This is a genomic window from Mycobacterium sp. EPa45 (assembly GCF_001021385.1).
Lineage (GTDB): Bacteria > Actinomycetota > Actinomycetes > Mycobacteriales > Mycobacteriaceae > Mycobacterium.
Map to the genome: position 1 here is coordinate 2058785 of NZ_CP011773.1, position 230686 is coordinate 2289470.

At 66.4% G+C, this 230686-nt stretch carries 219 protein-coding genes, 2 tRNA genes and 2 pseudogenes (1 of these 223 only partly in view); 149 read left to right on the plus strand and 74 right to left on the minus strand.

The window, feature by feature from the left end; all coding sequences use genetic code 11:
- The 8 genes from AB431_RS09770 to AB431_RS09805 all read right to left on the minus strand — a co-directional run.
- A protein-coding gene (locus AB431_RS09770; protein ID WP_047329748.1) for a hypothetical protein crosses the window boundary here: on the minus strand, positions 1-50 show its beginning. 1306 nt of this gene lie to the left of the window's left edge; 50 of the gene's 1356 nt are visible here — the first part of the coding sequence; its start codon is at positions 48-50; the stop codon falls past the left edge of the window.
- Positions 47-721 (minus strand): DUF6084 family protein, encoded by a 675-nt coding sequence (locus tag AB431_RS09775; protein ID WP_047329749.1) that lies wholly within the window; start codon positions 719-721, stop codon positions 47-49. Before AB431_RS09775 ends, AB431_RS09770 begins: the two co-directional genes overlap by 4 nt.
- The gene (locus AB431_RS09780; RefSeq protein ID WP_047329750.1) at positions 718-1347 is read right to left on the minus strand and encodes a DUF5947 family protein; all 630 of its coding nucleotides are present in this window, start codon (positions 1345-1347) and stop codon (positions 718-720) included. The genes AB431_RS09775 and AB431_RS09780 overlap by 4 nt, the downstream gene beginning before the upstream one ends.
- Entirely contained in the window at positions 1344-2219 is an 876-nt protein-coding gene (locus AB431_RS09785; protein ID WP_047329751.1) for a Fe-S cluster biogenesis protein NfuA, read from the minus strand. Before AB431_RS09785 ends, AB431_RS09780 begins: the two co-directional genes overlap by 4 nt.
- A 3-nt stretch (positions 2220-2222) precedes the next feature.
- Positions 2223-4019, minus strand: a complete 1797-nt coding sequence (locus tag AB431_RS09790) for a nickel-dependent hydrogenase large subunit (RefSeq protein ID WP_047329752.1) — start codon at positions 4017-4019, stop codon at positions 2223-2225.
- 26 nt (positions 4020-4045) lie between these two features.
- Positions 4046-5101 (minus strand): hydrogenase expression protein HypE, encoded by a 1056-nt coding sequence (locus AB431_RS09795; protein ID WP_047329753.1) that lies wholly within the window; start codon positions 5099-5101, stop codon positions 4046-4048.
- Positions 5102-5329: 228 nt separating this feature from the next.
- Complete coding sequence (gene hypB, locus AB431_RS09800; protein WP_047329754.1) at positions 5330-6103, minus strand: hydrogenase nickel incorporation protein HypB; 774 nt, start codon at positions 6101-6103, stop codon at positions 5330-5332.
- A gap of 27 nt (positions 6104-6130) precedes the next feature.
- The gene (locus tag AB431_RS09805; RefSeq protein WP_047329755.1) at positions 6131-6466 is read right to left on the minus strand and encodes a hydrogenase maturation nickel metallochaperone HypA; all 336 of its coding nucleotides are present in this window, start codon (positions 6464-6466) and stop codon (positions 6131-6133) included.
- 185 nt (positions 6467-6651) lie between these two features.
- Between AB431_RS09805 and hypF the strand changes: the two genes are divergently transcribed.
- From hypF to AB431_RS09835, 6 genes are all read left to right on the plus strand, one after another.
- Positions 6652-8979: a carbamoyltransferase HypF gene (gene hypF / locus AB431_RS09810; protein ID WP_047329756.1), complete on the plus strand. Its 2328-nt coding sequence runs from the start codon at positions 6652-6654 to the stop codon at positions 8977-8979.
- Entirely contained in the window at positions 8952-9227 is a 276-nt protein-coding gene (locus tag AB431_RS09815) for a HypC/HybG/HupF family hydrogenase formation chaperone (protein ID WP_047329757.1), read from the plus strand. The genes hypF and AB431_RS09815 overlap by 28 nt, the downstream gene beginning before the upstream one ends.
- Positions 9224-10327 carry a hydrogenase formation protein HypD gene (gene hypD / locus AB431_RS09820; RefSeq protein ID WP_047329758.1) on the plus strand — a complete coding sequence of 368 codons (1104 nt, stop codon included), beginning with the start codon at positions 9224-9226 and terminating at the stop codon, positions 10325-10327. Before AB431_RS09815 ends, hypD begins: the two co-directional genes overlap by 4 nt.
- Positions 10320-11426 (plus strand): hydrogenase expression/formation protein HypE, encoded by a 1107-nt coding sequence (gene hypE / locus AB431_RS09825; RefSeq protein WP_047329759.1) that lies wholly within the window; start codon positions 10320-10322, stop codon positions 11424-11426. The genes hypD and hypE overlap by 8 nt, the downstream gene beginning before the upstream one ends.
- A 60-nt stretch (positions 11427-11486) precedes the next feature.
- The gene (locus AB431_RS09830; RefSeq protein ID WP_235435912.1) at positions 11487-12503 is read left to right on the plus strand and encodes a phosphotransferase family protein; all 1017 of its coding nucleotides are present in this window, start codon (positions 11487-11489) and stop codon (positions 12501-12503) included.
- A gap of 333 nt (positions 12504-12836) precedes the next feature.
- The gene (locus AB431_RS09835; protein WP_047329761.1) at positions 12837-13295 is read left to right on the plus strand and encodes a homocitrate synthase; all 459 of its coding nucleotides are present in this window, start codon (positions 12837-12839) and stop codon (positions 13293-13295) included.
- Between the two features lie 12 nt (positions 13296-13307).
- On the opposite strand, the gene AB431_RS09840 is transcribed toward AB431_RS09835, so the two are convergent.
- Positions 13308-14792, minus strand: a complete 1485-nt coding sequence (locus AB431_RS09840) for a cytochrome P450 (RefSeq protein WP_047329762.1) — start codon at positions 14790-14792, stop codon at positions 13308-13310.
- Positions 14793-14923: 131 nt separating this feature from the next.
- Between AB431_RS09840 and AB431_RS09845 the strand changes: the two genes are divergently transcribed.
- Complete coding sequence (locus AB431_RS09845; RefSeq protein WP_047333268.1) at positions 14924-15562, plus strand: TetR/AcrR family transcriptional regulator; 639 nt, start codon at positions 14924-14926, stop codon at positions 15560-15562.
- Positions 15563-15566: 4 nt separating this feature from the next.
- Positions 15567-16535, plus strand: a complete 969-nt coding sequence (locus AB431_RS09850) for an SDR family oxidoreductase (RefSeq protein WP_235435871.1) — start codon at positions 15567-15569, stop codon at positions 16533-16535.
- On the opposite strand, the gene AB431_RS29900 is transcribed toward AB431_RS09850, so the two are convergent.
- Both AB431_RS29900 and AB431_RS09860 read right to left on the minus strand, forming a co-directional pair.
- Complete coding sequence (locus tag AB431_RS29900; RefSeq protein ID WP_144418228.1) at positions 16441-17487, minus strand: DNA polymerase IV; 1047 nt, start codon at positions 17485-17487, stop codon at positions 16441-16443. The two genes, AB431_RS09850 and AB431_RS29900, sit on opposite strands and share 95 nt — an antisense overlap.
- Positions 17484-18086: a TetR/AcrR family transcriptional regulator gene (locus AB431_RS09860; RefSeq protein ID WP_369803006.1), complete on the minus strand. Its 603-nt coding sequence runs from the start codon at positions 18084-18086 to the stop codon at positions 17484-17486. Before AB431_RS09860 ends, AB431_RS29900 begins: the two co-directional genes overlap by 4 nt.
- 87 nt (positions 18087-18173) lie before the next feature.
- Between AB431_RS09860 and AB431_RS09865 the strand changes: the two genes are divergently transcribed.
- On the plus strand, positions 18174-18716 hold the full coding sequence (locus AB431_RS09865; protein WP_047329765.1) for an NADPH-dependent FMN reductase: 543 nt from the start codon (positions 18174-18176) through the stop codon (positions 18714-18716).
- Between the two features lie 52 nt (positions 18717-18768).
- On the opposite strand, the gene AB431_RS09870 is transcribed toward AB431_RS09865, so the two are convergent.
- Entirely contained in the window at positions 18769-19605 is an 837-nt protein-coding gene (locus AB431_RS09870; RefSeq protein ID WP_047333269.1) for a MerR family transcriptional regulator, read from the minus strand.
- Positions 19606-19801: 196 nt separating this feature from the next.
- Here AB431_RS09870 and AB431_RS09875 point away from each other — a divergent pair, with 196 nt between their 5' ends.
- The 5 genes from AB431_RS09875 to nrdE all read left to right on the plus strand — a co-directional run bounded on the left by AB431_RS09875 (position 19802) and on the right by nrdE (position 24524).
- Complete coding sequence (locus AB431_RS09875) at positions 19802-20095, plus strand: nuclear transport factor 2 family protein (protein WP_082135877.1); 294 nt, start codon at positions 19802-19804, stop codon at positions 20093-20095.
- Positions 20092-20931, plus strand: a complete 840-nt coding sequence (locus AB431_RS09880) for an SDR family NAD(P)-dependent oxidoreductase (protein WP_047329767.1) — start codon at positions 20092-20094, stop codon at positions 20929-20931. The genes AB431_RS09875 and AB431_RS09880 overlap by 4 nt, the downstream gene beginning before the upstream one ends.
- A 707-nt stretch (positions 20932-21638) precedes the next feature.
- A complete protein-coding gene (locus AB431_RS09885) occupies positions 21639-21878 on the plus strand; it encodes a redoxin NrdH (protein WP_047329768.1) in 240 nt (79 codons plus the stop codon).
- Positions 21879-21906: 28 nt separating this feature from the next.
- Entirely contained in the window at positions 21907-22389 is a 483-nt protein-coding gene (gene nrdI, locus AB431_RS09890; RefSeq protein ID WP_047333270.1) for a class Ib ribonucleoside-diphosphate reductase assembly flavoprotein NrdI, read from the plus strand.
- The gene (nrdE, locus tag AB431_RS09895; RefSeq protein ID WP_047329769.1) at positions 22356-24524 is read left to right on the plus strand and encodes a class 1b ribonucleoside-diphosphate reductase subunit alpha; all 2169 of its coding nucleotides are present in this window, start codon (positions 22356-22358) and stop codon (positions 24522-24524) included. The genes nrdI and nrdE overlap by 34 nt, the downstream gene beginning before the upstream one ends.
- A gap of 31 nt (positions 24525-24555) precedes the next feature.
- Here nrdE and AB431_RS09900 read toward each other — a convergent pair whose 3' ends face one another.
- On the minus strand, positions 24556-25056 hold the full coding sequence (locus AB431_RS09900; protein ID WP_047329770.1) for a hypothetical protein: 501 nt from the start codon (positions 25054-25056) through the stop codon (positions 24556-24558).
- A gap of 80 nt (positions 25057-25136) precedes the next feature.
- On the minus strand, positions 25137-25517 hold the full coding sequence (locus AB431_RS09905; protein ID WP_047329771.1) for a DUF5997 family protein: 381 nt from the start codon (positions 25515-25517) through the stop codon (positions 25137-25139).
- A gap of 28 nt (positions 25518-25545) precedes the next feature.
- Here AB431_RS09905 and AB431_RS09910 point away from each other — a divergent pair, with 28 nt between their 5' ends.
- From AB431_RS09910 to AB431_RS09935, 6 genes are all read left to right on the plus strand, one after another.
- The gene (locus AB431_RS09910) at positions 25546-26268 is read left to right on the plus strand and encodes a LysR family substrate-binding domain-containing protein (RefSeq protein ID WP_047329772.1); all 723 of its coding nucleotides are present in this window, start codon (positions 25546-25548) and stop codon (positions 26266-26268) included.
- Between the two features lie 56 nt (positions 26269-26324).
- Positions 26325-27212 (plus strand): phytanoyl-CoA dioxygenase family protein, encoded by an 888-nt coding sequence (locus AB431_RS09915; protein ID WP_047329773.1) that lies wholly within the window; start codon positions 26325-26327, stop codon positions 27210-27212.
- Between the two features lie 251 nt (positions 27213-27463).
- The gene (locus AB431_RS09920; RefSeq protein WP_047333271.1) at positions 27464-28516 is read left to right on the plus strand and encodes an IS110 family transposase; all 1053 of its coding nucleotides are present in this window, start codon (positions 27464-27466) and stop codon (positions 28514-28516) included.
- Positions 28517-28542: 26 nt separating this feature from the next.
- Positions 28543-29388, plus strand: coding sequence for a 4,5-DOPA dioxygenase extradiol (ygiD, locus tag AB431_RS09925; protein WP_047333272.1), 846 nt, complete (start codon positions 28543-28545; stop codon positions 29386-29388).
- Between the two features lie 61 nt (positions 29389-29449).
- The gene (locus AB431_RS09930; protein ID WP_047329774.1) at positions 29450-29779 is read left to right on the plus strand and encodes a hypothetical protein; all 330 of its coding nucleotides are present in this window, start codon (positions 29450-29452) and stop codon (positions 29777-29779) included.
- A 106-nt stretch (positions 29780-29885) separates the two neighbouring features.
- A complete protein-coding gene (locus AB431_RS09935) occupies positions 29886-30875 on the plus strand; it encodes an IS481 family transposase (protein ID WP_047329775.1) in 990 nt (329 codons plus the stop codon).
- Here AB431_RS09935 and AB431_RS09940 read toward each other — a convergent pair.
- Positions 30872-31357 carry a hypothetical protein gene (locus AB431_RS09940; RefSeq protein ID WP_052960245.1) on the minus strand — a complete coding sequence of 162 codons (486 nt, stop codon included), beginning with the start codon at positions 31355-31357 and terminating at the stop codon, positions 30872-30874. The genes AB431_RS09935 and AB431_RS09940 overlap by 4 nt on opposite strands.
- A gap of 4 nt (positions 31358-31361) precedes the next feature.
- On the minus strand, positions 31362-32543 hold the full coding sequence (locus tag AB431_RS09945; protein WP_047329776.1) for an NAD(P)/FAD-dependent oxidoreductase: 1182 nt from the start codon (positions 32541-32543) through the stop codon (positions 31362-31364).
- A gap of 151 nt (positions 32544-32694) precedes the next feature.
- Between AB431_RS09945 and AB431_RS09950 the strand changes: the two genes are divergently transcribed.
- The 4 genes from AB431_RS09950 to AB431_RS09965 all read left to right on the plus strand — a co-directional run bounded on the left by AB431_RS09950 (position 32695) and on the right by AB431_RS09965 (position 39510).
- Positions 32695-33432, plus strand: coding sequence for a TetR/AcrR family transcriptional regulator (locus AB431_RS09950; protein WP_047329777.1), 738 nt, complete (start codon positions 32695-32697; stop codon positions 33430-33432).
- 42 nt (positions 33433-33474) lie between these two features.
- Complete coding sequence (locus AB431_RS09955; RefSeq protein ID WP_047329778.1) at positions 33475-35013, plus strand: NAD(P)/FAD-dependent oxidoreductase; 1539 nt, start codon at positions 33475-33477, stop codon at positions 35011-35013.
- 161 nt (positions 35014-35174) lie between these two features.
- Positions 35175-36149: a class 1b ribonucleoside-diphosphate reductase subunit beta gene (gene nrdF, locus AB431_RS09960; protein WP_047329779.1), complete on the plus strand. Its 975-nt coding sequence runs from the start codon at positions 35175-35177 to the stop codon at positions 36147-36149.
- A 103-nt stretch (positions 36150-36252) separates the two neighbouring features.
- The gene (locus tag AB431_RS09965; RefSeq protein WP_235435872.1) at positions 36253-39510 is read left to right on the plus strand and encodes an adenylate/guanylate cyclase domain-containing protein; all 3258 of its coding nucleotides are present in this window, start codon (positions 36253-36255) and stop codon (positions 39508-39510) included.
- 33 nt (positions 39511-39543) lie between these two features.
- On the opposite strand, the gene AB431_RS09970 is transcribed toward AB431_RS09965, so the two are convergent.
- The gene (locus AB431_RS09970) at positions 39544-40389 is read right to left on the minus strand and encodes an ABC transporter permease (protein WP_047329780.1); all 846 of its coding nucleotides are present in this window, start codon (positions 40387-40389) and stop codon (positions 39544-39546) included.
- Between the two features lie 221 nt (positions 40390-40610).
- On the opposite strand from AB431_RS09970, the gene AB431_RS09975 reads away from it, so the two are divergent.
- A complete protein-coding gene (locus AB431_RS09975) occupies positions 40611-43805 on the plus strand; it encodes an adenylate/guanylate cyclase domain-containing protein (protein ID WP_047333274.1) in 3195 nt (1064 codons plus the stop codon).
- Positions 43806-43832: 27 nt separating this feature from the next.
- Positions 43833-47021 (plus strand): AAA family ATPase, encoded by a 3189-nt coding sequence (locus AB431_RS09980; RefSeq protein WP_235435873.1) that lies wholly within the window; start codon positions 43833-43835, stop codon positions 47019-47021.
- A gap of 247 nt (positions 47022-47268) precedes the next feature.
- Here the strand turns inward: AB431_RS09980 and AB431_RS31185 are convergent.
- Positions 47269-48222, minus strand: a pseudogene (locus AB431_RS31185) (PE-PPE domain-containing protein); the annotation flags it as partial.
- Positions 48223-48345: 123 nt separating this feature from the next.
- Complete coding sequence (locus tag AB431_RS09990) at positions 48346-48840, minus strand: MarR family winged helix-turn-helix transcriptional regulator (RefSeq protein ID WP_047333277.1); 495 nt, start codon at positions 48838-48840, stop codon at positions 48346-48348.
- A gap of 134 nt (positions 48841-48974) precedes the next feature.
- On the opposite strand from AB431_RS09990, the gene AB431_RS09995 reads away from it, so the two are divergent.
- The 11 genes from AB431_RS09995 (at position 48975) to AB431_RS10045 (ending at position 59924) form a co-directional block, all read left to right on the plus strand.
- On the plus strand, positions 48975-49511 hold the full coding sequence (locus tag AB431_RS09995) for a hypothetical protein (RefSeq protein WP_047329781.1): 537 nt from the start codon (positions 48975-48977) through the stop codon (positions 49509-49511).
- Positions 49508-51301, plus strand: coding sequence for a glycoside hydrolase family 15 protein (locus tag AB431_RS10000; RefSeq protein WP_047329782.1), 1794 nt, complete (start codon positions 49508-49510; stop codon positions 51299-51301). Before AB431_RS09995 ends, AB431_RS10000 begins: the two co-directional genes overlap by 4 nt.
- On the plus strand, positions 51298-52317 hold the full coding sequence (locus AB431_RS10005) for an SDR family oxidoreductase (RefSeq protein ID WP_047329783.1): 1020 nt from the start codon (positions 51298-51300) through the stop codon (positions 52315-52317). Before AB431_RS10000 ends, AB431_RS10005 begins: the two co-directional genes overlap by 4 nt.
- Before the next feature lie 53 nt (positions 52318-52370).
- A complete protein-coding gene (locus tag AB431_RS10010; RefSeq protein WP_047329784.1) occupies positions 52371-54170 on the plus strand; it encodes a thiamine pyrophosphate-requiring protein in 1800 nt (599 codons plus the stop codon).
- Positions 54167-54616 carry a hypothetical protein gene (locus AB431_RS10015; protein ID WP_047329785.1) on the plus strand — a complete coding sequence of 150 codons (450 nt, stop codon included), beginning with the start codon at positions 54167-54169 and terminating at the stop codon, positions 54614-54616. The genes AB431_RS10010 and AB431_RS10015 overlap by 4 nt, the downstream gene beginning before the upstream one ends.
- A complete protein-coding gene (locus AB431_RS10020) occupies positions 54616-55329 on the plus strand; it encodes a gluconate 2-dehydrogenase subunit 3 family protein (protein WP_052960246.1) in 714 nt (237 codons plus the stop codon). The genes AB431_RS10015 and AB431_RS10020 overlap by 1 nt, the downstream gene beginning before the upstream one ends.
- Positions 55330-55414: 85 nt before the next feature.
- Positions 55415-56965: a GMC family oxidoreductase gene (locus AB431_RS10025; RefSeq protein WP_235435913.1), complete on the plus strand. Its 1551-nt coding sequence runs from the start codon at positions 55415-55417 to the stop codon at positions 56963-56965.
- A 25-nt stretch (positions 56966-56990) separates the two neighbouring features.
- Positions 56991-58088 carry an enolase C-terminal domain-like protein gene (locus AB431_RS10030; RefSeq protein ID WP_047329787.1) on the plus strand — a complete coding sequence of 366 codons (1098 nt, stop codon included), beginning with the start codon at positions 56991-56993 and terminating at the stop codon, positions 58086-58088.
- On the plus strand, positions 58085-58582 hold the full coding sequence (locus AB431_RS10035; protein ID WP_235435874.1) for a hypothetical protein: 498 nt from the start codon (positions 58085-58087) through the stop codon (positions 58580-58582). Before AB431_RS10030 ends, AB431_RS10035 begins: the two co-directional genes overlap by 4 nt.
- Positions 58583-58647: 65 nt before the next feature.
- Positions 58648-59520: an alpha/beta fold hydrolase gene (locus AB431_RS10040; RefSeq protein ID WP_082135617.1), complete on the plus strand. Its 873-nt coding sequence runs from the start codon at positions 58648-58650 to the stop codon at positions 59518-59520.
- A gap of 74 nt (positions 59521-59594) precedes the next feature.
- Positions 59595-59924: a DUF3349 domain-containing protein gene (locus AB431_RS10045; RefSeq protein WP_047329789.1), complete on the plus strand. Its 330-nt coding sequence runs from the start codon at positions 59595-59597 to the stop codon at positions 59922-59924.
- A 1-nt stretch (position 59925) separates the two neighbouring features.
- On the opposite strand, the gene AB431_RS10050 is transcribed toward AB431_RS10045, so the two are convergent.
- The 3 genes from AB431_RS10050 to AB431_RS10060 all read right to left on the minus strand — a co-directional run bounded on the left by AB431_RS10050 (position 59926) and on the right by AB431_RS10060 (position 62529).
- Complete coding sequence (locus AB431_RS10050) at positions 59926-60978, minus strand: NAD(P)-dependent alcohol dehydrogenase (RefSeq protein ID WP_047333280.1); 1053 nt, start codon at positions 60976-60978, stop codon at positions 59926-59928.
- A 127-nt stretch (positions 60979-61105) separates the two neighbouring features.
- On the minus strand, positions 61106-61381 hold the full coding sequence (locus AB431_RS10055; protein WP_047329790.1) for a YciI family protein: 276 nt from the start codon (positions 61379-61381) through the stop codon (positions 61106-61108).
- Positions 61382-61473: 92 nt separating this feature from the next.
- The gene (locus tag AB431_RS10060; protein WP_200902713.1) at positions 61474-62529 is read right to left on the minus strand and encodes an iron-siderophore ABC transporter substrate-binding protein; all 1056 of its coding nucleotides are present in this window, start codon (positions 62527-62529) and stop codon (positions 61474-61476) included.
- Between the two features lie 162 nt (positions 62530-62691).
- On the opposite strand from AB431_RS10060, the gene ctaD reads away from it, so the two are divergent.
- Together ctaD and serB are read left to right on the plus strand one after the other, a co-directional pair.
- A complete protein-coding gene (ctaD, locus tag AB431_RS10065) occupies positions 62692-64434 on the plus strand; it encodes a cytochrome c oxidase subunit I (protein ID WP_162489410.1) in 1743 nt (580 codons plus the stop codon).
- Between the two features lie 23 nt (positions 64435-64457).
- A complete protein-coding gene (gene serB, locus AB431_RS10070) occupies positions 64458-65690 on the plus strand; it encodes a phosphoserine phosphatase SerB (RefSeq protein ID WP_047329792.1) in 1233 nt (410 codons plus the stop codon).
- A gap of 56 nt (positions 65691-65746) precedes the next feature.
- On the opposite strand, the gene AB431_RS10075 is transcribed toward serB, so the two are convergent.
- Entirely contained in the window at positions 65747-67192 is a 1446-nt protein-coding gene (locus tag AB431_RS10075; RefSeq protein WP_047329793.1) for a PLP-dependent aminotransferase family protein, read from the minus strand.
- A 65-nt stretch (positions 67193-67257) separates the two neighbouring features.
- Here AB431_RS10075 and AB431_RS30785 point away from each other — a divergent pair, with 65 nt between their 5' ends.
- The 8 genes from AB431_RS30785 to AB431_RS10110 all read left to right on the plus strand — a co-directional run bounded on the left by AB431_RS30785 (position 67258) and on the right by AB431_RS10110 (position 73382).
- The gene (locus tag AB431_RS30785; protein ID WP_158423530.1) at positions 67258-67425 is read left to right on the plus strand and encodes a hypothetical protein; all 168 of its coding nucleotides are present in this window, start codon (positions 67258-67260) and stop codon (positions 67423-67425) included.
- A 56-nt stretch (positions 67426-67481) separates the two neighbouring features.
- Positions 67482-68135 carry a YitT family protein gene (locus tag AB431_RS10080; RefSeq protein WP_235435914.1) on the plus strand — a complete coding sequence of 218 codons (654 nt, stop codon included), beginning with the start codon at positions 67482-67484 and terminating at the stop codon, positions 68133-68135.
- Positions 68078-68932, plus strand: coding sequence for an ABC transporter ATP-binding protein (locus AB431_RS10085; RefSeq protein ID WP_162489442.1), 855 nt, complete (start codon positions 68078-68080; stop codon positions 68930-68932). Before AB431_RS10080 ends, AB431_RS10085 begins: the two co-directional genes overlap by 58 nt.
- Positions 68932-69753 (plus strand): NUDIX domain-containing protein, encoded by an 822-nt coding sequence (locus tag AB431_RS10090; RefSeq protein ID WP_047329796.1) that lies wholly within the window; start codon positions 68932-68934, stop codon positions 69751-69753. The genes AB431_RS10085 and AB431_RS10090 overlap by 1 nt, the downstream gene beginning before the upstream one ends.
- A 1-nt stretch (position 69754) precedes the next feature.
- Positions 69755-70468 (plus strand): enoyl-CoA hydratase, encoded by a 714-nt coding sequence (locus AB431_RS10095; protein ID WP_047329797.1) that lies wholly within the window; start codon positions 69755-69757, stop codon positions 70466-70468.
- Positions 70469-70477: 9 nt separating this feature from the next.
- Positions 70478-71446, plus strand: a complete 969-nt coding sequence (locus AB431_RS10100) for a class I SAM-dependent methyltransferase (RefSeq protein ID WP_047329798.1) — start codon at positions 70478-70480, stop codon at positions 71444-71446.
- Positions 71404-72624: a class I SAM-dependent methyltransferase gene (locus AB431_RS10105; RefSeq protein ID WP_235435915.1), complete on the plus strand. Its 1221-nt coding sequence runs from the start codon at positions 71404-71406 to the stop codon at positions 72622-72624. The genes AB431_RS10100 and AB431_RS10105 overlap by 43 nt, the downstream gene beginning before the upstream one ends.
- Before the next feature lie 62 nt (positions 72625-72686).
- The gene (locus AB431_RS10110; protein ID WP_047329800.1) at positions 72687-73382 is read left to right on the plus strand and encodes an esterase; all 696 of its coding nucleotides are present in this window, start codon (positions 72687-72689) and stop codon (positions 73380-73382) included.
- Between the two features lie 32 nt (positions 73383-73414).
- Here the strand turns inward: AB431_RS10110 and AB431_RS10115 are convergent, their stop codons facing one another.
- Positions 73415-74647: a PQQ-binding-like beta-propeller repeat protein gene (locus AB431_RS10115; RefSeq protein WP_082135878.1), complete on the minus strand. Its 1233-nt coding sequence runs from the start codon at positions 74645-74647 to the stop codon at positions 73415-73417.
- A gap of 138 nt (positions 74648-74785) precedes the next feature.
- On the opposite strand from AB431_RS10115, the gene AB431_RS10120 reads away from it, so the two are divergent.
- Positions 74786-75532 carry an acyltransferase gene (locus tag AB431_RS10120; protein ID WP_047329801.1) on the plus strand — a complete coding sequence of 249 codons (747 nt, stop codon included), beginning with the start codon at positions 74786-74788 and terminating at the stop codon, positions 75530-75532.
- Between the two features lie 131 nt (positions 75533-75663).
- The gene (locus AB431_RS10125) at positions 75664-76110 is read left to right on the plus strand and encodes an MPT63 family protein (RefSeq protein WP_144418454.1); all 447 of its coding nucleotides are present in this window, start codon (positions 75664-75666) and stop codon (positions 76108-76110) included.
- On the opposite strand, the gene AB431_RS10130 is transcribed toward AB431_RS10125, so the two are convergent.
- From AB431_RS10130 to AB431_RS10150, 5 genes are read right to left on the minus strand one after another with little or no spacing between them, the layout of a single operon-like run.
- Positions 76111-76869, minus strand: a complete 759-nt coding sequence (locus tag AB431_RS10130; protein ID WP_047329803.1) for a helix-turn-helix transcriptional regulator — start codon at positions 76867-76869, stop codon at positions 76111-76113. It abuts the gene before it with no gap.
- Positions 76862-78235 (minus strand): MFS transporter, encoded by a 1374-nt coding sequence (locus AB431_RS10135; RefSeq protein ID WP_047329804.1) that lies wholly within the window; start codon positions 78233-78235, stop codon positions 76862-76864. The genes AB431_RS10130 and AB431_RS10135 overlap by 8 nt, the downstream gene beginning before the upstream one ends.
- A gap of 43 nt (positions 78236-78278) precedes the next feature.
- Positions 78279-79511, minus strand: coding sequence for a glycosyltransferase family 4 protein (locus tag AB431_RS10140; RefSeq protein ID WP_047329805.1), 1233 nt, complete (start codon positions 79509-79511; stop codon positions 78279-78281).
- Positions 79508-81070, minus strand: coding sequence for a glycoside hydrolase family 57 protein (locus AB431_RS10145; protein ID WP_047329806.1), 1563 nt, complete (start codon positions 81068-81070; stop codon positions 79508-79510). The genes AB431_RS10140 and AB431_RS10145 overlap by 4 nt, the downstream gene beginning before the upstream one ends.
- 41 nt (positions 81071-81111) lie before the next feature.
- Positions 81112-81957, minus strand: coding sequence for a class I SAM-dependent methyltransferase (locus tag AB431_RS10150; RefSeq protein WP_369803008.1), 846 nt, complete (start codon positions 81955-81957; stop codon positions 81112-81114).
- Between the two features lie 136 nt (positions 81958-82093).
- Between AB431_RS10150 and AB431_RS10155 the strand changes: the two genes are divergently transcribed.
- The 7 genes from AB431_RS10155 (at position 82094) to AB431_RS30375 (ending at position 88573) form a co-directional block, all read left to right on the plus strand.
- Complete coding sequence (locus AB431_RS10155; RefSeq protein WP_047329808.1) at positions 82094-82888, plus strand: electron transfer flavoprotein subunit beta/FixA family protein; 795 nt, start codon at positions 82094-82096, stop codon at positions 82886-82888.
- A 41-nt stretch (positions 82889-82929) separates the two neighbouring features.
- Complete coding sequence (locus AB431_RS10160; protein WP_047329809.1) at positions 82930-83886, plus strand: electron transfer flavoprotein subunit alpha/FixB family protein; 957 nt, start codon at positions 82930-82932, stop codon at positions 83884-83886.
- Positions 83887-84018: 132 nt separating this feature from the next.
- A complete protein-coding gene (locus AB431_RS10165; protein ID WP_047329810.1) occupies positions 84019-84861 on the plus strand; it encodes a GNAT family N-acetyltransferase in 843 nt (280 codons plus the stop codon).
- Entirely contained in the window at positions 84858-85694 is an 837-nt protein-coding gene (locus AB431_RS10170; protein WP_047329811.1) for a 1-acyl-sn-glycerol-3-phosphate acyltransferase, read from the plus strand. Before AB431_RS10165 ends, AB431_RS10170 begins: the two co-directional genes overlap by 4 nt.
- Positions 85695-85751: 57 nt before the next feature.
- Positions 85752-86957 carry a cysteine desulfurase family protein gene (locus tag AB431_RS10175; protein WP_047329812.1) on the plus strand — a complete coding sequence of 402 codons (1206 nt, stop codon included), beginning with the start codon at positions 85752-85754 and terminating at the stop codon, positions 86955-86957.
- The gene (mnmA, locus tag AB431_RS10180) at positions 86954-88033 is read left to right on the plus strand and encodes a tRNA 2-thiouridine(34) synthase MnmA (RefSeq protein ID WP_047329813.1); all 1080 of its coding nucleotides are present in this window, start codon (positions 86954-86956) and stop codon (positions 88031-88033) included. Before AB431_RS10175 ends, mnmA begins: the two co-directional genes overlap by 4 nt.
- A gap of 153 nt (positions 88034-88186) precedes the next feature.
- Positions 88187-88573, plus strand: coding sequence for a hypothetical protein (locus AB431_RS30375; RefSeq protein WP_144418229.1), 387 nt, complete (start codon positions 88187-88189; stop codon positions 88571-88573).
- Positions 88574-89035: 462 nt separating this feature from the next.
- Here the strand turns inward: AB431_RS30375 and AB431_RS30790 are convergent, their stop codons facing one another.
- Positions 89036-89182: a hypothetical protein gene (locus tag AB431_RS30790; protein WP_158423531.1), complete on the minus strand. Its 147-nt coding sequence runs from the start codon at positions 89180-89182 to the stop codon at positions 89036-89038.
- Between the two features lie 121 nt (positions 89183-89303).
- Here AB431_RS30790 and AB431_RS10190 point away from each other — a divergent pair, with 121 nt between their 5' ends.
- Positions 89304-89723: a hypothetical protein gene (locus tag AB431_RS10190; protein ID WP_047329815.1), complete on the plus strand. Its 420-nt coding sequence runs from the start codon at positions 89304-89306 to the stop codon at positions 89721-89723.
- Positions 89724-89904: 181 nt separating this feature from the next.
- Positions 89905-91566, plus strand: coding sequence for a CHASE2 domain-containing protein (locus tag AB431_RS10195; protein WP_144418230.1), 1662 nt, complete (start codon positions 89905-89907; stop codon positions 91564-91566).
- Between the two features lie 315 nt (positions 91567-91881).
- Here the strand turns inward: AB431_RS10195 and AB431_RS10200 are convergent, their stop codons facing one another.
- Positions 91882-92886 carry a patatin-like phospholipase family protein gene (locus AB431_RS10200; protein ID WP_047329817.1) on the minus strand — a complete coding sequence of 335 codons (1005 nt, stop codon included), beginning with the start codon at positions 92884-92886 and terminating at the stop codon, positions 91882-91884.
- Between the two features lie 271 nt (positions 92887-93157).
- On the opposite strand from AB431_RS10200, the gene AB431_RS10205 reads away from it, so the two are divergent.
- The 5 genes and pseudogenes from AB431_RS10205 to AB431_RS29505 all read left to right on the plus strand — a co-directional run bounded on the left by AB431_RS10205 (position 93158) and on the right by AB431_RS29505 (position 98130).
- Positions 93158-93622: a RyR domain-containing protein gene (locus tag AB431_RS10205; RefSeq protein WP_158423532.1), complete on the plus strand. Its 465-nt coding sequence runs from the start codon at positions 93158-93160 to the stop codon at positions 93620-93622.
- 513 nt (positions 93623-94135) lie between these two features.
- Positions 94136-94495: pseudogene (locus AB431_RS31550) on the plus strand (NAD-binding protein); the annotation flags it as partial.
- A 60-nt stretch (positions 94496-94555) separates the two neighbouring features.
- Positions 94556-95698 carry a RyR domain-containing protein gene (locus AB431_RS31195; protein WP_235435876.1) on the plus strand — a complete coding sequence of 381 codons (1143 nt, stop codon included), beginning with the start codon at positions 94556-94558 and terminating at the stop codon, positions 95696-95698.
- 14 nt (positions 95699-95712) lie between these two features.
- Positions 95713-96852: a toll/interleukin-1 receptor domain-containing protein gene (locus AB431_RS10215; RefSeq protein ID WP_047329819.1), complete on the plus strand. Its 1140-nt coding sequence runs from the start codon at positions 95713-95715 to the stop codon at positions 96850-96852.
- A 33-nt stretch (positions 96853-96885) separates the two neighbouring features.
- A complete protein-coding gene (locus AB431_RS29505) occupies positions 96886-98130 on the plus strand; it encodes a toll/interleukin-1 receptor domain-containing protein (protein WP_158423533.1) in 1245 nt (414 codons plus the stop codon).
- Between the two features lie 56 nt (positions 98131-98186).
- On the opposite strand, the gene AB431_RS30385 is transcribed toward AB431_RS29505, so the two are convergent.
- The gene (locus AB431_RS30385) at positions 98187-98447 is read right to left on the minus strand and encodes a hypothetical protein (RefSeq protein ID WP_144418231.1); all 261 of its coding nucleotides are present in this window, start codon (positions 98445-98447) and stop codon (positions 98187-98189) included.
- A gap of 490 nt (positions 98448-98937) precedes the next feature.
- Here AB431_RS30385 and AB431_RS10225 point away from each other — a divergent pair, with 490 nt between their 5' ends.
- Positions 98938-99531, plus strand: a complete 594-nt coding sequence (locus AB431_RS10225) for a hypothetical protein (RefSeq protein WP_047329820.1) — start codon at positions 98938-98940, stop codon at positions 99529-99531.
- A 53-nt stretch (positions 99532-99584) separates the two neighbouring features.
- Here the strand turns inward: AB431_RS10225 and AB431_RS10230 are convergent, their stop codons facing one another.
- On the minus strand, positions 99585-100220 hold the full coding sequence (locus tag AB431_RS10230; protein WP_047329821.1) for a sensor domain-containing protein: 636 nt from the start codon (positions 100218-100220) through the stop codon (positions 99585-99587).
- A gap of 59 nt (positions 100221-100279) precedes the next feature.
- On the opposite strand from AB431_RS10230, the gene AB431_RS10235 reads away from it, so the two are divergent.
- Positions 100280-101287, plus strand: a complete 1008-nt coding sequence (locus tag AB431_RS10235; RefSeq protein WP_047329822.1) for a methionine synthase — start codon at positions 100280-100282, stop codon at positions 101285-101287.
- 110 nt (positions 101288-101397) lie between these two features.
- The gene (locus tag AB431_RS10240; protein ID WP_047329823.1) at positions 101398-102777 is read left to right on the plus strand and encodes an NAD(P)/FAD-dependent oxidoreductase; all 1380 of its coding nucleotides are present in this window, start codon (positions 101398-101400) and stop codon (positions 102775-102777) included.
- Here AB431_RS10240 and AB431_RS10245 read toward each other — a convergent pair.
- Positions 102774-103169, minus strand: coding sequence for an MmcQ/YjbR family DNA-binding protein (locus AB431_RS10245; RefSeq protein WP_047329824.1), 396 nt, complete (start codon positions 103167-103169; stop codon positions 102774-102776). The genes AB431_RS10240 and AB431_RS10245 overlap by 4 nt on opposite strands.
- Positions 103170-103221: 52 nt before the next feature.
- On the opposite strand from AB431_RS10245, the gene ligA reads away from it, so the two are divergent.
- Positions 103222-105327 carry an NAD-dependent DNA ligase LigA gene (ligA, locus tag AB431_RS10250; protein WP_047329825.1) on the plus strand — a complete coding sequence of 702 codons (2106 nt, stop codon included), beginning with the start codon at positions 103222-103224 and terminating at the stop codon, positions 105325-105327.
- A 1-nt stretch (position 105328) separates the two neighbouring features.
- Here the strand turns inward: ligA and AB431_RS10255 are convergent, their stop codons facing one another.
- The gene (locus AB431_RS10255) at positions 105329-105988 is read right to left on the minus strand and encodes an amino acid-binding protein (protein ID WP_047329826.1); all 660 of its coding nucleotides are present in this window, start codon (positions 105986-105988) and stop codon (positions 105329-105331) included.
- Positions 105989-106016: 28 nt separating this feature from the next.
- Positions 106017-106160 (minus strand): hypothetical protein, encoded by a 144-nt coding sequence (locus tag AB431_RS30795; protein WP_158423534.1) that lies wholly within the window; start codon positions 106158-106160, stop codon positions 106017-106019.
- 26 nt (positions 106161-106186) lie between these two features.
- Here AB431_RS30795 and gatC point away from each other — a divergent pair, with 26 nt between their 5' ends.
- Genes gatC through AB431_RS10270 form a run of 3 tightly spaced genes read left to right on the plus strand, consistent with a single transcriptional unit; the run spans position 106187 to position 109017 of the window.
- Entirely contained in the window at positions 106187-106486 is a 300-nt protein-coding gene (gene gatC, locus AB431_RS10260) for an Asp-tRNA(Asn)/Glu-tRNA(Gln) amidotransferase subunit GatC (RefSeq protein ID WP_047333285.1), read from the plus strand.
- Entirely contained in the window at positions 106483-107967 is a 1485-nt protein-coding gene (gatA, locus tag AB431_RS10265; protein ID WP_047329827.1) for an Asp-tRNA(Asn)/Glu-tRNA(Gln) amidotransferase subunit GatA, read from the plus strand. Before gatC ends, gatA begins: the two co-directional genes overlap by 4 nt.
- Positions 107968-107985: 18 nt before the next feature.
- Complete coding sequence (locus tag AB431_RS10270) at positions 107986-109017, plus strand: ATP-dependent 6-phosphofructokinase (protein ID WP_047329828.1); 1032 nt, start codon at positions 107986-107988, stop codon at positions 109015-109017.
- A gap of 77 nt (positions 109018-109094) precedes the next feature.
- On the opposite strand, the gene dhaM is transcribed toward AB431_RS10270, so the two are convergent.
- Genes dhaM through dhaK form a run of 3 tightly spaced genes read right to left on the minus strand, consistent with a single transcriptional unit; the run spans position 109095 to position 111437 of the window.
- Entirely contained in the window at positions 109095-109796 is a 702-nt protein-coding gene (gene dhaM, locus AB431_RS10275) for a dihydroxyacetone kinase phosphoryl donor subunit DhaM (protein WP_235435877.1), read from the minus strand.
- A gap of 11 nt (positions 109797-109807) precedes the next feature.
- Positions 109808-110425 (minus strand): dihydroxyacetone kinase subunit DhaL, encoded by a 618-nt coding sequence (gene dhaL, locus AB431_RS10280; protein WP_369803063.1) that lies wholly within the window; start codon positions 110423-110425, stop codon positions 109808-109810.
- Between the two features lie 7 nt (positions 110426-110432).
- Complete coding sequence (gene dhaK / locus AB431_RS10285) at positions 110433-111437, minus strand: dihydroxyacetone kinase subunit DhaK (RefSeq protein WP_047329831.1); 1005 nt, start codon at positions 111435-111437, stop codon at positions 110433-110435.
- 162 nt (positions 111438-111599) lie between these two features.
- Between dhaK and gatB the strand changes: the two genes are divergently transcribed.
- Complete coding sequence (gene gatB / locus AB431_RS10290) at positions 111600-113111, plus strand: Asp-tRNA(Asn)/Glu-tRNA(Gln) amidotransferase subunit GatB (protein WP_047329832.1); 1512 nt, start codon at positions 111600-111602, stop codon at positions 113109-113111.
- On the opposite strand, the gene AB431_RS10295 is transcribed toward gatB, so the two are convergent.
- Entirely contained in the window at positions 113112-113681 is a 570-nt protein-coding gene (locus tag AB431_RS10295) for an HAD family phosphatase (protein WP_047333286.1), read from the minus strand.
- A gap of 221 nt (positions 113682-113902) precedes the next feature.
- On the opposite strand from AB431_RS10295, the gene AB431_RS10300 reads away from it, so the two are divergent.
- The 3 genes from AB431_RS10300 to AB431_RS10310 all read left to right on the plus strand — a co-directional run bounded on the left by AB431_RS10300 (position 113903) and on the right by AB431_RS10310 (position 117055).
- Entirely contained in the window at positions 113903-114553 is a 651-nt protein-coding gene (locus tag AB431_RS10300; protein ID WP_047333287.1) for a response regulator transcription factor, read from the plus strand.
- On the plus strand, positions 114550-115758 hold the full coding sequence (locus AB431_RS10305; protein ID WP_047329833.1) for a GAF domain-containing sensor histidine kinase: 1209 nt from the start codon (positions 114550-114552) through the stop codon (positions 115756-115758). Before AB431_RS10300 ends, AB431_RS10305 begins: the two co-directional genes overlap by 4 nt.
- A gap of 88 nt (positions 115759-115846) precedes the next feature.
- Positions 115847-117055 (plus strand): cytochrome P450, encoded by a 1209-nt coding sequence (locus AB431_RS10310; RefSeq protein ID WP_047329834.1) that lies wholly within the window; start codon positions 115847-115849, stop codon positions 117053-117055.
- Positions 117056-117088: 33 nt separating this feature from the next.
- Here AB431_RS10310 and AB431_RS10315 read toward each other — a convergent pair whose 3' ends face one another.
- Genes AB431_RS10315 through AB431_RS10335 form a run of 5 tightly spaced genes read right to left on the minus strand, consistent with a single transcriptional unit; the run spans position 117089 to position 121743 of the window.
- Positions 117089-118261, minus strand: a complete 1173-nt coding sequence (locus tag AB431_RS10315) for a hypothetical protein (RefSeq protein ID WP_052960251.1) — start codon at positions 118259-118261, stop codon at positions 117089-117091.
- Positions 118262-118309: 48 nt separating this feature from the next.
- Positions 118310-118837 (minus strand): nuclear transport factor 2 family protein, encoded by a 528-nt coding sequence (locus tag AB431_RS10320; RefSeq protein WP_047329835.1) that lies wholly within the window; start codon positions 118835-118837, stop codon positions 118310-118312.
- The gene (locus AB431_RS10325) at positions 118834-119481 is read right to left on the minus strand and encodes a nitroreductase family protein (protein WP_047329836.1); all 648 of its coding nucleotides are present in this window, start codon (positions 119479-119481) and stop codon (positions 118834-118836) included. The genes AB431_RS10320 and AB431_RS10325 overlap by 4 nt, the downstream gene beginning before the upstream one ends.
- Before the next feature lie 4 nt (positions 119482-119485).
- Entirely contained in the window at positions 119486-120766 is a 1281-nt protein-coding gene (locus AB431_RS10330; RefSeq protein ID WP_047329837.1) for an amidohydrolase family protein, read from the minus strand.
- Between the two features lie 2 nt (positions 120767-120768).
- Positions 120769-121743 (minus strand): SDR family NAD(P)-dependent oxidoreductase, encoded by a 975-nt coding sequence (locus tag AB431_RS10335; RefSeq protein WP_047329838.1) that lies wholly within the window; start codon positions 121741-121743, stop codon positions 120769-120771.
- Positions 121744-121890: 147 nt separating this feature from the next.
- On the opposite strand from AB431_RS10335, the gene AB431_RS10340 reads away from it, so the two are divergent.
- The 6 genes from AB431_RS10340 to AB431_RS10365 all read left to right on the plus strand — a co-directional run bounded on the left by AB431_RS10340 (position 121891) and on the right by AB431_RS10365 (position 129004).
- On the plus strand, positions 121891-123585 hold the full coding sequence (locus AB431_RS10340) for a nitric oxide reductase activation protein NorD (RefSeq protein WP_047329839.1): 1695 nt from the start codon (positions 121891-121893) through the stop codon (positions 123583-123585).
- 65 nt (positions 123586-123650) lie between these two features.
- Positions 123651-124493 carry a CbbQ/NirQ/NorQ/GpvN family protein gene (locus AB431_RS10345; RefSeq protein ID WP_047329840.1) on the plus strand — a complete coding sequence of 281 codons (843 nt, stop codon included), beginning with the start codon at positions 123651-123653 and terminating at the stop codon, positions 124491-124493.
- A 17-nt stretch (positions 124494-124510) separates the two neighbouring features.
- Positions 124511-125629, plus strand: coding sequence for an ABC transporter substrate-binding protein (locus AB431_RS10350; RefSeq protein WP_047329841.1), 1119 nt, complete (start codon positions 124511-124513; stop codon positions 125627-125629).
- Positions 125630-125633: 4 nt separating this feature from the next.
- A complete protein-coding gene (locus tag AB431_RS10355) occupies positions 125634-126767 on the plus strand; it encodes a spirocyclase AveC family protein (RefSeq protein ID WP_047329842.1) in 1134 nt (377 codons plus the stop codon).
- Positions 126760-127767 (plus strand): SDR family oxidoreductase, encoded by a 1008-nt coding sequence (locus tag AB431_RS10360; protein WP_047329843.1) that lies wholly within the window; start codon positions 126760-126762, stop codon positions 127765-127767. The genes AB431_RS10355 and AB431_RS10360 overlap by 8 nt, the downstream gene beginning before the upstream one ends.
- Positions 127768-127789: 22 nt before the next feature.
- On the plus strand, positions 127790-129004 hold the full coding sequence (locus AB431_RS10365) for a cytochrome P450 (RefSeq protein WP_047329844.1): 1215 nt from the start codon (positions 127790-127792) through the stop codon (positions 129002-129004).
- On the opposite strand, the gene AB431_RS10370 is transcribed toward AB431_RS10365, so the two are convergent.
- A complete protein-coding gene (locus tag AB431_RS10370) occupies positions 129005-130279 on the minus strand; it encodes a TetR/AcrR family transcriptional regulator (RefSeq protein WP_047329845.1) in 1275 nt (424 codons plus the stop codon).
- A gap of 154 nt (positions 130280-130433) precedes the next feature.
- Complete coding sequence (locus tag AB431_RS10375) at positions 130434-131564, minus strand: sorbosone dehydrogenase family protein (protein WP_047329846.1); 1131 nt, start codon at positions 131562-131564, stop codon at positions 130434-130436.
- A gap of 135 nt (positions 131565-131699) precedes the next feature.
- On the opposite strand from AB431_RS10375, the gene AB431_RS10380 reads away from it, so the two are divergent.
- Positions 131700-132530 (plus strand): DoxX family protein, encoded by an 831-nt coding sequence (locus AB431_RS10380; protein ID WP_047329847.1) that lies wholly within the window; start codon positions 131700-131702, stop codon positions 132528-132530.
- On the opposite strand, the gene AB431_RS10385 is transcribed toward AB431_RS10380, so the two are convergent.
- Positions 132531-132935, minus strand: coding sequence for a PH domain-containing protein (locus AB431_RS10385; protein ID WP_047329848.1), 405 nt, complete (start codon positions 132933-132935; stop codon positions 132531-132533). It abuts the gene before it with no gap.
- A 258-nt stretch (positions 132936-133193) separates the two neighbouring features.
- Between AB431_RS10385 and AB431_RS10390 the strand changes: the two genes are divergently transcribed.
- Genes AB431_RS10390 through ilvC form a run of 3 tightly spaced genes read left to right on the plus strand, consistent with a single transcriptional unit; the run spans position 133194 to position 136630 of the window.
- Positions 133194-135056, plus strand: coding sequence for an acetolactate synthase large subunit (locus AB431_RS10390; RefSeq protein WP_047333289.1), 1863 nt, complete (start codon positions 133194-133196; stop codon positions 135054-135056).
- Positions 135056-135568, plus strand: coding sequence for an acetolactate synthase small subunit (ilvN, locus tag AB431_RS10395; RefSeq protein ID WP_047329849.1), 513 nt, complete (start codon positions 135056-135058; stop codon positions 135566-135568). The genes AB431_RS10390 and ilvN overlap by 1 nt, the downstream gene beginning before the upstream one ends.
- A gap of 60 nt (positions 135569-135628) precedes the next feature.
- Entirely contained in the window at positions 135629-136630 is a 1002-nt protein-coding gene (ilvC, locus tag AB431_RS10400; RefSeq protein WP_047329850.1) for a ketol-acid reductoisomerase, read from the plus strand.
- A gap of 43 nt (positions 136631-136673) precedes the next feature.
- On the opposite strand, the gene AB431_RS30800 is transcribed toward ilvC, so the two are convergent.
- Together AB431_RS30800 and AB431_RS10410 are read right to left on the minus strand one after the other, a co-directional pair.
- Positions 136674-137072: an emopamil-binding family protein gene (locus AB431_RS30800; RefSeq protein ID WP_052960252.1), complete on the minus strand. Its 399-nt coding sequence runs from the start codon at positions 137070-137072 to the stop codon at positions 136674-136676.
- Between the two features lie 67 nt (positions 137073-137139).
- Positions 137140-138615, minus strand: coding sequence for an NAD(P)/FAD-dependent oxidoreductase (locus tag AB431_RS10410; RefSeq protein ID WP_082135623.1), 1476 nt, complete (start codon positions 138613-138615; stop codon positions 137140-137142).
- 76 nt (positions 138616-138691) lie between these two features.
- On the opposite strand from AB431_RS10410, the gene serA reads away from it, so the two are divergent.
- On the plus strand, positions 138692-140278 hold the full coding sequence (serA, locus tag AB431_RS10415; protein ID WP_047329851.1) for a phosphoglycerate dehydrogenase: 1587 nt from the start codon (positions 138692-138694) through the stop codon (positions 140276-140278).
- Complete coding sequence (locus tag AB431_RS10420; RefSeq protein WP_047329852.1) at positions 140275-141285, plus strand: 3-isopropylmalate dehydrogenase; 1011 nt, start codon at positions 140275-140277, stop codon at positions 141283-141285. The genes serA and AB431_RS10420 overlap by 4 nt, the downstream gene beginning before the upstream one ends.
- On the opposite strand, the gene AB431_RS10425 is transcribed toward AB431_RS10420, so the two are convergent.
- Entirely contained in the window at positions 141282-142469 is a 1188-nt protein-coding gene (locus AB431_RS10425; RefSeq protein ID WP_047329853.1) for an MFS transporter, read from the minus strand. The genes AB431_RS10420 and AB431_RS10425 overlap by 4 nt on opposite strands.
- A gap of 174 nt (positions 142470-142643) precedes the next feature.
- On the opposite strand from AB431_RS10425, the gene AB431_RS10430 reads away from it, so the two are divergent.
- The 4 genes from AB431_RS10430 to AB431_RS10445 all read left to right on the plus strand — a co-directional run bounded on the left by AB431_RS10430 (position 142644) and on the right by AB431_RS10445 (position 145237).
- Positions 142644-143420 (plus strand): fumarylacetoacetate hydrolase family protein, encoded by a 777-nt coding sequence (locus AB431_RS10430; RefSeq protein ID WP_047329854.1) that lies wholly within the window; start codon positions 142644-142646, stop codon positions 143418-143420.
- Positions 143420-144901 carry a glutamate--tRNA ligase gene (gene gltX, locus AB431_RS10435; protein WP_047329855.1) on the plus strand — a complete coding sequence of 494 codons (1482 nt, stop codon included), beginning with the start codon at positions 143420-143422 and terminating at the stop codon, positions 144899-144901. Before AB431_RS10430 ends, gltX begins: the two co-directional genes overlap by 1 nt.
- 113 nt (positions 144902-145014) lie before the next feature.
- Positions 145015-145086: transfer RNA gene (locus AB431_RS10440), tRNA-Gln, on the plus strand.
- Positions 145087-145161: 75 nt separating this feature from the next.
- Positions 145162-145237: transfer RNA gene (locus AB431_RS10445), tRNA-Glu, on the plus strand.
- A gap of 49 nt (positions 145238-145286) precedes the next feature.
- Here the strand turns inward: AB431_RS10445 and AB431_RS10450 are convergent.
- Both AB431_RS10450 and AB431_RS10455 read right to left on the minus strand, forming a co-directional pair.
- Complete coding sequence (locus AB431_RS10450; protein WP_047329856.1) at positions 145287-145784, minus strand: pyridoxamine 5'-phosphate oxidase family protein; 498 nt, start codon at positions 145782-145784, stop codon at positions 145287-145289.
- Positions 145785-145826: 42 nt separating this feature from the next.
- Positions 145827-146528: an IclR family transcriptional regulator gene (locus tag AB431_RS10455; RefSeq protein WP_047329857.1), complete on the minus strand. Its 702-nt coding sequence runs from the start codon at positions 146526-146528 to the stop codon at positions 145827-145829.
- 75 nt (positions 146529-146603) lie between these two features.
- On the opposite strand from AB431_RS10455, the gene leuC reads away from it, so the two are divergent.
- From leuC to AB431_RS10470, 3 genes are all read left to right on the plus strand, one after another.
- Positions 146604-148037, plus strand: coding sequence for a 3-isopropylmalate dehydratase large subunit (gene leuC / locus AB431_RS10460; RefSeq protein ID WP_047329858.1), 1434 nt, complete (start codon positions 146604-146606; stop codon positions 148035-148037).
- Between the two features lie 19 nt (positions 148038-148056).
- A complete protein-coding gene (gene leuD, locus AB431_RS10465; RefSeq protein ID WP_047329859.1) occupies positions 148057-148653 on the plus strand; it encodes a 3-isopropylmalate dehydratase small subunit in 597 nt (198 codons plus the stop codon).
- Between the two features lie 199 nt (positions 148654-148852).
- A complete protein-coding gene (locus AB431_RS10470) occupies positions 148853-149503 on the plus strand; it encodes an HU family DNA-binding protein (RefSeq protein WP_047329860.1) in 651 nt (216 codons plus the stop codon).
- 51 nt (positions 149504-149554) lie between these two features.
- Here AB431_RS10470 and AB431_RS10475 read toward each other — a convergent pair whose 3' ends face one another.
- The 3 genes from AB431_RS10475 to cofC form a co-directional block, all read right to left on the minus strand.
- Positions 149555-150520, minus strand: coding sequence for a bifunctional NUDIX hydrolase/histidine phosphatase family protein (locus AB431_RS10475; protein WP_082135624.1), 966 nt, complete (start codon positions 150518-150520; stop codon positions 149555-149557).
- Positions 150521-150591: 71 nt separating this feature from the next.
- Positions 150592-152763, minus strand: a complete 2172-nt coding sequence (locus tag AB431_RS10480; RefSeq protein ID WP_047329861.1) for an RNA degradosome polyphosphate kinase — start codon at positions 152761-152763, stop codon at positions 150592-150594.
- A gap of 50 nt (positions 152764-152813) precedes the next feature.
- Positions 152814-153470, minus strand: a complete 657-nt coding sequence (gene cofC, locus AB431_RS10485) for a 2-phospho-L-lactate guanylyltransferase (RefSeq protein WP_047329862.1) — start codon at positions 153468-153470, stop codon at positions 152814-152816.
- A gap of 75 nt (positions 153471-153545) precedes the next feature.
- Between cofC and AB431_RS10490 the strand changes: the two genes are divergently transcribed.
- Genes AB431_RS10490 through AB431_RS10500 form a run of 3 tightly spaced genes read left to right on the plus strand, consistent with a single transcriptional unit; the run spans position 153546 to position 156824 of the window.
- A complete protein-coding gene (locus tag AB431_RS10490) occupies positions 153546-154556 on the plus strand; it encodes an NAD(P)H-dependent glycerol-3-phosphate dehydrogenase (RefSeq protein ID WP_047333293.1) in 1011 nt (336 codons plus the stop codon).
- Positions 154553-155662, plus strand: coding sequence for a cystathionine gamma-lyase (locus tag AB431_RS10495; RefSeq protein ID WP_047329863.1), 1110 nt, complete (start codon positions 154553-154555; stop codon positions 155660-155662). The genes AB431_RS10490 and AB431_RS10495 overlap by 4 nt, the downstream gene beginning before the upstream one ends.
- 58 nt (positions 155663-155720) lie before the next feature.
- A complete protein-coding gene (locus tag AB431_RS10500; protein ID WP_047329864.1) occupies positions 155721-156824 on the plus strand; it encodes a D-alanine--D-alanine ligase family protein in 1104 nt (367 codons plus the stop codon).
- 1 nt (position 156825) lies between these two features.
- Here AB431_RS10500 and AB431_RS10505 read toward each other — a convergent pair whose 3' ends face one another.
- Both AB431_RS10505 and AB431_RS10510 read right to left on the minus strand, forming a co-directional pair.
- Entirely contained in the window at positions 156826-157392 is a 567-nt protein-coding gene (locus AB431_RS10505) for a DUF3515 domain-containing protein (RefSeq protein ID WP_047329865.1), read from the minus strand.
- Positions 157382-157618, minus strand: a complete 237-nt coding sequence (locus AB431_RS10510) for an Lrp/AsnC ligand binding domain-containing protein (RefSeq protein WP_047329866.1) — start codon at positions 157616-157618, stop codon at positions 157382-157384. The genes AB431_RS10505 and AB431_RS10510 overlap by 11 nt, the downstream gene beginning before the upstream one ends.
- A 107-nt stretch (positions 157619-157725) precedes the next feature.
- Between AB431_RS10510 and AB431_RS10515 the strand changes: the two genes are divergently transcribed.
- The 3 genes from AB431_RS10515 (at position 157726) to AB431_RS29915 (ending at position 160224) form a co-directional block, all read left to right on the plus strand.
- Positions 157726-158709: a thiamine-phosphate kinase gene (locus tag AB431_RS10515; RefSeq protein WP_369803064.1), complete on the plus strand. Its 984-nt coding sequence runs from the start codon at positions 157726-157728 to the stop codon at positions 158707-158709.
- 22 nt (positions 158710-158731) lie between these two features.
- On the plus strand, positions 158732-159433 hold the full coding sequence (locus AB431_RS10520) for a uracil-DNA glycosylase (RefSeq protein ID WP_047329867.1): 702 nt from the start codon (positions 158732-158734) through the stop codon (positions 159431-159433).
- A gap of 371 nt (positions 159434-159804) precedes the next feature.
- Positions 159805-160224, plus strand: a complete 420-nt coding sequence (locus AB431_RS29915) for a phage major capsid protein (protein WP_158423535.1) — start codon at positions 159805-159807, stop codon at positions 160222-160224.
- 9 nt (positions 160225-160233) lie between these two features.
- Here AB431_RS29915 and AB431_RS10530 read toward each other — a convergent pair whose 3' ends face one another.
- Positions 160234-160938 (minus strand): alpha/beta fold hydrolase, encoded by a 705-nt coding sequence (locus AB431_RS10530; RefSeq protein ID WP_047329868.1) that lies wholly within the window; start codon positions 160936-160938, stop codon positions 160234-160236.
- Between the two features lie 652 nt (positions 160939-161590).
- Positions 161591-161785: a 50S ribosomal protein L28 gene (rpmB, locus tag AB431_RS10540; RefSeq protein WP_047329869.1), complete on the minus strand. Its 195-nt coding sequence runs from the start codon at positions 161783-161785 to the stop codon at positions 161591-161593.
- Between the two features lie 273 nt (positions 161786-162058).
- Here rpmB and AB431_RS10545 point away from each other — a divergent pair, with 273 nt between their 5' ends.
- The 5 genes from AB431_RS10545 (at position 162059) to AB431_RS10565 (ending at position 168470) form a co-directional block, all read left to right on the plus strand.
- Complete coding sequence (locus AB431_RS10545; protein ID WP_047333295.1) at positions 162059-163702, plus strand: DAK2 domain-containing protein; 1644 nt, start codon at positions 162059-162061, stop codon at positions 163700-163702.
- Between the two features lie 2 nt (positions 163703-163704).
- Positions 163705-165921: an ATP-dependent DNA helicase RecG gene (gene recG, locus AB431_RS10550; protein WP_047329870.1), complete on the plus strand. Its 2217-nt coding sequence runs from the start codon at positions 163705-163707 to the stop codon at positions 165919-165921.
- Positions 165918-166625 carry an HNH endonuclease family protein gene (locus tag AB431_RS10555; protein ID WP_047329871.1) on the plus strand — a complete coding sequence of 236 codons (708 nt, stop codon included), beginning with the start codon at positions 165918-165920 and terminating at the stop codon, positions 166623-166625. The genes recG and AB431_RS10555 overlap by 4 nt, the downstream gene beginning before the upstream one ends.
- A gap of 169 nt (positions 166626-166794) precedes the next feature.
- A complete protein-coding gene (locus AB431_RS10560) occupies positions 166795-167226 on the plus strand; it encodes an Rrf2 family transcriptional regulator (RefSeq protein WP_047329872.1) in 432 nt (143 codons plus the stop codon).
- An 11-nt stretch (positions 167227-167237) separates the two neighbouring features.
- Positions 167238-168470 carry a globin domain-containing protein gene (locus tag AB431_RS10565; protein WP_047329873.1) on the plus strand — a complete coding sequence of 411 codons (1233 nt, stop codon included), beginning with the start codon at positions 167238-167240 and terminating at the stop codon, positions 168468-168470.
- 111 nt (positions 168471-168581) lie between these two features.
- On the opposite strand, the gene AB431_RS10570 is transcribed toward AB431_RS10565, so the two are convergent.
- Positions 168582-169400, minus strand: coding sequence for an aldo/keto reductase (locus AB431_RS10570; RefSeq protein ID WP_047329874.1), 819 nt, complete (start codon positions 169398-169400; stop codon positions 168582-168584).
- Positions 169401-169657: 257 nt separating this feature from the next.
- Between AB431_RS10570 and AB431_RS10575 the strand changes: the two genes are divergently transcribed.
- The 14 genes from AB431_RS10575 (at position 169658) to smc (ending at position 184930) form a co-directional block, all read left to right on the plus strand.
- Positions 169658-170752, plus strand: coding sequence for an alpha/beta hydrolase (locus tag AB431_RS10575; RefSeq protein ID WP_047329875.1), 1095 nt, complete (start codon positions 169658-169660; stop codon positions 170750-170752).
- Between the two features lie 110 nt (positions 170753-170862).
- Positions 170863-171648, plus strand: coding sequence for a DsbA family protein (locus AB431_RS10580; RefSeq protein ID WP_047329876.1), 786 nt, complete (start codon positions 170863-170865; stop codon positions 171646-171648).
- A 2-nt stretch (positions 171649-171650) separates the two neighbouring features.
- Entirely contained in the window at positions 171651-172283 is a 633-nt protein-coding gene (locus AB431_RS10585; protein ID WP_047329877.1) for a vitamin K epoxide reductase family protein, read from the plus strand.
- Positions 172284-172323: 40 nt separating this feature from the next.
- On the plus strand, positions 172324-175731 hold the full coding sequence (locus AB431_RS10590; protein ID WP_047329878.1) for a pyruvate carboxylase: 3408 nt from the start codon (positions 172324-172326) through the stop codon (positions 175729-175731).
- Positions 175728-176279, plus strand: coding sequence for a 16S rRNA (guanine(966)-N(2))-methyltransferase RsmD (rsmD, locus tag AB431_RS10595; protein ID WP_047329879.1), 552 nt, complete (start codon positions 175728-175730; stop codon positions 176277-176279). The genes AB431_RS10590 and rsmD overlap by 4 nt, the downstream gene beginning before the upstream one ends.
- An 11-nt stretch (positions 176280-176290) precedes the next feature.
- Positions 176291-176776, plus strand: coding sequence for a pantetheine-phosphate adenylyltransferase (coaD, locus tag AB431_RS10600; protein WP_047329880.1), 486 nt, complete (start codon positions 176291-176293; stop codon positions 176774-176776).
- An 89-nt stretch (positions 176777-176865) separates the two neighbouring features.
- Positions 176866-177432, plus strand: a complete 567-nt coding sequence (locus AB431_RS10605; protein WP_047329881.1) for a hemerythrin domain-containing protein — start codon at positions 176866-176868, stop codon at positions 177430-177432.
- Between the two features lie 172 nt (positions 177433-177604).
- Positions 177605-178342 (plus strand): cell division protein SepIVA, encoded by a 738-nt coding sequence (gene sepIVA / locus AB431_RS10610; RefSeq protein WP_047329882.1) that lies wholly within the window; start codon positions 177605-177607, stop codon positions 178340-178342.
- Between the two features lie 60 nt (positions 178343-178402).
- Complete coding sequence (locus tag AB431_RS10615) at positions 178403-178996, plus strand: DUF177 domain-containing protein (protein ID WP_047329883.1); 594 nt, start codon at positions 178403-178405, stop codon at positions 178994-178996.
- Between the two features lie 41 nt (positions 178997-179037).
- Positions 179038-179685 carry a ribonuclease III gene (gene rnc / locus AB431_RS10620; RefSeq protein WP_047329884.1) on the plus strand — a complete coding sequence of 216 codons (648 nt, stop codon included), beginning with the start codon at positions 179038-179040 and terminating at the stop codon, positions 179683-179685.
- A gap of 27 nt (positions 179686-179712) precedes the next feature.
- Entirely contained in the window at positions 179713-180561 is an 849-nt protein-coding gene (gene mutM, locus AB431_RS10625) for a DNA-formamidopyrimidine glycosylase (protein WP_047329885.1), read from the plus strand.
- An 85-nt stretch (positions 180562-180646) separates the two neighbouring features.
- The gene (locus AB431_RS10630; RefSeq protein WP_047329886.1) at positions 180647-181063 is read left to right on the plus strand and encodes an OsmC family protein; all 417 of its coding nucleotides are present in this window, start codon (positions 180647-180649) and stop codon (positions 181061-181063) included.
- Complete coding sequence (locus AB431_RS10635) at positions 181050-181331, plus strand: acylphosphatase (RefSeq protein ID WP_047329887.1); 282 nt, start codon at positions 181050-181052, stop codon at positions 181329-181331. Before AB431_RS10630 ends, AB431_RS10635 begins: the two co-directional genes overlap by 14 nt.
- Positions 181332-181342: 11 nt before the next feature.
- A complete protein-coding gene (smc, locus tag AB431_RS10640; protein ID WP_047329888.1) occupies positions 181343-184930 on the plus strand; it encodes a chromosome segregation protein SMC in 3588 nt (1195 codons plus the stop codon).
- Between the two features lie 18 nt (positions 184931-184948).
- On the opposite strand, the gene AB431_RS10645 is transcribed toward smc, so the two are convergent.
- Both AB431_RS10645 and AB431_RS10650 read right to left on the minus strand, forming a co-directional pair.
- Complete coding sequence (locus AB431_RS10645) at positions 184949-185947, minus strand: B12-binding domain-containing protein (protein WP_082135630.1); 999 nt, start codon at positions 185945-185947, stop codon at positions 184949-184951.
- Entirely contained in the window at positions 185935-187185 is a 1251-nt protein-coding gene (locus tag AB431_RS10650) for a PP2C family protein-serine/threonine phosphatase (protein WP_047329889.1), read from the minus strand. Before AB431_RS10650 ends, AB431_RS10645 begins: the two co-directional genes overlap by 13 nt.
- A 140-nt stretch (positions 187186-187325) precedes the next feature.
- On the opposite strand from AB431_RS10650, the gene AB431_RS10655 reads away from it, so the two are divergent.
- On the plus strand, positions 187326-187682 hold the full coding sequence (locus AB431_RS10655; RefSeq protein ID WP_369803011.1) for an STAS domain-containing protein: 357 nt from the start codon (positions 187326-187328) through the stop codon (positions 187680-187682).
- On the opposite strand, the gene fni is transcribed toward AB431_RS10655, so the two are convergent.
- The gene (gene fni, locus AB431_RS10660) at positions 187666-188679 is read right to left on the minus strand and encodes a type 2 isopentenyl-diphosphate Delta-isomerase (RefSeq protein WP_047329890.1); all 1014 of its coding nucleotides are present in this window, start codon (positions 188677-188679) and stop codon (positions 187666-187668) included. The genes AB431_RS10655 and fni overlap by 17 nt on opposite strands.
- Before the next feature lie 153 nt (positions 188680-188832).
- Here fni and ftsY point away from each other — a divergent pair, with 153 nt between their 5' ends.
- The 6 genes from ftsY to AB431_RS10690 all read left to right on the plus strand — a co-directional run bounded on the left by ftsY (position 188833) and on the right by AB431_RS10690 (position 197352).
- Complete coding sequence (gene ftsY / locus AB431_RS10665; protein ID WP_047329891.1) at positions 188833-190173, plus strand: signal recognition particle-docking protein FtsY; 1341 nt, start codon at positions 188833-188835, stop codon at positions 190171-190173.
- Between the two features lie 175 nt (positions 190174-190348).
- Complete coding sequence (locus AB431_RS10670; protein WP_162489443.1) at positions 190349-191704, plus strand: ammonium transporter; 1356 nt, start codon at positions 190349-190351, stop codon at positions 191702-191704.
- 5 nt (positions 191705-191709) lie between these two features.
- The gene (locus tag AB431_RS10675) at positions 191710-192048 is read left to right on the plus strand and encodes a P-II family nitrogen regulator (protein ID WP_036339085.1); all 339 of its coding nucleotides are present in this window, start codon (positions 191710-191712) and stop codon (positions 192046-192048) included.
- A 74-nt stretch (positions 192049-192122) separates the two neighbouring features.
- Positions 192123-194606, plus strand: coding sequence for a [protein-PII] uridylyltransferase (locus AB431_RS10680; protein ID WP_047329892.1), 2484 nt, complete (start codon positions 192123-192125; stop codon positions 194604-194606).
- 107 nt (positions 194607-194713) lie between these two features.
- On the plus strand, positions 194714-196276 hold the full coding sequence (gene ffh / locus AB431_RS10685) for a signal recognition particle protein (protein ID WP_047329893.1): 1563 nt from the start codon (positions 194714-194716) through the stop codon (positions 196274-196276).
- Positions 196276-197352: an amidohydrolase family protein gene (locus tag AB431_RS10690; RefSeq protein WP_047329894.1), complete on the plus strand. Its 1077-nt coding sequence runs from the start codon at positions 196276-196278 to the stop codon at positions 197350-197352. Before ffh ends, AB431_RS10690 begins: the two co-directional genes overlap by 1 nt.
- 1 nt (position 197353) lies before the next feature.
- Here AB431_RS10690 and AB431_RS10695 read toward each other — a convergent pair whose 3' ends face one another.
- The 3 genes from AB431_RS10695 to AB431_RS10710 form a co-directional block, all read right to left on the minus strand.
- Positions 197354-198793, minus strand: coding sequence for a hypothetical protein (locus AB431_RS10695; protein WP_144418232.1), 1440 nt, complete (start codon positions 198791-198793; stop codon positions 197354-197356).
- Between the two features lie 158 nt (positions 198794-198951).
- The gene (locus tag AB431_RS10705; protein WP_047329897.1) at positions 198952-200370 is read right to left on the minus strand and encodes a hypothetical protein; all 1419 of its coding nucleotides are present in this window, start codon (positions 200368-200370) and stop codon (positions 198952-198954) included.
- A gap of 142 nt (positions 200371-200512) precedes the next feature.
- Positions 200513-201355: a D-alanyl-D-alanine carboxypeptidase family protein gene (locus AB431_RS10710; protein WP_052960255.1), complete on the minus strand. Its 843-nt coding sequence runs from the start codon at positions 201353-201355 to the stop codon at positions 200513-200515.
- A 209-nt stretch (positions 201356-201564) separates the two neighbouring features.
- Between AB431_RS10710 and AB431_RS10715 the strand changes: the two genes are divergently transcribed.
- Complete coding sequence (locus tag AB431_RS10715; protein ID WP_047329898.1) at positions 201565-202197, plus strand: DUF1942 domain-containing protein; 633 nt, start codon at positions 201565-201567, stop codon at positions 202195-202197.
- Positions 202198-202206: 9 nt separating this feature from the next.
- Here AB431_RS10715 and AB431_RS10720 read toward each other — a convergent pair whose 3' ends face one another.
- Positions 202207-203082 carry a D-alanyl-D-alanine carboxypeptidase family protein gene (locus AB431_RS10720; protein WP_047329899.1) on the minus strand — a complete coding sequence of 292 codons (876 nt, stop codon included), beginning with the start codon at positions 203080-203082 and terminating at the stop codon, positions 202207-202209.
- Between the two features lie 98 nt (positions 203083-203180).
- Between AB431_RS10720 and AB431_RS10725 the strand changes: the two genes are divergently transcribed.
- The 8 genes from AB431_RS10725 to AB431_RS10760 all read left to right on the plus strand — a co-directional run bounded on the left by AB431_RS10725 (position 203181) and on the right by AB431_RS10760 (position 210061).
- Positions 203181-203597, plus strand: a complete 417-nt coding sequence (locus tag AB431_RS10725; RefSeq protein WP_047329900.1) for a nuclear transport factor 2 family protein — start codon at positions 203181-203183, stop codon at positions 203595-203597.
- Positions 203598-203779: 182 nt separating this feature from the next.
- Positions 203780-204286: a 30S ribosomal protein S16 gene (gene rpsP / locus AB431_RS10730; protein WP_047329901.1), complete on the plus strand. Its 507-nt coding sequence runs from the start codon at positions 203780-203782 to the stop codon at positions 204284-204286.
- Positions 204283-204525 carry an RNA-binding protein gene (locus AB431_RS10735; RefSeq protein ID WP_005148848.1) on the plus strand — a complete coding sequence of 81 codons (243 nt, stop codon included), beginning with the start codon at positions 204283-204285 and terminating at the stop codon, positions 204523-204525. Before rpsP ends, AB431_RS10735 begins: the two co-directional genes overlap by 4 nt.
- 46 nt (positions 204526-204571) lie before the next feature.
- Positions 204572-205102 carry a ribosome maturation factor RimM gene (rimM, locus tag AB431_RS10740; RefSeq protein WP_047329902.1) on the plus strand — a complete coding sequence of 177 codons (531 nt, stop codon included), beginning with the start codon at positions 204572-204574 and terminating at the stop codon, positions 205100-205102.
- A gap of 1 nt (position 205103) precedes the next feature.
- Positions 205104-205790, plus strand: coding sequence for a tRNA (guanosine(37)-N1)-methyltransferase TrmD (gene trmD, locus AB431_RS10745; protein WP_047329903.1), 687 nt, complete (start codon positions 205104-205106; stop codon positions 205788-205790).
- Between the two features lie 92 nt (positions 205791-205882).
- Positions 205883-206749, plus strand: a complete 867-nt coding sequence (locus AB431_RS10750; RefSeq protein WP_144418233.1) for an MEDS domain-containing protein — start codon at positions 205883-205885, stop codon at positions 206747-206749.
- Positions 206746-207702: an anti-sigma factor RsbA family regulatory protein gene (locus AB431_RS10755; RefSeq protein ID WP_047329904.1), complete on the plus strand. Its 957-nt coding sequence runs from the start codon at positions 206746-206748 to the stop codon at positions 207700-207702. The genes AB431_RS10750 and AB431_RS10755 overlap by 4 nt, the downstream gene beginning before the upstream one ends.
- Positions 207703-207856: 154 nt before the next feature.
- Positions 207857-210061, plus strand: coding sequence for an MDR family MFS transporter (locus tag AB431_RS10760; RefSeq protein ID WP_047333301.1), 2205 nt, complete (start codon positions 207857-207859; stop codon positions 210059-210061).
- 12 nt (positions 210062-210073) lie between these two features.
- Here AB431_RS10760 and AB431_RS10765 read toward each other — a convergent pair whose 3' ends face one another.
- The gene (locus tag AB431_RS10765; protein ID WP_047329905.1) at positions 210074-211006 is read right to left on the minus strand and encodes a lipoprotein LppW; all 933 of its coding nucleotides are present in this window, start codon (positions 211004-211006) and stop codon (positions 210074-210076) included.
- A 310-nt stretch (positions 211007-211316) separates the two neighbouring features.
- Between AB431_RS10765 and rplS the strand changes: the two genes are divergently transcribed.
- The 4 genes from rplS to AB431_RS10785 are packed head-to-tail and all read left to right on the plus strand — an operon-like array spanning position 211317 to position 213643.
- Positions 211317-211658, plus strand: a complete 342-nt coding sequence (gene rplS, locus AB431_RS10770) for a 50S ribosomal protein L19 (protein WP_036339053.1) — start codon at positions 211317-211319, stop codon at positions 211656-211658.
- 54 nt (positions 211659-211712) lie between these two features.
- Positions 211713-212573, plus strand: coding sequence for a signal peptidase I (lepB, locus tag AB431_RS10775; RefSeq protein WP_047329906.1), 861 nt, complete (start codon positions 211713-211715; stop codon positions 212571-212573).
- Between the two features lie 2 nt (positions 212574-212575).
- Positions 212576-213289 (plus strand): ribonuclease HII, encoded by a 714-nt coding sequence (locus AB431_RS10780; RefSeq protein ID WP_047329907.1) that lies wholly within the window; start codon positions 212576-212578, stop codon positions 213287-213289.
- A gap of 48 nt (positions 213290-213337) precedes the next feature.
- Complete coding sequence (locus tag AB431_RS10785; RefSeq protein ID WP_047329908.1) at positions 213338-213643, plus strand: DUF2469 domain-containing protein; 306 nt, start codon at positions 213338-213340, stop codon at positions 213641-213643.
- An 83-nt stretch (positions 213644-213726) separates the two neighbouring features.
- On the opposite strand, the gene AB431_RS10790 is transcribed toward AB431_RS10785, so the two are convergent.
- Positions 213727-214905 (minus strand): ROK family protein, encoded by a 1179-nt coding sequence (locus AB431_RS10790; protein WP_047329909.1) that lies wholly within the window; start codon positions 214903-214905, stop codon positions 213727-213729.
- Positions 214906-215082: 177 nt separating this feature from the next.
- Here AB431_RS10790 and AB431_RS10795 point away from each other — a divergent pair, with 177 nt between their 5' ends.
- From AB431_RS10795 to AB431_RS10830, 8 genes are all read left to right on the plus strand, one after another.
- The gene (locus AB431_RS10795; protein WP_235435878.1) at positions 215083-216303 is read left to right on the plus strand and encodes an MFS transporter; all 1221 of its coding nucleotides are present in this window, start codon (positions 215083-215085) and stop codon (positions 216301-216303) included.
- Positions 216304-216424: 121 nt separating this feature from the next.
- Positions 216425-217030 carry a hypothetical protein gene (locus AB431_RS10800; RefSeq protein ID WP_047329911.1) on the plus strand — a complete coding sequence of 202 codons (606 nt, stop codon included), beginning with the start codon at positions 216425-216427 and terminating at the stop codon, positions 217028-217030.
- 77 nt (positions 217031-217107) lie between these two features.
- Positions 217108-217881 carry an HAD-IIA family hydrolase gene (locus AB431_RS10805; protein ID WP_047329912.1) on the plus strand — a complete coding sequence of 258 codons (774 nt, stop codon included), beginning with the start codon at positions 217108-217110 and terminating at the stop codon, positions 217879-217881.
- A 102-nt stretch (positions 217882-217983) separates the two neighbouring features.
- Positions 217984-218943, plus strand: coding sequence for a hypothetical protein (locus AB431_RS10810; RefSeq protein ID WP_144418234.1), 960 nt, complete (start codon positions 217984-217986; stop codon positions 218941-218943).
- 113 nt (positions 218944-219056) lie between these two features.
- Positions 219057-219431, plus strand: a complete 375-nt coding sequence (locus tag AB431_RS10815; protein ID WP_047333303.1) for a YraN family protein — start codon at positions 219057-219059, stop codon at positions 219429-219431.
- The gene (locus AB431_RS10820; RefSeq protein WP_047329913.1) at positions 219431-220942 is read left to right on the plus strand and encodes a YifB family Mg chelatase-like AAA ATPase; all 1512 of its coding nucleotides are present in this window, start codon (positions 219431-219433) and stop codon (positions 220940-220942) included. Before AB431_RS10815 ends, AB431_RS10820 begins: the two co-directional genes overlap by 1 nt.
- Positions 220939-222072, plus strand: a complete 1134-nt coding sequence (gene dprA / locus AB431_RS10825; protein WP_047329914.1) for a DNA-processing protein DprA — start codon at positions 220939-220941, stop codon at positions 222070-222072. Before AB431_RS10820 ends, dprA begins: the two co-directional genes overlap by 4 nt.
- Before the next feature lie 77 nt (positions 222073-222149).
- On the plus strand, positions 222150-222998 hold the full coding sequence (locus AB431_RS10830; protein WP_047329915.1) for a siderophore-interacting protein: 849 nt from the start codon (positions 222150-222152) through the stop codon (positions 222996-222998).
- Here AB431_RS10830 and AB431_RS10835 read toward each other — a convergent pair.
- The gene (locus AB431_RS10835) at positions 222995-225973 is read right to left on the minus strand and encodes an RND family transporter (RefSeq protein WP_235435879.1); all 2979 of its coding nucleotides are present in this window, start codon (positions 225971-225973) and stop codon (positions 222995-222997) included. The two genes, AB431_RS10830 and AB431_RS10835, sit on opposite strands and share 4 nt — an antisense overlap.
- Positions 225970-226410, minus strand: coding sequence for an MmpS family transport accessory protein (locus AB431_RS10840; RefSeq protein ID WP_047329916.1), 441 nt, complete (start codon positions 226408-226410; stop codon positions 225970-225972). The genes AB431_RS10835 and AB431_RS10840 overlap by 4 nt, the downstream gene beginning before the upstream one ends.
- 102 nt (positions 226411-226512) lie before the next feature.
- Between AB431_RS10840 and AB431_RS10845 the strand changes: the two genes are divergently transcribed.
- Positions 226513-226803 carry a metal-sensitive transcriptional regulator gene (locus AB431_RS10845; RefSeq protein WP_047329917.1) on the plus strand — a complete coding sequence of 97 codons (291 nt, stop codon included), beginning with the start codon at positions 226513-226515 and terminating at the stop codon, positions 226801-226803.
- Between the two features lie 288 nt (positions 226804-227091).
- Positions 227092-228009, plus strand: a complete 918-nt coding sequence (locus tag AB431_RS10850) for a tyrosine recombinase XerC (RefSeq protein ID WP_047329918.1) — start codon at positions 227092-227094, stop codon at positions 228007-228009.
- Between the two features lie 2 nt (positions 228010-228011).
- On the opposite strand, the gene AB431_RS10855 is transcribed toward AB431_RS10850, so the two are convergent.
- A complete protein-coding gene (locus AB431_RS10855; RefSeq protein ID WP_047333305.1) occupies positions 228012-229442 on the minus strand; it encodes a YdiU family protein in 1431 nt (476 codons plus the stop codon).
- Between the two features lie 148 nt (positions 229443-229590).
- On the opposite strand from AB431_RS10855, the gene AB431_RS10860 reads away from it, so the two are divergent.
- Positions 229591-230070, plus strand: coding sequence for a hypothetical protein (locus tag AB431_RS10860; protein ID WP_047329919.1), 480 nt, complete (start codon positions 229591-229593; stop codon positions 230068-230070).
- Here the strand turns inward: AB431_RS10860 and AB431_RS10865 are convergent.
- The gene (locus AB431_RS10865; RefSeq protein WP_047329920.1) at positions 230051-230542 is read right to left on the minus strand and encodes a M23 family metallopeptidase; all 492 of its coding nucleotides are present in this window, start codon (positions 230540-230542) and stop codon (positions 230051-230053) included. The genes AB431_RS10860 and AB431_RS10865 overlap by 20 nt on opposite strands.
- Between the last annotated feature and the right edge of the window lie 144 nt (positions 230543-230686).

The following is a 230686-nucleotide window of genomic DNA, read 5'->3' on the forward strand; positions in this document are numbered from 1 at the left end:
TAGAGCACCGCGTCGGCGATGGTGCGGGCCCTGTCCCACCCGGTGGTCATGGGTGCTCCCGGTGGGAGCCATTGGTGCACAGCGTGGGTTGGCCGGCGCCGGTGAGCAGCTCGCCGATGGCGTCGTCGACGCTGAGCAGCCCGCGCGCCGACTTGAAGGAGCACAGCGCGGCGATCGTGTCGTGGGACATCCGCACCCACCCCGAGTCGGGATAGTGCTGTGCGACGAGGTCGCGCCACACTGTGACGGGCATGTCGAACGAGTCCTCACACTGCCAGGAGACCTGCCGCACGCGCAGGGTGTGCTGGCCCGCATCGAAGATCGTTCCGCTGAACAGGAATTGCAGCGGGATCGCGCCGTCGCGCAAGGCATGGAAGTACTTGGATCCGGTCACTTCGACGTCGTAGGTGCACGGCAGCGGCAACGTCACCCGGGTAGTGCCGACGAACCCCGGCACCATGGCGGTCGCATGCAACCACAGAAAATTGTGCTGGGTGGCGGCCCACCGCTCGCGGGGTCCGAACAAGTCGAGCAGCCCCGCTGCCTCCTCGTCGGTGTATGACCTTCGCTGTGGCTCGATGCGGACCTGGCAGCGCAGTGCGACCGCCCGGATCGGCTCATCGCTGGCGGTGGTGATGCCGATCTCGGCAGCAAGGATCGGCGCCACCGCGTAACGTTCGGGCGTCACGTCGAGTACCTGGAATGCCACGTCGGCGGTCATGCCAGCCGCACAACACTGCGCTCGGCGACCCGCGCAAAGTAGCCGTCGATGAACTGTCGTGCCTGCGTCCCGCCGTCGAATCCCCGCCACAGCAAGCGAAGGCCGCCGACGAATTCGTAGCACGTGTCAATAGGCACCAGGAAGCATTCCGGCGACGCCCCGGACTCGGGGACGCGGACCAACAACGCCTCGACGTCCTCGACGAGCAGACCCACCCGTGGATCGCAGCTCACCCTTGTCCAGGCCGCCATATCCAGGTCGGATTCGGTGGCCCCGGCCGGCCCCGGGTAGAAGGCCACCATGCGGCCCAGCGCGGAGTTGTGGAAGAAGAACGCGAAACCGACCGGGATCTGGAGTGCATCCCACTCTTTGCGGCCCAGCGCGAAGTCGGGAAATGAGAGGTACCGGTCCGGCACGGCGCGGTAGCGCAGCACGGCATCGGTGTCGGTGAACAACAGATAGCAGCCGCGGCATACGCACATCAGTTGACGCGCACCGACATTGACGACGTGCTGATGCTCGTCGGCAATGGGTTCGGCACACATCTCGCAGCGTTCGTCGGTCGATTCCGGGGCCGGGCGCGTGGTGCGGATCTTGGCCAGGACCTCCATGGGCGATGTCGTCATGCCGGTGCTCCGATCGGTTCGCCGCTCAGCGCCAGCGAGGGCACGCCGTCGCGGGTCAGCACCGGCACAGGTTCGAGATGGTCGCCTGCGCCGGCGATTCCGGCGCCGGCGTGGACGATGTCGTAGCGGGCATGACATCGCGGGCAGCGCAGGACGTCGCCGGACAGACGTGCGCCGGCCAACGACCCGGCGCAACCAGGACAGTGGTCGAGATAGGCCACGACGTCCGCACCGGCCCGGCAGGCCAGCACGACGGTCCCGCCGACCGAGAATCCCGCCACCTCGCCGGGAGCGAGCTCGGCCAGTTCGGGCACCGGGTGCCAGGTGGTCCGGCGGTGTTGGTCGGCAGTCTGGATCCGCGACATCAGCGATTCGACTGGGATGACCGCCGCGCTGACGGCTGGTTCCGCGGGCACGACTTCGATGGCAGTGACCTCCGGTGCGGCGGCCCGAACGGCGTCCTGCACGGCCAGCTCGAGCGTCACCGTGGACGAGGGGCAGCTCTTGCAGCTACCCGAGAAGGCCAGCTGCACAACTCCGTTGGTGACACCGACCAGCCGGACATCGCCGCCGTGCGATCCGAGGTAGGGCCGAACCGCGTCCAGCGCGTGCACGACCCGCCGGGTCACGTCGTGCGGATGCAGTCCGTGTACCAGCAGCAGGCTGGCGACCAGGTCGTCGGTCGCCAGCCGGTCGGTCGCGCTGCTGTCGAGAAGCTCGACGACGCGGGTCAGCGCCGCGCCGTACAGATCGACGACCTCACGTACCAGCTGCTCGGCGCGTGCCGCAGCGACCGGTCCGCCGACTGCGCTGGCGTCCAGCAGGTTTTGTATTCGCTCACCTGCGGATCGCCAGTGCGAGTCTGCGTCCATCCGTCACTCCCCGGTCAGCGACTGCGTCGGCGTGTGCAGCTTGTCCAGTGATTTTCCCTCGCCCAGGTACATGTGCACCCCGCACGGCAGACAGGGATCGAAGCTGCGAACCGTGCGCATGATGTCGATGCCCTTGAAGTGCTCCCGGTCGTTCTCCTCGAAGATCGGCTGACCCTGCACCGCATCCTCGTAGGGACCTGGTGTGCCGTAGCTGTCGCGCGGATTGGCGTTCCATGGCGTCGGGGGATAGGGGTGGTAGTTGGCGATCTTGCCGTCCCGAATCACCATGTGATGGCTCAGCACTCCGCGTACCGCCTCGGTGAAGCCGCACCCGATGCCCTCGTTGGGGACGTCGAACTTCTCCCACGTCTTGGTCCGGCCGGCCCGGATCTCGACGAGCGCCTTCTCGGCGAAATGCAGTGCGCAGGCCGCGGCGTACGCCTGGAAGTAGGTGCGGGCACGGTTGCGTTCGATGGTGTTGCTGCCGTGCGCCGGGATCTTCCACTCGAATTCGACAGGACCCTTGAGTGCGGTCTTGGGGAAGTTGATCTGCACGCTGTTGCCGGTGGCCTTGACGTAGCCGACGTCCACCAGTCCGGCCAGCGCGGTCGACCATAGCCGGGCAAGCGGACCGCCGCCGGTGTCCAGGGCGAGGTGGTCGGTGCCGTCGAACCAGCGTGGCGACATCACCCAGCTGTAGTTCTCGTCGAAGTCACGCTTCTGCGGGCGCGGATTGGTGTGCTGGTTCCACGGGTGGCGGCGGTCCACCGGGTTACCCAGTGGATCGGTCTTCACGAACATCTCCTGGTCGTTCCAGTCGTCATAGTAGGAGTGTCCCAACAGGATTCGGATACCGAGGTTGATGTCGACCAGTGAGGTCGTGACGAGCTTGCCGTCCACCACCACACCAGGGGTCACGAACATCGCCCGGCCCCAGTCCTCCATGTCCCGATAGGCGAAGTTGCACACTTCGGGATCCTGGAACGACCCCCAGCAGCCCAACAACGTGCGACGCAGCCCGACCTTCTCGTACCCGGGCAGGGCGTCGTAGAAGAAATCGAACAGGTCGTCGTGCATCGGTACGACCTTCTTCATGAACTCGACGTAGCGCATCAGCCGGGTCATGTAGTCGGTCATCAGTTGGATCGTCGCCGTGGTCCCGATTCCGCCGGGATACAGCGTCGACGGGTGGACGTGTCTGCCCTCCATGAGGCAGAACATTTCCCGGGTGTAGCGGCTCACCTGTAGCGCCTCCCGGTAGAACTCACCGGTGAAGGGGTTCAGTGCCCGCATGATGTCGGCGATGGTGCGGTAGCCGTGCATCTCGGCCTGTGGGGCCGCGGTGTTCTCGGCCTTGGCCAGCACGCTCGGATTGGTCTCGGAGACCATCTTCTCGCAGTAGTCGACGCCGACCAGGTTCTCCTGGAAGATGTTGTGGTCGAACATGTATTCCGCAGCTTCGCCGAGGTTGATCAACCACTCGCCGAGGTGCGGCGGCTTGACCCCGTAGGCCATGTTCTGGCAATAGCAGGAACAGGTGGCGTGGTTGTCGCCGCAGATGCCACAGATCCGGCTGGTGATGAAGTGGGCGTCCCGCGGGTCCTTGCCTTTCATGAACAGCGAGTAGCCGCGGAAGATCGACGAGGTGCTGTGGCACTCGACGACTTCCCGGTTCTCGAAGTCGATCTTGGTGTAGATGCCGAGGCTGCCGACGATCCGGGTGATGGGGTCCCAGGCCATTTCGACGAGGGCGCCCGGTTCGTTCTTGATCTGCGACGGCTCAGGAATGATCGTTGTCATCGAACTGCTACCTTCGATTGAGATGGTTACCAGGTGCGCCGGGCACCGGTGGTGAGGTCTTTGCCTTTGTGCCGCCAGCGCGGCTCCTTGTCGACGGTGCGCCCAGTGATCTCACGCAGGTTGCGGATCACCGATCCGTAGAGCCCCGACGCGGTTGTGGACAATTTGCCACCGGGCGGCTCATCCATGAACGGCATGAATTTGTCCGGGAAGCCGGGCATGGTGCAGCCGATGCAGATGCCACCGACGTTCGGGCAGCCGCCGACTCCATTGATCCAACCACGCTTGGGCACATTGCATTTCACGACAGGACCCCAGCACCCGAGCTTGACGATGCACTTGGGTGAGCCGTATTCGGTTGCGAAGTCGCCCTGTTCGTAATAACCGGCCCGGTCGCACCCCTCGTGAACGGTGTTGCCGAACAGCCACTGCGGTCGTAATGCGTCGTCGAGCGGGATCATCGGCGCCTGGCCGGTGGCCATGTAGAGCAGATAGGTCAGCGTTTCGGAAAGATTGTCGGGATGGATCGGGCAGCCCGGCACGCACACGATCGGAATGCCGGCCTTGCTCTTCCAGTCCCAGCCCAGGTAGTCCGGAACTCCCATTGCGCCGGTGGGATTTCCGGCCATCGCATGGATGCCCCCGTAGGTAGCGCACGTTCCCACCGCCACCACCGCGGTGGCCTTGGGCGTCAGCCGGTCCAGCCATGCGCTGGTGGTCATCGGCTGTCCGGTCGCCGGGTCGTTGCCGAATCCGCACCAGTACCCCTCGGTGTGCAACTGTTCGTTGGGGATGGAGCCCTCGACAACCAGCACGAACGGCTCCAACTCGCCGCGGTCGGCTCGGAAGAACCATTCGAGAAAGTCGTCCGCGCCGCCGCTGGGGCCGCATTCGAAGTCGATCAACGGCCAGTGCACCGCCACTTGGGGCAGCCCCGGCAGCGCGCCGAGGGCGATCTCTTCGATGCTGGGTTGGGTGGCGGCAGTCAACGCCACCGAATCACCGTCGCAACTGAGGCCCGCGTTGATCCACAGCACGTGGATCAGAGTTTCTTCTGCTTTGACTGCTGCTTCCGTCGGCATGCTCGCAGCTTCCCGGGACGGGAGCTGACCGTCCCTTGCGCCGCCGGAGTCGACCGTCGGCCCTCTTGCGCGGCGTTGTTTCTGGGTCTACTCCCGGGTCACCGTGTTGTCAACGCTCGCGGGTGGTTTGGAAAAGCTGGTATTGCGCTGCCCGGGTCTGCTAGACCGAATACAGCGGTCAACCGCGAAATGGTTCGCACGCGCGTTAATTGCGAGTTCGTGCGTGGGTCAGACGCGCGACTCTGACGCGAACCCGCGAAGCCAATCGAACCACGCGGACATGCCTTCACCGGTCCGTGCGCTCACCGGCAGGATCAATGCCTGAGGATTTACCTCCCGCACCCGAGCTACATAGGTTCCGATATCGACATCGAGGTGCGGAACGAGGTCGATCTTGTTCAGCAACACCACGTCGACGGCGCGGAACATCACCGGATACTTCAGCGGTTTGTCCTCACCCTCGGTCACCGAATAGACCATCGCTTTGGCATGCTCGCCAACATCGAACTCCGCGGGGCACACCAGATTCCCGACGTTTTCGATGATCACCAGGTCCAAAGTGGACAGGTCGAGCCCCTGCAGCGCACGGTTGACCATCGGCGCGTCCAGATGGCACTCGCCGCCGAAGCCGTTGCTGGTATTGAGCAGGGAGATCTGGGCGCCGCGGCCGCCGAGCTTGGCGGCGTCGAGGTCGGTGGCGATGTCGCCCTCGATCACCCCGATTGCGAGGTCGACCGCCATCTCGTCGAGCGTGGCGGCAAGCACCGTCGTCTTGCCCGAGCCCGGTGAGCTCATCAAGTTCAGCGCGCGGATCCGGTTGCTCTCGAAGGCCGCCCGGTTGATGTCGGCTCTGGTGTCGTTCTCGGCGAAGATGTGCTCGAGGATGTCGATGCGCTGCGATCCGGTGCCATACCCACTGTGATCGCCGTGTTCGTGGGAGTGCCCGTCTTCGCCGTCGTGGCTGTGCATGGTGCCGTCGTCGTGGCGATGAAATCTACCCATGGTGAAGACCTTTCGCGCGATCGCTGGTCATGTCACGTCCAGTGAGGTGACCAGGAACTCGTCACCCCGCACGACTTCTACGTCGGCGCTCTCACAGTGTGGGCAGCACAGCGCCCACCGGGACGTGATCTCGGAGTGCCGCCCGCAACTGCGGCAGTCCACTTCGGCGGCGACGAATTCGAGCTCCAGCTCGGCGTCAGGCATGCTCTCGTGGTCCCGGACCAGAGTCCAGCAGAACGCCAGGGATTCGGGTACCACCTGTCGGAGCGCCCCGATCTGCACCCGAACGACGTCGACGTGACGACCGGAGGCGTACGGCCTCACCACTCCGGCGATCGCGTGGCACAACGATAATTCGTGCACGGTCGGTCTATCCTTTGCGCGGATTTTGGATGCAAGATTCGCATTGTGGTCGTTGCAGCGCGGGACTAGCGTCTATTTCACCTACCCGTGCGACAGCCCATCGTCGCGGGCGGCAAGCTTCGTTCAGGAGGCCCATGAGCACATTAATACTCCTGCGTCCGGCAGCCTGAGGCCAAGGCGACCCGATGACCATACGGGTGCGTCTCGACATCACCGGTGTGGTGCAAGGAGTCGGGTTTCGTCCGGCGGTCGCACGGATCGCCGCAGAGTTCGGACTCGGCGGCCAGGTGTACAACGATGCCGGGTCGGTTCACTGCGAGTTGGAAGGTCCGGTCGCCGATGTCGACGCCGCCATCGCGGCGATCCGGCGCCGGCCACCGCCGATGGCGCGCATCGATGCTCTGTTCAGTCGACGCCTGGAACCCAAGGGCGACAATGAGTTTCACATCGTAGGCAGCTGCAGCGGAGACGCTTCGCGCACTCTGGTGCCGCCGGATATCGCGGCGTGCGTGGATTGTCTGCGTGAGATGCGTGATCCGGCGGACCGCCGCTACGGCCACCCGTTCATCACCTGCACCAACTGCGGGCCGCGCTACACCGTGATCACGGACCTGCCCTACGACCGGCCCGCCACCACCATGGCCGGCTTCCCGATGTGTCCGGCGTGCGCCGCCGAGTACCACGACCCACTCGATCGCCGCTACCACGCACAGACCATCGCCTGCCCGGACTGCGGCCCCGGGTTGAGCTGGCGGCCTGCGGGTGACGCGGCACAGACCGACGATCCGATCGGCGCGGCGGCGGCTGCGCTACGGGCCGGAGGCATCGTCGCGGTCAAGGGGGTCGGCGGATTCCACTTGGCCTGCCGCGCCGACGACGCGTCCGTCGTCGCCGAGCTGCGTCGCCGCAAGAGCCGGCCGGCCAAACCGTTCGCGGTGATGGTCGCCGACCTGGCTTCCGCCGGCGACATCGCGGTGCTCGACGACGCGGCGGCCGCCGCGCTGACTTCGCCATCGGCGCCGATCGTGCTGGTCGCCCGCCGGCCTGGCGGGGTGACCGACGGCGTCGCGCCGGGGCTGACCGATCTGGGCGTGATGCTCGCCTACTCGCCGGTGCACCACCTGCTGTTCGACCGGCTCGGTCGGCAACCGCTGGTGATGACGTCGGCCAACCGGGGCGGCTCACCGATCGTGTTCCGCGACGACGATCTCGGCTGGATCGATGGGCTGGCCGATGCGGTGCTCACTCATGACCGGCCCATCCATGTGCCGTGTGAGGACTCGGTGCTCACGATCGACGACGGCGTCCAGGCGCCGTTGCGCCGATCGCGCGGATACGCCCCGCTGCCGGTGTCGATACCCGGACCACCACCGGAGCTGGTCATCCTCGCGACCGGCGGTGACCTGAAAACCACCTTCTGCCTTGCGGGCGCCGACGGGCACGCCCACATGTCCTCGCACCTGGGCGATATGGCCGACCCGCGTACCCAGGCCTGCTTCGAATCCGCCCTGGAACACCTGGCATTCATGACCGACCGCACACCCGATGTGATCGCCTGCGACCTGCACCCCGGCTACGCGACCACCCGGTGGGCACGGCGCTATGCCCAGGGCCGCCCCGTCGTCGCCGTCCAGCATCACCACGCCCACGCCGTCTCGCTACTCGCCGAGCACCGCAGGCTGGGCACACCTGCGGTCGCGGTCACGTTCGACGGCACGGGCTATGGCACCGACGGCACCATGTGGGGTGGTGAGGTTTTGGTGGTCAGCGACACGACCCGCTTCACCCGGGTCGGTCACCTGAGGGAGTTCTCGCTGCCCGGCGGTGACGGTGCCGTCCGCCAGCCCGCCCGCATCGCGCTGGACCTGTTGCATCGGGCCGGCATCGAGTGGGCCGCTGACCTGCCGCCGGTCACCGCTCTCGATGAGAACGCGTTGCACATCCTGCGCCAGCAGATCCCGCGCGGCGTCGGGTGTGTGCCCTCCACCAGCATGGGCCGGCTCTTCGACGCCGTGGCGAGCCTGCTCGGTGTCTGCCAGGAGGTCACCTACGAAGGTCAGGCTGCTGTCGAGTTGGAGCATCTGGCCCGTCGTGGACACTCCAGCCCACTGGAATTCGACATCGCAGGTGGTGTGCTGGACCCCACGCCGGTGATCGCCGGGATCGTCGAGGGGATGCGCCGCGACATCCCGGTCACCGACCTGGCCGCCGGCTTCCACCATGCGGTGGTCCGCGCGACGACCGTGGTGGCAGGTGAATGCGCGCGCGCGGCCGGGATCTCGGTCATCGGACTGACGGGTGGCGTATTCGCCAATCGTCTTCTGCTGCAGGGTCTTCGACACTCCCTAACCGGGCGCGGTTTCGAGGTCCTCTGTCATCGAACCGTGCCATGTAACGACGGAGGCCTGGCGCTCGGCCAGGCCGCCATCGCCGCAGCGACGCTCATTGAAGCGGAACGGGCGGCTGAATTGGAAAGGAACGGCGTATGTGCCTCGGAATCCCCGGCAAGGTGATCGACATCTGGGAAGAGGCCGGAACCCGGATGGCAACCGTGGACTTCGGCGGTACCACCAAGACGGTGTGCCTGGCGTATCTGCCCGATATGCAGCTCGGCGAATACGCCATCGTGCATGCGGGTTTCGCGATCACCCAGCTCGATGAGGTGTCGGCCAACGAAACATTGAAGATGTTCGAAGACCTCGGCGTCCTGGAGCAGGAACTCAGCGGCACCGAAGGACAAGGCAGGAGGGAACCGGCATGAAGTATCTCGACGAGTTCCGCGATCCGGCGGCCGCGAAGAACCTGGTCGACGCGATACGGCGGCGAGCCACCCGCACCTGGACCATCATGGAAGTGTGTGGCGGACAGACGCATTCGATCATCAGAAACGGAATCGATCAGCTGCTCGGCGACGCCGTCGAGTTCATTCACGGTCCTGGCTGCCCGGTGTGCGTCACTCCGTTGGAGATGATCGACAGGGCACTGGAGATCGCAGGCCGCGACGACGTGATCTTCTGTTCGTTCGGGGACATGCTGCGGGTGCCCGGCAGTCGCCATGACCTGTTCAGCGTGCGCGCCCATGGTGGAGATGTACGGATCGTCTACTCACCGCTGGATGCCACGCGGATCGCCGCGGACAACCCCGACAAACAGGTGGTGTTCTTCGGTGTGGGCTTCGAAACGACCGCGCCGGCCAACGCCATGTCGGTGCTGCACGCCCAGCGGCTGGGTCTGACCAACTTCTCGGTGTTGATCTCGCATGTGCTGGTTCCCCCCGCGATGACGGCCATCCTCAGCTCGCCGACGAACCGGGTGCAGGGATTCCTGGCGGCCGGTCACGTATGCACCGTGATGGGCACCGCGGAGTACGGGCCGCTCGTCGAGCGGTTCAACGTGCCGATCGTGGTGACCGGATTCGAGCCGCTGGACTTGCTCGAGGGTGTGCGGCAGGTTGTCGATCTGCTCGAATCGGGCAAGGTTGAGCTGCGTAACGCCTATCCGCGCGCTGTCAGCGATGCCGGCAACACCGTGGCGCAGCACGCGCTTGCCGACGTGTTCTCGGTGGTCGACCGGCAGTGGCGCGGTATCGGCATGATCCCCCAGTCGGGATGGGCCCTGTCGCCGCGGTACGCCGAGTTCGACGCCGAGCTCAAATTCGGGGTAGGTCACCTGCAGGTGGAGGAGTCGGCCGAATGCCACAGCGGTGAGGTGTTGCAAGGTCTGCTCAAGCCCAACCAGTGCCCGGCGTTCGGGACGACCTGCACGCCCCGGACCCCGTTGGGCGCCACCATGGTGTCCAGCGAGGGCGCGTGCGCCGCGTACTACCAGTTCCGCAGGTTGGAGACCGCTGCTCATGTCTGATTCGGCGGCCTGGAGCGAAGGGCCCCGGGGAGTGGTCCCGGTCACCATCGACCCGTCGGATTGGGTGTGTCCGTTGCCGCTGCGGGAGACCAAGCGGATCGTGCTCGGGCACGGCGGCGGCGGCATCCTGTCCGAGGAGCTGATCGAGAACCTCTTCCTTCCGGCCTTCGGGTCGGCGGGCGGCCCGGCCCGGGATTCCGCCGTGCTGACCGTGGCCGGCGGGCGCATCGCATTGACGACCGACTCCTATGTGGTCAATCCACTGTTCTTCCCGGGCGGCAACATCGGTGATCTGGCCGTCAACGGGACGATCAACGACCTTGCGTGCAGTGGTGCGCAGCCCCTGGGCCTGACGGCGGGCTTCATCCTCGAGGAGGGTCTGGAGCTCGATGTACTGGGCGCGATCGCCCAGACGATGGGTAAGGCCGCCGCGGACGCCGGGGTGGACATCGTGACCGGCGACACCAAGGTCGTCGGAAAGGGCGGTGCAGACGGGCTTTTCGTCAATACCGCCGGTGTCGGGGTGGTGCCCGACGGGGTGCGCATCGGACCTGAACAAGCCCGCCCCGGTGACCATGTCATCGTGTCCGGCAACATCGGCGAGCACGGTGTGGCCATCATGAGCGTGCGCGAAGGGATCGACTTCGGGACGACGGTGACCACTGACAGCGCGCCGCTGCATCGACTGGTGGCCGCGATGCTGGCCGCCGTGCCCGAGCCGAACGTCGTGCACGTACTGCGAGATCCGACCCGCGGCGGTCTGGTCGCGTCGACCGTCGAGATCGCCCGCACCGCCGGCGTCGGCGTCGACCTCGACGAGCATCTCATTCCGGTGCCCGACACGGTGTCGTCGGCGTGCAGCTTCCTCGGGCTCGATCCGTTGCAGGTGGCCAATGAGGGCAAGCTGGTGGCGTTCGTCGACCCCGCATACAGTGAAGCGGTGCTGGCGGCGATGCGGTCCCGACCCGAGGGTGTGGGGGCGGTTGTCATCGGCCGGGCGGTGGAGGAGCACCCGGGGATGGTGGTCGGACGCACTGCATTCGGCACCACCCGCGTGATCGAACGTGAACTGGGCGAACAGCTTCCGAGGATCTGCTGATCAGTGACCAATACCGTCGACCGGACCGCCGAGGTCCCAGGGACACTCGACGACACCGCGGTGGTGGCTCTGGGCGCCTGGCTGCGTGAGCGTGGAATCGGTTCGGCGGTCAGCGATATCGAGCCGCTGGCCGGCGGCACCCAGAACGTGGTGGTGCGGCTGCGCGTCGACGGCCGCCGGCTGGTGTTGCGCCGGCCGCCGCCGCATCCGCGTTCCAACAGCAACCGCACCATGCAGCGCGAGATCGCGGTGCTGCAGACGTTGGGCGGCAGCGCGGTGCCTCACCCCGAATTCGTGGCCGGCTGCGAAGACCTCGGCGTGCTGGGCGTCGTCTTCTACCTCATGGAAGACGTCGACGGCTTCAACCCGGCGACCGAGGTGGCCGAGGCGTACGTCGGCAACCCGAGAATGCGCCATCGTGTCGGCCTGAACTACGCGGCCGATCTCGCCCGGCTGAGCGCCGCACCGTGGCAGGGTCGCCCGCTGCAGCGTCTGCACCGTCCGGGATCCTTTCTGGCGCGCCAGGTTCCGAACTTTCTTGGGCTGCTCGAGAGCTATCGGCATGCGAACTATCGGCCGGAAGCTCTTGAGGTGGGGCGGCTCGCGGACTGGCTGGGTGACCACCGGCCACCCGACGGTGAGCCGGGCATCATGCACGGCGACGCGCACCTCAACAACGTTCTACTGCGCCGCGACGCACCCGAGGTTGCGGCCTTTGTCGACTGGGAGATGTGCACCATCGGCGATCCGCTGCTGGACCTGGGGTGGATCCTGGTGTGCTGGCCCGACGATCCGGACCCGATCAATGCCGGACGGGAACTGGCGGCACTGGGTGGTCTGCCCTCGCGCACCGAACTGGTGGCGGCCTACGCCGACGCCGGAGGCAGACCCACCGACCATCTCGACTGGTACATAGCGATGGCGTGCTTCAAGCTGGCGATCGTCATCGAAGGCACCTACTCGAGGTATCTGGCCGGCCGAGCCCATCGTGAAGCCGGTGAGCGCCTGCATGATTCGGCGAGCCGGCTGATCGAGCTCGGGGAGCGCGTCGCGGCGGGGGACAATCCCTTCGCCTAACGGCCGGGCTGGACGCCCTGTCCGCAGGTGCACTGCTGAGCCGGCGGCACGTCACGCATCACCTGGTCGACGTGCTCGCCGCACCCCGCCCAGGTGGTCTTGTGGCAGTGGGGACATTCAACGGGATAGCACATATCAACTCCTCCGGGTTGGAAGCTTAGGCGGACGATAACTCGTTTGCGTCGCCCGGTCGCACAGGTCTACCCTGGCGACCATGCGCCGTGCCCTTGCCGTAGTAACCGCCCGCAGCGGGGTCTGATCCAGACCGACCCCCCGCTGTGGGTCGAAGCTACGACGTCGGTCAGCCTCCTTCCGAGCGAGAAGACCGATTCCATGAGCACCACCATCTCTGAAGCCGCACCACATTTCTGCGCCCCGCTGCCAACGGAGCTGCGCGAACATGCCCAAGCCATGTCGTGGAGTACCTTCACCGACATCTACAGCCCGACCGGTGGCCCGGTGCGCCTCGGGTCCTGGGAGTGCGAAGAGCGTCCGTCCCGGCTCGGCCCGCAGCCGCGCCGGTTCTGCGCGACGCTCGCTGTCGGTGACCGCACAGAAACCGCGACCGTGCATGCCAGCGGTCCGGTCGCGGCGCTGACCGCGATGCTCTACGAGCGGGGGATCGGCGTCGAGATGACCCGCTTCCACCAGCTGGCCGCCGGCACGCACACCGCGACCTTCGTCCAGGGCAGCGATGGACGCCAACGGGAATGGGCGATGGGCTGGTCCGAAGACGCCACCCAGTCGGCACTGCAGGCGGTCATCGCCTGTGCCAACCGGCTGATCGGCTGAGTGCGCGGTCCGTCAGTGCAGCGGGCGCAGCACGATCGGCATGCCGTCCATCGGCACCGGCATGCCGCCGTAGTCCTGGCGCGGTTCGTAGCCAGGGCGGGGCAGTTCGAGCCGGTAGCGGCGCAACAGCCGATGCATGATCGTCTTGATCTCCAGCTGGCCGAAGACCATGCCGATGCACTTGTGGGCGCCGCCGCCGAACGGGGTGAACCCGTAGCGGTGCTTCTTGTGCTCGTTGCGCGGCTCGGCGAAGCGGGCCGGGTCGAACTTGTACGGGTCGGGGTAGATCTCCTCGAGCCGGTGTGTCATGCCGGGGTAGTAGATGACGTTGGTGCCCTCGGGCAGGTAGTAGCCGAGCAGCTCGGTGTCGCGCACGGTTCGGCGCATGGCCCACTGCACTGGTGAGACCAGCCGGATCGACTCGTTCATCACCAGGTCGAGGGACTCGAGTTTCTCCAGCGACTCGATGTCGAGCGGGCCGTCGCCGAGCCGGTCGGACTCGTCACGGCAGCGCTCCTGCCATTCGGGGTTGGCGGCCAGGTAGTAGGACATCGTCGTCGCGGTGGACGTCGAGGTGTCGTGCGCGGCCATCATCAGGAAGATCATGTGGTTGACGATGTCTTCATCGGAGAACTTGTTGCCGTCCTCGTCCTCGGTCTGACACAGGACCGACAAAAGATCCGAGCCGTCCGTGCCGCGCTTCTCCTTCACCCGCGCCTCGAAGTAGTTCTCCAGGTACTCGCGCGCCTTCACACCGCGCCACCAGGTGAACGGCGGGACGGAGGTGCGGATGATCGCGTTGCCGGCCCGGGTGGTGACGGTGAACGCCTTGTTCACCTTGGTCACCAGCTCGCGGTCGGTTCCTGGCTCATGGCCCATGAACACCATGGACGCGATGTCGAGGGTGAGTTCCTTCATCGCCGGATAGAGCAGGAACCGCGGGTCGTTGGTGACCCAGTCGTTGGCCACCACCTGGGAGACGACCTTGTCGACCTGCTCGGTGTAGCCGACCAGCCGGGTTCGGGTGAACGCCTCTTGCATGATCCGGCGGTGGAACATGTGTTCCTCGAAGTCCATCAGCATCAGGCCGCGGTTGAAGAACGCCCCGATCATCGGGGTCCAGCCCTGCTGCGAGTAGTCCTTGTTGCGGTTGGAGTAGATCGCCTGCCCGGCGTCGGGGCCCAGCGCCGCCACCGTCGGGATGATGGGTGAATCGAGCAGCATGACGGGGCCGTGCTTGCGGTACTTCTGCAGCCAGAAGTCGGGGCCGCCACGGAACATCTCGACCATGTGGCCGATGATCGGCAGCCCCGCGTCGCCCATCACCGCTTTGAGGTCGCTGCCGGCGGGGGGTTGAGCCATCGCGTGCTGCGGCCAGTCGCGCGCATTCAGCCGCTTTTCCAGTAGACCCATGCCGGGCAGCGTCAGCATCGGTGACGTCGTGACGCGGCGCTTGGCCTGGTCCAGTACGTACTGCGGGGTGCTGATCGTGGCCATTGACGCTCCTTGAAAACAGGCATCTGTGCCGGCCGCGGTGTGGCCGGCACCACAGGGATACTCCATCCTCGCCAACTTTCTTGACGCATGTCAAGTTTCACTTCGGCCCCGGCGTGGTGCAAGGTATTTGGGTGACCGCGCAGCAAGAGCCCACCGAGGCGCCTCGTCGTCGCGGCGACAAGCAGCGCCACGCGATCGTCCAAGCCGTCCGCGAGCTGCTCGAAGAGAAGCCCTTCGCCGAGCTGTCCGTCAGCACGATCAGCGACCGCGCCGGGGTCGCCCGGTCCGGCTTCTACTTCTACTTCGATTCCAAGTACGCCGTGCTGGCCCACATCGTCGGTGAGGCCGCGCACGAACTCGAGGAACTCACCCAGTCGTTCGCGCCCCGCGGACCCGAGGAAACGCCGACGGCGTTCGCCGAACGCATGGTGCGCAGCGCCGCGGCCGTCTACGCCCACAACGACCCGGTGATGTCGGCCTGCAACGCCGCCCGCCACACCGACGCCGAGATCCGGGAGATCCTGGACGCCTACAACGAGGCGGTCGTCGACCAGATCGTGCCGATCGTCGAGGCCGAGCTGAGCAATCGCACCGCATCACCGATCAGCGACGATATCCGCGGGTTGGTCCGAACCCTCGCGGCGACAACGGCTTTCACGCTGTCCGGTGACTCCGCATTCGTCGGCCCCGACCGGAAGATGGACGAGGCGGTGCTTATCCTGGAAAAGCTCTGGCTGCATGCGCTTTGGGGCGGACAGGTCGGCGAGTAGATCCATGGCTGACGGCTTCGCGGGCAAGAGAGTCTTCATCACCGGCGCCGCCAGCGGCATCGGGCGCTCCACCGCCCTTCGTCTGGCCCGCGACGGCGCCGAGCTGTATCTGACCGACGTCAACGCCGACGGATTGGAACAGACGGTCGCCGACGTGCGCGCGCTCGGCGCCGAGGTGCCCGAACATCGGGCGCTGGACATCTCCGACTACGACGCGGTCGCCGGCTTCGCCGCTGACATTCACACCCGCAATCCCGCGATGGACATCGTGATGAACATCGCCGGTATCTCGGCGTGGGGGACGGTCGATCAACTGACGCACCGCCACTGGCAATCGATGATCGACGTCAACCTGATGGGCCCGATCCACGTCATCGAGACGTTCTTGCCGCCGATGATGGCCGCGGGGCGAGGCGGCCAGCTGGTCAACGTGTCGTCGGCCGCAGGTCTGGTGGCGCTGCCGTGGCATGCCGCCTACAGCGCGAGTAAGTATGGGCTGCGCGGACTTTCGGAGGTACTGCGCTTCGACCTGGCCCGCCACGACATCGGCGTCTCGCTGGTGGTCCCGGGTGCGGTGGATACCCCGCTGGTGCAGACGGTGGAGATCGCCGGCGTGGACCGCGACCATCCGAAGGTGCAGAAGTGGGTCAAGCGGTTCAGCGGGCACGCGGTCTCGCCGGAGAAAGTCGCCGAGGCGATTCTGGCCGGCGTCACCAAGAACCGCTTCCTGATCTACACCTCACCGGACATCCGTGCGTTCTATGCGTTCAAACGATTGGCCTGGTGGCCGTACAGCGTGGCGATGACACGGGTCAACGTGTTCTTCACCCGGGTGCTGCGCCCGCGGAGCGCAACGTTCGTGCCCCCGTCCGCGAGCATCACGGTGGCGGCGCCAGCTCCAATCGAACACCCAACAGGCGCACCGGACGGTCGAGTTCGAACAGATCGAGCACCCGTAGTGCCGCCGCGGTGATCACTTCGCCATCGACGCTGGGCTCGTCGAGTTTGCGAATCTTGGTCCGCGTGTAGAACGTGTTGGTGCGCACGGTGACTGCCACACGGGTGACGATGCGCGACTGCGCGACGACGTCGGCGAGGGCATGATGCGCGAGCTCGACGATGGCGGTATCCATCTCGGCCCGCTCGGTCAGATCGCGCGGGAAGGTGATGACGTGACTGCGGGAGCGCGGAATCCACGGCTCGGCGCTGACCGTTGTGTCTCCGCCGCCCTTGGCCAGCAGGAGAAGCCACAGGCCGGTGCGCGGGCCGAAGGTGGCGGTGAGCAGCTCGGCGTCGGTGTGGGCGAGTTCGCGCACTGTCGTAATGCCAAGATCGGCAAGCTTTTTCGTGGTCTTCGGTCCTACGCCCCACAGGGCGTCGACCGGGCGGGCACCCATCTGTTCCATCCAGTTGGCGTCGGTGAGCGTGTAGACACCGTCGGGCTTGCCGAAGCCGGTCGCGACCTTGGCGCGCTGCTTGTTGTCGCTGATGCCCACCGAGCAGACCAGCCCGGTCTCGGCGGCGATCACGGTCCGGATCCGCTCGGCGAGCTCGACCGGGTCGGCGACGTGGGCGCCGACGTACGCCTCGTCCCAGCCCCATACCTCCACGGGATGACCGAGATCGCGCAGCAGACCCATCACCTGATCGGAGGCCTCATCGTAGGCCGGCGGGTCGGACGGCAGGAACGTCGCGTCCGGGCACTTGCGGGCCGCGCTGCGCAACGGCATCCCGGCGTGCACGCCGAAGCCGCGGGCCTCATACGATGCGCACGTCACCACCTTGCGTGGCTCGGTGGGATCGCCACTGCCACCAACGATCACGGGTAGCCCCACCAGTTCGGGGTGGCGCCGCAGCTCCACGGAAGCCAGAAACTGATCGAGGTCGACGTGCAGCACCCAGTCGCGGGCTGGTGGCGAGGTCACTTCCCGCACAGCTTGCGCGCGACGCTGTCCCAGGCGTCGCCCAGGCTGTCCAGGGTGTGGCCGCGTTCGAGGAGCTGACGGGTGACGTAGTCGGCATCCAGCAGCGCCAGCAGTGCGTCCGCCTGGGCGTCGAGGTCACCGGTGCTGCCCGCCGCGTCCAGCAGTACCCGGACGTGGGTGTGCATCACCGCGAACGGCGCGCTGTAGCGGGAATCCGGGTCTCGGTTGGCATCGAGGAGTAAATCGCGGTGAGTCTGGACGAATCGCAGCCGCTCTCGGCCGAACGCCAGAAGTCGTTGCAGGGGAGGTGCTTCCGGACCCAACGGAGCCGGACCGAACATGAAGGCCTGCTGAATGGCGCGCTCGTCCTCGTCGAGCAGGACCATCATCAGCCCGGCGCGGCTGCCGAAGCGGCGGAACAGTGTGCCCTTGCCGACGCCGGCTGCCGCGGCGATCTCGTCCATGGAGACCGCGTCGGCGCCTCGTTCGGCGATCAGGGTGCGGGCGGCATCGAGCAGTAGTAGCCGGTTTCGGGCGGCATCGCCTCGTTCGTGCGGCGCGGAAACGGATAGCTCATCGGCTCCGAAGGTCGCGCTCACTCCCACACTTTAGCTCAGCGGGAAATAAACCGGACCATGGTCCGGTTCTGTCGTGGGAGGATCGTGAACGACTGAAGGGATTGCGACATGACGGACATCAACGTGCTGGCGCTGGTAGGCAGTTTGCGGGCGGCGTCGGTCAATCGCCAGCTCGCCGAACTGGCGGCGGAGTCGGCGTCCGACGGCGTCACCGTCACCGTCTATGAGGGGCTTGGCGAGTTGCCGCACTACAACGAGGACATCGACACCGCCGACGCACACCCGGCGGTGGCGGCGCTGCGGGCCGCTGCCGCCAACGCCGACGCCGCGCTGGTGGTGACCCCGGAATACAACGGCAGCATCCCGGGCGTGTTGAAAAATGCCATCGACTGGTTGTCCCGGCCCTACGGCAACGGCGCGCTGAAGGACAAGCCGCTGGCCGTCATCGGGTCCGCACTCGGTCAGTACGGCGGGGTGTGGGCGCACGACGAGACGCGCAAGTCGTTTGGCATCGCCGGCCCGCGAGTTGTGGAGACGATCAAACTATCGGTGCCGGCGACGGCGTTCGACGGTAAACATCCGCGGGAGAACGCCGAGGTGGCCGCCGCCGTGCGTGACGTGGTCGGCAAGCTCGCCGCCGAGGTGAGCTGACCGAGCTCAGGGCGCGATCACCAGCTCCACGATCAGCCCGTCACGGCTCCTGTCAGTCCGGCGGTGGGGTAGTGCTGAATATCGGCCAGCAGATCTCCGTAGCGGTGAACGTCGTCGGCTGTGCAGGTGTGCTGCCGATGTAGTGCTCACGGATCGGCCCCTGGTGGCTGATCATGCGTTCGTTCACGTATGTGCCCAGCGCAGCGTAACTACGGTCGATGCCGTCGTCGTGACCGCCGCGGTGTGTGAGAACCGCGTATTCGGCTGCAGGAAGGACCTCCGCGCGGATGCCATCCGGGGGGTCGGTGGATTGCAGCGCTGGGACGAACAGGGTTGCGGTGCCCTGTGATTCGAGGAACAGTGCTCGGTCGTAAAGCCCGCCGGGCACGACCGTGCGATCCGCGCCCGCGCCCGCGGCCGCAGTCACCGCGTCGCGCAGCGTCGTCAACGCTTCCCCGAACCAGGCGTCGATCTCCGCGGTCTCGATGGTGGCGGCGATGGACCATACGGCGAGCGCTCGTTCACGGCGCACCTCCACGTGGGCGGGCACGCGCACCTGGGAGAGCAGTTCGCGCAGCGCGCCGACCGTGTCACGGGTCTGCTGCAGCTGCTCCTCCATTTGTGCGAGATGGCTCGTGATGATCTCGGTGCGCGCCCCGGCGTCGCCGGTGCTCAACAGCGCCTTGATGTCCGGGATGGACATGCCGAGGGATCGGAACCGTCGGATGATCTGCGCGTGATCGACCTGGCTGGTGTCGTAGTAGCGGTAGCCGGTGTGGGCGTCGATGTGGGCCGGCTCGAGGATGCCGATGTCGTGGTAGTGCCGTAGCGCCTTGCGGCTCAGGCTCGTCATCACCGCGAAGTCTCCGATCGAGACCTGAGCGCCCATGGCGTCCTCCTCTGCGTTTGCACCGCCCATGTGATGGGGACACGGCCATCCTGAAGCCTCTCCCAGGGTGAAGGTCAACATCACGCGTTCCGAAGGTTCCTCCGCCCGGGGTTGACCTTCCCCCTACGGCAACGTCCACCGTGGGGTCATGACCAACACAGACTGGGATGCACTCCCCGACACCGTAAGAACGCTCATGACCGCGCTGGATGCCCGTGATGTGGATCGTGCGCTGGCCACGCTCACCACCGATGCTGTGGTGGTCGACGAAGGCCACGACTACACGGGACGTGACGACATCGGATCCTGGATCGCGACTGCGGCCAGCGAGTACACCTACACCACCGCGTTCGCGGGCGCGACGACGACCGACGCAGGCGTCGACGTCGGGCAGCACCTGGAGGGCGACTTTCCCGGTGGGGTCGCCGACCTGCACTACCGCTTCACGCTGGACGGTGCACTGATCAGCCGGTTGGTGATTGAGCCGTGAGCAGGCGGTGGTTCATCACGGGCGGCACACCCGGCAACTTCGGGATGGCGTTCGCCGAGGCGGCGCTGGAGACCGGGGACCGGGTGGTGCTCACCTCTCGGCGTCTGCAGGAGCTGACGACGTGGGCGCAGCAGTACGGCGACCGCGTCCTCGTCGTGCCGATGGATGTCACCGACGCGGCGGCGGTGCGGCGCGCGGTGCGCACCGCCGAAGAGCACCTTGGCGGCATCGACGTGCTGGTGAACAACGCCGGCCGAGGATGGTTCGGATCGATCGAGGCGATGGACGAATCCGCGGTACGGGCGATGTTCGAGCTGAACTTCTTCGGGGTGCTGTCCGTGACGCGGGCAGTACTCCCCGGCATGCGCGCCCGGGGAAACGGGTGGATCGTCAACGTGTCCTCGGTGGCCGGACTCGTCCCGGCGGTCGGGTTCGGCTACTACAGTGCGACGAAGTTCGCGATCGAAGCTGTCACCGATACGTTGCGTGAGGAGGTCGCCGCACAGGGCATCTCTGTGTTGACGGTCGAACCAGGTGCGTTCCGTACCAACGCCTACGCCGGCTTCGCGAACGAGCTCGTCGCCGAGCCTCTTCCGCAGTACCACGACATGCTCGAGCAGGTCCGCGCCGCCTTCGTCGAGATGGACGGCGCACAGCCCGGCGACCCACGCCGCGGTGCCCGTGCGGTGATCGCGGCGATGGCCCAGGACCCGCCCCCGCGTCGGCTGGTCCTCGGTAACAGCGGGTACGACGCCGTGATCGACACGCTGGAGCAGACCCTGGCCGACATCCGGGCGAGCGAAAGACTCTCTCGCACCGCGGACTTCCCACGTTGAACCGATGCGGGTAGACACTGCCAAGTAAGAACGCCGCCCCGCTGCGCGGGCAGCGTGCTGCACCCTGGCCAAGGTCGAGGGCACCGGCCGCACCGGCACCACCTCCGTGTCGGTGGACATGCCGTGCCTGGCCTGATTGCGGCGAGCGCGCTGGGCGGAGCCGCGGCGGATGCCGGCGAGATCGCGGAGGCCGCCACCTGGCCGGCCACGCTAGGGGAACGGCGGGGCCGGCCACTTCCGCCCAGCCCGGCGGAGTGTGTCCTGCTCGGCGAGTGGCTCACCGAGTCGAGCGACTCGGTGTCATTCCCGGGTTGCTGTATGGGCCTGCCGCTGTGCCGGACGGGCAGGCGATGTCGGTATCCGGTGGTACATCTAGGCACAGGTAATGCCGTGCGGCGTGTTGTGACATGCGACACGCCGTGTTGGGAAGGAGTGAAGGGCTTACGACCAGGGAATTTCAGAATTGTTATTCAGAACATGTTGTATCTCTTCTCGCTGTCGGCCACTAGGTGTAGTGTTCGACAGGCCGACAGACCAGAGAGTTACAGGTCCGCCGGATCGCCCGAACCGAAGCTGAGATGTCGGTCCGAGCGGCTCCGCCGGCCAGGAATTTCAGGGTCCGACAGCTCGCTGAAAGTTCATGAGTGCCTGCGCACAGTCAGTCCCGCTGAGTCCATCTCTTTGTTTCGCTGAGGAGCCATTCGCAGATGACCATCACCGTGTACACCAAGCCCGCCTGCGTGCAGTGCAACATGACCTACAAGGCCCTGGACAAGACGGGTCTGACCTACGACGTCGTCGACATCAGCGAGGACGCCGAGGCCCGCGATTACGTGATGGCGCTCGGTTACCTGCAGGCGCCGGTCGTCGTTGCCGGCGGTGATCACTGGTCCGGTTTCCGGCCGGACCGGATCAAGGCCCTCGCCGGTACCGCACTGAGCGCGTAGCGGAGCGGGCGCCACGGAAAGAGATGTGATGAATCCGGATGGCAGCCCGAGCCTGGCAGGCCCGGAGCGGTTGGTGTACTTCTCCAGCGTTTCGGAGAACACCCACCGCTTCGTGCAGAAGCTCGGCGTGCCGGCCATCCGGATTCCGCTTCACGAGCGCATCGAGGTGCAGCGGCCGTACGTCCTGCTCCTGCCGACCTACGGCAGGGGCCGCGGCGACACCCCGCACCTCGAGGCCAAGGGGTACGTCCCCAAGCAAGTCATCAAGTTTTTGAACAATCCGCATAATCGGTCCCACATCCGCGCGGTGGTCGGGGCCGGCAACACCCAATTCGGTGCCGAATATTGCTTCGCGGCCAGGCTGGTCGCGCACAAGTGCCAGGTACCGATGCTCTATCGCTTCGAAATGATGGGAACCGCAGAGGACGTGGAAGCCGTTCGTGCGGAGTTAACGAAATTCTGGAAGGACGAGGACACGTGCCACCTACAGTCACAGCTGCTGAGCCTGTAACGACGTCAGGGCACGCGTTGCCGGGGGAGACCGACTACCACGCGCTGAACGCGATGCTGAATCTGTACGACGCAGACGGCAAGATCCAGTTCGACATGGATCGCCTGGCCGCGCGCCAGTACTTCCTCGAGCACGTCAACCAGAACACCGTGTTCTTCCACAATCAGGACGAGAAGCTCGACTACCTGATCCGCGAGAACTACTACGAGCGGGAAGTTCTCGATCAGTACTCGCGCAACTTCGTCAAGACGCTGACCGACCGCGCCTACGCCAAGAAGTTCCGGTTCCCGACCTTCCTCGGCGCGTTCAAGTACTACACCTCCTACACGTTGAAGACCTTCGACGGGAAGCGCTACCTGGAGCGGTTCGAAGACCGGGTGGTGATGGTGGCGCTGACGCTGGCGGCCGGCGACACCATGCTGGCCGAGAAGCTGGTCGACGAGATCATCGACGGCCGGTTCCAGCCCGCCACCCCGACGTTCCTCAACTCGGGCAAGAAGCAGCGCGGCGAGCCGGTCAGCTGCTTTCTGCTGCGCATCGAGGACAACATGGAGTCGATCGGCCGTTCGATCAACTCCGCGCTGCAGCTGTCCAAGCGCGGCGGTGGAGTTGCGTTGCTGCTGACCAACATTCGCGAGCACGGCGCTCCGATCAAGAACATCGAGAACCAGAGCTCGGGTGTCATCCCGATCATGAAGCTGCTGGAGGACTCGTTCTCCTACGCCAACCAGCTCGGTGCGCGCCAAGGTGCCGGTGCGGTCTACCTGCACGCCCATCACCCCGACATCTACCGCTTCCTGGACACCAAGCGGGAGAACGCCGACGAGAAGATCCGCATCAAGACCCTCTCGCTTGGCGTGGTGATTCCTGACATCACCTTCGAGCTGGCGAAGAAGAACGAGGACATGTACCTGTTCTCGCCCTACGACGTCGAGCGGGTCTACGGCGTTCCCTTCGCGGACATCTCGGTCACCGAGAAGTACCACGAGATGGTCAATGACGGGCGGATCCGCAAGACCAAGATCAAGGCCCGCGAGTTCTTCCAGACGCTGGCGGAGCTGCAGTTCGAGTCGGGTTACCCCTACATCATGTTCGAGGACACGGTGAACCGGGCCAACCCGATCGAGGGCAAGATCACCCACTCGAACCTGTGCTCAGAGATCCTGCAGGTGTCGACGCCCTCGGAGTTCAACGAGGACCTGTCGTATTCCAAGGTGGGCAAGGACATTTCCTGCAACCTGGGTTCGCTGAACATCGCCAAGGCGATGGATTCACCAGACTTCGCGCAGACCATCGAGGTGGCCATCCGCGGGCTGACCGCGGTGAGCGACCAGACGCACATCTGGTCGGTGCCGTCGATCGAGCAGGGCAACAACGACTCGCACGCCATCGGCCTGGGCCAGATGAACCTGCACGGATACCTTGCGCGCGAACGGATCTTCTACGGATCCGAAGAGGGTATCGACTTCACCAACATGTACTTCTACACCGTGCTCTACCACGCGCTGCGGGCGTCGAACAAGATCGCGATCGAGCGCGGGTCGGCCTTCAAGGGCTTCGAGAAGTCGAAGTACGCCTCTGGTGAGTTCTTCGACAAGTACACCGAGCAGGTGTGGGAGCCGGCGACCGAGCGCGTGCGGGAGTTGTTCGCCGAGGCGGGTATTCGAATTCCGACCCAAGAGGATTGGTTGCGGCTCAAGGAGTCGGTGCAGACTCACGGCATCTACAACCAGAACCTGCAGGCGGTGCCGCCGACGGGGTCGATCTCCTACATCAACCACTCGACGTCGTCGATCCACCCGGTGGCGAGCAAGGTCGAGATCCGCAAGGAAGGCAAGATCGGCCGCGTCTACTACCCGGCGCCCTACATGACCAACGACAACCTGGAGTACTACCAGGACGCGTACGAGATCGGCTACGAGAAAATCATCGACACCTACGCCGCGGCCACGCAGCATGTGGACCAGGGGCTTTCGCTGACGCTGTTCTTCAAGGACACCGCCGATACCCGCGAGGTCAACAAGGCGCAGATCTACGCCTGGCGCAAGGGCATCAAGACGCTGTACTACATCCGCCTTCGCCAGATGGCGCTGGAGGGCACTGAGGTGGAGGGTTGCGTCAGCTGCATGTTGTGAGCTGAGCGCCAAGAGATCACAGGCCAGGGATTTATCCCTGGCCTGTGATCTTTCCGGGGTAGGTGGCGTACCCGAGAGCTACCGCGATGATCACGAACTTGATTGACGCTGCGACTTGGGCGCGCTGCGCGTTGACCGCGACGTCCCTGCGGTCGAGCACTTGCAGCAGTGCGACGCCCTCGATCGCGTCGCCTGCCACCGCGCCAGCGGCCAACGCTGATAGCCAGACCGGATGACCCCGGCGTCGCCGCCTGCGGTCGACAAGCAATGCCAACAAGATGCCGTAGCTCGTCATGTAGCCGAAATCGAGCCACATCGACCTGCGGGCCGAGCGCATGCCGTCCTCACCCCATCGGGCCATGATGTCCTCGGCCTTGGCAGCTGAGCCTGCGAGTTCGAACGGGATGATGCCGGGTCCGCCGGTGGCCTGCATCTGACGATCCAACCGGAGCATCACCGCGGAATAACCCACATAGCCGACGGTGGCCACTGCGATCCGGTGCTCGCGCACCCATGTGGACAGGTAGGTCATAGTGGGCAGGGTACGGCTCGTCGCGTCGAGTCAGAACAGAGAGCGAGAGTGACGGCGAAATGTTCGCTCTCAGTTCTGACTCAACGAGTCTTCTTCGCGTGCAACGCCTTCACCCGGCGCTGTTCGGCCAGCACCGCCTGGTAGCTCTCACGCTCGGCGACCAACCAGTCGGGCTTCTCGGCGAGCAGCGCATCGATCTGCTCGGTGGTCAGTGCGTCGGCGACACCGCCGCGCGCGAGGCCCGCGATCGAGACGCCCAGCTTGGCCGCGACCAGGTTCTTCGGGTGCGGGCCGTTCTTACGGAGATCCTTGAGCCACTCCGGTGGGTCGGTCTGCAGGGCGGCCAGCTCGTCGCGGGTGATCGCATTCGCCTGGAATTCCGCGGGCGTCGCCGGCAGGTAGACATCCAGCTTCTTCGCCGCCGTTGCGGGCTTCATGGACTGCGCGTTCGGCCTGCTCATGGCATGAGCCTATCGGTAGCCTGAGGCGGTGGCTTCGTCCTCGCTGCCCTCGCTCACCCTCGGGTACGTCCCCGGTGCGACGCCGGCGAAGTGGGCGCGGATCTGGGCCGAGCGTCACCCCGAGGTCCCGTTGACGCTGCGCGCGGTGGCCGCCGTAGATGCGGCCGCCGAGGTACGAGCGGGGACGGTCGACGTGGCGTTGCTGCGGCTATCAAGCGACACCTCCGGGCTTTCCGTCATCCCGCTCTACGACGAGACGACGGTTGCGGTGGTGCCGACCGATCACCTTCTCAGTGCCGCCGACGAGATCTCCGCCGCGGACCTCGACGGTGAGGCGACACTGTTGCCCGTCGATGACGTCGTCGGCTGGAGGGAGGTGCACGGCCGCCCCGTCGACCACCGGCCTGAAACCACCGAAGACGCAATGGAACTCGTCGCGGCGGGAATGGGCGTGCTCATCGTCCCGCAGTCGCTGGCGCGGCTGTATGGCCGCAGAGACCTCACCTACCGGCCGATTTCCGACGCGCCGACCTGCCCGGTGGGTCTCGCCTTTCCGGAGGGGCCGCCGTCGGCGCAGGTGGACGAATTCATCGGCATCGTGCGTGGGCGCAAGGCCGGCTCGTCGAGGGGACAGTCCCAGCCGGCGCCGAAGCGCACCGCGCGGGAGAAGACTCTGGCCAAGCAGGCCGCCCGCGCCGCCGCGGGCAAGGTGGCCCGCAAGCCGGGCCCGGCGAAGCGGGCTCGACCGTAACCGGTGCGTGACGCTGTTTTACCTGGTCAACACACATGCTTCGAGATACTCGAGCCATGACCGCGTTGACGCACGTTCCGGCGAGCACGTCGCCGGCCGACCTCGCAGACCATCTACGCCGCGACGGTTACGTCATCGTCGACGACCTCGTTCCGAACTCCTTGATGGACATCATCAGTGCGGAACTGGCCCCTTACGTTGACGCGACTCCCATGGGCTACAACGCGATGATCGGCCGCAAAACCCGGCGGACCGGTGCGCTCGTTGCGCGGTCACCGGCGTGCCGCACGCTGATTCAGAATCCGTCCATCCTCGGCGTGTGCCACGACTTCCTCGGCCACGCGAGCGCTTTCCAGCTGATGCTGACCCAGGTCATCTCGATCGAGCCGGGCGAGTCGGACCAGGCGTTGCATCGCGACCAGAACGCCTTCGACTTCTACCCGTTTCCCGACGATTACCACGTGCAGTGCAACACGCTGTGGGCGATGACGGACTACACCGCGGAGATGGGCGCGACGAGAGTGGTGCCCGGCAGTCACGTCGGAGACAAGAAGCCGACGGACTACGCCGACGACGAGTGCCTGCAGGCCGAGATGTCGCGCGGATCGGTGCTGCTCTACTCCGGCAAGATCGTGCACAGCGGTGCCGCCAACCGCAGCGGCCAGGTCCGCCGGGCCATCAACGTCAACTACTGCGTGGGTTGGGTGCGGCAGGAGGAGAACCAATTCCTTTCGGTGCCAATCGAAGTCGCTCGCACGCTCGATGACGACCTGCTCAAGCTGATTGGTTACCAGGAGGGGGCGTGGGCCATGGGATACTTCCGCGACTTCGAGGACCCGCTTCGCGCCATCCGCGGCGACGAGGTCGCCTACGGCTTCGACACGGTCAAGCTCACCGGCCGTTCGAGCGCTGCGTTCGCCGATCAGCTCACCCACAGCGAATAAAGCGCCGTCGCGCGGTTAACTAGAACTCAGTGTCAAGGTGAGATTGCCGCTCTTGCGGTGGTTGGATCCTTTACACCTGGTGTCTGGCTCGTAATCTCGGTGCCGCCTTCGGGTTGGCGTGCATGGGTTTTGTCGGCATCAGGTGTGAAGGACCGGCCGGCGTGACTTGATAGGAGCGTGGCATCGCCCCCACTGAGATGTGTCCGCCGACCGGCCCAACCGTCACCTCACAGTGAATGGAGGCAACCACCATGGTTGTTGTTGGAGCCGATGTACACAAGCGCACGCACACCTTCGTCGCCGTCGACGAGGTGGGCCGCAAGCTCGCGGAGAAGGTGGTCAAGGCCACCACTGACGGGCATCGTCAGGCCGTGCAGTGGGTCCGATCCCAGTTCGGGGTCGAGGTGGTGTGGGCGATCGAAGATTGCCGGCACTTGTCGGCGCGGCTGGAGCGAGATCTGCTGACTGCTGATCAGAAGGTGGTGCGGGTGCCGCCGAAGTTGATGGCCTATGCCAGAGCCTCGGCACGGACCCGGGGTAAGTCTGACCCGATCGATGCGCTGGCCGTGGCGCGGGCCTACTTACGGGAGCCCGATCTGCCGATCGCCTCACACGACCAGACCTCACGCGAGCTGAAGTTGCTGATTGACCGCCGTGAAGACCTTGTCGGGCAACGGACTTCGACGATCAATCGGTTGTTGTGGCGGGTTCATGAACTCGATCCCGACCATGCCCCGAAATCGGGCTCTTTGGATCTAGCCAAGCATCGCAGGTTGCTCGGCGACTGGCTGGACACTGTGCCTGGTCTGGTCGCTGAGCTCGCCCGCGACGAGCTGGCGGACATCACCCGGCTCACCGAACAGATCGATGCGTTGGCCAAGCGGATCGGTGAGCGCGTGCGGGTCATCGCACCGGTACTGCTGGCGATGCCGGGGTGCGGCGAGCTCACCGCGGCCAAGATCGTCGGTGAAACCGCCGGTGTGACTCGCTTCAAAAGCGAGGCGGCTTTCGCCCGTCACAGCGGTGTGGCGCCGATACCTGTGTGGTCGGGCAATACCGCCGGACGGGTCCGCATGACCCGCACGGGCAATCGCCAACTCAACGCCGCGCTACACCGCATCGCCGTGACCCAGATCCGCCTTCCCGGCCTCGGACAGACCTACTACCGACACCGACTCGCAGAAGGCGATTCCAGCACCGAGGCCTTGCGCTGCCTCAAACGCCGCCTGGCCCGCGTCGTCTACAGCCATCTCCACACCGATCACAGAAATCGAACACAGCCTTGCCAAACGGCAGCGGCTTGACATAGGAGAAACCCATGGCCGCACTCATGCCGGCGGCGTTCATCGGCCACGGTAGTCCGATGAACGCCCTGGAGCTCAACCGCTACACCTCGGCGTGGCAGGCGTTCGGCCGGTCGGCGCCGCGACCGCGCGCGATCCTCGTGATCAGCGCGCACTGGTACATCAACGCCACTGCCGTCACCGCGATGGCCGTACCGCGAACCATCCACGACTTCTACGGTTTTCCCGCGGAACTCTTCGACGTGCAGTACCCCGCGCCGGGACTGCCCGAACTCGCCGACGAGATCGCCGATGTCGTCGAGCCCACCTGGGTGGGTGCCGACATCGACAGCTGGGGGATCGACCACGGCACGTGGTCGGTGCTCGTCCACGCGTTCCCGGATGCGTCGGTTCCCGTGGTGCAGTTGGCCGTCAATGCCTACAAGCCACTGGAGTATCACCTCGAACTGGGGGCCAAGCTGGCGGCGCTGCGCCAGCGAGGTGTGCTGATCCTCGGTAGCGGCAACGTCGTCCACAATCTGGCCGCGATGGACCCGGCCCTGGGGGACGGCGCGTTCGACTGGGCCCAGCGCTTTGACGACGAGGCCTGGGCACAGCTGATGAACGACCCGGCCGATGCCGCCGGGCTTCGCGATCACGCTGATTACGCCGCAGCGGTACCCACGCCGGATCACTTTCTGCCGCTGCTGTATTTCGCCGGACTGGCCGCCGAGAACGGTGGCGGCGTCGACGTGCTCACCGAGGGCTGCGCCTACGGCTCCTTGTCGATGACGTCGTACACGCTCGGTCTCGGCAGCGTGGACGCTCCAACCGACGATCGCGACGCGGCGGCGCCGGCCGCGGGCGTGCCCGTCGACGAGACCAACATCTAGCGCACTTTCGTGCATTGTCGATTCTGGACCTGACCAGCAGATTCGCCGCTACGATGCCGCCATGAGCGATGAGATCTACCGAGACGACTTCATCGTGCTCGACGGCGATGGCGTCACGATCTTGAAGTACTACTTCCCGTTGGCGACGCCAAAGCGCATCGCCTACACCGATATCCGGCGAGTGCTGGTTGAGGACATGAACTGGTTGACCGGCAAGGGCAGGTTCTGGGGTGCGAGCATCCCCAACACCTGGATGCCGATGGACTGGGGCCGCATGAAAAAAGACAAGGTCATCGTCCTCGACGTCGGCGCACGGGTGAAGCCGTGCGTGACACCCGATGACCCGGATCGGGTGGCGGAGCTGATCAAAGCACGCGTTCCGGCCGGCTAGCTGTACTGACCACGGACGTTGGTGACGGCGTGGCGTGGTGACATGACGAAGACCTCCGAGTGAAGTGCGAGCTGTCTAGGAACGCTTTCACCAACCGGAGGTCTTCGTGTCCCACCGTAATGCCCCTTTGTCCGAAACCGGTCGTCTGAGGCTGGCTCGTTGCGTCGTTGAGGACGGCTGGCCGCTGCGTCGAGCCGCTGAACGCTTCCAGGTCTCGGTCACCACCACCTCTCGGTGGGCGACTCGATACCGCGAACAGGGTGAGGCCGGCATGGCCGACCGCAGCTCACGGCCGCACCGAAGTCCGAATCAGACACCGACCCGCATCGAGCGGCGGATCATCAAAGTCCGGGTCCTGCGCCGGTGGGGACCAGCTCGCATCGGGTATTTGTTGGGCATTCACCCCTCCACGGTGCACCGGGTACTCACCCGCTACGGAGTGGCCAAGCTTCGGTGGCTGGACCGACCCACCGGACGTGTGATCCGCCGCATCGAAACCTCCCAGTGCGGGGATCTAGTGCATGTCGATGTCAAGAAACTGGGCAAGATCCCCGCTGGTGGCGGCTGGCGGATGCTGGGCCGCACGATCGGCCAGCGCAACTCCCAGGCCGACAAAGGCTCTGGACTTCGCAGTAAGTACCGCCATCCCTTGCACGGTCACCACTTCCTCCACACGGCGATTGACGCACACTCCCGGCTGGCCTACTCAGAACTGTTGCCCAATGAACGCAAAGAGACCGCGGCAGGCTTTTGGCTACGCGCCAACGCCTGGTTCGCCGAATGCGGCATCCCCGTGCGGAACGTGTTGACCGACAACGGGTCCTGCTACCGCTCTCACGCCTTCCGTGAGGCCTTAGGCGACGTTGAACACCGTCGCACGCGCCCTTATCGGCCGCAGACAAACGGCAAGGTAGAACGCTTCCACCGAACCCTGGCCGATGAATGGGCCTACGCCCGGCTCTACACCAGCGACGCCGAACGCTGCACCCAGTTCCCGATCTGGCTGCACACCTACAATCACCACCGCGGCCACACCGCACTCGGCGGTCAACCACCCGCCAGCCGCGTACCTAACCTCTCAGGTCAGTACAGCTAGCCGATCAGGTCCGACCAGAACGGCACCGTCGGAATCGGTGACCGCGACGGGTCAGGGTCGGCATAGTCGAAAAGATCTGCGGCACAGCAACTCACGTCGGTCTGATAGATCGACAGCACGGGGTGCCCGGACGTCCCACGGCCCGCTGGGAGGTAGTGATTCGCACGCAGCGGTACCAGCTGCGGCACCCGCGCCAGGTGGTAATTCGCACTGCGCAGCGCATCCTTCATGCGCGACGGTCGGACACCCCAGTCGGCGCCCCAGAATTCGCGCCACTCGACAGCGAACAGGATCCCCTCCACGGGCAGCCGCAATCGTTGTTGCAGACTCCGGCGGGGCGCCGAGCGCCAATCCGGCCACGAGTCCCCGACGGGGAGGCCGGAAGACAAGAACGCTCGATGGTCGTCGGCGAACTCGAAGCCGAACTCAGCCTCGATGCGAGCCAGCTCCACGTCACTCAGGCCGGCCGTCGTCGTCACCATGCGCTCAGTACTTGTGCTGCGGCCCTTGCGCCTTCTTGTACAGCGACTTGAGCATCACGTCGCGGAACCGGGCGTTGTCGATCAGCTTGATCCCGGCGTTGGCGACCTGCGGGTAGCCCAGCAGCTTGTGGAAGTACCGTCCCCGCTTGTACTCCCGGCCCCACGCCGCTTCCATGCGCTGCGCGTAGTTGGTGAAGTCGTCGGGACCGCCGTTCTGCAGCGCGGCGATCGCACACTCGCCGGCGGCCAGGCCAGATTCGAGCGCCTTGGAGATGCCCGCGCCGGAAGCCGGCTTACCCGCACCGAGCGAGTCGCCGGTGAACAACACACCCGGACGCCACGGCGGCCAGGCGGTGAAGCCCATCGGCAGCCGCCAGGCCCGGACGCTCTTGTTCTTCTTCAGCTCCTCGATGGGCGGCAACTCCCACTCAGGCGGCAGCGTGCGCAGGAACTCCCCGAGGAACTGGGTGGCATTGATCGACTGCCAGTTCTTGTAGCTGTTGACGTAGCCCAAGCCGATGTTGAACCGACCCCCGCCCATCGGGAACACCCAGCCGTACCCCGGCAGCTGATCACCCTGGAACTGCAGCTTCAGGTAGATGTCGAGGCTGTCGGAATCGGGCCGATTGGCGTACATCTCGGAGCGGATCGCGATCGCCGAGTAGCCCTGGTACTCCGAGTCGATCTTCAACGCCCGCTTGATCGGGGAGTAGGCGCCGTCGGCCGCGATGACCGCGTCGCCCAGAACCTTCTCGCCGCTCTTGAGAACCACACCGATGACCCGGCCGCGTGCGTCGAGCTCAGGCCCCGCCACCTCCGAACCCTGGCGCACCGTGGCGCCGGCTGACTCGGCGTGCTTGAGCAGCAGCGTGTCCAACTCGGTACGGCTGACCGTGTGGCCGTGGTCGGGCATTCCCGGACGCTTGGGGAACGACAACTCCCACTGCGACGGGCTGAAGACGGTCACCCGGTTGACACGGTGGAACTGCGATACCTCGTGGGCCAAGCCCATCTTCTGCAGATAGCTCACGGCGCGCGCCGTCAGGCCGTCACCGCAGGGTTTGTCCCGAGGGAACTCCGCCTTGTCGAGGACCACCACTCGCGCGCCGGTCTGCGCGGCCTGCCATGCGGCCGCTGATCCCGATGGCCCCCCGCCGGCTACCACCAGGTCGAATCGCTCGGTCACTACGTCTCGTCTCGCTTCGATAATCGGATGCGACGATGCTATCTGAGAACGGGGTGTCGCTCCGGTCAGCGAAGGCCGGTGTAAGACCCATGTAATAGTCGTCGTGCCGGGTCGGCGCTGGTCAGCCCGCGCTACAGGTACAGTGCTTGACGTGCGCAGGGTGTCCAGATCGCGTGCCGGGGCAGAGCCCGGCAAGGTCGACGCGCGCAGTGAGCGCTGGCGTGAGCATCGCAAGAAGGTGCGCGCGGAGATCGTCGACGCCGCGTTCCGGTCGATCGACAAGCATGGGCCTGAGGTCAGCCTGCGTGAGATCGCCGAAGAGGCCGGCACCGCCAAGCCGAAGATCTACCGGCATTTCACCGACAAGTCAGACTTGTTCCAGGCCATCGGCAAGCGGCTGCGCGACATGCTCTGGGGTGCGATTTTCTCGAACATCGACGCCGCTACCGACCCGACCCGGGAGGTGGTGCGCCGCGGGGTGGCCGAGTACGTCAACCTCGTCGAGCAGCACCCCAACGTGCTGCGGTTCATGTTGCAGGGCCGCTTTCCCGAGCAGTCAGAATCCACCCAGCGCGCGCTCAACGAGGGCCGCGAGATCACCATGGCGTTCGCTGACACGTTTAACAACGAACTGCGCGGCATGCAGCTCGACCCCGCCGCACTGCAATTGGCTGCGTCGGCGGCGTTCGGCGCGTGCTCGGCGGCCACCGACTGGTGGCTGGGCCCAGACCCGGATAGCCCGCGCCGGATGCCGACCGACGAGTTCATCAACCACCTGACCACGATCATGTTGGGCACGGTCAACGGCACCGCTGACGTGCTGGGCGTCCACCTCGACCCCGACCGCCCGATTCACGACGCGATGCAGCGGCGCGCCGCCGCCGGCTGAACCGCCCACCCGATACCGCCGGTATTGGGTACTTTGGTTGCCATGACTGTTGCAGAACCGACCGTCGCCGACACCACCGCCGAACCCGTCCACACCCGGGCGCTGGTCATCGGCACCGGCTTCTCCGGGCTGGGGATGGGCATCGAATTGCAGCGGCGCGGCGTCGACTTCTTGATCCTGGAGAAGGCCGACGACGTCGGCGGCACCTGGCGTGACAACAGCTACCCGGGCTGCGCCTGCGACATCCCGGCGCACCTGTACTCGTTCTCCTTCGAACCCAAGCCCGACTGGACCTACATGTGGTCGCTGCAGCCGGAGATCCTCGACTACCTCAAGGGCGTGACCGACAAGCACGGCCTGCGCCGCTACATCCGCTTCGGCGCGCGCGTCGAGCGCGCCCATTGGGACGACGCGGAGTATCGATGGCACGTCTTCACCGAGGATGGCCGCGAGTACGTCGCGCAATTCCTGATCTCCGGTGCCGGCGCGCTGCACATCCCGTCCGTCCCCGACTTCGAGGGCCTGGCCGACTTCCAGGGGGAGGCGTTCCATTCGGCGCAGTGGGACCACCGCGTGGACCTCACCGGCAAGAAGGTCGCCGTCGTCGGCACCGGGGCAAGTGCCATCCAGATCGTCCCGGAGATCGTCGACAAGGTCGGCGCGCTGCAGCTCTACCAACGCACCCCCGCATGGGTGCTGCCACGGTCGAACAATCCCATCCCCACGTGGATGCGCAACGCGTTCGGCACGGTGCCCGGCGCGCGCGCCCTGCTGCGCACCGGCATCTACTGGTTTCAGGAATCACTCGGCTTTGCGATGACCAAGCGCCCGGAGCTGCTCGTGCTGGGCGAGAAGGCCGGCAAGTGGAACATCCGCCACCAGGTCCGTGATCGTGACCTGCGCCGTCGGCTGACCCCGTCGTACCAGGTGGGCTGCAAGCGAGTCCTGTTCTCCAACAACTACTTCCGTGCCATCGCGAAGCCCCATTCGGAGCTCGTGACCGATCGGATCGCGCGTATCACCCCGCACGGAATCGTCACCGAAGACGGGACCGAACGCGAGGTCGATGTGATCGTGTTCGCGACCGGCTTCCACGTCACCGACTCCTACACCTATGTCGACATCAAGGGTCCCGGCGGCGAAGACCTTGTGGACCGCTGGAACCGCGAGGGCGTGCAGGCGCATCGTGGGATCACCGTCGCCGGCATGCCGAATCTGTTCTTCCTGCTCGGGCCGAACACCGGACTGGGTCACAACTCGGTGGTGTTCATGATCGAGTCGCAGATCCGTTACGTCGGCCAGGCGATCGGAGCTGTGGAGAAGGCCGGTGCGCAGGCGCTGGCGCCGACCCGCTCAGCGCAGGATGCGTTCAACGCCGAACTGCAGGACGACCTGCAGGGCGCGGTGTGGAGCACCGGCGGTTGCAGCAGCTGGTATCTCGACGAGCACGGGAAAAACCGCACGCTGTGGAGCGGCATGACGTGGCAGTACTGGTTGGCCACTCGCTCGCTCAAGCGCTCGGAGTACCGCTTCTCCGGGGTGGCCTCGGCGCGGCCTTCCGAGCAAGCCGCGGCGAGCTGATCGGCCGACACGCCGAGCCACTTCGCAGCGCGCGTCGGACCTGTGGATTCGGCACCGCCGCAACACAAGTTGTTGTGTTGCGGCGCGTTGTCACACCCCAGGGGTAGTGTTTTGGGCGTCAGCCGGAAACGGGGCAAACAGCGTGGTGAAGTGGGGTTTCGGTGAGCGATGGAACGAAGCTGATCGACCGGGCGACGGCGATCAACTGGAACCGTGTCATTGACGAGAAAGACGCGGAAGTCTGGGATCGCTTGACCGGTAATTTCTGGTTGCCGGAGAAGGTTCCGGTATCCAACGACATCCCGTCGTGGGGCACGCTGACCGCGGACGAGAAGCAGCTCACCATGCGCGTCTTCACCGGCCTGACCCTGCTGGACACCATCCAGAGCACCGTGGGATCGGTCAGCATGATCCCGGATGCGCTGACCCCGCATGAAGAAGCGGTGCTGACCAACATCACGTTCATGGAGTCGGTGCACGCCAAGAGCTACAGCTCGATCTTCTCCACGCTGTGCTCGACCACCGAGATCGACGAGGCGTTCCGCTGGTCTGAGGAGAACGTCAACCTGCAGCGCAAGGCGCAGATCATCCTCGACTACTACCGCGGTGACGATCCGCTCAAGCGCAAGATCGCCTCGGTGTTCCTCGAAGCATTCCTGTTCTACTCCGGCTTCTACCTGCCGATGTACTGGTCGAGCCGGGCCAAGCTGACCAACACCGCCGACCTGATCCGACTGATCATCCGCGACGAGGCCGTGCACGCCTACTACATCGGCTACAAGTTCCAGAAGGGCTATGCGGTCCAGACCGAGGAGCGTAAGCAGGACCTCAAGGACTACGCCTACGAACTTCTATATGCGTTGTACGAGAACGAGATCGAGTACACCCAAGATCTTTACGACTCAGTCGGGCTGACGGAGGACGTCAAGAAGTACCTGCGCTACAACGCGAACAAGGCGCTGATGAACATGGGCTTCGAGGCGCTGTTCCCGCGTGATGAGACCGACGTCAACCCGGCGATCCTGTCGGCACTGTCGCCCAACGCCGACGAGAACCACGACTTCTTCTCCGGGTCGGGTTCGAGCTATGTGATCGGCAAGGCCGTCGTCACCGAAGACGAGGACTGGGACTTCTAGCCTGACCCGTTGCGCGGCCAAGCTTTGGCGCGTTGCCGGCTAGGGCAACGCAAATTCGCCGAACACGCCTGAGCTGCAGGTGCGGCCGTGACACCATGTCGGCGTGGGCGCGTCCGGAGACGGGGCGGCATCAGCGCTGGTGTGTGCGTCGTGCCGCGCTGAGCTGCCGCCGACTTCGCGGTACTGCGGCGAGTGCGGTGCGCCGGTAGCGCCGGCCGGTCAATCGGCTGAGTACAAGCAAGTGACAGTGCTGTTCGCCGACGTGGTGCATTCGATGGATATTGCGGCAGCGGTCGGTGCTGAGCGACTCCGCGAGATCATGGCTCTCCTCGCCGGCTCGTGCGCTGCGGTGGTTCAGCGTTTCGGCGGAATGGTGGACAAGTTCACCGGCGACGGAATCATGGCGCTCTTCGGTGCTCCGGTGGCCTTGGAGGACCACGCTGTTCGTGCTTGCCTGGCGGCTTTGGCCATTCAGGAGGAGTGTCGACGCCTTGCCGTCGGCGTCCGAGCGCGCGACGGCATCGATCTTCGGCTGCGGGTCGGATTGAACTCCGGAGAGGTGATCGCCGGCGAAATCGGCTCAGGGCCGTTCGGTTACACCGCTGTCGGTGAACAGGTCGGGATGGCGCAGCGGATGGAAACGGCGGCTCCGCCGGGCGGCGTGATGCTCAGTGCTTCCACCGCCCGACTGGTAGAAAGCACCGCCGTTCTCGGGGACCCCGAGATCGTCCACATCAAAGGCGCGCAACGACCGGTTCGCGGTCGTCGCCTTCTTCACATGGCCGACCAGCGACCTACCGCAGACTCGACAGGGCCAAGCCTGGTCGGGCGGAACTGGGAGATGGCCGCGATCGAGGGCCTCCTCGACGGCGCTGTTCAGCGCGGCCGCGGAGCCGTGGTGGGCGTCGTCGGAGTTCCCGGTATCGGGAAGAGTCGTTTGGTGCGTGATGTGTCGGCCCTCGCCGCCGCTCGGGGCGTGAGCGCCTATGCCACCTTCTGCGAATCCCATGCCGCGGATGTGCCCTTCCGGGTCGTGGCTCGGCTGCTACGGGCGGCCACCGGCGTGGAGGGGATGGACGGTGCCGACGCCCGCGCGCGGATAAGGGCTCAGATCCGTGACGCCGAGCCTGAAGACTTGCTGCTGTTCGACGACCTGCTCGGAATTGCCGATGGCGACGTGGCACTACCCAAGATCGACCCGGATGCCCGTCGGCGGCGCCTGACCAGACTGGTCAATGCCGCGTCGCTTGCCCGTCAGACGCCGGCCATCTACATCCTCGAGGACGCGCACTGGATCGACGGGGTCAGCGAGTCGATGCTGGCGGACTTTCTCGCGGTGATACCCCAGACCCGCTCGCTGATGGTGATCACGTATCGACCTGAGTACCGGGGAGCGCTCGCGAGACCGCGTGGAGCACACACGATCGCCCTCGAGCCGCTGAGCGGTCCGGAATCCGCGTTACTCATCGATGAGCTGCTTGGACCGCATGAATCTGTTGCAGGCCTTGGCGATACGATCTCGCAACGGGCGGCGGGAAACCCGTTCTTCGCCATCGAGATGGTCCGTGAGTTGGCTGACCGCGGTGTGCTGGAGGGTAGCCGGGGCAACTACTTATCGACCGCAGAGGCCGCGCAGGTGGAAGTGCCCGCGACCGTGCAGGCGACGATCACCGCTCGTATCGATCGTCTTGAGCCAAAAGCCAAGCGCGCGTTGAGGACAGCGGCGGTAGCGGGATTGCGATTCAACAGCACCATGGTGGACGCGCTTGGAATCCAGCCAGAGATCGGGGAACTGGTTTCCGCAGAGTTCATCGATCAGGTCACTTATACCGGTCAACCGGAATACGTGTTCCATCATCCACTCGTTCGGTCAGTGGCGTACGAGTCGATGCTCAAGTCCGATCGGGCCGACGTTCACCGCAGAGTGGCTCGTGCGATCGAATCGGGAGACCAGGCGGTCGTCGACGAGAATGCAGCGCTGATCGCAGAACATCTTGAGGCAGCGGGTGAATCGAGCAGTGCCTTCGGCTGGCACATGCGTGCGGCGAGGTGGGCGACCAGCCGTGACATCGCTGCCGCGCGGCTGGGTTGGGAGCGTGCGCGGGCGATCGCCGACGCGTTACCCGAGGAGGTGACCGATCGGACAGCTATGCGGATCGCGCCCCGAACCATGTTGTGCGCGACGGCTTATCGCGTTCATGCGAACGCGGCCGGTGAGGATTTTCAGGAGCTGCGCCGACTGTCTGACGAGACCGCGGACAAGTCTTCGCTGGCGATCGCGATGGCCGGGCTGGTGATGGAGCACGTGTACCAGGGACGGGTCCGGGACGGGTCGCGGCTGGCGTCCGAAGCGATGGCACTCATCGAATCGATCGGCGATGAAACGCTGACGGTGGGGCTTTCGTTTCCGTCGATCTACGCCAAGATCGAAAGTGCCGAATACGGTGACGTTCTCAGATGGTCGCAGCAGCTCATCGATCTTGCCGGAGGTGATCCGACCAAGGGCAACATCATCTTCGGGTCTCCTCTGGCGCTCGCGTTGGCGTCGCGCGCGGTGGCCCGGTATTGCCTGGGTCTTGGTGAATGGGCTGGGGACGTGGCGCAGGGCATCGCCATGGCCCGCAATGCGGATCCGCTGACCTACGCCGCGGTGGTCGCGTGGTGTTACTTTCCGGGAATACCTTTTGGCGCACTGGATCCCGATGATCATGCGCTCGATCAGATCGGAGACGCGCTCCGGATCGCCGAGCGATCCGGAAACAACATGGCGTTGGCTTTCGGCAGGCTGGCTCTCGGTGTCGCACTGGTGCATCGAGATTCGACTACCGAGCGTGACGAGGGCCTGCACCTTCTCGCGGAAGTCAGCGACGTTTTCCTGCGCGACCAGCACAATCTTGGCGACCGACCGCTGGTCAACGCGTACGTGGCGCGAGAGATGGCACGGCGCGGAAATGTCGACGCGGCCCTCTCGCTGTCGAAAGCCACCATTGAGCAACTCGATGCCGAAGGACGGCTGACGGGTTGGGGCGTTCCTGCAACCGGTGTCCTGGTTGAGATGTTGCTTGACCGCGGAAGCCCGGCCGACCTGCGTGAAGCCGAGGCCGCCGTCGAAAGGCTGGCCAGCGCACCAGCCGATCACACGCTGGTGATGCGTGACATCTGGCTGCTACGACTGCGGGCTCTTCTGGCCCGGGCCAACGGTGATGAGACCGCCTTCCGCGCGTGCTGGGACCGTTACCGCGACGCTGCAACATCCGTGGAGCTTCACGGGCATATCGCATGGGCACACGCGATGGTGGATCGGCCGCCGTACCCGAGACGTTGTGCACTTCGCGACAATAACCCCGGTGAGGTCCCATAGTCCGGTGAGCGTTCCCCCGTAGGCGCTCCGCCACTAGCCGGCCAGGTTGAAACGCCCTTGGCTACCGTAGATCGCCAGCGAGATCAGCAACGTCACCGAGACAAGCACGACCAGTGAGGTTCGAACCGCGTCACCCGTCGCGACGCCGACACCCGAGGGGCCTCCGGAAGCGAAGTAGCCAAAGTAGGTGTGAATTAACAAGATCGCCAGCGCCATGAGGATGGCCTGAACGAACGACCACAGCAGGTCCATCGGGTTGAGGAACGTCGAGAAGTAGTGGTCGTACAGCCCGCCGGACTGACCGAGCAGCATGACGGTGGTGTAGCGGCTGGCGAGGAACGACAGGATGACCGCGATCGAATACAGCGGTGCGATCGACACCATCCCGGCAACGATCCTGGTGCTCACCAGAAACGTCAGCGGGGGGATGGCCATGGACTCGAGTGCGTCGATCTCCTGGTTGACGCGCATCGCGCCCAGCTGGGCGGTCACGCCGGCGCCGAATGTGGCGGCCAGCCCGATCCCGGCGACGACCGGTGCCGAAATGCGGACGTTGATGAAGGCCGCCAGGAATCCGGTCAGCGCCTCGATGCCGATGTCGCCGAGCGAGCTGTAGCCCTGAACCGCCAACGTGCCACCGGTGGCGACAGTGAGAAATCCGACGACCACCAAAGTGCCGCCGATCATCGCCAACACCCCTGCGCCCATGCTGATCTCCGCGATCAGGCGGACGATCTCGGTGCGGTAATAGCGCAGTGCGTTCGGGATGCCCGCGATCGCCTTGGCGTAGAACAATGTCTGATCGCCGATCCGGCCCAGCACGTACCACGGGCGCTCCGCCGCGCGGGTCACCCGGGGAAAGACGGCCCTATGGGTCATGTACGTTCCCACTTCACCCATTCAACGTCCGCGTCGTCGTGACGCCGCCGTAGGGTCGTTCGTCCCGGGTATCGACACCTAAAGGCTTCAGTCCATGGGACCGATGCGTTGAGCGGGCGTTTCAAGACTGTCCGCGCGCCCGCGCCGGATGGCCGGCGAGGGTCAAGATAATTTCGCCGAACCCGCCGACCGCCACTGAGCGGTGATGACACGATGTGGGCGTGGGCGCGTCGGGGGACGGTCGCGATGATCAGGCGGCAGCGGGGCTGTCGTGTCATTCGTGCGGCACCGAGCTGTCGCTGAACTCGAACTTCTGCAGTGCGTGCGGTGCACCGGTGACGACGGTGAGTCGGTCCGCGGAGTACAAACAGGTGACGGTGCTCTTCGCCGACGTGGTGCGCTCGATGCACATCGCGGCCGTGGTCGATATCGAGCGGCTGCGCGAGATCATGACCGAGCTCGTCGAACTTTCGGCGGCGGTGACGCGTCGCTACGGCGGCACCGTGGACTTCACCGGCGACGGCATCATGGCGGTCTTCGGCGCTCCTATCTCCTTCGAGGATCACGCAACGCGGGCGTGCCGGGCCGCACTGGACATTCATCGCGCCATCGCAGATTTGGCCCAGGACGTCTCGCTCCGCGATGGTGTCGACCTTCAGCTCCGGGTCGGACTGAATTCGGGCCAGGTCATCGCCGGCGAGATTGGTAGTGCGGCAACGGGATATACCGCCGTCGGCGAGCAGGTAGGCATGGCCCAGCGGATGGAGTCCGTAGCTTCTGCCGGTGGGGTGATGCTCAGCGCGTCGACCGCCCGACTGGTGCAGGATTACGCCCGGCTCGGTGAACCGGAGCTGGTCACCATCAAGGGCAGCGACCGCCCGGTGACCGCCTACCGGTTGCTGGGGCTGCCGGACGGGGTTCGCCCCGCCGCGCGCATCGAGTCGGCTCTGGTCGGGCGGCGGGTGGAATTGACCTATTCCTCGGCCGTGCTGGACCGAGCAATGGAAGGCCGCGGCGCGATTGTCGCGGTGGTCGGATCGCCGGGCATCGGCAAGAGTCGCTTGGCCCGTGAGGTGTCCGCGCTAGCTGCCGCGCGGGGGGTCGAGGTGGTCACCGCCTACTGCGAGTCTCACACGGCCGACATCCCTTTCCACGCCGTGGCCCGGCTGCTGAGGGCTGCGTTCGGGATCACCGGCCTCGATAATCCGTCGGCCCGGGCGCGGCTGCGCCACCAGGCCGTCGACGCCGATCCCGACGATATGGTGCTCCTCGAGGATCTGCTGGGTATCACCGATTCCGCGGCGGTGCTGCCCAAGATCGACCCGGATGCCCGACGACGACGGTTGACCACGTTGGTCAACGCCACCTGGCTGACCCGAGGGTCGCCGACGGTGTACATCATCGAGGACGCCCACTGGATGGACGAAGTCAGCGAATCGATGTTGGCTGACTTTCTGTCGGTGACGACGCAGGCTCCTGCGCTGGTGTTGATCACCTACCGCCCCGAGTATGACGGCGCCTTGCGTCGGCTACCCGGAGCCCAAGGCCTCACCCTGGCACCGCTGACTGAATCGGAAACGGGTGAATTGGTCGCTGGGTTGCTAGGGCTCGATCCCTCGGTCGCAGACGTGACCGCACTGATTACCAAGAAGGCGGCGGGAAATCCGTTCTTCGCCGAGGAGATGGTGCGAGATCTGGCTGAGCGCGGGATTCTCGGTGGCTACCGTGGCGCCTATGCCGCGACGGTCGGTACCGCTGAGGTGACCTTGCCCGCCACCGTGCAGGCCACCATCGCCGCCCGCATCGATCGACTGGCCCCGACAGCGAAGCGCGCTTTACATGCGGCGGCTGTTGTAGGTGCGAAATTCGATCGAGACATGTTGGCGGCGTTAGGTGTTGACCCAGCAGTCGACAGTTTGGTGGGCGGTCAGTTCGTTGATCAGATCGATGCACCCTCACCCGCATATGTCTTTCACCACCCGCTGATCCGCACCGTCGCCTATGAATCGCAGCTGAAATCGGACCGCGCCGAGCTCCATCGCAAGCTCGCCGCGGCGATTCAAGAACGCGACCCGGTCGCGGCCGACGAGAATGCCGCGTTGACGGCCGAGCACCTCGAGGCGGCCGGTGATTTGGTGGCAGCCTTCGAGTGGCACATGCGCTCGGGGGCTTGGTCGTCCAACCGCGATATCGGCGCCGCGCGCGCGAGCTGGACGCGGGCTCTATCGGTCGCGGACCGTCTGCCCGACGTTGAATCCAGCCGTATTACGAGGCAGATAGCCGCGCGAACTCTCCTGTGCTCCAGCGCTTGGCGCGCCGGTGGCACGATTGCCGAGGCAGGGTTCGACCAACTGCGTGAGTTGTGTGGTGTCGCGGGCGACGAGCGGTCATTGGCGATCGGCATGGCGGGATATCTTATGAAACGAGCCTTCCACGGAGAGTTCATCGAATCATCGCGATTAGCGTCGGAGTTTGCGGCCATCCTCGAGTCCATCGGTGATCCGTCGATGACCGTGGGATTGCTTTTCGCCTGCATTGTCGCCAAGTGGGAAACAGGCGAGATGATCGAAGCGACGCGCCTGGCGGACCGCGCCTTGCAACTCGCCGACGGTGATCCCACGATGGGCAACATCATTGTCGGATCGCCGCTTGCGGTAACCCGCGCGATGCGCGGCATCGCGAAAAGCGCTCTGGGACAGCCCGGGTGGCGCGAGGATTTCGACGTCGCAATCGAGATTGCACGCGGATTAGATCCGCTTTCCCGGGTGCTCACCAGCTTGTTCCGCGGAATATCCATGGCATACGGCGCACTGCTGCCCGATGAGGAAATGCTGAACGACAGCGCTGTGGTCCTCCGCGTCGCCGAGCAGTCCGGAGATGACTTCACACTGGCCAACGCCCGGCTGGCGCGCGCGTTCATGCTCATGCTTCTCGACGACGAGCAGCAGCGCACGCAGGGCTTGGAGTACCTTGCGGTCATCCGCGAGGCGGCCCTCGCCCACAGGTTCACCGTGTCGGCGCTGTGGTTTCACGACATCAGCCTTGCCTCCGAGAAGGCCCGATCCGGGCAGCTGGATGAAGCAATCGCCCTAGCCGACGAGGCAGTTGACGCGGTGCTCTGCTCCGGCGAGAAGTTATGGCCGGGACTGGCAACCACCGTCTTGGTGGAGGCTCTTCTGCTCCGGGGGACAGATGAGGATGTGATGCGAGCCGAGGCTGCCATTGACCGGCTCGAAGGTGTCCCCACCGATCCGGGATTCGTTTTGCACGAACTGCCCATCTTGCGGCTGCGGGCACTTCTAGCCTGTGCCCGGGATGACGTGGAGGCCTATCGGGAGTACCGGGATCGCTACCGTGCCATGGCCACCGACTTGGGCTTTGAGGGACACATCAAATTCGCCGCGACGATGACATGAGCGCCGCCGCGGTGACACCATAGTCGTGTGGACACGTCGGGGGACGGCCGCGATGCGCAACTCTTGGCGCTGTCGTGTGGGTCCTGTGGCGCTCGGCTCCCGCTGAACTCGAACTTCTGCAATGCGTGTGGCGCGCGAGTCACCGTCGGTCCGTCGGCGGAGTACAAGCAGGTGACGGTCTTGGTTGCCGACGTCGTGCGCTCGATGGACATCGCGGCCGCCGTGGACATGGAGCGATTACGGGCGATCATGACCGAACTGCTCGAATGCGCGGCAGCGCTGGTGCACCGGTACGGCGGGACCGTGGAATACACCGGGGACGGGATCATGGCGCTGTTCGGTGCTCCAATTGCGCTAGAGGATCACGCATTTCGAGCCTGCGTGGCGGCCTTGGCGATCCAGAACGAGGCAGCCCGGTTGGCAGCCGAGGTGCAACGGACCGACAAGGTGGCGTTGCAATTGCGGGTGGGGCTCAACTCGGGCCGGGTCATCGCCGGCGAAATCGGTTCGGGGACGCTCGGGTACCACGCCACCGGCGGGCACGTCGGGATGGCGCAGCGGATGGAGTCGGTGGCACCTGCGGGTGAGGTGATGCTTTCGGAGTCGACCGCACGCCTTGTCGAGCACCTCGTGCTTCTCGCCGAGCCGGAGCGTCTACGTATCAAGGGGTCTGACCGGCCGGTGCCCGCCTACCGGCTGAAAGGCGTCGGCCCGCGCAAGGGCTCCAACCGGCGCACGGAGGCACGGCTGGTCGGGCGGCGGTGGGAGCTGGCGGTGCTCGAAGCCATCCTGGAGCGCGCTGTCGAGGGCCGCGGTGACGTCGTGAATGTGGTGGGACCGCCAGGTATCGGAAAGAGCCGGGTGGCCCGTGAGGCCGCGGCTCTGGCCACCGGCCGGGGGGTTGACGTGTTCTGGACGTTCTGTGAATCCCACGCCGTTGACATCCCCTTCCGTGCTGTTGCCCAACTGCTTCGCGCCCGCACCGGCGTGGCCGACCTCGTCGGCAGTGCCGCCCGTGGTCGGCTCCGGGAACACTTCGCGGCTGCCGACCCGCAGGATCTCCTGTTGCTCGACGACCTGCTCGGTATCGCCGATTCCGCTGTGACGCCGCCCCCGATCAACCCCGATGCGCGACGGCGTCGGCTGACCGCGTTGATCAACGCGACGTCGCTGGCGCGCACGACGCCGGCGTTGTTGATCATCGAGGACGCGCAGTGGATCGACACCGCCAGCGAGTCGATGCTGACCGACTTCCTCACCGTCATCCCACGCACGCCGTCAATGGTGCTGGTAACGGCTCGCCCGGAATATCAGGGAGCGCTGCGACGGGTCACTGGTGCCCAGACAATAGCTCTCGGCACACTGGATAATTCGGACATCGCGACGTTGATCCAAGAGTTACTCGGCTCGGATCCGTCGGTCGGCGAGCTGACGACGATCATTGCCGAACGGGCCGACGGGAATCCGTTCTTCGCCGAGGAGATGGTTCGCGAGTTGGCCCAGCGCGGCGCGCTGGCCGGCCGGCGCGGTGCCTATACCTGCGAAGCAGATGTCGCAGAGGTCAAGGTGCCGGCCACGGTGCAGGCTGCGATCGAGGCGCGCATCGATCGGCTGACGGCCCCGGCGAAGCGGACGCTGACCGCCGCGTCGGTGATCGGAGCCCGCTTCGGCGCAGAGCTGCTGCCTGCGCTGGGCGTCGATCCGGCATTCGACGAGTTGCTGGGCGCGGAACTCATTGACCAAGTCGGGTTCAGCTCCAGAGTCGAATTCGCCTTCCGGCATCCACTGATCCGTGCCGTGGCTTATGAATCACAGTTGAAATCCGATCGGGCCCAATGGCATCGGCGCTTGGCCGCCGCGATAGAGCGCGTGGCGCACAGGTCCGACGAGAACGGGGCGCTGATCGCCGAACACCTCGAAGCGGCAGGGGAGTTGCACAAGGCATACGAGTGGCACATGCGTGCCGGTGCGTGGTCCACCAACCGCGATCTGGCCGCAGCCCGGGTCAGCTGGGAGCGCGCCTGCCGCATCGCGGACGCGCTGCCCGCGGACGACCCGGGTGCCCTGTCGATGCGCATCGCCCCGCGCACGATGCTGTGTGCCACCGACCTGCACGCGCGGACGGCTCACGACGGTCAGAGGCGCTTTGCGGAGTTGCGAGATCTGTGCAACGCCGCGGGGGACAAGGTGTCGTTGGCCATCGGCATGAGCAGTCCCGGGACGGCTCTCTGCTACGCCGGGCGACACCGCGAGGCGGCCAAGATGGCATCCGAACAGATGGCACTCCTCGAATCGATCGGGGACGCTGACGCGATGATGGCACTGGCCGGTCTTGCATTTGTAAATTGGGGCGGCGTAGCCGAATTCGGTCAGATCATGCTCTGGTCGCAGAAGATCATCGGTTTGGCGGACGGCGATCCCACCAAAGGTGCCGGCTTCGGAGTCGGGTCGCCACTCGCGATCGCGTTGGCCTATCGGGGTACCGCGCGGTGGTGGCTTGGTCGTGCGGGCTGGCGCCAAGATCTCTTCGACGCGGTCGCGATGGCCGAACGCAGCAACCCGGAAACCCTCGCCGGCACCATCGCGTGGACCTACGGTTTCGCGGTGCAGTACGGCGTTCTTCGGGCGGATGAGTCCGTGCTCCGGGCGAGCGAAGCTGCGCTGCAGACCGCGCGAACGGCCAGCACCGACCGCGCCATGGGCTTGACCGGATACACATTGGCCGTCGGGTTGCTGAACCAAGACGACGCGGTGGACCGTCAACGCGGGCTGACGTTGATGCAGCAGACACGGGAGATGTGGCTGAGCAAGCGAGCGTTCTTTCTCATCCCGGTCACCGACGTGTGGACGGCCCGGGAAATGGCCAGACGCGGAGAGCTCGATGAGTCCATCGACGTGATACGCGAAGCTGCCACCGAACTTCGCCGGATGCAGAACGTGTTCTATGGGTTCTGGGCCACTGGAGTTTTGGTGCAGACACTGCTGGAGCGTGGAGCCGATGACGACCTGGACGAAGCCGCGCTGGCGATAGACGAAATGACCGAACTGAAGGCAGATTCGGCGATCGGCGAGGTCAGCGTGTTGCGGTTGCGCGCGCTGCTGGCGCGTTCGCAGAGTGACGAGCTGACGTACCGTGACTACCGTGGTCGCTACCGCGCGATGGCGAAATCGCTTGGTTTTGAGCTGCATTCGGTGTGGGCCGCCACGATGCCGTAACGGCACCGGCACTCGACTTGGCCGATGATGCCGTGTGGGACGCCGTGGACGGTACGGCAGCGGGTGGTGTGGGGCCCGGGCCGCCCACCCCCGAGCGAGTTGGCCAACCGATCAGAGCACGGGCATTGCGGATGCCTTCGCTTAAGGCTCCGGTCAGGTCTGCGATGAGCTTTCCCGGGTCGAACGAACTCGGAAGGAGCCGCGCTGGGGTGGGCACCCACGGCTTGATGCTGCGGTCGTAACCTGCTTCGACGAGCACCCGGAAGAACGGCTCAACCACGTCGATCAACTTCTCGGGCACACCCAGCGCGAGCAGTGGAGCGAACAGCGGAAGATGTTGCGTCTTGAAGTAGTAATAGCTCGTGTCGCCGTAGGTGCCCTGGTATGCAGGCGATGTCGTCGGATCATTCGGGAGGCTGACGTCAAACGAGTTGGTGTGAAGGTAGACAACCCCCATGATCGCGTTGAGGTCGGCGACGAGGTTGAGCGGATACAGCGGGAAGTCGGTGAAACCATCGTATTGCCGGGTGATTTCGACAGTCTTGAATTGGGTGTCGGTTGCAGCGGCCCCGTTGAACGACAGATCGAGGACTGGAACGTAAAGGCCGGGGAATCGTGACATCAATCCACCGTTGGGCAGATTCGGATCTCCGCCCAGGACGAAATCGATATCGGGAGCGGTGGTTCCGTCCGGGTAGTGCGCCGCGAGATTCTTCTTCACCACGTTGGCGACGCCCGCTCCCTGCGAAAGGCCGTAGATCACCAGCTTATTACCGCCGTGTGCGGCGATCGCTTCCTCGAGCTGGGCGGCCCCGAGCTGCAGCGACTGACTGGCGGTGAGGTCGAACAGCCCCGTGAGCTTCCACCACGGCTCGCTCGGCCACGCCGGCCCACCGGGTTTGAAGAGTCTCGGATCACCGACAGCCAGTCCGAGCAGGCGCATGCCGCCGGTGAGGGGCCAAAATTGCTCCGGTGTGGTCACCGGGACGTAATCGATGTTCAGCCCGGGATGCGTCGGCGCGACATACTGGTCCCTGACGATGTTCAGATACGTCTGGTCGGGCGTTGGGCAGGTGGTCCCGCACAGGACCAGCGCGGTGCGGTCGGGTGACGCTTCCTCGGCTGACGCCGCCGCTGGTGTCAGCGCGGTCATGGCCGTCAAGACTACGGCGCCGACCGATGTTGTGATCCTTTTACCCATGTTTCTGCCTTCCCCGAGTACTGCAGGCAATCGTCAGCGCAGTTCGGCTCGGCGGGTTCAGTAGCGCATCACTGCAATTTCGGGGCCGCGACGGGGTACTACTGATGGCGGGGCGACCACGGCTCAGTCGGCCCCGTGGCGTTTGGCCAATCGGCTGTAGGCAGCAGTAAATGCCGCCGCCCCGGCGAGGAGCTGCTCGCGTTCTCGGCGGTTCATCCGTTCGGTGACCGCGCCGAAGTGCGCGACGCGCGCGGCAACGACCTCCTCGAGCACTGCGCGCCCGGCCGCCGTCAGTTCGAGAATCGTCGCCCGGCGGTTGTGCGGAGCCACACTCCGGGTGATCAAGCCGGACTCGGCGAGCCGGTCACTGAGACGACTGGCGCTGGAGGGGACCAGGTCCAGGTCTTCTCCTAGTTCCGTGACCAGGCTCGGCCCGAGGCGCTGTAGAGACTGAAGCGCGCGCAAAGTTGGTAAACCGACTCGCTTTTCGATTTCCTCGAGCACCACAACGTTCAGCGCCAGCAGGCCCCGCGTCGCGCGTTCGAGCTCGGCGGCGTATTCGGCATCAGCCTTCGGCGCGGCACTCGTGGCCGTTGCGCCCGTTCTTGGAGCACCCATGGCTCCGTGAGCATACATCCGTCGCGCATGTCATGAGGCATTGAATACTGTCGGTTTGCACGTCATCCAAAGTGGATATATTGCTGTAAGGCAATGAACTGTTGCGTTGAGCGTGATCGGAATAAGGAGACCAAGTGGCGCGAGATACTCGTGGGTCGTTGCCGCCGTTCACCAACGGGTTGCACCGGGTGAGCCTCAACCCACCCCACTGGCGGCAGGGCCGTCGACTGATCTGGGTGGAAGCCCTGGTGACAGGTGTGCTGGGGGTGGTTGGCCTGATGGGCGTTGTCATTGGTGCACAGCACGACGGGTGGCGCGTGCTCGGCATTCCACTTACCCCGGCGCTGAGTGTCGTGATGCTCGTCATCGCGATGCTGGCGGGGGTTTCCTCCATCCACCGGGGGACTGCGAAGGTGTTCACTCTGGGGATGGGTGCCGCCACCGTGCCCTTGATGATCATCTGTTCGGTGGCGGCGGTGCACCACGATCCCGGACCATTGGGATTCACCGCACCGGCGATCCTGCTGTGGATGGTCCTCTTCTGCTGGAGCATCGCGTCGGCGATGTGGATTCTGCCCGACCAGATCGAAGGCGCGGCGTGGATACCGCGCCGGCGGTCCCGCGATCGCACCGATTCGGCGATGTCGACTGGTAGACGGCGCGATTCATGAGCGGCGACATCACCGACCCGCACGTGTTGCGGGAGTATGCATTGCTTGCCGACGGGCACCGTGGTGCGCTGATCGGCCCGCGCGGCGAAATCAGCTGGATGTGCGCTCCCCGTTGGGACAGCGACGCTGTCTTCGCGGCGTTGATCGGAGGCAACGGTGCCTTCGCGATCACGCCGCGGGGGCGGTTCGTTTGGGGCGGGCACTATGAAGACGGCAGCCTGATTTGGCGTTCTCGCTGGGTCACCACCGACGGGATCACCGAGTGCCGGGAGGCGCTCGCATACCCCGGCGACCCGCATCGCCTCGTCCTGATGCGCAGGATCATCGCGGCGCGCGGCGACGCCTGCGTGACAATGACATTCGCGCCCGCCAGCGGATTCGGGCGGCACGGTATGACCGAGGTGGTCCGTGATGACCACGGAGTCTGGCATGCCGAGTGTGGGCCGTTACTCATCACGTTGCACGGCGCCCCACACGCCACGATCACCCATGACGACGCCGGTGTCGTCGCATTGCGGTGTGACCTCAAGCTGGTGGAGGGCCGGCACCACGACATCGTTGTCGAGGTGTCCGACCGGCCCAGCTGCGGGCCATTGCCCACCCCGGACGCGCTGTGGCTTGCCACCGAAAATGCTTGGGAGTCAGTACTTCCCATGTTCGACGGCAGCAGCGCAGCTCGCGACGCGCGGCATTCGTATGCGGTATTGCGCGGCATGACCAGTCCGGGCGGCGGCATGGTGGCCGCGGCGACAATGAGTCTGCCCGAGCGCGCCGAGCAACGCCGCAACTACGACTACCGCTACGTGTGGATCCGCGACCAGTGCTATGCCGGACAGGCCGTCGCGCTCGACGGGCCACACGGCGTGCTCGGCGACGCGGTCGCTTTCGTGACTGACCGGCTCCTCGCCGATGGTCCCGACCTCAAGCCCGCCTACCGCGTCAACGGCGCAGCGGTACCCGACGAATGCTCACTGCGGCTACCCGGCTATCCCGGAGGCAGTGACATGCTGGGCAACCACGCGCACAGTCAATTCCAGCTCGACGTCTTCGGGGAAGCGCTGTTGCTATTCGCCGCGGCGGCACGCCATGACCACCTCGGCGGTGACGGTTACCGGGCTGCGGCTGCGGCGGCATCGGCGATCGCGGATCGCTGGCGGGAACCCGACGCCGGCGTGTGGGAGCTCGAGACCCGGCATTGGACGCACTCGCGGCTCACCTGTGTCGCCGGCCTGCGGGCGATCGCCACTCATGCCCCAGCCCACGATGCCGCTGACTTCCAGTCTTTGGCCGATGCCATCCTCGCCGCGAGTGCCGACTGCGTGCACCCCAGCGGTCGGTGGCAACGCGCCCCCGACGACATGCGAGTCGACGCTGCGCTGCTCGTCCCGGCACTACGCGGTGCCGTGGCGCACGACGACCCACGTACCACCGCGACCTTGCGCGCCGTGCTCGACGAACTCGAAGACGACGGATTCGTCTACCGCTTCCACCACGACGGCCAGTCCCTCGCCGAAGCCGAAGGCGCCTTCCTGCTGTGCGGGTTCTGGGCCTCCCTGGCCTGCCGCCAGCAAGGTGACATGGTCGGCGCCGCGCGCTATTTCGAGCGCAACCGCGCTGCGTGCGGACCACCCGGATTGTTCGGGGAGGAGTACGACGTCGAGCAGCGTCAGATCCGGGGAAACATCCCGCAGGCTTTCGTGCACGCCCTTCTCATCGAATCGTCACTGTGCGTGGCAACGCCGCCGCATGAGCTCACCCATTCGCCCGTAAACAGGAAGGAACCGTCATGACCAGTACTTCGCCACGCGTCGTGGTCGTCACCGGAGCCAGCGCCGGGATCGGACGCGCCGCCGCGAAGGCGTTCGGACAGCGTGGCGACCGCGTCGCGCTGCTGGCCCGCGGACGCGCCGGGCTACAGGGCGCCGTCGACGACGTCGAGGCGGGGGGTGGGACGGCGCTAGCCCTGCCCACCGACGTGGCGGACTTCAAGCAGGTCGACGCCGCTGCCACCACGGTCGAGGAGACCTTCGGGCCGATCGACGTCTGGGTCAACGTCGCGTTCACGTCGGTGTTCGCTCCGTTCACCGAGATCGAGCCTGACGAGTTCCGCCGCGTCACCGAAGTCAGCTACCTCGGGTTCGTCTACGGCACCATGGCCGCACTGGCCCGCATGCGGCCGCGCGACGCGGGGACAGTTGTGCAGGTGGGTTCCGCCCTGGGTGCCCGTGCCATTCCGCTGCAGTCCGCGTATTGCGGCGCGAAACACGGAATCAACGGATTCACCGAATCGGTGCGCACGGAATTGCTGCACAATTGCAGCAACGTCCACATCACTGTCGTGCAGATGCCGGCGGTCAACACTCCACAATTCAGCTGGGTGCTGTCGCGGCTGCCACGCCACCCGCAACCCGTGCCACCCATCTATCAGCCCGAGGTTGCGGCCCGCTCGATCGTGCGTGCCGCCGAGCATCCCCGTCGCAAGCAGTACTGGGTCGGCGCAAGCACCGCGGCGACCGTGCTCGGGCAGCGCCTGATGCCGTCCGTGCTCGACCGCTACCTGGCGCGCACCGGCTACTCCTCGCAGCAGACCGGCGAGCCCGTCGGCGCGGATCGGCCGAACAATCTGTGGGAGCCCCTTGACGACCAAGTCGGCACCGACCACGGTGCTCACGGGTCGTTCGATGACCGATCCATCAGCCGTTCGCCGCAGGTGTGGCTGTCGCGGCACGTCCGATCGCTGTCTGCCGCTGCTGCGGGCACCGTGCTGACTGCCGGCGGAGCCGCCCTGGCCCGCTACCGCCACTGACCAGAATTTGCGCACCGATATCCAAGGCCTGACAACACTTGTGAAGGAGTGACATGTCCGACACCGTCGCTGACGTCCTACTCGCCCGTTTACGGGAGTGGGGTGTGAAACAAGTCTTCGGGTTCCCTGGAGACGGCATCAACGGGCTGCTGGCCGCGTGGGAACGGGCAGATGACAAGCCCCAGTTCGTGCAGGCGCGTCACGAAGAGATGGCCGCGTTCGAAGCGGTCGGCTTCGCCAAGTTCTCTGGCCAGGTCGGCGTTTGCGTGGCCACCAGCGGGCCGGGTGCGGTGCACCTGCTCAATGGGTTGTACGACGCCAAACTCGACCACGTTCCCGTGGTCGCGATCGTCGGCCAGACCGAACGCTCCGCGATGGGCGGCTCCTACCAGCAGGAGATCGACCTGCTCAGTCTGTTCAAGGACGTCTGCAGTGACTACGTGCAGATGTGCACAGTGCCCAAGCAGTTGCCGAACCTGATCGATCGTGCCATCCGCGTTGCCCTCAGCGAGGGCGCGCCCACGGCGATCATCGTGCCCTCCGACGTCTTCGAGCTGACCTACGAACCGCCGGGTCACGCGTTCAAACAGGTGCCGTCCAGCCTGGGGATGTCACAGGCGCGCGCGGTGCCCGACGATGACGCGTTGCGCAGAACGGCCGATCTGCTCAACGCCGGTCAGAAGGTGGCCATGCTCGTGGGGCAGGGCGCGCGCGGATGCGCTGACGAACTGACCGAAGTTGCCGACCTGCTCGGTGCTGGCGCGGCAAAAGCGTTGTTGGGCAAGGATGTTCTGTCCGACGAACTGCCGTGGGTGACGGGCTCGATCGGACTTCTCGGCACCACCGCCAGCTGGCACTTGATGCAGGACTGCGACACCCTGCTCACCGTCGGCTCGAACTTCCCCTACACCCAGTTCATGCCCGAACTCGACCAGGCACGCGCCGTGCAGATCGACCGGTCCGGCAAATGGATCGGGATGCGCTATCCCTACGAAATCAATCTCGTCGGCGATGCCAAGAGCACGCTGCGGGCATTGATCCCGTTGTTGGAGCGCAAGACCGACCGGTCCTGGCGGGAGAAGATCGAGAAGTGGGTGGTGAGTTGGTGGACCACCGTGCAGCGCAGGGCCATGACCGACGCCGACCCGGTGAATCCGATGCGGATTTTCTGGGAACTGTCCGAACGGATGCCTGACAACGCCATCATCGCCGCCGACTCGGGCTCCTCGGCCAATTGGTACGCGCGGCACCTGAAGTTTCGCGGCGACGTCCGCGGCTCGCTGTCCGGCACGCTCGCCACGATGGGCCCCGGGGTACCGTATGTCATCGGCGCCAAGTGGGCACACCCCGACCGGCCCACCATCGCCTTCGTCGGCGACGGCGCGATGCAAATGAACGGTCTCAGCGAACTCATCACCGTCAGCAGGTACTGGAAGCAGTGGACCGACCCTCGCCTGATCATCGCGATCCTGCACAACAATGATCTCAACCAGGTCACCTGGGAGATGCGGGCGATGGAGAACTCACCGAAATTCGAAGCGTCGCAGAACCTTCCAGATGTCGACTTCGCCGGATTCGCCCGCAGCCTCGGGCTGCACGGCGACAACATCGACGACCCGTCGATGCTCGGCGATGCATGGGACCGCGCCTTGGCCGCAGACCGGCCAACGGTGCTGGACGTCCGCTGTGATCCGAACGTGCCACCGATTCCGCCACACGCCACCTTCGACCAGGCGAAGTCTCTGGTGGCCGCGGTCGTCGGTGGCGACGACGACAGTGCCGACTTCATTAGGCAGGGAATCAAACAAAAAGTGCAGCAATACTTTCCAGGTGAGAAGAAGGGCCGTTCATGAACCTCGTGCGTGTCGCAGTGCAGGCCATCCGGACCGGACGTTTTGAACGCACCTTGGCGGCGTTGACCGCCGCCGGTGCGGCCGTCACCACCGCAGAGATCTACTTCTCCCATGACGGGGCAAGTTTCGGCAACCGAATGATGTACTGGCCAGTCGTTATCGTTCCCACCGCGGTGCCGGCCGGGCTGGCGGGGTTTCTCTCGCGTCGCGCGGCGCACACGCTGTTACCCGCTGCCAGTGCGCTGATCGTCGTGAACGGGCTTCAAGGCACCTATCTGCACTGGCGCGGAATCCGGCAGCGGCCAGGCGGATTGACCAAGTACAACGTTGAATCCGGGCCACCAGCGTTTGCCCCACTGCTTGCGTCACTGGTCGGCGGAATGGGATTGCTTGCCTCGCTGCTTCGTCGCGAGGATATGCCGACGTCGGGACAGGGCGCCCGTTGATGTTGTTCCACCCGACACGCGATCGAGGCGTCACTCCGCAGGACCGGGGTCGTTTCCCCGGTTTCGACGTGCTGGCGCAAGCGCACACGTGGGATGAGGTCACCGCCGGTGTCGTACTCGGACGGTTGGCGCCGCCGGGCGGATTGTCGTTCTTCACCGACGGCGAAGTGGCGGTTGCGCGACAGTTGTTGGACCTGCTGCTCGCCCAAGACGCCGAGCCGAGGGTGCCGGTGCTCGAATTGATCGATTCTCGGCTGGCCGCAGGGGAAACCGACGGATGGCACTACGACGACATGCCCGGGGACGGTCAGGCGTGGCGGGACTCGCTGGCTGCCCTCGATGGGGACGCCCATGAACGCTACGGCACCGGCTACGACGACCTCAGTACCGCCCGGCAGGCGCGGCTACTGCAGGACGTCCAGAACATCGCCGATGCCGGTGATAGTTGGCATGGTTGGCCCGCCGCTCATGTGTGGAGCCTATGGACGCGGTACGCCTGCACGGCGTTCTATTCCCATCCGTGGGCGTGGAACGAAATGGGTTTTCCCGGACCGGCTTACCCCCGCGGCTATCTCAATGCCGGTATCGACGCCCACGAATCCTATGAGGTTTCTGACCACTGCGACGCTGACCCGGTTCCGTTCGCCGAGAGGGTGGAGCGCGCGCGGCGAGCCGACTCCGATCTACCCGAAAGGCGGCGGACCCATGGGTGACGGCAGGGCGGTGAGAAGCCGCAACGACTCAGCATGGTTGGTGCCCAACAACGGTTTTCGAACCAACCACCGATTGCGCGCGGACATGCGCGAGTTTGGTCCCGACGACGAGGTCGATGTGGTCATCGTTGGCGCCGGCGCGGGCGGCGCCACCCTCGGTCAACGGCTGGCCCGAGCCGGATGGCGCGTGGTGCTGCTCGACGCGGGACCGTTCTGGGACCCCGATCGCGACTGGGTCAGCGACGAGCGCGGCTCACACGGCCTGTACTGGACCGACCCCCGGCAGATCGGCGGTTCCAACCCGGTTCCGATGGGCTCCAACAATTCCGGCCGTGGCGTCGGAGGGTCGATGGTCCACTACGCCGGGTATACCCCCCGCTTCCACCCGTCGGACTTCCGTACCTATACCAGCGATGGAGTGGGCGTCGACTGGCCCATCGAGTACGCCGATTTGCGGCCCTATTACGAGCAGATCGAGGCCGAACTGCCGGTGGCGGGCCAGGATTGGCCATGGGGGGATCCGCACCGATACCCGCACAGCCCCCACCCGGTGAGCGGGAACGGGCTGATAGCGCTGCGCGGTGCGCGGGCACTGGGGGTGGACATGCGTGTGGGCCCGGTCGCGATCCCGAACGGACGCTTCGGCAATCGGCCACACTGCATCTATCGGGGCTTCTGCATCCAGGGTTGTAAGGTGAATGCCAAAGCGAGCCCGCTCATCACTCATATTCCCGACGCCCTGGCACATGGCGCCGAGGTCAGGCCGGACTGTCACGTCAGCCGCGTGCTGGTGGACGACGACACCGGGCGGGCCACCGGGGTCCTGTACTTCCGGGACGGCAAGGTGCACAGGCAATTCGCGCGGTCCGTGGTCATCGCGGGCTACTCCATCGAGACGCCGCGCTTGTTACTGCTGTCGGCGACGGCGCGTTATCCCGACGGTCTCGGCAACGATCACGATCACGTGGGCCGCCACTTGATGGTGCAGGGCGCGCCCCAGGTCGCTGGTCGCTTCGACGAGGAAATCCGGATGTACAAGGCACCGCCACCGGAAGTCAGCAGCGAGCAGTTCTACGAGACGGATCCCAGCAAGCCGTACCGGCGGGGATTCTCTATCCAGACCGTCAGTCCGTTGCCGATCACGTGGTCTGAACACGTTGCTGCTCAGGGACACTGGGGTCAGACGCTGCGAGAGTACATGCGTGACTATGTTCACTGGTCGACGCTCGGCGCGCTCTGTGAGCTGCTTCCCCTGCCGGACAATCGGGTCACCCTGGCCGACGAAACCGACCGGCACGGCCTGCCGGTCGCGCACTTCGCCTACAGCCAGTGTGACAACGACAAGCAACTGATCGACGCCGCCGGCACGGTCATGGCCGACCTACTGAGGGCGGCCGGCGCAGAAGAGGTCATGTCGGTGGAGCGCTATGCCCACCTGGTCGGCGGCGCACGGATGGCGACCCGGCCGCAGGACGGGGTCATCGATGCCGAGCACCGCGTCTTCGGTGTGGCTCGCCTCTACGTCGTGGACGGCAGTGTGATGCCCACCCAGGGCGCGGCCAACCCTGCGCTGACCGTCATGGCGCTGGCCGCGCGCGCCGCGGAGCTGATGAAGCGCCACGCGGTCGCATCGTGACGTGCAGCGGAAAGGTTGTGTAGCAATGTCTTCGCCATTGATTGACGGTCTCGACGTGACCGTCTACCGAGTGCCCACCGCAGGACCCGAAGCCGACGGCACCCTGCAGTGGGAGGCCACGACCGCCGTGGTCGTACATGCCCACGCGGCGGGCGCCACCGGGCTCGGTTGGACCTACAGTTCGCCGGGCGCAGCAGCAGTCATCACCCATCATCTGCGTGATGTCGTGGTGGGTCGGGAAGCCGCAGATATCCCCGGCGCGACGGAAGCCATGAACCGTGCATGCCGCAACTTCGGCACCACGGGTCTGGTCGCTCAGGCCATCAGCGCCGTCGACATCGCGCTGTGGGATCTGATCGCGCACCTGCGCGAGCTCCCGCTGGCGGCGATGTTGGGACGCTGCCGCACGTCGGTGCCCATCTACGGCTCGGGTGGATTCACCAACCTTGACGACGACCAACTCGCCGCACAGGTCCGCGTGTGGCAAGACGCGGGATGCACCACGATGAAGATCAAGATCGGCCAGTCCTGGGGTGGCGACACCGACCGAGACCTGGCGCGGGTCACCGGGCTGCTCGAGTTGGTCGGGGACACGGTCGAGCTCATGGTCGATGCCAACGGTGGCTACACGCCCGGGCAGGCGCGCCGCGTCGGCGCGGCGTTGGACCGGCTCGGGGTGACGTGGTTCGAGGAACCGGTCAGCAGCGACGACATCAAGGGGCTCGCTGCCGTACGCGGTGCCGTGCGGTGCGATGTCGCCGCCGGCGAGTACATCGCCAACCGCTACGACGCGCGCCGCCTGGCGCCGGTGGTGGACTGCCTACAACTCGACGTCACGCGATGCGGCGGCTACACCGGCTGGCTGGCCGCCGCCAACATCGCGGCGGCGCACAACCTCGACGTCTCCGGACACTGTGCACCCGCACTGCATGTTCCAGTCGCGGCGGCCGTTCCACGCTTGCGCCACCTCGAATATTTCATCGACCACACCCGCCTCGAGGCGGAGATGTTCGACGGTGTTCCCACCCCCAGCGAAGGAGTACTGCCGGTGACGAGTACGCACGTCGGGCACGGCATGAAGCTGGCGGCAGGTGCCACAAAGTTTCGGCAGGAATCGTGTTGAGCACCACGGTGACAACCAGGCAAGACTCGCGCGACCGCCGACGCGTTCGCGGCATCGAGATCGTGCGTGCCGCGTGGGGCGCGGCGCTCCTGGCCAGTCCGCACCGCATGCTGCGCGTGACTCATACCCGGCGGGTGGATACCACCAGCCTGGTCGTGGCGCGCATCCTCGGTGCGCGGCAACTCCTTCAGGCCGTTCTGTCGGGAGTGCGACCGAGCCCGGAGGTCCTGGCAATGGGTGTCTGGGTTGATTTGGTGCACGCCATCACCGCGTCGGCCTTGGCGCTCAGCGACCGTCACCGCGCTCACGCCGGATATCTCGATGCCGCGATCGCGACGGTGTGGGCCGCCGCGGGGTACCACGAACTCGGCCAACGACGGTCAACCGCCCCCGAGCACCAGCGGATCCGCGACCGGCTCGCCGATCTCGTTCTCGATCACGTCCCTGGCGGCCATCGGCTGCGCACCAGGATCGACCGGAGCCTTCGCGGCTGAACTTTCCTGAGGCGTGCGATCGATCGTGACTCCCGCTGCCCGCTCAACACGGTACTACTGATGGCGTGAGCACACCCGAACCGTTCAGTGCCCCCGGTATCGACGGCATCCGCACCGCCGCCGACCGCTTCGGCGACCCGGCCGCACCGGCCGTCGTGTTCCTGCACGGCGGCGGGCAGACTCGCCGATCCTGGGGGCGTGCGGCTGCGGCCGTGGCTGCCCGCGGCTGGCAGGCGGTGACCGTCGACCTGCGTGGGCACGGCGAGTCCGACTGGTCGGCGGAGGGGGACTATCGGGTCGTCAGCTTCGCCGGGGACGTGCTGGAGCTCCTGCGCCAGCTGCCGCCGCGCCCCGTGCTCGTCGGCGCGTCACTGGGCGGTTTCACCGGCATGGTGCTCGCCGGTGAGTTGGCGCCGGATGCGCTGCGCGCGCTGGTCCTGGTCGACATCGTCCCGGACATGAACCCGTCCGGTGCTGAGCGAATCCACCAATTCATGTACGACCGCATGGAGTCCGGCTTCACCTCGCTCGATGAAGTGGCCGACATGATCCAGGAGTACAACCCGCACCGGCCCCGCCCCGACGATCTTGACGGCCTGCGCGCGAATCTTCGTGAGCGCGACGGCCGCTGGTACTGGCATTGGGATCCGAAGTTCATCGACGGCACCGCGGCCCGCCCACCCATCGAGGTGACCGACGTCGATCGCATCAACTCCGCGGTCGACGCGATCCTGGCGGGCGGACTACCGATGCTGCTGGTGCGCGGACAGATGAGCGACCTCGTCACTGCGGAACGCGCGGACGCATTCCTGCGGCGCTTCCCGCAGATCGAGTTCGTCGACGTCGCCGGCGCCGGGCACATGGTCGCCGGTGACCGCAATGATCTGTTCGCCGATGCGGTGGTCAGTTTTCTGGCGAAATGCGCCGCTGACCGGTGAACTCGGTGTGAACCGGCGGCGAACTGTCCCATCGGTGCTGGCGCAGCTGCGATGCAACCGAGAGACTGAGCCGCGTGACCGCTTCGTCGCTGCTGAACTCGATCTTGACTTGGCTGCGGGCCGGCTACCCCAACGGGGTTCCCGGTCCAGACCGCGTGCCGCTGCTGGCGCTCTTGCGCGCGACGCCGCTGACCGAGGATCAGATCAAAGAGGTCGTCGCCAAACTCACCGCCAAGGACTCACCGGCACTTGATGGCGGGATCGACGAGGACGAGATCGCCGAGTTCATCAAGGACGTCAGTCACCACGATGCGGGCCCCGAGAACATCCAGCGCGTCGCGGCCACATTGGCCGCGGCCGGCTGGCCGCTGGCCGGTGTGTCCGAAGAGACCGCCGGCGACTGAGCTACTCGCCGCGCAGCGATGCGGTGTCGATCACGAATCGATACCGGACATCGCTGGCCAGGACCCGCTCGTACGCCTCGTTGATGTAATCGGGCTGGATGACCTCGATTTCGGGGGCCACGCCGTGCTCGGCGCAGAAATCGAGCATCTCCTGGGTCTCGGCGATTCCCCCGATCAGCGAACCTGACAGGCTGCGTCGACCCATGATCAGCGCGCCTGCAGGCACTTCCATCGGATGTTCGGGCATGCCGAGCTCAACAAGCGTGCCGTCCAGAGCGAGCAGACCCAGGTAGGCGTTCAGGTCCAGGTTGGCCGAAACGGTGTTGAGGATGAGGTCGAACTTGCCGGCAAGCTTATCGAATGTCGCGGGATCGCTGGTGGCGTAGTACTCGTCGGCACCAAGGCGCAGACCGTCTTCCATCTTCTTCAGCGACTGGCTGAGCACGGTCACATGGGCGCCCATCGCCTTGGCGAGCTTCACGCCAACGTGTCCCAAACCGCCGAGGCCGATGACTGCAATCTTCTTGTCGGGCCCGGCATTCCAGTGCCGCAGCGGCGAGTACAGCGTGATGCCGGCGCACAACAGGGGCGCCGCCGCATCCAGCTCCACGCTGTCGGGGATACGCAGGACGTAGTTCTCGTCGACGACGATCGAACCGCTGTACCCGCCCTGCGTTGGCTGTCCGTCGCGGCCGACGCCGTTGTAGGTTCCGACCATTCCGGGATTGCTGCAGTACTGCTCCAGGCCGGCCTGACAGCTCGGGCACTCGCGGCAGGAGTCCACGAAGCAGCCGACGCCGACCCGGTCGCCCACTTTGTATTTGGTGACCTCAGGTCCGACTTCGGTTACTACACCGGCGATTTCGTGCCCTGGAACCATCGGGTACTCGACCTGGCCCCATTCGCCGCGGACGGTGTGAATGTCCGAGTGACAGATGCCTGCGAAGTGAATGTCGAACTTCACGTCGTGCGCACCTACGTCGCGGCGGGTGATGGTGGTCTTGGTCAACGGTTCGGTTGCCGACGTGGCGGCGTAAGCGGTAACTGTGCTCATCGTGTCCTCGTGATCGCGTTCAGGCAGCACTGATCTATTCAGCGTTTTGAGTGCAAGTTGTGTCGCAACGTTGCGACCATGAGGGATAACCCGCCGGGGCAGGTTCGTAATCCCGACGTGACGAGGTTTACAGCCCCGCTGCGCGTACCCCGCCGTTGAACGATAACCGCTGATAACTGACTACGCCTGCCAGCGTGTACGGGTCGCGGTCGATGATGCTCTGGGCATCCTCGGTGCTGATATCCGTGGTGATCAGGACGCCGCCGCTGCCGTCTTCCAGGCGCCCGGCGAGGAGGAGGCGACCGGCCGCGACCTCGTCATTCAGAAACGCCAGATGGGCAGGCCGGGTCCGGTCGACGACGTCGAGCGGCTTGTCGTAGGTGATCGTCAGCACATGGAACACGTGGCGAACGTTACCTGGGACCGTCGAGTTTCACGTTTTGTCGCGCTGCACTCGCACTTGTCCTGCGAAACGTGAATTTCGACGGCAGACGTTCAGTTGATCGGTGCGTTGAGCCAGCGCAGGTCATCGAGGATGCCGCGGGCAGCGACCAGACCCTGACCGGTCTGCCACACCTCGTTGTTGACGACGAAGACGCGGTTGTCGCGGTTGGCCGACAGCTTGCGCCAGGCCGCGCTGTCGAGGACGGCCGGAGCCCGATCCTTGGCCGACGGCGAGGCGAAGGACAGATAGACGATGTCGCCATCGGCGGGGGACAGGTCCGGGGAGCGGTCCAGATCGGCGTCGGTGATCCCGATCTCTACATATGGTTTATCGGTAAAGCGTTGTGCCGCAGGTCGATCCACTCCTACATCGGCCAACACCGAAGCCGGGAAATTCTCTGCGCCGTACACCCGCATCGTGGTGTCGGTGAACTGGACGATCGAGGCCTGGAAGTGCGCGGCGTCGTTGGCGATGCCCTTCTGCTTGGCCTGCTCGATGAACGTCCCCACCAGATCGCCCGCGGCTTGACCCCGACCCGTCGCGGTCCCGACGGCGCGCAGGTTGTCCTGCCACTTGGCGGCGGGGGCGTCGGTGAACACCGTCGGGGCGATGCCCGACAGCGCCTCATACGACTGCGGGGTCGACGCCTGGGAGCCGAGGATGAGATCGGGTTTGGCGGCGGTGATCGCGGCGAGGTCCGGTGCGCTACGCGAACCGGCGCCGGGCAGACCGTGGACGACACTGCCCAGATACGACGGCTGGCTGTTGGACCCGTCCGGCAGGGCGGCGGCGACAATCCTCGCCTGCAGGCCCAGCGCGCACAGCGCGTCGAGCTCGTCACCGGCCAGCACCACGATCCGTTGCGGGTCCGGTGCGCCCGGGTCGAGGCGGGCCGGCTCGGGCGCGCACGATTCGTCGGGCCTGCGCTGGTTGCCCAACACACCGGCGCCGGCGATCTTGGTGGTGCTGGTGACCAGGCTGTGCGCAGCCGGCGGCGCGGGCGTCTGCGGCGATGAGGAGCACCCGCTGGCGACCGTCATGGCGACTGCGGCCAGCACTGCTCCGGCGGCCATGAAGACACCCGCACGCTCACCACCGATCAGCACGACGCCGACCGTAACACCCAGCTCTTGCACAGTCGCTGAGCTGCGGCTGAAGGTGTCGCGATCACGAATACGACAGAATGTAGGACCCACACCCCATTGGCAGCGAGCGACGGTTAGGATCAAGTACACGTTCTCGGCGCGCTAACGATTTTTGGAGGACAGTTGACTGCCGTTGTGCCTTCGCGGGGCGAACTCGAGGCCACTCGACCCGTACCTGCACGGATGGGCCCCAAGGGCAACCTGATCTACAAGCTCGTCACGACGACCGATCACAAGCTGATCGGCATCATGTACTGCGTCGCCTGCTTCATCTTCTTCTTCATGGGCGGCTTGATGGCGTTGTTCATCCGCGCCGAACTGGCCGTGCCCGGCCTGCAGTTCCTGTCCAACGAGCAGTACAACCAGTTGTTCACCATGCACGGAACGGCGATGCTGCTGTTCTATGCGACGCCGATCGTGTTCGGCTTCGCCAACCTGGTGCTGCCGCTGCAGATCGGTGCCCCCGACGTCGCCTTCCCGCGGCTGAACGCGCTGTCGTTCTGGCTGTTCGTCTTCGGCGCGATGATCGCGCTGGCCGGGTTCATCACCCCCGGCGGTGCCGCCGACTTCGGCTGGACTGCCTACACCCCGCTCTCGGATGCCATGCACAGCCCGGGCGCCGGCGGTGACCTGTGGATCCTCGGCCTGGCTGTTGGTGGTCTGGGCACCATCCTCGGTGGCGTCAACATGATCACCACGGTGGTCTGCATGCGTGCCCCCGGCATGACGATGTTCCGCATGCCGATCTTCACCTGGAACATCTTCGTCACCTCGATCCTGGTGCTGATCGCCTTCCCGCTGCTGACCGCTGCGCTGTTCGGCCTGGCCGCTGACCGCCACTTGGGTGCGCACATCTATGACCCCGCCAACGGTGGCACGATGCTCTTCCAGCACCTGTTCTGGTTCTTCGGGCACCCTGAGGTGTACATCATCGCGCTGCCGTTCTTCGGCATCGTGACCGAGATCTTCCCGGTGTTCTCCCGTAAGCCGGTGTTCGGTTACACCACCCTGATCTACGCCACGATCAGCATCGCGGCGCTGTCGGTGGCGGTGTGGGCCCACCACATGTACGTCACCGGAGCGGTCCTGCTGCCGTTCTTCTCGTTCATGACGTTCTTGATCGCGGTGCCCACCGGCATCAAGTTCTTCAACTGGATCGGCACGATGTGGAAGGGGCGCCTGACCTTCGAGACGCCGATGCTGTTCTCGCTGGGCTTCCTGGTGACGTTCCTGCTTGGTGGTCTGTCCGGTGTGCTGCTGGCCAGCCCGCCGCTGGACTTCCACGTCAGCGACAGCTATTTCGTGATCGCGCACTTCCACTACGTGCTCTTCGGCACGATCGTGTTCGCCACCTACGCCGGCATCTACTTCTGGTTCCCGAAGATGACCGGACGCCTGCTCGACGAGCGCCTGGGCAAGCTGCACTTCTGGCTTACCTTCATCGGCTTCCACACCACGTTCCTGGTGCAGCACTGGCTGGGTGACGAGGGCATGCCGCGGCGCTACGCCGACTACCTGCCGTCCGACGGCTTCGAGACGCTGAACATCGTGTCGACCATCGGCGCCTTCATCCTCGGTGTCTCGGTGCTGCCGTTCGCCTGGAACGTGTTCAAGAGCTGGCGCTACGGCGAGGTCGTCACGGTCGACGATCCGTGGGGCTACGGCAACTCGCTGGAGTGGGCCACCTCGTGCCCGCCGCCGCGGCACAACTTCACCGAGCTGCCCCGGATCCGTTCGGAGCGTCCGGCGTTCGAGCTGCACTACCCGCACATGATCGAGCGGATGCGTGCGGAGGCCCACGTTGGCCGCGCCCATGGCCCCGCTGACGGGGACGTGACGCGGAACGACGAGAACGTCCGCACCTAACTCGGGATCCGCAAACTCGGGGTATGAGTGTGTCCAAGGTGTCGGTGCTGATCACCGTCACCGGTATCGACCAGCCTGGAGTCACCTCGGCACTCTTCGAAGTGCTGGCCCGCCATGAAGTGGACCTGCTCAACGTCGAGCAGGTGGTCATCCGTGGGCGACTGACGCTGGGAGTGTTGGTCTCCGGCCATGCCAGCGTGGCCGACGGCGCGCAGCTGCGCGGAGATGTCACCGACGCGATTCACCGCGTCGGGCTGGACGTGACGATCGAGCGCAGCGACGACATGCCGATCATCCGCGAGCCATCCACGCACACCATCGTGGTGCTCGGGCGGCCCATCACGGCTGCGGCGTTCGGTGTGGTGGCGCGTGAGGCCGCGGCGCTTCGCGTCAACATCGACTTCATCCGCGGCGTCTCCGACTACCCGGTGACCGGTCTGGAGTTGCGGGTGTCGGTGCCGCCCGGTGTTGGTGGCGAATTGCGCACCGTACTGGCGCGGGTGGCCTCCCAACAGGGTCTGGACATCGCCGTCGAGAACTACAGCCTGGAGCGACGGGCCAAGCGGCTCATCGTGTTCGACGTTGACTCCACGCTCATCCAAGGTGAGGTCATCGAGATGCTGGCCGCCCATGCCGGTGCCGAGGAGGCGGTCGCTGCCGTCACCGACGCGGCCATGCGCGGTGAACTGGATTTCGCCGAGTCGCTGCACCGCCGGGTGGAGACGCTGGCCGGCCTGCCGGCCGACGTGCTCGACGAGGTCGCCGAGCAGATCGAGCTGACCCCGGGCGCGCGCACCACAATCCGGACGCTGCGCCGCTTGGGCTTCTACTGCGGTGTGGTCTCCGGCGGCTTCCGCCAGGTGATCGACCCGCTGGCACACGAACTGATGCTGGACTTCGTGGCCGCCAACGAACTCGAGATCGTCGACGGCAAGCTGACCGGGCGGGTCGTCGGCCAGGTGGTCGACCGGGCCGGAAAAGCCAAGGCGCTGCGCGACTTTGCCCGCCAGGTCGGCGTACCGATGGAGCAGACCGTGGCCGTCGGTGACGGCGCCAACGACATCGACATGCTGGCCGCCGCCGGGCTGGGGGTGGCGTTCAACGCCAAGCCCGCGCTGCGTGAGGTTGCCGACGCCTCGTTGAGCCATCCCTACCTGGACACCGTGCTGTTCATCCTCGGCATCACCCGCGCTGAGATCGAGGCCGCCGACGCCGTCGACGGCATGCTGCGCCGGGTCGAGATCCCGCCGGAGTAGAGCAGCGATTTCGGCGCGGAAACCGCCGCTGAGCGAGCGTTTTCGCGCCGAAATCGCTAGATCACCACGGCCGTGGATTCGACGGTGGCCGATCCGGTGATGCTGCGCCACGCCCGCCCGAGCAGTTCGATGGCCTCGGTCAGCTCGTCCTCGGGCAACGCGAACGGAATCCGGACGAACCGCTCAAGGGTGCCGTCGACACCGAAGCGGGGGCCGGGCGGCAGTTCGACTCCCAGTCGTGACGCCGAGGCGCACATCGCCGAACTCACCGGTGCTGGTAGCTGGACCCACAGCGACATGCCGCCGGTACCCGGCAGCGGACGCCATTCGGGTAGATGTTGCTCGAGAAGCTCGAGCAGCACTGCCCGTCGCGCTTTCAGAATCTCCCGGCGTTCGGGCAGGACCTCGTCGGCCCGAAGAGTGAGAAGTCTTGCGGCAGCCAGCTGTTCGATCACCGACGTGCCCAAGTCGATGGACGGTCGGATCGCGCGGATGGTGGCCAGCACACTCGGTTCGGCCCGGGTCCAGCCGATGCGCATTCCGCCCCAGAACGATTTCGACATCGAACCGATTGTGATGAGCAGGTCGGTGCGCGAGCTCATCCACGCGGCGACCGGCGGTGGCATCGGCGCGTCCAGCCAGACATCGGTGAGGGTTTCGTCGACGACTGTGCGCGTGCGGGTCTCGGCGATGATGTCGCAAATTCGCTTGCGGTCGGCGGGCGGCATCGAGAACCCTGTCGGATTATGGTTATCGGGCACAAAGTAGGCCAGCGTCGGGGCGAGTTGACGGACGGCGGCGTGCACGGCGTCGAGTTCCCAACCCTCCCTTGTCATCGCGACCGGCACGGGCCGGGCGCCCGCAGTCGCGATCGCGCTGAGTGCGCCGTGATAGGTGGGCTGCTCGACGAGCACGCGATCACCGGGCTGAACATAGGTCGCCAGGATCAACGCGATCGCATGCTGCGCACCGCTGGTCACCATGACCTGGTCGGGCGTGGTGGGCAACCCTCTGGCGCAATAGCGTTCGGCGATCGCGGTCCGGAAGGCCAGTACCCCGCGCATGTCGTGGCCCGTCTGGTGCAGATACGACGCGGCCTGCTGGGCCGCCTCGGTGAAGGCCTCCTGCACGGCGCTGGCCGGGGCGGCCAGTGCGGCCGAGGCCAGGTTGATCGTGGCCGGCGTATCGGTGGGCACGCTCACCGGTTTGTGGGGGAGCGCGACCGTGCTGCGGGCGCCGCGCCGGGCATGCAGATAGCCACTCTCGTTCAGCTCGGTGTACGCCGCGGTGACGGTGGTGCGCGAGACCCGCAGCGCATCGGCCAACGCGCGCTCGCTGGGCACGCGCGATCCGACCGGCAGCCGGCCGTCGACGATCAGCATCCGCAGCCCGTCGGCGAGCGCTTGGTAGGTCGGGCCACTTTTGCTGGAGGTCCGCCAGTTGCCCAATTCGCGGACCAGAAGGTCGGAATCAAGGGTCCGGGCTGTCATCGTCGTCGTCATATGCAAGCCAGTATGCGCCAACTGGCTATTGAAAGGCAAGCCAGTCCCTGGAAAAGATGGTCCGCATGAGTACATGGTTCTCCCGAGTGGCCTCCCGCCTCGCTACGCTGCTCGACCCCGGTCACGGCCCCTGGAATCCCACCTCGACCGGATGGGACGACGTCGACGCCGACGCCCGCCGCCTGCGCGGGGACCTCGACGCCCTACGCGTGCGGTTCTCCGACCACCGGTGAGCGCGGCGCTGCGCGGGGTCGCGCTGTTGACCGGCCTGGCCGGTTACGGCTTCTCCATGGCGATGATGGTGCGCGCCGGGCTCGGTCTGGATCCCTGGGATGTGTTCCACCAGGGGCTGACCCGGCACACGTCGATGACCATCGGAGTGGCCTCGGCAGTGGTCGGCGTTGTCGTCCTACTGGCCTGGATCCCGCTGCGGAACAAGCCGGGCATCGGCACCGTCGCCAATGTCATCGTCATCGCGGTGGCCGTCGACGCCGGCCTGGCCGTCCTGACCGCACCGGAATCGGTGCCGGTTCGGATCGCCCTGATGCTGGGCGCCGTCCTGCTCAATGCCCTGTCGACCGTGCTGTACGTGGGTGCCGGCCTCGGACCCGGCCCCCGCGACGGACTGATGACGGGACTTGTTGCGCGGACCGGTGTTTCGGTGCGCGTGGTGCGAACCGCGATCGAGGCCACCGTGCTGAGCATGGGCTGGCTGCTGGGCGGCAGCGTCGGAGTCGGGACCGTCATCTACGCCTTCGGTATCGGGCCGACGGTTCAACTGGTGCTGCGCCTGACACCGAAACCGGTGCTGGCCGCGAGCGGCTGGGCGACCATCCTCGAGAAGACCCGAAATCGCAGCGACCCCAGGCGTGCCGACACGGGTGAATACGGCACGATGGTGCAGTGCCCGATGCCGCCGACGAGGTCGACCCCGACCTGCTGATCGACTTCCGGAAAGTATCGCTGCGCCGCGGAGGACGGGTCCTGGTCGGGCCCATCACCTGGCAGGTCGAACTCGACGAACGCTGGGTGGTGATCGGCCCCAACGGCGCCGGCAAGACCTCGCTGCTGCGCATCGCGGCCGCGATGGAACATCCGTCGACCGGCACGGCCTACGTGCTCGGCGAGCGGTTGGGCCGGACCGACATGGCTGAATTGCGCCAGCGGGTGGGACTGAGCAGCGCGGCGTTGGCGCAGCGGGTGCCCGACGACGAACTGGTCCGCGATCTGGTCGTCTCGGCGGGGTACGCGGTGCTGGGCCGGTGGCGGGAGAACTACGACGACATCGACTACGCCCGGGCCGTCGACACCTTGGAGAGCGTCGGTGCCGAGCACCTGGCCGAGCGCACTTACGGCACCCTGTCGGAAGGCGAGCGCAAGCGCGTTCTGATCGCCCGCTCGCTGATGACCGATCCCGAGTTGCTTCTCCTCGACGAACCCGCAGCCGGACTGGACCTCGGGGGCCGCGAAGAACTGGTGGCCCGGCTGGCCGATCTGGCCGCTGATCCCGATGCCCCGGCGCTGGTGCTGGTCACCCACCACGTCGAGGAGATTCCGCCGGGCTTCAGCCACTGCCTGATCTTGTCCGAGGGCCAGGTGGTCGCGGGTGGACTGCTGCGTGACACGCTGACAGCGGAGAACTTGTCCACCGCCTTCGGGCAATCGATCGCGCTGGATGTCATCGACGGCCGCTACTTCGCCCGACGCGTGCGGAGTCGCGCGGCCCACAGGAGGCGCTGATGAGCGACAAGCCTGAACCGCTGCCGATCCGTCCGGCCGCGACGGTCATGCTGGTCCGGGACACGGCGGAGGGGATCTCGGTCTTCCTGATGCGCCGCCACCGCGCGATGGAGTTCGCCGGCGGTGTGATGGTGTTTCCCGGCGGCGGGGTCGACGATCGCGACCGCAACTCCGATATCGCCTGGTACGGCCCTGGTCCGGACTGGTGGGCGCAGCGGTTCGGCATCGACGAAGACCTCGCTGAAGCGTTGGTGTGCGCCGCGGCCCGCGAGACGTTCGAGGAATCCGGCGTGCTGTTCGCCGGGCCCGCCGACGACCCGGACGGCATTGTCGCCGACGCGTCCGTCTACCGCGACGTCCGCGCCGCCCTGGTCGACCGCAGCCTGTCATTCTCGGAGTTCTTACGCCGGGAGAACTTGGTGCTGCGCGCCGACCTGCTGCGCCCGTGGGCCAATTGGGTGACCCCCGAAGAGGAGCGCACCCGTCGCTACGACACCTACTTCTTCGTCGGTGCCCTGCCGGAGGGTCAGCGGGCCGACGGCCACAACACTGAAGCCGAGCAGGCGGCATGGACCAGTCCGGAAGATGCACTCGAGGATTTCGCCGAAGCCCGCACCTTCCTCTTGCCGCCGACCTGGACCCAGCTGGACTCGTTGGCCGGGCGTACGGTCGACGAGGTGTTGGCGCTGGAGCGCCAGATCGTGGTGGTGCAGCCCAACCTTGCTGTGCGCGAAGGTAACTGGGAGATCGAGTTCTTCAACAGCGATCGGTACAACGAGGCCCGCAACCGCCGTGCGCCCCAGAACTACGGCGGCGACTGAGGTGCGCGAGTTCGCCCATGTGCACGTCGGCGAGCAGCACCCCGGCATCGGGGTGCTGCTGCTGTCACGGCCCCCGACCAATGCGCTGACCCGGCAGACGTACCGCGAGCTCATCGATGCGGCCGACGAGGTGGCGCAGCGCCCCGACATCGCGACGGTGATCCTCTTCGGCGGTCACGAGATCTTCTCCGCCGGTGACGACGTCCCCGAACTGCGCACCCTGAACCGTGCCGAAGCCGAAGCCGCCGACCGGCTGCGCCGCGACACGCTCGATGCGGTGGCGGCGATCCCCAAGCCGACGGTCGCGGCGATCACCGGCTACGCGTTGGGCACCGGCCTGAGTTTGGCGCTGGCCGCCGACTGGCGGGTCAGCGGCGACAACGTGAAGCTCGGGGCCACCGAAGTCCTGGCCGGACTGGTTCCTGGCGGCGGCGGAGGCGAGCGGCTGGCCCGCGCGATCGGTCCGTCCCGGGCCAAGGAGCTGGCGTTCAGCGGCCGCTTCGTCGATGCCAAGGAGGCGCTCGCGATCGGGTTGATCGACCACATGGTGGCTCCCGACCACGTCTTCGATGGCGCCGCGGCCTGGGCGAGCCGCTTTGTCGACGCCGCCCCGAGCGCGCTGGCCGGCGCGAAGGCCCTCATCGACGGCCGCCTCACGGCCGGTGACCAGGCGCAACGCTACGGCGAGGTCTTCGCGGCGGGCGATTCCAGTTAGGCTGCCCTGATGACCACGATCGACCCCGCCCCCCAACCGCATGCCACCGCGGAACAAGTCGAGGCCGCGCTCAAGGACAGCAAGCTCGCCCAGATCCTGTACCACGACTGGGAAGCCGAGAGCTACGACGACAAATGGTCGATCTCCTATGACAAGCGCTGCGTGGACTATGCCCGCAACCTGTTCGACGCCACCGTGCCGCCCGAGGAGCTGCGTGAGCTGCCCTACGACCGCGCGCTGGAGCTCGGCTGCGGCAGCGGCTTCTTCCTGCTCAATCTGATCCAGGCCGGGGTGGCGCGGCGCGGCTCGGTGACCGACCTGTCGCCGGGCATGGTCAAGGTCGCCACCCGCAATGGCGAGAACCTGGGTCTGGACATCGACGGCCGGGTCGCCGACGCCGAAGGCGTTCCCTACGACGACGACACCTTTGACCTGGTCGTCGGCCACGCCGTCCTGCACCACATCCCCGACGTCGAGAAGTCGCTGCGCGAAGTCGTGCGCGTGCTCAAGCCGGGCGGCCGGTTCGTCTTCGCCGGGGAGCCGACCAGCGTCGGTAACACTTATGCGCGGTCGCTGTCGACGTTGACGTGGCGGGTTGCCACCAATGCCACCAAGCTGCCCGGCCTTCAGGGCTGGCGCCGGCCGCAGGCCGAACTCGACGAGTCGTCGCGGGCTGCGGCGCTGGAGGCCGTCGTCGACCTGCACACCTTTGACCCCGACGACCTCGAACGGATGGCCCGCAGCGCTGGAGCCGTCGACGTGTCGACCTCGACCACGGAGTTCACCGCCGCGATGCTGGGCTGGCCGCTGCGCACGTTCGAGGCTGCCGTGCCGCCCGGAAAGCTCGGCTGGGGCTATGCCAAGTTCGCCTTCAACAGCTGGATCGGCCTGAGCTGGGTGGACGACAACGTCTGGCGCCGCGTCGTCCCCAAGGGCTGGTACTACAACGTCATGATCACCGGGGTCAAACCGTCCTGACCTTCGGGCGCGACGACGTCACATACCTCACCAGTGACGCCGGGGCGGCGGCGCTGGCAGAGGTCGCCGCTTTTCGCCTGACCGACGCCACCCGCCTCGCCGACGTTGCCGCGATCCGCGACCGGTTCGCCGGGCGCAGCACGATCCTGATCGAGACAACGTTGCTGCGCCGCAAGGCCGTCGCGAAACTGGGCCGCCTGGGTGACGTGTCCGAGTGGCTGTTCACCGACGACGCGCTGCAGCAGGCCACCGCCGAGCCGGTGGCCCGGCACCGGGCCGCTCGGCTGGCCGGAGCGGTGGTGCATGACGCGACCTGTTCCATCGGCACCGAATTGGCCGCGCTGCGGGCGACGGCGGCGATGGCGATCGGCAGCGACATCGACGAGGTCCGCCTGGCGATGGCCCGCCACAACGTGCCCGACGTGGCACTGTGCCGCGCCGATGCGCTGCATCCGGTCAGCCGCGGCGCCGTGGTGCTGCTCGATCCGGCGCGACGGTCGGGCGGTCGACGCCGCTTCGACCCGCGCGACTATGTGCCCCCGATGGACGCGCTGCTCGACGCGTACCGCGGCCGTCCCACCGTCGTGAAGTGCGCGCCCGGAATCGATTTCGACGCTGTCCGGCAGCTGGGCTTCGACGGTGAGATCGAGGTGACGTCGGCCGGTGGCTCGGTACGGGAGGCGTGTTTGTGGTCGTACGAACTGGCGACACCCGGAGTGCGCCGGCGGGCGAGCGTGCTGGACCGCGACGAGGTGGTCACCGACGCCGATCCCGACGATTGCCCCGTCGGCCAGGCTGGACGCTGGATCGTTGACCCCGACGGGGCGATCGTGCGGGCCGGGCTGGTCCGGCACTACGGCGCCCGGCACGGACTGTGGCAGCTCGATCCGGAGATCGCTTATCTCAGTGGCGGTCACGTGCCACCCGGGGTCCGCGGCTTCGAAGTGCTCGACGAGCTGCCGCTGCGGGAAAAGGCGCTGCGCCAAGCACTCTCACGGCATGACTGCGGCCAGCTGGAAATCCTGGTGCGCGGGGTCGACGTCGATCCCGATGCGTTGCGGCGGCGTCTTCGGCCGGCCGGACGTGCGCCGTTGTCGCTGGTGATCACCCGGATCGGCTCGGGCGCGGGGGAGCGCACCTCGGTGTTTCTGTGCCGAGCGGCGGCCGCTCTTAAATAGCCCGGGTACGCTGTCGGCCAACGGCTACGGTGCCGTCTCCACAGCGCGAGGACGATCGACAGATGCGCATTCTCATCCTGACCGCGGTGCTGGCCGCGGGCGTTCTGCTCGGCGAGCAGAGCATCGCGGTGTCCGCCGCCGCGACCGATTGTGCGGCGATGGGCGGGACGGTGGAGGCCGACAACATCTGCCATGTCCGCACCGTCGATGCCGGCTACACGATGGATTTGCGTTTCCCCACCAATTACGCGGACGAGCGGGCTGTCCTCGATTACCTGACCCAGAACCGCGACGGCTTCACCAATGTTGCGCAGACCCCCGCCGTCCGCAACGTGCAATACGAAATGGACGTCACGACACAGTCATTCGCCTCGGGTCCGCCTACCGGCGGCACTCAGAGCGTGGTGCTCAAGCTGTTCCAGGATGTCGGCGGCGCCCACCCGATGACCTGGTACAAGGCGTTCACCTACGATGTGGCGCATCGCAAGCCGGTCACATTCGAGACGCTGTTCCCACCGGACGCCAAGGTGCTCAACGCGATATTCCCGATCGTGCAGCGCGAATTGGAGCGACAGACCGGTATCACCGGCGCCATTGCCACCGGTGACGGGCTGGACCCGTCGCACTACCAGAACTTCGCCATCACCGACGACGCGGTGATCTTCTTCTTCGGCCAGGGCGAGCTGTTGCCGTCGGACGCCGGAGCCACGTCGGCCTCGGTTCCGCGAACGGCGCTGCCGCCGCTGCAACTGAACTGAGCCGGCGCCCAGCTGGGGTTACGCCTCGCCGGCTAGGCCGGGTCGAAGCTGTACAGCTGACCCGAACTGGTGGCCACCACCACCCGGCGGTCCAGCCCCACCGACACTCCGACCGGGAATCCGTCGGCCTGCGGCAGGGGATAGCTGTTGAGCGTGTGGCCGTCAGCGGGATCGAACGCCAGCAGCGCCAGGCCCGCGGGGGCATCGGCTGTCACCGTGTAGGCAACGGTGCCGGCCTGACTCGAGGTGGTCAGCGGCGTGACGTCGTCGCGGCGCCAGGCCACCTGGGCGTGATCGCCGGCATCCTTGAGCGCGACGAGGTGGGTATTGCGACCGCCGCCGACGAGGATCAGCCCGTCCGGCGACACCGACGGCGGTGTCTGCGGTAGAAAGTCAAGCGGCACAGACCATTTCACCTTGCCGTCGGAGGTCTTCAGTGCCCAGAGCTTGTCGTCACGCCCGGTGACGTACACCGTGTTGCCGTCGGCGGACGCCACCGGTGCCGCCAGCACACCGGCGGCGACGGCGTCAGTGGTCCACTCGCGGGTCAGGATCGGGTCTCCACCGGGGTGGTATTGCAGGCCGACGAGTGTCGAGGCTTTCGCACCGGGCTGCCACAGGCTCACGACGATCGTGTGGGTCGAGGCGGCGTAGGCGGGCGGTGCTGCCACAGGGCACTGCGGCAGTGCCGCGGCGCAGTCGATCAGCCCGCGGGTCGAGTCGGTCGGGTCGAGACCCGCGACGAGATCGAGCGGATTGCCGGTCACGACGCCACCATGCGAGTCGAACACCAGCACCTGGCCCAGGTGGGTGACGACCAGCAGTTGACCGCCACCGAGAAACCGTGCGGTCGTAGGCATTCCGATGACATTCTCACGCCAGCGCACCCACTGAGTGGTGGGGAATGACTCCATCAATCCCGGCTGGCCGATGTACAAGTTGTCGAATTGGTCGAACAAGGGGCTGGCGAATCCGCCGCCGAGCACCATGCGGGTGCACCAACGCTGCCGGCCGTTGTTGTCGTTCTCCCACACCATCAGAGAACAGCCACCGGCCGTCTGGCCGTTCACCGCGAGATAGCCGATGTCACCGAGCGCGGCGCCCGCAGACAGCTCACCCTTCACCGACCGACTCCATTTCAGGCGCAGCGCGGAGGCGCCGCCAGTGGCGGTGTAACTGCTGTTGGCGGCGTCGCCGTATTGGGCCGACCAGCCATGCGCCGCCGTGGACTCGACCCAGGAGTCGGTGTTGCCGCAACCGGCCATTCCGGTCACGACCAGCGCGGCCGACGCCGACACCAGCAATCGCCGCAGCAACCGTGCCACCTTCCCGTCACGCCGTCCCGGATCGGGACAGTACAGGCGAGGGTAACCCGCGCCGCACCTCTATTAGGCTCTCAGGCCATGACGACGATGTGGGGCTCGCCGATCCACAAGCGGTGGAGGGGCTCGCGCCTGCGCGATCCGCGTCAGGCCCGCTTCCTCACCAAGGATTCGCTGCGCTGGGTCATCGCGAACCGCGCGTACACGCCCTGGTACCTGGTGCGTTACTGGCGCCTGCTCAAGTTCAAGCTGACCAATCCGCACATCATCACCCGCGGCATGGTGTTCCTCGGCAAGGACGTCGAGATCCACGCCACCCCGGAGCTGGCGCAGCTGGAGATCGGTCGGTGGGTGCACATCGGCGACAAGAACACCATCCGCGCCCATGAAGGCTCGCTGCGGTTCGGCGACAAGGTGGTGCTGGGTCGCGACAACGTCATCAACTGCTACCTGGACATCGAGTTGGGCGATTCGGCGCTGATGGCCGACTGGTGCTACGTCTGCGACTTCGATCACAAGATGGACAACATCGAGATGCCGATCAAGGACCAGGGCATCATCAAGAGCCCGGTACGCATCGGGCCGGATACGTGGATCGCAGCCAAGGTGACCGTCCTGCGGGGCACGACAATCGGCCGCGGCTGTGTCCTCGGCGCCCACGCGGTGGTGAAGGGCGACATCCCGGATTTCTCGATCGCCGTCGGTTCGCCGGCCAAGGTCGTCAAGAACCGCAAGCTGGCCTGGGACACCTCAGCCGCCCAGCGCGCCGAGCTGGCGGCAGCGCTGGCGGATATTGAACGCAAGAAGGCGTCTCGTCTAGAGGCTTAAGTCATCGCTGCGCGGGTCTTTGGGCACTAGCTTCGGGCGTTTGTCCGGAGTTATGCCAAGAGGCGTCCATTCAAGTCTTCGTCGGGGAGGGCAGTGTGAAAATTTCCCGTTCCATCAAGGCTGTACTGGCCATGGCGATGAGCGGACTCATCGTGCTGGCGGCCGCACCATTGTCGGCGGCGGCCGGGTATCCCATCGTCGGCAAGTTGGGTAGCGCGCTGACGATGACCGACAGCGTCGGGCAGGTCGCCTTGAGCTGGAAGGTCAGCGGCCTCAAACGCAGCAATGACGTGATGCCCGGCTACCCGGTGGCCGGCCAGCTGTGGGAGGCGACCGCGACCGTGAACGCGATCAGCGGGCCCGTCACACCTGCTATCTCGCAGTTCAATGCGGTCGCTCCCAACCAGGCGGCCTACCGCGTGCTGTGGATGGTCGCCGCACCATCGAACATCAGCGGCGCGACGATCCCGCAGGGCGCGACCGCGACGGGCAAGATTCACTTCGACGTCACCGGTCCGGCGCCGACGACGATCACCATGAACAACGGCATGGAGGACCTGCTGATCTGGACGCCGTGACTACCAGTCGATGGCGAACGCTTCGGCCAGCACGCTCTGACCGGTGGCGGTCACGGTGACCGCACGGCCACGCTGAGCGCGCGCCAGCCAGCCCGCCGACATGAACCGGTCCAGCAGCGCGCGGCCGACGCCGCCGCCGAGATGGTGGCGCTGCTCGGTCCAGTCCACGCAATAGCGGATCAGCGGCCGTCCACTGGCCGGCAGGACGACGCCGAGCTCGGTGAGGAACGCGCGCCCCGAGCCGGTCAGCTCGTAGCGGACGTCGTGGCCGAAGTTGCTCAGCGAGTCGTGGACGTCGCGGGTCGGGTCGTAGCGACCATCGCCGCCGATCAGGACGCCGCGGTCGAGCAATGAGCCCATGAGTGCGACCCCGAGCCGGCCGGCGAGATGGTCGTAGCAGGTTCGCGCAGCGCGCAGCCGGGCTGCGCGGGTACCTTCCCGCAGTGAGCGCACGGGCCGCGGCGGCGAGAGCCGGACCAGGTTCTCCAGCAGCTCGGCGACGTGCGGGCCGGCCAGCCGGTAGTAGCGGTGCCGTCCGTGCGCCTCGACGCGCAACAGTCCGGCGGCGGTCAGCTTGGCCAGGTGGCTACTGGCGGTTGGCCGGCTGACACCGGCCTCGTCGGCGAGCACGCTGGCCGGGAGCGCGCGACCGTCGTCGAGCGCCAGCAGCACACTGCACCGCGCCGGGTCAGCCAACAGGGAGGCGACGGCGGCGATATCCGCGTCGCCGACGCTGGGCAGTTCCGCGGCGTCACGCATGGCTGGCCTCCTTCCGCGCCGTCGAGACCGTTGCTCCCTCTGGCTTACCCCACCGCACCGACAGCAGTGCGGCGACCAATTGGACCGCTGCACCGACGACAGTCGCCGCGAGCACCCCGCCACCCGAACCGAACAGCGAGCCCAGCGCGGCCGTGCCGACGGTGATGCCGGTCAGCCGCGCCAGGTTCACCAGCCCCGATCCCAGTCCGGTCCGTTCCGAGGGGACCGCCGCGAGTGCCAGACTGACCGCCGGGCCGGTCGTGATGGCCAGCCCCGCGCCGGTCAGCACCAGAGCGGTTTCGAGCAGCCAGATCGGCGCTGTCGGTCCGACCAGGCCGTAGAGCAATTGGGCAGCCGCCAGCACCGTCAGGCCGGCGGTGATCGCGATCCGAGGGCCGGTTCGACGGGCCACCACGGTGACGATCGGAATCAACGCGAGATAGGTCAGCGGCATCGGGACGAACTGCAGCGCGGTGGCCAGCGGTCCGGCGCCGCGCTGCTGCTGGAAGGCGATGCTGTTGATCAGCACCAGACCGTAGGTGCCGAACGTCATCGAGAACGTGGCCGCCAGGCCGACCGCCGTGGAGCGCCTGCGCAGGAGGTCGGGCGGGATCATCGGGTGCGCGATGTGCCGTTGGCGGACAATGAATCCCGCGATACAGCCGACGGCAACCAGGACGAGACCCGTCGTGGGGACGGTCCCGAGGTGACGGCCTTGGACCAGCACCAGAGTCAGCGTCGCCAGTGCGGCGGCGGCCGATGCCTGACTGCCGGCGTCGAGTCGGGATCGCCTTGGAGCCGACGATTCCGGCAGATGCCGATAGGTCATCGCGAATGCGACGACGCCGACGGGAACGTTCAGCCAGAAGATCGCCCGCCAACCTGCGGACTGGGTGAGGACGCCGCCGACAATCGGGCCCAGCGCCGTGGACGAGGCCGCAGCCATCGCCCACGCCGCGGTGGCCCGGGCCCGCCCCGCGGCATCGGGAAATGCCGCAGCCGCGATCGCCAGGCCCTGCGGGAGCATGAATGCCGCCGCCACACCCTGCACAGCGCGGCCGGCCAGCAGGATCGGCAGTGACGGAGCCAGCGCACAGCACAACGAGGCCGCCACGAATACGACAACGCCGAGGCGCAGCAACCGGCGCCGGCCGACCGCATCACCGAGGGCGCCGGCGCCGAGCAGCAGCGCCGCGAACGTCAGGTTGTAGGCGTCGACCGTCCACTGCGCGGCGGTCAGGCCGCCGCCTAGATCGGTGCTGATCGAGGGCAGCGCCAAGTTGACCGCGTTGCTGTCGATCAGGCCCAGCACCAGCCCGAGGTAGGCGGCGATCAGAGTCAGGGTCGAGGAGCGATTTTCCGGCATATCCGCACGCTAAGTGCGGAATGATTCGATGCCCGTCGAACTGTCAGCGCCCCGGCAGGGCGTGCTCGACGATCGGTCGACGCGGAAGTGGATCCCGTTCGTGGCGCTTGGCGGCCAGGTACACCTGCGCTGTCTCGGCGGCCACGGTGTGCCAATCGAAATCGGCGGTCAGCCGTTCGCGCGCGGCGATCGCCCGCCGTTGTGCCGCAACGGGATCGTCGAGAACGCGACGGACGGCCGCGGCCAGCGCGGTGACGTCACGCGGCGGGAACGAGACCCCGGTCTCGCCGTCGATCACCGCCTCGCCGAGGCCGCCGACATTGGAGGTGACCAGGGGAATGCCGGCAGCGGCCGCTTCGAGCGCGGCGATGCCGAACGGCTCGTAGTGGCTGGGCAGGACGGCGACGTCGGCGCGGCGCATCAGGCGCAGCAGCTCGTCGTGGTCGAGGCGACCTACAAAGTGAACGCACCTGAGTACCTTGTGCTTTCGGGCCACCTCCACGAGCCACTCCTGCTGTGTGCCGTCACCGGCGATCGTCAGGGTGGTCCCCGGGTGGGCGCGCCGGATGCGCGGCAGAGCGGCGATCGCCTCGTGCACGCCCTTCTCGTATTCCAGCCGCCCGATGTACAGCAGCTCCGGCGGACCGGGGTGAGCTTGCCGATGCGCGAATGGCCAACGGCTGGAGTCGATTCCATTGCGGATCACGACGATTTCGGCCAGGTCGGGACCGAACAGCTCGGAGATTTCGTCGGCCATCGACGCCGAACAGGCGATCAGCGAGTCCGACTCCCGGACGAACCACGATTCCACTGCGTGCACCTGACGGCTGATCTGTCCGGAAACCCAGCCTGAATGCCGCCCGGCCTCGGTCGCGTGGACAGTGGAAACCATTGGCACATCGAAGAATTCGGCGAGTGCGATGGCGGGGTGGGCCACCAGCCAGTCGTGGGCGTGAACAATGTCGGGCTGCCAGCCCTTGGCCTGCAGGGTCAGGCCGGCGCGAATCATGGCGTGTCCCATGGCCATTGTCCAGGCCATCATGTCGCGGCCGAAGTCAAACTCGTGCGGGTCCTGGGCGGCGGCGATCACCCGCACGCCCTCGTGTAACTCGTCGGTGGTCGGGTGCGTGCTGGGATCGGTGCCCGACGGCCGTCGGGCCAGCACCACCACCTCGTGGCCGTCGGCTGCCAGCGCGGTCGCCAATTGGTAGACGTGCCTGCCTAATCCGCCGATGATCACCGGCGGGTATTCCCACGACACCATCAGGATTTTCATCGGGGCAACCGCCGTGCGTCGAGTCCGCCGAACAGCCCGTCGGCCTTGTTCCAGCCGGCGGCCAGCCGCTCGGCGGCATCCCGCCGTCCCGACGCCAGCGCGTCCGAGATCTCGCGCGCGGCGTGGGCGTGCAGGTGGGCGCGGTAGCGCGCGTAGTCCGCCGCCGAATCCTTGCTGACCATGAACGGCCAGTCGCTGGACACCGTCAGCAGGGTTTCGCGCAGGATCTGGTCGGCGACGAAATCCCGGCTGAGGGACCCGCCGCTGTGCGCCAGGGCCTTGTCGACCGTCGCCAACGCGGTGTCGACGACCTCGGTGTTGAGCCGCACGATGTCGGCAACCTGCTCGCCGGCCCACACCTGCCAGTCCTTGCCGGATCCCCAAGAGCTGGGCGGCAATTCGACGGGCGCGCCGACGAAACCAGCTTCCAGTGCGTCGTTGAGAGTTCCTACGCGGATTCCGGCCTCCGGCAGCGCGCGCAGCAAGCGCTCCAGCCAGATCGGTCCCTCGTACCACCAGTGCCCGAACAACTCGGTGTCGAACGCGGCCACCACATGCGCGGGGCGGCCGATGCGCTGCGACTCCGAAATGAGTCGCTGGCGCACGACTCCGACGAAGTCGGCGACGTGGGTGTTGATGGCTGTGTCGGCACGCTGCGGGTCGTAGGGCGCCTTGGCCGCAGAGTCCACATTGCGGCCGGTGACGCGTGCGGGCTTGAGCCCGGTCAGGTGATCGTAGGTGTGGAAGTCGCGGTAAGCGGCATGCCCGGGGTAGCCCGACTTCGGCGACCACACCCGGTAACTGACCTGCAAGTCCCGGCCGAACGCCACTACGTCCGTTGCTCCGACCGGTCGCCCCAGCGCGGTGTCGCCGTGCAGCGAGGGCCCGTCGACCATGAAATGTCCAACGCCCGCGGCAGCGTAATCATGTTCCATGCCTGGGGCGTAAGCACATTCGGGTGCCCAGATGCCTTTCGGCGTGTGCGCGAAGCGCTGACCGGCGTCGGCCAGCCCCTCGCGCAACGCGAATTCGCGCAGCCGCGGATTGAGCAGCGGCTGGAACGGGTGGGCGAGTGGCCCGCCCAGCAACTCGACGGTGCCGGCATCGACCAGCTGACGCAGCAGCGGACTAGCGCCGTGGCGCCACAGCGTGCTGAACTCCTCGAGCGCTCGGCCCGCTTCGTCATACTCACGAATGCCGTACTTGCGCAACGCTTCCGGAGTCGTCGCCGTGCCGGCTTCGGCACCGGTCGGCGTGCGCAGGGTGGCCGCCTCGAGTGCCCGTAGCTGCCAGTTCGCCAGCCAGCGGTGCATGCCGTCCAGGCAGTACGGATCGTCGAGTTGAGCGGTGACCACCGGCGTCATGCCCAGCGTGATGACGCCACGACGATCCTCGGCTGCCAGTGTCCGCAGCACACGCATCAGCGGCAGGTAGGCCGCCGACCAGGATTGGTAGAGCCATTCTTCGCCGACCGGCCAGCGACCGTGGTGCGCCAGCCACGGCAGGTGGGTGTGCAGGACCAGGGTGAACTGCCCGGGCACCTGCTCGGTGGTCGGCATCGGCGGGCAGGAGCGAAGCGACCCGGGGATCGGCTGTGAGCTCATACGCGCACCGCGATGGCCACCAGATCCAGGCTGTCGTCGATATTCCGCTCGCTCGCGCCCAACAGGTCGAAGTCCTCACAGCGCACGGCCGCCACATCGGCAAGCAGGTCCTCAGGCCATACCGCGCCGGCCAGCGCGCGGTCGATCTGCGCACCGATGATCGAGCCGCCGTGGCGCTGGTCCATCGCGACCAGAGCCGCTCCGTGAAAGACCCCACTCATCGAGCGCACCTCGAATCCACCGTCGGTCAGCAACTCAGCGAGCTCCATCGCGTTGAGTTCACGGGTGTGGAACGGGTTGACCGGCGTCTCCAGGCCGGGAGAGAAGGTGATGCGATTCGGCGTCGACATCAGCAGCAGGCCGCCCGCCCGCAGCACCCGCGCGCATTCGGCCACGAATTGTGGCTGATCCCACAGATGCTCGATGACCTGGAAGTTCACCACAACGTCAACTGAAGCGTCCGGCAGCGGCAGCGCGGCCAGATTGCCCTCGACGACCTCGACACCCGGGTAGCGCGCAGCGACGTGCGCCACGGTGGCCGCGTCATAGTCCACAGCCACCACCCGGCGGGCGACCGAAGCGATCAGGTCAGCACCGTAGCCCTCGCCGCAACCGGCTTCCAGCACGTCACGACCTGCGCAAAGGTCGAGCAGGCAGCGATAGACGACCTCGTGGCGGCGAAACCAGTAGTTCTCTTCCGCCAGCCCGGGGATGGTCCGTTCGCCGGTCAGCGGTAAATCGCTGTCACCTGCGTCAGTTACGAATGCGCTCATTGCAAGGCAGGCTAACCTGAAGTTGGCGGTTCGCGAACTGCTCGGTACCGATGGGCTGCTAATACACAAACTTCGACCAGCTATGGTGTTTCTGCGAACCACGCTAAGTTACCCATCGGTAACATGATGTGTGTTGCGGAATGACCAAAGAGTCTTGCGACCTTCGCTGGCCGCAGGACGCCTGCCAGGAGGACGTAGAAGACTCATGACGAACATCGTGGTCCTGATCAAACAGGTCCCAGACACGTGGTCCGAGCGCAAGCTGTCCGACGGTGACTACACGCTCGATCGCGACGCCGCCGATGCCGTGCTGGACGAGATCAACGAGCGGGCCGTCGAAGAAGCCCTGCTGATCAAGGAGCGGGAAGGCGATGCCGCCGGCACCGTCACCGTCCTGACGGCGGGCCCGGAGCGCGCCACCGAGGCGATCCGCAAAGCGCTGTCGATGGGTGCCGACAAGGCCGTACACCTGCTCGACGACGGCTTGCACGGCTCCGACATGGTGCAGACCGGCTGGGCGCTGGCCCGTGCCCTGGGCGCCATCGAGGGCACCGAACTGGTCATCGCCGGTAACGAGGCCACCGACGGAACCGGCGGCGCGGTCCCGGCCATCATCGCCGAGTACCTCGGCCTGCCCCAGCTGACGCACCTGCGCAAGGTGAGCGTCGAGGGCGGCAAGATCACCGGCGAGCGGGAGACCGACGACGGCGTGTTCACCCTGGAGGCCTCACTTCCCGCGGTCATCAGCGTCACCGAGAAGATCAACGAGCCGCGCTTCCCGTCCTTCAAGGGCATCATGGCCGCGAAGAAGAAGGAAGTGACCACCCTGACGCTGGCCGAGATCGGCGTCGAGGGCGACGAGGTCGGCCTGGCCAACGCCGGAACCTCGGTGCTGTCGTCGACTCCGAAGCCGCCCAAGACCGCGGGCGAAAAGGTCACCGACGAAGGCGACGGCGGCACGAAGGTCGCCGAGTACCTGGTTGCCCAAAAGATCATCTAACCCTTCCCCGGACATTCGAAAGACTAAGAGGCTGAACAGCAATGGCTGAAGTACTTGTGCTCGTCGAGCACGCCGAAGGTGCGGTGAAGAAAGTCACCGCAGAACTCATCACCGCCGCCCGCACTCTGGGCGAGCCGTCCGCCGTGGTGATCGGTGCCCCCGGCACCGCCGCACCGCTCGTCGACGATCTCAAGGCCGCCGGTGCGGCCAAGATCTACGTTGCCGAGTCCGACGACGCCGCGAACTATCTGATCACCCCGTTCGTCGACGTGTTGGCGTCGCTGGTGGAGTCGGCGACTCCGGCCGCCGTGCTGCTGGCCGCCAATGCCGACGGCAAGGAGATCGGCGGCCGGCTGGCCGCACGGACCGGTGCCGGTGTGCTGTCCGACGTCGTCGAGGTCAAGGAGGGCGGCAAGGCCATCCACTCCATCTTCGGTGGCGCCTTCACCGTCGAGGCCCAGGCCACGGGTGACACCCCGGTGATCACGCTGCGCCCCGGTGCCGTCGACGCTGCGCCGCAGGCCGGTGCCGGCGAGCAGGTCAACGTGGAGGTGCCCGCGCAGGGCGACGGTGCCACCAAGATCACCAAGCGTGAGCCCGCCGTGGCCGGTGACCGTCCGGAGCTCACCGAGGCCAGTGTCGTGGTCTCCGGTGGCCGTGGTGTCGGTAGCGCCGAGAAGTTCTCCGTGGTCGAGGACCTGGCCGACTCGCTCGGTGGCGCCGTCGGCGCCTCCCGTGCCGCCGTCGACTCCGGCTACTACCCGGGCCAGTTCCAGGTGGGCCAGACCGGCAAGACGGTCTCGCCGCAGCTGTACATCGCGCTGGGCATCTCCGGGGCGATCCAGCACCGCGCAGGTATGCAGACGTCCAAGACGATCATCGCGGTGAATAAGGACGAGGAAGCGCCGATCTTCGAGATCGCCGATCTCGGCATCGTCGGCGATCTGTTCAACGTCACCCCGCAGCTGACCGACGCGGTCAAGGCCCGCAAGGGTTAATCAGTCGACAAAGCCCCCGAACACCGGTTTCCGGTGTTCGGGGGCTTTTCGCTTTTATTGGTCATCGAGCGTGCACGAACACGTCACGCGGGCGTTGACATCCCGCTGAACGACTCGGCAACCGTTTCAGCTATGAGCACTGCATCTGTACTCATAGCCCCCGACCGGAACGAATCCGCCGCACTGCGCGGCCCGCGCTACTCGCTACTGCTGTCCACCGACCCCACCCTGATCGACGCGGCGCAGCGGCTGCGGTATCAGGTGTTCACCACTGAGCCCGGCTACGCACTGCCCACCGACGGCGACGGGCGTGACGCCGATCGGTTCGACGAATTCTGCGACCACCTCCTGGTGCGGGAGGACACCTCCGGTGAGCTCGTCGGCTGCTATCGCATGCTGCCGCCACCCGGTGCGATCGCGGCCGGAACTCTCTACACCGCAACCGAATTCGACATCAGCGCACTCGATGAGCTGAGGCCGTCGCTGGTGGAGATGGGCCGCGCGGTAGTGCGTGCCGACCACCGCAACGGCGCCGTGGTGCTGCTCATGTGGGCAGGCATCCTGGCCTACCTGGACCGCTGCGGCTACGACTACGTCACCGGATGTGTCTCGGTTCCCACGCACTCAGACGACCCGGCGGGTCCACCTCCAGGTTCTCAGATTCGCGGGGTGCGCGACTTCGTACTGCGCCGCCACGCCGCGGACCCCGAGCACATGGTGTACCCGTACCGGCCGGTCGTGGTGGACGGTCTGGGCCTCGACGACATCGCACCACCGACGCGGCCGACCATTCCGCCGCTGATGCGTGGCTACCTGCGCCTCGGCGCCCGGGTCTGCGGTGAACCGGCCCACGATCCCGAATTCGGTGTCGGGGACTTCCCGGCCCTGCTGGCCAAGCGGCAGGCCGATACCCGCTATTTGACCAGGCTGCGGTCGGTATCGGCGGCCAGCGAGATGGCTGGGGGAATGGCATGACGGTGACCGAGCACGCCTGGCTGCCGCGTGCATTGTGTGACGACAGTTGTGTGCGCGCCGGCGGCGCCCCGCCGTCGCGACGGGTGATCGCGGCCGTGCGCGCGGGAATCCGCATCACGTCGGCGCTGATGCTCTTGCTGGTGGTGCCACTGCTGGCGGTGCCGGTGCCGGGCCGTGGGCGCGCGCAGCGGCTGTACTGCCGAAGCTTCTTGCGCTGCCTTGGTGTGCGAATCACTGTGTCCGGCGGGCCGATTCGCAACCTGCGCGGTGTGCTGGTGGTCAGTGGCCACGTCTCCTGGGTGGACATCTTCGTCATCGGCTCGGTGCTGCCCGGCGCGTTCGTCGCGCGGGCCGACCTGGTCGACTGGCCTGCCGTCGGGTTGGCCGCGCGGATCATGAAGGTCATCCCGATCGACCGGTCCAGCCTGCGTCGGCTGCCGCAGGTGGTCGCAACGGTGGCCGAGCGGCTTCGCCATGGCCAGACCGTCGTCGCGTTCCCCGAAGGAACCACGTGGTGTGGCCTGGCTTACGGCCAATTTCGCCCGGCGATGTTTCAGGCCGCCGTGGATTCGGGACGCCCGGTGCAGCCCCTGCGGCTGACCTACCACCACCGCGACGGCCGCCCGTCGACGGTGACGGCGTTCGTCGGCGACGACACGCTGTGGCAATCGCTGAGCCGCACGGTTCGTACCCGGGTGACCGTCGTCGACGTCGAGGTTGCGTCGCTGGAATTGCCCGGCACCGACCGGCGCGAACTGGCGGCGCGCTGCGAGGTGGCCGTTCGGGGGCAGATCGCCCCGCGCTTCGAGCACAGCCACGCACTGGCGGGCTGACCGGGCCAGATCCGCGCGGTCAGGAAGCACTCCGCCTGCCGGTATCCTGGACGGGCTATGAGCCCGACCGCCGGTCCGGTGTATCTCGACCACGCTGCCACCACCCCGATGTATCCCGCTGCCATCGAGGCGATGACGGCTGCGCTGGGCACCGTCGGTAACGCCTCCTCGCTGCACACCTCGGGCCGCGACGCCCGGCGGCGGATGGAGGAGGCCCGGGAGAGCCTTGCGGCGCGCCTGGGCGCTCGCCCGTCGGAAGTGATCTTCACCGCGGGCGGTACCGAGAGTGACAACCTCGCGGTCAAAGGGATCTATTGGGCGCGTCGTGACGCCGAGCCCGGACGTCGCCGCATCGTGACCACCGCTGTCGAACACCACGCGGTCCTCGACGCCGTCACCTGGCTGGCCGAGCACGAGGGCGCCGACGTCACATTCCTGCCGACCGAACCCGACGGGTCGGTGACGGCGGGTGCGTTGCGTGAAGCGCTGACCGAGCAGGACGACGTGGCGCTGGTCTCGGTGATGTGGGCCAACAACGAAGTCGGCACGATCATGCCGATCGCTGAACTGGCCGCGGTCGCCGCCGAGTTCGATGTGCCGATCCACAGTGACGCCGTCCAGGCGGTCGGCCACATCCCGGTGGACTTCACCGGGTCAGGTTTGTCGGCGATGAGCCTGGCAGCGCACAAGTTCGGCGGACCGACCGGTGTCGGTGCGTTGCTGCTGCGCCGTGCCACGACCTGTGTCCCGCTGCTGCATGGCGGCGGTCAAGAACGCGATGTCCGGTCCGGCACACCGGATGTCGCGGGTGCGGTCGCGATGGCGGCGGCAGCTGACGTCGCCGTCGAATCGCTCGACGCCACCGGTGCGCGGCTGCGCGGTCTGCGCGAGCGGCTGATCAACGGAGTCTTGACTACGATCGACGACACCGGAGTCAACGGCGCCCTCGGTGATCGGCGGCTGCCGGGCAACACCCACTTCACGTTCCGCGGCTGCGAGGGTGACTCACTGCTGATGTTGTTGGACGCCAACGGAATCGAATGCTCAACCGGCTCGGCCTGCACGGCCGGGGTGGCTCAGCCGTCCCACGTCCTGCTGGCCATGGGCGCCGACCCCGAAGCGGCCCGTGGTTCGCTGCGGTTGTCGCTCGGCCACACCAGCACCGAGGCCGACGTCGACGCGGCGCTGCGGGTGTTGCCGGCCGCGGTCGAGCGGGCCCGCCAGGCCGCACTGGCCAGTTCGTCACTGGGGGTGCTGCGATGAGGGTGCTGGCCGCGATGAGCGGTGGCGTCGATTCGTCGGTCGCCGCCGCGCGAATGGTCGACGCCGGCCACGAGGTCGTCGGGGTGCACCTGGCATTGTCGCGCGAGCCGGGCACGCTGCGGACCGGTTCGCGCGGCTGCTGCTCCAAAGAGGACGCCGGCGACGCGCGCCGGGTTGCCGATGTGCTCGGAATCCCGTTCTATGTCTGGGATTTCGCCGACAGGTTCGCCGAAGACGTGATCGACGACTTCGTCTCCTCCTATGAACGCGGCGAGACCCCGAACCCCTGCGTGCGCTGCAACGAGAAGATCAAGTTCTCGGCGTTGGCGGCCAAGGCGCTGGCGCTGGGCTTCGATGCGGTGGCCACCGGCCACTACGCCCGGCTGTCGGCAGGCCGGCTGCGCCGTGCGGTCGACGTCGACAAGGACCAGTCCTACGTGCTCGGTGTGCTGACCGCTCAGCAATTGCGCCACGCGGCGTTCCCGATCGGCGACACCCCCAAGCCGGCGATCCGCGAGGAGGCTGCGCGGCGCGGGCTGGCGGTGGCCGAAAAGCCCGACAGCCATGACATCTGCTTCATCCCTTCCGGCGATACCCAGGCCTTCCTGGGTGCCCGGATCGGGGTGCGGCGTGGAACGGTCGTCGACGACGCCAGCGGTGCGGTGCTCGCCGAGCACGACGGGGTGCACGGGTTCACCATCGGCCAGCGCAAAGGCCTCGGGATCGCGGGGCCCGGACCGGACGGCCTGCCGCGCTACGTCACCGCAATCGACGCCGAATCGCAGACGGTGCGGGTGGGGGCGAAAGAAGACCTCGAAGTGCGGTCGCTGACCGGCGCCCGCCCGGTGTTCACCTCCGGTGTCGCGCTCGCCGGGCCGGTGGAGTGCGAGGTCCAGGTGCGCGCCCACGGCGGCGTGGTGCCTGCCGTCGCCGAAGTGGCCGGCGGTGAGCTGGCAGTGGCCTTGCGGACCCCGCTGCGCGGCGTCGCGCCGGGGCAGACGTTAGTGCTGTACCGGCCGGACCCGGCCGGCGACGAGGTGATCGCCAGCGCGACGATCAGCGCGTCGTCCAGCTGATCAAAGGCGGGACGGTATGCGCGCGCGGGGCGCATGATGACTCGCATGGGACGAGTTGCCATACCGCGGTCGTTGTCGCGTTGTTGGGGCGGATTGATAAAGACACTTCCAGTTGTCGCAGTCGCTGCTCTCAGCGTGTCCTTCGCTGGCTCGGTGCACGCCGATATCACGCCGTACGTGAAGCTGCCCGGAATGGCCGTTTGTCAGGTCGATCTGGATAGCGTTGTTTGCGAGAGTAATTGGCCCCAAGCGCCGGTGACGTCATGCCCGCAGTGCCCGGACGTGATGCACATGGATCAGGCCGTGGTCGACGCCATGGGCAACCTCATCTGGCGTGACGCCAATATCGGTGATCCCGAGACGGCCGGTCCGGGTTGGTTCGAACTGACGGCATCTCAGCCGTATCGCGGCTATGGCTGGACGGGCGAAATTAATCCTTCGGGTCGTGTCACATTCGGCAATGACTTGACTGGTCACGGTCTTGAAATAACCTGGGTCGTGGACCGTGATGCGAGCCATGCCGAGATCAGCACGTTCTGAAACGGGTTCGAAGAATCACGATGGCTATGATCGGCGACCAGAAGGCGTTGGTTCGGCGCCGTTCATGAGCTGCGACCCCATTCGTCGGCGAAGGGCGTCGGTGGAGTCCGGAACTTTTCACAACGCTCAAAGCTAACCCCGGCAGCACCCGCAGTTGTCTTCGAGCTAACCGATTCGAAATCGACCCGAGCCCTTTCAAGGTCAAACATATTGCCGGGCAGACACTCTCAGTGTTCGAGGCGGGCGAAGTCGCCCTTGAGCTACGGGAGGCCCAGCGCGCTGTCGCCTAAGGCAAAAGTCGCTGCCGGGAACCACACTGGTTTACCTTGCTTTAATTGCACTTTTGACACCGAAGCGACTTGTTCGGTGACAGACTTGCGGCCGACATATGGTTGTCGGTCAATGGACTTCGACGGTGCAGAGTTGCCGAGGCCGGCGGGGAGGAGTTTATGTGAGACCACGTCAGTACTTCATGATCAGCGTTGTGGTGACTGCTATTACGGCGGTCGCGGCATGCGGTTCCAGCAGCAGTCCACCCGCACCAGTTGAAACCAACAATCCGATGCCGGTTTCAGTGGGCTCTAGCAGTACGTTGCCAGCATCGGTCACCACCGTTAGTTCGTTGTCAACCCCAACCAGTGCTGCCGCCGCGGGCACCGGGGAGGTTCGGTTGGGTTGCGGGACTCACTGCCAAACTGCCGGCGGTTACGGCGCACCGACGGTTCCTGGAATGCTGGACGTTGTAAGAATCAAGAGCGGCACGGTAAGTCTCGATGCCGACGGATACGTGCCGGTTACCGTCACGTGTCTGATTCCTGCCACTTGCCGGGGTATTCTCCTGATCGACCTGACTGGCTACACGGAACCTCCGTCTACAACGCGCGTTGAGTATGCGGGTCGTTCCGACTTGTTGGTAGAAGCCAATTCCGTTCAAACGATTGGGGTACCGCTCACTGCCGGCGCAGAGGCGTTTGTACGAGCAAACAGCCCGGTGACTGCCCACGTGCATGGCGATGCCCAAGCCACGGTGGACTGCTCTGCAATCCCACAGCTGGCCGCGCACTGCGCCACGACCGTCGCGGCCGATTCGCGTGCAGGTGACGGTCTTGAGCGGTTGTTCGGCGAGGAACTCCAGCTGAACGCGATGTAACTGCGGTGGGTATGTGGACCAGGCAGGCGTTTTCGGACCATGAGTGGTCTCTTTCGCTTCTGCCGGACTGGAGGCAATTGGCGTTGACTGGGCGCAGCGATTCGCCAAGCGCAGCGCAGATATCCGTGGACCATCGGAATCGGCAGTCCCGTAACAGGATTTGGGTCGAATTGGGCTTTCGGTGGGAATCAACGTGATTGGGGGTGACCCCGACTCCAAGAGCGCAGCAGCCAGCTGGCGATTCCGTCGTTTCGCCATACGCCACGTGCTAGTCGTCGGCGTTGCAGTTGTCGTCGCCGGCCTGATGGCTGCGCTCTACAGCATGAGCGGGTTACAGCACTGGGAGCGAACCAGTATCGATACCCGATTCTGGGTGCGAGGCCCCCAGTCACCCGGACAAGATGTCGTGATCATCGGCATCGATCAAAAGTCGTTGACAGCGCTGAACGTACAGCTACCGATTCCGCGGGCGGACTACGCCAGGGTGCTGGACCGACTTCACGAGGCTGGACCCCGGGTCGTCGCGATCGACACCCAATTCATCGGAAGCTCGGGACCAGACGATGACCGGATGCTGCTCGCTGCGATCGCCAGAGATGGTCCGGTGGTATTGGCCACTCACGAAGGTGATCAGGGGCCGATCCCAGTGCCCGCAGGCGTTGACGATGCGCAGGGCGCGTTACCTGCAAGTGCTGCGATCGACAAAGATCCTGACGGCGTCCTGCGGAGAATGTTGTTTGCGCCAGTGCAACTTCCAACGCTGGCAGTGCGTACTGCAGAGATCTTCAAGGGAAGCGCAGTCCCACCCTTCTCCCACGAATGGATTGACTTTCGCGGCGGTGCAGGAACTTTCCCTCACTACTCATTCACGGACGTGATGGCGGGCATCGTGCCGCCGGCCGCTTTTGCCGGGAAGGCGGTGTTGATCGGCAGTACCGATCCTGTGAACGACATGTTCGTAACCTCGATCTCGTCGGTGCCAATGCCCGGTGTCGAGATCCAGGCCAACGCCCTCTGGACGTTGCTCGCGGGAGTTCCTCTGCGATCGGTGGCCGCACTGGTCGACCTCCTGTTGATCCTCATCGCTATTGCGATCCCGACCGTCATCGGTGCTCGGGTGCCAGCGCTCTATAGCTTCGGCGCTGCGCTAGCTACTGCCCTCGGATTTCTATTCGGGGCGCAATTCGCCTTCGATCGCGGATGGATCGTGTCGGTCGCGTACCCGCTCGTAGCTTTGGCCATCGCAACGGCGGGCGTGATCGCGGTGGATTCGTATATGGAGCGCCGCCAGCGTAAGGCACTCGAGAGTGCCCTCGGCGATCTTCTTCCTCCGCAGACGCCGCCTGCATTCTTCTTGAGCTACCGGCGCAGCCAAAGCGCTTGGCACGCCCGCGATATCAAGCGTGAACTGGTGAACCGCTTTGGCCCGTCCAGTGTGTTCATGGATAGATCATCTATTGAATACGGGGAAACATTTCCGGCCCGGATCCAAGATGCGATTCGCGGATGCAGCGTCATGTTGGTGCTTATCGGACCGAATTGGCTTGAGAGTGTGGATGGCAACCGGCGCATCGACGATCCGAACGACTGGGTGCGACGCGAAGTTGAGGCCGGGCTTCAGCGCCAAGAGGCAGTCGTTGTACCCACATTGTTAGAGGATGCAGTGAACTTGGTTGCTGAGCAGTTACCGGAGTCGATTGCCGCGTTGGCTTCGCTACACGCTGTCACGCTAACCGGCGACGATCTCGACGTGGAAATCGATAAATTGGTGCGGTCCATCCAGCGTGGACGAAGTCGCAATCGCGGTCCGACTGACGAAGCGGACGCCGGCCAGCGAAACTGATCACGGCAAATGCGGCGTCGCTGCTCGTTCATTGGCAGGACCTGAAGTCAGGCCACTCAGAGCGTACGGCGCGAATACCGTCGTTTGCGTCCGAGCCGGCGTCTGACCGCAACGGGGTCTTTCGCGGCTCGGCCGGTGCCTCGCCGCTTGTGCGACTTACACATTGCGCAGCCACGCCACGAACGTGATGGATGGTGGTTGGGCATAGTTGCTCCCAGAAGACTCCGCCAGAGGGCGAAGAGGACAACGATACCTCCCGAAGGGACGCGATGCCTAATGGCATTCTTTGCCGTCAGCCTCGGTGAAGGAGCGATGTCATCGAAACCGGTCGCGATAGTCCTGCCAGTCCCAGCGAGACAAAAACTCTTCAGCGGCCGCATAACCGCTTGCATAGAGGGTTTCGATTTCAATTTTCGAAGCATCGAAGTCGAGAACGCTGAGGCCGGATGATCGGACTTGGATGGTGCGCGCACTGACCCAGGGTTGTTCGAGATAAGCCTGATCGCGGCCGGACAGCATCGTCATGATCATCCGTTCCAGCAGCGGCGGCGCACCTAAACCGAACGCGGACAGCGCACGTGTGAGCCTGTCGCCGCCGGCAGCATTGCTGGGCATCACTGTGATCCCGAACGTGGGCCAGCGTGGTTTTCTGCCGTCGGTGCGGTCCAGCGAATCAATCGGGAAGTTCGACAGCAATCCGCCATCGACCAGCGTCGAGGTGAGCCGGGTGGCACTCCTTAATGACACTGGCCGAAAAAAGAAAGGTATCGACATCGAGGCGCGAACCGCATCGGCGACATAATGCTCGTCCGGGTCGTGTCCGTAGATCTGCCGGTAATCCCAGGGCAACCGAACCAGTCGTTCTCTCGTCAGGTCGGCCACGGTGACCACGAGGGCATAGCGGCGTTCCTCGGCGAGCGTCTCATCCTCGATGGCGAGGTCGCCAAATTTCGTGACACCCAGATTCTTCAGTTCACCGCGAATCCACTGATGGGCGTAGTCGCCCCGGTAGATTCCATCGCCGCGCATCAGTGCTAGAGCCGAACCGACGAACGGGACACGCTGAGCGCGTCCGCGGTCCAAGATCTTGCGGTAGTCGATCCCAAGCGCGATGTCTTTGAGTTGCTTGCCGGTCACTGCCCCGCGCCTGGTGGCCGCCGCCAAGACTGCCCCGATAATCGAGCCGGCAGAGGTGCCCGACACGCGCTGTGCGCGGTAGCCGGCGTCGACCAGTCCTGCGACCGCCCCCGCCAGCCCCACGCCCTTGACGCCACCGCCTGACAACACGAAATCGGCGTCGGTTCTCGCTTCCGGAGTCATGCGGTACCTCGTCTCGACTGCCGACACGGTGACCCTCGTGGCCGTGTCAAAGGACTGCGCTCATTTCACCAGCCCGCCGTACGCAGAGTCGGCATTCGACCGACATCGGAGTCGACTGGTTCTGTGACGACTTGAGCGTTGGACGACCGCGAATCGTCGAGACTCCATGAACACTACTGCTATTGCGTCGCAACCGAATAGCCAGTCGCGCGTGTGCAGCCGACGGCGGAATGGGCGTCACCCTCTCGCGTGCTTCGTTACAGTGATGCGGGTGGGTCGCGACCGTCAGTCTGTTGAAGTCATAGCGCGCGCAATCCATGAGCGTTGGCGTGTGGAGCAGCGCTCGGCCGGTGTCGTTGCGCCGCCTGCTTGGAATGAGCTGGATGAGTCGCGTCGAGACTCTAGCCGCGCTCATGCTCGCGACATCGCGACGAAACTTGAGCTAATCGGATGCGCGATCGCACCGCTAACCGATGCGGATGCCCGAGACTTCAAGTTCACCGATGACGAGGTGAAATATCTCGGCATCCACGAGCATGACCGTTGGGTCAAGGAGCGGGTGGCGGCCGGCTGGACGGCGGGGCCCAAGGACACCGCCGGTAAGACGACGCCGTATTTGGTGCCCTTCGACGAGCTCCCGGCAGACATCGCCGAGTACGACCTGCTGCTCGTCCGCGAAATCCCCAATTTGCTCGCTGCCGCGGGAATGCGGGTCGTGCGCGTAAACCCCGGCTGAATCGCGCAACAGGATCACGATGCCGGTGAGATGATCTCACCGATGAGTGCCTAGCCTGCGGTCCGTCGGGGGAGCTCTCACCACGGCGCGAGACGGAGAACCATGGCGAACTCCATGACACAAGCGACGGATTCCGCCGCCATGCCTAGCCGCGGTACGTCTACCATCGAATGGCCCGAAGGTTCGCGCGTGCGGCGCCTCCGTGAGTTGCGCTGGGCCGACCTGCGTTGGGAAATCCTCTTGGTCCTCGCCGTGGCGGCCCTGGTCTGTGGCTACCTCGGGTATCGCCAGTATTACGCGGCCCTTCCTCCTGGAGAGCCACCCAGCCGCTGGACGGACTACCTTTACCACGGCCTCGGACTTTTTGCGCCCGGTGCCGGACCGGAGCGGCCGGGGTTGCCGGTCCTGCTCGACATCGCCCGCTTTCTGTCACCCGCTGTGGCCGGATACGCCGCGCTGACTGCCCTCACGGCGCTCTTTCGGGATCGGGCGCAACAGATCCGCATTCCGTTCATGACGAATCACATCGTGGTGTGCGGTCTTGGATACGTTGCAGATGTATTCATCCACCACCTGCGTGAGGATGTAGCACCCAAGGGGGACAGGATTGCGACATACCTGGACAAGGCGTTTCGGCGTAATCCCAGGCGGTTGTCCCGCGCCGTGGTCGTCGTCGAGCTCGATCCGACAAACCCGCTGATCGATAAGTGCCGCCGACGGGGCGTAGCGGTGATCATCGGCGACGCGCAGTCGGAACGCACCTTGCGCGCCGCCGGACTCAGACATGCGTCGCACTTGCTGGCGGTCACCGACCAAGACGCGGTCAATGCCCAGATCGTTGCGATCGCCCGCGATATGGCTCGCGGTCGGCATCGACGGGTGCTGAATTGCCTGGCTCGGATCAACAATCCGGATCTGTGCGCTCTCTTACGAGTGCGGGAGCTGACGCGGGAGCTCACCACATCCAGCGACCATTCCGCGCAGCAGTCGCATGACAGTGCGTCGACTCTGCACTATTTCAATCCTGATGAGACTGCTGCGCGAATGTGGCTCGACGAGTGTCCCTTCATCGGAATCAACACTATGATTCCGCACCTGCTGGTCAGTCGGCTGGATCAGCTCGGCACCTGGTTGGTCCGGACTGCAGCACGCATGTGGTACGACTCGAATCCGAGCACTCCATTGTGGATCACGGTCGTCGACGAGGACGGGGAGAAGCGCGTCGCCGACCTCACGAGTCGCCATCCGGAATTGGAGCATGTCTGTCGGTTCTCTCCGCCCATCCGGGCGACCGCTCGTGACCTGCGACAGCTATCGGTGCGGCACACCGAAGATGGTGTGCCGCCACTGACACGGGCATACGTGACTGCCCCGCGTGACGAGATCGCAGCCGAAGAGGCGTTGAACCTGCGTCAGCTCCTTGATTCGCGGATTCCGGTGACCGTCGCACTATCGCGGACACACGGCGTGGCGAACCTTGTCAAAGACGCCCACAGAACAGGCTTGGACATCGAGGTCTTTCTCACCCTGGAGCAGATCTGTACGAAAGAACTCATTGAGGGCGGATCGTTCGAACCCATCGCGAAGGCCTTACACGAACGCTGGCGGGACATGGAATGCAAACCGGAGAAGCCAGACCCGCCTACATGGGATGAGCTCGACGACTCGCGGCGTAGATCCAACTTCAATCATGCCCGCGATATCAAAGCCAAGCTCCACGAGATGAAATGCGTTGTGACACCGCTCAGTGACTGGAAAGCAACAGATTTCGCCTTCACGGCGAACGAGATCGAGACGTTGGCCCGGCAGGAACACGAACGATGGAATGCGGATCGCTTGGGCGATGGCTGGCAGCTCGCGGCGACAAAGGACCCGGATCGGAAGCTCACGCCATACTTGGTCTCATTCAACGAACTCCAACAGAAGTTTCCCGAGATCGCCGAGTACGACCGCAATTTCGCCCGTGACTTGCCCGCGGTTCTGGCCTCGGTTGGATTGCAGATCAAGCGGCTCGATCTTTCAGCTGATGCATCCTCGACCGACGGTGAAGCCTTCGACAGCGCGGCTCACGCCTGAAGGCGGTGCGGGCTATGGCGCATGATGTGTTCATCAGTCATTCGTCGGTGGATAAGCCTGCGGCTGACGCTGTTTGCGCGGCGCTCGAGGCGAAGGGGGTTCGTTGCTGGATCGCTCCGCGTGATATCAAACCGTCGGAGAGTTGGGCGGCCGCGATCGTCGCCGCGATTCGCGGCGCACAGATAATTCTGTTGGTTTTCAGCCAGAATGCGCATGACTCGGAGCAGGTTCGACGGGAAGTCGAGCTCGCGGCGAGCGCGGCCAAACAGATTCTCGTTCTGTGCGTTGAGGATTCGATCAGCCACCGAGCGCTTACAGTGTCGACCCCGCATTGGCTCGATGCCGCCACTCCACCCTTCGAGGCACACTTGGAGAAGCTCGTCGTCCAGTGCCGGAGGCTGCTGGGGCGGCCCGATCGAGGACCGGCATGGCGCGACGAGCGCCGGCAGGTCAAGATTGCGTCGATCGCCGTCGTGATCGTCATTTTGGGCGTCGGTGTCGGTGTCGCCGAGGGGTTTTGGCGCTCCTCGCCGCCTCGGAGTGCTTCTCAAAGCGAGCTGTCGACAACGACACTGGTTCCCACTACATCTGCAACCCAATCCGTGGGTGTCGAGCCTCGTGCACAAATCGTTCAGCTGACCGGTTCATGGTCCGACGACGGGTTTCACAGGGCCGTTCGCGACCGCGACATCAACATAGTGAACCTCTACCTGCAGTCCGGCATGAGGGCGACGACTCTCTTCGACGGCGCGAGTGTCATTCTCTACGGCTTTCAAGGCCTCCCGCAGAATGGCGATCCCGTCGAATTGTTGAAGACGTTTCAAGCGGCAGGCTTTCACGTCGACGAGCAGTTGGAGGACAGCTATCTCATGGAAAAGCTGTCCAACGCTGGACCTAGGTCTATGCTTCCGATGCCGTTCAAATCGCCTCTGGCGCCGAAAGGATACGACGGTGGTAACGGAGGCCGATTCGTCGGGTCATTGTTGTTTTGGATTGTCCAACGCTCGACTTGGGTCGGCACAGATGAGGACAACGGCGTGATGAAGTATCTGGTCGACCAGGGTGCGGATTGCAAGGTTCCACTGGCGTTCCTCGACTTCCACAATATGGTCGACCTGCCTCAGTATCAGTTGATGAAGAGTTGCGCCAAGTGATGACCCCCGACAGTTCTCAAGGCGGTGCGGGCGTTGGCACATGACGTGTTCATCAGTCATTCTTCGGTAGATAAGCCCGCGGCCGATGCCGTATGCGCGGCGCTCGAAGCGAAAGGTATTCGTTGCTGGATTGCGCCGCGAGATGTCAAGCCGTCGCAGAGTTGGGCGGCCGCGATCGTAGCCGCGATCCGAGAGGCGCGCATTTTCCTGTTGGTGTTCAGCCGAAATGCCAACGAGTCGGACCAGGTCCAGCGGGAGGTCGAGCGGGCAGCGAATTCGGGCAAGCAGCTCCTGACCCTGCGGATCGAGGATGTCGCGCCTGAGGCTGCGCTTGAGTATTACTTGAATACGCCACACTGGCTAGACGCAATCACGCCGCCGTTCGAAGCACACCTGGAGAAGCTTGCCGATGCCTGCGTAAGCCTGTTGGCGTGGCTCGATTCCGCCGATGATGCGTCGGCTGCCGGTGGCGGACAGGTGGGCGGGGCGGGCTCCCGTAGGCAGTCGAAATTCACTGCCGACCGGCCACCCGTGCGGTGGTGGCATCGGCAACGTCGATCGGTGAAGGTGGCGCTGATTTCGCTAGCAGTCGTGATGGTGGCCGCCGTCGCGACTCTCGCCGGGCAGGCGGTGGGAACATCTCGGCAACACAACGCCACGCCGAGCATCAGTTCGGCGCCGCCGGCCACCACGGTCATTCAGGCAGCGCCGCTGCCACCCTCCCCGGTGAACACCGATCCGCGCGCGCAGATCGTCCAGCTCACCGGATCCTGGTCTGTTGATGGGTTTGTGAGTGCCATCGTCGATCGCGACACCCGCCTCGTCGCTTTGTATTTGCAGTCAGGCCTCAAAGCGACAACTCTGCAGAACGGTGCCAGTGCGATCCTCTTCGGATTCCAAGGTGTCTCCCAGAACGGCGATCCTGTCGAACTGGTCAAGACGTTTCAGGCGAGTGGATACAAGGTCGATGACGAACTACGCGACAGTTATCTTCTGCCGAAACTAGGGCAGAACCCGGTGATCTTCGATTCGCCGTTGACCCCGAAGGGTTACGAGGGTGGGCAGGGCGGCACATTCGTTGGCTCATTGCTGTTTTGGATTATTGAGCGTGCGAGCTGGAACGGCGTGTCCGACCAAGATAGCCAGGTCGTCGAATACCTGATCAGCCAGGGTGCGGACTGCAAAGTGCCCCTAGCCTTCCTCGGCACCGTCAACTACCTGTCCGATTCCGATGTGTACAAAAAGATGCATCCTGTCTTGCAGAGCTGTGGGAAGTGACCGATTCCGATCGCATGCACCCCTTCCCAGGACTGGTCGGGAACGCGGCTGTGGGTCTAGGTTGCGCGGGGCCGTTTCAACAGGAACACCACCGATAGGGAATGGCCCACCGTCATCTTCGCGTCGAGAAGAACGTTGAAATTCACGACTTCCCAGCCCTGGTCGCCGAAACCTGCCAACGCGGGCATGGCGGCTTGAAGTACCGCTCCTACGTCCCGGCCAATTGGCGTCGCGTGGTAGTGGTATTCCCAACGAGGTGGATACCAATTTCCATCCGAGGCCTTCCACCAGCCGGTCCCGGGTGGAGTGTCGGTCATGGTGTAGATGGTAGACGTGACCGGGTCGGCATTCGCCAGTATCTCCGGACTCAATTTGTGGCGACAACGGGTTTGGCGACGCAGAGGAAAGGAAAGGAGGCGAGGAGAAGAAACTTTGCGATCTATCGAGCGCGAAGCGAAAGCGGCGAAGACGGCTTTTTTGCCCGTCGCCTTTTCCTCGGCTGCTTGGCTTTGGCGCTCCTGGTCACCGTGATCGTGACGACGATAAGCAGACGGAGTAACGCGCACTTAAGGCTGTGAACCTGCTGTGAATTCGTGCTCGATTTTTTCGAAAGCGTCGGGCTGTGTTTCGTTCCTGTGCTATCAGTAATCCGATTTGTTGCTTTGCTTTCGCATTTCCGGATCGAGCTCAGATGCGGGCTGTTCGACACCACATCGTGCGTCGAAGGTCACCTCGACGGTGTTCCGCCGCACGGCCATATCACAGATCGACCGACAGTCTCATCGCTCGGCCGCAGGGGAGGGCTACGTGAGCCAAGGACCGCAGGGTGACGGCTGGTGGCAGGCTTCGGACGGAAAGTGGTACCCGCCCGAGGACCATCCGCAGTATCTGGAGTCGCTGCCACCGCCGCCTGCGACGGCGCTGTCGAACCGAGCATCCGCTGGTCCCGTCCGGCTAAGCGACGCCGAGCGCGCCCGAATCCTCACACAGGAGTTGGCCTTCCTCACAGCTCCGACGGGGGGCCGCGGAACTGTCGGTCCCGGAGGGCAAGTCACGTTCTACAACACGGGCCCCAAACTGAAGGAGCGGGGCAGGTTCTCGGCCGTCGTATGGACGGGAACCGACTATGCGCACTGGGCCTACATTCTGTTGCACGCCTTGTTTACTGTCATGACCTGCGGCCTCTACCTACCGTTCTGGTGGTGGGGGTTGCGCAAGAAGCCAAAGGTCTACACCGTGGCCGTCGATGATTACGGCAATATCACCAAAACCCAGCACGAAGTATCAGCAGCCCAACGCATCCAACGCTGGGTCGTACTGGCTGTAACTTTATGGTGGCTCTACCAAGCTTTGATGCTGGTCAGCGCGTTTCAAAATGCGTCAGGCAACGGAACATATTAAGGGCCAGCGTGTGCGTGGCAGGAAGCCTCTAAAGGGTCCGTAGAGAGGGAACCTCAACCCGGAATCTTGTTGAGGATGTTCGTCATGACGATCTCGGGCACCGACTCGCCGAATCCGCAGAACGTCACCTCCACCAGCACCGAGGCCTTCAGCCGGTAGTCGCGGCCGCACCGGCCGGGACGCGTGCTCAGCGACTCGGCGTCGCCCTCGACGTCACCGACCAATCCCGACCCCATCGATCCGTCCGCGCAGCGATGCACCGCGGTCGAGAGTGTGTTGAATGCCTGCTGCGCGGTCGCCGCGTCGCGGTAGGCCGCGGCACCTTCGGAGATCAACGCGCGGCGCGGCGGATATTGAAAGCTCGTCTTGTGGAAGTCCTCGACGTCGGTGCCGAAGGTGTCGGTCTCGGCGAAAACGAACCGGCAGTCGCGGGGCACCGCCTTGGCGAGCTCCTCCACGTCCACCATGGATTTGCCGTCCATGCTCGGGATGATCGTCACGTCCTCGCCGCCGCCGGTGATGGCCTGGATCTGCGCCTGGGTCAGCATGATGACGTCGACGTCGACGACGCCCGGCGGGCGCCACGGCGGTTCGCTGAGGGCGCGTAGCGGCGCGCCGCCAACCCACTGGGTGCAGCCCGTCAGCAACGCCGCCGCCGCGCAGCAGGCCACTCCCGCGCGCACCGTCATGGCATCACGGTAGGCCCCCGGCGGTACGGTGCGCGCGGGCTGTCCAATACGGTTGGCCGGTGAGTGTTTTCGCGGCGGCCACCGGGATCGGATCTTGGCCGGGTTCGGCGCCGAGGGAGGCTGCCGAAATCGTTGTCGGGGAGTTGCACCGGCTGCCGCATCTGGTCGAGTTGCCGGGCCGCGGCGTGGGCGCCGACATGATCGGCCGGGCCGGCGCGCTGCTGGTGGACATCGCCATCGACACCGTCCCGCGCGGGTACCGGATCGCCGCCCGGCCGGGCGCGGTGACCCGGCGGGCGAAAAGTCTGCTCGATGAGGACATCGACGCCATCGAGGAGGCCTGGGAGAAGGCCGGTGGCCGTGACTCCGGGCGGCCGGTCAAGGTGCAGGCGCCGGGTCCGATCACGCTGGCCGCCCAGCTCGAACTGGCAGGAGGGCACCGAGCGCTGACCGACAGTGGTGCGGTGCGCGATCTAACGTCGTCGCTGGCCGAGGGAGTGGCGCGGCACCGGGCCGAGCTGGCGCGGCGGCTTTCGACAACGGTGGTGGTGCAATACGACGAGCCGGTGCTGTCGGCTGCGCTGGCCGGCCGGCTGACCGGGGTGACGGCGCTGAATCCGGTGCATCCGGTCGACGAGGTGGTGGCGATAGCGCTGCTCGACGAATGCGTGGCGGTTGCGGGGGCGGAGGTGCTGTTGCACAGCTGCGCAGACGTTCCGTGGAAGATATTGCAACGCAGTGCGATTCATGCAGTGTCGGTGGATGTGAGCACCCTGGGCGACGCCGACTATGACGGCCTGGGGGAGTTCCTGGACTCGGGCCGATCGGTGGTCTTCGGTCTGGTGCCGACGAGCGCTCCGGCTTCTCGGCCGTCCGCTGAGGAGGTGGCCTCGGCCGCCGTGGCGATCACCGATCGAATCGGTTTCTCCCGCAGCGCTATCCGCGACCGTGTCGGTATCAGTCCGGCCTGCGGTCTGGCCGGATCCGACGCCGCCTGGGCTCGGGCCGCGATCGGGTTGTGCCAGCGGACGGCGGACGCCGTCGCCGACGAGCCCGACGCGATCTAGCCGTCCTGAGTAGCTGCCGCGCCGGAATTCGAGTAGCGATCTACTCGTAGCACCCGAAGTCTGCACCCCTAGCGTTCGGACCAGCGATGGGTCGACGTTAGGGGTGGACGATGGCGGTACTGGGAGAACGGGCTGTTGTACTGGGGGCCAGCATGGCGGGGATGCTGGCCGCTCGGGTGGCCGCCGAACACTATCGGAGCGTATTGGTGGTCGACCGCGACATGCCGCCCGAGCGGCCGGTCAGCCGTCGTGGGGTACCGCAGGCCGCTCACGGTCATGTGCTGCAGGCGGGCGGGGTTGCCGTGCTCGACGAACTGTTTCCGGGTGTCCTTGCCGAGATGGTCGACGACGGAGTGCCGGTGTGGAGTGACGGCGACCTCGGCAGGGTGTACCTCGAATACGGCGGCCATCGGTTCCTGCGGTCTGGGTGCGTACCCGATCCGGTGACGTCGTACATGCCCAGTCGGCCATTCCTGGACTGGCATGTGAGTAAACAACTTTCGGCGCTGCCGAACGTGTCGTTGCTTGGTGGTCACGATGCAGTGGGTCTGACGTCGTCGCAGGACCGTCGGCGGGTCACCGGTGCGCTGGTCGCGCGGCGCGGTGCCACCGAGGCCGCCACGGAGCTCGACGCGGACTTGGTGATCGACGCCAGCGGCCGAGGATCCCGGGGCCCGGTCTTTCTGGAGGCTCTCGGTTATGGCCGCCCACGCGAAGACGAGTTGGTGGTCAACCTGTGCTACACCAGCCAGTGGCTCCGAATTCCACCCGGCGCGATTCACGAGCACATGGTGGCGGCGTTCCCCAAGCCTGGAGACACGACGACTGCCGCCCTGCTAAACCACGAGAACGGCACCTGGTTGATGACCGTGGGTGTGATGGCGGGTGCGGAACCTGTGCAGGACTACGAAGGCATGTTGCGGCTCGCGCGACGACGGCTTCCGCCTCACCTTCTCGAGGTACTCGAGTCGGCCGAACCTGTCGGGGAAACGGCCCATTACCGCACTCCGTCAAGCCGTTGGCGCCGCTACGACGAGATGACCCGACTGCCCGACGGTTTCGTCGTCACCGGCGATGCGGTGTGCAGCTTCAACCCGATCTACGGGCAGGGAATGACGGTGGCCGCATTGGAAGCGATCGCGCTGCGTCAATGTCTGCGCCGCGGCGACACGGACCTACCCCGGCGGTTCTTCAAGACTGCGGCCAAGACAGTTCGCATGGCGTGGCGCAATGCCGTCAGTGCCGACCTGTCGCTGCCGGAGGTCGCGGGCGATCGGCCGGTGGGAATGCGGATCAACAACAAGTTCGCTGACATGGTGCTCACTGCCGTGGAAACCGATCTGGTGGTCAACAGCCAGTTCTTCCGGGTGCTGAGCATGCGCGACTCACCGGCCCGGCTGATGCGACCGTCGATCCTGGCGCGAGTGGCACGGGCCAATCTGGCACGGCCACAACGGTTTCCCGACCGTGAAGCGGTGTTGACCGGCTAGCTGTCGAGCTGTTTGACCAACCGCGCCGGGGCCTGCAACCGGAACGAGGCATCGATCAGTTCGGCAACCTCTGCCCAGTCGATCTCGGCTGCGTCGAAGTCCAGGCCCAACCAGCCGTATGGACCCAGATACGCGGGGTAGAAGAACCGTCGGTCCTGCTGCAGCGCTTCGCCCTCGCTGTCGTCGACCTTCACCAGCAGTGCGTGCGAGTAGCGGATCATCGGCCCGCCGGGGTTCTTCTGGCTGCCGCCGTAGACGGCGAACATCTTCGGCGCCGAGAACGTGGGCCTGCCGTGCGAGATCTTCTCGGTCGCCTCGGGCAACGCCAGCGCGATCTGGCGAACCCGAGCCAGGATCGGGTCGGCGTCGTCGAACATGATCGGATGCGGCATGCCCCCACCTTCCCACGGCAAAGCTGTCGCCTGCCTCCGATAACCTGCGAGGGTGGCTCCAGAGACGTCCGATCCCGAGGCTGATCCCATCGATCCGGATGTGCGGCGGCGCTGGCAGGATCTCGCCGAAGAGGTGCGTGAGCATCAGTTCCGCTACTACATCAAGGACGCGCCGATCGTCTCCGACGCGGACTTTGACGCGCTCTTCAACGAACTCCTGGCCCTCGAAGAGCGCTTCCCCGAGCTGCGGGTAGCCGACTCGCCGACTCAGCTGGTCGGCGGCGCCGGCTTCGCCACCGACTTCGCCGAGGCCGCGCACCTGGAGCGGATGCTCAGCCTCGACGATGTGTTCAACACCGAGGAGCTGGCGGCGTGGTCCAACCGGGTGGAGGCCGAAATCGGCCGTGACCCGCAGTACCTCTGCGAGCTCAAGATCGACGGCGTCGCGATCGCGCTGGTGTACCGCAACGGTCGACTGGAGCGGGCGGCCACCCGTGGCGACGGCCGGGTCGGTGAGGACGTCACCAACAACGCTCGCACAATCGATGACATCCCCGAAAGCCTCACCGCCTCAGAGGAATACCCCGTTCCCGCGCTTCTCGAGGTGCGTGGCGAGGTGTTCTTCCGGCTCGCCGACTTCGAGAACCTCAATGCCAGCCTGGTCGAAGAGGGTAAGGATCCCTTCGCAAATCCGCGGAACAGCGCCGCGGGCTCGCTTCGGCAGAAGAATCCGGCGGTCACCGCGAAGCGGCGGCTGCGGATGATCTGCCACGGCCTCGGCCGCACCGAATACTCGGGGGGCTTTGCGCCAGCCTCTCTGCACGACACCTACCGCGCGCTGAAGGCCTGGGGGCTGCCGGTCTCCGACCACACCACGCAAGTGGTCGGACTCGCCGCCGTCGAAGAGAAGATCGTCTACTGGGGCGAACGCCGCCACGAGATCGAGCACGAAATCGACGGCATCGTCGTCAAAGTCGACGACTTCGCCCTGCAGCGCCGGCTCGGCGCCACCTCGCGCACACCGCGCTGGGCGGTCGCCTACAAGTACCCGCCGGAGGAGGCCCAGACCAAGCTGCTGGACATCAAGGTCAACGTGGGACGCACCGGCCGCGTCACCCCGTTCGCGGTCATGACGCCGGTGAAGATCGCCGGATCCACCGTTGGCATGGCCACCCTGCACAACGGCTCGGAGGTCAAGCGCAAAGGTGTCCTGATCGGCGACACGGTGATGATCCGCAAAGCCGGCGATGTCATCCCCGAGGTGCTGGGACCAGTCGTCGACCTGCGCGACGGCACCGAGCGTGAATTCGAGATGCCCACCCACTGCCCGGAATGCGGCACCCCACTGGCCCCGGCAAAGGAGGGCGATGTCGACATCCGCTGCCCGAACGCCCGATCCTGCCCCGCACAGCTGCGTGAGCGGGTCTTCCACCTGGCTGGCCGCGGTGGACTGGACATCGAAGGGCTGGGCTACGAGGCGGCGACGGCGCTGCTCAACGCCAAGGTCATTACCGATGAAGGCGACCTGTTCAGCCTCACCAGCGCCGACCTGCTGACGTCAGACTTCTTCAAGACCAAGGACGGCGCGCTCTCGGCCAACGGCGCCCGGTTCCTGATCAACCTGCAGCAGGCCAAGGACCGGCCGCTGTGGCGGATCCTGGTGGCGTTGTCCATCCGGCACGTCGGGCCGACCGCGGCGCGGGCACTGGCCGTCGCGTTCGGCAGCCTCGACGCGATCATGGCGGCCTCCGAGGAGCAGCTCGCCGACGTCGAGGGTGTCGGACCGACGATCGCGGCCGCGCTCGTCGAGTGGTTCGCCGTCGATTGGCACCGCGCGATCATCGACAAGTGGCGGGCCGCGGGCGTGCGAATGGAAGATGTTCGCGACGCCTCGATTACCCCTACGCTGCAAGGACTTTCGATCGTGGTCACCGGGTCGTTGCCGAACTTCTCCCGCGATGAGGCCAAGGAGGCCATCATCAGCCGCGGCGGCAAGGCGGTCGGCTCGGTGTCGAAGAAGACCTCGTACGTGGTGGCCGGGGATGCGCCCGGCTCGAAGTACGACAAGGCCGTCGAACTGGGTGTGCCGATCCTCGACGAGGATGGTTTCCGCGCCCTGCTGGAGGATGGGCCCCCGCCGGCGGAAGCCGACGGCTGAGTCAGCGCAGGATCGTCGCGACGATCCCTGCCAGATAGCCCAAGCGGGCCACCTCGGAGGGACGAAACAGCGGCCCGCCCGGGCGGCCAAGCAGCACAGCGGTATTCGGGTCGCCCAGCGGAGCGGCGGCCAGCGTGGTGTCCATGTCGCGCCAGACTTGCGGCACCCAGTCGGCGGTGCCGTCGAGGGCTTCGGCATGCGTGAGCGGCAGCCAAGGTGCGGAAGTGGCGGGAGTTTCCGGCGCGCCGGGGCTGCCGACGATGCGCTTCAGGCCCGACTCGGAGATGCGCGCCACCGTGCACCAGCCGACGCGCAACACGCGCGGTGCCTCGTCGGCGAGCACCTGGAGCTTGGCGGCCCGGTTGCCTGCGGCGGCGATGTGGTCGATCAGCTCGAGCTCGCGGTGGGCTTCGAGCAGCCCGGTGTGCGGCCGGATGGTGTCCACCCTGATCCCTTTGATCTGTTCAGCCGCCGTGATCAGCATGTCGGGCATGGCGCCGAGCGGCAGTTCGACCACCAGATCGTCGATCGCCCAGCCCGGTCCGCGCTCGACGACGTCGAGGGACAGGATGTCGGCGCCGACGGTGCCCAGGGCGACGGCTAGCGAGCCGAGGCTACCGGGCCGGTCGACCAGCTGGACCCGCAGCAGATACGAAGGCACGCGGACACTGTTTCACAGCGGCGTGGACTCAGCATTCCGGCAGGGTCGGGCGTTCGCGTACGTCGAGTACCCGCTGAAAGCGGGTCGCGGACGGATCAGCGTGCCGCTGGCGAGAGATCAGCAGCCCGCCGAGCAGCCCGCCGACCGCAAGCAGTCCCGACGGCACGCGCATCACCCCTTCACCTAGGCTTGACCACCGTGTCCCAGATCTCCCGCGACGACGTCGCCCGGCTGGCCAAGCTGGCCCGGCTGGCCCTGACCGACAACGAACTCGACAGCTTTGCCGGCCAGCTCGACGCCATCTTGGAGCACGTCAGCCAGATTCAGGCCGTCGACACCTCGGACGTGAAGCCGACCGACAACCCCCTGAAAGACGTCAACGTCACCCGGCCCGACGTGGTGCAGGTGTGCCTGACGCAGGAGGAAGCCCTGGCCGAGGCGCCGTCGGCGGCAGAGGGCCGGTTTGCGGTGCCGCAGATCCTCGGGGAGGCCCAGTGAGCGACCTGATCCGACTCGACGCCGCCACCCTCGGCGAGAAGATCGCGGCCAAGGAGGTGTCCTCGGTTGAGGTGACCCAGGCATGCCTGGACCAGATCGCTGCCACCGATGAGCGTTACCACGCCTTCCTGCACGTCGCCGCTGACGAGGCGCTGGCCAGTGCCGCCCGTATCGACGCCGCCGTGGCCGCCGGGGAGAGCCTGCCGTCACCGCTGGCCGGTGTGCCGCTCGCGCTCAAGGACGTCTTCACCACCACCGACATGCCGACGACGTGCGGGTCGAAGATTCTCGAGGGCTGGACGTCGCCGTACGACGCGACCGTGACCGCGCGGCTGCGGGCCGCCGGGACCCCGATCCTCGGCAAGACCAACATGGACGAGTTCGCGATGGGCAGCTCGACCGAGAACTCCGCCTATGGCCCGACCCGCAACCCGTGGGACACCGACCGCACCCCCGGCGGGTCCGGCGGCGGCAGCGCGGCCGCGCTGGCCGCGTTCCAAGCGCCGTTGGCCATCGGCTCCGACACCGGCGGCTCGATCCGCCAGCCGGCGGCCCTGACCGCCACCGTGGGGGTCAAGCCCACCTACGGCACGGTGTCGCGGTACGGGCTGGTGGCGTGCGCGTCATCGCTGGATCAGGGCGGGCCCTGCGCCCGCACCGTGCTGGACACCGCGCTGCTGCACTCGGTGATCGCCGGGCACGACCCGCGTGACTCGACGTCGGTCCAGGCGCAGATTCCCGACGTCATTGGAGCAGCGCGCCGCGGCGCAACCGGGGATCTGTCCGGTGTCCGGATCGGTGTGGTCAAGCAGTTGCGCAGCGGGGAGGGGTATCAGCCGGGCGTGCTGGCCTCGTTCAACACGGCCGTCGAGCAGCTCGAAGCGCTGGGTGCACAGGTCAGCGAAGTCGACTGCCCGCACCTGGACTACTCGCTGTCCGCCTACTACCTGATCCTGCCGTCGGAGGTGTCGAGCAACCTGGCGCGCTTCGACGGCATGCGCTACGGCCTGCGGGTCGGCGACGACGGCACCCACAGCGCCGAAGAGGTGATGGCACTGACGCGGGCGGCCGGATTTGGCCCAGAAGTCAAGCGCCGCATCATCATTGGCACCTACGCGCTGTCGGCGGGCTATTACGACGCCTACTACAACCAGGCGCAGAAGGTGCGCACCCTGATCGCCGGTGACCTCGACGCCGCCTACGAAGAGGTGGACGTGCTGGTGTCCCCGGCGACCCCGACCACCGCATTCCGGCTTGGGGAGAAGGTCGACGATCCACTCGCGATGTACCTGTTCGACCTGTGCACCCTGCCGTTGAACCTGGCTGGGCATTGCGGAATGTCGGTGCCGTCGGGCCTGTCGTCCGACGACAACCTGCCGGTCGGCTTACAGATCATGGCACCGGCTTTGGCCGACGATCGGCTCTACCAGGTGGGTGCGGCTTACGAGACTGCACGCGGTTCGCTGCCAACGGCGGTCTGACGGGGCAGGATAGGTCCCATGCGTATCGGAGTGCTGACCGGCGGGGGTGACTGTCCGGGCCTGAACGCCGTGATCCGGGCTGTGGTGCGGACCTGCGACGCCCGCTACGGGTCGTCGGTTGTCGGGTTCCTCGACGGCTGGCGGGGGTTGCTGGAGGACCGCCGGATCCAGTTGCACAACGACGACCGCAACAACCGTCTGCTCGCCAAGGGTGGCACGATGCTGGGCACGGCCCGCACGAATCCGGACAAGTTGCGCGCCGGGCTCGACGACATCAAGCAGACGCTCGAGGACAACGGTATCGACGTGCTGATCCCGATCGGTGGCGAGGGAACGCTGACCGCCGCGCACTGGTTGTCCGAGGAGGGTGTGCCCGTCGTGGGCGTGCCGAAGACCATCGACAATGACATCGACTGCACCGACGTCACATTCGGCCACGACACGGCACTGCAGATCGCCACCGACGCCATCGACCGGTTGCACAGCACCGCCGAGTCGCATCAGCGGGTGATGGTCGTCGAGGTGATGGGCCGCCACGCCGGGTGGATCGCGCTCAACGCCGGACTGTCCTCCGGTGCGCACATGACGCTGATCCCCGAGCAGCCCTTCGACGTCGAAGAGGTGTGCCGCCTGGTCAAGAAGCGCTTCCAACGCGGCGAGTCCAGCTTCATCATCGTGGTCGCCGAGGGCGCCAAGCCGGCCGAGGGCTCGATGCAGCTGCGGCAGGGCGGCACCGACGAATTCGGCCACGAACGCTTCACCGGAGTGGCTCAGCAGCTGGCCGTCGAGGTGGAGAAGCGGATCAAGAAGGAAGTCCGGGTGACCGTGCTGGGCCACGTGCAGCGCGGCGGCACCCCGACGGCATACGACCGGGTGCTGGCGACCCGGTTCGGGGTCAACGCCGCCGACGCCGCGCATGCCGGCGAGTACGGGATGATGGTGTCGCTGCGCGGTCAGGACATCGGCCGGGTGCCGCTGGTGGACGCGGTCCGTCAGCTCAAGCTGGTGCCGCAGAGCCGCTACGACGACGCCGCCGCGTTCTTCGGCTGATCCGTCCAACCGCCAAACCGACAAACCGACGCAAAAGTCCGAGTAAACCCCCGCATTTCGTCGATCTCGGCATAGTGCTACTCACCCAATCCCGCGGCGATGAAGTCGACGGTGGTCGCCACGGCCGCGGCCGCATCCGGGCCGTTGGCGCTGACCCGCAACTGATCACCGGCCCGGCTGTCGAGACTGACCAGCATGATCATGCTGTCGGCGACCACCGGGCCGATGCCACGGGTCAGGTTGGTGATGGTCAGTTCCGCGTCGAACGTGCTCAGTAGAGCGACCAGGTTCGCCGCGGGACGGGCGTGAAACCCGTTGGCGTTCAACACCTCCACGTCACGGGAGACTTCCGCATCCCTCGGGTCGGGTTCTGCCGCCGGGGGTGTGGCGTCGCCGATATGCTGCTGTTTGGCCGCCAGCCCGCGCAACGCCTCAACGGTGACGGCCGGTAACGGCGCACCGGACGCGGCGGTGACAACCGCCGCCACCAGACCCTCGACAAGCGGCGCCGAGCACAACGTGACCCGGGCGGCGAGGTCGCTGTCGAGTAATTCCAGCGCCAGCTCCGCCGCCATCACCGCGCTGCCCAGGTCCATCAACACCAGCACGCCGTCGGGGCTCTCGGCCTGCAGGATCGCGTCGGCCACCGCCGTGGCATCGGTTCCGAAGGTGGTTTCGTCGAGTCCGGCCGCCACCGCCACGGTCGGGCCGCAACCCTGAGTCATCTCCGCGGCCAGGGCGACCGCGGCCTGCGCCAGGGCCCGGCTGTGTGATACCACGACGATCCCGATCACGACAGAGCGGCCGCCGCGGATTCCAGCAGCAGCGTTGCGCTCGTCGCGCCCGGATCCTGGTGTCCCGCACTGCGTTCCCCGAGATAACTGGCACGGCCCTTGCGGGCGACCAGCGGTGTGATCCGGTCCCGGCCCTCGGCCGCGGCCGCGGCGGCATCGGCCAGCGCCGCGGCGACGCCCGAGTCCACTGCGTTCTCGTAGCCGACGACCGCGGCGGCCAGCGCGTCATACATCGTCTTGTCGTCCAGCTCCGCCTTACCGCGCGCCTGCAGACCCTGCACCGCGGCGCGCAACGCCGTTCCGAACGTGGTTGCGTCGACGGGGTCCACACCCTGCAGGGCGGTGCCCAGCCGCAGGAAGAACGTCCCGTATAGCGGTCCGCTGGCACCACCGACACTGCTGACCAGCGTCATACCGACCTTCTTGAACAGCGCGTCGGGGGAGTCGAACGTCGCGTCGTCCAGCACGGCGACGACGGCTGCCATGCCGCGGTCCATGTTGGTGCCGTGGTCGGCGTCCCCGATCGCCGAATCCAGCTCGGTCAGCAGCGCGGCGTTGGCGTGGACGGCTGCGGCGAAGCCGCGCAGCCAGGCGCCGAACGTCTCGACCGTCAGCGCCATGTCAGGCACCCCATCGCAGACCCGGCGTGTTCACCGGGGCATCCCACAACCGCACCAGCTCGTCGTCGACCTTGAGCAGCGTCACCGAGCAGCCCGCCATCTCCAGTGAGGTGATGTAGTTGCCGACCAGCGAGCGGGCGATCGTGATGCCCGCCTTGCCCAGCAGCTGTGCGACCTCGTGGTACATCACATAGAGCTCGAGCAGCGGGGTGCCGCCCATGCCGTTGACGAAGGCGATCACCGAATCCCCGCTGCGGAACGGCAAGTCGGCCACAATCTGGTCGACAAGCAGTGCGGCGACCTCCTTGGCCGGCGCCAGGGGCAGCCGCTGGCGGCCCGGCTCACCGTGAATGCCGATGCCGAGCTCCATTTCGTCGTCGCCGAGCGTGAACGTCGGCTTGCCCGCCGTCGGAACCGTGCACGACGTGAGTGCCACGCCCATGCTGCGGCCCTGCGCGTTGACCGTGCGCGCGATGTCAGCCACCGCGGCCAACGGCCGGCCTTCCTCGGCTGCGGCACCGGCGATCTTCTCCAGCAGCACGGTCACCCCGACCCCTCGCCGGCCTGCGGTGTAGAGGCTGTCCTGCACGGCCACGTCATCGTCGGTGACGACGGCGATCACATCGATTCCCGTTTCAGCAGAAACCATTTCGGCAGCCATCTCGAAATTCATCACGTCGCCGGTGTAGTTCTTGACGATGTGCAGCACCCCGGCCCCGCCGTCGACGCCCTGGGTGGCGGCGATGATCTGATCGGGAACCGGGGAGGTGAATACCTCGCCGGCACACGCGGCGTCGAGCATGCCCAGCCCGACGAAGCCGCCGTGCATCGGTTCGTGGCCAGAGCCACCGCCCGACACCAGACCGACCTTGCCGGCCACAGGCGCGTCACCGCGGAATACCACCCGATTGGCTTGGTCGACGCGTAACCGGTCGCCGTGCGCGGCCGCAAGGCCCAGAAGCGCTTCCTCGACGACGTCCGCGGGCTCATTGATGAGCTTCTTCACGCAGCCATCTGAGCACGCGGGCGGGACGCCCACAACCATCACGAGCCGCGACCTGGCGCGCCCTACCGTCGGCGAGCAGTCGCAAAATCGCATGATTGGCGCCGTGTGCGTGCGACTCTGCGTCTGTTCGCGCCCGAAGTTGCGCCCACTAGGATTGACCGCATGACTGCTGCTGCGCAGGCTGACCTGCTCGACTACGACGACGTCATCGCCCGCTTCGACCCGGTGCTCGGGCTCGAGGTGCACGTCGAGCTGTCGACGGCCACCAAGATGTTCTGCCCCTGCGCGACGACGTTCGGCGCCGAGCCCAACACCCAGGTGTGCCCGGTCTGCCTGGGCATGCCGGGTGCGTTGCCGGTACTCAATGAGGCCGCCGTCGAGTCGGCCATCCGCATCGGCCTGGCGCTGAACTGCGGCATTGCGCCGTGGTCGCGCTTCGCGCGGAAGAATTACTTCTATCCCGACCAGCCGAAGAACTACCAGATCTCGCAGTACGACGAACCGATCGCATTCGACGGTTACCTCGACGTGCCGCTCGACGATGGCAGCACCTTCCGCGTCGCCATCGAGCGCGCGCACATGGAAGAGGACACCGGCAAGCTCACCCATGTCGGCGGTGACACCGGCCGCATCCACGGCGCGACCACCTCGCTGCTGGACGTCAACCGGGCCGGGGTTCCGCTGATCGAGATCGTCACCAAGCCGATCGAGGGTGCCGGCGATCGGGCCCCCGAGGTGGCCCGCGCGTATGTCACCGCGTTGCGGGATCTGCTGCGGGCCCTGGGTGTCTCCGATGTGCGGATGGACCAGGGGTCGCTGCGCTGCGACGCCAACGTGTCGCTGCGCCCGATCGGGCAGGTCGAGTTCGGCACCCGCACCGAGACCAAGAACGTCAACTCGCTCAAAAGCGTGGAGATCGCGGTCCGCTACGAAATGCGCCGTCAGGCAGCCATTCTCGTCGAGGGCGGCAAGATCCACCAGGAGACCCGGCACTTCAACGAGGCGGGCTTCACCTCGCCCGGCCGCGATAAGGAGACCGCCGAGGACTACCGGTACTTCCCGGAGCCCGATCTTGAGCCGGTCGCTCCGAGCGACGAACTGGTGGCGCGGCTTCGGGCCACCATCCCCGAGCTTCCGTGGTTGTCGCGCAAGCGAATTCAGGACGACTGGGGTGTCTCCGACGAGGTCATGCGTGATCTGGTGAACAACGGTGCGGTCGAGTTGGTTACGGCCACGGTGGCTGCCGGAGCGTCCACCGAGCAGGCCCGCGCGTGGTGGGGAAACTTCTTGGTGCAGAAGGCCAATGAGACCGGCGTGGAGCTCGCCGCTTTGCCGATCACGCCTGGTCAGGTCGCCAAGGTCGTCGCGTTGGTCGACGAGGGCAAGCTGTCGAACAAGCTGGCCCGTCAGGTCATCGAGGGTGTGCTGGCCGGCGAGGGTGAGCCCGAGCAGGTCATGGCCGACCGCGGACTGGCGCTGGTCCGCGACGACTCACTGATCCAGACCGCCATCAATGAAGCGCTCGAGGCTCATCCCGATATCGCCGAGAAGATCCGTGGCGGCAAGGTGCAGGCCGCGGGCGCGATCGTCGGTGCGGTCATGAAGGCGACAAAGGGTCAGGCCGACGCCGCGCGGGTGCGGGAACTCGTCATGGCCGCATGCGGGCAGACCTAGTCAGGCGCTGAGCCGGCTGCGGTTGATCCACCACTGCTCGTGCAGCCGCCGGCAGAGGGCGGCCGAGAGCGGTTGGTCGCTGTCGTAGCGATCCAGGACGGCGGCGGCGCCGGCGAAGTCCCGGTTGCGGATGCCCAGCGTGGTGACGACCATCGTCGCGAGCCCTGCCGAGCAGGCGGTGTGGAAGCCGGCCGGAGAATGCTCGACGGCCATCGCGGCCTCCGGTCCGACTCCGAGCTCGAACAGCGCCCGGTGATACACCTCCGGGTCGGGCTTGGGCCGCACCACGTCATCTGCGGTGATCAGCACCTCGACCACGCCGTCCCCGATCAGTTCGCGGACCAGTGGTTCGACCCGGTCGCGGGGACCTCCGGCGGTGACCCCGACCCGGATATCACCGCAGTGCAGGCTCCAGATCAATTCGCGAAACACCTGGGCGTCGCGCTCGGTGGCAGCCAGCGGGGCGTCGAAGTCGAAGATGACGGCCTCGAGTTTCGGTGCGTCGTCATGCGCGCACCGCGCCCGGTCCCACCAGAAGGATCGATTCCGGCTGACCGTGTCCAAAAGCATCGTGGCCACGGTCGAAGTATCGTCCCGCCGATATGCCGCCAGCATCCCCCGACCGGGGGAGCGGAGGGTGGAGCCTCACCCGGGCCGGCTGCCGGGACACGGCCTGGACTTCGGCCGTTTCCGGATGTAATCATCTGCGGCCGTGGCCTTTCGACACATTTGACAGGTGTCGAGTGCGATTGCCGTCCGATGGGGGTGCTCGCCCCACTACGGTGATGTTCATGACGGTGCGGGTGGTGCTGGTCGATGACCATGAAATGGTCATCGAGGGCCTCAAGGCGATGCTCGCGCCGTTCGCCGAACGCGTCGAGGTGGTGGGCGAGGCCGTCGGGGCCGAGAAGGCCATGCCGGTCATCGCCGATCTGCAGCCCGACATCGTGTTGTGCGATGTGCGGATGCAGGGCGCCAGTGGCCTGGACCTGTGCCGGGAGATCCGGGAACGCGATCCCGGCCGCAAAGTCATCCTGTTGTCGGTGTACGACGACGAGCAGTACCTGTTCCAGGCCATGCGGGTCGGGGCGTCGGGCTACCTGCTCAAAGGCATCAGCAGCGACGAGCTGGTGCGCCAGCTGGAGGGTGTGCATGCCGGCTCGACGGCCATCGACGCCGGCCTTGCCGCGCGAGCCGCTGAGACCGCGGCGCGGCTGCAGAGTGATCAGTTCTGGCCCGGCGCCCGGCACGGGCTCACTCAGCGTGAGAGCGAGATCCTGTCGCTGGTGGTGACCGGGCTGTCGAACCGCGGGATCGCCGCCAAGCTGGTGATCGGCGAGGAGACGGTCAAGACCCACCTGAGCTCGATCTACCGCAAGTTGGGTGTCAGCGACCGAACCAGCGCCGCAGCCACCGCCCTGCGGGAAGGCATCTTCCGATGAGTCCCGCGAAAGGTGTGAGTCCGCATGCCGTCCACGGCCTCGTCGACGCGGACCGCGAAGTCGCCCTGCTGCTGGACATCATCGCCGCGACGTCGAGCGGCCCCGGCGTCGAGCCGATGGCCGCCGCGGTAGCCCGAATGATCACCGCGGCAACGGCTTCCGACGTCTGCTTCGTCCACGTTCTCGACGACACCGACCAGTCGTTGACACTGGCCGGTGCCACGCCGCCGTTCGACGAACAGGTGGGCCGCATCCGGATGCCGTTGGGTTCCGGGGTATCCGGGTGGGTAGCCAGCCACCGCGAGCCCGTGGTGATCGTCAGCGACAAGGAGGCCGACCCGCGGTATGTCCCGATTGCGGCGTTGCGCGGCAGGGACTTCGCGTCGATGGCGTCGGTACCGATGCAGACCGAACCGGGTGGGCTCGTCGGCGTGCTCAACGTGCACACCATCGAGCGACGCGATTTCACCCCCCGCGACATCGAGCTCCTTCTCGTCATCGGCCGGCTGATCGCCGGCGCGCTGCACCAGGCCCGGCTGCACCGTCAGTTGTCCGCACGTGAACGTGCGCACGAGAACTTCGCCGAGCAGGTGATCGCCGCGCAGGAAAGTGAGCGCCGCCGACTGGCCGGTGACATCCACGACGGCATCTCCCAGCGGCTCGTCGGCTTGACCTATCGGCTGGACGCCGCGGCGCGCGCGGTCGACGACGCCGACCAGGCCTCGGCGGCCGTGCAACTCGAGAAGGCTCGCGATCTGGTGGACCTCACGCTGGCCGAGGCGCGTTCGGCCATCAGCGGTCTGCGCCCGCCCGTGCTCGATGACCTCGGCCTCGCCGGTGGCCTGGCCAGCCTGGCCACCTCGATTCCCGAAGTCGATCTCGATCTCCACCTGGTCGACGAGCGGCTGCCGGAGCACATCGAAGTCGCGTTGTATCGCATTGCGCAAGAAGGACTTCAGAATGTCGTCAAACATTCCCGGGCGATGGTGGCCACTGTCCGGTTCGCCGTCAACGACGGGGTGGCGCTGCTGGAGGTGGCGGACAACGGGGTAGGGTTCGAGGCCGCGCCGGGGACGCCGTCGTCCGCCGGATACGGCATGTTGTCGATGGCCGAGCGGGCCGAGCTGGTGGGCGGGACGTTGACCGTCACCTCTGCGCCGGGATCGGGAACGACTGTCGCGGTCCGAATTCCGCTCGAGGGCTAGTGCCGAGCTCGACGTAACGGTGCGATCGTCTCGCCACTTTTCGCCGATATGTCGGTTTGGGCGCTGACGCGCCCTCTACCATCGGTTGATGCTGCTGGACCCGGCCGAGTTCTTCGGTGACAAGGCGATTCAGGACCCTTATCCGCTATATGCCCGGCTGCGTGCCGCCGGGCCGGTCCACCAGGTCGGCGATTCCGGGTTCTACGTGGTGTGCAACTGGGCCGCGATCAACGAGGTCGCTACCCGGCCGGAGGATTTTTCGTCGAACCTCACCGCGACGATGACCTATACCCCGGATGGCGGCGTGGCGCGCTTCGACATGGACCGGGTCGGCGGGCCGACGCATATCCTGGTTACCGCCGACGATCCCGTGCACGCGATCCACCGCAAATTGGTGCTATCGCAGTTCACGGCGAAACGGGTCAGAGGCTTCGAGCAGCTGATCGTCGACATCTTCGAAAAGCTCTGGGTACAGGGAGTTGTCGGCGGCCGGATCGAGTGGATGGCCGAGGTGGCCAATCGGCTGCCGATGATGATCGTCGCCCGGATGATCGGTGTTCCCGACGCTGACGTCGACCGGCTGGCGCACTGGGGCTATGCCACAACTCAGCTTCTCGACGGCTTGATGTCGGCCGACGAACTCGCAGCGTCGATGACGGCGATCACCGAACTCAACGGCTACATCGACCAACATCTGCGGCAGGCCATCGCCGACCCGCAGGACGACCTGATCGGTGATCTGGCCCGGGCGTGCTCCGATGGCCGGCTGGACCACTTCACCGCGCAGCTCATCCTGGTGTCACTGTTCAGTGCTGGTGGCGAGTCCACGGCATCGCTGCTGGGGACCACGGTGTGGTTGCTGGCAACCAATCCCGGACTGCAGCAACAGCTTCGCGCGCACCCGGAGTTGCTGGGCGCCTTCATCGAGGAGACGCTGCGGTTGGAGCCGCCGTTCCGGGCCCACTACCGTCATGTGCTGCACGACACGCAGCTCTGCGGCGTCGAGCTGCCCGCGGGTTCCTTGGTCCTGCTTCTGTGGGGCGCGGCCAACCGTGATCCCGAGTATATCGACCGACCGAACGACCTGCGGCTCGACCGACGAAACATCAAGGGGCACCTGACCTTCGGCAAGGGCGCCCATTTCTGTCTGGGCGCACCGCTGGCGAGGCTGGAGGCTACGACCGTCCTGACGCTGCTGCTGGGGCGCACGACGTCGGTCACAGCTGTCGATGTGGGGCCGTGGTTGCCCAGCGTGCTCGCGCGTCGACATGAGTATCTCGAACTGATCGTGGACTGATCGGGGTGTCCGCGATCCGTCAGGATCGCGGGACTACGGCGAGTCAGCCCACCGCGGTGGCCGTGCGACGTGCTGGGGTTGGGTCCCGTTCTTCGGCCTCGTTGCCGACCACGCAGTGCCTTCACAGATCAAGTCGTGCGGCATCGGAATCTGGGCGGGTAGCAGCGGACCGCCGGGGATCGCGTCGACGAGCGCCTGGACCGGCATCGGGGGTGCCAATGCCGCGGCATCGGGCAGTGTGGTGAGTCCGGCCGGAACCGGTGCTGCCGGTACGGGTGCGGCAGGAGCCGCAGCGACGGGAACCGGAGCGCCGAGGGGGAGCGGTGCTGGTGGCACCACGACCGGCACCGCGGCGGGCGGGACCGGAGCCGGGATCGCGGCCGCCGAGTCGGCGACCGGAGCGGCCACGGCCGCTGGGGCGGAGTCAGGGATCGGAGCCGCCGCGGCTTCGGGAACGGGCGCGGTGGCCACTGCGGGTGCCGGAGCGCCGTCCGCGGTCAAGGAGAACAGTTCCGGGCCAGGCGCGGGTACGGCCGCCGGTGGTTCCGGCGCCGCGGGCACCGCCGCGGCCTCTGCGACGGGTGCGGCTTGCGCAGCGGGTGCGGCGATCGGCGGCGCGGGCGAGATGTCGGCCACCGGAGTGACATCGGTGATCGGCGGCGCGACTACGGACGACGCCGTGGCGGCCGGCGGTGCGAGTGCCTCAACGGGTGCGACCGGTAGAACCGGAGCCGCTATCGGAACCGGAGCCGCCGCTGGGACCGGGGCGGCGACCGGCGCAGCGGGGACGACCACCGGAGCGGGCACGACCGGCACCGGCAGCGCTGCCACCGGGATGACGGGCACCGCGGCCGGCGGTGCCGGGGCCAGGGCGCTGTCAACGATCGGCGCGGCCGCCACCGGTGGAGCAGCGACGGGAGCCGAAGCTGCAACCGGCGCCGCCGCGGCGGGTGCTGCGACGGGGGCGGCCGGCGCAGGAGCGGCGTCGGGCAGCGCACTGGTGAGCATTTCCGGCAGCGCTTCCGGCGAGGACGCGAGCTGCTCAATGATGTTGCCGCAGGGCACTCCTGGGGTCACCGCCGGATCGGCTCCGGCCAGCGGGCTGGCACACCAGCCCGACAAGATCAACGCGGCGATGCCAGCCGATACCGGTCGTTGGATGATCGGTGACAACGCTTCCCCGTCCGTGTCGATCTTGATTGCCATCAAGACCGTATCGGGTGGCGGGGTCAAATCAAGGCCGTGTCGATTCCTTTATGAAATCGATAGCGGGCGGTCATAGGACGGATCCGTCCGGTCATGAGTTGCCGGACGCATCGTCGGCACCATCGCGATGACCTGTTCGGTCAGTTGCGATGTCGACTCGGTGTTCCATTCCACGACGCACACCCGCGTGACGATCGCCCAACGCCCGTCGCGGCACTCGAGCCGGTCGACGTAGCGTCCGCCGGACCACGTCATGTGGTCGGCAGGTTGTCTGTCGGTGCCGACGAACAGGTAGTAGGTCTCTGAGTGGGCGGTCTTGCCGTCGATCTCCGCGAAGTGGTTCAGCAGATAGTGTTGGTAGCGAGTCTGCGTCGAGTGGTAGGCGAACGCCCAATCGATGAAATCATCGACGTCCCCGACGAATCCGACGTGATCGTCGATCGCGCCATCGTGGTACGCCGACCGCAGCAGCGCGCGGTCCTGTCTGTCCATCCCGCGGGCGTAACGCTGCATGCAGTCATGAATGTCAGCGCGGTCCTTCATCTCCCGAAGGTGGGGGAGCAGATCATCGATCATCTGGAGGCTCCGTTCCAGCCATTGAGGCCGATGACCTCGTCAAGTGGTCTTCGCGGGGCCGGACGGAACTCACGACCCGCGCGCAGCTTGGCCACCGGTAGCAGGCAGCCTTGGACGTAGGTATCCGGTATCCCCAACAACTCCCGCACCGCCGCTTCGTGGTGCAGATGCAGTGTGGTGATACAGGTGCCGTAGCCCCGGGTACGCAGTGCCAGTTGGAAATTCCACACCGCCGGAAAGATCGACCCGTACAGCGTCGCCAGGTAGAACGACTCGTCGCCGTGTGCACGCGGATACGTCGGCTCGTAGCAGGGGATCACCAGTACCGGCACCTGAGCCAGGTTCTCCACCAGCCACTCGGTCGAACTCATCAATGCGGCACCGGGCGTGCCGGCCGGGACGAGGTCCGCGATGAACTGACCGCCTACCTTGTCGAGGTAGGCCTTTCGGTAGAGGTCGGCGATCGCGGCCCGCAGCGCTTGATCGGTGATGACCAGCCACTGCCAGGCCTGCTGGTTGGATCCGTTGGCTGCCTGCAGCGCGATGCCCAGGCACTCGCGGATCTGGCCTACATCGACCGGCTCGCCGAGATCGAGCGCCTTGCGCGCCGATCTGGTTGTGGTGAGCAGGGTTTCGGTATCCACGGCGTTACGTCGGGAGCTTGGCGGCAAGGTCGAGGACCGTGACGGTGTCGGTGCCGGTCTTGCGCAACCGTTCCGACGACCGGAAGCCGAGGTCGACGTCGGTGGCCTGGGCTCGCAGTGCCCCCACGGTGAGTTGTTCCTTGGGGATGTGAGAGAACATGTCGAACGAGTACAGCCGCATCGCATTCTCGTGGGTGATTCGGTTGGTTTCGTCATCGCTGACGCCGTCGAGGTAGATCGCCAGCGTTTCGGGTGCCAAGGGCCAGGTCGAATCCGAGTGGGGGTAGTCGCATTCCCAGGTGACCATGTCGAGGTTGAGCTTGTCGCGACTCGCCACACCGAACTCGTCGTCGATGAAGCACAGCGCGACTCGATCCAGGAACACCTCGCTGGGTAGCTTGTCGCCGAAGTCCTGATGGGTCCAGGCGCGGTGCATTTTGTACACCCGGTCGATCCGTTCCAAAAAGTAGGGCACCCAGCCGATCCCACCCTCCGAGAGCGCGAACGTGAGATCGGGGAATCGACGGAGCATCGGTGACCAGATCAGGTCGGCCGCGGCTTGCACGATGCTCATCGGCTGCAACGTGATCATGGTGTCCACCGGTGCGTCGATCGACGTGATCACCACCGATGACGACGACCCGATGTGCAGGTTCACCACGGTGTTCTCATCGCTGCAGGCCTGCCAGAACGGATCCCAGTGCGGGTCGTGCAGCGACGGGTAGTCGATCTTGGTCGGGTTCTCCGAGAAGGAGACCGCATGGCAGCCCTTCTTGGCGACCCGGCGCACTTCGTCGGCCATCAGCTGCGGATCCCAAATCGGCGGCAGCGCTTGTGGAATCATCCGCCCCGGATAGGTGCCGCACCACTCGTCGATGTGCCAGTCGTTATAGGCGCGCAACACCGCCAGCCCGAGTTCCTTGTCCTTCGCCCGGGCAAAGTACTGGCCACAGAACTGCGGGTAGGACGGAAAGTTCAATGCCGCGGCGACACCGTTGGCGTTCATATCGCGGATGCGTTCGTGAATGTTGTAGCAGCCCTCGCGAATCTCACTGAGCTTGGTCGGTTCGGCCCCGTACTCGTCGGGTGGGCGACCGGCTACCGCGTTGAGCCCGACGTTGGTGGCCTCCTGGCCCTCGAAGACCCAGGCATCGGTACCGTCGGCGCGCTGGATCAGTTTCGGGACGTCGTCGGAGTACTTGGCGGGGATGTGCTTGTCGAACATATCCGGCGGCTCGACCATGTGGTCGTCGACGGAAATCAGGACCATATCGTTCATATCCATGCTCAGCTCCGTTGCGGCTCGGGGAATTCGACGTCGGCGCCGCCCGGCATGGGGCTCACACCGAGGCGATCGCAGACCTCCAGGACTTCATCGACGATCGAGGTCGGCACGATGAACTTCTCGGTGGCGGATATCTGGTCAAGATGTGCGGCAATGTCTTCGGCGGACGGCTCGGTGTCGGCATCGGCGAGCCAGCCCTCACTGAGCCCGATGAATGCACGGGCGAAGCGCCCTGCGCACGCCGAGTAGTTGCGATGGCTGAACGTGCAGGCCGCACTCGCCAGGTACACCACGAGTGGAACCACCAGTTCGGGCCGGATGGCGCGCATGAAGCCGGATTCGGCGAGGAATTTCTCGTCCCCGACGGTCTCGGTCACCATCCGCGAGAAGCCGGTTGGCAGTACCGCATTGGCCTGGATGCCGTGCGCTTCGCCTTCGATCGCAATGACATTCGTCAAGCCGATCAGGCCCGCCTTGGCCGCCGCATAGTGTGCCTCCATCGGCTGGCCGAAGACACCTGCCGAGGAGGAGATGAACACGAACCGGCCGCCGCCACCCGTCTTCATGGCCCGGTAGGCGGGCTGGGACAGGTGGAAGCCGCCGTCGAGGTGCACGCGCAGCATCCGGGTCCAGTCGTCGTGCGAGAGATCTTCGAAGGCGACGCTGCCGAAGATGCCCGCGTTGCTGATCACCGCATCGAGGCGGCCGAACGCATCGACCGCCGTCTCGACGATCGCCGCTCCGCCCTCCGCGGTGTCGACCGAGTCGTGCGAGGCGACCGCGCGCCCGCCGGCGGCGGTGATCTCGTCCACCACCGAGTCTGCGACGGCGGCGTCCACGCCGTCCCCGCGCATGGTCGACCCGATGTCGTTGACAACGACGGCCGCGCCGCGCTTGGCCAGGTCGAGTGCATACAACCGGCCGAGCCCACGCCCGGCTCCTGTCACGATCACCGATTGGTCCGTGAAATCGACCATGTCGTCACCCTTGTCATTTCGGTTCAGATAACCGCGACCCCCGACACCGCAACGCGGTCAGTTGACTGCCGCATGGCCGAACTCTACGGTGGAACAGATATTTGGTCAACAAATTCTGGCGCGGGTCGGCGAGGGTGGAGGTGCTCGATGGTCGACGACGACGAGCGGCTTGCCCGCCTTGCCGTGGTCGCCTCGGCGCTGGCCGGGCACCCGGTGGTCGTCGTGCCCGCGGAGCCGGGGTCACCGGCATGGACCGACGGGCAGAACATCTACGTCGATCCCGCTGCGACGCACCGCGCAACCGTCGAGGCGATCGCCCTTCAAGCGTCCCTGATCGCGGCGGGCAGTCTGGATCCCGACATCGTCAGAGCCCTGAGTCGGAAGGGCCGGGTGGCGGCTCGGTACCTGGCTGTCGAGGGGCATCGCGCGCTGCTGGCCAATGCCGACGTGCTGCCCGGGATGCTGGCGTCGTTGGCAGATGCCGATGTGGCGCGTCGCAGCCACTCGGCGGCAGAGTCATTGGCGATCGCGAAGAGCCCGACGCCGATCCCTGCAGCGCCCGCACAATTCGGCGAGATCCGGCCGAAGCGGGTGCTCGAGATGATCGGACGCAGGGGCACAGTCACCGATCACGACACTGTCGGTCACATCCCGCGACGCAACGGCAAAGCCGAATTGGAAGAGCTCGACGACGGTGAAATGCCGACGGACGGAAACGATCCCGATCTGTTCAGCAGTCCGGTCGGTGGCGGCGGGTTCATCGGGAAGTGGCTCAAGAAGATGCTGTCATCCACCCGTGCGGGCAGTTCGGGCGGCGGCCCACCGGGTGCGGACTCACCGACGCACCGCACCAACGCGGCCACTCGTGGTGCCAGCGCAGTCTCGTCGACCGCCTCAGCGGGTATCGAGGACGGGACCGACGCCAAAGCCGGCGGCGTGACATACCCGGAATGGGACGTCAACCAGCGACGATACCGCCCGGACTGGTGCACCGTACGCGAGGTCGAACCACTGGTCGAGCCGGCAGCGTCGGCCGTCATCGACGACGCCATCGCATTTCGCCGGCCGCTGGCACGCCTGGGGATGGGCCTGCACCGTCGGCACCGACAGCCACAGGGCGACGACATCGACATCGACGCCGCCGTGAGCGCCCGGGTGGAGGTGCGGGCCGGCTCGGTGCCGGATGAATCGGTCTACCTGGACAGTCTGCGCCGACGTCGGGACCTGTCGGTGCTGGTGCTGCTCGATGTGTCGGGATCGTCGGCCGAGGCCGGCACCGTCGGCAAGACGGTCCACGAACAGCAGCGGATCGCCGCCGCCAATCTCGTGGTTGCGCTGAACGACCTCGGCGATCGCGTCGCGCTGTACGCGTACAACTCACAGGGCCGGACGGCCGTGAACGTCATGCCGATCAAGCGCATGGATGATCATCTGGACAGCCAGGTATTGCGCAAACTCAACAGTGTGCAACCGGTTGCCTACTCGCGCCTCGGGGCCGCCATCCGGCACGGAACCAGGGTGCTGGAGGAGCGCGGCGGCACGTCGCGGCGACTCCTCGTCGTCTTGTCGGACGGCCTTGCCTACGACCACGGCTACGAGCGCGGCTACGGCGCGGCCGACGCACGCCGAGCGTTGACCGAGGCGCGCAGGCGCGGCACCGGCTGTGTGTGCCTGACCGTCGGCGCGAGCGTCGATTCCGCCGACCTCCGCAATGTCTTCGGTACCGCCGCATATGCGGTCGTGGGCCGTCCTGAGCAGCTCACGGGCGTCATCGGGCCGCTGTTCCGATCGGCAGTCCGGGCCGCTGAAGTCCGCCGCCGCGTGTCGGCAACCCGCGCTTGAAACAAACATCTGTTCCGCGATAGGGTGTCAATCACCGCAGCGATGCGGGGAAGGGAAAGATAGTCATGCCACAGCTCCCGGGCGAGCTCGAGCACCAGAACGGGGCTACCTACCTTCCCGTTGGGGAGCGTCCCTACTACCGGGCCGTCGGAAACGAAGAAGCCGTCTTCAAGGCGGCTTACCGACAAGGTCTTTCGCTGGTACTCAAGGGACCCACCGGCTGTGGCAAGACCCGGTTCGTCGAGGCGATGGCCCACGATCTGGGCCGCCCGCTGATCACCGTGGCGTGCCACGACGACCTGACCACCGCAGACCTGGTCGGCCGCTACCTGCTGCGAGGCGACGAGACCGTCTGGGTCGACGGGCCGCTGACCCGAGCGGTCCGCGAAGGCTCGATCTGTTACCTCGACGAGGTCGTCGAGGCCCGCCAGGACACGACTGTGGTCCTGCACCCGCTGGCCGACTACCGCCGCCAACTGCCGATCGAGCGGCTCGGTGTGACGTTGGATGCCGCGCCCGGCTTCGGCCTGGTCGTCTCGTACAACCCCGGTTACCAGAGTGTGTTGAAGGACCTCAAGGACTCCACCCGTCAGCGCATGGTGGCCATCGAGTTCGGTTTCCCCGCAGCCGAAATCGAGGAAGGCATCGTGGCGCACGAGGCGGGCATCGACCCCGCGGTGGCCGCCGAACTGGTGCGCTTCGGCCAGGCGGTGCGCCGGCTGGAGACCGGCGGACTTCGCGAGGTGGCCTCGACGCGTGTGTTGATCGCGGCGGGCCGGCTGACCGCCGAGGGCTTGTCGATGCGCGAGGCGGCGCTCGCGGCGATCGCAGGTCCGCTGACCGACGATGCGGCCGTCTTCCGCGGACTCGCCGAGATGATCGACGTCTACCTCTGTGCACCCCACTAGACGACCCAGGAGATCGAATGTCTTACGAGAGCAGCGCTGAGCCGATCAAAGTCGGCTATCTGATGGACTTCACGCTGCCGCCCGGCTTTCCCGAAGAGCTCCTGTCGTCGTTCACCCGGTGCTTCGACCTGGTCTTCGAGGAGGCCATGGCCGACGGCCTCATCGACCGGCCGGTACAGATGATCTACAAAGAGGTCGAGGGGTTGCCCAAAGGCAGCGTCAAGGCCGTGATCGACGCCTACGGCGAACTCGTCGACGAGGGCGCTCTGGTGGTGTTCGGTCCGAACATCACCGACAACTGCGTGCCGCTGCGTGAGGCGATCGAGGAACGCTTCAGAGTTCCCGCGATCAGCGTGACCGGCACCGACGACTGGCTCGGCGAGTGGACGTTCTCGTTTCCGCAGGGCTCGATGACCGACGAGCCGATCTTCCTCGCCGACTTGATCGCAAAGCGCGGATTGAGCCAGATCGGTGTGCTGGTCGAACAGAGCCTGATCGGCGAAAGCTATCTGAAGAACCTGCGAAGTGCCTGCCGGCACAAGGGCATTCGGATCGTCGCCGAGGCGGCCATCGCCCAGACCGCGCAGGACATCGACGACGCAGTCCGCTCGCTGCACGAGGCCAAAGCAGAGGCGATCGTGCACTTGGGCTTCGGCTTCGGCATCGTCTTCGTCAATCCGGTGCTGGACGCGCTCAACTGGGATCCGCCGCGGTTCACCACGACCGCCTTCCAGAACGCCTGGGTCAATCCGATCATGTGGAACGCGTTCATGGGCTGGGTCGGCGTCGACCAGTACGACGAGGGCAATCCGATCGGGCAGGCGTGGCTCGACCGCTACGCCGAGCGCTACGACGGCAGCCGGCCCGAGTACTGCGTGACGGTGGTCAACCACGACGTGGCCGCCACGCTGGTGCGCGCGTTCGCGGACTCACACCCGCTCAGCCCGCGCGGAGTCAAAGAGGCGTTGGAGCGCGTGAAGATGATGCCCGCCGCGTCCGGCGCCCCGGGAACCCGTGTGTCGCTGGGCAAATGGACGCGACGGGCGTGGATGGGGGCCGGATATCTGGTGGCGCGCAGGCTCGACGCCGACGGCGTCAATTCGCATCTGGTCGATCGCTTTGGAGAGGAAGGCTGACTCGATGACAACGCAGGAATCCGCCCCGGCACCGTTACCCACCGAGTCGAAGCGCTCCGGCCCCAACTGGGGGCGGGTGATCTCGCTGGTCGCCTGGCTGGCCTTCCTCGGGCTGTTCGTCGCCGTCGGCCGCACCGACGTCGATCCTCGGGTGGCCAACCCGAACGTCGAGGGGCGGCCCCGTCCGGTCGAGTTCCTCACCGGGTGGGATCACTGGCAGCTGGTGCCGCAGATCGGCGCCGCGATCATGGTCGCGGCGCTCACCATCGTGTTCATCCGGGGCTGGCGCAAGAATCCGGGCAGCCCCGTATTGCTGATGGTGCTCTGCACGACGCTCATCGTGTGGCAGGACCCGATCATGAACTGGTCGCCGTATGCGGTGTACAACCCGATGTTGTTGCACTGGCCGGAATCCTGGTACCTGATCATGATGTCGCCGACGGTCGAACCGTTCATCGTATTCGGCTACGTGACGTTCTACTTCGGTCCGTACTTCCCGGCGATCTGGATTCTGCGCAAGCTGCAGGCCAAGTACGGCCCGGAATCCTTCGTCACCCGGCATCCGCTGATCAGCCTCGGTGGGTTGGTACTGGTCATCGGGTTCATCTTCGATGCCATCCTGGAGATCAGCCTGGTCCGCACCGGCCTCTACATCTACGCTCAGGCGATACCGTTCGGAACTCTGTTCCCCGGCAGCACGTTCCAGTTCCCGCTGCTCTGGGAGTCGCTGTCGGTGACGTTCGTGATGATCCCGGCGGCCATCCTCGTCTACCGCGATGACACCGGGAAGTCGGTGGCGGAGAAACTCGCAGCGAAAGCCAAGCTCTTCCCGACCAAGCCGGTACTGGGCACCTTCCTCGTGATGTTCGCGATCATCAACGTGTCGTACTTCGTTTATGGCGGCTGGTTCTGGGTGATCAAGGCCAGCGGCGCCGCCACCTCGGTGGCTTGCCCGTGGCCGTATCCGGAGGCCAAGGTGTACGACCCGCAGGGCAACTACGAGAAGGCCGGTGCGCAAGGACCGTTCTCGGTCGGCAAGTGGTCGACGTGGCAGCAAGGTCTGCCGGACGGTCGCCCCGACGTGACGCCGCCACCGCCTGGCGAAGGCACCTGCGCACCCGGTGCCGCGAATGGCTAACGGACGCACGGTCGTCATCACCGGCGCGGCACGCGGTTTGGGGTTCGCCTCGGCGGTGCGGCTGTACCGAGAGGGTTGGCAGGTAGTGGCCGCTATGCGGACTCCGGACCGCGGCATGCCGCTGCTCCGCGAAGCGACCGGTGCAGCCGAGGACGACGATCGTCTCATCGGGGTGGCCCTCGACCTGATGGACCTGGACTCGGTTGCCAACGCCGCCAAGTCAATCGAGGAACGTGTCGGAGCGCCGTACGCCCTCGTGCACAACGCAGGCATCTCCTCGGCCGGGATGGCCGAGGAGACAGACGTCGAGCTGTGGCAACGGATGTTCGCCACCCACGTGGTCGGTCCGGTGGCGTTGACCAACGCGCTGCTGCCGTCGATGCGGGCCGCGGGGGAGGGCCGGATCGTTCTGGTATGTAGCTCGGCCGGGGTGCGCGGGCAGCCTGCCACCGCGCCGTACTCGGCGAGCAAGGGCGCCATGGAACGCTGGGGCGAATCGTTGGCATCCGAGATCGCACCCTTCGGTCTCGGAGTGACAGTTCTGATCACCGGAACCTACGACACCGAGATCATCACCGACGCCGGCACCACGGACGACCGTGACTTCGGTGGCCCCTACGCGCGGCTTCACCAGACGATGAACACCCGTGGCCGCTTCGCCATGAAACTGGCCAGGTCGCCGGAGCGGTTCGCCGACGGGTTGGTCAAAGCGCTGGCCGACCGTGGCCCGTTCCGCCGCCATGGGGTCGGCCCGGATGCGTCGATGTTGTTGGTGGCCAACAGAGTTCTGCCGCCTGCAGCGATGCACCAGATGTCGCGGATCGTGCTGGGCATCCCCAGGCAAGGTTCGATGCGCAACGGCGCGTACCCCCTGACCGCGGCCCAGAAAGCGATGGTGCTCGGCATGAAAGTCATTCCGCAGCCGGTGATGCAACGCATCGTCGCGATGGCGGCCACACGTTCCACTGCCAAACAGCCACCGCAGCAACCGACTGACTGATCACGAATCTCAAGGAGCAGTAATGGAACAACTTTTCGATGACCTCGACGACTTCGGCTCGTTCGACGACGTCGTGTCCGGCAATGTGCGCGACCCGTTCCCGGAACTGGCCCGGTTGCGCCGAGAGGAGCCGGTACAGCGCATCGAAGGTTCCGCCATGCCGGGAGAGGCCGGTCTACCCGTTTTCATCGTGTACCGGTTCGAGGAGGCGCAGCAGATGTTGCGTGACAACGAGACGTTCTCGTCGTCGGGCGTCATCGCCGCCTTCGGGCCGGTTCTGGGCGAGCGCGTGATGCTCGGCATGGATGAACCAGTGCACGGCCGGTTGCGGGCGCTCATCTCGAAAGCTTTCTCGCAGAAGTCACTTGCGCGTTGGCAGGACGAACTGGTTGCGCGGGTGGGCAACGAGCTGATCGACTCCTTCGCCGCCAACGGTAAGGCCGACTTGGTGAAGGAGTTCACCTTCGCCTATCCGAGCCGGATCATCGCGGGATTGTTGGGGTTACCGGAGGAGGACTACCCGCAGTTCCAGCGCTGGTCGATCTCGCTGTTGAGCTGGATCATGAATCCCGAACGCGGCCTGGCCGCTTCGGCGGCATTGGTCGAGTACTTCAAGCCGATCCTGGCGGCCCGGCGGATCGAGCCCCGCGACGACCTGATCAGTCTGCTGGCCGCCGCGGAGATCGACGGCGAGAAGCTCGAGGACGAGGAGATCTTCTCGTTCCTGCGGCTGCTGCTTCCCGCCGGCGTGGAAACCACGTACCGGTCGCTGGGCAATCTGCTGTTCGCACTGTTGTCGGATCCCGCGCAGTTGGAGGCGGTGCGCAACGATCGCTCGCTGCTCCCGCAGGCGATCGAGGAAGGCGTGCGGTGGAATCCGCCGCTGCTGACCATCACCCGGGTCGCCACCCGGGACACCGAATTGGGCGGTGTGCCGATTCCCGCCGGGGCGTCGGTGATGCCGATGCTGGGTGCGGCGAACCGGCAGGAGGACCGCTTTCCGGACCCGGACGAGTTCGACATCTTCCGCGAGCCGCGCAGCAACCTCGGCTGGGGGTACGGCGTGCACGTGTGCCTCGGGATGCATCTGGCGCGACTCGAGATGCGCACCGCCGTGAACCTGCTCCTGGACCGTCTGCCCAACCTGCGGATGGACCCCGACGGCGACGACCCCCACATCCGCGGCCAGGTCTTCCGTTCTCCGACGTCGTTGCCGGTGCTGTTCGACCCTCAGTAGCTAGGGTCGTTTGACGACGACGCCGCGCAGCATTGTGTCGCGGACGCACAGCAGCGACGCGCGGGTGCCCACCTGCCGCAAGATGCTTTCAGGAATCCAGCCGACACCGATGACCGCGCGTGCCAACAGATCATTCGATGGACTGTCGATGCTGATCTCGCCGGACTGGATGCCTTCGGACAGCAGGGTTTTCATCTGACGTACCCGCTTGGTGAACAGCCATCCGGGATTGGGCGTGTCCGGCGGAGACTGCCGCATCCACGCCAGCTGGATCCGGAACTCGTCGGCGAAGCGGTCCATTGCGTTGGTGTTGATCCAGCTGAGCGCATCCAGCTTCTCCACGATCGAGGACTCCGCCGCGAGCACCTCGGACCAGCCCATGGCGACCTTCTCGCCGAACGACTGCATGATCGCCGCCAGCAGCTGGTCTTTCGATCCGATCAACCGGTACACGGTGCCGGTGCCCATTCCCGCGGCCGATGCGATGTCACGCACCGTCGTGACTTCGTAGCCCTTCTTGCCGAATTCAGCTCTGGCGATGGCGCGTACGTGGGCAGCTTTGTCGCCGGATTCGGCGTCGGCGTCATCGGTCCAGGACCGCACGACGGCGTCGGCGGCCCTGAATGCCGCGGATGAGTCCAGTTGTTCGTCGGTGGGGAAGCCGGTGGCCAGGCCCTCGAGAAGGATGTGGCACAGCAGGACTGCTGATTTGTCCGGACCGGCGTTGCCGCGGATGACGTCGAGCCCGATCTGCAGCATCGTCTGCACGATGCGCTCCGCGAGAACGGCCAAGTCGACATCTGACCGCAGGTAGCCGCTCCAGCGCGCCGCCCGAAGGGTTTCCAGCATCGACTGCAGCAGGGCAGTGGGGCGGCGCGCCGCCAGGGTGGTCAGCTCGTGGTTCGAACTCGGTCCCTCGTAGAACGACATCTGCAAGGCGGCGCGATGGGTGACCGAGCAGTGCGCGATTGCCCTGCACAGGTCGGCGATCTGGTTGAACGCCGGCCGGAACTCCGGGTCGTTGAGCCGGCCCTGCGCCTCGTTGGCGATTCGGTCCAGGTCCTCGTGGTAGCGGAGGAGCAGCTCGACGAGGATCGCTTCTTTGGAGTCGAAATGGTGATAGAGACTGCCGGGGAGAATGCCTGCGGCGTCAGCGATTTCCTGCAGCGAGGTCCGCAGCCCGGACGTCGCGATGATCGAGGCCGCAGTCTGGAGGATCTCCGTGCGACGGGTGCCGTCGTCGTAGGCATTGCCGGTGCCCAGCTTCGGCGTCATGCGCGACCGACCCACGACTCCTCCAAGCTGACTCCGGTACCCAGCTGACCCAATATTTGGTAGACGCTACCAGAAATTGGCCGGCTGACAGGGCCGCCACCTGCGGTTGTCGGTGAGCAACGACCGGCGATAGGAGACCCGTTTGGTAGATAGGTCAGGTGTTGTCGGCGTTGCTGCGGGGGAAGCCGCCGCCCTGCGGGAATAGCGGGAAGACCACGTCGTCGAGCTTCTCGGCATCGCCGGCGGTGCGGTTGATCGTTGCGCCCCAGATGTTTCCGTCCGGAGCGACCTGCAGCGCCCAGGCGTGGCCGTGGGTGTCCTGGCGTACCACCTCGGGCTCGCCGGTCACCGAGCCCGTGCCCTTGGCCAGGCGCACCGCCACCGTCTGCTTGGCGTTCACCAGGTTCACCAGGATCGTGCCGTCCAGCGCCGCGCAGCCCGCGACGCCGGGACGATCCGGCCACGTCCACACCGTCGTCGTCTTGGCGTCCGGTGCGATGCGCTGCAGGCGGTCACCGGCCGGCGAGCGGTCGGTGATGTAGAGCGACTTGTCGGTCGGGTCGATGCACATACCGCCGGCCGGGCCCATCCCCGACAGCGCGGTGGTAGGCGGCGCGGGGCGCACCGTTGTCGGCTGCTCGAGTCGGACTACCTTGCCTGCCAACGACTTCGGATCCGCGGCCAGGGCCGGGTTACCCGCGTCGCCGGTCTGGACGACCAGTGTCGTCGGGCTGGTGAAGATCAGCGAACCACTGTTGCCGGCGGCGCCCTTGGGAATCCCGGTCAAGATCGGCTTGGGGATGTCGCCGTCCGCCACCCGGATCACTTCGTTGTCGCTCGGCGTACTGATGTAGGCGTACATCAGTCGGTCCTGGCTGTAGGTGGGCGAGAGCACGATGTCCATCAGGCCGCCGTCTCCGCTCGGGTCGACCGGGATGACCGTGCGGACCTTCGGCTCGGCGCTCACCGACACGTCCTTGACGGCGCCGGTCGTGCGTTCGGCCACGATGGCCGTCTTGCTGTCGGGGCCCATGATCAGACCGCTGGTGCTCTCCAAGCAGCCCTGCATCACGCCGGGCGCGGGGCAGGCTTTGGGGAAAGGCTTGGGTGGCAGGGGAGGCGGGGGCGGTGGTGTCGAGGACGGTCCTGGTGCCAGCTCCGGCGCCGTGGTGAAGGGCTGCGAAATGTCGTTGTTGAACTTCGCGCAACCCGCCGAGGACCCCGCCACGACCGTCGCTGCACAGAGCCCGGCCAGCACTACGCGAACCGACCGGCGTACCTGCATGCCCGCCAGATTACGGATATGGCGCCGATGTTCGCCACGACGGCCCGGTCGCGACGCTAATTCCAGGCAATATTGCCCGCTAGAAGCGCCGCTCAAATCCCCGATTTGCGGCGAACTGCACTTACTCTGACTTCCGTGACGAGTCAAGGCCCCGATCCGCACTGGCAGCGCCCCGACGACTCCTCGGCCCGACCGGCGTCCGCCAAGCTGGTCGACCCGGAGGATGATCTGCCCTCGGCCACTTACGGTGGCGATTTCGAGACCACGACGATCCCGCACTACACCTCGGGAATGCCGGGTTCGGCGTCAACCGGTTACGGCCTGCTGCACGACCCTGAGCCGTTGCCGTACGTGCAGCCGCATCCGGATCCGACGCCCTCGCAGGCCACGCCGATGGAGATCGAACCCATCGATGCCGAGGAACGCGCGAAGGCCGCGGGTCGCCGCGGCACCCAGGATCTCGGCCTGTTGCTGCTGCGCGTCGTGATCGGCGCGGCGTTCATCGGCCACGGACTTCAGAAGGCGTTCGGCTGGTGGGGCGGGCAGGGCCTGGACGGGTTCAAGACCGCGCTCGCCGATGCCGGGTATCAGCACGCCAGCTTGCTGACCTATGTCGGCGCCGGCGCCCAGATCCTGGTGGGTGTCCTGCTGGTGCTCGGTCTGTTCACGCCGATCGCTGCCGCCGGCGGGATCGCGTACCTGGTGAACAGCCTGCTGACGATCGTCTCGGCGCAACGCCAGGACGGCTACCTCGCGGTTTTCGGACCCGACGGCATCGAGTACCTGCTGGTGCTGATCGCCGCGCTCTCGGCGGTGATCCTGGTCGGTCCCGGCCGCTACGGATTCGACGGCGGACGTGGCTGGGCCAGACGGCCGTTCATCGGCTCGTTCATCGCATTGCTGCTCGGTATCGGTGGCGGCATCGCGGCGTGGATTCTGCTGCACGGCAACAACCCACTCGCCTAACTACTCGTACGGGTTCGGAACCCGTCCGCCGCTGGCCTCGGCCAGCAACGGCAGCGTCGTGAATGTCACCGCGGGCAGCAGCATGTCCGAACCATCCCGCAGATGCGCGCGCGCCCACGACGTGCGGTCGAAGCGCAGACCGTCGACCTCATCCCAGCCGACCGTGCGGCTGCCCAACAGCGTGCGGGCCGTCAGTGTGTTGCGGTCGGCCACCGTGCGCAGACGCACGATCGCCACCGACGCCAGAACCGGCAGCACCATGGACGCCGCACCCCAGGTGGGGAACACGGTGATCATCACGAGCAGCCCCAGTGCGAGGAACCCGGACGCGAAATGCGCCATCGGCGACATCCGGATCACCACGGGTTTGGTGGTCGATTCGTCAGGTGCACGACGGGAGGGCATAACTGCCATCATCCCACCATCTGGGGGCCCGCCTCGCCGGACCGCATCGGGATTTGACGCTTGACCAGTGCGGAGGCTACCGTCGCAGGTTATGAAGACCGGCGGAATGCTCGTAGTAATTGGCCAGCGCGTTGGTGCCGCGCTTGCCCCGACACGGGCATAGCCACACGCACCAGCGCGCAACCCTCGATCAGCCGCCGAGCTGACGGGGGTTTTTTCTTGCCCGAAGAAACGAACAGGATCGAAAAGGACGACATCGTGAGCGCACCCACCACGCGACCACCCGAGCCGTCGGCCACCGCCGGCAGCCCGGGCGCAGCCCATTCCGCCGGTAAGAACGGCACCACTGCGGCCAAGCGCGTCGCCCCGCAGCAGCTCACCGGCGCCCAGGCGGTGGTCCGCTCGCTGGAGGAGATCGGCGTCGACACCATCTTCGGGATCCCCGGCGGCGCGGTGCTGCCGGTCTATGACCCGCTCTACGACTCCCAGAAGCTGCGCCACGTGCTGGTCCGCCACGAGCAGGGTGCCGGCCACGCCGCCAGCGGCTACGCCCACGCCACCGGCAAGGTCGGCGTCATGATGGCCACGTCGGGCCCCGGTGCCACCAACCTGGTCACCCCACTGGCCGACGCGCAGATGGACTCCATCCCGGTGGTCGCGATCACCGGCCAGGTCGGTCGCACCCTGATCGGTACCGATGCCTTTCAGGAAGCCGACATTTCCGGCATCACGATGCCGATCACCAAGCACAATTTCCTGGTGCGCAACGGCGACGACATACCGCGGGTGATCGCCGAGGCATTCCACATCGCTGAGAGTGGCCGTCCCGGCGCGGTCTTGGTGGACATTCCCAAGGACATCCTGCAGGGGCCGTGCACCTTCTCGTGGCCGCCGCAGATCGATCTGCCGGGTTACAAGCCCAACACCAAGCCGCACAGCCGGCAGATCCGGGAGGCCGCCAAGCTGATCGCCGCGGCGCGCAAGCCGGTCCTGTACGTCGGCGGCGGCGTGATCCGCGGGGACGCCACGGACGAGTTGCGGACGCTGGCCGAGATGACCGGAATCCCGGTGGTCACCACGCTGATGGCCCGCGGCGCATTCCCGGACAGCCACCCGCAGAACCTGGGCATGCCGGGCATGCACGGCACGGTTGCCGCGGTGGCCGCCCTGCAGAAGAGTGATTTGCTGATCGCCCTCGGTGCGCGGTTCGACGACCGGGTCACCGGCAAGCTGGATTCCTTTGCGCCCGAGGCGAAGGTGATCCACGTCGACATCGACCCGGCCGAGATCGGCAAGAACCGCAACGCCGACGTGCCGATCGTGGGTGACGTGAAGCTGGCGATCAGGGATCTGATCGAGGCGCTACGGAAACTCGGTGCCGCGCCGCGGGAGAATCAGGACAACTGGTGGGAGTACCTCAACGAGATCCAGGCCACCTACCCGCTGAGCTACGACCCGCAGCACGACGGCAGCTTGAGCCCGGAATACGTGATCTCCCAATTGGGCAAGATCGCCGGACCGGACGCCATCTACGTCGCCGGCGTCGGCCAGCACCAGATGTGGGCGGCGCAGTTCATCTCCTATGAAAACCCGCGTACCTGGCTGAATTCCGGTGGTCTGGGCACCATGGGTTACGCCGTCCCGGCGGCCATGGGCGCCAAGATGGCGCGGCCGGAGGCCGAGGTGTGGGCGATCGACGGTGACGGTTGCTTCCAGATGACGAATCAGGAGCTGGCCACCTGCGCGGTCGAAGGCGTGCCGATCAAGGTCGCGCTGATCAACAACGGCAACCTGGGCATGGTGCGTCAATGGCAGACGCTGTTCTACGAAGAGCGGTACAGCCAAACGGATCTGGGCACCCACAGCCGCCGCATTCCGGACTTTCTCAAGCTGGCCGAAGCTCTCGGCTGCGTCGGATTGCGTTGTGAGCGTGAGGAAGACGTTGTCGACGTGATCAACCAGGCGCGGGCCATCAACGACCGTCCGGTGGTGATCGACTTCATCGTCGGCGCCGACGCCCAGGTGTGGCCGATGGTGGCCGCGGGCTGCGGCAACGACGAGATCATGGCGGCGCGCAACATCCGCCCGCTGTTCGACGACAACGAGGAGGGACGGGCCTGATGGCGGGAAACACGGTCACCCACACCCTTTCGGTGCTGGTCGAAGACAAACCCGGTGTCCTGGCCCGCGTGGCTGCGCTGTTCTCTCGGCGTGGTTTCAACATCGAGTCGCTGGCGGTCGGTGCCACCGAGCAGAAGAACATGTCGCGGATGACGATCGTGGTCACCGCGGAGGAGACGCCGCTCGAGCAGATCACCAAGCAGCTCAACAAGCTGATCAACGTCATCAAGATCGTTGAGCAGGACGCCGAGCATTCGGTGGCCCGTGAACTCGCGCTGATCAAGATCCGCGCCGATGCCGGTACCCGGAGCCAGGTGATCGAAGCGGTGAACCTGTTCCGCGCCAAGGTGATCGACGTGTCCACCGAGTCGCTGACCATCGAGGCGACCGGCACACAGGAGAAGATCGAGGCGCTGCTGCGGGTGCTCGAGCCCTATGGCGTTCGCGAGATCGTGCAATCCGGCGTGGTGTCACTGTCGCGCGGTCCGCGCGGGATGACGACCACCAAGTAAAGACCCCACCGAAGAAACCAAAGAAAGGTAAAGGCCACCGTGGCTTCAAATTCCATCGAGATGTTCTACGACGATGACGCCGACCTGTCGATCATCCAGGGCCGCAAGGTTGGTGTGATCGGTTACGGCAGCCAGGGCCACGCTCACTCGCTGAGCCTGCGCGACTCCGGCGTGCAGGTGAAGGTCGGCCTCAAGGAGGGCTCCAAGTCCCGCGACAAGGTCACCGAGCAGGGCCTCGAGGTGGACACTCCCGCCGAGGTCGCCAAGTGGGCCGACGTCATCATGCTGCTTGCCCCCGATACCGCGCAGGCCGAGATCTTCCGCAACGACATCGAGCCCAACCTCGAAGCCGGCAACGCGCTGTTCTTCGGGCACGGACTGAACATCCACTTCGGGCTGATCAAGCCGCCGGCCAACGTCACCATCGGCATGGTCGCCCCCAAGGGACCCGGCCACCTGGTGCGCCGCCAATTCGTCGACGGCAAGGGCGTGCCCTGCCTGATCGCCATCGAGCAGGACCCGACGGGTGAGGGCCAGGCACTGGCGCTGTCGTACGCGAAGGGCATCGGCGGTACCCGTGCCGGCGTCATCAAGACTACTTTCAAGGACGAGACCGAGACCGACCTGTTCGGTGAGCAGGCCGTGTTGTGCGGTGGCACAGAGGAACTCGTCAAGACCGGCTTCGACGTCATGGTGGAGGCGGGCTACGCCCCCGAGCTGGCCTACTTCGAGGTGTTGCACGAACTCAAGCTGATCGTCGACCTGATGTACGAGGGCGGCATCGCGCGGATGAACTACTCGGTCTCGGACACTGCGGAGTTCGGCGGCTACATCTCCGGCCCGCGCGTCATCGATGCCGACACCAAGGAGCGGATGCGCGGCATCCTCTCCGACATTCAGGACGGCAGCTTCGTCAAGCGATTGGTCGCCAATGTCGAGGGCGGCAACAAGGAGCTCGAGGAGCTACGCAAGAAGAACGCCGAGCACCCGATCGAGGTCACCGGCAAGAAGCTGCGCGACCTGATGAGCTGGGTCGATCGGCCCATCACCGAAACGGCGTAGTTTCTCTCGGCTTTTCGGCGCGCTAACTGTCGCTCAGCGGCGGTTAGCGCGCCGAAGTCGTGTCTAGGGGTCGCGTGAACGGATGGGCTCCCCACATCCGTGCGGTGAGCAGGATCGGCACGACGATGTACGGGAGGTTGTAGGCCAGCGCCTTGGGCACATTGGTGAATGTGTAGTCGTAGGCCGTCCCGCAGACCGCCTGGAAAAGGCTCGCGTCCCCGGCGACTCCGACCATCACCACGGTGAACGTGGTCTGCACGACCATCCCGGTGTAGATGAACGACGGTTTCCGGATCCATTCGCGGCCCCGGACGAAGGCGTAAACGAACAGCACATAGAACGTGCCGAACACGACGGCGGACACACTCGCGCTCACCTGGAGGAACCGCGGGTTGGCGATCAACAACGGGTCCGTGCCGTCGGCGTACACGTAATACACCACGCGAGCGAGGAAGAAGTCCGAGTCGGGTGGGCCGATTCCCGAACTTACAACAGTAAGGACTTCCGTATCAGCCGCCGCGCGGCTGTTCACCCAGGTGTCGTGACGAATCGTCGACCTCCGGCACCAGCGACGGCAGCGGCAGGCCGAATTCGCGCTTGAGCACGGTGCGCGCGGCGTAGTAACCGGACATGCCGTGCACGCCGGTGCCCGGCGGGGTCGCCGAGGAACAGAGATATGCCTTCGGAATCGGTGTGGTCCACGGATTCCAGCGCAGCGTGGGGCCGACCATCGCGGCGAACAATGTTGCCCCGCCGACGATAATGTCTCCGCCCACATAGTTGGCGTTGTGAGCCGACATCTGCGCCGCGGTCGTGCAGTGCGACGCCAGCACCAGATCCCGGAACCCCGGTGCGGCTTTCTCGAACAGCCCGACGATGGTGTCGGTCACGTCCTCGGTCGAGTTCGCGGGGACGTGGGCGTAGGTCCACAACGGTCGCCGTCCCGCGGAGTCGATGCGCGACGGATCGGACAGATGCGGCAGCGAGGCCAGTGTCATCGGCCACTCGGCGTGGCGGCCCGACGCGATCTCTTTCTCGCACAGCGCCATCTGCGCCCGGGACCCGCCCATGTGCACGGTGGGGGAGGCCGCCAAGCGGTCGTCGCGCCACGGAATGTCACCGGACAGCACGAAGTCCACCTTGCAGACGCCGGGTCCGAAACGATAGCGCCGCAACGACTTTGCATACCTGTCCGGCATCCGGGATCCGTAGATGTCGAGCAGCGCGGTCGGTGCCGTGTCGTAGATGACCACGCCGGGGGGAGGTGACGTCACCGGTTCGCCGACGACGAGCTCGCCACCGTGGGCCCGCAGATCGGTGAGCATGGCATCGACGATCGCCTGGCTGCCACCGATCGGCACCGGCCAGCCGGCGGTGTGCGCCAGTGTCCCGAGCATGATGCCCGCGCCACTGTTCACCGGCGATGGCATCGTCGAAATGGCGTGCGCGCCAACACCGGTGAACAACGCCCGGGCATCGTCGCCGCGCAGCACTCCCCAGGCCGGGCTGCCCTGCGCGAGCACCCGAAGGCCGGACCGCACAGTGGTGATCAGATCGGGCGGCAATGAACGCTTGTCGCCGAGAAAGAAACCGACGACACCGTCCGGATGCTCGGCGAGCGGTCCGAACAACCGGCGCCAGGAGTTGCCGTCGCCGAGCTCGGCGCAGGTGCGTTCCAGCGAGTGGTAGGCGATCGCGGCGGGATGGTTCGGCAGCGGGTTGGCGTACGAAATCTCCGGCACCACGAGCCGGACTCCGCGGGCGGCGAGGTTGTACTCGGCGAAGAACGGCGACGCCAATGCCAGCGGGTGCACCGCCGAGCAGACGTCGTGACGGATGTCGCCGTACTCCGGGTCGGCGGCGGTGCGGGCACCACCGCCGAACGTCGGCTGGCCCTCGATGACGCGCACCTTCAAACCGGCTCGCGCGCAGATGACGGCAGCGGCCATCCCGTTGGGACCACTGCCGACGACGGTGACGTCCACGGCACAAGTAGACCGCACCCGCTCCGACGGCTGGCCGATGGTCGTCTAGTGACCGGGACACATTAGGCTGACCGGCGTGAATCTGCCCGTTGTACTCATTGCGGACAAGCTTGCCGAGTCGACCGTCGCAGCCCTGGGTGACCAGGTCGAGGTGCGCTGGGTCGACGGCCCGGACCGGCCGAAGCTGCTGGCCGCCGTCGGCGAGGCCGACGCGCTGCTGGTGCGCTCGGCCACCACGGTCGATGCCGAGGTGATCGCCGCTGCGCCCAAGCTGAAGATCGTCGCCCGCGCCGGTGTCGGGCTGGACAACGTCGACGTCGATGCCGCCACGGCGGCCGGGGTGCTGGTCGTCAACGCGCCCACGTCGAACATCCACAGCGCCGCCGAGCATGCGCTGGCCCTGATGCTGTCGGCTGCCCGTCAGATTCCCGCCGCCGACGCGACCCTGCGTGAGCACACCTGGAAGCGCTCGTCGTTCTCCGGCACTGAGATATTCGGCAAGACCGTCGGTGTGGTGGGCCTGGGCCGGATCGGACAGCTTGTCGCCCAGCGGCTGGCCGCGTTCGGCACTCACGTCATCGCCTACGACCCGTATGTGCCGGCGGCCCGCGCCGCCCAGCTGGGCATCGAGCTACTCCCGCTCGACGAACTGCTCGAGCGCGCCGACTTCATCTCTGTGCACCTGCCCAAGACGCCGGAGACCGCCGGCCTGCTGGGCAAGGAGGCACTGGCCAAGACCAAGAAGGGCGTGATCATCGTCAACGCGGCCCGCGGCGGCCTGATCGACGAGCATGCCCTGGCCGATGCGGTCCGCAGCGGCCAGGTGGCCGCCGCCGGACTCGACGTGTTCAGCACCGAACCCTGCACCGACAGCCCACTGTTCGAATTACCGCAGGTGGTCGTCACGCCGCACCTGGGTGCCTCTACGGCGGAAGCTCAGGATCGGGCGGGCACCGATGTTGCGGCGAGCGTCAAGCTTGCGCTGGCCGGCGAGTTCGTGCCGGATGCGGTCAACGTGGGCGGCGGTGCGGTCAGTGAAGAGGTAGCGCCCTGGCTGGATCTGGCCCGCAAGCTCGGTCTGCTCGTCGGGGTGCTGTCCACCGGTGCAGCGTCGAATTTGTCGGTTCGGGTCTCCGGCGAGATCGCCTCGGAAGATGTTGAGGTGCTCAAGCTTTCGGCGCTGCGCGGCTTCTTCTCGACGGTGACCGATCAGCAGGTGACCTTCGTCAACGCGCCGAACCTCGCCGCCGAGCGCGGACTGCAGAGCGAGCTCAGCACGGCCAGCGAAAGCCCCAACCACCGCAGCCTGGTCGACGTGCGGGTGGTGGGTCCGGACGGCACCGCGACCAACGTGTCCGGCACGCTGTCCGGGCCGCAGCAAGTCGAGAAGGTCGTCCAAATCAACGGGCGCAACTTCGATCTGCGGGCCGAGGGCGTGAACCTGGTGCTGCACTACTCCGATCAGCCCGGCGCGCTCGGCAAGATCGGCACCCTGCTCGGCAACGCCGACGTGAACATCCTGGCCGCTCAGCTCAGCCAGGACACCAGTGGTACGGCCGCGACCCTGATGCTGCGGTTGGACCGCGATGTCTCCGACGACGTCCGGTCGGCGATCCGCGACGCCGTCGGTGCGACGACGCTGGAAGTGGTGGACCTGTCATGAAATTGGCGGTGATCGCGGGCGACGGCATCGGCCCGGAAGTGATCGGCGAAGCCCTGCAGGTTCTCGATGTGGTGCTGCCAGGTGTGGAGCGCACCGAGTACGACCTGGGCGCCCGCCGCTACCACGCGACCGGCGAGCTGCTCACCACCGAAACCATCGAGGAGCTGAAGGGCTACGACGCGATCCTGCTCGGTGCGATCGGCGACCCGTCGGTGCCCAGCGGTGTACTCGAGCGCGGCCTGCTGCTCAAACTGCGGTTCGCCCTGGACCATCACGTCAACCTGCGGCCGGGCCGGCTGTACCCGGGTGTAGAAAGTCCGTTGTCCGGCGTGACGGGGATCGACTTCGTCGTGGTGCGCGAAGGGACCGAGGGTCCGTACACCGGCAACGGCGGAGCACTGCGCGTCGGCACCCCGCACGAGGTGGCCACCGAAGTCAGCGTGAACACCGCGTTCGGTGTAGAGCGGGTCGTGCGTGATGCGTTCGCCCGCGCGCAGTCGCGGCGTAAGCATCTGACGCTGGTGCACAAGACGAATGTGCTGACATTCGCGGGCAGCCTGTGGTCTCGAGTGGTCGGCGAGGTCGGCTCCGAATTCCCCGATGTCGAAGTGGCTTATCAGCACATCGACGCCGCGACCATCCACATGGTGACCGATCCGGGCCGGTTCGACGTCATCGTCACCGACAACCTGTTCGGCGACATCATCACCGACTTGTCGGCGGCGGTCTGCGGCGGAATCGGCCTGGCCGCCAGCGGCAATATCGATGCCACGCGGACGAATCCGTCGATGTTCGAACCGGTTCACGGCAGCGCGCCCGATATCGCGGGCCAGGGCATCGCGGATCCGACGGCGGCGGTGATGTCGGTGGCCCTGTTGCTGGGTCACGTTGGCGAGGACGCCGCGGCCGCGCGCGTCGACAAGGCCGTCGCCAATCATCTGGCGACGCGCGGCGACACGACGTTGTCGACGCGCGAAGTCGGCGACCGGATCCGCGCGGCGCTCTAGTCGCGGCTGGGTGGGTCGGCCGGAACCAACGGCACCGCGACGACAGGGAACAGCGCGCATACCGCAAACGCGATCGGAAAACCCACCACACCGATCAGTGCGCCGAACAACGGCGGGGCGAGCCCGCACGTCAGCAGCTGACTGGTGTTCTGTGCACCCAGCGCCCGTCCGCTCCAGAACGGTCCGGCGATCTCGGCGATCGCGGTGAACGCCAAGCCGTTGTCGCTGACCGTGATCACCGATGCGGCGACCATCACGGCGATGCTCAGCGGGGAGTGCAAGGCGTCCGTCAGCGCCAGCAGGAACATCGACGATGCCGCGGCGATCGCGATCGTGCGGATCGGCCGCAGCCGCAACCCCAGCCGGTCCGACCAGCGGCCCGCGCCGACGCGGCCCAGCGCTCCGAGTACCTGCGCGAATGTCACCATCAGGCCGGCGGACTCGGCGGACCAGCCGCGGTCGACGATCAGCCACACCAGGGTGAATGTCCACACCACGCACTGCGGCACCACCAACAGCACCGACACGGCGTGGATGCGCCACAGCAGAGCCGAGCCGCGGTACGGGTTGGCCAGGTGTTCGGCGGGCGCCTCGGCGCGCGGCGGGCGAGGTGGATCGGCCACGGCCACGGCGCACACGACCGCCGCCACCGCGCACACGATCGCGGGAAACAGCAGCGCCACGCCGACCCCGTGGGACTGTGCCAGCCGGGGAATCACCAACGCGCCGAACGCCACTCCCAGCGGCTGGGCGGTCTGGCGGATACCCATCACCAGCCCGCGTTGATGTGGCGGAAACCACCCGACCACCAGACGCCCGCTGGCCGAATTGCTGCTCGCGGCCGCCATTCCGCCGAGGAACAGGAAGACGCTCACGAGGATCAGCGAATGCGCCGAAGCCGCTGCCAGGGCCGCCGCCGCGGTCAGCGCGGAGCCGACGCTCAACACGAAGCGCTCGCCGACTCGGTCGACGACGTAACCCCATGCGATCAGGGTGACCACCATGCCGAAGCTCGGCATCGCCGACACCAGACCGGATTTGGCCAGGTCGAGACCCATCGTGGTGTGCAGGGTCGGGATGAGGAACGCCGCACCGTTGATGAAAACATTGGCGGACAACGTGGCGAACAACGCGATCACGAGCATCATCCAGCGCCGCACGGTGCTGATCGTGTCGGCGGCCATGCGCCCATGATTCCACGCATGTCCCACCATGCTGAATAACTATCCCGATATATGAGATCGCTCACCGAGTGAGCGGTCACGCACGAGAAGTGTGAGATGGGACGCGCGTGGTTTCCCGCTCAACGCCGGTCGGGGCGTTTCGGCCGCCCGTAGTCGCAGCACTAGGCTGTTCACATGCGCCTGGGTCGAATCGCCAGCCCTGATGGGGTCGCCTTCGTGAGCATCGAAGGGGACCGCGGGAGCGAAACCGTTCGTGAAATCGCCGAGCACCCCTTCGGCACGCCGACGTTCACCGGCCGGACCTGGCCGCTGGCCGATGTCCGCCTGCTGGCACCGATCCTGGCCAGCAAGGTGGTCTGCATGGGCAAGAACTACGCGGCCCACATCGAGGAGATGGGCGGCGAGGCCCCGGAAGATCCCGTCATCTTCCTCAAGCCGAACACCGCGATCATCGGCCCTGGTGTGCCAATTCAGTTGCCCGCCAACGCTTCACCGGTGCACCACGAGGGTGAGCTCGCCGTGGTGATCGGCCGCCCCTGCAAGGACGTTCCGGCGGCCCGCGCCGCGGAGAACATCCTTGGCTACACGATCGCCAACGACGTGTCCGCTCGCGATCAGCAGAAGGCCGACGGTCAGTGGATGCGCGCCAAGGGGCATGACACGTTCTGTCCCACCGGCCCATGGATCGTCACCGACCTCGATCCCTCCGATCTTGAAATCCGCACCGAGGTCAACGGCCAGGTGCGCCAACTGAGCCGAACGTCGATGATGATCCACGATATCGGGGCCATCATCGAGTGGATTTCGGCGGTGATGACGTTGCTGCCCGGCGATCTCATTCTCACCGGTACGCCCGAAGGGGTGGGGCCCATCGAGAACGGCGACACGGTCAGCGTCAGCATCGAGGGCATCGGAACGCTGACGAATCCTGTGATCCGGAAGGGCAATTGATGACCGCGACCGCCAACGAGTCGGTGCGCGTACGGTTCTGCCCGTCGCCGACCGGCATCCCGCATGTCGGCATGGTGCGCACCGCGTTGTTCAACTGGGCCTACGCCAGGCACACCGGTGGCACGTTCGTTTTCCGCATCGAGGACACCGACGCCGCGCGCGACTCCGAGGAAAGTTACGCCGCGCTGCTGGAGGCGCTGCGCTGGCTGGGCCTGGACTGGGACGAGGGCCCGGAGATCGGTGGCCCCCATGAGCCCTACCGGCAGTCGCAGCGCACCGACCTCTATCGGGACGTGCTGGCGCGTCTGCTCGACGCCGGTGAGGCCTACCTCGCCTACTCCACTCCCGAGGAGGTGGAGGCGCGGCACGTGGCGGCCGGACGCAATCCCAAACTGGGCTATGACAATTACGACCGCGACCTGACCGACGAGCAGCGCGCGGCCTACGAGGACGAAGGCCGTAATGCGGTGGTGCGGCTGCGGATGCCCGGCGAGGACATCAGCTGGCATGATCTGGTCCGCGGCACGACGACGTTCACCGCCGGAACGGTTCCCGATTTCGCCCTCACCCGGGCGACCGGAGAACCGTTGTACACGTTGGTCAATCCGGTCGATGACGCACTGATGAAGATCACCCACGTGTTGCGGGGTGAGGACCTGTTGCCGTCGACACCGCGTCAGATCGCGCTGTATCAGGCGCTGATTCGTATCGGAGTGGCCGATCGGGTACCCGAATTCGCACACCTGCCACCGGTGTTGGGCGAGGGCACCAAGAAGCTTTCGAAGCGTGACCCGGAGTCCAACCTGTTCCTGCATCGCGACCGGGGATTCCTGCCCGAGGGGCTGCTCAACTATCTTGCGCTGCTGGGCTGGGGGATCGCCGAGGATCGTGACATCTTCACCCTCGGCGAGATGGTGGCCGCCTTCGATGTCGTCGACGTCAACTCCAACCCGGCCCGGTTCGACCAGAAGAAGGCCGATGCCATCAACGCCGAACACATTCGCCGTCTTGACGAAGCGGATTTCGCCGCACGGTTGCGGGCGTACTTCGAGGCGCATGGGCACGACACCGGCCTAGACGATGCTGGTTTCGCCACTGCTGCACAGCTGGTGCAGACCCGCATCGTCGTGCTCTCCGACGGGTGGGCACTGCTGAAGTTCTTCGACGACAACGCCTACGAGCTCGATCCCAAGGCCGCCGCCAAGGAACTCGGCCCGGATTCGGTGCCGGTACTGGAGGCGGCGATCGCCGCCCTCGACGGGGTGGCGCAGTGGTCCACGCCGGCCATCGAGGAAGCGCTGAAGGTCGCGCTGCTCGACGGCCTCGAACTCAAGCCGCGCAAGGCGTTCGGGCCGATCCGGGTGGCCGCCACCGGAGCCACCATCAGCCCGCCGCTGTTCGAATCGCTGGAGCTGCTGGGACGCGACCGGAGCCTGCAGCGACTGCGCGGGGCGCGCGACCATACCGGGGCCGTGGAATAGACACCACGAAATCTTTGGTAGTCTGCTCGTCGGCCCGCAACCACAGCGCAGCCGCCGTGTTTATCTCGCCGAGCCGGGATAAAGGCGTCTGACCAGCGGTTATAGGCAGCCAATGGGGTATGGTGTAATTGGCAACACAGCTGATTCTGGTTCAGCCATTCTAGGTTCGAGTCCTGGTACCCCAGCAATTATGTCGGCAACGGCTCCTGAGCTATGCTGGCTACCCGGTACGCCACGAGGCGTGCCACAGTTTTGGTTCTGGCCCCGTCGTCTAGCGGCCTAGGACGCCGCCCTCTCACGGCGGTAGCGTGGGTTCGAATCCCATCGGGGCTACCAAACGAAATCGCCCGGTCATCGACCGGGCGATTTGTCGTCTCGGGTGGGTCTACTCGGTGGGCGCGGTGGAACCGGCCAGCGGCATCGACGGCAGGCCGAGCTTGCCGTGATCCCAGGACCTGGTGCGCTTGGCGACAATGCGCACCGCCACGCGCTTGTTCATCATCATGTCGACGGCCGGCTTGAGGTCGTCGGTGTAGGGACCGTTGTAGCGCTCCCAGACGCTGACGCCGACCTTGAAGATGGTGTCGGGATCCTCGACGATCTCGGCCACACCTTCGAAGGAGACGCCGCGCAGCGAGTCGTAGGTCATCCCGTCCTCGATGAGGAAGCTCACCCGTGGGTCGCGCCGGAGATTGACCGCCTTCTGCGATTTGGCCTTGGTCTCGACCCAGATCTCACCGTCGAGCACGCCGTACCACATGGCCACGAGATGCGGCTGGCCGTCGGCCCCGATCGTTGCCATCGTGCCGGTGCGGCTGCGTGCCACGAAATCGGCGATCTCGGCGTCCGACATGACGATCTGATTGCGCTGATTGGTTCCCATGGCGTCAGTTTGTCAGGCCATCGCGCGCGGCTGTCGCGGGGATCACAGTCGACGGGTGAGCGCGTCGGCGGCGGCCACCAGATCGGCTGCCCAGCGGGCGCCGGGCCGGCGTCCCATCCGGTCGATCGGGCCAGATACCGACACGGCCGCCACCACCGCGCCGGTGCGATCCCGCACCGGCGCCGACACACTGGCCACCCCGGGCTCGCGTTCGGCAGCGCTCTGCGCCCAGCCGCGGCGGCGGACCTCGGCCAGCGTGCGTTCGGTGAATTTCGCTGTCGGCAGCACGGCCTGCTGGGTGGCGTTATCGCTGAAGGCCAGCAGCACCTTGGCCCCGGACCCCGCCGTCATCGGCAGGCGCGTTCCGACGGGCACGGTATCGCGAAGTCCGGCAGGGGGTTCCAGCGCGGCCACACAGATCCGGGAGGTGCCTTCGCGGCGGTACAGCTGCACGCTCTCGCCTGTGATCTCCCGCAGCCGGGGCAACACCGTTGCGCCCGCCGCCAGCAGCGGATCGTTGACGTGGGCGGCCAATTCGGAGATCGCCGGTCCCAGGCGCCACCGGCCCGCCGTGTCGCGGGCGAGCAGGCGGTGGACTTCCAGGCCGGCGGCGAGCCGGTGCGCGGTGGCGCGCGGGAGACCGGTCCGCTCGCAGAGTTCGGCCAATCCGCAGGGTGAGTCGGCGATCGAGTGCAGTACGCCCACGGCTTTGTCGAGCACGCCGATGCCGCTATCCTGTCTCATAGAGAGATACTAGCGTCCCGAAATATGAGATTTCCAGACTTGTGTTCCGGGCGTCGAAAAGTGAAGTGAGAACTCATGGCTCAGTCCGACAAGCCCAGGACACTGCCCGAGAAGGTGTGGGCCGACCACGTCGTGGTCGCCGGAACCGGCACCGGAGCATCGCGTGAACCCGATCTGATCTACATCGATCTGCACCTCGTCCACGAGGTGACCAGCCCGCAGGCGTTCGACGGGCTGCGGCTGGCCGGCCGTCCGGTGCACCGTCCGGACCTCACGATCGCCACCGAAGATCACAACGTTCCGACCGTCGACATCGACAAGCCGATCGCCGACCCGATCTCCCGGACCCAGGTCGAGACGTTGCGGCGTAACTGCGCCGAGTTCGGCGTGCGACTGCACCCGATGGGCGACGCGGAGCAGGGGATCGTCCACGTGATGGGACCGCAACTGGGCCTGACCCAGCCCGGCATGACAATCGTGTGCGGTGACAGCCACACCTCCACGCACGGCGCGTTCGGTTCGATCGCGATGGGGATCGGCACCTCCGAAGTCGAGCATGTGCTTGCCACTCAGACGCTTCCGCTGCGGCCGTTCAAGACGATGGCGGTCAACGTCGATGGGGCACTGCCGCCCGGTGTGAGCGCCAAAGACATCATCTTGGCGGTGATCGCCAAGATCGGCACCGGCGGCGGCCAGGGCTATGTCATCGAATACCGGGGCAGCACCATCGAATCGCTGTCGATGGAAAGCCGGATGACGATCTGCAATATGAGCATCGAGGCCGGCGCCCGCGCCGGAATGGTCGCGCCGGACGAGACGACGTATGAATTCCTGCGCGGCCGTCCCTACGCGCCGACGGGCGCGGACTGGGACGCGGCAGTGACCGCGTGGGAGGCGCTGAAGACCGACGAGGGTGCCGAATTCGACACCGAGGTCTACATCGACGCGACGACGCTGAGCCCGTTCGTGACGTGGGGTACCAATCCCGGCCAGGGCATTCCGCTGTCCGAGTCGGTGCCGGACCCCGAGTTGATGACCGGCGATGACGAGCGTCAGGCCGCCGAGAAGGCGTTGGCATACATGGACCTTCGGGCGGGCACTCCGATGCGGGAGGTCGGCGTCGACGCCGTCTTCGTCGGCTCGTGCACCAATGGGCGCATCGAGGATCTGCGGGTGGTGGCCGACGTGCTGCGTGGCCGCAAGGTCGCCGACGGGGTGCGGATGCTGATCGTGCCGGGCTCGATGCGAGTGCGCGCGCAGGCCGAAAGCGAAGGGCTGGGCGAGATCTTCACCGCCGCCGGCGCCGACTGGCGGCAGGCCGGCTGCTCAATGTGCCTGGGAATGAACCCCGATCAGCTGGCGCCGGGTGAGCGCTGCGCCTCGACGTCCAACCGGAACTTCGAAGGCCGGCAGGGCAAGGGCGGCCGCACGCATCTGGTTTCGCCTGCTGTCGCGGCCGCGACCGCGGTCCGCGGAACGCTGTCCTCACCTGCCGATCTCGAAAACTAGACCTGCTAAGGAGAACACGATGGATGCCTTTCACACCCACACCGGCATCGGCGTTCCATTGCGTCGATCCAATGTCGACACCGACCAGATCATTCCGGCGGTGTATTTGAAACGGGTCACGCGAACGGGTTTCGAGGACGGATTGTTCGCCGCATGGCGCAACGATCCCTCGTTCGTTCTGAATCTCAGCCCCTTCGACCGGGGTTCGGTGTTGGTCGCCGGACCCGATTTCGGCACCGGCTCATCGCGCGAGCATGCGGTCTGGGCGCTCATGGACTTCGGATTCCGGGTCGTCATCTCATCTCGCTTCGCCGACATCTTTCGGGGCAACGCCGGCAAGGCCGGGCTGTTGGCGGCCGAAGTCGCTCAAGATGATGTTGAACTTCTCTGGAAGCTCATCGAGCAGAATCCGGGGCTGGAAATCACTGTCAATCTTCAAGATCGAAATATCACCGCGGGAACAGCCGTGGTGCCGTTCACGATTGACGACTACACAGCTTGGAGACTGCTGGAAGGTCTCGACGATATCGGCCTTACGCTGCGGAAACGCGACGAAATCCGAGCTTTCGAGGCGGCCCGCCCGAGTTGGAAACCGCGCATTCCGACGACCTCCTGAACGCGGCGGGACGCCGAATTCCCGCCCCAGAAAGGGGGTTCAGACCCCCTCGAATCACCGCCCTAGGGCGGCAAGCGGATTGCTGAAATCCTCCTAAGTAAAGCCTGAAATTGGGCGTGGCTCTTGGAAATATGCAGCTCTTGGGTTTACCGTGTTCTGCAGTCGGTCCAAAGTGGACCACTGGCTTCGGAGGAATTGAATGAACAAAGCAGAGCTCATCGACGTACTCACGGAGAAACTGGGCTCAGATCGTCGGCAGGCAACTCTGGCGGTGGAGAACGTTGTTGACACCATTGTGCGCGCGGTGCACAAGGGCGACAGTGTGACCATCACCGGCTTCGGCGTTTTCGAGCAGCGGCGTCGTGCCGCTCGTGTGGCGCGTAACCCGCGCACCGGCGAAACCGTCAAAGTAAAGCCGACTTCCGTTCCCGCTTTCCGTCCCGGCGCTCAATTCAAGGCCGTCGTCTCTGGTTCACAGAAGCTTCCGTCGGAAGGCCCCGCGGTCAAGCGCGGTGCTGTCGGCGGCGCCGTCAAGAAAGCTGCGGCCAAGAAGGCCGTTCGCAAGGCGGTCGTGAAGAAGGCTGCGGCCAAGGCTCCGGCTAAGAAGGCGGCACCGGCCAAGAAGGCTGCACCGGCGAAGAAGGCTCCGGCTAAGAAGGCTGCACCGGCTAAGAAGGCTGCACCGGCCAAGAAGGCTCCGGCTAAGAAGGCTCCGGCCAAGAAGGCCGCGCCCGCCAAGAAGGCTCCGGCTAAGAAGGCTCCGGCCAAGAAGGCCGCGCCCGCCAAGAAGGCTGCACCGGCCAAAAAGGCTGCCGCCAAGAAGGCTCCGGCCAAAAAGGGCCGTCGCTAAACACAGAAGTTGAATACGCCGCGGGCTCAACGCCCGCGGCGTATTCGCGTGTCAGGGCCTTGTCGCGAGCGGGCTGTCGATGTAGTCGGCGGCCACCACCTGGTCCCCGGCCAACGACAGCACCCAGGTGCTGCCTTTGCGATTTCGCGACTTGTCCGGCTTATCGGTGCCGCGCCACCACGCCAGCAGGTACGGAATGACCTTGCCCTGTGTGCAGATGACCGGTGTGCCACCCTGCGCGGCGATCTTGATGATGCGGTTGTGCGCGGCGTCCGGATCGTCGGCGTACGCCTCTTCGGTGAGGCTGGTCTCGGCGGAGATCGTCACTCCGAGTTCCTGTGCCAGTGGTTCGACTGTCTGGATGCACCGCGCTCGGTCGGCCGCGTAGACCTCGGTGGCCCCGAACGCCATCAGTTGGCCGGCCAGTGATTCCGCTTGTGCGCGACCGTTCTTGTCCAGCGGCCGGCTCCGGTCGTCGCCCTTGTAGCGCGACTTGATACCCGCCGTTCCGTGCCGGACGATCAACACCGTCGTGGTGTCCGCCGGTTGTTTGGTGAAAGCCTTGAGCACCGCGCGGTCGTGTGGGTAGGTCAGACGCTGTGCCGCATCGTCGACGGGCAGCCATTCCAGCAGGTCGACTTCTGCGTTGGGCGTGAAATCGCCGCCCAGCGCCCGCGCCGCCCAGTAGTGAACGATCTTGGTGCCCTGCGGGATCGGATAGTGGGTCTGGATCAGGCGCCGGCCCAGCTGGGAGCGCTGACCGGTCTCCTCCCAGATCTCGCGTACCGCGGCGACCGGTTCGTTCTCTCCGGGATCGACTTTGCCCTTGGGTAGGGACCAGTCGTCGTATCGAGGCCGATGAATCAGCGCGACGTGCAGCTCGCCGGTGTCGGGGTCGGGTCGCCACAACGCCGCGCCGGCCGCAATGACCCGTCGCTGAAGCGTCTTGCCCTTCTTGGTCGCTGACTTCTTGGTCGATTTGGTCCTCGAGCTGTCACGTGACGCTCTCTTGGCCACCTCAACTCCCGCAAATCAATTCGGGCCCCTGCCCGGGACCGGATCCGGTGGGTCGCATCGAGGGGTGCAACTCAGTGCTGCCGATGCCGTTCCATCAGCCACACCTGATGGTCGCGGACCTGCCTGCCGTCCTGCGGCGCCGCAGTCCAGTGGCCGTCGGGGCCCAGTTCCCAGCATCGCGTCGAGGGATCCATCGCCGATTCGAAGATCTCGTCGAGATGGGCGGTGAGCCGTGGGTCTTTCACCTGAGCCAGCACCTCGACGCGGCGATCGAGATTGCGGTGCATCATGTCGGCGCTCCCGATGAAGAATTCGTTGATCGCGTTGAAATGGAAAATCCGCGAATGCTCCAAGAACCGGCCGAGAATCGAGCGCACGACGATGTTCTCGGAGAAGCCGTCCGCACCCGGTTTGAGGGCGCAGATGCCGCGCACGACCACCTCGACACGCACCCCGGACTGCGATGCGCGGTAGAGCGCGTCGATGACCTGTTCGTCGACAAGGGCGTTGGCCTTCAGCCGAATCCGGCCATCGCCACGTGTGCGATGCGCTTCGATCTCACGTTCGATGCGCTCGATGATTCCCTTGCGCACGCCGTGCGGGGCGACCAGAAGGTTGCGGTAGCTGACCTTGCGGGAGTAGCCGGTCAGCGAGTTGAACAGGTCTGTGAGGTCCGCGCCGATATCAGGTGCGGCGGTGATCAAGCCGACGTCCTCATAAAGTCGCGCGGTCTTCGGGTTGTAATTGCCGGTGCCGATATGGCAGTAGCGCCGGATCGTCGATCCTTCGCGGCGCACGACCAGACAGGTCTTGCAGTGGGTCTTCAGCCCGATCAGCCCGTAAACGACATGCACGCCCGCATCTTCCAGGGTCCGGGCCCACTTGATGTTGGCCTGCTCATCGAAGCGCGCCTTGAGTTCCACCAGGGCGACCACCTGCTTGCCCGCTTGGGCCGCGTCGATGAGCGCGTTGACGATCGGGGAGTCACCGGAGGTTCGGTACAGCGTCTGCTTGATTGCCAACACATTCGGATCCGCGGCCGCCTGCTCGATGAAGCGCTGCACGCTCGTCGAGAACGAGTCGTAGGGATGGTGCAGCAGTACATCGCCGTCGCGCAGGGTCGAGAAGATGCTCTTCGGCGTCTCGCGCTCCGCGAAGGCCGGATGGGTGGCCGGTACGAACGGGCGGTCCTTGAGGGCCGGGCGGTCCACGTCGTAGACCTGCCACAACGACGAAAGATCCAGCAGCCCCGGCACCTGGACCACATCACCGGGATGCACGTCGAGCTCACGCAGCAGGAGTTCGAGCATGTGCTCCGTCATGTCGTCGGCGACCTCGAGGCGCACCGGAGACCCGAATCGCCGTCGCGCGAGTTCACGTTCCAGCGCCTGGAGCAGATCCTCGTCGCGGTCTTCCTCGACCTGCATGTCGGCGTTGCGGGTGATGCGGAAGACGTGATGCTCCACGATCTCCATGCCCGGGAACAACACGGGCAGGAACGCTGCGATGAGTTCCTCGGTCGGCAGGAACCGGACGACGTCGCTGTCACCGTTGGTGCCCTTGAGAACTACGAACCGGTCGACGTTGTCGGGAACCTTGATGCGGGCGAAGTGCTCGCCACCGTCGTCGGGGGACTTGACGGTGATCGCCATGTTGAGGCTCAGCCCGCTGACGAACGGGAAGGGGTGCGCGGGGTCGACGGCGAGGGGAGTGAGAACGGGGAAGACCTGTTCGTGAAAGTACGTCGACAACTCGCTGCGTTCGGCGTCGGTGAGGTCGGCCCACGTGACAATGTGAATGCCCTCGTCCGCCAACGCGGGGCGCACCGACTGGATGAAGACCTCGGCTTGGCGCAATGAGATCTGGCGTGTGCGTTCGCCGATCCGGCGCAATTGTTCGCGGGGGGACAGCCCGTCGGCCGACCGCACCGACAACCCCATCTCGTCGCGACGTTTCAGCCCGGCCACGCGGACCATGTAGAACTCATCGAGATTAGAAGCGAAGATCGCCAGGAACTTCGCGCGCTCGAGCAAGGGCAGCGAGGTGTCGGCCGCCAGGGCCAGCACCCGGGCATTGAAATCCAGCCAGCTCAGCTCGCGGTTGAGGTACCGGTCTTCGGGCAGTTCGCTTTCGACCGCGGTCGCTGTAGCCGCGGGAGGCGCCTCCGGCGCGGCGTCACCCGGCTGCCAGTCGTCTTCCGTCGATCGCGTTTCGGCTTCCGTCTCCGTCACGTTTCCGATCATCCCTCATCGGCGGGGCATGCGGACCGGCGCGGCTCAAAGTCGCTGCCCGTTCAAGCGTTGTTCACCCTCAACGGGTGCGCGATTGCCCTGGTGGTCGCCGCTCCCACGCCGAGGAGGCGGGCCGCCTCCAAGTCTTCGATGGTGTCGATGTCACAGCGCAGTCCCGGCCAGGCGCCGGTGAGTTCCACAGCACCGGAGTCGCGGTGCCGCCGGGCCGAGTCACGGCCGAGCAATGGATCGAGCGGAACGCCGAACGCGAACAACGCGGCTGTGCCGGTGCGGGGCCGGTCGGCGACGAAGCTGCGCCGGTGGGCCCGGGCGTGTGCCACCGCCTCGGTGAGTTCGTGGGTCTGTAGAGCAGGCAAATCTCCTTGCAGCACAACGGTGTTCGGTGTCTTCTTACTGACTGCCGCCCAGGCGAAGCGCACGGCGGTGTTCAACGGGTCGGGCTCGGTCGGTGGCGTCGCGTCGAACAGCACGTCCGCGCCGAGCTCGCGGGCGGCGGCCGCCGCCGTGTCGTCGGGGGTGACGACGGTGATCGACGCCACGGCGCCGGCTCCGCGGGCCGCAGTGACGGTGTCGACCAACATTGCGAGCACCACCTGCTCACGGGTGTCCGCCGAGAACGCCGGGCTCAGTCTGGTCTTGGCGGCCGCGAGACGTTTCACCGCGATGATCACGCCGATGTCCGCGCTCATGTTCACCATCCTCTCAGCGTCGTTCGGGCTGCCTGCATTCCTGGTCGGCGAGCGGTCGCAGCGGCGTGGGTTACGTTAATGACCATGACCAGCACGGTGGGCACCGCGGCGGTGATGGGGGCGGGCGCCTGGGGAACCGCGTTGGCCAAGGTGCTGGCCGATGCGGGGTCTGAGGTCCGGCTGTGGTCACGTCGGGCCGAAGTCGCCGAGGCGATCAACACCACGCACACCAACAGCGGGTACCTACCCGGTATCGCGCTGCCCACCGCGATCCGCGCAACCACCGATGCGGCCGAGGCCCTCGACGGACTCACCACGGTGCTGCTTGCGGTTCCCGCGCAGACCTTGCGCGCCAATCTCGAACAGTGGCGCGGTCTGATCGCCGATGGCGCCACCCTGGTCAGCCTTGCCAAGGGCATCGAGCTGGGCAGCCTGATGAGGATGAGCCAGGTCATCGTCCAGGCCTGCGGAGTCGACCCCAGTCAGGTCGCCGTGGTGTCGGGCCCCAACCTGGCCGACGAGATCGCACAGGGGCAGCCCGCTGCGACCGTGGTCGCCGCCACCGACTCCGGCCGCGCGATCACCCTGCAGCGCTCACTGAGCACCGGCTACTTCCGCCCCTACACGAACGCCGACGTCATCGGCACCGAGATCGGCGGCGCGTGCAAGAACGTGATCGCCCTGGCCTGTGGCATGGCGGCCGGTGTGGGTCTCGGCGAGAACACCGCGGCCGCGATCATCACCCGAGGGCTGGCCGAGATCATGCGCCTCGGAATCGCCGTCGGCGCCAAGCCCGCGACGCTGGCCGGTCTTGCAGGAGTCGGCGACCTGGTCGCGACCTGCACGTCACCGCATTCGCGCAACCGCAGCTTCGGCGAACGACTGGGGCGCGGCGGCACCATGGAAGCAGCTCAGCTGGCCGCCGGCGGCCACGTCGCCGAGGGTGTGACCTCCTGCGAGTCGATCCTGGCGCTGGCTTCGAGCTACGACGTCGAGATGCCGCTCACCGATGCGGTTCACCAGGTGTGCCACAAGGGTTTATCGGTCGACCAGGCGGTGGCGCTGCTGCTGGGTCGCAGCACCAAACCGGAATGAGTGACCGCTACGGCGACTCGACCCGCGCCGTCAAAGCTGTGAGTTCGCTGCCGATTCCGGGTGATCCGGTGGGCCCGGGACCGGTCTTCGCCTCCGCCTACCACCTCTCCGACGACGAGGGCAGCGAGCAGAACACCTACGGCCGGGGCTCCAACCCGACGTGGCGGCAGCTCGAGTCGGCGCTGGCACAGCTCGAAGGCGCCGCGGCCGCATTGGCTTTCAGTTCTGGGATGGCGGCGATCACTGCCGCGCTGCGGGTGACGGCCAGACCCGGTTCGGTGCTGGTGGTTCCGGCGGACGGCTACTACCAGGTGCGGCGCTATGCCGCTGAAAGCCTTGTCCCACACGGGATCACTGTCCGGGAAGCAACCGCCGACCGGATCTACCAGGCCGCCGAGGGCGCCGATGTGGTGCTGGCCGAAACCCCGACGAACCCCGCGCTGGATGTCGTAGATCTGCGGCGGCTGGCCCAAGCCTGCCGGCGCAGCGGTGCGCGGCTGCTGGTGGACAACACCACCGCCACCCCCCTGGGGCAGCAACCGCTGTCGCTGGGCGCCGACCTCGTGGTGGCCAGCGCCACCAAGGCCCTGGCCGGGCACAGTGACATGCTGGCGGGCTACATCGCAGGCAGCGACGCCGAGCTGATCGCCGCTGCGGAACGCGAGCGGCTGCTGTCCGGGGCGATCCTCGGTTCGTTCGAGGCCTGGCTGGTGCTGCGCAGCCTCGGCAGCATCGGACTCCGGTTCGAGCGGCAATGCCAGAACGCTTTCGCGCTGGCGACCGCGCTGCAAAGCCACGCCAGCGTCCGTTCGCTGCGCTACCCGGGACTGCCCGACGACCCGGCACACCCGGTGGCCGCCGAGCAGATGCGGCGCTTCGGGGGACTGGTGTCGATCGAACTCGCCGACGAGGCCGCAGTACACGCCCTGGTGCGACGCAGCGAGCTGCTGGTGGCTGCCACCAGCTTCGGCGGCATCCACACCTCCGTGGACCGTCGTGCCAGGTGGGGTGACCCGGTCTCGAACGGATTCGCCCGGATTTCGGCCGGTATCGAGGACACCGAGGACCTGGTGTCCGACGTCGTCGCGGCCCTCGACGCCGAATAGTTGCTGCTCACGGCGCCAGATCGTGCTGATAACGGCTGGGCTGTAGCCTCTCTAGTTTGTGACTTCTCGTATTCGCGTCGCCGTCGTCTACGGGGGCCGCAGCTCCGAGCACGCGATCTCCTGCGTGTCGGCCGGAAGCATCCTGCGGAACCTTGATCCGGAACGCTTCGAGGTCGTCGCCGTGGGCATCACCCCGGAGGGTTCCTGGGTTCTGACCGACGGCAAGCCCGAGACCCTGGCCATCACCGATCGCAGACTGCCGGAGGTCAGGGGTGAGTCGGGTACCGCACTGGCGTTGCCGGCCGATCCGCAGCGGCGCGGGGAGCTGGTGTCGTTGGGCCAGGCCGCAGGCGAGGTGCTGGCCGCGGTCGACGTCGTCTTCCCGATCCTGCACGGGCCCTACGGCGAGGATGGCACCATTCAGGGCCTACTCGAGTTGGCCGGGGTGCCATACGTGGGTGCGGGCGTGCTGGCCAGCGCCGCGGGCATGGACAAGGAATTCACCAAGAAGCTGCTGGCGGCCGACGGCCTGCCAATCGGCGATCACGTCGTGCTGCGGCCGCAGGAGAAGGCACCCACGCTGGATGCCATCATGCGCCTTGGCTTTCCGATGTTCGTCAAACCTGCGCGCGGGGGTTCGTCGATCGGGGTGAACCGAGTGATGAGCCCCGACGAGCTGCCTGCGGCGATCGCCGATGCCCGCCAACATGACCCCAAGGTGATCATCGAAGCCGCCATCGAAGGCCGCGAACTCGAGTGCGGTGTCCTCGAATTCCCGGACGGCTCAGTGCAAGCCAGTGCGATCGGTGAGATTCGGGTGACCGGAATCGGCGGTCGTGATGACGGCTTCTATGACTTCGCCACCAAGTATCTCGACGACGGCGCCGAGCTCGACGTGCCCGCGAAAGTCGATGACGATGTCGCAGAAGAACTGCGGCACTTGGCAATTCGCACCTTCAAGGCACTGGACTGCCAGGGCTTGGCGCGGGTCGATTTCTTCCTCACCGAGGAGGGGCCGGTGGTCAACGAGATCAACACCATGCCAGGCTTCACCACGATCTCGATGTATCCCCGCATGTGGGCCGCCAGCGGCATCGACTATCCGACGCTGGTCGGCACCATGGTGGAGACCGCGCTGGCCCGGGGAACCGGTCTGCGCTGAATCAGCGCGGCGGGTTCGGCTCGATCGGAACCGCGGGCATGGTGCGCGCGATCACGTCCGACAACGCTTGAATGGGCGTCGGCCCTGACTCTTTCGGCAGGGTGAGGGCAAGGTAGACCGGGCGGTCCACGGTGACCCAGGTGCTGCGGTCGGTGCCGGGCTCGGTGATCTGGAACCACTGCACCGCGTTGACCACCTGGATGGGGGAGCCGACCACGAACTCGGCCGGCCGGTCGACGCCACAGCGCAGAATGACCGGGTAGTTATCGGCGGCGCCACGCCACGCCGCGGTGCCGGCCGGTACCGGCTCGGCCGCCGCCACCCGATGGAATTCGCCGAGGTTGTCGGGCAGCGCGTTGATCACTTCGCGGCACACCGACGACTCGGCCTTCGGTGCCGGCGCGGCGGCGATGACCACCGGCTGAACCGGAGCCTTCCGAGTGGCCGCGATGCCGAGGACGGCGCCGATCGCCACGATCGCCACGATCACCCCGGCGATCAGCAACGCGCGTGGAGGACCGTCCGCCAGGCTGTCTTCGGTGATCGCGGGGAGGGGCTCAGTCGGCATCGGCAATCGGGCAGGTCAAAGTTCGGGTGATTCCGGCGACCTGTTGAACGCTGGGCACCACGGAGGTGGTCAGCTCGTCTTTCGTGACCGAGCCGACTCGCGCCACCACGTCGTAGGGTCCGGTCACGTATTCCGACGACAGCACGCCGGGCAGCGTGGCCACCTGCTTGGCGACGACTTGGGCGCGGCCGACCTCGGTCTGGATGAGTATGTAGGCCTCCACCACCCGTCGCCTCCTCGTTCACTAGCCGCCCACGCGCGCCGCCGACCTAGACTGGCATGTCCGGGTGCCGGCAAGGCCCCAACGTACCGCAGGTTGCCGTGCCGATCAGCCTGGGCGACAACAGGAGGGCAGACCTCGTGGCCGACGGTGGCGAACCCACTTTGCGCCAGCTCGGCGAGTTCCCGATGATCGACCGGCTGGTGGCCGGGCGCCGTCAACCAGCCGAAGTCACCGTCGGGCCCGGCGACGACGCCGCGGTGGTGAACATGCCCGACGGGCGGGTGGTGGTCACCACCGACATGCTTGTCGAAGGGCGTCACTTCCGGCTGGACTGGTCGTCACCGCACGAAGTCGGTCGAAAAGCCATCGCGCAGAACGCCGCCGACGTCGAGTCGATGGGGGCGCGGCCGAGCGCGTTCGTCGTCGCGTTCGGGGCCCCGCCCGACACGCCGGCGTCGCGGGCCCAGGAACTGGCCGATGGGATGTGGCAGGAGGCCGGCGCGCTGGGCGCCGGGATCGTCGGCGGTGATCTGGTAGCCAGCCCGCAGTGGGTGGTGTCGGTGACCGCGTTCGGTGATCTCGGCGGACGCGCCCCCGTGCTGCGCACCGGGGCGCGTCCCGGATCGGTGGTGGCCATCGCCGGCGAGCTCGGTCGGTCGGCTGCCGGATATTTGTTGTGTCACAACAAAATCGACGGTTTCGACGAGCTGCGCGGGCGTCACCTCGTGCCCCGCCCGCCGTATGGGCAGGGTGTGGTGGCGGCTGACGCCGGCGCGCAGGCGATGACCGATGTCTCCGACGGCCTGATCGCCGATCTCGGCCACGTCGCCCGCGGCTCCGGAGTTGTCGTCGATCTCGCCGCCGACGCGCTGCGGCCCGACGTCGAGGCCGTCACCGCCGCGGCCGCTGCCGCCGGTGTTGACCCGCTTGCGCTGGTGCTCTCCGGTGGTGAAGATCACGCCCTCGTCGCGTGCTTCCCCGACACGGTGCCACCCGGCTGGCGGGTGATCGGTGCGGTGCGAGACGGTTCGCCCGACGTGCTGGTCGACGGGCAGGGGTGGGCCGGTCCGGCGGGTTGGCAATCCTTCGACTGACGGCGCGCGTTAGGTTACGTCGGTGACGACCACCGCCCGGCCGCTTACCGAACTCGTCGAGGATGGCTGGGCGCAGGCGCTCGCCCCGGTCAGCGACCAGGTCACCCAGATGGGCCAGTTCCTGCGCGACGAGATCGCCGCGGGCCGGCGTTATCTGCCCGCCGGTCCGAACGTGTTGCGCGCCTTCACCTTCCCCTTCAGTGACGTTCGGGTGCTGATCGTCGGTCAAGACCCGTACCCGACGCCGGGACATGCGGTGGGCCTGAGCTTTTCGGTGGCGCCCGATGTGCGGCCGCTGCCGCGGAGTCTGGCCAACATTTTCAGCGAATACACCGCGGACCTCGGCTACCCACAGCCGTCGACCGGCGACCTCACACCATGGTCGCAGCGCGGCGTCATGCTGCTCAACAGGGTGCTGACCGTGCAGCCCGGCTCCCCGGCGTCACATCGGGGGAAGGGCTGGGAGACCGTCACCGAATGCGCCATCCGCGCTCTGGTGGCACGCGACCAACCGCTGGTGGCGATCCTGTGGGGGCGCGACGCATCGACGCTGAAACCCGTGCTGGAAGCCTCCGGCATTCAACACAGATGCGTGGCGATCGAGTCGCCGCATCCGTCGCCGCTGTCGGCATCACGGGGATTCTTCGGTTCGCGCCCGTTCAGCCGGGCCAACGAACTGCTGGCCGGGATGGGCGCCGAGCCGATCGACTGGCAGCTGCCCTGACCCACGCCGATATCGACGTTTTGGAGGGATCTACTCGGCGTTTTGCGCCCAGATGTCGGTTTTGCCGGACTGGGAAAATGCGCGGTAGCTTCTGGCTGTGCAAAAGCTGTCCTGACCAGGACTGATACCCACCTCCGAGGGCGACCCCATCCCCGATGAGGCCGAGCCTGACCTCGCCGAGGTGCTGGTCTACACCGGCAAGATCGCCCAGCTGGTTCGGATCACCAACGAACAGTAGTCCCAGGCTGGAACTGCTACTCAGCTCTCGGAGTCGGTGGCCCGGGCGATCTCCCGCCGGGCTAACACCGCATTTCATTGCCGAAGCCGCGCCGGTCGCGCCCAGCACCGGGCTGGTCAACGTCGAGCGCGTCATGGACGGCGGCACAAGGTCGGATTCCCTTGACGTGCTCACCGACCTAGCGGTCCAGCTGCAGGACAACCTGTCGGTACCCACCCACATCCTGGTCGACCCATTGGGCTGGGGCGAGCTTCGCAAGCTTAAGGTCGGCAGCGCATACAACCAAACCTTGTTGGGCGCAGGCACATCCGATGCTGAGCAGCGACTTCTGGGCCTGTCGGTCATCGTTGACCCAGCGGTGCCGGACTACACCGGGCTGATAATCGACAAGCGCGCTGTCGTCAGCGCCGCCGGGCCGATCAGGGTGGCGACCTCCGAACACGAGTACTTCTCGTCAGACTCGGTGCTGCTGCGGGCGACGTGGCGGCTCGGTCATGTTGTTTCGCGGCCCAACAGGATTGGGACGTTCGCGATTGTTGCGCCGGGTTCGTAACGACCGGCGTCATACCTTCTCGGCGATCTGCAACAACACGTCAGCAAGCGCCTGCGGTCTCGAAAGGAAGGGTGAGTGACTGCCCGGGAGCTCGATGATTTCAGAGCCGGGCCTGCCGTTCGCGATCTGCTTGGCCCACCTCAATCGAAGTGCCATGTCATCAGTGCAAACGATCGAAGTGCTCGACACCGAGGGGTATTCGGTCAGCGAGCATGGCACATAGGTGGGGTGGTCAGCCTGTGGTCGAAGGCGTGTGAATGCGGCCTTGGCGGTGTCCTCATCGCAGTCGGCATAGAGCAGCTCACGCGTCAGTTCGAAGTCTGCCCACACCTGCCGTGACTGCTCGTCGGGCTGCAACGCGCCATAAACGGCTGGATTGAGCATGTCCGGCTCATCGCGCAACTGATCACCGAAGCTATGCCCGATCTTTGGCGTGTATGCGCAGAGGTACACCAGGTGGCGAACAGGCCGACGAGTAGCGACTAAAGGGATCACCAAGCCGCCGTAGGAGTGCCCGACAGCGATCACGTCGTCGCCATGTCCGTCGATTGCGGAACAGACCGCGTCTGCGAGAGTGTCGCAAGTTGCTAGATTGTCGTCGATGGGCAGGTCCATCGCGACAACGTCGTGTTCTGCCTGTTGCAGAAGTGGTGCCAAGCGCTCCCAGCACCACGCACCGTGCCACGCGCCGTGGACGAGGGCGAATGTCGTCATGCGGATGACACTAGGAGCGATCAGGCCGCAAGAAGTGAGAAATGCAAAGGTCAGGGGGCTGGGGAGGTAATCCCCCTACAGGCGTCGCGGACGACGACAGTCCTACGGCGTCGGTCAGCCTGCGGAGCAGCGTTGAGCCGCGAAAGCCAGAGCTGCTGCCGGGGGAATGCGACCGGTTAATCATCCGCGTCTAGCGGCGCCTTAGTGGCAGTTAGCCATCGTCGGATGTAGCCACGGTGAGGATCAGCTGCCTTTTCCAACACGGTCGGGTTCGCCGGAAGATAGTCGACCAGCCACCGCGACAACCCGTCCCGCTCCTCCACAGCGCCAGGCGGATGCAGCTTCCAACCGAGGTCGTCCACCGACCACTGGGCCTTAGCCTGATTGCTCAGCATCGACGCTGTGACCCAGGTCGACTCGTCGTCGCACTCACCTCGGCTGACGTGAGACCTCCAGTTCGGATGTGCCGGGAAGTCCTCCCCGAGCACAACATGGAGGAGGCGGAGAACACCGGGTTTATGAGTCGGTTGCCCGTGTAGCGGTCGATGAAGCCATCACGCATGAACAGGTTCAGCGACTGGCGTTCCGAATACCGGCGGACGATCGTCCCTACCCGCAACCCGCCCAAATGTCGGTTTGGGCGTGGAGGGGATCAGCCGCGGCTGACCTTGCCGGCCTTCAGGCAGGAGGTGCAGACGTTCACGCGGTGCTTGTTACCGCCCGGGCGGGTGACGGCACGCACGGTCTGGATGTTCGGGTTCCACCGGCGGCTGGTCCGGCGATGGGAATGCGACACCGACTTGCCGAAGCCGGGGCCCTTTCCGCAGACGTCGCACACGGCAGCCATGTAGAACTCCTCTAAGTCAGTAGTCGAACTTTGTCCGGGGGCCAACGACCGCACGACGGGTGACCCGACAACCTGACTAGGATAGCCGTCCGGTGAACCGAACGCCAAAATCGGCCGGTCCCACGCTCTGAAGACCCCACCCGGGCGGCGCTGACCTGCGGCGACCCCAGTATCCCACGGTCCCGTGCGGCGCTGGCATCGCAGTGTCGGGTGGACTGGATAGGCTGTCGCGACGAAGCCGTGTGGTGGGCCAGGGATCGCGAGGAGGTGCCGATGCCGGACCGGCGGCTGGACGCATCGGCCCTGCGCGACTGGGCTCACACCGCCGTCGGCGATCTGATCACCCACACCGACGAGATCAATCGGCTCAATGTTTTCCCGGTGGCAGATTCCGACACCGGGACGAATCTGCTCTTCACCATGCGGGCTGCGCTGACCGGCGCGGAGTCGGTGACCGGCGCCGGCGGTGTCAGCGAGCTGACCGCCGCAATGGCGGAAGGCGCAATGCACGGCGCCCGGGGAAATTCCGGAGTCATCCTGTCTCAGATCCTGCGCGGCCTGGCCGACGTCACCGCCGCCGCTGCCGCCGACACCGACGGGTTTCTCGCCGATATCGACGCGGTCCTGTTGGGCGCCGCGCTGCGGCACGCCGTCGGATTGGTCGTCTCGTCGATGGGCGGCCAACTGGTGGCCGGCACCATCGTGTCGGTGCTGCAGGCCGTCGCCGACACCGTCCAGCAGTGGGCCGCCGACGGCGCCGGCCTGGCCGAGGCGCTGATGGCGGGCGCCGAGGCCGGAGTCGCGGCGTTGGAGCGCACGCCCGAGCAGTTGGACGTGCTGGCCGAGGCCGGTGTGGTGGACGCCGGCGGGCGCGGGTTTTTGGTGCTGATCGATGCGCTGATCGCCACTATGACCGGGCATACGCCGCACCGGGACGCCTATGAGCCGGGGCCGCCGCGCATCGAGAGCGTCGCCGCGGAACCGGCTCCGCCCCAATTCGAGGTGATGTATCAGCTCGCCGACTGCGATGCGGCAGCCCTCGATCCGTTGCGCACCCGGTTGGAGCAGCTCGGTGATTCGGTGGCGATCGCCGCGTCGGCCGACCGGTACTCGGTTCACGTCCACACCGACGACGCCGGCGCCGCCGTGGAGGCCGGGATGGCGGCCGGCGCCATCAGCCGAATTCAGATCTCGGTGCTCAGCACGGGCCAGGCCCGGGTCTCCCCCGGAAGCTGGAGCCGTGACCGCGCGGTGCTGGCCGTCGTCGACGGTGACGGTGCCGCAGAGCTTTTCGAGCAGGAGGGCGCCTGCGTGCTGCGCCCGGACGCCGAGCTCACCGATCCAACCAACGGTGTCAGCGCCCACGAATTGCTGCGCGGAATCGTCGACGCCGGAGCCGCCCAGGTGATGGTGTTGCCCAATGGCTATGTGGCGGCCGAGGAGCTGGTCGCCGGATGTACGGCCGGAATCGGCTGGGGCATGGACGTTGTCGCGTTGCCGACCGGTTCGATGGTGCAGGGGCTGGCCGCGCTGGCCGTCCACGACCCGGCCCGGCAGGCCGTCGACGACGGCTACTCGATGGCAAGGGCGGCGGCCGCCGCCCGGCACGGGTCGGTGCGCACCGCCACCGAGCAGGCGCTGACATGGGCGGGCAGTTGCGAACCCGGTGACGGACTGGGCATCGCCGGCGACGAAGTGCTGGTGGTCGCCGACGATGTCACGGCTGCGGCCACCGGGCTGATCGATCTGTTGTTGGTGGCGGGCGGCGAGATGGTGACCGTATTGATCGGCGACGGCGTCGATCCTGCGGTCGCTGAGGCGTTGGCCGCGCATGTCCACCGGCGTCATCCCGGAATCGAATTCGCGACCTATGCCACCGGTCACCGCGGCGACGCGTTGCTGATCGGAGTGGAGTAGCCGTGGTCAACCTGACCGACCGGCTCGACGGCATCGTCGGCGGCAAGGCCGCCGGCCTGCTCGACGACGTGTTCGGCATCCGCACCGTCGACGACCTGCTGCGGCACTATCCCCGCAAGTACATCCACGGCATGTCGGTATGGAGTGAGGACGAGGAGCCGCCGGCGGAGGGCGAACACATCACGCTGGTCGGCGAGATCGAGAAGGCCGAGGTGCGCTGGACCAATCGCCAACCCAAGCGCGAATATCTGGTGATCACGCTGGGCAAGGGCCGGCGCAAGGTCACCGCCACGTTCTTCAACGCCAAGTGGCTGAAGAACGAATTGGTGGTGGGCGTCCGCCTCATGCTGTCCGGCGAGGTCGGTTACTTCAAAGGCAATATGCAGCTGACTCACCCGGACTTTCTGGCGCTGAAATCGCCGAAGGGCCGGGTGTTCGGCAGTAAGTCACTCAAGACGATCGCCGACACGTCGACGTCGGCGGCCGGCGAGCTGACGATGTCGGCGTTCGAACGCGACTTCTTCCCGATCTACCCGGCCAGCTCCAAGCTGCAGAGTTGGGACATCTACGCCTGCGTGCAGCAGGTACTCGCAGTGTTGGACCCGATCGCCGACCCTCTGCCGGAAAGTGTTGTGCGCGAACGTGGTCTGATCTCCGAGGACGAGGCGTTGCGCGCCATTCACGTCGCCGAGAAAGAACCCGAACGCCAGGCCGCACGCGAGCGGCTGAGGTTCGACGAAGCCGTCGGCATGCAGTGGGCGCTGGCGCTGCGCCGACATGGCGAACTCGGTGAATCCGGCCCACCCGCACCGCGCCGCGATGACGGGTTGGCCGCCGCGATGATGCAACGGCTGCCGTTCGAGTTGACCGTGGGTCAACGCGAAGTTCTCGACGTCGTCACCGCCGAGCTGGCAGCGACCAAGCCGATGAACCGGTTACTGCAGGGCGAGGTCGGCTCCGGCAAAACGATCGTTTCGGTGCTGGCCATGCTGCAGATGGTCGACGCGGGCTACCAGTGCGCGCTGTTGGCACCGACGGAAGTCCTTGCCGCCCAGCATGTCCAGTCGATCCGCAGCATCCTGGGCCCGTTGGCGATGGCCGGTCAACTCGGGGGTGAGGACGGCGCGACCCGGGTCGCGCTGCTGACCGGGTCGATGTCGGCGGCGCAGAAGCGCCAGGTGCGCGAGGAGGTTGCCTCGGGGGAGGCCGGCATTGTCGTCGGCACCCACGCGCTGCTGCAGGACGCGGTCGAATTTCACAAGCTGGGCTTCGTCGTCGTCGACGAACAGCACCGGTTCGGTGTCGAGCAGCGAGATCGGTTGCGAGCCAAGGCGCCTGAAGGTTTGACCCCTCATCTGCTGGTGATGACCGCTACGCCGATTCCTCGCACCGTCGCGCTGACGGTGTACGGCGATCTGGAAACGTCGACGCTGCGCGAGCTTCCGCGTGGACGTCAGCCGATCACCACCAACACGATCTTCATCAAGGACAAGCCCCAATGGCTGGCCCGGGCCTGGCAGCGGATCACCGAGGAAGTCGCCCAGGGGCGCCAGGCCTACGTCGTCGCCTCCCGCATCGACGAGGACGACAAGGCGGGCGAACAGCAGGCCGGTCCGCCCGCCGAGACCGTCATCAACCTGTTCGAGCACCTGGGTCACGGACCGCTGGCCGGCCTGCGCCTGGGCTTGATGCACGGCCGGCTGGCCGCCGACGAGAAGGACGCGGTGATGTCGGCGTTCCGCGCCGGGCAGATCGATGTCCTGGTGTGCACCACCGTGATCGAGGTCGGCGTGGACGTGCCGAACGCGACGGTGATGGTGGTGATGGACGCCGACCGGTTCGGCATCAGCCAGCTGCACCAGCTGCGCGGGCGTATCGGACGCGGCTCGCATGCGAGCCTGTGCCTGCTGGCCACGAAGCTTCCGGAGGGATCCAAAGCGGGTGAACGGCTGACCGCGGTTGCCAGCACGCTGGACGGCTTCGCGCTGGCCGATCTGGATTTGCAGGAGCGCCGCGAGGGGGATGTGTTGGGACTCAACCAGTCCGGGCGCCCGATCACGCTGCGGTTTCTGTCACTGGCTGAGCACCTCGAGGTCATCGTCGACGCGCGCGAGGTGGCCCAGTCGATGTACGCCCGCGATCCCGGCAACCGGGGGATGGGGGTTCTGGCCGGCCAGTTCACCGGCGGTGACCGGATCGATTATCTGGATAAGTCGTGAGACGCCGGCCGCTGATCTGGTTGGCGGTGATCGCAGCGCTGTCGGTGATCGTCTCGGTGCAGGTGATGTCTTCGACGAGCCATCCCGACGCCATGATCGCCCGCGCCGACGTCCCGACGGTGGCGCCGGGTACCGATGTGCTCGACGGCCTCGTGATCGTGCCCGTGCGAATCCGCGGCTACGACTACCGGCGCGCGGCGTTCGGCGATGCCTGGGATGATGACAATTCCGCGCCCGGTGGCCACAACGGCTGCGACACCCGCGACGACATCCTCGACCGCGATCTCGTCGACAAGACCTTCGTGTCCACCAAACGCTGCCCGCAGGCGGTGGCGACCGGTGTCTTACACGATCCCTACACCAGCGCGACCGTTCCGTTCACCCGAGGCGCGCAAGTCGGTGCCGCGGTGCAGATCGACCACCTGGTGCCGCTGGCGTACGCGTGGGACATGGGTGCCCGAAACTGGCCGGACGACATGCGAATTCGATTCGCCAATGACCCGGCCAACCTGCTCGCGGTTGACGGTCAGGTGAATCAGGACAAAGGTGACCAACCGCCGGGCAGCTGGATGCCGCCCAACCATGCGTTCTGGTGTCAGTACGCGATTCAGTTCATCGCCGTGCTTCGCGGCTACGCACTGCCGGTGGATCAGGCGTCGGCCGACGAGTTGCGCGAGGCCGCGGCCACCTGCCCCACCCGGTAAGCGCGGGTGATCAGTCGGTCGCCGACAGCGCCGCGCGGGGTCACGGTCCACCATGACGCGCATCAGGCCTGTCGATCTTCGCAGGTCAAAAATCCGAACGGATACGTGTATTCAAGCCCACATCGATTAAATGCGCATATCAGATGCGGAATAAACTACCGTCAGATTTATGCAGCTCACACGCTTTACCGACCTAGGCCTCCGGGCCATGATGCTGCTCGCCACCGGCCACGACCGCGAGCAGCGGGTGACCACCAAGACGGTCGCCGCGGCGGCAGGCGCGTCGGAGAACCACGTCGCCAAGGCCGTCTCGCGGCTGACCGAACTGGGGCTGGTGAATTCCCGCCGCGGCCGCACCGGTGGCCTGGAACTCACCGAAACCGGCCGCGACGCATCGCTCGGCTGGCTGGTGCGCCGGCTCGAAGGCGATCGCGAGGTCGTCGACTGCACCGGGCAGCCGGCCTGTCCGCTGATCGCGGGCTGCCGGCTGCGACGCGTGCTCGCCGATGCCAAAGAGGCGTTCTACGCCGAGCTTGATCGCTACACCATCTCCGACCTCGTCGGCAGCCAGATGCTGCCCGTTGTTTTACAACTGAAGTGAAAGGATCCGAAATGACCACCACCGCAATCGAAGCGGCCGAGGTTCACAAACTTGAGCCCGAGCACGCCGAGATCATCAAGGCGACACTGCCGCTCGTCGGCGCACATGTCGACGAGATCACGGTGGCGTTCTATCGGCGGATGTTCGGTCAACATCCCGAACTCCTGCGCAACCTGTTCAACCGCGGCAATCAGGCGCAGGGATCGCAGCAGCGAGCGCTGGCCGCGTCGATTGCGACCTTCGCGACCCACCTAGTGAATCCGGACTTGCCGCACCCGAGCGAATTGCTCTCGCGTGTCGGCCACAAGCACGCGTCGCTGGGCGTCACCGCCGACCAGTACCCGATCGTGCATGAGCACCTGTTCGCCGCGATCGTCGAGATTCTCGGTGCCGACACGGTCACCGCCGAGGTCGCCGCGGCGTGGGACCGGGTCTACTGGATCATGGCCGACACCCTGATCGGGTTGGAGCGTGAGCTCTACACCCGCGCCGGGGTTGAGACCGGCGATGTCTTCCGCCGGCTGCGGGTCACCGCCCGTGAAGATGACCCCTCGGGTGTTGTGCTGATCACCGTGGGCGCCGAGGGAATCTCGAACAATGCTGCCGCGCAATACGTTTCGGTCGGCGTGACCTTGCCGGACGGCGCGCGCCAGCTTCGCCAGTACAGCCTGGTGAACGTTCCCGGCGCCACCGAGTTGACCTTCGCGGTCAAGCCGGTCGACGCCGTCGGGCAGAGCCCGGCCGGGGAGGTGTCCAACTGGATCCGCTCGAACGTGCGCGTCGGCGATCTGCTGGACGTCACGGTGCCGTTCGGCGATCTGCCCGAGCCGCGCAGCGACGCTCCGGTGGTGTTGATCTCGGCAGGCATCGGCATCACGCCGATGGTCGGGATCCTGGAATACCTTGTCGAGCATGGCTGCCGGGCGCCGGTGCAGGTTCTGCACGCCGACCGCAGCGATGTGACGCACCCGCTGCGCAAGCGGCACCGCGAACTGGTGGACATCCTGCCCGAAGCGAGCCTGGATCTCTGGTATGCCGAGGGCGTCGACGGGGACAACGTCAGGATCCACGAAGGTCTGATGAACCTCGAGGGCATCGAGATCGCCGATGGCGCCGAGATCTATCTCTGCGGCAATGACGGTTTCGTGCAGGCGGTGCGCGCTCAGCTGACTGTCCGCGGCATCGCCAAGGAGCAGGTGCACTGCGAGTTGTTCAGCCCGAACGACTGGCTGTTGGACGCCTGACCCAAAGCGGCATCGACTCTGCGGTCAGTGCGGATCTCCGAATCGGAATCGCGCTCACCGCAGAGTCGATGCGCTGTGCGCAGACGCGAAGCCGAATCCCCAGATACCGATTCAGCCTTCTGGGTTCGGCCGGAACCGGGTCCCGTCGTCGAGCCCGTTGAGGGTCTCCACCTCCGCGGGGGTGAGCTCGAAGTCGAACACGTCGGCGTTTTCGGCGACCTGGGCTGCATTGGCGAAGGGGGTAACGACGATGTCGCCCAGCTGCAGGCTCCAGCGGATCAGCACCTGTGCGGGCGACTTACCATGAGCCGCAGCAACTTCCGTGATCGCGGCAGTCTCGGTGAGCTTGCCTTCGTTGGTCGGGATGTACGCCTCGGTCATGATCGAACGCTCAGCGTGCACCGTGCGCAGCTCGGACTGGTTGAGCAGCGGGTGTAGTTCGACCTGATTGACCGCCGGCGGGAAGTAGCTCAGGTCGATGATGTCCGCCAAATTCTCGGGGGTGAAGTTCGCGACACCGATCGACTTGATCAGGCCGTCCTGGCGGGACCGCATGATTCCGCCCCAGGCGTCGATGTATTTGCCGTTCTGCTCGGCGGGCCAGTCCATGAGGTAGAGGTCCACATACTCCAGGCCGAGGCGCTCGACGCTGGCCCTGATGGCGTCCTGGGCGGACTGGAACCCCTGGTCCTCGGTGGCCAGTTTGGTGGCGATGAACAGTTCGTCGCGGGGGATGCCCGACGCGGCAATGGCGCGCCCGACAGCCTCCTCATTGCCCTTGGCGGTGTCGATCAGCCGGTAACCCGCCTCCAGGGCGCTGGCCACCGCGCTCTCGGTCTCCTCGGCGGAGAGCTCGGCGACGCCGAGGCCCAGCACGGGGAGGGTGTTGTCGTCGTTGAGCGTGACGGTGGGGATCGCGGCCGCCGGCATCGTGTCACCTGTCTGTGGAGTCGAGTGAGTCGGGGACACGACCCGTCGCAATCGGCTACGGGTCAACCGACTTCGGGTGACGATAGTACCCAGGGCGATATGTCGTCTGAGCAGGCCCGGCGCGCCGCCGCTGAAGAATGGTCGAATTGTCGGATTCGTCAACCGCCCAGCGCAGCCGGGGCTGACGGGCCGCCGGCAGTCGCGGTCCCGTACGCTGCGGCGATACCGGTACTGCACAACAGAACCGAGGAATATCGATGACTGAGACCGTGTCCGGCACTGCGCGAAGCCGGTTCCTCCAGCGGGCGCTGCCGGTGGCCAACCGGGCCGGCGTCAAGCTCATTCCGCACCTACCGAGCGGGCTCAAGCGGCTGCTGTCGGGTGGCCGCGCGGTCACGATCGACGGGAATACCCTCGATCCGTCAATCCAGATGATGCTGGCCGCCCAGCGGGCGACCGGCATGAGCAGCCTCGCGGTGACCGGCGATCCGATCGCCACCCGGCGACAAAACCGGGAAGCGACGGCCAGCCTCGACGAGGCCGACATCCACGTCGCGCAGATCGGGCCGATCGAGATTCCCGGGCCGGCCGGGATCATCCCGGCTCGGCACTATCGCCCGGCCGACGCCGACGGCGCTCCACTGTTGGTCTTCTATCACGGCGGGGGATTCGTCTTCGGCGACCTCGAAACGCATGATTCAGCGTGCCGGCTCATCTGCCGTGACGCCGGCGTGCACGTCCTTTCCATCGACTACCGGCTGGCACCCGAACACAAGGCGCCCGCCGCTGTCGACGATGCCTACGCTGCCTACCTGTGGGCTGTGTTGAACGCCGCGGAGTTGGGTGCCGATCCCGACCGCATCGCTGTTGGCGGTGACAGTGCCGGCGGCTGCCTGGCAGCGGTGGTGAGCCAGCTCGCGCGCGACGGCGGCGGCCGGCAGCCAAGCCTGCAGTGGCTGATTTATCCGGTCACCGACCTGCGTGGCGGGACCCGCTCGCGCACCCTGTTCGCCGACGGCTTCCTGCTGTCGAAGAGCAACATGGACTGGTTCGCCGACGCCTACGTCGAGGGATCTGCCGTCGACATCACCGATCCACGGGTGTCGCCCTTGCTGGCCGATGACCTCAGCGGGCTCGCACCGGCGCTCGTCATCACCGCCGGCTTCGACCCGCTGCGTGACGAGGGCGAACAATATGCGGCGAAACTGCAGGCAGCGGGGGTGCCCGTCGATCTGAGGCAGATGGGTCCGATGACCCACGCATTTCTCAATTTGAACGCGCTGGGCGGCCAAGTCAGCCAGTGCAACGCCGAGATGATCTCGGCGCTGCGCGCTCACTTCGCCCGCGCCTGAGTTCCGGCGGGCCGGGGCGAGGCGACCCGGGGATTGACGGGGCCCACGCGGGCCGCCGGTACTCTAGAGGCGCTAACACTCCAGTCTTGACAGCGAGGATCAGCTGACCCGTGGCCACCAATAAAAAAAGCACCCCCCGCTATGACCTGAAAGCTCAGGATCGTAAGCGCAACCTGGCCATCCAGCTGGGGTTGACCGCGATCGTCGTGATCTTCGCCGTTGCTCTGGTGCTCTACATCGTGATGAGCCACGACAAGAAGACCGCTGCGGCAGGCAATGCCCAGGCGGTGCGGATCACCTCGAGCCAGCTGATCAAGAAGGACGGCACCGACGAGCCCAAGGCAGTTCTGTCGCTCTACGAGGACTTCCAGTGCCCGCACTGCCGTGATTTCGAGAAGGCCTTCGGCCCGACCATTACCAAGCTGGTCGACTCCGGCGCCGTCGCCGCCGACTACAACATGGTCGCCATCCTCAACTCGTCGGCGAACAAGAACTACTCGACGCGGGCGGCGAACGCGGCCTACTGCGTCGCCGACGAGAACAAGGACGCCTTCATCCGATTCCACTCCGCGCTGTTCGCCCAGCAGCCCGAGGAGGGTTCGGGCGTGGCGCCGGACAACAAGGCGCTGATCGAGACCGCCCGTCAGGCTGGTGCGGCAGGCAGCGTTCCCCAGTGCATCAACTCCGGCAAACACAGCGACATGGTCGAGGGGTTGGCCGCGGCGTCGAAGATCACGGCGACGCCGACCATCCGGCTCAACGGGCAGGACATCAGCCCCGCCTCGCCGGAGGACCTGATCGCCAAGGTGAAGGCGATCGTCGGCAACGTGCCCGGCCTGGATGCCGCCCCGACACCGCCGAGCCCGACCCAGCCCACGCCGGCCCCGACGTCGTGAGCGTGGCGACCCCGGCGCCGGTCGAACCGACCGAACCCGTCGAGTCGAAAGACCCGTCGGCTGGGGTCGCCGTGCGCCAGACAAGTGCCTGGTGGGTACTGATCGCCGGCGTCATCGGCCTCATCTCCTCGGCCACCCTCACGATCGAGAAGATCGAGATCCTGGTCAACCCGGCCTACGTGCCGAGCTGCAGCATCAACCCGGTGCTGTCGTGTGGCTCGGTGATGATCACCCCGCAGGCGTCGGCGTTCGGTTTCCCCAACCCGCTGATCGGCATTGCCGCATTCACCGTCGTGGTCGTCAGCGGCCTCCTCGCGGTGGCCAAGGTCCGGCTCCCGCGGTGGTACTGGACGGGATTGATGATCGGCACCGCGCTGGGCGTGGTGTTCATTCACTGGCTGATCTTCCAGACGCTGTACCGCATCGGCGCGCTGTGCCCGTACTGCATGGTCGTCTGGGCGGTCACCGTCCCGCTTCTGGTCGTTGTGTGCTCGATCGCCCTTCGTCCGCTCGCGGGCAACGTTGTCGCCCGCGTCATCTACACCTGGCGGTGGTCGCTCGTGACGCTCTGGTTCACCGCGCTGCTCCTGCTGATCCTGGTTCGGTTCTGGAACTACTGGTCGACGTTGATCTAGTCACCAGGCGGAGGGTCGGCCCCGCGGGTAGGGTATCCGGGTGATTTCTAAAGTCCTCGTCGCTAATCGCGGTGAGATCGCGATCCGAGCATTCCGCGCCGCTTACGAGATGGGCATCGGCACGGTCGCGGTGTTTCCGTTCGAGGACCGCAATTCTTTGCATCGGTTGAAGGCTGATGAGTCGTATCAGATCGGTGAGATCGGGCATCCGGTGCGGGCGTATCTGTCGGTGGATGAGATCGTCGCCACCGCCGAGGCCGCCGGGGCCGATGCGATCTATCCGGGCTACGGATTCCTGTCGGAGAACCCCGAGCTGGCGGCGGCGTGTGCGGCGTCGGGCATCACGTTCATCGGTCCCGATGCCTCGATTTTGGAGTTGACGGGCAACAAGGCTCGCGCGATCGCCGCGGCCCGTGATGCCGGCCTGCCGGTGTTGGCGTCCTCGGCCCCGTCGGCGTCGGTCGAGGAACTGGTCGCCGCGGCCCAGTCGATGGATTTCCCGTTGTTCGTCAAGGCCGTCGCCGGCGGCGGCGGCCGCGGGATGCGCCGGGTCACCGAGCCGGCCGCGCTGCCCGAGGCCATCGAGGCGGCCAGTCGCGAAGCGGAGTCGGCGTTCGGCGATCCCACGGTGTTCCTCGAACAAGCTGTGGTGAATCCGCGGCATATCGAGGTGCAGATCCTGGCCGACACTTACGGCAACGTCATTCACCTGTACGAGCGTGACTGCAGCGTGCAACGCCGTCATCAGAAGGTCATCGAGCTGGCCCCGGCGCCGAATCTGGATCCCGCTCTGCGCGACCAGATCTGCGCCGACGCCGTGGCGTTCGCCCACCACATCGGATACAGCTGCGCCGGCACGGTGGAGTTCCTGCTCGACGAGCGCGGCCGGCACGTCTTTATCGAGATGAATCCCCGGATCCAGGTGGAGCACACCGTGACCGAGGAGATCACCGACGTCGACCTGGTGTCGGCGCAGCTGCGAATCGCCGCGGGGGAGACGCTGGCGGATCTGGGCCTGAGCCAGGACCGGATCGCCCCGCACGGCGCGGCGCTGCAATGCCGCATCACCACCGAGGACCCGGCGAATGGCTTTCGGCCCGACACCGGCCGCATCACGACCTACCGCTCACCGGGCGGGGCGGGGATCCGCCTGGACGGCGGAACCCACCTGGGCGCCGAAGTCACGGCGCACTTCGATTCGATGCTGGTCAAGCTGACCTGCCGCGGCCGTGATTTCCCCACCGCGGTGGCCCGGGCCAAGCGGGCGGTGGCCGAATTCCGCATCCGCGGTGTGTCGACGAATATCCCGTTCCTGCAGGCGGTTCTGGACGACCCGGACTTCCAGGCCGGCCGGATCACCACCTCGTTCATCGACGAGCGCCCGGAATTGCTGACCGCGCGCACGTCGGCTGACCGCGGAACCAAGATGTTGAAGTTCCTGGCCGAGGTGACTGTGAACTCGCCGTATCGGGACCGACCCCGGTACTACCCCCAGGACAAGCTGCCCGATATCGACATCGCGGCGAGCGCACCGCCGGGCAGCAAACAGCGCCTCGACGAACTCGGCCCACAGGGATTCGCCCAGTGGCTCAAGGATTCTCCGGCGATCGGGGTGACCGATACCACCTTCCGCGATGCCCACCAGTCGCTGTTGGCGACGCGGGTGCGGACGTCGGGTCTGCTCAAGGTCGCTCCGTACATCGCCAGGATGACCCCGGAACTGTTGTCGATCGAATGCTGGGGCGGCGCGACTTACGATGTGGCGCTTCGGTTTTTGAAGGAAGACCCGTGGGAGCGACTGGCCGCGCTTCGTGAGGCGATCCCCAACATTTGTTTGCAGATGCTGCTACGCGGCCGAAACACCGTGGGTTACACGCCTTATCCGGAGACGGTGACGCACGCCTTCGTCGACGAGGCCGCCCGCACCGGGGTGGACATCTTCCGGATCTTCGACGCGCTCAACAACGTCGATTCGATGCGCCCTGCCATCGATGCGGTACGTGCAACGGGTTCGGCGGTCGCCGAGGTCGCGATGTCCTACACCGGGGATCTGTCCGACCCCGCCGAGACGCTGTACACCCTGGACTACTGGCTGCGGCTGGCCGAGCAGATCGTCGAGGCCGGTGCGCATGTGCTGGCGATCAAGGACATGGCCGGGCTGTTGCGCCCGCCTGCGGCGGCCACCCTGGTCTCTGCGCTGCGCAGCCGCTTCGACCTGCCGGTGCACGTGCACACCCATGACACCCCGGGCGGACAGCTGGCCACCTATACCGCGGCCTGGCACGCCGGGGCCAGCGCGGTCGATGGTGCCGCAGCGCCGCTGTCGGGCACCACAAGCCAGCCGGCTCTGTCGGCGATCGTCGCCGCCGCGGCGCACACCCCCTTCGACACCGGTATCAACCTGGACGCGGTCTGCGACCTGGAACCGTACTGGGAGTTGCTGCGCCGGGTGTACGCGCCGTTCGAGTCGGGTCTGCCCGCGCCGACCGGGCGGGTGTATCACCACGAGATCCCCGGTGGCCAGTTGAGCAACCTGCGCACCCAGGCCATCGCGCTCGGCCTGGGCGAGCGGTTCGAGGACGTCGAGAACGCCTACGCCGGCGCCGACCGGATCCTGGGTCGGCTGGTCAAGGTGACCCCGTCGAGCAAGGTGGTCGGAGATCTGGCGCTGGCCCTGGTGGGCGCCGACATCACCGCCGAGGAGTTCGCCGAGGACCCAGCCCGGCACGACATTCCCGACTCGGTGATCGGGTTCCTGCGCGGCGAGCTGGGCGATCCCCCCGGCGGCTGGCCAGAACCGTTGCGCACCAAGGCATTAGAGGGTCGTGGGGCCGCCAAGCCTGAGCAGCCGCTGTCGGTCGAGGACGAGAAGATACTCGGCGAGCCGGGCGCGGCTCGCCAGGCCGCTTTGAACCGATTGCTGTTCCCCGGCCCCACCAAGGAATTCGAGGCGCACCGCGAGGAGTACGGCGACACCTCGGGCTTGAGCGCTAATCAGTTCTTCTCGGGTCTGCGCCACGGTGACGAGCACCGCATCGAGCTCGAGCGCGGTGTGGAGCTCATCGTCGGGCTGGAGGCGATCTCCGATCCCGACGAGCGCGGCATGCGCACCGTCATGTGCATCATCAACGGGCAGCTCCGCCCGGTGTTGGTGCGCGACAACAACATCGCCGAAATCGTGCCGGCGGCCGAGAAGGCTGACCGCACCAACCCCGACCACGTCGCCGCCCCCTTCGCCGGCGTGGTCACCGTCGGGGTCAGCGTCGACGAGAAGGTCAAAGCGGGCCAGACCATCGCCACCATCGAGGCGATGAAGATGGAGGCTGCCATCACCGCACCCAAGTCCGGCACCGTCACCCGCGTCGCTGTCAGCAGCACCGCCCAGGTCGAAGGCGGCGACCTACTGGTGGTGATCGGTTCGGAGGGCTTGACCGGGGGATCGGCCTGACCCGCATAGTCGGAGGCAGCGCCGGCGGGCGGCACTTCGACGTGCCGCCGCGTGGTACCCGGCCCACGACGGACCGGGTCCGTGAGGCGCTGTTCAATGTGCTTGCCGCACGGCGGGATTTCGACGGTCTGCGGGTGCTGGATCTGTATGCCGGGTCGGGCGCGCTCGGGCTGGAAGCATTGTCGCGCGGTGCGACTTCGGCATTGTTCGTCGAAAGTGATTCGCGCGCAATCACGGTCATCAAACGAAATGTCGAGGCCCTCGGCCTTTCGGGTGCGACGGTCCGGCGGGGGTCGGTCGCGGCGGTCCTGGCGGCCGGGGCCGACCGGCCGGTGGATCTCGTGTTGGCCGATCCGCCGTATGACGTCTCTACCGTCGAGATCGAAGCGCTGCTGGACAGTCTGGAGCGCAACGGTTGGCTGCGCCCGGACAGCGTCGTCGCGATCGAGAGGCCGGCGTCGGCGGACGAGCTCACCTGGCCAACGGGTTGGACATCCTGGCCGGTGCGTCGCTATGGAGATACTCGCATCGAGATCGGGGCCTGCTAGCGTCATCCGACATGAGTGGCGCGGTATGCCCGGGATCGTTCGATCCGGTGACGCTGGGTCATGTCGACATCTTCGAGCGGGCCGCAGCGCAATTCGACGAGGTGATCGTCGCCGTCCTGATCAACCCCAACAAGTCGGGGATGTTCGACATCGACGAGCGGATCGCGATGATCGACGAATCATGCGCGCACCTGCCGAACCTACGTGCCGAGTCGGGGCAGGGACTGGTCGTCGACTTCGTCAAGCAACGCGGGCTGACCGCGATCGTCAAAGGTCTGCGCACCGGAACCGATTTCGAGTACGAGCTGCAGATGGCTCAGATGAACAAGCACATCGCCGGCGTGGACACGTTCTTTGTGGCCACCACCCCGCAGTACTCGTTCGTCTCCTCGTCGCTGGCCAAAGAGGTCGCGACATTTGGCGGAGATGTCTCGGCGCTGCTTCCCGAGCCGGTGAACCGCCGCCTGCAGGCCAAGCTGGCCAGCCGCTCCCGCTGACCATTGGGTTTGGTCCGGGGTCGTCCGGGTATCGCCAAGTTGGCGCACAGCCCCGCGCCGAAAACCCACCAAACAGCGGAGGTATTGCTGTGGTCGAAACATTCGTGCAGTCCACGACCGACGTCGTCGACTTTCTCAAGCACCAGCACAACCTGATCAAGGACATGTTCGACGACGTGCTGTCCGCCTCGGAATCCAAGGCAAGAGAGAAGGCGTTCGTCGATCTGCGGCAGCTTCTTGCCGTGCACGAAACCGCCGAGGAGATGGTGGTTCATCCGCGTGCGCGGCACGAGCTGACCGGCGGCGACAATATCGTCGAAGCCCTGCTCGCCGAAGAGCACGAGGCCAAGCAGCAGCTCTCGGCGCTGGAGAAGATGGACATCGACTCCAAGGAATTCCTCGACGAACTCACCAAGTTCCGCGATGCCGTGGTCGCGCACGCCGAGCGGGAGGAGAACGAGGAGTTCAACCAGTTGCAGTCCGAACTGGACGCTCCTGACCTGGAGCGGATGGCCGGCGCCGTGCGCGCGGCCGAGGCGATCGCCCCTACCCGCCCGCACGCCGGAGTCGAGTCGGCCAAGTTGAACTTCGCGGTCGGCCCGTTCGCCTCGATGCTCGACCGTGCGCGCGACGCGATCTCGGCAGCCATCAAATAGCGCTGCGAACCGCACCGCGAAGGGGCGTCCGGGGACGATAATCTTCAGCGAGACGCCTTCTGACCGGTGCGGTTACCGCAAATGACTTTCCGACACACCGAGCCGCCACCGCAGTCACAGGCGTAACACCAGGCACACTGGTCACTACCAACTACGCCAGGAGGGTGGCGCCGTGTACCGAGTTTTTGAAGCGCTCGATGAACTGAGTGCGATTGTCGAAGAGGCCCGCGGCGTTCCGATGACGGCTGGTTGCGTGGTCCCGCGCGGCGACGTGCTGGAGCTCCTCGATGACATCAAGGACGCCATCCCCGGTGAACTCGACGACGCCCAGGATGTGCTGGACGCCCGCGACTCGCTGTTGCGGGAGGCCAAGGAGCACTCCGAGTCGATGGTGTCGAACTCGACCGCGGAGGCCGACTCGCTGCTGAGCCACGCCCGCGCCGAAGCCGACCGCCTGCTGGCCGACGCCAAGTCGCAGGCCGACCGCATGGTCGCCGAGGCCCGCCAGCACAGTGAGCGCATGGTTGCCGAGGCCCGCGACGAGTCCGCGCGCCTGGCGGCGACGGCCAAGCGGGAGTACGAGGCGGCCACCAGCCGGGCCAAGGCCGAGGCGGACCGGCTCGTGGAGAGCGGCAACATGTCGTACGAGAAGGCCGTGCAGGAAGGCATCAAGGAGCAGCAGCGGCTGGTCTCGCAGACCGAGGTGGTGCAGGCGGCCAACGCCGAGTCGACCCGGTTGATCGACACCGCCCACGCCGAAGCCGACCGGCTGCGCGGCGAGTGCGACATCTACGTCGACAACAAGCTCGCCCAGTTCGAGGACTACCTGAACGGAACGCTGCGTTCGGTGAGCCGCGGTCGGCACCAGCTGCGCACCGCCGCCGGGACGCACGACTACGTGCAGCGCTGATCTGACGCGCCCCGCGCCTACCGGCTGAATCGGACGGCACCGGGTCTTAAGATCAGAACCATGGCGACACTGAACAGTGCGAAGGCAAAGCACAGGTCGCGGTCGCCGCTCGTATTCGACATCTCCCGCTTGGGGCGGCGCCCCGGGGCCATGCTGGAGCTGCACGAGACCGTGCCCAGTCCGTCGCGAATCGGATTGGACCTGATCGCGATCGAACGCGGTGCGGACCTGACCCTGGACTTGCGGCTGGAATCGGTATCCGAGGGCGTGTTGGTCACCGGCACGATGTACGCCCCGACGCGCGGCGAGTGTTCCCGCTGCCTGACCGAGGTCACCGGAGATGTCGAGATTTCGCTGACCGAACTGTTCGCCTACCCAGACAGCGCCACGGAATCGACCACCGAGGAAGATGAAGTCGGCCACGTCGTCGACCAGACCATCGACCTCGAACAGTCGATTGTCGACGCTGTTGGCCTGGCGCTGCCGTTCGCCCCGCTGTGCACCGAGGACTGTGCGGGGCTCTGCCCGCAATGCGGTGTCGCGCTGGCAGGAGAACCCGGCCACCGGCACGACGTGATCGATCCGCGGTTCGCCAAGTTGGCCGGCATGTTTCCCGCCGACGACACCCCCGAGTCGGGGGCCGGCACTTCGTGAGCCCAACTCGTGAGAAATTACTTGCCGCCCTCGGCGTCGACATGCCCGAAGAATTGCTGACACTGGCGCTGACCCACCGCAGCTACGCCTACGAGCATGGCGGCCTGCCCACCAACGAGCGGCTGGAGTTCCTCGGCGACGCGGTGCTCGGTCTGACGATCACCGACGAACTGTTCCACCGCCACCCGGAGCGCACCGAAGGTGACCTGGCCAAGCTCCGCGCCAGCATCGTCAACACCCAGGCACTGGCCGACGTGGGGCGCGGCCTCACCGACGAGGGCCTGGGCGCGCACCTGCTGCTGGGCCGCGGCGAGGTCAACACCGGCGGGGCCGACAAGTCCAGCATCCTGGCCGACGGCATGGAGTCACTGCTGGGCGCGGTGTATCTGCAGCACGGCATCGACGTTGCGCGCGACGTGATCATGCGGTTGTTCGGCAATCTGCTGGACACCGCCCCGACGCTGGGCGCGGGCCTGGACTGGAAGACCAGCCTGCAGGAGCTCACCGCATCCCGCAGCCTGGGGCCGCCGTCCTATGTGGTCACCTCGACCGGGCCCGACCACGACAAGGAGTTCACCGCCGTGGTCATGGTGATGGACACCGAGTACGGCCATGGCGTCGGCCGTTCGAAAAAGGAAGCCGAACAGAAGGCCGCCGCCGCAGCCTGGAATAAGTTGGACAACGCTTGAGCCGCAGTTTAATTCGGTCCCGCTCCCGTGCCTGAACTGCCCGAGGTCGAGGTAGTTCGGCGCGGCCTGCAGGCCCACGTCGCCGGTCGGTCCATCTCCGCCGTGCGGGTACACCACCCGCGAGCAGTTCGCCGGCACGAGGCCGGTGCCGCCGACCTGACCGCCCGGCTGCTCGACGCGGAGATCACCGGAACCGACCGGCGTGGAAAGTACCTGTGGCTCAACCTTTCTGACGAGACGGCGCTGGTGGTACACCTGGGGATGAGCGGTCAGATGCTGCTCGGCCCGGTGCCCAACACCAATCACCTCCGCATCGCGGCCCTGCTCGATGACGGCACCGCGCTGAGCTTCGTCGACCAGCGCACCTTCGGCGGATGGCAGCTGGCCGACCTGGTCGACGTCGACGGCAGTCGGGTGCCCGAGCCGGTCGCCCACATCGCACGCGACCCGCTCGATCCGCGGTTCGACCGCGACGCCGTCGTTACAGTGTTGCGCCGCAAGCACTCCGAGATCAAGCGGCAGCTCCTCGATCAGACCGTGGTGTCGGGGATCGGCAACATCTACGCCGACGAGGCGCTGTGGCGGGCCAAGATCAACGGCGCGCGTTTGGCCGCCAACCTGACCCGCCGCCAGCTCGGCGAGCTGCTCGATGCGGCCACCGAAGTGATGCGCGAGGCGCTCGGCCAGGGCGGCACGTCGTTCGACTCGCTGTACGTCAACGTCAATGGGCAGTCCGGTTACTTCGACCGGTCACTGAACGTCTACGGCCGCGAGGACCTGCCTTGTCCGCGCTGTGGCACAGCTATTCGCCGCGAGAAGTTCATGAATCGCTCGTCGTTCTATTGCCCGAAATGCCAACCCCGGCCGAGGCGTTGAAATCACCGCGCCGAGATCGACGTTTTGGCGTGATTTACTCGCACTTTCGCGGCCAAGCGTTGGTTTGGGCGCAGAGGAAGGAACCATGACTGACCTTTGGGTGGAACGCACCGGCATCCGCCGCTACACCGGACGCAGCAGCCGCGGCGCGGAGGTGCTGATCGGCTCGGAGACCGACGAGGGCGTCTTCACCCCGGGCGAGCTGCTCAAGATCGCACTGGCCGGCTGCAGCGGCCTGAGCAGCGACCAGCCACTGCGCCGCCGCCTCGGCGACGATTATCCGGCGGTGATCAAGGTGTCCGGGGCGGCCGACCGGGAGCAGGAGCGCTACCCGTTGCTCGAGGAGAAGCTGGAGATCGACCTCTCCGGGATGTCGGCAGAGGAGGTCGAACGACTGGTAGTGGTGGTCAGCAGGGCGATCGACCAGGTGTGCACGGTTGGGCGCACGCTGAAATCCGGCACCGAGGTCCGCTTCGAGGTGGATGACAGTGGCCGATCCTGACACTCGCCTGACCGCCTGGGTGCACGGCCACGTACAGGGCGTCGGATTCCGCTGGTGGACTCGTTCGCGGGCGCTGGAGCTGGGCCTGACCGGTTATGCGGCCAATCAGGCCGACGGCCGGGTGCTGGTCGTCGCGCAGGGTTCGCGTGACGCGTGTGAACAGCTGTTACAGCTGCTCAATAGTGGGAAAACGCCGGGGCACGTCGACACAGTTGTTGTCGACTGGTCACCGCGCGGCGAAGCCATCAGAGGCTTTAGCGAGCGGTAGTCTGGCTCGCCGTGTACCTCAAGAGTCTGACGCTGAAGGGCTTCAAGTCCTTCGCCGCGGCGACGACTCTGCGCCTCGAGCCCGGCATCACCTGTGTGGTCGGTCCCAACGGCTCGGGTAAGTCCAATGTCGTCGACGCGCTGGCCTGGGTGATGGGTGAGCAGGGCGCCAAAACGCTGCGCGGCGGCAAGATGGAGGACGTCATCTTCGCCGGCACCTCGTCGCGGGCGCCGCTGGGCCGAGCGGAGGTCACTCTCACCATCGACAACTCGGACAACGCGCTGCCGATCGAGTACTCCGAGGTCTCGATCACCCGGCGGATGTTCCGCGACGGTGCGGGTGAATACGAGATCAACGGCAGCAGTTGCCGGCTGATGGACGTCCAGGAATTGCTCAGCGACTCCGGCATCGGCCGGGAGATGCACGTCATCGTCGGCCAGGGCAGGCTCGCCCAGATCCTGGAGTCGCGACCCGAAGACCGCCGGGCCTTCATCGAAGAGGCCGCCGGTGTGCTCAAGCACCGCAAACGCAAGGAAAAGGCGGTCCGCAAACTCGAGTCGATGGGTGCCAATCTGGCCCGGCTCACCGACCTGACCACCGAGCTGCGCCGTCAGCTCAAGCCGCTGGGCCGGCAGGCCGAGATGGCCCGGCGCGCCCAGACGATTCAGGCCGATCTGCGCGACGCTCGGCTGCGACTCGCCGCCGACGACCTCGTCGCCCGGCGCGCTGAGTTCGCCGGCGCTGATGACACCGAGACCACGCTGCGCCGCGAGCACGACGAAGCCTCGAAACGCCTGGACATCCTCAGTGCGGCACTGGCCACTCACGAGGCCGCCGTGTCGACGCTGTCGGAGCGCACCGATGCCGCTCAGCAGGCCTGGTTCCGGCTGTCCGCATTGGCCGAGCGGGTCAGCGCCACCATCCGGATCGCCTCCGAGCGGGCGCAGTACCTCGAGGCCGAGCCCACTGCGAGCACCGGCCCGGACCCCGACGCGCTGGAAGCCGAGGCCGACGAGGTCGCGGCACTCGAGCAGGAGTTGGTGGCCGAACTGGCCGAGGCGCAGTCGCGGCTGGAATTCGCCCGCGCCGAGCTCGGCGAACGCGAGCGTGCGGCCGCGGAGGCCGAACGCGCCCACATGGCCGCCGTGCGAGCCGAAGCCGACCGCCGCGAGGGCCTGGCCCGGCTGGCCGGTCAGGTGGAGACGGTGCGTGCCCGGGTCGAATCGATCGACGAGGGTGTCGCCCGGCTGACCGGCGCGATCGAAGAGGCTGCCGCGCGCACTCAACAGGCGAGAGCCGAGTTCGAGACCGTTCAGGGCCGGGTCGGTGAGCTCGATCAGGGCGAAGTCGGCCTCGACGAGCAGCACGACCGCACGATCACCGCGCTGCGGTTGGCCGACGAACGGGTGGCCGAGTTGCAGGCCGCCGAGCGCAGCGCCGAACGGCAGGTGGCCTCCCTGCGGGCCCGCATTGATGCGCTCGCCGTTGGTCTGGAGCGCAGGGACGGGTCGGCCTGGCTGACTGAAAATCACCGCGGCACAGGACTTTTCGGAACGATTGCCAAGCTTGTCAAGGTACGTTCGGGTTACGAGGCGGCACTGGCGGCGGTGCTGGGGGCTGCGGCCGACGCGGTGGCAGCTGATGACTTCAACGCGGCCCGCTCGGCGGTGCGTGCGCTCAAGGACGCCGACGGCGGCCGAGCCGCAATCGTCTTGGGGGACTGGCCGGTTGTACCGCGCCAGTTCGGGCCGCTGCCCGACGGCGCGTTGTGGGCGCTGGACCTGATCGAGGCGCCGGGTCGTCTTCAGGGCGCAATGACGGCGATGCTGGCCGACGTCGCCGTTGTCGACGAGCTCGGTGCCGCGCTGGACCTGGTTGCCTCCCGGCCTACATTGCGCGCGGTCACCCTCGAAGGTGATCTCGTCGGCGCCGGATGGGTCACCGGCGGTTCCGACCGCAAGCCGAGCACACTGGAGATCACCGGCGAAATCGACAAGGCGAGACGCGAACTCGCCGCAGCCGAGACCCAGGTAGAGGAGCTCTCCGCCGCACTGGCCGGTGCGCTCACCGAGCAGGGTGAACGACAGGACGCCGCCGAGCAGGCGCTGGCCGCGCTCAACGAATCCGATGCCGAAATCGCGGCGATCTACGAACAGCTCGGCAGGCTCGGGCAGGAAGCCCGTGCGGCTGAGGGGGAGTGGCGTCGCCAACAGGCCCAGCGTGACGAGCTCGAGGCCGGGCGTCTGCAGACGGTCGAGGAGCTGACCGAGCTCGAGAACCGGCTGGCCGCCGCCCAGGAGGGGCAAACCGAGATCGCGGACACTCCCGACGACCGGCAGTACATGCAGGCCGCCGCCGAGGAAGCCCGTGCCGTCGAGGTGGAGGTGCGACTGGCCGTGCGTACGGCCGAGGAACGCGCCAATGCCGTTCGTGGGCGGGCAGATTCGCTGCGCCGCGCCGCGACCGCCGAACGGGAGGCGCGAATCCGTGCCCAGCGTGCCCGCGCGGCCCGCGAACATGCCGCCGCCGTGGCCGCCGCGGTGGCCGAATCCGGCCGCCGCGTCGCCGAACACCTGGCCGGCGTCGTCGCGGCAGCGTCCCGGCGGCGCGACGCGCTGGCGGCCGAACGCCAGGAGCGGGCCACTGCGATGACCGCCGCGCGGGAAGAGGTCAACGCGCTGAACGCCCGGATCGCCGCGTTGACCGACTCGATGCACCGCGACGAGGTGGCCAAAGCCCAAGCGGCGCTGCGTATCGAGCAGCTCGAGCAGATGGTGCTCGAGCAGTTCGGCATGGCGGCCGACGACCTGATCGCCGAGTACGGCCCCGACGTGGCGCTGCCGCCGTCGGAGTTGGAGATGGCCGAATACGAACAGGCCAAGGAGCGTGGCGAACAGGTCATGGCGCCGGCGCCGATGCGGTTCGACCGGCCGACCCAGGAGCGGCGCGCCAAGCGGGCCGAGCGAGAGTTGTCCGAGTTGGGCCGGGTGAATCCGCTTGCGCTGGAAGAGTTTGCCGCTCTGGAGGAACGCTACAACTTCCTGGCCACCCAACTCGAGGACGTCAAAGCCGCCCGTAAGGATCTGCTCGACGTGATCGCCGACGTCGATGCGCGCATCCTGCAGGTGTTCGCCGAGGCCTATGCCGATGTCGAGCGCGAGTTCGAGCAGGTGTTTTCGACGCTGTTTCCCGGCGGCGAAGGCCGGCTCCTGCTGACCGACCCGAACGACCTGTTGACCACCGGCGTCGAGGTCGAGGCCCGCCCGCCCGGCAAGAAGGTCAAGCGACTGTCGCTGCTCTCCGGTGGTGAGAAGTCGCTGACCGCGGTGGCCATGCTGGTGGCGATCTTCCGTGCCCGCCCCTCGCCGTTCTACGTGATGGACGAGGTCGAGGCCGCCCTCGACGACGTGAACCTGCGCCGGTTGATCGGGTTGTTCGAGCAGCTGCGGGCGCAGTCACAGCTGATCGTGATCACCCACCAGAAGCCGACCATGGAGATCGCGGACGCGCTCTACGGCGTCACGATGCAGGGCGACGGCATCACGACGGTGATCTCGCAGCGGATGCGCGGCGAGGAACTGGTTGCCAGCGCGACCTGATATTGAACTCGTTGTCGCTCAGTCTGTTTGGATGACGAAGTGCGTTGTCACCAGGTCGTGCGCCAGTGGCGAGTCATCGAGCACGTCGGCAAGGAGGGTCGCCAGCTCGGCCACCGCTGCCGGGTCGGCGCCGCGCGCCTGTAGTACATCGCCGATCCACCAGGCGGTCTCGCTGATCGGGCGGGTGTCGCCGGTGAGCAGCGCGGCCGACACCGCGTGCAAGGCCTGGTTCAACGTGTCGTTGACCAAGTCGGCGAAGGCTGCGTCTGGATGCGGTTCGCGCGTCAGTGACCACCGCTCGCGCAGCGCATCGACTATCTGGCGGTGATGCAAGTCGAGGAAGGCTTGTTCGGTGGCTGCCGCCGGCGAAAGTTCTGGTAGTGCACCGGCAACCGTTGGCAGCGCGTCCATCGCCAGCACTGCGGCGTACGCATCGGACGCCCACGCGGTCGCGCCCAGCGCCAGGGCTCGCACGTCATCGTGGCCGAACGCCGGACCGCCGACCAGGGTCGGGACACCCGCCGCGGTGGCCGCCTCGATGAAGCGGCGGGTGGTCGGCAGCGAACCGAGTACCGAACAGCTGATAGCGACCGCATCGGGTCCCCGGTCGGCCAGATGCTGGCTGAGCCGCATCGGTGAGGTGGCCGCGCCCAACACGGTGGTGTCCCACCCGTGCACACGCAGTGCACAGGCGATGATCATGGCCGGCAGCTCATGCCACTCGCGCTCGGCGCAGGCCACCAGAACCGACTTGCCGCTCATCGGATATTCACTCGCGTAGTCTCCGACGACGCGAGTCGCGGCCACCGAGATCGCGGTGCAGGCGTGCTCGTCGGCGACGGTCCATTCGCCACGCTGCCAACGCATTCCGACATCGCGCTGTGATGCGGCGATCACATCGGTCAGCACTTCCACCGGGTCGACGCCGTCGTTGAGCAGTTGGGTCACGATGCCGGTCGCCTGCGCGCGGTTTCTGTTCGCCAGGGCGTCCTGATAGGCCGAGTTCAGCTCTCGCACGTCACCGCCAGTAGCGCCATGTCGTCGTGCGGATCACCGTCCAGATACTCCAGTACGTCGCGTTCGACGGCTTCGCAGATGACCTCACCGCCGGTGCCGGCATAGGCGGGCAGCATGTCGAGCAGCCGGCGCACGCCATAGAGCCGCTCGTCCCGGCGGGCTTCCTCGACCCCGTCGGTGAACATCAGCATCGTGTCACCGCGCTGCAGTCGCACCGTGGCCGGCCGGTAAGACACGCCGGTCTTCACGCCGGCTGCGATTCCGGAGACCTCGATCTGCTCGACGTCACCGTTGGCACGGACCACGATCGGGCCGGGGTGGCCGGCGGCGGCGATGCGCGCCTCGGCCCACTGGCCGTCGGACCGGCCACGTACCCGGGCGCAGAGCGCGGTAACGAAGCGTCCCGCAGCCTGATCGCACAGGACGGAGTTCAGCGCATCGAGTATCCGGTCGGGGTTACGGTCGAAATGTGCTGCGGTACGGATGGTTTGGCGGGCCTGCAAGGTGAGGGCCGCGGAGTCCACTCCTTTGCCGCACACATCACCCAACGTGAGGACCAGGTCGTCACCGGTGCCGACGACGTCGTAGAAATCACCGCCGACTTCCAGATGCTCCACCGCCGGACGGTAGCGGGCCGCGACCGAGAAACCGGTGGGCTGAGGAAGTTTCGGCGGCCGAAGGGTCCGCTGCAGCGCCACTGCCAGTTGGCCGCGCTCCTCGTAGAGCCGGGCGGAATCGAGGGCGACAGCCGCCATGGCGCCGACCCGCTCGGCCTCGACGATCGTGTCGGCGTCGAACAGCCGACCGGCCGTCCGGGCCAGAACGAACGCACCCAGCGTCGCGCCCCGCGCGGTGAGCGCCAGCGTCAGCACATCGGCCGGTCGCAGTCCGGCGAGTTCCTCGGCGAGCGCGCCGTGTCGTAGCCGGGTGGCGATTTCGGTGAGCGACATGTCGTTACCGACGTGGCGATGGGCCCGCTGGCCGGTGCGCAACACCTGATCCAAACCCCGCTCGGTCGCCGACGACCGCGAAATGACGTCGGCGAAGCCGACATTGGCGCCGCCATAGACCGACAGGCCGCCGGTCCGGTGATCGGGCATGGCCAGGACCGCCCAGTCCGCCAGTGCGGGCCGGACGGCGGTGAGTAGCTTCAGCACCGTCCGTCGCAGATTCAGCGACCCATTCAAGGCGACCTCGACGTCGCGGTGCGCGACACCGGCCGCATACTGGTTTGCCATTGCTTCCACGCTAGCGCCACGTGCACCTGCTCGTGCAGGCCCGGTGCTGTTAACCGTGATGAGCTAACCTATTCGCCGGGGTTAAAGCAGCAGCCTTCAGACATGTTGTCGCCCGTCGACCGGGCACCGATCGTCGAAGGGTGGCTTTGGACGCATACGATCCCCGCTTGCAGTGGTTGGGGAGGACCGCAGTCGTCAGCGCCTCGGGAGCCCTGGACCTGCTGACATCCCCGCGTCTGGAACACCTCGTCACCAGCACACTCGAACAGCGGCCGATGGCGTTGATCATCGACCTGACCGACGTGACCTTCCTGAGTTCGGCGGGCATGCAGGTTCTGGTGGACGCCCATGACGCGACGGGGCCGGACATCGGTTTCGCCGTGGTCGCCGACGGTCCCGGCACCAGCCGGCCACTCAAGCTCGTCGGCCTGAACGAAGTGTTCGACGTCGTTCCCGTCCTGCAGACGGCTGTCGACAGGCTCAGCCGAGGGGCATGACAGTCAGTTGTCGTAGCTCGGTCAGGTCAGCGGCCCCGCAACCGTGCAGGCAGACCCGCAGTTCTTCGACGAAACCGTGCAGCGCATCCAGTGCCGCGGTGGGTGACTCGATGGCGGGCGCCAGCAGCGGCCGGGCCAGGGCCACCACATCGGCGCCCATCACCAGCGCTTTGGCGGCATCGACTCCCGTGCGGATGCCGCCGGAGGCCACCAGCGGCATGCCCGGCAGGGTGGCGCGGACCTCGGTGAGCGCCTGTGCGGTAGGCACCCCCCATTCGGCGATCGCCGGGTGCCGCACCTCGCCGTAGCGCACCAGTTGCTCGACCCGCGCCCACGATGTTCCGCCGGCCCCGGCGACATCGACCGCGGCGATCGGCAGGTTCTGCAGCCGCTGGGCGGCGGCTACGCCGATGCCGTGGCCGACCTCTTTGAGCAGGATGGGGTAGGGCAGATCGTCGGCCAGTCGTCGCAACCGCTCCAACGAGCCGCTGAAGTCGGTGTCGCCGTTGTCCTGCATGGCCTCCTGCAGCGGGTTGGTATGTACCGCGAGTGCATCCGCGCCGATCCGGTCCAGTGCCGCGGCGATCTTCGGGATGACGGCCTCGGAGAGTTGAGCCAGTCCGATGTTGCCGATCAACAGGACGTCGGGGGCGAGATCGCGGACCTCGAAGCTGGTTGCGGCCACCGTGCCGTCGGGGTCGTCGAGCATGATGCGCTGCGAACCGAGCATCAGGCCGATGCCCAGCTTCTGGGCGGCTTCAGCCAGATTGCGGTTGATTGTGCGGGACAACTCGGCCCCGCCGGTCATCGCGCCGATCAGAACCGGGGCGCGCAGCTGGGCGCCGAGGAAATCGGCGCTGAGGTCAATCGCGCCCAGATTGGTCTGGGTGAGGGCGTTGTAAGGCAGTTGATAGCGCTCGAAGCCGGTGGTCAACGTCTCGTACTGGACTGGTCCGTGCAGGCATGCGTCGATGTGGCGCAGCTTGCGGCTGGCCATCCGTGATCCCGGGTCGCTTCGCTCCTGCCCGCCGGGCCCAATCCCCGGGTCGCTTCGCTCCTGCCCGCCGATCCCGCTCCGGTCCATCGTCACCACGTACCCCGTTGCCCGGCCGTGACGCGGCCCCACTGCGCACCCTGAAACAATGGCACGGTGTCAGAGGGTCTCTGGATCGCTATCGCGGTCATCGCCGTCCTGGTTGTCGCTGCTCTCATCGTCGGCCTAATTCGCTACCGGCGACGCCAGATCAGTCTGCGCCGCAGCTCAGAGAGTCCCACACCGATTGACCGATCCGGCGGATACAGCGCGTCGGCGGGCATTTCGTTCACACAATCGTCAGCAACGACGTCGCCCCCTCGAGCGCCGGCGCCACCGCCCACGATCGACACCACCGGATTGCCCGGAGTCGGCGACGATGCCGCCCTGCCGCGGGATTCGATCCGACGTCCGATCGAAGACGTGCGGCTACCGGAGCCCCCGGTCGCCGAGCAGCCGGCTCGCGACACCGGAGTAGCGCCGCCCGCTCCGCCGGTCGAGCCGCAAGCCCCTTCGGCGCCCGCAATCGACACCATCGCGCCGGCTGAAGGCCGCCTCGAGCGTCTGCGCGGGCGGCTCGCCAAGTCACAGAACGCGCTGGGCCGCAGCATGCTCGGCCTGCTCGGCGGCGGTGACCTCGACGAAGACTCGTGGGAAGAGGTCGAAGACACGCTGCTGATCGCCGACCTCGGCCCGGTGGTCACCAGCTCGGTGATCGAGCAGCTGCGCAGCCGGCTGGCCAGCGCCACGGTCCGCACCGAGGCCGACGCCCGCGCCATTCTGCGCGACGTGCTGATCACCGAACTCAACCCCGGCCTGGACCGCTCGATCAAGGCGCTGCCGCACGAGGACAAGCCGTCGGTGCTGTTGGTCGTCGGAGTGAACGGAACCGGTAAGACCACCACGGTGGGCAAGCTGGCCCGCGTCCTGGTCGCCGACGGGCGCCGCGTCGTGCTGGGTGCGGCCGACACCTTCCGCGCGGCCGCCGCCGACCAACTGCAGAGCTGGGGGTCGCGGGTCGGCGCCGCGGTCATCCGTGGCCCGGAGGGCGCCGATCCAGCCTCGGTGGCCTTCGATTCGGTGGACAAGGGCATCGAAACCGGCGCCGACGTCGTCGTCATCGACACCGCCGGGCGACTGCACACCAAAACCGGCCTGATGGACGAGCTCGGCAAGGTCAAGCGGGTGGTGAGCAAACGCGCTGCCGTCGATGAGGTGTTGCTGGTGCTCGACGCGACGATCGGTCAGAACGGCCTTGCGCAGGCTCGGGTTTTCGCCGACGTCGTCGACATCACCGGGGTGGTGCTCACCAAACTCGACGGCACTGCCAAGGGCGGCATCGTCTTCCGCGTGCAGCAGGAACTCGGCGTACCGGTGAAGCTGGTCGGATTGGGCGAGGGCCCCGACGATCTCGCGCCGTTCGAGCCGGCCGCGTTCGTCGACGCGCTGCTGGGATAGCTGGAAACCGTTCGCAGCGGCGCAAATTGCGGGATGTAACACCAGCGAAACGCAGACTGCCGATCCGTTCACACGCGCGAAACACCTAGGCGTCTCAGCCGAAACAACCACTGCGCATTGTCTTGGCCTAGGTCAACGGTGCCTAACCGTGGCATGGGTGAAGGAGAAACTGCGAGTGGATGGATTCCCGGTGATGGGCGTGCCGGACACCGGCGACACAGCATGGATGCTTGCGAGCTCCGCGCTGGTGCTGCTGATGACGCCAGGCCTGGCCTTTTTCTATGGCGGCATGGTGCGTGCCAAGGGCGTGCTCAACATGATCATGATGAGCGTCGGTGCCATGGGCGTCGTGACAGTGCTGTGGGTGCTGTACGGCTATTCGCTGGCGTTCGGCACTGACAAGTTCAACCTGTTCGGCGATCCCACTCAGTACTTCGGGTTGAAGGGCCTGATCGGAGGCACCTACCTGCAACTCAAGCCGGAGGATGCGGCCGTCTCGATTCCGCTGGCCGGAACCATTCCGCAGGTCGTGTTCGTCGCCTTCCAGCTCATGTTCGCGATCATCACTGTCGCCCTGATCTCCGGTGCGGTCGCCGATCGCCTGAAGTTCGGTGGCTGGTTGGTGTTCGCCGGCCTGTGGGCCACGTTCGTGTACTTCCCGGTCGCCCACTGGGTGTTCGCCTTCGACGGTGTCACCGGTGAGCATGGCGGCTGGATTGCGAACAAGCTCAAGGCAATCGACTTCGCCGGTGGAACCGCGGTGCACATCAACTCCGGTACCGCGGGCCTGGTTTTGGCGATCATCCTGGGTAAGCGCCTCGGCTGGCCCAACACACCGATGCGCCCGCACAACCTGCCGTTCGTGATGCTCGGCGCCGGTCTGCTGTGGTTCGGCTGGTACGGCTTCAACGCGGGTTCTGCCGTGGGCTCCAACGGAATTGCCGGTGTCACTTTCATCACGACGACCGTCGCCACCGGTGCCGCGATGCTGGGCTGGCTGCTCACCGAGCGGATTCGCGACGGCCACGCCACCACCCTGGGTGCGGCATCAGGCATCGTGGCCGGTTTGGTCGCGATCACCCCGTCCTGCTCGTCGGTGAATGTGGTTGGCGCGCTGGCGATCGGTGCTGGCGCCGGCATCGTCTGCGCTCTCGCGGTCGGCTTGAAGTACAAGCTGGGCTTCGACGACTCGCTCGACGTGGTCGGCGTCCACCTCGTCGGCGGTTTGTTCGGCACCCTGATGGTCGGCCTGGTCGCCACCTCGGAGGCCCCGGCGGCGGTTTCCGGACTGTTCTACGGCGGTGGCTTCGATCAGCTGATCAAGCAGGCCATCGGTGCCTTCGCGGTTCTGGGGTACTCCGCCATCGGGACAGCTATCTTGGCCTTGATCGTGAAGTACACCATCGGACTGCGGCTTGATCGCGAGGAAGAGGCATCCGGCATCGACGAAGCCGAGCACGCGGAGACCGCGTACGACTTCGCAACCGCCGGCACCGGCTCGGTTCTCGGACGTCACGGCGCGGAGGAATGAGGGAAATGAAGCTGATTACTGCGATCGTCAAGCCGTTCACGCTGGAAGACGTCAAGACCGGTCTGGAGCAGACGGGTATCCTCGGGATGACCGTCAGCGAGGTCCAGGGCTACGGACGTCAGAAGGGTCACACCGAGGTCTACCGAGGTGCGGAGTACTCGGTGGACTTCGTCCCGAAGGTGCGCGTGGAGGTCATTGTCGATGACTCCGCGGTCGACAAGGTGGTGGACGTCATCGTGCAGGCCGCACGGACCGGCAAGATCGGCGACGGCAAGGTGTGGGTAAGCCCGGTGGAGACCGTTGTTCGGGTCCGCACGGGTGAGCGGGGGTCCGACGCTCTCTGACGCACACGTTGTGAGGTTCTTTCGCGGCCACACCGAATAAGCGTTAGTTGAGCGTCGGCCGTTGGAGGACTGAGATGACAAAGCAATCAGGAGATTCCGCCGCCGGCGCTTCCCGATGGGAGGCACCGGCGGCGGGTTCATCCAAACCCGCGAAAGACCTGGCCGCCGCCAACCAGCAGCTGCTGGAAGGTGGTCAGCGCCAACTGGATTCGGCCGCGTTGCGGGACGCTCTGCTGGATCTTCACGAATTCTGGCTGACCACCAAGGCCACGGAGATCGGGATCACGCCCACCAGCGGGTTCGCCATCGTGGCGACCGGTGGTCTGGGTCGTCGGGAATTCGTGCCGTACTCCGATCTCGATCTCATGCTGCTGCACGACAACATGCCCGCCGACATCGTCACCCAGGTGGCCGAATTGCTGTGGTATCCATTGTGGGACGCCAATATTCGGCTCGACCACAGCGTCCGTACGGTGCCCGAGGCGCTCTCGGTGGCCAATGAGGACATCTCAGCCGGTCTGGCGATGCTGGAGGCGCGACACATCGCCGGCGACGCCGAACTGTCGCAGCTGCTGATCGGCGGGGCGCGACGGCAGTGGCGCACCGGAATCGCCTCCCGCTTCGACGAACTCGTCGAGCACACCCAGGCGCGCTGGCAACGCAGCGGTCAGATCGCGCACCGCGCCGAACCGGACCTCAAATGCGGCAGGGGCGGACTTCGCGACGTGCAGCTGCTCAACGCGCTGGCGATCGCCCAGCTGGCCGATGTGTACCCCAGCCACGCGCTGGTGTCCCCGACGGGCTCGCTGGGCGAGGCGCATCTGGCGCTGCTCAATGTGCGCACCGAACTACACCGGTCATCCAAGCGCGGCCGCGACCAGCTGCTGGCCCAGTTCGCCGACGAGATCGGCGCAGCCCTGCGCATCGGTGACCGCTTCGATCTCGCCCGGGTCCTCTCCGACGCGGCGCGCACCATCAGCTACTACGTCGACGCCGGGCTGCGCACCGCGGCCAATGCCCTTCCCAAGCGCGGTCTTTCGGTGCTGCGCCGGCCGACCCGTCGTCCACTCGACGAAGGTGTGGTGGAATTCGCCGGTGAGGTGATCCTGGCCCGCGATGCCCGCCCGGAGCGCGATCCCGGCCTGATCTTGCGGGTCGCCGCGGCGTCGGCGACCACCGGCCTGCCGATGTCGGCATCGACGTTGAACAGGCTGGCCGCCTCGGCGCCGGAACTCCGCACGCCCTGGCCGCGCGACGCACTGAAGGACCTGCTGGTGTTGCTGGCAGCCGGCCCGACCACGGTGGCCACCATCGAGGCACTCGACCGCACCGGTTTGTGGGGACGGTTGTTCCCGGAATGGGGAGCGGTGCGTGACCTGCCGCCCCGCGATGTCGTCCACATCTGGACCGTCGATCGGCATCTGGTCGAAACAGTCTCGCGGGCAAGCACATTCACCACCAGAGTGTCCCGTCCGGACCTGTTGGTGCTGGGCGCGCTGCTGCACGACATCGGAAAGGGCCGCGGCGGGGACCACAGTGTCATCGGTGCCGAGCTGGCTGTGCAGGTCGGCACCCGACTCGGCCTGTGGCCCTCGGACATCGACGTGCTGTCGGCGATAGTGCGGTACCACCTGCTGCTGCCCGATGTCGCGACCCGCCGGGACCTACAGGATCCCAAGACCATCTCCGGGGTCGTCGATGCGCTCGGTGGCGATCCGGTGCTCCTGGAGCTGCTGGATGCGCTGGCCGAGGCGGATTCGCTGGCCACCGGCCCCGGGGTGTGGGGTGACTGGAAGGCCTCGCTGATCGGCGACCTGGTCCGGCGCTGTCGGTTGATGCTGGCCGGCGAGCCGCAGCCACAGGCGGATCCGATTGACCCGCATCATCTTTCGCTGGCCGCCGATGGTGGCGTGCACGTCGAGATGACGCCGGGGGACAGTGTGCACACCTTCAACGTGGCGATGATCGCACCGGATCGGCGCGGCTTGTTGTCCAAGGCCGCCGGGGTGCTGGCGCTGAATTCGTTGCGCGTGCACTCGGCATCGGTCAACAGCGCCGGCGGAACGGCGATCAACACCTTCGTGGTGTCGCCGCACTTCGGTGCACCACCCGCCGCCGAGCTGCTACGCCAGCAGTTCATCCTCGCCCTCAACGGCGAGTTGGACGTCATGTCTGCGTTGGAGAAGCGCGACCAGGAGTCGGCGCAGTACGGCAGTGGACGGGTGGGGGAGCACAAGCCGGCCGTGCCGATCAATGCGGTGCCGGCCCCGCCGCGCATCCTGTGGCACGACGGCAGCGGCGAGGGACAGCTGATCGTCGAGATCCGCACGACCGACCGCACCGGGCTGCTCGCGGTGCTCACCGGTGTGTTGGAGCGGACCGGCGCGGACATCGCGTGGGCCAAGATCACCACGCTGGGATCGTCGGTCGTCGACGCCTTCGGCATCTCGGTCCCGGCGTCGGGTTCCGTCGAGGAGACCCGCAAGCAGTTGGAGAACGACCTCTACGCCGTGCTGCCGACCCCGCCCCCGGCCAAGCCCGCCGAAGCGGCCAGCTAGCAGAGGTGGCTACCGCCACACGAAATCGACAAGATGGTCGTGTTTCGCAGCCGAGCACGACCATGGTGGCGATTTCGGTCGTGAGTTGCGCCAGATAGGCTTGGCGCGTGTTTGAATCCCTGTCCGACCGGTTGACCGGTGCGCTGGCCGGCCTGCGAGGCAAAGGCCGGCTGACCGATGCCGACATCGATGCCACCACGCGTGAGATCAGGCTGGCGCTGCTGGAGGCCGACGTATCGCTTCCGGTGGTGCGTGCCTTCGTCAATCGCATCAAGGAGCGGGCGCGCGGCGCCGAGGTCTCCGGCGCGCTCAACCCCGCCCAGCAGGTCGTCAAGATCGTCAACGAGGAGCTCATCGGCATCCTCGGCGGCGAGACCCGTCAGCTGGCCTTCGCCAAGAACCCGCCGACGGTCATCATGCTGGCCGGCCTGCAGGGTGCCGGTAAGACGACACTGGCCGGCAAGCTCGCCAACTGGCTCAAGGGTCAGGGCCACACCCCGCTGCTGGTGGCCTGCGATCTGCAGCGCCCCGGTGCGGTCAACCAGCTCAAGATCGTCGGTGAGCGCGCCGGCGTCAACGTCTTCGCCCCGCATCCGGGCACCGCGCCCGACGCCGCCGACACCGAAAGCGCCGGCCCTGGCGATCCCGTCGCCGTCGCGGCCGCCGGCCTGGCCGAGGCGCGGGCCAAGCACTTCGACGTCGTCATCGTCGACACCGCTGGCCGCCTCGGCATCGACGACGTCCTGATGGCGCAGGCGGCCGCGATCCGTGATGCCGTGCACCCCGACGAGACGCTGTTCGTCCTCGACGCGATGATCGGTCAGGACGCCGTGGCCACCGCCGACGCGTTCGGCGCCGGTGTCGGGTTCACCGGCGTGGTGCTGACCAAGCTGGACGGCGATGCCCGCGGTGGTGCGGCGCTGTCGGTGCGCGAGGTCACCGGCGTGCCGATCCTGTTCGCGTCTACCGGTGAGAAGCTCGAGGACTTCGACGTCTTCCACCCCGACCGGATGGCCAGCCGGATTCTCGGCATGGGTGACGTGCTGTCCCTCATCGAGCAGGCCGAGCAGGTCTTCGATCAGCAGAAGGCCGAGGAGGCCGCCGCCAAGATCGGCTCCGGCGAGCTCACGCTGGAGGACTTCCTCGAGCAGATGCTGGCGATCCGCAAGATGGGCCCGATCGGCAATCTGCTCGGCATGTTGCCCGGCGCCGGCCAGATGAAGGACGCGCTGGCCGCCGTCGACGACAAACAGCTCGACCGCCTGCAGGCGATCATCCGCGGCATGACTCCACAGGAGCGCGCCGACCCGAAGATCATCAACGCCTCGCGTCGGCTGCGCATCGCCAACGGCTCCGGCGTCACGGTGTCGGAGGTCAACCAGCTCGTCGACCGCTTCTTCGAGGCGCGAAAGATGATGTCGCAGATGGCCGGCGCGATGGGCATGCCGTTCGGGCGTCGCTCGTCGAAGAAGAACGCCAAGGGCAAGAACAAGCAGAAGGGCAAGAAGGGTGGACGGGGCCCGACGCCGCCGAAGCGCAATCCGCTGCTCGCCGGTGGCATGCCGGGTGGTTTCCCGGACCTCTCCGGAATGCCCGAAGGTCTCAACGAGTTGCCGCCCGGGCTGGCCGATTTCGACCTGTCCAAGCTGAAGTTCCCGGGCAAGAACTAGTGCCGGCAACGGCATTCCACGTTCGGGGTCGCAGCCTGCCCGACGGCCAGCTCGTCGAGTGGTGGATCGTCGACGGCATCCTGCGTTCCGAACCGGTCGCCGGTGCCGAGACCGTATTCGACAACGGCTGGATCCTGCCCGGCCTGGTCGACGCGCACTGCCACGTCGGACTGGGGGAGCACGGCGAGATCCCGCTGGACGAGGCGATCGCCCAGGCTGAGCGCGAACGTGAGGTCGGCGCGCTGCTGTTGCGCGATTGCGGATCGCCCACCGACACCCGCAGCCTCGACGATCATCACGACTTGCCGCGGATCATTCGTGCCGGACGACATCTGGCCCGCCCCAAGCGTTATTCGCGTGGCTTCGCCATCGAACTCGAGGATGAGTGGGAGCTGCCCGAGGCGCTGGCCGCGCAAGCCCGCGCCGGCGACGGCTGGGTCAAGCTGGTCGGCGACTGGATCGATCGGTCGGTGGGCGATCTGGCGCCGCTGTGGTCCGACGATGTTCTGCGCGCGGCGATCGCCGCCGTGCACGACGAGGGCGCCCGGGTCACCGCCCACGTGTTCAGTGAGGACGCGCTACCGGGACTGATCGGCGCGGGCATCGATTGCATCGAGCACGGCACGGGCCTGACCGACGACACGATCGCGATGATGGTCGAGCACGGCACGGCGCTGGTGCCCACCCTGATCAACATCGAGAATTTTCCCGGGTTCGCCGACGCCGCAAGCAAGTACCCGACATACGCCGCCCATATGCGCGACCTCCACGCCAGCTGCTATCCCCGAGTGGCGGCCGCCCGGGAGGCGGGTGTGCCGATCTATGCGGGCAGCGACGCGGGCAGCACGATCGTGCACGGACGCATCGCCGACGAGGTCGAGGCGCTGACCCGGATCGGGATGAGCCCGACCGACGCGCTGGGGGCGGCGTGCTGGGATGCGCGCCGGTGGCTGGGCCGGCCGGTTCTCGACGACGGCGCGCCGGCGGACCTGGTGTGCTTTATCGAGGATCCGCGTGGCGGCGCCGACATCTTGTCCAATCCCGACCGGGTGATCCTGCGCGGCCGGGTCTACTAGGTCAGGCAGCGATGCCGGTGTCTACCGCAGCGGCTGCGCTCTGTGCCGGCTTCTCTGCGTAGATGGTGTTGAAGTCGCTGCCCATCCAGCCCCACATGAAGGCACCGATCGAAATCGGTGTGCTGCCGGTCATCAGATTGCCGTCGTTGACGTAGACCTTGCCCGTGCTGATGTCCACACCGGTCACCTGGATCGCGTGATTGGCTTCGAAGAACGGTGTGGGGTAAGCATTTCCGGCAGCGGTGTAGATGATCTGCGCGTTGACGATCGCGATCACCGCCTCGCCCCCGGCCAGTGCCGCCTCGACGTCGAGGAGAGCCCGTGCCCCGTCGGTCAGAGTCGCCTTGTTGGGCGCTTCGCCCGGAAGCGCGGGATCGACGTACGTGACGAGCTGGGCCGCCAAGCCGTACTTCTGCAAAAGCGCAACGGCATCTTCGAGTTTGACACCGCCGAACCCGGTTTCTGCCTTGGAACCGACGTACATCGGGCTGGCCGGATTCACCACGCTTGGAGTGTTCTTCGCGACGTCGACGATCGCCGCTTCAGACGGCATGGTTCCGGAGAGTTGGCCGAGAGCTGATGCGACGGCGATCAGCACGCAGTCATTGTCGATGGTCTGCTTCTGCCACCACGCGGCGTTCGTTGTCGGGTCCCCGTAGTCGCTTGTTCCCGTGATCGTGACCGAAATCGTCGAGTAGATGGTGTCGGGTTTGGCCACTCCCAACGCGACAGCCATCGAGTGAAGCGCAAGCTGGAGCTGGCCGAGCAGGCCGGGCAACCTGGCAGACGCGCCGTTGTCGATCTGTACCGTGAAGGAGTCGGTGATGCCCGGTGTGATCAGCTCTTTGCGCGCGGTGTAGGAGTAGGCGCCGGTGTTCGGGTCGACGAACGCGTTGCCGTACTTCGGCATCTCCGCGATGCTGTAGGACAATCCGAACCCGTTGTTGCTGGCGCCGTTGAGTGCGCCCGCGATCGTTTTGTCCGGACCCGTTTGTTGACCCTGCGACGGGTTCGCCGTCGGCGCCTTGTTGAAGAACGTGTAGTCGATCTGGCGAGCGATATCGCTCAGCACCGACTGTGGAGTCGGAAGCTGTGGTGACGCCGAGGTTTTACTCCTGGCTGCCGAAGTGCTGTCGGTCACCAGCGACAGCTGCGTCCGTGTCTGTGGCGCTGTCGTCAGTCCCGAGGCCGCTGGCCGTGGCGCCGCCTTGCCGACAGCCTTGCGCGGCGAAATGGCCGGATTCTGCTTTGATGCAGAGGTATTCGAGCTGTCTGACGTCGTATGTGAGGCCGTCCCAGACGAACCGGCGTCCGCCTTGGCCACCGGTGTGCCGGTGACCGCGGCCGCCCCGATGCCGAAGGTGATCGTGCCGGCAGCCACCCAGGCCGCGATTTTCTGTGGGGTTGTGCGTTTGCGCGCCTGACCCGTTCGGTGATCCATCAGCGAAGCTCCCCGTCCATAAAGTCCGCGCCGGTTTCGAAGGTGGCTTGTGTAGCCGCGTCAAGAGTAGGGCTCATCAACCCAGGTGATAGGGCAACCACGAGCCATTTCTTCTCGGTTGCCTTTCTGCGCGAAACAGGTGGTGGCAAACCCGCCGATCAGGCCGCGATCGCTGCGGCGGTGACAGCTTTCTGCGCGATGATGAGCCCGAAGTTGTCCGCTCCCCACGCCGACATGAAGGCGCTCAGCGGTATCGCGACACTGCCCTTGTCCAGGTTTCCGTCGTTGACATAGACCAAGCCGTTGGCGAGGTCGACGCCAGACACGGCGATCTCGTGATCGGTCTCGGTGACCACGGTGTTGCTCACCTGCCCGTTGGATGCGTCGACGATGGTGGTCGCATCGACGTCGACCATGATCGCTTTGCCGTCGGCGAGCGCCACCGCCATGGCGGTGAGTGCCCCTTGGCCGTAGGCCGCCTTGGTCTCGGCGACAGACTGGCCGTTCTGTGCCTTGCCGTCGAAGGTCGTGAGGGTGCCGGTGAGGCTGAAGTGCTCCAGCAGAGCGACGCCGTCGCGGATGTCCAGGCCCGCGAAACCGGTGTCCTTTTTGGTTCCCAGATACATCTTGGCAGGCGCGTCCACCACACTGGTTGTGGCTTTACCCAGAGTGACCATGGCTTGTTCGGAGGGCAAGTCGCCGTTCAGCTGGCCGACCACCGATGCGACCGCAAGCAGGACACAAGTGTTGTCACCATCCTGGTCCTGCCAATTCTTCGCGTTCGTCTGTTGATCTCCGTAGATGCCGGTACCCGTGACGGTGACGGTGATGGTCTCGTCGATGGTGTCGGGTTTGGCGGCTCCCAGAGCGACGGCGACCGAGTGCAGCAGGAGTTGTACCTGACCCAACAGGCCGGGCAGCCTGGCCGCGGCGCCGTTGTTGACGGTGACGGTGAACTGGTCGGTGATTCCCGGGGCGATGAGTGCGTCGCGGGCGACGTAGGTGTAGTGCCCGGTTGTCGGGTCGAGGGTCAGCTCGCCGTATTTCGGCGCGGTGGTGACCTTGTAGGTCGGGTCGAACCCGTTGTTGCCGGCGCCGTTGATCGCGCCGGTGATCTGCTTGTCCTCACCGCTTTGCGGGTTCTGGGTGGGATCGGCCGTCGGCGTCCTGTTGAAGAACGTGTACTGAATCTGGCGGGCGATATCGCTGAGCACTGCCTCCGGCGTAGGCAGTTTGGGTGTTGCCGATGCCGTGCTCTTGGCGGCGGGGGAGTCGGACACCAGCGACAGGGACGCCCGCGACTTCGAGTCACCGGCGGCGGCGCCGGTGGCCTTCGGTGCGAGCCTGCCGACCGTTCTGCCCGTCGAGCCGGTCGAATTATGGTTCGTGGCAGTGGAGTTCGACGAGTCCGAGGTGGAGTGCGACGCCGCACCGGACGATCCGGTGTCGGCATACGCCACTGCCGAGCCGCTGACCGCGGCCGCGCCCAGACCGGCGGCGATCGTGCCGGCCGCCAGCCAGGCGGCAAATTTGTGTGCAGCTCTGCGCCGACGCGTGTCAGCGGTGCTTCGATCCATCAAGGAAGTCCCCGTCCCAAAAAATGGCCAATGCGGCGACATGAGGGTAGAGCTAATTTGCTCGCCGGGTCGTCAATTCCGAAATATCGATGATCGGTTGTCTTTTCGTAGTCAATCGGATTCGGCAGCATTTGCCATCCGGTCACCGGCCGTACTGACCGAAGCCCCAGTCCAAGAGCTGGCCGGCCTGGTTCCACAGGTCGTCGTCGCCGTACATCTCCACCACGATCAGCCGGTGGCCGCCTCGTTGCGCCATGCCCACGTAGGTCTCGCGGGCTAGATCGGTGTAGCCGCTCTTGCCGCCGATGAAGCCGGGGTAGCTTCGCAGCAGGCGGTCCTGGTTCTTGATTTCCTTGAATCCCGACTTGTCGGGAAACAGGGCCGAGGCCTGGTGGACGATCTGTCCAAACAGCGGGTAGCGCAAGGCTTCCCGGTAGATCATCGCCAGATCGTGCGGTGAGGTCACCGATTCCCAGCCGGGTCCGTCCAACCCCGACGGCGAGCCCGCCCTGGTGCTGCGGGCGCCGAGTTGATATGCCTTCGCGTTCATCTTCTGCACGGCCACCTGTTGGCCGCCGAGCATGTCGGCCAACAGGTTGGCCGCGTCATTGCCCGACACCAACAGCAATCCGTCGAGCAGTTGACGCGCGGTGTAGACCTGGCCGGGCACCAGCCCGACACACGAGCACTCCACTTCGGTGTTGGCCGCGCTCGCCCGGACGGCGGCGTTCGGCGCCAGCTGATCGAGCACGACCATCGCCAGGAGCGGCTTGATGGTGCTGGCCGGGGCGTGGGCGCCGTACGGGTCGCGGCTGCCCAAGATCTGACCCGTGTCGAGGTCGGCGACCAGCCAGGCCTTCGCCGGGCCGTCAGGCGGAGCAGCCACCGTACCGGCCGGTTGCGGATTGGGCTGGGCCGCGGCCGGCGCAACCAGCACCAAAGACATGACGATGCCCAGCATCGCGACGAACGGGCGGGCGGGCATGACTGCCGACGCTAACCAGCCCGTACCTCGGCAATGACGCGACCACGTCTCGAATGCGTTGCGATGACGGTCCCGGGGTTTAGAGCGCGGTGACGACGGCTTAGTTCATCGCGGAGAGATGGTGATGAAACCGGGCGTTGGTAGACAAGTCACAGTAAAGTTTTCGAAGCAATCGCCGGGGGTTGGCACTAGTGAGCTGGGGAGAGACTGTGAAGATCGTGAAAATGGCCGGAGTGGCCGCCACCGTTGTCACGTTGGGCCTTGCCGGCGTCACGGCCGCACCGGCGTGGGCGACCGACAGCGTGCGGGTGTTCGGCGAGCAGGAAACGCTGAACGGCCCCAATGGCCTGCCCTACATCGGCTACACGGTGGGCAAGCTCAAGCCCAGTTCGGACCCGGTGCCACACAATGGCAAGTTGTACGCGGCCAAGCTGACGGTCGACGGGTTCGGCGGCAGCTACCCGCCATTCATCGAGCGCTTCGGTGCCAGGGCCGAGTCCGGTGATTTTTACCCCTCCATCTGGGGGGCGTCGAACCCCGGAAAACTGTATTTCGACGTCGTCGGTGACGTTCCGAACAGCGTGGTGTACAACGACGGCATCCGCGACCTCCTGGCCTGGGTGCCGGGTCAGCCCGGCAGCACCGCGGCGCCCGTCGTCGTGCCGGATGAAGACGAGAATTTCCAGGTCGTGCCGGACAACCAGGCCACGGCCGGTGCCCCGACGACGCCGGGCAACTCGTCCATCGTGGCCACCCCGAACGATTTGGCCAGCCCGCCCTATCAGATCACCGAAGGTGAAGCTGCCCAGCCGGGATTCAATGCGGGTGGCGGACACCGCTAGCCAGGCGACCTAGAGCGCGGCGACGCTCTCCGAGCGGTTCTGCGCGAAGCCCCAGTCCAGCAGTGTCGCTGCCTGATCCCAGTAGGTCGGACCACCCTCGTGGATCAGGCCGTACATCATCGCGATGACGAGGCGGCGGCCGTCACGGTTGGCGGCGCCGACGAACGTCTTGCGGGCGGCGTCGGTGAACCCGGTCTTGCCGCCGATGGCGCCCGGGTAGCGGGCCAGCAACTCGTCTTGATTGACCAGCGGCTTGTCACCGGTATCCCCGGGGAACATCGCCACGGGCTGGGCGGTGATTTGGGCGAATACCGGGTTGGCCATCGCGGCACGGAAGATGACGGCCAAATCGTGTGGGGTGGTCCAGCCCGGACCACCCGCGCCGTCCAGTCCCGACGGCGTCGTCGCGTGGGTATTGGTGGCCCCGATCGCGACGGCCTTTGCGTTCATCTTTCCGACCGCCGCCTGGTAGCCGCCGAGCATGTCGGCCAGCGTGTTCGCGGCGTCGTTGCCCGATACCAGCAGCAGGCCATCGAGAAGTTGGCGTGCGGTGTAGGTGCGGCCGGGCCGCACGCCGGCACAGTTGCATTCGACGAGGGTGTCGGAGTTACTGGCCACCACGGTGGCGTTCAGATCGGGCAACTCGTCGAGCGCGGTCAGGGCGAGCAGTGTCTTGATCGTGCTGGCCGGCGGGTGGGCGGCGTACATGTCACGACCCGCGAGCACCTGCCCGGTGTCCATGTCGGCGACGATCCATGCGGTCGCGGGTCCGTCGGGAATCGGCACCGACCCCGCTGGCTGATCGATGTTGTCCGCCTTGGCAATTCCTGCCGTCGCCGTCAATAAGGTGAGCGACGTCGCCAGGCCCGCGAGAAGTCTGCGCATGGGCTCTGAGCGTAACCGCCGCGGGGAATCACCAGAAAGTGTCCCGCAGGTGTGGACCCCGACAGCCGCGCACGGCGATCAGGTGTTGAATCACGCGCATGCTGAGTCTTGAAGAGATCTCGGATCGACTGGAGATCCAGCAGTTGCTGGTGGACTACTCCACGGCGATCGACAGCCGCCGGTTTGACGACCTCGATCGTGTTTTCACCCCCGACGCCCACATCGACTACACCGAACTGGGCGGAATCGCGGGCACCTATCCCGACATCAAGGCCTGGCTGGCGGAGGTGCTGCCCAATTTCCCGGCGTATTTCCACATGCTCGGCAATTTCGACATCCGCCTCGCCGGTGACACCGCGACGTCGCGGACCATTCTGTTCAACCCAATGGCGCTCGGTGACGACGGCCAGATCATGTTCTGCGGGCTCTGGTACGACGATGAGTTCGTGCGCACACCCGACGGCTGGCGGATGACGCGACGCGTAGAACAGAAGTGCATTCAGAAGATCGTCTGAGCACCGTAGGGACTCCCGCGCGATTAACACCTGACCAGCGCGGTCTGGCACAATAGGCGGCTGTCCGGCCGCGGCTTCCGTTATGGATGGGCCGCGGGCTGGTCACGCACGCGAGGCAAAACCGGATCCGGCAATCCGCCGGCATCGCTGAATTGCAGCGTGATACCCACAGGAGTTAGTTCATGGCTGTCAAGATCAAGCTCACCCGGCTTGGCAAGATCCGCAACCCCCAGTACCGCATCGCTGTCGCCGACGCACGCACCCGTCGTGACGGCCGCTCGATCGAGGTCATCGGCCGCTACCACCCCAAGGAAGAGCCGAGCCTGATCGAGATCGACTCCGAGCGCGCTCAGTACTGGCTGTCGGTCGGTGCCCAGCCCACCGAGCCGGTTCTCAACCTGCTGAAGATCACCGGTGACTGGCAGAAGTTCAAGGGTCTGCCCGGGGCCGAGGGCACACTGAAGGTCAAGGAGCCCAAGCCCAGCAAGCTGGACCTGTTCAACGCCGCGCTGGCCGAGGCCGATGGCGCGCCGGGTGGCGAGGCCGCCCAGCCGAAGAAGAAGAAGGCTCCCGCCAAGAAGGCCGAGGCCGCCGAGGCAGAGCCGGCCGCCAAGACCGCCGAGCCGGCTGCCGAAGCCGCCGAGCCGGCCGCCGAAGCCGCCGAGTCCACTGAGGCCGCCGCAGAATGAGTTCGGTCGTCGTCGACGCCGTGGAACACCTGGTCCGCGGGATCGTCGACAATCCCGACGACGTCCGCGTCGACATGGTCACCAACCGGCGGGGACGCACGGTAGAGGTTCACGTCCACCCCGAGGATCTCGGCAAGGTGATCGGCCGAGGCGGTCGCACCGCGACTGCGTTGCGCACCCTGGTCGCCGGCATCGGCGGCCGGGGGATCCGCGTCGACGTGGTGGACACCGACCAGTAGCTCATCCGGCGGCCGGGAGCGAGGCGACCCGGGGATTGGACTGAGTATGGAACTCGTCGTCGGGCGCGTGGCAAAAGCCCACGGCATCACCGGCGAACTTGTTGTCGACGTCCGCACCGACGACCCCGACGAGCGGTTCGCCCCCGGTAATCAGTTGCTCCTGCGGCCATCCCGTGGCGGTGGTGGTCAGGACGTCGTCATCGAGGCCGCCCGTCCGCACGGCGGTCGACTGCTGGTCCGGCTGCGCGGAGTCTCCGACCGCAATACCGCTGATACGTTGCGCGGCAATCTCTTTGTCGTTGATTCTGCGGAGCTGCCGCCGATCGAGGATCCCGACGAGTTCTACGACCACCAGCTCGAAGGTTTGGCGGTGCGCACCGTCGACGGTCATGCCGTCGGCAAGGTCACCGAAGTGCTGCACACCGCAGGCGGCGAACTGTTGGCGGTGCGCGGCGCTGATGGTGCAGAAGTGCTGGTGCCGTTCGTCGGTGCGATCGTGACCTCGGTGTCGCTGACCGACGGGATCGTCGAAATCGATCCGCCGGATGGACTTCTGGATCTGGACGGTTTGAGCTGAGATGCGCATTGACGTTGTCTCGATCTTTCCCGAGTATCTCGACCCGGTGCGACAGTCGTTGCCGGGCAAGGCGATCGAGTCGGGCATCGTCGATTTCGCTGTGCACGATCTGCGCCGCTGGACCCACGACGTGCACCACTCCGTCGACGACGCACCGTACGGCGGTGGGCCCGGGATGGTGATGAAGGCGCCGGTCTGGGGTGAGGCGCTCGACGAGATCTGCACCGAGGAATCAGTTCTCGTGATCCCGACCCCGGCCGGGCGGCTCTTCACCCAAAACGACGCCCAGGCCTGGACGATGCAGCCGCACCTCGTTTTCGCCTGCGGCCGTTACGAAGGCATCGATCAGCGGGTAGCCGAGGACGCGCGCCGGCGCATGCGGGTCGAGGAGGTCTCGATCGGCGACTACGTGCTCGCGGGGGGTGAAGTCGCGACGTTGGTCATGATCGAGGCGGTGGTTCGGCTACTGGCGGGCGTGATGGGTAATCCGCGGTCGCATCAAGACGATTCGCACTCGCCGGAGAAGGACGGCCTGCTCGAAGGCCCGAGCTACACCCGGCCACCGGTCTGGCGCGAGCTGTCCGTGCCCGACATCCTGCTCTCCGGTGACCACGGCAAGGTTGCGGCCTGGCGCCATGAGCAGGCGCTGCAGCGCACGCGCGAACGCCGACCGGACCTGCTGCACTGAGGGTTCCTGCGGCTGCAGGCTGGGTCGACACGGCGCGGCCCTGTGCGATCTTTCTCGAACACGCCTCACCGGCGCAGGCCTATGCTGGACGAGTGCGGGCATCGATGGTCATGGACTCGGTGGTCGGCTTCGGCCCACGAGACCATCTGTGTCTGGCCTACGACGACCCCGCTACCTTCGCCACGAAGGCCGTGGCGTTTCTGGCCGACGGCCTCGCCCAAGGGCTACAGGTCCGATATGTATCGGCGAGTTCGTCGCACGAAATCGCCGATCTTCGTGACTGGCTACTCGACGAGCTGGCACCGGATCGAGCCGACGCGGTGCAAATAGAGTCGGTTCGCGACACGTACGGCTTGGGGCATGTCGTGTCGGTAGGCGAGCAGGTCACGGCGTACGCGAACGCCACATCAGCGGCACTGGCGGCTGGCTTTGCCGGACTCCGCGTTGCCGCGGATGCCACGCCCTTGGTCACCACACCGCAACAGCTCGATGCCTTCGCCCGGTACGAACACCAGATCGATCGGTACATGAGCCGGCACCCATTCTCGGCGATGTGCGGCTATGACCGGGCAGTGCTCGGGACGGACGCGGTGGCGGAGCTCGCCTGCCTGCATCCGGTGAGCAATGCCGCGACGATGTTCCGATGGCACGCGGCCGAATCGGGCGATGGCCCGCCGCGCGCAGGCGGGCCCGTAGAGGTGGTGCTGGCGGGGGAGATCGACCGATCGGTCCATGCTTTGCTTCGTAAGGCATTGCAGCGCATCGATTTAGAGCAAGGGCAGTTAGTCGAGCTCGACGTCGCCGGCCTCGATTTCATCGATCACCACGCCATCGCCGAACTCGACGCACTCGGCCGGCGACACCAAGCCCGGATAGTGCTTCGCAATCCCGGCCACTTGGTGACGCGAGTCGTCGAGCTGATGACACCCGAGACCGTCGGGGTGGGGACACCAGCATGAGGACCGGCGCGGCATCAGGGACAGAGGGCTACTTTCACGAGGCGGCGTTCTACCGCAGCGACGACGAATTCCTCGCCCTTGTCATGCCGTTTCTCACCGACGGGGTGGCCGCTGGGGAGCCCACGCTCGTCACGCTGGGTGAGGCCAACAGCCAACTGGTCCGTGCCGCGCTGACCACCACTCGCGGCATCTCGTTCGTGCCGGCAGAGACGCAGTACGCCCGGCCGGCCGCGGCAATCCGTACCTATCAGGAGTTGATGGCCGACTACGTGCGACGAGGCGCCACTCAGATCCGCATCGTCGGCGACGTCCCCCATCCTGGTGTGGGAGCGGAGTGGGGTTGGTGGGCGCGGTACGAAGCGGCCGTCAACGAGGCCTTCAACGCTTATCCGGTGTGGGGCTTGTGTCCCTACGACGTGCGCCACACACCCACAGACGTTCTCGCCGACGTGTCGCGTACACATCCGCAGCTCGCCACCGTTGACGGCGGCCACGTGACCAACCCAGACTTCGTCGTCCCCACCGACTTCCTCGCCGAGCTCATCAACAGCTCGCCGCCCGCCGAGCCCCAACCACCCTCGATCACATTGGCCAATCCCACCCCAGAGGCGGCCCGGGCTGCTGTGCGGCACCTCGCCGATCAACGGCTGACGACGCTGGCCGACACAGCGGTCAATGACATGATCTTCGCTGTCAGCGAAGGCGTGGAGAACGCGACGGTCCACGGCAGAGCGCCGACAACGCTACGGATCTGGAACTACCGCCATCGGCTCGTCGCCCACATCACCGACGCCGGACTGGGCCCGACGGATCCCTACGCTGGACTGCTGCGCGCGGGCAGCACCGCAGGCGCGGGTCTCGGACTGTGGCTGGCCCACCAGATGTGTACCGCTGTCACGTTGCATCGGCATCGCGGCGGATTCACCCTGCGCATCGCGACGGCCGCCAGCTGACGGTATGAGGTCGGAAACGATTCGCGCGCAAATCATCTGAGGCGACCTCGTCGCGTCAGTCGGTCAATCGGGTGGCACACCTTCCTGTGCCGGGTGATTGAACGCACGGCGCGGCACCGGTTACCCAGCCGCGCAGCAGGGTATTGAGAACAGCGTGACTCGTCCATCCACCGGCGCTCCGCCAGCACCGGCGGCCGCGCAGGTGACGGGCAGGCAGCGCAACCTGGTCTTCACGGCCGTGGTGCTCGGCATGCTGCTGGCGGCCCTGGACCAGACGATCGTGGCCACCGCGCTGCCGACCGTCGTGGCCGACCTCGGCGGAGCCGGCCACCAGTCCTGGGTGGTCACCAGCTACCTCCTGGCATCGACGATCGTGACCGCGGTCGTCGGCAAGCTCGGCGACACATTCGGTCGCAAGACGGTGTTTCAAGCCGCCGTGCTGTTCTTCCTGGCCGGCTCGGTGTTGTGCGGACTGGCCGGATCGATGTCGATGCTGGTCGCCTCCCGGGCGCTGCAAGGCATCGGCGGCGGAGCGATCACCGTCACTGCGGTCGCGGTCATCGGCGAGGTGATCCCGCTGCGAGAGCGCGGCCGCTACCAGGGCGCCCTTGGCGCGGTGTTCGGTGTCACCACCGTCGTGGGCCCGCTGCTGGGCGGGCTGTTCACCGACCACCTCGGCTGGCGGTGGGCATTCTGGGTGAACGTGCCGATCGCCGTGGTGGTGCTGATCGTGGCCGCGTGGGCCATCCCGGCCATGGGCCGCACCGCCCGCCCCGTCATCGACTATCCCGGCATCGTGCTGGTCGGCCTCGGCGCCGCCGGCCTCACCCTCGCCACCAGTTGGGGCGGGACGACCTACGCGTGGGGCTCGCCGACGATCATCGGTTTGTTCGTCGGCTCGGTCGCCATCCTGGTGGCCTTCGTCGTCGTCGAGAAACGGGCGGCGGAGCCGATCCTGCCGATCCGGCTGTTCGCCGACCCGGTGTTCACGGTGTGTTGTGTGCTGTCGTTCGTCGTCGGATTCGCGATGCTCGGCGCGCTGACGTTCCTGCCGACCTATATGCAGTTCGTCGACGGGGTGTCGGCCACGGTGTCCGGCCTGCACACGCTGCCGATGGTGTTGGGTCTGCTGGCCACGTCGCTGACCAGCGGTGTGATCGTCGGCCGTACCGGGCGCTACAAGATTTTTCCGATCGCGGGGACCGCGATCATGGCGGTCGGGTTCATCCTGCTGTCGCTGATGGACGCGCACACCTCGACGCTCGTGCAGTCGCTGGACCTGTTGATCCTGGGTGCCGGGATCGGGCTGAGCATGCAGGTGCTGATCCTGACCGTGCAGAATACCGTCGACTTCACCGACCTGGGCGTGGCCACCTCGGGTGTCACGTTCTTCCGCACGATCGGCAGTTCGTTCGGCGCCGCGATCTTCGGCTCGCTGTTCAGCAACTTCCTGGCCGACCGGCTGCCGCCGGCCCTGGCCGCCAGCGGCGCCGCGCCCGAGGTCGCGCAGTCGCCGCAGGCATTGCACAAACTCTCGCCCGCGGCGGCCGCGCCGATCATCGACGCCTACGCCGACTCACTGAGCAAGGTGTTCCTGTTCGCGGCACCCGTGGCGATCGTCGGCTTCGTGCTCGCCCTGTTCCTCAAGCAGGTGCCGCTGCGCGACGCGGCCGCCACCGGCAGCACCGACCTCGGCGAAGGCTTCGGCATGCCGACTACCGAACCAGCGGAAAAGGTGTTGGAGGTGGCGGTGAGCCGGCTGCTCCGTGAGAGTCGCGGCCAGCACCTGCCTGCCCTGGCCCGGGCGGGCGGCACCCGCCTGGATGTCCCGCTGATGTGGGCAGCGTTGCAGATCTACCGGCATGCGCAGGTGGCCGGTGCGGCGGATCTGGGCGCCGTGGCGTCACAGCACCGGGTGCCGGTCGAGATCTTGGAGCCGACGTTCGACCGGCTGGTCGCGACGGGTTACGCCCAGCGCAGCGGCGACCAGTTGTGGCTCACGGCGGCCGGCGCCGCCGAGGTCAACCATGCCCGCAACATGTTGGCGAGCTGGATCACGGACACCCTCACCCGTTCGCCGGCCTTCGAAGGCCGGCCCGACCGCATGCAGGTGCAGGGCGCGATCGAACGGATCGCTCGGAGTGTGTTGGAACAGAACGATGACGAGAGCGCTCAGGCCACCCGCCCGATGGTGCTCGGTCCGCAGCGCGCTGCCAGTCCGACCGCGCCCACGACCCGTCTCGCCAGCCCCATGGTGAGCAGGACGGCGGTGGCCACCACGGCCGGCAACGAACCAACCCGGCCGTTCCGCGCGCGGGCCGAACTTCGCGAGCCGCCACCGGGGGCACCGCGGCGCTGATGGCGTCGAGGGTCAGATCCGCCCGCCGGGGAACATCGTCTTCACGGCCTTCGTCATCGTGCTGCGCGCGGTCGCGTCATCGACCGGCTGCAGTGACGCCATCGCCAACACGAAGCGATGGTCCGACCCGATCACCCCGGTGGACATGTGCAGCCAGTTTCCACCGTTCCAGCAGCACATCCAACCCTGTTTCACCGCAACGGTTTCGGCGAACAAGCCGTCGGGAATGCCGAACCGCTGCGGGTAGCCGTCGACGCCGGTGGGGGTCGACGCCGAGAGGTCACCGAGGATGACCGCGGCCTGCGAGGCCGGCAGGCCGCCCGTGCCGTCGAGCAGCATGTCGTAGTAACGCACCAGATCGGCGGTGGTGCTCATGGTGTTCCACCAGTTGCCGTCGTAGGGCGCACTGGTCGAGGACAATCCATACCGCGCGGTCACCCGGCTGATGATCGCGTTGCCGCCACCCTCGCCCCAGAACACCTCTGCGGCGCTGTCGTCGGAGGACCGCAGCATCACGTCGAAGGACTGCTGCTCATCCGGCGTGAGTTGACGCTGGCCTTTGGCCACCTGCATGAGCAGGTCATCGGCGATGAACAGTTTGCTCACCGAGGCCACCGGGAAGGGGACGTCGTCGCCACCGGTGAGGACCTTGCCCGTCTTCCGGTCGAGGAGGGTGAAGCTGATGTCGGCACCGTCCTGAGCAGCCGCTGAGGCGACCTCCTTGGCCCGCAGGTCCAGACCGATCGCCACGTCCGGCGGAGCGTCGGGCAGCGGACCGATGGCGGGGGATTGCGCGATTGCATTCGGGTCAGCGGACAGCAGATTCACAGAGCGGGCCGCCGCGTCGCTGGGCCCGGCGTTCACCTGAGCGGACGAGGCGGCCACCAGGACGCCGATCACTGCCGCTGCGGTGCCGGCGACCAGCATCGACAGATGCCGTCGCATGTCCTTCTCCTTGGGAGCATGGTGGAACGCTGAGATCCGGGGTGCCGCGCTGCCGCCCGACCATATTCCAGGTTAACGGTATCTTTTCTACACCGCCTGATTAGCTGGCCGGCAGATCAACGACACCTCGGCGGGTCGCGCGATTTCGCTGCTCGCCGTGCATCTGGCACAATTGAGCAGTTGCCGCGCGGGCTGGGACTTTCCGCCTGCTGCGCCATACACCACGTGCCCGAATCCATCGGCCCGGCGATCGCCAGCGCGTTTTGCGCAGGCAGGTGGCTGCGCCGCGAACCGCAAGGAAGTGTCACCGATGAACACGCTGGACTTCGTCGACCAGGCGTCGCTGCGCGACGACATCCCGACCTTCAGCCCCGGGGACACCATCAATGTCCACGTGAAGGTCATCGAGGGCAACAAGCAGCGCGTCCAGGTCTTCAAGGGTGTTGTGCTCCGTCGTTCGGGCGGCGGCATCCGCGAGACCTTCACTGTGCGCAAGGAGAGCTACGGCGTGGGCGTCGAGCGCACCTTCCCGGTGCATTCTCCCAACATCGACCACATCGAGGTCCTCACCCGCGGTGATGTGCGTCGCGCCAAGCTGTACTACCTGCGCGAGCTGCGGGGCAAGAAGGCCAAGATCAAGGAGAAGCGCTGAGCTTCGGCCTGTGGGCGGCACTGACGGGTCAGCTGGTCTGACTACGCTAACGACGTGACCGACAACACGGGCTCGGACGACTCCTTGCCGGACAACGCCACGCGGACGGACGCTCCGGACGACACCACCGCTGACAAGGCCGCTGCGCGAGATGGATCCGCCGACGGGGCGGGCGGCGAAAAGAAGAAGAAGTCGGCGCTGCGCGAAGGCGCGATCCTCGTCGCCATCGCGATCGTCCTCTACTACGTGATGCTGACGTTCATCGCGCGTCCGTACCTGATTCCGTCGGAATCGATGGAACCCACGTTGCATGGCTGCGCCGGCTGCGTCGGCGACCGGATCATGGTCGACAAGGTCACCTACCGTTTCGGGCAACCGCATCCCGGTGACGTCATCGTCTTCAAGGGCCCGCCGAACTGGAATGTCGGCTACAAGTCCATCCGGTCCACCAACACCGCGGTCCGCTACGTCGAGAACGCGCTGTCGGTGGTCGGATTCGTGCCGCCCGATGAGAACGACTTGGTCAAGCGCGTCATCGCGACGGGAGGCCAGACGGTGCAATGCCGCGCTGACACCGGACTGACCGTCGACGGCAAGCCGCTCACCGAGCCGTACCTGAATGCACAGACGATGATGGCCGACCCGCTGGTCTACCCGTGCCTGGGCAACGAATTCGGTCCGGTGAAGGTGCCCGACGGCCGGTTATGGGTGATGGGTGACAATCGCACGCATTCGGCGGACTCGCGTGCCCACTGCACCAGCACACCCGCCGACGCTCAGAAGGGCATCCTGTGCACCGGTGACCCGATGGCCGGCACCGTTCCGGTGAGCAATGTGATCGGTAAGGCCCGGTTCATCGCGTGGCCGCCGTCTCGCTGGGGTGGTGTGTCCTCGGTCAACCCGCAGCAGGGCTGACCATGCCGGCGATGACGTGGCCTCCACGGACGGTGATCCGCAAATCGTCGGGATTGCGAACGCTCGAATCTGCGCTATACCGAAGCGGTTTGGGGCCGGTGGCCGGAGTCGATGAAGTCGGCCGCGGTGCGTGCGCCGGCCCGCTTGTGGTGGCAGCCTGTGTGCTGAGCCCCAACCGTCTCGAGAGTCTGGCGGCTCTCGACGACTCCAAGAAGCTCACCGAGAAGGCGCGCGAGGAACTGTTCCCGTTGATCCGCCGCTATGCGCTGGCGTATCACGTGGTGTACATCCCCGCCCCCGAAGTCGACCGGCGCGGTGTGCACGTGGCCAACATCGAGGGCATGCGGCGCGCGGTGGCGGGGTTGTCGGTGCGGCCCGGGTACGTGTTGTCCGACGGGTTCCGGGTGCCGGGGTTGCCGATGCCGTCGTTGCCGGTGATCGGCGGGGACGCCGCGGCCGCCTGCATCGCGGCGGCCAGCGTGCTGGCGAAGGTCAGCCGCGATCGGCTGATGGTGGCCATGGATACCGAGCATCCGGGTTACGGGTTCGCCGAGCACAAGGGATACAGCACGCCGGCGCACAGTGCGGCGTTGACCGACCTGGGTCCCTGCCGTGAGCACCGGTTTTCCTACATCAATGTGCGGCGGGTGGCCCGCGCCGGTGGCACGGAAATGGTGATGGAGTGCCCACCCCCGCAGCGTGACGATGAGCTGTGAGTCAAGATGGATAGCACCACGACCGAAGACGAAGAGGGCCGCTGACCGATGAGTGCCGAAGATCTCGAAAAGTACGAGACCGAGATGGAGCTCTCGCTGTACCGCGAATACAAGGACATCGTGGGGCAGTTCAGCTTCGTCGTGGAGACCGAGCGCCGCTTCTACCTGGCCAACAGCGTGGAGTTGGTGCCCCGCAACACCGACGGCGAGGTGTACTTCGAGCTGCGCCTGTCCGATGCGTGGGTGTGGGACATGTATCGCCCCGCTCGGTTCGTCAAGCAGGTCCGGGTGATCACGTTCAAGGACGTCAACATCGAAGAGGTCGAGAAGCCCGAACTTCGGCTGCCCGAATAGGCATACGGCGCAACGAATTACGGGTAGCTGACGAACTCCCGTGCGCTCACGGTAGTTCCGCACGGTGGTGCAGGACAAGTTCGTCAGCGCAACGAGGCGTCGATGGCGTCGGCCGACAGGATCTGTTCCAGCACCAGTGCCGCGCTGCCGATGTTGCCTGCCTTGTCGCCGTAGGTCGAGGGGACGACCTGAAGGTGCCGGGTAGCAAGCGCTGTTGCATTGCCGTACAACGTTTCTCGCAGTCCAGCTACGAAGACGTCATAGGCGCCCGACATGTCGCCGCCGATGACGAGAACCTCGGGATTGAGCAGGTTCACCGCCGGGGCGATCACCTCGCCCACGTGGCGGCCGCTTTCGCGCAGCAACCGGCGCACCTCGCCGTCGCCATGGTTGGCCAACTCGACCACATCGCGAATGTGGGCGACGGCGCGGCCCTGCTGCTGAAGTGTGCGCACCAGGGCCCACCCGCCGGCGATCGCCTCGAGGCAGCCGGTGTCGCCGCAGCGGCACGGGACACCCGCCGCGGCGGCGGTCTTGTTGTGGCCGAACTCGCCGGCCGCGCCCAGAGCTCCGCGCTGCAGCACGCCGCCCGACACGATTCCGGCGCCAAGCCCGGTGGACGCCTTGATCAGCAGCAGATCGCGATGAATTCGCAAGGGGCCGCGGCGTTCTGAGAGGGCCTGCACGTTTGTGTCGTTGTCGAGCACGACCGGCGCCGAGGTCAGCTCGCGGAAGTACGGTTCGAGCGGTACGCCGTCCCAACCGCTCATCACCGGTGAGGCCAGGCTGCACCCGCGCAGCTGGTCGACCGTGCCGGGCAGCGAGACCCCCACCCCGAGCACATCACGGGCGGGGCGGCCGGTTTCGTCGAGCAGGACTTCCAGGCGCTTGACCAGATCGGGCATCAGGTCGTCCGGGCCGATGCGGACCTCGGAGTCCATGTCGCTCAGCGCGTGGATGTCGCCGGCGAGATTGCACACCGCGAGCCGGGTCCGGCTGCGGCCGATGGCCGCGGACAGGACGACGCCGGCCTCGGCGTTGAACCGAACCAGTGCTGGTGGCCGGCCGCCGGTCGACGGGCCCTCCTCGCCTTCAGTGACCAGCCCGCGACGGCCCAGCGCGGCAATCCGGCTGCCCACCGCTGTTCTGGACAGCCCAGTGAGCTCGCGAACTTGGGTGCGGGTGGTGGCCACGCCGTCCCGAATGAGCGCGAAGACGTCCCCGGCGGTAGCCGGGGCGGCAGAACGCCTGGTGACGGGCATCTTTCCATTTAACCAAGATCTAACTGTGCTGTATACCAATCGAGACACCGGTCACTTTGATCGTATTTAGACAAAAGTCGGTTGGAACAACGGTGTAAGTGAGACTAGGGTCGGGAACAGGGACCACGCGCTGCAATGCGGCAGCAACCGCCACCGCACAGAAAGGCGATAGCTCCCGTGACTGTCACCTCCACACCCGCCCCTGCTGGGGCGTCCCCGTCGTTGTGTCCGACCAGGGCCGGGCTGGGCATCCTGGCCCTCGCGCTGGGTTCATTCGGCATCGGCACCAACGAGTTCGTCGCGATGGGCTTGCTGCCCCAGATCGCCGGCGGCCTGCACATCTCCGAGCCGACAGCCGGCCATGTCATCTCCGCCTACGCCCTCGGCGTGGTGATCGGTGCCCCGGTGCTTGCCGCGATGACCGCCAAGTTCAATCGCAAGATCGTGCTGATGAGCCTGGTAGCGCTGTTCGCCGTGGGCAACGTGGCCACAGTGCTCGCTCCCAACTACGGCGTCCTCATCGGCGCCCGATTCCTCGCCGGCCTGCCGCACGGAGCATTCTTCGGCGTCGCGGCGCTGGTTGCCGCCCAGTTGCTCGGACCCGAGCAACGCGCCAAGGCCGTCGCACAGGTGATGACCGGGCTGACGGTGGCCACTGTGGTCGGGGTGCCGTTGGCGTCCTGGCTCGGCCAGCTGCTCGGCTGGCGCAGCGCATTCGCGTTGGTCGTCGGCATCGGGCTCGTTACGTTGGCCGCGATCTGGTTATGGCTGCCGACGCTGGCTCCGACACGCACCACCAGTACCCGCGCCGAGCTCGGTGCGCTGCGGCGTCCCCAGGTATGGCTGGCGGTGGCGATCGGCATGGTCGGCTTCGGGGGGATGTTCGCCGTCTACACCTACATCGCCACTACGCTGACCGACGTCTCCGGGGTTTCGTCATCGTGGGTTCCGTTGGGATTGATGGTGTTTGGGATCGGCATGGTGGTCGGCAATCTCGCCGGCGGCCGGATGGCCGACCGATCGGTGATCCGGGCACTCTATGTGTCGATGACGTTGTTGGCGGTTGTGCTTGCGGTTTTCGTCGTGGCCGCGCACAACCCGTACACCGCGTTGCTGGTGCTGTTCGGCATTGGTGCCAGCGGGGCGGCGATCGCCCCCGCCCTGCAGACCCGGTTGATGGACGTCGCCGCGGAGGCACAGACACTGGCCGCCGCGCTCAACCACTCGGCGCTCAACATCGCCAACGCCTCGGGGGCCTGGATCGGGGGCCTGGTGATAGCCATGGGTTACGGCTACACCGCACCTGCCGCGGCGGGTGCCGCACTCGCCGTCACCGGGCTGGTGGTGCTGACCGTCTCGGTGGCACTGCAGCGTCGTTCATCGGTGGTGCCGGCATGATCCGGGCGCTGGTGAACATGCTGCTGGGCCGGCGTGAGGCAGTGTATATAGACGTGTATCTGCCTGCGCGGCAACGCGTTAGGCTGGTCATGGGGCAGCGTTCAGGGCGGAGGGTCAGCTGATGATCGATCATGTGATTTTCCGCTACGCTCCGGACCGCCAACCCGAGCTGACTTTCCGCGCCCTGCCCAGCGGGTGTGCCGGAGGGGCCAACACGCTTGCTGAGGCCCGCGCGTCGTACCGAACCTGCCGGTCGGCGCGCCTGCACGTCGACCGGCGCGCCCTGCCCCCGGCTGTCGAGCACATCGAGGGATTGGTCGGCGGGATGTGGGTGCGCACCAGAGTCGGTGCCGTACACCGGGATAAGTCCAGCGACAGGATGCTGCTGCAGATCCTGCTGGCCGAGCAGGCCGGCCTGCGTGACGAGGTGGCCCGCTTGACGTCGGCGGGCGCGGAGCCGGTGGTGGTCCTGGCCGAGCCCGATCATGTTCTCGAGACGCTGCTCGACCAGATGTCAGTACGGGACGCGCTGCTGGTCGCCCATTGCGATGACAACGGCTCGGTCGGCTGGGGCGTGTTGTACGGCCCGGAATCGTCTGCTGGACAGGGTGTTCCGCGGGAATTCGACGACGAGGCTTTGCGGGCCACGACGGTGGCGGCTTTCGCGCAGACGTGCACAGGCGGCCTCGTGGTACAGCGCAGGCCGGCGGCGGGTATCGCGTCATGACGGCCCTGCTCGAACGCGCGGTTGGTAGCGCCAGGGTGGGGAACACTGATGTCGAGAGCGTTTCCGAAGGGAGGACCATGCGCGCGACACCGCAGTGCTGGCTCACCGATATGGATGGGGTCCTGGTGCGGGAGGAGCACGCGCTTCCGGGAGCCGCCGAGTTTTTGGCGTGCCTGATCGACAAGCAACGGCGGTTCCTGGTTCTGACCAACAACTCGATCTACACACCGCGTGATCTGGCGGCCCGGCTGGCTCGTTCGGGACTCGACGTACCGGAAGAGGCGATCTGGACCTCGGCCATGGCCACCGCGGCGTTCCTGAACGATCAGCTGCCCGGCGGATCGGCGTACGTGATCGGGGAGGCGGGGCTGACGACCGCGCTGCACGAGGCGGGGTACACGCTGACTGATACCGATCCGGATTTCGTGGTGCTCGGTGAGACGCGCACTTACTCGTTCGAGGCGATCACCAAGGCGGTGAGACTGATCGGCAAGGGTGCGCGCTTCATTGCCACCAACCCCGACGTCACCGGGCCCTCGGCCGAAGGGCCGATGCCGGCGACCGGGTCGGTGGCCGCGATGATCACCAAGGCCACCGCGCGCGAACCGTACTTCGTCGGCAAGCCCAACCCGATGATGTTCCGCAGTGCGTTGAATCGTATTGAGGCGCATTCGGAAAGCACGGTGATGGTCGGCGACCGGATGGACACCGACGTCGTGGCCGGTATCGAGGCGGGGCTGGAGACGATCCTGGTATTGACGGGGTCGACGACGCTCGAGGATGTGGAGCGCTATCCGTTCCGGCCGGCGCGGGTGCTGCCGTCGATCGCGGAGGCGATTGAGCTGATCTGACGCCCACGGCTCGCTTGACCTGTACCCTCTCTCGGGTAGTTCGCTGTCATTGGTGGCAATCGCGTAATCGTGGTGCGACACATCGTGAAGGGTCGGGGGAAGATGGTTGCTGCGATGGTCTGGGTGCGGATTGGGGCGGCGAGTGCGGCGGTGGGTGTCGTCGTGGCGGGATGTTCGTCGCCGCGATCGGAACCGCAGGCGCAGGCCCCGCAATCATCGGCCGAAGACGGTGCCACGGCATCAACGCCGGCCAAAGTCTCCCACCTCACGGGCAACGAGAACGCGATCGCCTTCGACTTCATCTACCCCGACGGCGATCAACACTGGACAGATGAGGCGAAGACCTCACTCAATGACGCCGCTAACGCCGTCGCCGCCTACCTTCAAGTTTCAAAACCCGTCACCATCGTCTACAAGATCGCGGACGACAACGAACCCGGACACCTCGCGCAGGCATCCAGTGATCGGGTCGATGACGAGTCACCCGGCTACTCCCGCACGGTGGTCCAACAGAAGCTGATTACCGGCGAGGACGCCAATGGCGACCAGCCCGACGGAGACATCGACGTGAATTGGAATTCCAACTGGGAGTTGGGCGACGACGTCGGCACCTCGGGCAAAGACGACTTCAAAGCGACGATCATGCACGAGCTGCTGCACACGCTGGGCTTTGACACCAATATCCAGGGCCCGGGCTCGCCGCCGGTGAAAAACCGCCCGATATTCGACAGGTTCGTGGTCAACGCTGACGGGGCAAAAGTGATCAACGACGACTACACCTTCAACACCGCCTTCGATCCCAATCTGACCGGCGGCAACGGCGGACTGTTCTTCGGCGGCCCGAATGCGATGGCCGCCTACGGCGGTAGACCGGTGCCTCTGTCCACGGACCCGGCGTGGAGCTCCAGCAGCGTGACGCATCTGGATGGCCGCACCTTCACCGGCCAGAACAAGAAGATGATGAATCCCGGCGACGATGGCGACGGACCAGAAGTGCGGGTCCTGAGTCCGGTCGAGCTCGGCATTCTCGAAGATCTCGGTTACACGGTGGTGCAGCACTAGTTCCGGTCGGTCCCTGTTGATGAATCTCTGACTGGGGACAACTGCCCGGTTTCCTGCGGTAGTTGGCGTGCGCCGTGCACCGGGCGTCGGTGCCGCAACCGATGCTGGCCCTCATGGCATCTGAACCGACGTTGACGAAGGTCGAACTGGGCGCGCTCGGCGAGCAGTTGGCGGTCGAGCATCTCGAATCCCTGGGGTTGCGGACCGTGGCTCGCAATTGGCGTTGCCGCTACGGCGAACTCGACATCATCGTCGCGGCCGCCGACGGCACGGTCGTGTTCGTGGAGGTGAAGACCCGCACCGGTGACGGGTTCGGCGGGGTGGACTACGCGGTCACGCCCGTGAAAGTGCGTCGCATCCGTCGGTTGGCCGGGATCTGGCTTTCCGAACAGGCGCACAGGTGGGCGGCGGTCCGTATCGACGTGGTCGGGGTGCGCATCGGGCGGCAGCGCACACCCGAGATCACCCATCTGCGTGGGGTCGGCTGATGGCATTGGGACGGGCCTTCTCGGTCGCAGTACGCGGTCTGGACGGCGAGATCGTCGAAATCGAGACCGATATCAGCTCGGGGCTACCCGGGGTGTACCTGGTCGGGTTGCCCGACGCCGCATTGCGCGAATCCCGAGATCGCGTGCGGGCGGCAATCACCAACTCCGGCAACGAGTGGCCGCAGTCGCGGCTGACGCTGGCGCTGTCCCCGGCCACCTTGCCGAAGACGGGCTCGCTCTACGACATCGCGATCGCCGCCGCGGTCTTGTCGGCGAGTCACAAGAAACCGTGGGATCGGCTGGAGAAGACGGTGTTGCTCGGGGAGTTGGCCCTGGACGGGCGAATCCGGCCGGTTCGTGGCGTGCTGCCTGCGGTGCTGGCCGCCAAGAAGCAGGGCTGGCCCACCGTGGTGGTGCCCATCGCGAATCTGGCCGAAGCCAGTCTGGTCGACGGCATCGAGGTTCTCGGGGTCCAGACCCTTGGACAGCTGCAGTGCTGGCTCACGGGGAAGGGCGCACTGCAGGATCGGGTCGACGCACCAGGGCCGCAGCCCGAGCACGTCGCCGATCTGGCCGATGTGGTGGGCCAGACGCATGCGCGGTTCGCCGTCGAGGTTGCTGCCGCTGGAGCGCATCATCTCATGCTCACAGGCCCGCCCGGCGTCGGGAAAACCATGCTCGCGCAACGACTCCCAGGACTGCTTCCCGAGCTCACCGAAAGCGAGGCCTTGGAGGTGACCGCCATCCATTCGGTCGTCGGGATGCTGTCGGAGACCACCCCGCTGATCACCCGGCCACCATTCATCGCACCACACCACTCGTCGAGCGTGGCGGCACTCGTCGGCGGCGGCTCGGGCCTGGCGCGCCCCGGTGCGGTCAGCCGCGCCCATCGGGGCGTGCTTTTCCTCGACGAATGTGCCGAGATCCGGGTCAGCGTCTTGGAGTCCCTGCGGACGCCGTTGGAAGACGGCGAGATTCGGCTTGCCCGGCGCGACGGTGTGGCCTGCTACCCGGCGCGGTTCCAGCTCGTGATGGCGGCCAACCCGTGCGCCTGCGCAAAAACCGATCCGAAAGACTGCATCTGCACGTCGGTGGAGAAACGCCGTTACCTCGGCAAGCTGTCCGGTCCGCTGATGGATCGGGTCGACCTGCGCGTCGAGATGCACATGGTCCGCGCAGGTGCGTTTGCGCCCGACAGTGCGGAAAGTACTGCGGCCGTGCGTGATCGGGTGGCGCAGGCACGGGCGGCTGCCGCCGATCGCTGGCGCCGGTACGGCTTCACCACCAACGCCGAAGTGACCGGAGCGGTGCTGCGCCGCCGCTTCCGGCCGGACGGCACCGCGATGGCCCCGCTGAAGACGGCACTGGAACGGGGGGTGCTCAGCATTCGGGGCGTCGATCGGTCACTGCGGGTCGCGTGGACGTTGGCGGACCTGGCCGGGCGGACGATGCCCAGTGTCGACGACGTGGCGGTGGCGTTGAGCTTCCGCCAGGGAGGAGCGAAACCATGACCGATGACGTGACGACGTTGGCATGGGCGTATTTGTCCCGAGTGGCCGAGCCTCCGTGCGATGAGATCGCCACGCTGGTCAGCGAGGTCGGTCCGGTGGAAGCCGCCTACCGCGTCGCAGGCGGCGACGTGAGCGATGCACTACGGGAACGTACCGCCGCACGGCGCGACATCCATGCGGCGGAAGCGGACCTGAATCTGCTGCAGCGCCGGGGTGGCCGGCTGATCACACCCGACAGCGACGAGTGGCCAGTCCTGACCTTCGCGGCCTTCGGTGGAGCGGCCGTGCGGGAGAAGCCGCAGGGTCGACCGCCGATGGCGCTGTGGGCGATCGGCCCGGCCCGCCTCGACGAGCTCGCCGAGCGATCCGCGGCGCTCGTCGGGACTCGCGCGTGCTCGAGCTACGGCGAGCATGTTGCGGCCGACCTCGCCGCCGGGCTCGCCGAACACGAGGTGACCGTGGTCTCCGGCGGCGCCTACGGCATCGACGGCGTGGCGCACCGCACGGCGCTGGCGGTCGAGGGGCAGACGGTGGCCGTGCTGGCCGGCGGCATCGACGTGTTGTATCCCGCGGGTCACTCGTCGCTGCTGCACCGGATCAGTACCGCGGGATTGCTCCTCACGGAGTACCCGCCGGGTGTGCGGCCTGCGCGGCACCGATTTCTGACCCGCAATCGGCTGGTGGCGGCACTGGGCACGGCCACCGTGGTGGTCGAGGCCGGCGTTCGCAGCGGGGCGGCGAACACAGCAGCATGGGCGCGGGCGTTGGGCCGGGTGGTGTGCGCGGTGCCCGGCCCGGTGACGTCGGCGTCGTCGATGGGATGTCATGTACTGCTGCGCGGCGGTGCCGAACTGGTGGCGCGGGCCGAAGACGTCATCGAATTAGTCGGGCGGGCAGGCGAATTCGCCGATGAGGAACCGCGTCCCACCGGGCCGCTCGATGGTCTCAGTGATGCCGAGAAGCATGTCTACGAGGCGCTTCCCGCCCGCGGCGTGCGTAGCGCCGACGAGATCGCGGTCGCGTCCGGTCTGGCGCCCACCGCGGTGCTCGGCCCGCTGGCGATGCTGGAGATCGCCGGGCTGGTCCGTCGCGATGATGGCTGCTGGCGGCTGGTGCGCAAGCCGGCATGACCGAGGTAGACGGCCCGAACGTCAGCCCGAAACGTATAGTCGGAAAGGTTGGCTAACAATTCTCGTCGGGAGGCGATGTGGCCGGTCGACCACTACATACATTCCAGGTCGTCAGCACCGAGCAGCTGGCGCCGCATATGGTGCGGGTCGTGCTCGGCGGCACCGGGTTCGACACCTTCACACCGGGTGAGTTCACCGACTCCTACGTCAAGTTCGTCTTCGTGCGTGACGACATCGACGTTGCGAGGCTGCCGCACCCGCTGACGCTGGACAGCTTCATTGGACTGCCGCCCGAGCAGCAACCCACGGTCCGGACCTACACGGTGCGGCGGCTCGACCGCGAGGCACGCCAGATCACCGTCGACTTCGTGGTGCACGGCGAGCACGGGGTGGCCGGGCCATGGGCCGCGGCCGCAAAGGCGGGCGACACCATCCATTTGATGGGCCCCGCCGGTGCGTACTCGCCGGACCCAGCCGCCGACTGGCATCTGTTCGCCGGTGACGAGGCAGGCCTCCCTGCGATCAGCGCAGCCCTGGAAGCCCTGCCACCCAACGCCGTCGGCAAAGTCTTCATCGAGGTCGCCGGACCCGAAGACGAAATCGAGCTCAACGCGCCGGAATCCGTCGCGATCAACTGGATCTACCGCGGCGGGCGCGCCGATCTCATCAGCGACGACCGGGCCGGTGACCACGCCCCGCTGATCGAGGCCGTCACCACCACGCCGTGGCTGCCCGGCCAGGTCCAGGTCTTCATCCACGGTGAAGCCCAAGCCGTCATGCACAACCTGCGCCCCTACATCCGCAAGGAGCGCGGGGTCGACGCGAAATGGGCGTCGATCTCCGGCTACTGGCGGCGCGGCCGCACCGAAGAGACCTTCCGGCAGTGGAAGCGCGAACTCGCCGAGGCCGAAGCCGGCCAGGACTAGGCCGGCGCCAGCACCTCGGTGTCCTCGCCGGCTTCGGGCTGGTCACTGTCCGGCTCGGGTGAGATTGCGCCCGTCCGCCCACCATGGGCCGGGCGTTGGCGCACCCGCAGCGGCCACCAGAACCACGGCCCGAGAATCGCGGCGATCGACGGAGTCATCAGGGACCGGACGATCAAGGTGTCCAGCAACAAACCGATGCCGATCGTCATTCCGCCCTGACCGACGTTCAGCAGGTCGCCGGAGATCATCGAACCCATCGTGAAGGCGAACACAAGTCCGGCGGCGGTCACCACGGTGCCGGTGCTGCCCATGGACCTGATGATGCCGGTGTTGATACCCGCCCCGATCTCTTCTCTGAACCGCGACACCAGGAGCAGGTTGTAGTCACTGCCGACGGCCATCAGGATGATCACCGCGAACGCCAGCACGATCCAGTTGAGTTCGATGCCCACGATCCGCTCGAAGATGAACACCGACAGGCCGAACGCCGCCCCCAACGAGATCACCACCGTGCCGACGATCACCATCGACGCCACCAGCGCACGGGTGATGATCAGCATCACGATGAAAATCAATGTCAGAGCGGCGAAGGCGGCGATCATGGTGTCGTACTTCGCGCCCGCCTGGACATCGCGATAGGTGGCCGCGGTGCCGGTCAGGTAGACATCCGCGTCGGCCAGCGCGGTGCCCTTGATCGCCTCGTGCGCCGCCGTCAGCTGGTCGTCGACCACCGAAATGCCCGCCTCGGACGCGGGATTCACGTCGTGGGTGACGATGAGGCGGGCCGCCTTACCGTCCGGGGAGAGGAACAGCTTGAGGCCCTTCTGGAAGTCGGGGTTGGCGAACACCTCCGGCGGCAGGTAGAAGTAGTCGTCGCTTTTCGAGGCGTCGAATGCCTCACCCATCGCAGTCGCTGTGTCGGTCATCTGCTGCATCTGGTCAATGAGTCCGTCGAAACCGCTGTGGATCGTCTGCAGCGTGTTCTGCATCGTGGTGGCTGTCGCGATGATCGGACCGAACTGCTGCACCATCCGCGGCACCAGCGCGTCGATGTCGCCCATCCCGCTGACCATCTTGTCCATGCCATCCACCATCGCGGTCATGTCGGTCTGCAGCGAGGCCATGTTGTCGCTGAATGTGTTGACGCCGTCCATGGCATCGAACGCCGAGCGGACTCCCCAGCAGGCCGGGATGTTGAAACAGTTTGGCTCCCAGTAGAAGTAGTTGCGGAGCGGGCGAACCTGGTCATCGAAGTCGGCGATGTGATCGCGCATCTGGTCGAGGGTGGCCTTCATCGTGTTCATGTCGGCGACGCTGCGGTGCGCTGACTCCACCATGCCGTTGGCCGACCCGACGGTGGTGTGCATGGCATCGGAGAAGTTCACCATCAGCGCCTGCATCTGCGTCATCGAGGCGATCATCGTGGCCATGTCGTCGGACATCTTGCTGATGTCACCCACCCGTTGTTTCAGGAACTGCAGGTTCTGGGTGATCGGTACCGAGGACATGCTGATCTGGTACGGGATCGAGCTGTGCGCAATGGGCGAGCCCAGTGGCCGGGTGATGCTCTGCACCATTGCGATGCCTTTTATCCTGAACAGCGCCTTGGCAATCCGGTCGAGCACAATCATGTCGGTCGGGTTGCGCATGTCGTGGTCCGACTCGATCGTCATGATGTCCGGATTCAGGCGCGCTGTGCTGAAGTGCTTTTCGGCCGCCGTATACCCGACGTTGGCCGGCACGTCTGCGGGGATGTAACGGCGGTCGTCGTAGCTCGTCTTGTAGCCGATCGTGGCCAGCAGACCGAGTAGTACGACACTGGTCGCTGCCGCGAGAATCGGTTTGGGCCAGCGGACTGTCGCGGTACCGACCCTGCGCCACCCCCTGGTCTTCATCATCCGCTTGGGGTCCAGCAAGCCGAACCTACTGGCCACCACCAGGATCGCGGGTGCAACGGTCAGCGCCGCCGCGACGACGATGATCAGGGCCATCGCCGATGGGTAGGCCAGTGAGTTGAAGTAGGACAACCGGGTCAGGCGCAAGGTCAGCATGGCGCCGGCGATGGTCAGTCCCGACCCGAGGATGACGTGGCCGACACCGTGGAATGCGTTGTAGTAGGCCGATTCCGGGTCCTCGCCATTCTGGCGGGCTTCGTGGTAGCGGCCGATCAGGAAGATCGCATAGTCGGTACCTGCGGCGATCGACAGAGCCGTCATCAGCGGAACCGAGAACGTCGAGAAATCCATGATCCCGAGGTGGCCGACAACCGCCACCGTGCCGCGGGCGGCCCCCATCTCGATGCCGACGATCGCCAGGATGAGCAGCACCGTGCTCACCGATCGGTACACCAGCGCCAGCATGATCGTGATCACGACCATCGTGACCACGGTCATCTTGATCATGCCGCGGTCGCTGGCCTCGAGTGAATCTGTGGTCAGCGGTGCGGGTCCGGTGACGTAGGCGTGCAGCCCGGTGGGCGGCGGTGTTGTGTCGATGATCTTGCGGACGGCGTCCACCGAGTGGTTGCCCTCGGTACTGCCCTGGTCGCCGGCCAGGTTCAGTTGGACGTAGGCGGCCTTGCCGTCACTGCTCTGTACGCCCGCGGCGGTGATCATGCCGCCCCAGAAGTCGTGGACGTGCTCCACGTGCTGTTTGTCGGCGTTGAACTTGCCGACCAGTGACTGGTAATAGCGGTGCGCCGACTCACCCAGTGGCTGCTCACCGACCAGCACGACCATCGCAATGCTGTCGGAGGTGGACTCGCCGAACTTCTGTCCCATCCTTTTGGCGGCGACCACCGAAGGTGCATCCTGGGGTGACATCGACACGGCATTGGCCATCCCGACCTTCTCGACTTGGGGGACAAGCAGATTCACCGCCGCAGTGGCGGCGACCCAGACGAGGAGGATCGGGACCGCGAGCGCTCGGATGGTGCGGGGGATACGCGTGCGGACGTCCTTGACGTGCGCGCTCACGCGGCTTTGTCCAGACAGAAGGCCTGGGCGTCACGGCCGTTGGCGAAGTCTTCAGCGACGAGTTTTCCATCCACCAGGATGCGGCAGCCCAATGCATCGGCGTTGCCCTGAGCGACCACATTGGCCAGCACCCCCGGGTCGGTTGTGCTCACGGTGACCGACCACGGCAACCGGGTGAAGCCTGCCTCGATCGTCTTGCCGTTGACGTCCAGGTAGCTAACTCTGCCGGAAGCGCCTGAGGGCCCGATGATCTCGTAGGTCACCCGCTTGGTATTGATCGGTTTGATCGCGTCGGCCGGCATGGCGGCAGCGATGTAGGGCCTGTCGGAGTCGAAGAACGTTCGAAGCCGGCTGACCACACCGACCGCAGCGAGCAGGGCAATGACGATGATCACCGCCACCCAGAACCGTTTCAAGAAGCCGACTATCGCGGACATGGTGCTCACCTGTGTTCCATCTCAGACGCGTGCGTCATCTGTTTCGCCCACCCTGTATACCATAGGGGGTATGGTATACAGGACGTGAATCGAGGTGAAATCATGAGCGGACCGGAGCAACCGCGGTGCGATGCTGCCGTGGTAGCGACGCTGAACCGGCTGCGGCGCGTCCACGGCCAACTCGGCGGTGTGATCGCAATGATCGAAGACGGCCGTGGGTGCGCGGATGTCGTCACTCAACTGGCAGCGGTGTCAAAGGCTTTGGACCGGGCAGGTTTCGCGATCATCGCGAGCGGCCTGCGCGAGTGCCTCGACCCGTCTGTCGGCGGCAGTGCAGGAACGCAGAAGCTGACGATCGACGAGTTGGAGAAATTGTTCTTGAGCCTGGCCTGAGGCCGGCTCTGTCAGAAGGGGAACATGATGTGCCGAGCCGTGAAATGTCGAGTGTGCGGCAAGACGACGTGGGCGGGCTGCGGTGAGCACGTGGACGCCGTACGTCGTGGCGTGCCGAGTGGGCAGTGGTGCGCGGGTCACGCTGGCAGTGAGACGGCATCGTCGCGCTGGAATCCGTTCAAGCGCGGGAGCTGAGGCCGGCCGTCGGCCGTCGGCGACCGGTAACGGGCAGGACACGGTGCCGCGTCGGTCGCCCGCGGTAGCGCCCACTGATGCGACCGTAGGGGCGTGGACCCGAGCGACTACGCGTCGATCCTCGACGACTACGCCGAGCATCTCGCGCTGGAGCGTGCCCGTTCCGAGCACACCCAACGGGCCTACCTCACAGACCTGAGATCGCTGTTCGCCTTCCTCGACGAACGCGCGCCGGGCGCCGGGCTGGCCGGCCTGAACCTGCCGATGCTGCGCTCGTGGCTGGCCGCCCAGACGGCGAGCGGCGCGGCCCGAACGACACTGGCGCGCCGCACTTCGGCAGTCAAGACATTCACCGCCTGGGCTGCTCGGCGCGGCCTGCTGACCGAGGACCCGGCGGTCCGGCTGCAGCTGCCCAAGGCTCGCCGCACCCTGCCGGCAGTTCTGCGTCAGGACCAGGCGATGGCCGCCATGGCCGCCGCCGACCTCGGCGCCGAGCAGGGCGACCCGCTTGCGCTACGTGACCGGCTGATCGTCGAGATGCTCTATGCCACCGGCATCCGGGTCAGCGAGCTGTGCGGCCTCGACATCGACGATGTCGATACCGACCGTCGGGTCCTGCGAGTTCTGGGCAAGGGCAACAAACAACGGACCGTCCCGTTCGGCGCGCCCGCGCAGGCCGCGCTGACTGCCTGGCTCACCGACGGCCGACCCGAGCTGGCCACAGCAGACTCCGGCCCGGCGTTGCTGCTGGGCACAAGGGGCAAGCGGCTCGACCAGCGGCAGGCCAGAACCGTGGTGCATCAGACCATGTCGGCGGTCGACGGGGCACCTGACATCGGTCCGCACGGTCTACGGCACAGCGCCGCCACCCACCTGCTCGAAGGCGGCGCCGACCTGCGCATCGTGCAGGAAATACTGGGCCATTCCTCGCTGGCCACCACCCAGCTCTACACCCACGTGACCGTCGCGCGTTTGCGCGCGGTGCACGATCAGGCGCACCCGCGCGCCTGAAACTAAGTCCCGCAGAAGGTTTGGAAGCAGCTCCCGAAGTCTTCCGGAGCAGGCTCGGCGTAGCGCTCGAATCCCGGGCGTTCGTCGTACGGGGTGCTGACCACCCGCAGTAGCCGATCGAACAGTTCCATGTCGCCCGAGGACGCGGCCGTCAGCGCCTCCTCGACGAGGTGATTGCGCGGGATGTAGACGGGATTCACCCGCTGCATCGCCTCGACGTCCGGGTCCAATTCACGCCACCGGGTGGCCCACGCCTCGAATGGCGCCTCGACCGCGCCCGCAGCCAGGCCGCGGAAGAACGAGGTGTAGTCGACGCGCTCCTGCTCGAGCAGTTCCACCAGTTCCTCGCAGAGCTGGTGAGCCGCAGGGTCGTCGACCGCGTCGCTCAGTCCGAGTTTGCGGTGCATGCCTGCCACGTATGCAGCTGCGTACCGCTGCGGGAAGTCCTGCAGCGACGCCGTTGCCAGTGCGACCGCGCGCTCCTGGTCGTCGTCGATCAGCCCGAGCAGCGCCTCAGCGAAGCGGGCGAGATTCCATGCGGCCACCGTCGGCTGATTGCCGTAGGCGTAACGGCCCCATGAGTCGATTGAGCTGAACACCGTCTTCGGGTCGAAGGCATCCATGAATGCGCACGGTCCGTAGTCGATCGTCTCGCCCGATATCGTCATGTTGTCGGTGTTCATCACGCCGTGGATGAACCCGACCAGCATCCACTGGGCGATGAGTTCCGCCTGAGCGGTGATCACCGAATCCAGCAACGCCAGGTATGGATTGTCGGCCTGTGCTGCCGCTGGGTAGTGCCTGCTGATCGCATGGTCGGCGAGTCGCCGCAGGACCTCCAATTCACCTGCTGCAGAGACGTATTGGAAGCTACCGACGCGCAGATGGCTCGACGCGATCCGGGCGAGGACAGCGCCGTTCAGCTGCGTCTCGCGGGTGACGGTGCGTCCGGTGGCGACGACCGACAGTGAGCGGGTGGTCGGAATGCCCAGAGCGTGCATCGCTTCGCTGATGAGGTATTCGCGCAGCATCGGGCCGACGGCCGCCAGGCCGTCGCCACCGCGGGCGAACGGGGTGCGTCCCGATCCCTTGAGATGCAGGTCGCGTAACCGCCCGGCGGCGTCGGCGAGTTCCCCCAGCAGCAGTGCACGGCCGTCTCCGAGGCGCGGCACCCAGCCGCCGAACTGGTGGCCGGCATAGCCCTGCGCGACGGGTTCGGCGTCCGCCGGAAGTTGCGTCCCGACGAGCAGACCGATCCCCTCGGGGCCGCGCAGCCACGCGACGTCGAGGCCTAGCTCGGCGGCCAGAGCCTCGTTGAGGACGAGCAACCGCGGATCGGGGGCGGCTTCGGCTTGCCAACGCAGCGCGATTTCGGGCACCTCGGTGGCGAAGCGGTGGCCGAGAACGACGGTCGTATCGGGCGCAATACTCATCGGCATCCAGCCTACGGACGCCGACCGCGGCCACGGCAGCGAGCAGACGCAAAGTCGCACTATTTCGGGCTTTACGGTGCGATTGTGCGTCTGCTCGGGCCCAAGGAACTTGGGTTCGGTAGCTGTGGCAGCGGTGTCTGGTTGCGCCGTGCAGAAGATCGCGATGCTCACTCTGGCCGCAGCGGTGACGGCTGGCGTCCTGGCGCCGACCGCCCACGCGGCGCACTCCAAAGTCCAATTCCTGGCTCCGTCCGGCAACATCGGCTGCCAGATGGGCACCGCGCCCGACGGATCAGCCTTCGCGTGGTGCAAGGCGAACGGGCACCGCTGGGTCACGCCGCAGTCCAACACGTGCCCGCGCGCGAACGTCCCCGGCGCCATCGGTGAACCTGGCGGCGAGAATCTCCAGCTCGCCGAGGGCCAGGCGCCCTGCTTCGGGTTCGTGATGAGCCAGCTGTTCTTCAGCGGGCAGTACGCGCCGCCGACCCTCGGTTACGGCGCCCGGCGATCGGTGGGCAGCATCACCTGCTCGGTCGATCCCGCCGGGGTCACCTGCGCCGACAGCGCGACCGGCAACTCATTCCAGGTGTCGCACGACGCCTACGCACTCAGCCCGCCAGCGGCTTGAGCCGAACCGGCGTGCCGGCCAGCAGCCCCAGCGGGTCGACGTAGTCCGCCCGCGACGCCGGCCCCCACATCGCGCCCCAATGCAGGCAGGCTGCCGCGGGGCAACCCGCATGCCCGGGCAGCAGGCGGCCCAACACGGTCGACGCATCGACCAGCTGGCCGACCCGCACCGTCGCCTCGACGGGTTCGTAGCTGGTGCGCAACCCACCGGTATGCGCCAGCGACACCAGCGGGCGCCCGGCCAGCTTCCCGGCGAACACCACCGTCGCCGGACCCGCGGCATAAACCAGCTGGTCAGCGGCCCCGGCGAGGTCCACGCCGCGGTGACCGCGCTGCCAATCCGGTGACGGCGCATCGAAGACCCTGGTCACCGCCGGCGGAGGCCGTAGCGGCCACACCAGCCGTCCGGCGTCGGCCCGGCCTGTCCCCGCAGACAGCAGCAGGACCGCCGCCACCATCGCAATGACGCGCATCGCTCCAGTTCAGCGGTATACAGAGTGACAAGGAAGCCACCGCACCCTGCGCTGTGCACCGGCGCGGCGCTGTGGACAAAGCACCCCTTCGAGCGGTGTAAACTTTCCCCTGCAACTCGCGCGAGCGGGTTGACTTCGCGCGTC

Coding starts and splice junctions, on each gene's coding strand:
- rplS (WP_036339053.1), top strand. CDS start 211,317: ATGAACACGCTGGACTTCGTCGACCAGGCGTCGCTGCGCGACGACATC.
- rimM (WP_047329902.1), top strand. CDS start 204,572: ATGGAACTCGTCGTCGGGCGCGTGGCAAAAGCCCACGGCATCACCGGC.
- ilvC (WP_047329850.1), top strand. CDS start 135,629: ATGTTCTACGACGATGACGCCGACCTGTCGATCATCCAGGGCCGCAAG.
- AB431_RS10050 (WP_047333280.1), bottom strand. CDS start 60,978: ATGAGCACAGTTACCGCTTACGCCGCCACGTCGGCAACCGAACCGTTG.
- gatB (WP_047329832.1), top strand. CDS start 111,600: ATGACTGCTGCTGCGCAGGCTGACCTGCTCGACTACGACGACGTCATC.
- AB431_RS10375 (WP_047329846.1), bottom strand. CDS start 131,564: ATGCAGGTACGCCGGTCGGTTCGCGTAGTGCTGGCCGGGCTCTGTGCA.
- AB431_RS09900 (WP_047329770.1), bottom strand. CDS start 25,056: ATGACCTACCTGTCCACATGGGTGCGCGAGCACCGGATCGCAGTGGCC.
- AB431_RS10100 (WP_047329798.1), top strand. CDS start 70,478: ATGACCACGATCGACCCCGCCCCCCAACCGCATGCCACCGCGGAACAA.
- AB431_RS10310 (WP_047329834.1), top strand. CDS start 115,847: ATGCTGCTGGACCCGGCCGAGTTCTTCGGTGACAAGGCGATTCAGGAC.
- leuC (WP_047329858.1), top strand. CDS start 146,604: ATGGCTCAGTCCGACAAGCCCAGGACACTGCCCGAGAAGGTGTGGGCC.
- AB431_RS10785 (WP_047329908.1), top strand. CDS start 213,338: ATGAGTGCCGAAGATCTCGAAAAGTACGAGACCGAGATGGAGCTCTCG.
- AB431_RS09885 (WP_047329768.1), top strand. CDS start 21,639: ATGACCATCACCGTGTACACCAAGCCCGCCTGCGTGCAGTGCAACATG.
- AB431_RS10190 (WP_047329815.1), top strand. CDS start 89,304: ATGCTGGACGTTGTAAGAATCAAGAGCGGCACGGTAAGTCTCGATGCC.
- AB431_RS10565 (WP_047329873.1), top strand. CDS start 167,238: ATGACCACCACCGCAATCGAAGCGGCCGAGGTTCACAAACTTGAGCCC.
- AB431_RS10140 (WP_047329805.1), bottom strand. CDS start 79,511: ATGAAAATCCTGATGGTGTCGTGGGAATACCCGCCGGTGATCATCGGC.
- cofC (WP_047329862.1), bottom strand. CDS start 153,470: ATGGTGAACATGAGCGCGGACATCGGCGTGATCATCGCGGTGAAACGT.
- AB431_RS10615 (WP_047329883.1), top strand. CDS start 178,403: ATGGCGACACTGAACAGTGCGAAGGCAAAGCACAGGTCGCGGTCGCCG.
- AB431_RS10000 (WP_047329782.1), top strand. CDS start 49,508: ATGAGCGGCGACATCACCGACCCGCACGTGTTGCGGGAGTATGCATTG.
- AB431_RS10805 (WP_047329912.1), top strand. CDS start 217,108: ATGCGCGCGACACCGCAGTGCTGGCTCACCGATATGGATGGGGTCCTG.
- AB431_RS10175 (WP_047329812.1), top strand. CDS start 85,752: ATGAGCCCGACCGCCGGTCCGGTGTATCTCGACCACGCTGCCACCACC.
- AB431_RS10495 (WP_047329863.1), top strand. CDS start 154,553: ATGAGTGACCGCTACGGCGACTCGACCCGCGCCGTCAAAGCTGTGAGT.
- ygiD (WP_047333272.1), top strand. CDS start 28,543: ATGCCGGCGGCGTTCATCGGCCACGGTAGTCCGATGAACGCCCTGGAG.
- AB431_RS10820 (WP_047329913.1), top strand. CDS start 219,431: ATGGCATTGGGACGGGCCTTCTCGGTCGCAGTACGCGGTCTGGACGGC.
- AB431_RS10320 (WP_047329835.1), bottom strand. CDS start 118,837: ATGATCGATGATCTGCTCCCCCACCTTCGGGAGATGAAGGACCGCGCT.
- AB431_RS10800 (WP_047329911.1), top strand. CDS start 216,425: ATGATCGATCATGTGATTTTCCGCTACGCTCCGGACCGCCAACCCGAG.
- coaD (WP_047329880.1), top strand. CDS start 176,291: ATGAGTGGCGCGGTATGCCCGGGATCGTTCGATCCGGTGACGCTGGGT.
- AB431_RS10335 (WP_047329838.1), bottom strand. CDS start 121,743: ATGGTCGATTTCACGGACCAATCGGTGATCGTGACAGGAGCCGGGCGT.
- AB431_RS10365 (WP_047329844.1), top strand. CDS start 127,790: ATGGAACAACTTTTCGATGACCTCGACGACTTCGGCTCGTTCGACGAC.
- leuD (WP_047329859.1), top strand. CDS start 148,057: ATGGATGCCTTTCACACCCACACCGGCATCGGCGTTCCATTGCGTCGA.
- AB431_RS10135 (WP_047329804.1), bottom strand. CDS start 78,235: ATGCCGGAAAATCGCTCCTCGACCCTGACTCTGATCGCCGCCTACCTC.
- AB431_RS10355 (WP_047329842.1), top strand. CDS start 125,634: ATGACAACGCAGGAATCCGCCCCGGCACCGTTACCCACCGAGTCGAAG.
- AB431_RS09780 (WP_047329750.1), bottom strand. CDS start 1,347: ATGACGACATCGCCCATGGAGGTCCTGGCCAAGATCCGCACCACGCGC.
- AB431_RS09785 (WP_047329751.1), bottom strand. CDS start 2,219: ATGGACGCAGACTCGCACTGGCGATCCGCAGGTGAGCGAATACAAAAC.
- AB431_RS10420 (WP_047329852.1), top strand. CDS start 140,275: ATGAAATTGGCGGTGATCGCGGGCGACGGCATCGGCCCGGAAGTGATC.
- AB431_RS10360 (WP_047329843.1), top strand. CDS start 126,760: ATGGCTAACGGACGCACGGTCGTCATCACCGGCGCGGCACGCGGTTTG.
- serB (WP_047329792.1), top strand. CDS start 64,458: ATGAGTGTGTCCAAGGTGTCGGTGCTGATCACCGTCACCGGTATCGAC.
- AB431_RS10030 (WP_047329787.1), top strand. CDS start 56,991: ATGTCTTCGCCATTGATTGACGGTCTCGACGTGACCGTCTACCGAGTG.
- AB431_RS30385 (WP_144418231.1), bottom strand. CDS start 98,447: ATGACCGACACTCCACCCGGGACCGGCTGGTGGAAGGCCTCGGATGGA.
- AB431_RS10575 (WP_047329875.1), top strand. CDS start 169,658: ATGACTGAGACCGTGTCCGGCACTGCGCGAAGCCGGTTCCTCCAGCGG.
- AB431_RS10815 (WP_047333303.1), top strand. CDS start 219,057: ATGGCATCTGAACCGACGTTGACGAAGGTCGAACTGGGCGCGCTCGGC.
- rnc (WP_047329884.1), top strand. CDS start 179,038: ATGCCCGAAGAATTGCTGACACTGGCGCTGACCCACCGCAGCTACGCC.
- rpsP (WP_047329901.1), top strand. CDS start 203,780: ATGGCTGTCAAGATCAAGCTCACCCGGCTTGGCAAGATCCGCAACCCC.
- AB431_RS10120 (WP_047329801.1), top strand. CDS start 74,786: ATGACGACGATGTGGGGCTCGCCGATCCACAAGCGGTGGAGGGGCTCG.
- hypF (WP_047329756.1), top strand. CDS start 6,652: ATGACCATACGGGTGCGTCTCGACATCACCGGTGTGGTGCAAGGAGTC.
- hypE (WP_047329759.1), top strand. CDS start 10,320: ATGTCTGATTCGGCGGCCTGGAGCGAAGGGCCCCGGGGAGTGGTCCCG.
- AB431_RS10385 (WP_047329848.1), bottom strand. CDS start 132,935: ATGCCCTCCCGTCGTGCACCTGACGAATCGACCACCAAACCCGTGGTG.
- AB431_RS10010 (WP_047329784.1), top strand. CDS start 52,371: ATGTCCGACACCGTCGCTGACGTCCTACTCGCCCGTTTACGGGAGTGG.
- AB431_RS10110 (WP_047329800.1), top strand. CDS start 72,687: ATGCGCATTCTCATCCTGACCGCGGTGCTGGCCGCGGGCGTTCTGCTC.
- AB431_RS10130 (WP_047329803.1), bottom strand. CDS start 76,869: ATGCGTGACGCCGCGGAACTGCCCAGCGTCGGCGACGCGGATATCGCC.
- AB431_RS29915 (WP_158423535.1), top strand. CDS start 159,805: ATGGACGGCGGCACAAGGTCGGATTCCCTTGACGTGCTCACCGACCTA.
- AB431_RS10845 (WP_047329917.1), top strand. CDS start 226,513: ATGAGCGGACCGGAGCAACCGCGGTGCGATGCTGCCGTGGTAGCGACG.
- AB431_RS10780 (WP_047329907.1), top strand. CDS start 212,576: ATGCCGGCGATGACGTGGCCTCCACGGACGGTGATCCGCAAATCGTCG.
- AB431_RS10425 (WP_047329853.1), bottom strand. CDS start 142,469: ATGGCCGCCGACACGATCAGCACCGTGCGGCGCTGGATGATGCTCGTG.
- AB431_RS09775 (WP_047329749.1), bottom strand. CDS start 721: ATGACCGCCGACGTGGCATTCCAGGTACTCGACGTGACGCCCGAACGT.
- AB431_RS10350 (WP_047329841.1), top strand. CDS start 124,511: ATGTCTTACGAGAGCAGCGCTGAGCCGATCAAAGTCGGCTATCTGATG.
- AB431_RS10160 (WP_047329809.1), top strand. CDS start 82,930: ATGGCTGAAGTACTTGTGCTCGTCGAGCACGCCGAAGGTGCGGTGAAG.
- AB431_RS10720 (WP_047329899.1), bottom strand. CDS start 203,082: ATGCGCAGACTTCTCGCGGGCCTGGCGACGTCGCTCACCTTATTGACG.
- AB431_RS10125 (WP_144418454.1), top strand. CDS start 75,664: ATGGCGATGAGCGGACTCATCGTGCTGGCGGCCGCACCATTGTCGGCG.
- AB431_RS10570 (WP_047329874.1), bottom strand. CDS start 169,400: ATGCCGGCGGCCGCGATCCCCACCGTCACGCTCAACGACGACAACACC.
- AB431_RS09815 (WP_047329757.1), top strand. CDS start 8,952: ATGTGCCTCGGAATCCCCGGCAAGGTGATCGACATCTGGGAAGAGGCC.
- AB431_RS30795 (WP_158423534.1), bottom strand. CDS start 106,160: ATGCGCGTGCCGTCGGGACTGCTTGCGGTCGGCGGGCTGCTCGGCGGG.
- AB431_RS10240 (WP_047329823.1), top strand. CDS start 101,398: ATGGCGGTACTGGGAGAACGGGCTGTTGTACTGGGGGCCAGCATGGCG.
- AB431_RS10270 (WP_047329828.1), top strand. CDS start 107,986: ATGCGTATCGGAGTGCTGACCGGCGGGGGTGACTGTCCGGGCCTGAAC.
- AB431_RS10330 (WP_047329837.1), bottom strand. CDS start 120,766: ATGGATATGAACGATATGGTCCTGATTTCCGTCGACGACCACATGGTC.
- AB431_RS10145 (WP_047329806.1), bottom strand. CDS start 81,070: ATGCCGACCACCGAGCAGGTGCCCGGGCAGTTCACCCTGGTCCTGCAC.
- AB431_RS10020 (WP_052960246.1), top strand. CDS start 54,616: ATGTTGTTCCACCCGACACGCGATCGAGGCGTCACTCCGCAGGACCGG.
- AB431_RS10315 (WP_052960251.1), bottom strand. CDS start 118,261: ATGGCAATCAAGATCGACACGGACGGGGAAGCGTTGTCACCGATCATC.
- AB431_RS09955 (WP_047329778.1), top strand. CDS start 33,475: ATGACTGTTGCAGAACCGACCGTCGCCGACACCACCGCCGAACCCGTC.
- AB431_RS10245 (WP_047329824.1), bottom strand. CDS start 103,169: ATGCCGCATCCGATCATGTTCGACGACGCCGACCCGATCCTGGCTCGG.
- AB431_RS09970 (WP_047329780.1), bottom strand. CDS start 40,389: ATGACCCATAGGGCCGTCTTTCCCCGGGTGACCCGCGCGGCGGAGCGC.
- AB431_RS10725 (WP_047329900.1), top strand. CDS start 203,181: ATGCTGAGTCTTGAAGAGATCTCGGATCGACTGGAGATCCAGCAGTTG.
- AB431_RS10080 (WP_235435914.1), top strand. CDS start 67,482: ATGGCGATGATGGTGCGCGCCGGGCTCGGTCTGGATCCCTGGGATGTG.
- AB431_RS10300 (WP_047333287.1), top strand. CDS start 113,903: ATGACGGTGCGGGTGGTGCTGGTCGATGACCATGAAATGGTCATCGAG.
- AB431_RS10630 (WP_047329886.1), top strand. CDS start 180,647: ATGACTGACCTTTGGGTGGAACGCACCGGCATCCGCCGCTACACCGGA.
- AB431_RS10450 (WP_047329856.1), bottom strand. CDS start 145,784: ATGGGAACCAATCAGCGCAATCAGATCGTCATGTCGGACGCCGAGATC.
- AB431_RS10165 (WP_047329810.1), top strand. CDS start 84,019: ATGAGCACTGCATCTGTACTCATAGCCCCCGACCGGAACGAATCCGCC.
- AB431_RS09840 (WP_047329762.1), bottom strand. CDS start 14,792: ATGGCCACGATCAGCACCCCGCAGTACGTACTGGACCAGGCCAAGCGC.
- AB431_RS10765 (WP_047329905.1), bottom strand. CDS start 211,006: ATGCGACGGCATCTGTCGATGCTGGTCGCCGGCACCGCAGCGGCAGTG.
- AB431_RS10470 (WP_047329860.1), top strand. CDS start 148,853: ATGAACAAAGCAGAGCTCATCGACGTACTCACGGAGAAACTGGGCTCA.
- dprA (WP_047329914.1), top strand. CDS start 220,939: ATGACCGATGACGTGACGACGTTGGCATGGGCGTATTTGTCCCGAGTG.
- AB431_RS10790 (WP_047329909.1), bottom strand. CDS start 214,905: ATGCCCGTCACCAGGCGTTCTGCCGCCCCGGCTACCGCCGGGGACGTC.
- AB431_RS10090 (WP_047329796.1), top strand. CDS start 68,932: ATGAGCGACAAGCCTGAACCGCTGCCGATCCGTCCGGCCGCGACGGTC.
- AB431_RS09795 (WP_047329753.1), bottom strand. CDS start 5,101: ATGCCGACGGAAGCAGCAGTCAAAGCAGAAGAAACTCTGATCCACGTG.
- AB431_RS10675 (WP_036339085.1), top strand. CDS start 191,710: ATGAAGCTGATTACTGCGATCGTCAAGCCGTTCACGCTGGAAGACGTC.
- AB431_RS10480 (WP_047329861.1), bottom strand. CDS start 152,763: ATGATCGGAAACGTGACGGAGACGGAAGCCGAAACGCGATCGACGGAA.
- trmD (WP_047329903.1), top strand. CDS start 205,104: ATGCGCATTGACGTTGTCTCGATCTTTCCCGAGTATCTCGACCCGGTG.
- AB431_RS10230 (WP_047329821.1), bottom strand. CDS start 100,220: ATGACGGTGCGCGCGGGAGTGGCCTGCTGCGCGGCGGCGGCGTTGCTG.
- AB431_RS09930 (WP_047329774.1), top strand. CDS start 29,450: ATGAGCGATGAGATCTACCGAGACGACTTCATCGTGCTCGACGGCGAT.
- AB431_RS10155 (WP_047329808.1), top strand. CDS start 82,094: ATGACGAACATCGTGGTCCTGATCAAACAGGTCCCAGACACGTGGTCC.
- AB431_RS10340 (WP_047329839.1), top strand. CDS start 121,891: ATGGTCGACGACGACGAGCGGCTTGCCCGCCTTGCCGTGGTCGCCTCG.
- AB431_RS10545 (WP_047333295.1), top strand. CDS start 162,059: ATGCCGGACCGGCGGCTGGACGCATCGGCCCTGCGCGACTGGGCTCAC.
- AB431_RS09940 (WP_052960245.1), bottom strand. CDS start 31,357: ATGGTGACGACGACGGCCGGCCTGAGTGACGTGGAGCTGGCTCGCATC.
- AB431_RS09920 (WP_047333271.1), top strand. CDS start 27,464: ATGGTTGTTGTTGGAGCCGATGTACACAAGCGCACGCACACCTTCGTC.
- AB431_RS09875 (WP_082135877.1), top strand. CDS start 19,802: ATGACCGCGCTGGATGCCCGTGATGTGGATCGTGCGCTGGCCACGCTC.
- AB431_RS10705 (WP_047329897.1), bottom strand. CDS start 200,370: ATGGATCGAAGCACCGCTGACACGCGTCGGCGCAGAGCTGCACACAAA.
- AB431_RS10430 (WP_047329854.1), top strand. CDS start 142,644: ATGCGCCTGGGTCGAATCGCCAGCCCTGATGGGGTCGCCTTCGTGAGC.
- AB431_RS09835 (WP_047329761.1), top strand. CDS start 12,837: ATGAGCACCACCATCTCTGAAGCCGCACCACATTTCTGCGCCCCGCTG.
- AB431_RS10170 (WP_047329811.1), top strand. CDS start 84,858: ATGACGGTGACCGAGCACGCCTGGCTGCCGCGTGCATTGTGTGACGAC.
- AB431_RS10305 (WP_047329833.1), top strand. CDS start 114,550: ATGAGTCCCGCGAAAGGTGTGAGTCCGCATGCCGTCCACGGCCTCGTC.
- AB431_RS10810 (WP_144418234.1), top strand. CDS start 217,984: ATGGTTGCTGCGATGGTCTGGGTGCGGATTGGGGCGGCGAGTGCGGCG.
- AB431_RS10200 (WP_047329817.1), bottom strand. CDS start 92,886: ATGACTCCGGAAGCGAGAACCGACGCCGATTTCGTGTTGTCAGGCGGT.
- AB431_RS10295 (WP_047333286.1), bottom strand. CDS start 113,681: ATGCTTTTGGACACGGTCAGCCGGAATCGATCCTTCTGGTGGGACCGG.
- AB431_RS10490 (WP_047333293.1), top strand. CDS start 153,546: ATGACCAGCACGGTGGGCACCGCGGCGGTGATGGGGGCGGGCGCCTGG.
- AB431_RS09915 (WP_047329773.1), top strand. CDS start 26,325: ATGACCGCGTTGACGCACGTTCCGGCGAGCACGTCGCCGGCCGACCTC.
- AB431_RS10680 (WP_047329892.1), top strand. CDS start 192,123: ATGACAAAGCAATCAGGAGATTCCGCCGCCGGCGCTTCCCGATGGGAG.
- nrdI (WP_047333270.1), top strand. CDS start 21,907: ATGAATCCGGATGGCAGCCCGAGCCTGGCAGGCCCGGAGCGGTTGGTG.
- AB431_RS10455 (WP_047329857.1), bottom strand. CDS start 146,528: ATGAGACAGGATAGCGGCATCGGCGTGCTCGACAAAGCCGTGGGCGTA.
- hypD (WP_047329758.1), top strand. CDS start 9,224: ATGAAGTATCTCGACGAGTTCCGCGATCCGGCGGCCGCGAAGAACCTG.
- AB431_RS10855 (WP_047333305.1), bottom strand. CDS start 229,442: ATGAGTATTGCGCCCGATACGACCGTCGTTCTCGGCCACCGCTTCGCC.
- AB431_RS30785 (WP_158423530.1), top strand. CDS start 67,258: ATGAGTACATGGTTCTCCCGAGTGGCCTCCCGCCTCGCTACGCTGCTC.
- rpmB (WP_047329869.1), bottom strand. CDS start 161,785: ATGGCTGCCGTGTGCGACGTCTGCGGAAAGGGCCCCGGCTTCGGCAAG.
- AB431_RS10025 (WP_235435913.1), top strand. CDS start 55,415: ATGCGCGAGTTTGGTCCCGACGACGAGGTCGATGTGGTCATCGTTGGC.
- AB431_RS10075 (WP_047329793.1), bottom strand. CDS start 67,192: ATGACGACGACGATGACAGCCCGGACCCTTGATTCCGACCTTCTGGTC.
- AB431_RS09865 (WP_047329765.1), top strand. CDS start 18,174: ATGACGGACATCAACGTGCTGGCGCTGGTAGGCAGTTTGCGGGCGGCG.
- ilvN (WP_047329849.1), top strand. CDS start 135,056: ATGGCGGGAAACACGGTCACCCACACCCTTTCGGTGCTGGTCGAAGAC.
- gltX (WP_047329855.1), top strand. CDS start 143,420: ATGACCGCGACCGCCAACGAGTCGGTGCGCGTACGGTTCTGCCCGTCG.
- AB431_RS09905 (WP_047329771.1), bottom strand. CDS start 25,517: ATGAGCAGGCCGAACGCGCAGTCCATGAAGCCCGCAACGGCGGCGAAG.
- AB431_RS10505 (WP_047329865.1), bottom strand. CDS start 157,392: ATGCCGACTGAGCCCCTCCCCGCGATCACCGAAGACAGCCTGGCGGAC.
- AB431_RS10345 (WP_047329840.1), top strand. CDS start 123,651: ATGCCACAGCTCCCGGGCGAGCTCGAGCACCAGAACGGGGCTACCTAC.
- mnmA (WP_047329813.1), top strand. CDS start 86,954: ATGAGGGTGCTGGCCGCGATGAGCGGTGGCGTCGATTCGTCGGTCGCC.
- AB431_RS09870 (WP_047333269.1), bottom strand. CDS start 19,605: ATGGGCGCTCAGGTCTCGATCGGAGACTTCGCGGTGATGACGAGCCTG.
- AB431_RS09990 (WP_047333277.1), bottom strand. CDS start 48,840: ATGGGTGCTCCAAGAACGGGCGCAACGGCCACGAGTGCCGCGCCGAAG.
- AB431_RS10735 (WP_005148848.1), top strand. CDS start 204,283: ATGAGTTCGGTCGTCGTCGACGCCGTGGAACACCTGGTCCGCGGGATC.
- AB431_RS10865 (WP_047329920.1), bottom strand. CDS start 230,542: ATGCGCGTCATTGCGATGGTGGCGGCGGTCCTGCTGCTGTCTGCGGGG.
- AB431_RS10005 (WP_047329783.1), top strand. CDS start 51,298: ATGACCAGTACTTCGCCACGCGTCGTGGTCGTCACCGGAGCCAGCGCC.
- AB431_RS10115 (WP_082135878.1), bottom strand. CDS start 74,647: ATGGCCGGTTGCGGCAACACCGACTCCTGGGTCGAGTCCACGGCGGCG.
- AB431_RS10370 (WP_047329845.1), bottom strand. CDS start 130,279: ATGACGCCGAAGCTGGGCACCGGCAATGCCTACGACGACGGCACCCGT.
- AB431_RS10560 (WP_047329872.1), top strand. CDS start 166,795: ATGCAGCTCACACGCTTTACCGACCTAGGCCTCCGGGCCATGATGCTG.
- AB431_RS10695 (WP_144418232.1), bottom strand. CDS start 198,793: ATGGATCACCGAACGGGTCAGGCGCGCAAACGCACAACCCCACAGAAA.
- AB431_RS10710 (WP_052960255.1), bottom strand. CDS start 201,355: ATGCCCGCCCGCCCGTTCGTCGCGATGCTGGGCATCGTCATGTCTTTG.
- AB431_RS10015 (WP_047329785.1), top strand. CDS start 54,167: ATGAACCTCGTGCGTGTCGCAGTGCAGGCCATCCGGACCGGACGTTTT.
- fni (WP_047329890.1), bottom strand. CDS start 188,679: ATGGCCAGCCGCAAGCTGCGCCACATCGACGCATGCCTGCACGGACCA.
- AB431_RS10840 (WP_047329916.1), bottom strand. CDS start 226,410: ATGTCCGCGATAGTCGGCTTCTTGAAACGGTTCTGGGTGGCGGTGATC.
- AB431_RS09790 (WP_047329752.1), bottom strand. CDS start 4,019: ATGACAACGATCATTCCTGAGCCGTCGCAGATCAAGAACGAACCGGGC.
- AB431_RS10755 (WP_047329904.1), top strand. CDS start 206,746: ATGAGGACCGGCGCGGCATCAGGGACAGAGGGCTACTTTCACGAGGCG.
- hypB (WP_047329754.1), bottom strand. CDS start 6,103: ATGGGTAGATTTCATCGCCACGACGACGGCACCATGCACAGCCACGAC.
- AB431_RS10215 (WP_047329819.1), top strand. CDS start 95,713: ATGGCGCATGATGTGTTCATCAGTCATTCGTCGGTGGATAAGCCTGCG.
- AB431_RS09850 (WP_235435871.1), top strand. CDS start 15,567: ATGGCTGACGGCTTCGCGGGCAAGAGAGTCTTCATCACCGGCGCCGCC.
- AB431_RS10530 (WP_047329868.1), bottom strand. CDS start 160,938: ATGACGACATTCGCCCTCGTCCACGGCGCGTGGCACGGTGCGTGGTGC.
- AB431_RS10650 (WP_047329889.1), bottom strand. CDS start 187,185: ATGGCAAACCAGTATGCGGCCGGTGTCGCGCACCGCGACGTCGAGGTC.